This window comes from Kitasatospora sp. NA04385 (assembly GCF_013364235.1).
Taxonomy (GTDB): Bacteria; Actinomycetota; Actinomycetes; order Streptomycetales; family Streptomycetaceae; genus Kitasatospora.
In genome coordinates this window covers 6,868,957-7,095,581 of record NZ_CP054919.1, presented here as the reverse complement: position 1 = coordinate 7,095,581, position 226,625 = coordinate 6,868,957, and the positions used below count along the sequence as shown (strand labels likewise).

The 226,625-nt window shown below is 74.9% G+C and carries 193 protein-coding genes, 5 tRNA genes, 5 pseudogenes and 1 riboswitch (2 of these 204 only partly in view); of the genes and pseudogenes, 87 read left to right on the top strand and 116 right to left on the bottom strand.

Annotated elements, in window-relative coordinates; translation table 11 throughout:
* From HUT16_RS31340 to adhP, 3 genes are all read right to left on the bottom strand, one after another.
* Positions 1–3,898 carry the 5' portion of a discoidin domain-containing protein gene (locus HUT16_RS31340; RefSeq protein ID WP_176191392.1) on the bottom strand. Its footprint begins 401 nt before the window's first position, so 3,898 of the gene's 4,299 nt are visible here — the first part of the coding sequence; its start codon is at positions 3,896–3,898; its stop codon lies beyond the left edge, outside the window.
* Positions 3,899–4,127: 229 nt separating this feature from the next.
* Positions 4,128–5,141, bottom strand: coding sequence for a LacI family DNA-binding transcriptional regulator (locus HUT16_RS31335; protein WP_176191391.1), 1,014 nt, complete (start codon positions 5,139–5,141; stop codon positions 4,128–4,130).
* Between the two features lie 104 nt (positions 5,142–5,245).
* The gene (adhP, locus tag HUT16_RS31330; RefSeq protein ID WP_176191390.1) at positions 5,246–6,259 is read right to left on the bottom strand and encodes an alcohol dehydrogenase AdhP; all 1,014 of its coding nucleotides are present in this window, start codon (positions 6,257–6,259) and stop codon (positions 5,246–5,248) included.
* Between the two features lie 269 nt (positions 6,260–6,528).
* Between adhP and HUT16_RS31325 the strand changes: the two genes are divergently transcribed.
* A complete protein-coding gene (locus tag HUT16_RS31325; RefSeq protein WP_176191389.1) occupies positions 6,529–7,440 on the top strand; it encodes a PAC2 family protein in 912 nt (303 codons plus the stop codon).
* A gap of 84 nt (positions 7,441–7,524) precedes the next feature.
* On the opposite strand, the gene mshC is transcribed toward HUT16_RS31325, so the two are convergent.
* From mshC to HUT16_RS31305, 4 genes are all read right to left on the bottom strand, one after another.
* Entirely contained in the window at positions 7,525–8,754 is a 1,230-nt protein-coding gene (gene mshC, locus HUT16_RS31320; RefSeq protein WP_176191388.1) for a cysteine--1-D-myo-inosityl 2-amino-2-deoxy-alpha-D-glucopyranoside ligase, read from the bottom strand.
* An 89-nt stretch (positions 8,755–8,843) separates the two neighbouring features.
* Positions 8,844–9,641, bottom strand: coding sequence for an SCO1664 family protein (locus HUT16_RS31315; protein WP_254898398.1), 798 nt, complete (start codon positions 9,639–9,641; stop codon positions 8,844–8,846).
* A gap of 71 nt (positions 9,642–9,712) precedes the next feature.
* Entirely contained in the window at positions 9,713–10,276 is a 564-nt protein-coding gene (locus tag HUT16_RS31310; protein ID WP_176191386.1) for a DUF3090 domain-containing protein, read from the bottom strand.
* Positions 10,277–10,531: 255 nt separating this feature from the next.
* Positions 10,532–11,230 (bottom strand): histidine phosphatase family protein, encoded by a 699-nt coding sequence (locus HUT16_RS31305; protein WP_176191385.1) that lies wholly within the window; start codon positions 11,228–11,230, stop codon positions 10,532–10,534.
* Between the two features lie 62 nt (positions 11,231–11,292).
* Between HUT16_RS31305 and corA the strand changes: the two genes are divergently transcribed.
* Positions 11,293–12,282 (top strand): magnesium/cobalt transporter CorA, encoded by a 990-nt coding sequence (corA, locus tag HUT16_RS31300; RefSeq protein WP_176191384.1) that lies wholly within the window; start codon positions 11,293–11,295, stop codon positions 12,280–12,282.
* Between the two features lie 47 nt (positions 12,283–12,329).
* Here corA and HUT16_RS31295 read toward each other — a convergent pair whose 3' ends face one another.
* A complete protein-coding gene (locus HUT16_RS31295) occupies positions 12,330–13,376 on the bottom strand; it encodes an LLM class F420-dependent oxidoreductase (protein WP_176191383.1) in 1,047 nt (348 codons plus the stop codon).
* A gap of 229 nt (positions 13,377–13,605) precedes the next feature.
* Between HUT16_RS31295 and HUT16_RS31290 the strand changes: the two genes are divergently transcribed.
* The gene (locus HUT16_RS31290; RefSeq protein WP_176191382.1) at positions 13,606–14,583 is read left to right on the top strand and encodes an aldo/keto reductase; all 978 of its coding nucleotides are present in this window, start codon (positions 13,606–13,608) and stop codon (positions 14,581–14,583) included.
* A 30-nt stretch (positions 14,584–14,613) separates the two neighbouring features.
* Complete coding sequence (locus HUT16_RS31285) at positions 14,614–16,992, top strand: helix-hairpin-helix domain-containing protein (RefSeq protein ID WP_176191381.1); 2,379 nt, start codon at positions 14,614–14,616, stop codon at positions 16,990–16,992.
* Between the two features lie 1,178 nt (positions 16,993–18,170).
* Here HUT16_RS31285 and HUT16_RS31280 read toward each other — a convergent pair.
* Positions 18,171–18,776, bottom strand: coding sequence for a hypothetical protein (locus HUT16_RS31280; protein ID WP_176191380.1), 606 nt, complete (start codon positions 18,774–18,776; stop codon positions 18,171–18,173).
* A 434-nt stretch (positions 18,777–19,210) separates the two neighbouring features.
* Between HUT16_RS31280 and HUT16_RS31275 the strand changes: the two genes are divergently transcribed.
* Positions 19,211–19,420, top strand: a complete 210-nt coding sequence (locus HUT16_RS31275) for a DUF5703 family protein (RefSeq protein ID WP_254898397.1) — start codon at positions 19,211–19,213, stop codon at positions 19,418–19,420.
* A gap of 129 nt (positions 19,421–19,549) precedes the next feature.
* Here HUT16_RS31275 and HUT16_RS31270 read toward each other — a convergent pair whose 3' ends face one another.
* From HUT16_RS31270 to HUT16_RS31260, 3 genes are all read right to left on the bottom strand, one after another.
* Positions 19,550–20,362, bottom strand: coding sequence for a chaplin (locus tag HUT16_RS31270; protein WP_368662721.1), 813 nt, complete (start codon positions 20,360–20,362; stop codon positions 19,550–19,552).
* Between the two features lie 416 nt (positions 20,363–20,778).
* On the bottom strand, positions 20,779–21,021 hold the full coding sequence (locus tag HUT16_RS31265; RefSeq protein ID WP_176191377.1) for a chaplin: 243 nt from the start codon (positions 21,019–21,021) through the stop codon (positions 20,779–20,781).
* 239 nt (positions 21,022–21,260) lie between these two features.
* Complete coding sequence (locus tag HUT16_RS31260; protein ID WP_176191376.1) at positions 21,261–22,583, bottom strand: M20/M25/M40 family metallo-hydrolase; 1,323 nt, start codon at positions 22,581–22,583, stop codon at positions 21,261–21,263.
* A 268-nt stretch (positions 22,584–22,851) separates the two neighbouring features.
* Between HUT16_RS31260 and HUT16_RS31255 the strand changes: the two genes are divergently transcribed.
* Positions 22,852–22,939, top strand: a tRNA-Leu gene (locus HUT16_RS31255).
* Positions 22,940–23,131: 192 nt separating this feature from the next.
* Here HUT16_RS31255 and HUT16_RS31250 read toward each other — a convergent pair.
* The 4 genes and pseudogenes from HUT16_RS31250 to HUT16_RS38760 form a co-directional block, all read right to left on the bottom strand.
* Positions 23,132–23,503 carry a hypothetical protein gene (locus HUT16_RS31250; RefSeq protein ID WP_176191375.1) on the bottom strand — a complete coding sequence of 124 codons (372 nt, stop codon included), beginning with the start codon at positions 23,501–23,503 and terminating at the stop codon, positions 23,132–23,134.
* Between the two features lie 713 nt (positions 23,504–24,216).
* The gene (locus HUT16_RS31245) at positions 24,217–25,068 is read right to left on the bottom strand and encodes a helix-turn-helix transcriptional regulator (RefSeq protein ID WP_176191374.1); all 852 of its coding nucleotides are present in this window, start codon (positions 25,066–25,068) and stop codon (positions 24,217–24,219) included.
* A 33-nt stretch (positions 25,069–25,101) separates the two neighbouring features.
* Positions 25,102–25,653, bottom strand: a complete 552-nt coding sequence (locus tag HUT16_RS31240) for a DUF6879 family protein (RefSeq protein WP_368662720.1) — start codon at positions 25,651–25,653, stop codon at positions 25,102–25,104.
* Positions 25,599–25,883, bottom strand: a pseudogene (locus HUT16_RS38760) (hypothetical protein). Before HUT16_RS38760 ends, HUT16_RS31240 begins: the two are co-directional and overlap by 55 nt.
* A gap of 493 nt (positions 25,884–26,376) precedes the next feature.
* Between HUT16_RS38760 and HUT16_RS39445 the strand changes: the two are divergent.
* The 4 genes from HUT16_RS39445 (at position 26,377) to HUT16_RS31220 (ending at position 34,259) form a co-directional block, all read left to right on the top strand.
* A complete protein-coding gene (locus HUT16_RS39445; protein ID WP_176191372.1) occupies positions 26,377–29,976 on the top strand; it encodes a DUF4132 domain-containing protein in 3,600 nt (1,199 codons plus the stop codon).
* A gap of 77 nt (positions 29,977–30,053) precedes the next feature.
* A complete protein-coding gene (locus HUT16_RS31230; protein WP_176191371.1) occupies positions 30,054–31,727 on the top strand; it encodes a hypothetical protein in 1,674 nt (557 codons plus the stop codon).
* 373 nt (positions 31,728–32,100) lie between these two features.
* Positions 32,101–32,427, top strand: coding sequence for a hypothetical protein (locus HUT16_RS31225; RefSeq protein ID WP_176191370.1), 327 nt, complete (start codon positions 32,101–32,103; stop codon positions 32,425–32,427).
* Positions 32,428–32,609: 182 nt separating this feature from the next.
* Entirely contained in the window at positions 32,610–34,259 is a 1,650-nt protein-coding gene (locus HUT16_RS31220) for a translation initiation factor 2 (RefSeq protein ID WP_176191369.1), read from the top strand.
* A gap of 13 nt (positions 34,260–34,272) precedes the next feature.
* Here HUT16_RS31220 and HUT16_RS39440 read toward each other — a convergent pair whose 3' ends face one another.
* From HUT16_RS39440 to HUT16_RS31195, 5 genes are all read right to left on the bottom strand, one after another.
* Positions 34,273–36,507, bottom strand: coding sequence for an ATP-binding protein (locus HUT16_RS39440; protein ID WP_176191368.1), 2,235 nt, complete (start codon positions 36,505–36,507; stop codon positions 34,273–34,275).
* A gap of 78 nt (positions 36,508–36,585) precedes the next feature.
* Entirely contained in the window at positions 36,586–37,569 is a 984-nt protein-coding gene (locus tag HUT16_RS31210) for a hypothetical protein (RefSeq protein ID WP_176191367.1), read from the bottom strand.
* 97 nt (positions 37,570–37,666) lie between these two features.
* Positions 37,667–38,185 carry a SigE family RNA polymerase sigma factor gene (locus HUT16_RS31205; RefSeq protein ID WP_176191366.1) on the bottom strand — a complete coding sequence of 173 codons (519 nt, stop codon included), beginning with the start codon at positions 38,183–38,185 and terminating at the stop codon, positions 37,667–37,669.
* 123 nt (positions 38,186–38,308) lie between these two features.
* Positions 38,309–38,995, bottom strand: coding sequence for an SMI1/KNR4 family protein (locus HUT16_RS31200; protein WP_217712121.1), 687 nt, complete (start codon positions 38,993–38,995; stop codon positions 38,309–38,311).
* A gap of 131 nt (positions 38,996–39,126) precedes the next feature.
* Positions 39,127–40,557, bottom strand: coding sequence for an MFS transporter (locus HUT16_RS31195; protein ID WP_176191365.1), 1,431 nt, complete (start codon positions 40,555–40,557; stop codon positions 39,127–39,129).
* A 154-nt stretch (positions 40,558–40,711) separates the two neighbouring features.
* On the opposite strand from HUT16_RS31195, the gene HUT16_RS31190 reads away from it, so the two are divergent.
* Complete coding sequence (locus HUT16_RS31190) at positions 40,712–41,599, top strand: TetR/AcrR family transcriptional regulator (RefSeq protein ID WP_254898073.1); 888 nt, start codon at positions 40,712–40,714, stop codon at positions 41,597–41,599.
* 129 nt (positions 41,600–41,728) lie between these two features.
* Here the strand turns inward: HUT16_RS31190 and HUT16_RS31185 are convergent, their stop codons facing one another.
* A complete protein-coding gene (locus HUT16_RS31185) occupies positions 41,729–43,144 on the bottom strand; it encodes a hypothetical protein (RefSeq protein ID WP_176191364.1) in 1,416 nt (471 codons plus the stop codon).
* Between the two features lie 138 nt (positions 43,145–43,282).
* On the bottom strand, positions 43,283–43,735 hold the full coding sequence (locus tag HUT16_RS31180) for a hypothetical protein (protein ID WP_176191363.1): 453 nt from the start codon (positions 43,733–43,735) through the stop codon (positions 43,283–43,285).
* 272 nt (positions 43,736–44,007) lie between these two features.
* On the opposite strand from HUT16_RS31180, the gene HUT16_RS31175 reads away from it, so the two are divergent.
* Complete coding sequence (locus HUT16_RS31175; RefSeq protein WP_176191362.1) at positions 44,008–44,163, top strand: hypothetical protein; 156 nt, start codon at positions 44,008–44,010, stop codon at positions 44,161–44,163.
* Between the two features lie 19 nt (positions 44,164–44,182).
* Here HUT16_RS31175 and HUT16_RS31170 read toward each other — a convergent pair whose 3' ends face one another.
* The gene (locus HUT16_RS31170; RefSeq protein WP_176191361.1) at positions 44,183–44,779 is read right to left on the bottom strand and encodes a TetR/AcrR family transcriptional regulator; all 597 of its coding nucleotides are present in this window, start codon (positions 44,777–44,779) and stop codon (positions 44,183–44,185) included.
* Positions 44,780–44,980: 201 nt separating this feature from the next.
* Between HUT16_RS31170 and HUT16_RS31165 the strand changes: the two genes are divergently transcribed.
* Both HUT16_RS31165 and HUT16_RS31160 read left to right on the top strand, forming a co-directional pair.
* The gene (locus HUT16_RS31165; RefSeq protein WP_176191360.1) at positions 44,981–46,123 is read left to right on the top strand and encodes an acyl-CoA dehydrogenase family protein; all 1,143 of its coding nucleotides are present in this window, start codon (positions 44,981–44,983) and stop codon (positions 46,121–46,123) included.
* A 36-nt stretch (positions 46,124–46,159) separates the two neighbouring features.
* Positions 46,160–46,921, top strand: a complete 762-nt coding sequence (locus HUT16_RS31160; RefSeq protein ID WP_176191359.1) for an SDR family NAD(P)-dependent oxidoreductase — start codon at positions 46,160–46,162, stop codon at positions 46,919–46,921.
* A gap of 1 nt (position 46,922) precedes the next feature.
* On the opposite strand, the gene HUT16_RS38740 is transcribed toward HUT16_RS31160, so the two are convergent.
* From HUT16_RS38740 to HUT16_RS31130, 7 genes are all read right to left on the bottom strand, one after another.
* The gene (locus tag HUT16_RS38740) at positions 46,923–47,297 is read right to left on the bottom strand and encodes a hypothetical protein (protein WP_254898072.1); all 375 of its coding nucleotides are present in this window, start codon (positions 47,295–47,297) and stop codon (positions 46,923–46,925) included.
* Positions 47,298–47,332: 35 nt separating this feature from the next.
* Positions 47,333–48,103, bottom strand: coding sequence for a hypothetical protein (locus HUT16_RS31155; RefSeq protein ID WP_254898071.1), 771 nt, complete (start codon positions 48,101–48,103; stop codon positions 47,333–47,335).
* A gap of 51 nt (positions 48,104–48,154) precedes the next feature.
* A tRNA-Cys gene (locus HUT16_RS31150) sits at positions 48,155–48,227 on the bottom strand.
* 12 nt (positions 48,228–48,239) lie between these two features.
* Positions 48,240–48,312 (bottom strand) — tRNA-Trp (locus HUT16_RS31145).
* Between the two features lie 25 nt (positions 48,313–48,337).
* Complete coding sequence (locus tag HUT16_RS31140) at positions 48,338–49,759, bottom strand: SDR family NAD(P)-dependent oxidoreductase (protein ID WP_176191358.1); 1,422 nt, start codon at positions 49,757–49,759, stop codon at positions 48,338–48,340.
* 40 nt (positions 49,760–49,799) lie between these two features.
* Positions 49,800–49,873, bottom strand: a tRNA-Ser gene (locus tag HUT16_RS31135).
* Positions 49,874–49,884: 11 nt separating this feature from the next.
* Positions 49,885–49,959, bottom strand: a tRNA-Ala gene (locus tag HUT16_RS31130).
* A 213-nt stretch (positions 49,960–50,172) separates the two neighbouring features.
* Here HUT16_RS31130 and HUT16_RS31125 point away from each other — a divergent pair.
* Positions 50,173–51,966, top strand: coding sequence for an AMP-binding protein (locus HUT16_RS31125; protein WP_254898070.1), 1,794 nt, complete (start codon positions 50,173–50,175; stop codon positions 51,964–51,966).
* 13 nt (positions 51,967–51,979) lie between these two features.
* On the opposite strand, the gene HUT16_RS31120 is transcribed toward HUT16_RS31125, so the two are convergent.
* The 17 genes from HUT16_RS31120 to HUT16_RS31040 all read right to left on the bottom strand — a co-directional run bounded on the left by HUT16_RS31120 (position 51,980) and on the right by HUT16_RS31040 (position 70,022).
* Positions 51,980–52,681: a 4'-phosphopantetheinyl transferase superfamily protein gene (locus HUT16_RS31120; protein WP_176191357.1), complete on the bottom strand. Its 702-nt coding sequence runs from the start codon at positions 52,679–52,681 to the stop codon at positions 51,980–51,982.
* A 220-nt stretch (positions 52,682–52,901) separates the two neighbouring features.
* Positions 52,902–54,002, bottom strand: a complete 1,101-nt coding sequence (locus HUT16_RS31115) for an alpha-hydroxy acid oxidase (protein WP_303392148.1) — start codon at positions 54,000–54,002, stop codon at positions 52,902–52,904.
* 599 nt (positions 54,003–54,601) lie between these two features.
* A complete protein-coding gene (locus tag HUT16_RS31110) occupies positions 54,602–55,669 on the bottom strand; it encodes a 2-hydroxy-acid oxidase (RefSeq protein ID WP_176191355.1) in 1,068 nt (355 codons plus the stop codon).
* 4 nt (positions 55,670–55,673) lie between these two features.
* Positions 55,674–55,970: a phosphopantetheine-binding protein gene (locus HUT16_RS31105; protein ID WP_176191354.1), complete on the bottom strand. Its 297-nt coding sequence runs from the start codon at positions 55,968–55,970 to the stop codon at positions 55,674–55,676.
* A gap of 32 nt (positions 55,971–56,002) precedes the next feature.
* Positions 56,003–56,932: a 3-oxoacyl-[acyl-carrier-protein] synthase III C-terminal domain-containing protein gene (locus HUT16_RS31100; RefSeq protein ID WP_176191353.1), complete on the bottom strand. Its 930-nt coding sequence runs from the start codon at positions 56,930–56,932 to the stop codon at positions 56,003–56,005.
* On the bottom strand, positions 56,929–58,392 hold the full coding sequence (locus HUT16_RS31095; protein WP_176191352.1) for a condensation domain-containing protein: 1,464 nt from the start codon (positions 58,390–58,392) through the stop codon (positions 56,929–56,931). Before HUT16_RS31095 ends, HUT16_RS31100 begins: the two co-directional genes overlap by 4 nt.
* On the bottom strand, positions 58,389–60,020 hold the full coding sequence (locus HUT16_RS31090; protein WP_176191351.1) for a class I adenylate-forming enzyme family protein: 1,632 nt from the start codon (positions 60,018–60,020) through the stop codon (positions 58,389–58,391). The genes HUT16_RS31095 and HUT16_RS31090 overlap by 4 nt, the downstream gene beginning before the upstream one ends.
* A gap of 112 nt (positions 60,021–60,132) precedes the next feature.
* Complete coding sequence (locus HUT16_RS31085; protein WP_176191350.1) at positions 60,133–61,104, bottom strand: alpha-ketoacid dehydrogenase subunit beta; 972 nt, start codon at positions 61,102–61,104, stop codon at positions 60,133–60,135.
* Entirely contained in the window at positions 61,104–62,120 is a 1,017-nt protein-coding gene (locus HUT16_RS31080; RefSeq protein ID WP_176191349.1) for a thiamine pyrophosphate-dependent dehydrogenase E1 component subunit alpha, read from the bottom strand. The genes HUT16_RS31085 and HUT16_RS31080 overlap by 1 nt, the downstream gene beginning before the upstream one ends.
* Entirely contained in the window at positions 62,113–63,048 is a 936-nt protein-coding gene (locus HUT16_RS31075) for a phytanoyl-CoA dioxygenase family protein (protein ID WP_176191348.1), read from the bottom strand. The genes HUT16_RS31080 and HUT16_RS31075 overlap by 8 nt, the downstream gene beginning before the upstream one ends.
* The gene (gene hppD / locus HUT16_RS31070; RefSeq protein WP_176191347.1) at positions 63,045–64,154 is read right to left on the bottom strand and encodes a 4-hydroxyphenylpyruvate dioxygenase; all 1,110 of its coding nucleotides are present in this window, start codon (positions 64,152–64,154) and stop codon (positions 63,045–63,047) included. Before hppD ends, HUT16_RS31075 begins: the two co-directional genes overlap by 4 nt.
* A 36-nt stretch (positions 64,155–64,190) precedes the next feature.
* The gene (locus tag HUT16_RS31065) at positions 64,191–65,477 is read right to left on the bottom strand and encodes a beta-ketoacyl synthase (RefSeq protein ID WP_254898068.1); all 1,287 of its coding nucleotides are present in this window, start codon (positions 65,475–65,477) and stop codon (positions 64,191–64,193) included.
* Entirely contained in the window at positions 65,474–66,028 is a 555-nt protein-coding gene (locus HUT16_RS31060; RefSeq protein ID WP_217712120.1) for a beta-ketoacyl synthase N-terminal-like domain-containing protein, read from the bottom strand. The genes HUT16_RS31065 and HUT16_RS31060 overlap by 4 nt, the downstream gene beginning before the upstream one ends.
* A gap of 644 nt (positions 66,029–66,672) precedes the next feature.
* Positions 66,673–67,830 carry a beta-ketoacyl synthase N-terminal-like domain-containing protein gene (locus tag HUT16_RS31055; RefSeq protein ID WP_254898067.1) on the bottom strand — a complete coding sequence of 386 codons (1,158 nt, stop codon included), beginning with the start codon at positions 67,828–67,830 and terminating at the stop codon, positions 66,673–66,675.
* A gap of 185 nt (positions 67,831–68,015) precedes the next feature.
* Complete coding sequence (locus HUT16_RS31050; protein ID WP_217712119.1) at positions 68,016–68,252, bottom strand: acyl carrier protein; 237 nt, start codon at positions 68,250–68,252, stop codon at positions 68,016–68,018.
* Between the two features lie 2 nt (positions 68,253–68,254).
* Entirely contained in the window at positions 68,255–68,539 is a 285-nt protein-coding gene (locus tag HUT16_RS31045) for an acyl carrier protein (protein WP_254898066.1), read from the bottom strand.
* The gene (locus HUT16_RS31040) at positions 68,529–70,022 is read right to left on the bottom strand and encodes a class I adenylate-forming enzyme family protein (RefSeq protein WP_176191346.1); all 1,494 of its coding nucleotides are present in this window, start codon (positions 70,020–70,022) and stop codon (positions 68,529–68,531) included. The genes HUT16_RS31045 and HUT16_RS31040 overlap by 11 nt, the downstream gene beginning before the upstream one ends.
* Before the next feature lie 464 nt (positions 70,023–70,486).
* Between HUT16_RS31040 and HUT16_RS31035 the strand changes: the two genes are divergently transcribed.
* The 6 genes from HUT16_RS31035 to HUT16_RS31005 all read left to right on the top strand — a co-directional run bounded on the left by HUT16_RS31035 (position 70,487) and on the right by HUT16_RS31005 (position 78,251).
* Entirely contained in the window at positions 70,487–71,401 is a 915-nt protein-coding gene (locus HUT16_RS31035; RefSeq protein ID WP_217712118.1) for a methyltransferase domain-containing protein, read from the top strand.
* Positions 71,398–71,808, top strand: coding sequence for a hypothetical protein (locus HUT16_RS31030; RefSeq protein ID WP_176191345.1), 411 nt, complete (start codon positions 71,398–71,400; stop codon positions 71,806–71,808). The genes HUT16_RS31035 and HUT16_RS31030 overlap by 4 nt, the downstream gene beginning before the upstream one ends.
* A complete protein-coding gene (locus HUT16_RS38735; RefSeq protein ID WP_254898065.1) occupies positions 71,808–73,859 on the top strand; it encodes an ABC transporter permease in 2,052 nt (683 codons plus the stop codon). The genes HUT16_RS31030 and HUT16_RS38735 overlap by 1 nt, the downstream gene beginning before the upstream one ends.
* A gap of 70 nt (positions 73,860–73,929) precedes the next feature.
* Positions 73,930–74,892 (top strand): ATP-binding cassette domain-containing protein, encoded by a 963-nt coding sequence (locus HUT16_RS31015; RefSeq protein WP_176191344.1) that lies wholly within the window; start codon positions 73,930–73,932, stop codon positions 74,890–74,892.
* 44 nt (positions 74,893–74,936) lie between these two features.
* Complete coding sequence (locus tag HUT16_RS31010) at positions 74,937–75,953, top strand: NAD-dependent epimerase/dehydratase family protein (RefSeq protein ID WP_176191343.1); 1,017 nt, start codon at positions 74,937–74,939, stop codon at positions 75,951–75,953.
* A 225-nt stretch (positions 75,954–76,178) separates the two neighbouring features.
* The gene (locus tag HUT16_RS31005; protein WP_176191342.1) at positions 76,179–78,251 is read left to right on the top strand and encodes a SpoIIE family protein phosphatase; all 2,073 of its coding nucleotides are present in this window, start codon (positions 76,179–76,181) and stop codon (positions 78,249–78,251) included.
* 15 nt (positions 78,252–78,266) lie between these two features.
* Here HUT16_RS31005 and murQ read toward each other — a convergent pair whose 3' ends face one another.
* Positions 78,267–79,232 (bottom strand): N-acetylmuramic acid 6-phosphate etherase, encoded by a 966-nt coding sequence (gene murQ, locus HUT16_RS31000; protein WP_176191341.1) that lies wholly within the window; start codon positions 79,230–79,232, stop codon positions 78,267–78,269.
* A 197-nt stretch (positions 79,233–79,429) separates the two neighbouring features.
* On the opposite strand from murQ, the gene HUT16_RS30995 reads away from it, so the two are divergent.
* Both HUT16_RS30995 and HUT16_RS30990 read left to right on the top strand, forming a co-directional pair.
* On the top strand, positions 79,430–80,413 hold the full coding sequence (locus HUT16_RS30995) for a hypothetical protein (protein WP_176191340.1): 984 nt from the start codon (positions 79,430–79,432) through the stop codon (positions 80,411–80,413).
* 417 nt (positions 80,414–80,830) lie between these two features.
* A complete protein-coding gene (locus tag HUT16_RS30990; protein ID WP_176191339.1) occupies positions 80,831–82,399 on the top strand; it encodes a glycosyltransferase family 39 protein in 1,569 nt (522 codons plus the stop codon).
* Between the two features lie 45 nt (positions 82,400–82,444).
* On the opposite strand, the gene HUT16_RS30985 is transcribed toward HUT16_RS30990, so the two are convergent.
* From HUT16_RS30985 to HUT16_RS30945, 9 genes are all read right to left on the bottom strand, one after another.
* On the bottom strand, positions 82,445–83,395 hold the full coding sequence (locus tag HUT16_RS30985; RefSeq protein WP_176191338.1) for a DUF5996 family protein: 951 nt from the start codon (positions 83,393–83,395) through the stop codon (positions 82,445–82,447).
* Between the two features lie 142 nt (positions 83,396–83,537).
* Complete coding sequence (locus HUT16_RS30980) at positions 83,538–84,596, bottom strand: cation diffusion facilitator family transporter (protein WP_176191337.1); 1,059 nt, start codon at positions 84,594–84,596, stop codon at positions 83,538–83,540.
* Positions 84,597–84,714: 118 nt separating this feature from the next.
* A complete protein-coding gene (locus HUT16_RS30975; protein WP_176191336.1) occupies positions 84,715–86,385 on the bottom strand; it encodes a condensation domain-containing protein in 1,671 nt (556 codons plus the stop codon).
* Between the two features lie 102 nt (positions 86,386–86,487).
* On the bottom strand, positions 86,488–88,152 hold the full coding sequence (locus HUT16_RS30970; RefSeq protein ID WP_254898064.1) for a condensation domain-containing protein: 1,665 nt from the start codon (positions 88,150–88,152) through the stop codon (positions 86,488–86,490).
* Positions 88,153–88,156: 4 nt separating this feature from the next.
* On the bottom strand, positions 88,157–89,038 hold the full coding sequence (locus tag HUT16_RS30965; protein WP_176191335.1) for a hypothetical protein: 882 nt from the start codon (positions 89,036–89,038) through the stop codon (positions 88,157–88,159).
* Between the two features lie 13 nt (positions 89,039–89,051).
* Positions 89,052–89,870 (bottom strand): 4'-phosphopantetheinyl transferase superfamily protein, encoded by an 819-nt coding sequence (locus tag HUT16_RS30960; protein WP_176191334.1) that lies wholly within the window; start codon positions 89,868–89,870, stop codon positions 89,052–89,054.
* The gene (locus tag HUT16_RS30955) at positions 89,867–90,760 is read right to left on the bottom strand and encodes a 2-hydroxy-acid oxidase (RefSeq protein ID WP_176191333.1); all 894 of its coding nucleotides are present in this window, start codon (positions 90,758–90,760) and stop codon (positions 89,867–89,869) included. Before HUT16_RS30955 ends, HUT16_RS30960 begins: the two co-directional genes overlap by 4 nt.
* Before the next feature lie 5 nt (positions 90,761–90,765).
* Positions 90,766–91,086: an acyl carrier protein gene (locus HUT16_RS30950; RefSeq protein WP_176191332.1), complete on the bottom strand. Its 321-nt coding sequence runs from the start codon at positions 91,084–91,086 to the stop codon at positions 90,766–90,768.
* Between the two features lie 148 nt (positions 91,087–91,234).
* On the bottom strand, positions 91,235–92,167 hold the full coding sequence (locus tag HUT16_RS30945) for a 3-oxoacyl-[acyl-carrier-protein] synthase III C-terminal domain-containing protein (RefSeq protein WP_176191331.1): 933 nt from the start codon (positions 92,165–92,167) through the stop codon (positions 91,235–91,237).
* A 242-nt stretch (positions 92,168–92,409) separates the two neighbouring features.
* Here HUT16_RS30945 and HUT16_RS30940 point away from each other — a divergent pair, with 242 nt between their 5' ends.
* The 3 genes from HUT16_RS30940 (at position 92,410) to HUT16_RS30930 (ending at position 95,561) form a co-directional block, all read left to right on the top strand.
* Positions 92,410–93,591: a glycosyltransferase gene (locus tag HUT16_RS30940; protein ID WP_176191330.1), complete on the top strand. Its 1,182-nt coding sequence runs from the start codon at positions 92,410–92,412 to the stop codon at positions 93,589–93,591.
* Positions 93,592–93,738: 147 nt separating this feature from the next.
* Complete coding sequence (locus HUT16_RS30935; RefSeq protein WP_217712191.1) at positions 93,739–94,695, top strand: ATP-binding cassette domain-containing protein; 957 nt, start codon at positions 93,739–93,741, stop codon at positions 94,693–94,695.
* A 101-nt stretch (positions 94,696–94,796) separates the two neighbouring features.
* Positions 94,797–95,561: an ABC transporter permease gene (locus HUT16_RS30930; RefSeq protein ID WP_176191328.1), complete on the top strand. Its 765-nt coding sequence runs from the start codon at positions 94,797–94,799 to the stop codon at positions 95,559–95,561.
* Between the two features lie 78 nt (positions 95,562–95,639).
* Here HUT16_RS30930 and HUT16_RS30925 read toward each other — a convergent pair whose 3' ends face one another.
* The 4 genes from HUT16_RS30925 to HUT16_RS30910 all read right to left on the bottom strand — a co-directional run bounded on the left by HUT16_RS30925 (position 95,640) and on the right by HUT16_RS30910 (position 100,029).
* Entirely contained in the window at positions 95,640–96,974 is a 1,335-nt protein-coding gene (locus tag HUT16_RS30925; RefSeq protein WP_176191327.1) for a PLP-dependent aminotransferase family protein, read from the bottom strand.
* Entirely contained in the window at positions 96,971–97,930 is a 960-nt protein-coding gene (locus HUT16_RS30920; protein WP_176191326.1) for an alpha/beta hydrolase, read from the bottom strand. Before HUT16_RS30920 ends, HUT16_RS30925 begins: the two co-directional genes overlap by 4 nt.
* Positions 97,930–98,844 carry a methyltransferase domain-containing protein gene (locus HUT16_RS30915; protein WP_254898063.1) on the bottom strand — a complete coding sequence of 305 codons (915 nt, stop codon included), beginning with the start codon at positions 98,842–98,844 and terminating at the stop codon, positions 97,930–97,932. Before HUT16_RS30915 ends, HUT16_RS30920 begins: the two co-directional genes overlap by 1 nt.
* A gap of 78 nt (positions 98,845–98,922) precedes the next feature.
* Positions 98,923–100,029 carry an alpha-hydroxy acid oxidase gene (locus HUT16_RS30910; RefSeq protein ID WP_176191325.1) on the bottom strand — a complete coding sequence of 369 codons (1,107 nt, stop codon included), beginning with the start codon at positions 100,027–100,029 and terminating at the stop codon, positions 98,923–98,925.
* Between the two features lie 187 nt (positions 100,030–100,216).
* Here HUT16_RS30910 and HUT16_RS30905 point away from each other — a divergent pair, with 187 nt between their 5' ends.
* The 13 genes from HUT16_RS30905 to HUT16_RS30850 all read left to right on the top strand — a co-directional run bounded on the left by HUT16_RS30905 (position 100,217) and on the right by HUT16_RS30850 (position 112,094).
* Positions 100,217–101,623 carry a class I adenylate-forming enzyme family protein gene (locus HUT16_RS30905; RefSeq protein ID WP_176191324.1) on the top strand — a complete coding sequence of 469 codons (1,407 nt, stop codon included), beginning with the start codon at positions 100,217–100,219 and terminating at the stop codon, positions 101,621–101,623.
* A 156-nt stretch (positions 101,624–101,779) separates the two neighbouring features.
* Positions 101,780–102,046: an acyl carrier protein gene (locus HUT16_RS30900; protein ID WP_176191323.1), complete on the top strand. Its 267-nt coding sequence runs from the start codon at positions 101,780–101,782 to the stop codon at positions 102,044–102,046.
* Complete coding sequence (locus HUT16_RS30895) at positions 102,046–102,378, top strand: acyl carrier protein (protein ID WP_254898062.1); 333 nt, start codon at positions 102,046–102,048, stop codon at positions 102,376–102,378. Before HUT16_RS30900 ends, HUT16_RS30895 begins: the two co-directional genes overlap by 1 nt.
* Entirely contained in the window at positions 102,375–102,671 is a 297-nt protein-coding gene (locus tag HUT16_RS39435) for a hypothetical protein (protein ID WP_303392115.1), read from the top strand. Before HUT16_RS30895 ends, HUT16_RS39435 begins: the two co-directional genes overlap by 4 nt.
* The gene (locus HUT16_RS30890; RefSeq protein WP_303392114.1) at positions 102,599–103,492 is read left to right on the top strand and encodes a beta-ketoacyl synthase N-terminal-like domain-containing protein; all 894 of its coding nucleotides are present in this window, start codon (positions 102,599–102,601) and stop codon (positions 103,490–103,492) included. Before HUT16_RS39435 ends, HUT16_RS30890 begins: the two co-directional genes overlap by 73 nt.
* Before the next feature lie 123 nt (positions 103,493–103,615).
* Positions 103,616–104,236, top strand: a complete 621-nt coding sequence (locus HUT16_RS30885; protein WP_217712117.1) for a hypothetical protein — start codon at positions 103,616–103,618, stop codon at positions 104,234–104,236.
* 178 nt (positions 104,237–104,414) lie between these two features.
* Complete coding sequence (locus HUT16_RS30880; protein WP_176191322.1) at positions 104,415–106,079, top strand: class I adenylate-forming enzyme family protein; 1,665 nt, start codon at positions 104,415–104,417, stop codon at positions 106,077–106,079.
* Positions 106,076–107,344, top strand: coding sequence for a beta-ketoacyl synthase (locus HUT16_RS30875; protein ID WP_176191321.1), 1,269 nt, complete (start codon positions 106,076–106,078; stop codon positions 107,342–107,344). The genes HUT16_RS30880 and HUT16_RS30875 overlap by 4 nt, the downstream gene beginning before the upstream one ends.
* The gene (locus HUT16_RS30870; protein ID WP_176191320.1) at positions 107,341–108,342 is read left to right on the top strand and encodes a VOC family protein; all 1,002 of its coding nucleotides are present in this window, start codon (positions 107,341–107,343) and stop codon (positions 108,340–108,342) included. The genes HUT16_RS30875 and HUT16_RS30870 overlap by 4 nt, the downstream gene beginning before the upstream one ends.
* A 16-nt stretch (positions 108,343–108,358) precedes the next feature.
* Positions 108,359–109,291 carry a phytanoyl-CoA dioxygenase family protein gene (locus tag HUT16_RS30865; RefSeq protein WP_176191319.1) on the top strand — a complete coding sequence of 311 codons (933 nt, stop codon included), beginning with the start codon at positions 108,359–108,361 and terminating at the stop codon, positions 109,289–109,291.
* Positions 109,288–110,256, top strand: coding sequence for a thiamine pyrophosphate-dependent dehydrogenase E1 component subunit alpha (locus tag HUT16_RS30860; protein WP_217712116.1), 969 nt, complete (start codon positions 109,288–109,290; stop codon positions 110,254–110,256). Before HUT16_RS30865 ends, HUT16_RS30860 begins: the two co-directional genes overlap by 4 nt.
* Positions 110,253–111,215 carry an alpha-ketoacid dehydrogenase subunit beta gene (locus tag HUT16_RS30855; RefSeq protein ID WP_176191318.1) on the top strand — a complete coding sequence of 321 codons (963 nt, stop codon included), beginning with the start codon at positions 110,253–110,255 and terminating at the stop codon, positions 111,213–111,215. Before HUT16_RS30860 ends, HUT16_RS30855 begins: the two co-directional genes overlap by 4 nt.
* A gap of 96 nt (positions 111,216–111,311) precedes the next feature.
* Positions 111,312–112,094 carry a DUF3050 domain-containing protein gene (locus HUT16_RS30850; RefSeq protein ID WP_176191317.1) on the top strand — a complete coding sequence of 261 codons (783 nt, stop codon included), beginning with the start codon at positions 111,312–111,314 and terminating at the stop codon, positions 112,092–112,094.
* Between the two features lie 100 nt (positions 112,095–112,194).
* On the opposite strand, the gene HUT16_RS30845 is transcribed toward HUT16_RS30850, so the two are convergent.
* Both HUT16_RS30845 and HUT16_RS30840 read right to left on the bottom strand, forming a co-directional pair.
* Positions 112,195–113,376 (bottom strand): globin domain-containing protein, encoded by a 1,182-nt coding sequence (locus HUT16_RS30845; RefSeq protein WP_176191316.1) that lies wholly within the window; start codon positions 113,374–113,376, stop codon positions 112,195–112,197.
* Between the two features lie 335 nt (positions 113,377–113,711).
* Positions 113,712–114,101, bottom strand: a pseudogene (locus HUT16_RS30840) (Rrf2 family transcriptional regulator); the annotation flags it as partial.
* A gap of 252 nt (positions 114,102–114,353) precedes the next feature.
* On the opposite strand from HUT16_RS30840, the gene HUT16_RS30835 reads away from it, so the two are divergent.
* From HUT16_RS30835 to HUT16_RS39900, 3 genes and pseudogenes are all read left to right on the top strand, one after another.
* Positions 114,354–115,835, top strand: coding sequence for a carboxyl transferase domain-containing protein (locus HUT16_RS30835; protein ID WP_176191314.1), 1,482 nt, complete (start codon positions 114,354–114,356; stop codon positions 115,833–115,835).
* Positions 115,832–116,110, top strand: a complete 279-nt coding sequence (locus HUT16_RS30830) for a hypothetical protein (RefSeq protein ID WP_176191313.1) — start codon at positions 115,832–115,834, stop codon at positions 116,108–116,110. The genes HUT16_RS30835 and HUT16_RS30830 overlap by 4 nt, the downstream gene beginning before the upstream one ends.
* Positions 116,111–116,328: 218 nt before the next feature.
* Positions 116,329–116,472, top strand: a pseudogene (locus HUT16_RS39900) (DUF6183 family protein); the annotation flags it as partial.
* A 120-nt stretch (positions 116,473–116,592) separates the two neighbouring features.
* On the opposite strand, the gene HUT16_RS30825 reads toward HUT16_RS39900, so the two are convergent.
* From HUT16_RS30825 to HUT16_RS30815, 3 genes are all read right to left on the bottom strand, one after another.
* Entirely contained in the window at positions 116,593–117,138 is a 546-nt protein-coding gene (locus HUT16_RS30825) for an HAD domain-containing protein (RefSeq protein ID WP_176191312.1), read from the bottom strand.
* A 72-nt stretch (positions 117,139–117,210) separates the two neighbouring features.
* A complete protein-coding gene (locus tag HUT16_RS30820; protein WP_176191311.1) occupies positions 117,211–118,281 on the bottom strand; it encodes an HNH endonuclease signature motif containing protein in 1,071 nt (356 codons plus the stop codon).
* An 89-nt stretch (positions 118,282–118,370) separates the two neighbouring features.
* Complete coding sequence (locus HUT16_RS30815) at positions 118,371–119,495, bottom strand: S9 family peptidase (protein WP_176191310.1); 1,125 nt, start codon at positions 119,493–119,495, stop codon at positions 118,371–118,373.
* A gap of 252 nt (positions 119,496–119,747) precedes the next feature.
* Here HUT16_RS30815 and HUT16_RS30810 point away from each other — a divergent pair, with 252 nt between their 5' ends.
* The 4 genes from HUT16_RS30810 to HUT16_RS30795 all read left to right on the top strand — a co-directional run bounded on the left by HUT16_RS30810 (position 119,748) and on the right by HUT16_RS30795 (position 123,581).
* Positions 119,748–120,194 (top strand): MarR family winged helix-turn-helix transcriptional regulator, encoded by a 447-nt coding sequence (locus HUT16_RS30810; RefSeq protein ID WP_254898061.1) that lies wholly within the window; start codon positions 119,748–119,750, stop codon positions 120,192–120,194.
* A gap of 254 nt (positions 120,195–120,448) precedes the next feature.
* Positions 120,449–121,897, top strand: a complete 1,449-nt coding sequence (gene cbiE, locus HUT16_RS30805; protein WP_254898060.1) for a precorrin-6y C5,15-methyltransferase (decarboxylating) subunit CbiE — start codon at positions 120,449–120,451, stop codon at positions 121,895–121,897.
* Positions 121,894–122,634, top strand: a complete 741-nt coding sequence (cobM, locus tag HUT16_RS30800; protein WP_176191309.1) for a precorrin-4 C(11)-methyltransferase — start codon at positions 121,894–121,896, stop codon at positions 122,632–122,634. The genes cbiE and cobM overlap by 4 nt, the downstream gene beginning before the upstream one ends.
* 305 nt (positions 122,635–122,939) lie before the next feature.
* On the top strand, positions 122,940–123,581 hold the full coding sequence (locus HUT16_RS30795; RefSeq protein ID WP_176191308.1) for a hypothetical protein: 642 nt from the start codon (positions 122,940–122,942) through the stop codon (positions 123,579–123,581).
* An 18-nt stretch (positions 123,582–123,599) separates the two neighbouring features.
* On the opposite strand, the gene HUT16_RS30790 is transcribed toward HUT16_RS30795, so the two are convergent.
* The gene (locus tag HUT16_RS30790) at positions 123,600–124,820 is read right to left on the bottom strand and encodes an NAD(P)/FAD-dependent oxidoreductase (RefSeq protein WP_176191307.1); all 1,221 of its coding nucleotides are present in this window, start codon (positions 124,818–124,820) and stop codon (positions 123,600–123,602) included.
* 122 nt (positions 124,821–124,942) lie between these two features.
* Between HUT16_RS30790 and HUT16_RS30785 the strand changes: the two genes are divergently transcribed.
* Entirely contained in the window at positions 124,943–125,608 is a 666-nt protein-coding gene (locus HUT16_RS30785; RefSeq protein WP_176191306.1) for a TetR/AcrR family transcriptional regulator, read from the top strand.
* A gap of 45 nt (positions 125,609–125,653) precedes the next feature.
* Here HUT16_RS30785 and HUT16_RS30780 read toward each other — a convergent pair whose 3' ends face one another.
* Positions 125,654–126,334 carry a TetR/AcrR family transcriptional regulator gene (locus HUT16_RS30780; RefSeq protein WP_176191305.1) on the bottom strand — a complete coding sequence of 227 codons (681 nt, stop codon included), beginning with the start codon at positions 126,332–126,334 and terminating at the stop codon, positions 125,654–125,656.
* A 76-nt stretch (positions 126,335–126,410) separates the two neighbouring features.
* Between HUT16_RS30780 and HUT16_RS30775 the strand changes: the two genes are divergently transcribed.
* On the top strand, positions 126,411–127,076 hold the full coding sequence (locus HUT16_RS30775; RefSeq protein ID WP_176191304.1) for a peroxiredoxin-like family protein: 666 nt from the start codon (positions 126,411–126,413) through the stop codon (positions 127,074–127,076).
* Between the two features lie 134 nt (positions 127,077–127,210).
* Here the strand turns inward: HUT16_RS30775 and HUT16_RS30770 are convergent, their stop codons facing one another.
* From HUT16_RS30770 to HUT16_RS30750, 5 genes are all read right to left on the bottom strand, one after another.
* On the bottom strand, positions 127,211–128,674 hold the full coding sequence (locus HUT16_RS30770; RefSeq protein ID WP_176191303.1) for a CHAP domain-containing protein: 1,464 nt from the start codon (positions 128,672–128,674) through the stop codon (positions 127,211–127,213).
* A 188-nt stretch (positions 128,675–128,862) separates the two neighbouring features.
* A complete protein-coding gene (locus HUT16_RS39430; RefSeq protein ID WP_303392113.1) occupies positions 128,863–130,107 on the bottom strand; it encodes a transglycosylase family protein in 1,245 nt (414 codons plus the stop codon).
* 321 nt (positions 130,108–130,428) lie between these two features.
* A complete protein-coding gene (locus HUT16_RS30760; protein ID WP_176191302.1) occupies positions 130,429–131,058 on the bottom strand; it encodes a bifunctional 4-hydroxy-2-oxoglutarate aldolase/2-dehydro-3-deoxy-phosphogluconate aldolase in 630 nt (209 codons plus the stop codon).
* A gap of 82 nt (positions 131,059–131,140) precedes the next feature.
* Positions 131,141–132,775: an amidohydrolase family protein gene (locus tag HUT16_RS30755; protein ID WP_176191301.1), complete on the bottom strand. Its 1,635-nt coding sequence runs from the start codon at positions 132,773–132,775 to the stop codon at positions 131,141–131,143.
* Positions 132,775–134,133: an alanine racemase gene (locus HUT16_RS30750; protein ID WP_254898059.1), complete on the bottom strand. Its 1,359-nt coding sequence runs from the start codon at positions 134,131–134,133 to the stop codon at positions 132,775–132,777. The genes HUT16_RS30755 and HUT16_RS30750 overlap by 1 nt, the downstream gene beginning before the upstream one ends.
* A 249-nt stretch (positions 134,134–134,382) precedes the next feature.
* Between HUT16_RS30750 and HUT16_RS30745 the strand changes: the two genes are divergently transcribed.
* Genes HUT16_RS30745 through HUT16_RS30735 form a run of 3 tightly spaced genes read left to right on the top strand, consistent with a single transcriptional unit; the run spans position 134,383 to position 136,748 of the window.
* On the top strand, positions 134,383–135,483 hold the full coding sequence (locus tag HUT16_RS30745; protein ID WP_176191300.1) for a sugar kinase: 1,101 nt from the start codon (positions 134,383–134,385) through the stop codon (positions 135,481–135,483).
* Between the two features lie 47 nt (positions 135,484–135,530).
* Entirely contained in the window at positions 135,531–136,289 is a 759-nt protein-coding gene (locus HUT16_RS30740) for an IclR family transcriptional regulator (RefSeq protein WP_176191299.1), read from the top strand.
* A 48-nt stretch (positions 136,290–136,337) separates the two neighbouring features.
* The gene (locus tag HUT16_RS30735; RefSeq protein ID WP_176191298.1) at positions 136,338–136,748 is read left to right on the top strand and encodes a RidA family protein; all 411 of its coding nucleotides are present in this window, start codon (positions 136,338–136,340) and stop codon (positions 136,746–136,748) included.
* Between the two features lie 47 nt (positions 136,749–136,795).
* On the opposite strand, the gene HUT16_RS30730 is transcribed toward HUT16_RS30735, so the two are convergent.
* Positions 136,796–137,908: a cobalt-precorrin-5B (C(1))-methyltransferase gene (locus HUT16_RS30730; RefSeq protein WP_176192948.1), complete on the bottom strand. Its 1,113-nt coding sequence runs from the start codon at positions 137,906–137,908 to the stop codon at positions 136,796–136,798.
* A gap of 337 nt (positions 137,909–138,245) precedes the next feature.
* On the opposite strand from HUT16_RS30730, the gene HUT16_RS30725 reads away from it, so the two are divergent.
* Positions 138,246–138,986, top strand: a complete 741-nt coding sequence (locus HUT16_RS30725) for a cobalt-precorrin-6A reductase (RefSeq protein ID WP_176191297.1) — start codon at positions 138,246–138,248, stop codon at positions 138,984–138,986.
* 19 nt (positions 138,987–139,005) lie between these two features.
* Here HUT16_RS30725 and HUT16_RS30720 read toward each other — a convergent pair whose 3' ends face one another.
* From HUT16_RS30720 to HUT16_RS30710, 3 genes are read right to left on the bottom strand one after another with little or no spacing between them, the layout of a single operon-like run.
* Positions 139,006–140,658, bottom strand: a complete 1,653-nt coding sequence (locus HUT16_RS30720; protein ID WP_176191296.1) for a precorrin-2 C(20)-methyltransferase — start codon at positions 140,656–140,658, stop codon at positions 139,006–139,008.
* Entirely contained in the window at positions 140,655–141,281 is a 627-nt protein-coding gene (locus HUT16_RS30715; RefSeq protein WP_176191295.1) for a precorrin-8X methylmutase, read from the bottom strand. The genes HUT16_RS30720 and HUT16_RS30715 overlap by 4 nt, the downstream gene beginning before the upstream one ends.
* Entirely contained in the window at positions 141,278–142,534 is a 1,257-nt protein-coding gene (locus tag HUT16_RS30710) for a cobalamin biosynthesis protein CobG (RefSeq protein WP_254898058.1), read from the bottom strand. Before HUT16_RS30710 ends, HUT16_RS30715 begins: the two co-directional genes overlap by 4 nt.
* Before the next feature lie 217 nt (positions 142,535–142,751).
* Positions 142,752–142,827, top strand: a riboswitch (cobalamin riboswitch).
* Between the two features lie 191 nt (positions 142,828–143,018).
* On the opposite strand from HUT16_RS30710, the gene cobN reads away from it, so the two are divergent.
* Positions 143,019–146,627, top strand: a complete 3,609-nt coding sequence (gene cobN, locus HUT16_RS30705) for a cobaltochelatase subunit CobN (protein ID WP_176191293.1) — start codon at positions 143,019–143,021, stop codon at positions 146,625–146,627.
* Positions 146,628–146,738: 111 nt separating this feature from the next.
* Positions 146,739–148,298 (top strand): apolipoprotein N-acyltransferase, encoded by a 1,560-nt coding sequence (gene lnt / locus HUT16_RS30700; protein ID WP_176191292.1) that lies wholly within the window; start codon positions 146,739–146,741, stop codon positions 148,296–148,298.
* Positions 148,299–148,333: 35 nt separating this feature from the next.
* On the opposite strand, the gene HUT16_RS30695 is transcribed toward lnt, so the two are convergent.
* Positions 148,334–149,095 carry a VOC family protein gene (locus HUT16_RS30695; protein WP_176191291.1) on the bottom strand — a complete coding sequence of 254 codons (762 nt, stop codon included), beginning with the start codon at positions 149,093–149,095 and terminating at the stop codon, positions 148,334–148,336.
* Positions 149,092–150,015: an NADP-dependent oxidoreductase gene (locus HUT16_RS30690; RefSeq protein ID WP_176191290.1), complete on the bottom strand. Its 924-nt coding sequence runs from the start codon at positions 150,013–150,015 to the stop codon at positions 149,092–149,094. The genes HUT16_RS30695 and HUT16_RS30690 overlap by 4 nt, the downstream gene beginning before the upstream one ends.
* A 226-nt stretch (positions 150,016–150,241) precedes the next feature.
* Between HUT16_RS30690 and HUT16_RS30685 the strand changes: the two genes are divergently transcribed.
* Positions 150,242–151,558 carry a hypothetical protein gene (locus HUT16_RS30685; RefSeq protein ID WP_176191289.1) on the top strand — a complete coding sequence of 439 codons (1,317 nt, stop codon included), beginning with the start codon at positions 150,242–150,244 and terminating at the stop codon, positions 151,556–151,558.
* A gap of 16 nt (positions 151,559–151,574) precedes the next feature.
* On the opposite strand, the gene HUT16_RS30680 is transcribed toward HUT16_RS30685, so the two are convergent.
* The gene (locus HUT16_RS30680; protein WP_217712115.1) at positions 151,575–154,340 is read right to left on the bottom strand and encodes a hypothetical protein; all 2,766 of its coding nucleotides are present in this window, start codon (positions 154,338–154,340) and stop codon (positions 151,575–151,577) included.
* 262 nt (positions 154,341–154,602) lie between these two features.
* Between HUT16_RS30680 and ribA the strand changes: the two genes are divergently transcribed.
* Genes ribA through HUT16_RS30665 form a run of 3 tightly spaced genes read left to right on the top strand, consistent with a single transcriptional unit; the run spans position 154,603 to position 156,046 of the window.
* Entirely contained in the window at positions 154,603–155,259 is a 657-nt protein-coding gene (ribA, locus tag HUT16_RS30675; protein ID WP_176191288.1) for a GTP cyclohydrolase II, read from the top strand.
* Positions 155,256–155,531, top strand: a complete 276-nt coding sequence (locus HUT16_RS30670; protein ID WP_368662749.1) for a DUF6879 family protein — start codon at positions 155,256–155,258, stop codon at positions 155,529–155,531. The genes ribA and HUT16_RS30670 overlap by 4 nt, the downstream gene beginning before the upstream one ends.
* Positions 155,531–156,046: a Scr1 family TA system antitoxin-like transcriptional regulator gene (locus HUT16_RS30665; protein WP_303392112.1), complete on the top strand. Its 516-nt coding sequence runs from the start codon at positions 155,531–155,533 to the stop codon at positions 156,044–156,046. The genes HUT16_RS30670 and HUT16_RS30665 overlap by 1 nt, the downstream gene beginning before the upstream one ends.
* 25 nt (positions 156,047–156,071) lie before the next feature.
* Here the strand turns inward: HUT16_RS30665 and HUT16_RS30660 are convergent, their stop codons facing one another.
* From HUT16_RS30660 to HUT16_RS30650, 3 genes are all read right to left on the bottom strand, one after another.
* Positions 156,072–157,811: an RICIN domain-containing protein gene (locus tag HUT16_RS30660; RefSeq protein ID WP_217712114.1), complete on the bottom strand. Its 1,740-nt coding sequence runs from the start codon at positions 157,809–157,811 to the stop codon at positions 156,072–156,074.
* A gap of 323 nt (positions 157,812–158,134) precedes the next feature.
* Positions 158,135–160,426 (bottom strand): bifunctional diguanylate cyclase/phosphodiesterase, encoded by a 2,292-nt coding sequence (locus HUT16_RS30655; RefSeq protein ID WP_254898057.1) that lies wholly within the window; start codon positions 160,424–160,426, stop codon positions 158,135–158,137.
* Entirely contained in the window at positions 160,423–161,229 is an 807-nt protein-coding gene (locus tag HUT16_RS30650; RefSeq protein WP_176191285.1) for an SAM-dependent methyltransferase, read from the bottom strand. Before HUT16_RS30650 ends, HUT16_RS30655 begins: the two co-directional genes overlap by 4 nt.
* A gap of 536 nt (positions 161,230–161,765) precedes the next feature.
* Between HUT16_RS30650 and HUT16_RS30645 the strand changes: the two genes are divergently transcribed.
* Positions 161,766–162,395 (top strand): glycoside hydrolase family 15 protein, encoded by a 630-nt coding sequence (locus tag HUT16_RS30645; RefSeq protein WP_176191284.1) that lies wholly within the window; start codon positions 161,766–161,768, stop codon positions 162,393–162,395.
* A gap of 207 nt (positions 162,396–162,602) precedes the next feature.
* Here HUT16_RS30645 and HUT16_RS30640 read toward each other — a convergent pair whose 3' ends face one another.
* Positions 162,603–164,798: a glycoside hydrolase family 6 protein gene (locus tag HUT16_RS30640; RefSeq protein WP_303392147.1), complete on the bottom strand. Its 2,196-nt coding sequence runs from the start codon at positions 164,796–164,798 to the stop codon at positions 162,603–162,605.
* Positions 164,799–165,642: 844 nt separating this feature from the next.
* Between HUT16_RS30640 and HUT16_RS30635 the strand changes: the two genes are divergently transcribed.
* Positions 165,643–166,836 (top strand): winged helix DNA-binding domain-containing protein, encoded by a 1,194-nt coding sequence (locus tag HUT16_RS30635; protein ID WP_176191283.1) that lies wholly within the window; start codon positions 165,643–165,645, stop codon positions 166,834–166,836.
* Between the two features lie 117 nt (positions 166,837–166,953).
* On the opposite strand, the gene HUT16_RS30630 is transcribed toward HUT16_RS30635, so the two are convergent.
* Positions 166,954–167,565, bottom strand: a complete 612-nt coding sequence (locus HUT16_RS30630) for an HIT family protein (protein WP_176191282.1) — start codon at positions 167,563–167,565, stop codon at positions 166,954–166,956.
* A gap of 401 nt (positions 167,566–167,966) precedes the next feature.
* Complete coding sequence (locus tag HUT16_RS30625; RefSeq protein WP_176191281.1) at positions 167,967–168,563, bottom strand: GNAT family N-acetyltransferase; 597 nt, start codon at positions 168,561–168,563, stop codon at positions 167,967–167,969.
* A gap of 350 nt (positions 168,564–168,913) precedes the next feature.
* On the opposite strand from HUT16_RS30625, the gene HUT16_RS30620 reads away from it, so the two are divergent.
* Positions 168,914–170,668 carry a methyltransferase gene (locus tag HUT16_RS30620; RefSeq protein WP_176191280.1) on the top strand — a complete coding sequence of 585 codons (1,755 nt, stop codon included), beginning with the start codon at positions 168,914–168,916 and terminating at the stop codon, positions 170,666–170,668.
* A 108-nt stretch (positions 170,669–170,776) separates the two neighbouring features.
* Here HUT16_RS30620 and HUT16_RS30615 read toward each other — a convergent pair whose 3' ends face one another.
* Positions 170,777–171,487 carry a YafY family protein gene (locus HUT16_RS30615; protein ID WP_176191279.1) on the bottom strand — a complete coding sequence of 237 codons (711 nt, stop codon included), beginning with the start codon at positions 171,485–171,487 and terminating at the stop codon, positions 170,777–170,779.
* Positions 171,488–171,497: 10 nt separating this feature from the next.
* Positions 171,498–172,469 (bottom strand): alpha/beta hydrolase, encoded by a 972-nt coding sequence (locus HUT16_RS30610; protein WP_176191278.1) that lies wholly within the window; start codon positions 172,467–172,469, stop codon positions 171,498–171,500.
* Between the two features lie 272 nt (positions 172,470–172,741).
* Here HUT16_RS30610 and HUT16_RS30605 point away from each other — a divergent pair, with 272 nt between their 5' ends.
* From HUT16_RS30605 to HUT16_RS30580, 6 genes and pseudogenes are all read left to right on the top strand, one after another.
* On the top strand, positions 172,742–173,956 hold the full coding sequence (locus HUT16_RS30605) for an aminotransferase class I/II-fold pyridoxal phosphate-dependent enzyme (protein WP_176191277.1): 1,215 nt from the start codon (positions 172,742–172,744) through the stop codon (positions 173,954–173,956).
* Between the two features lie 50 nt (positions 173,957–174,006).
* Positions 174,007–175,280: pseudogene (gene egtA / locus HUT16_RS30600) on the top strand (ergothioneine biosynthesis glutamate--cysteine ligase EgtA).
* Positions 175,274–176,626 carry an ergothioneine biosynthesis protein EgtB gene (gene egtB, locus HUT16_RS30595; RefSeq protein WP_176191276.1) on the top strand — a complete coding sequence of 451 codons (1,353 nt, stop codon included), beginning with the start codon at positions 175,274–175,276 and terminating at the stop codon, positions 176,624–176,626. Before egtA ends, egtB begins: the two are co-directional and overlap by 7 nt.
* On the top strand, positions 176,626–177,402 hold the full coding sequence (gene egtC, locus HUT16_RS30590) for an ergothioneine biosynthesis protein EgtC (protein ID WP_176191275.1): 777 nt from the start codon (positions 176,626–176,628) through the stop codon (positions 177,400–177,402). The genes egtB and egtC overlap by 1 nt, the downstream gene beginning before the upstream one ends.
* A complete protein-coding gene (egtD, locus tag HUT16_RS30585) occupies positions 177,399–178,385 on the top strand; it encodes an L-histidine N(alpha)-methyltransferase (RefSeq protein WP_176191274.1) in 987 nt (328 codons plus the stop codon). Before egtC ends, egtD begins: the two co-directional genes overlap by 4 nt.
* Positions 178,386–178,543: 158 nt before the next feature.
* A complete protein-coding gene (locus HUT16_RS30580) occupies positions 178,544–180,664 on the top strand; it encodes a phosphotransferase (RefSeq protein ID WP_176191273.1) in 2,121 nt (706 codons plus the stop codon).
* 115 nt (positions 180,665–180,779) lie between these two features.
* Here HUT16_RS30580 and HUT16_RS30575 read toward each other — a convergent pair whose 3' ends face one another.
* Complete coding sequence (locus HUT16_RS30575; RefSeq protein WP_176192945.1) at positions 180,780–181,412, bottom strand: TetR/AcrR family transcriptional regulator; 633 nt, start codon at positions 181,410–181,412, stop codon at positions 180,780–180,782.
* Between the two features lie 220 nt (positions 181,413–181,632).
* On the opposite strand from HUT16_RS30575, the gene HUT16_RS30570 reads away from it, so the two are divergent.
* The 3 genes from HUT16_RS30570 (at position 181,633) to fabG (ending at position 184,941) form a co-directional block, all read left to right on the top strand.
* Positions 181,633–182,781, top strand: coding sequence for an acyl-CoA dehydrogenase family protein (locus HUT16_RS30570; protein WP_176191272.1), 1,149 nt, complete (start codon positions 181,633–181,635; stop codon positions 182,779–182,781).
* 62 nt (positions 182,782–182,843) lie between these two features.
* Positions 182,844–184,031 carry an acetyl-CoA C-acyltransferase gene (locus HUT16_RS30565; RefSeq protein WP_176191271.1) on the top strand — a complete coding sequence of 396 codons (1,188 nt, stop codon included), beginning with the start codon at positions 182,844–182,846 and terminating at the stop codon, positions 184,029–184,031.
* 151 nt (positions 184,032–184,182) lie between these two features.
* Positions 184,183–184,941, top strand: a complete 759-nt coding sequence (gene fabG, locus HUT16_RS30560) for a 3-oxoacyl-ACP reductase FabG (protein WP_176192944.1) — start codon at positions 184,183–184,185, stop codon at positions 184,939–184,941.
* A 21-nt stretch (positions 184,942–184,962) separates the two neighbouring features.
* Here fabG and HUT16_RS30555 read toward each other — a convergent pair whose 3' ends face one another.
* The 3 genes from HUT16_RS30555 to HUT16_RS30545 all read right to left on the bottom strand — a co-directional run bounded on the left by HUT16_RS30555 (position 184,963) and on the right by HUT16_RS30545 (position 188,280).
* Positions 184,963–185,451 (bottom strand): DinB family protein, encoded by a 489-nt coding sequence (locus HUT16_RS30555; protein ID WP_176191270.1) that lies wholly within the window; start codon positions 185,449–185,451, stop codon positions 184,963–184,965.
* Between the two features lie 65 nt (positions 185,452–185,516).
* Positions 185,517–187,706, bottom strand: a complete 2,190-nt coding sequence (locus HUT16_RS30550) for a hypothetical protein (RefSeq protein WP_176191269.1) — start codon at positions 187,704–187,706, stop codon at positions 185,517–185,519.
* A gap of 220 nt (positions 187,707–187,926) precedes the next feature.
* On the bottom strand, positions 187,927–188,280 hold the full coding sequence (locus tag HUT16_RS30545; protein ID WP_176191268.1) for a RidA family protein: 354 nt from the start codon (positions 188,278–188,280) through the stop codon (positions 187,927–187,929).
* Positions 188,281–188,555: 275 nt separating this feature from the next.
* Here HUT16_RS30545 and HUT16_RS30540 point away from each other — a divergent pair, with 275 nt between their 5' ends.
* Positions 188,556–189,020: a DUF3592 domain-containing protein gene (locus tag HUT16_RS30540; RefSeq protein ID WP_176191267.1), complete on the top strand. Its 465-nt coding sequence runs from the start codon at positions 188,556–188,558 to the stop codon at positions 189,018–189,020.
* Between the two features lie 84 nt (positions 189,021–189,104).
* On the opposite strand, the gene HUT16_RS30535 is transcribed toward HUT16_RS30540, so the two are convergent.
* A complete protein-coding gene (locus HUT16_RS30535) occupies positions 189,105–190,118 on the bottom strand; it encodes a MarR family winged helix-turn-helix transcriptional regulator (RefSeq protein ID WP_217712113.1) in 1,014 nt (337 codons plus the stop codon).
* Positions 190,119–190,174: 56 nt separating this feature from the next.
* On the opposite strand from HUT16_RS30535, the gene HUT16_RS30530 reads away from it, so the two are divergent.
* A complete protein-coding gene (locus tag HUT16_RS30530; protein WP_176191266.1) occupies positions 190,175–191,500 on the top strand; it encodes an MFS transporter in 1,326 nt (441 codons plus the stop codon).
* A 209-nt stretch (positions 191,501–191,709) separates the two neighbouring features.
* Here HUT16_RS30530 and HUT16_RS30525 read toward each other — a convergent pair whose 3' ends face one another.
* Entirely contained in the window at positions 191,710–192,375 is a 666-nt protein-coding gene (locus tag HUT16_RS30525; protein ID WP_176191265.1) for an HD domain-containing protein, read from the bottom strand.
* Positions 192,376–192,447: 72 nt separating this feature from the next.
* Here HUT16_RS30525 and HUT16_RS30520 point away from each other — a divergent pair, with 72 nt between their 5' ends.
* The 4 genes from HUT16_RS30520 (at position 192,448) to HUT16_RS30505 (ending at position 195,347) form a co-directional block, all read left to right on the top strand.
* A complete protein-coding gene (locus HUT16_RS30520) occupies positions 192,448–193,404 on the top strand; it encodes a GlxA family transcriptional regulator (protein ID WP_176191264.1) in 957 nt (318 codons plus the stop codon).
* 261 nt (positions 193,405–193,665) lie between these two features.
* Positions 193,666–193,917: a hypothetical protein gene (locus HUT16_RS37455; RefSeq protein WP_217712112.1), complete on the top strand. Its 252-nt coding sequence runs from the start codon at positions 193,666–193,668 to the stop codon at positions 193,915–193,917.
* Positions 193,914–194,375, top strand: coding sequence for a hypothetical protein (locus tag HUT16_RS30510; RefSeq protein ID WP_176191263.1), 462 nt, complete (start codon positions 193,914–193,916; stop codon positions 194,373–194,375). The genes HUT16_RS37455 and HUT16_RS30510 overlap by 4 nt, the downstream gene beginning before the upstream one ends.
* Positions 194,376–194,495: 120 nt before the next feature.
* A complete protein-coding gene (locus HUT16_RS30505; RefSeq protein WP_176191262.1) occupies positions 194,496–195,347 on the top strand; it encodes a uridine kinase in 852 nt (283 codons plus the stop codon).
* A 365-nt stretch (positions 195,348–195,712) separates the two neighbouring features.
* Here the strand turns inward: HUT16_RS30505 and HUT16_RS30500 are convergent, their stop codons facing one another.
* The 3 genes from HUT16_RS30500 to HUT16_RS30490 all read right to left on the bottom strand — a co-directional run bounded on the left by HUT16_RS30500 (position 195,713) and on the right by HUT16_RS30490 (position 198,560).
* Positions 195,713–196,309 (bottom strand): hypothetical protein, encoded by a 597-nt coding sequence (locus tag HUT16_RS30500; RefSeq protein WP_176191261.1) that lies wholly within the window; start codon positions 196,307–196,309, stop codon positions 195,713–195,715.
* Between the two features lie 144 nt (positions 196,310–196,453).
* On the bottom strand, positions 196,454–197,497 hold the full coding sequence (locus HUT16_RS30495; protein WP_176191260.1) for an LD-carboxypeptidase: 1,044 nt from the start codon (positions 197,495–197,497) through the stop codon (positions 196,454–196,456).
* 115 nt (positions 197,498–197,612) lie between these two features.
* Positions 197,613–198,560 (bottom strand): zinc-binding dehydrogenase, encoded by a 948-nt coding sequence (locus HUT16_RS30490; protein WP_176191259.1) that lies wholly within the window; start codon positions 198,558–198,560, stop codon positions 197,613–197,615.
* A 414-nt stretch (positions 198,561–198,974) separates the two neighbouring features.
* Here HUT16_RS30490 and HUT16_RS30485 point away from each other — a divergent pair, with 414 nt between their 5' ends.
* The 3 genes from HUT16_RS30485 to HUT16_RS37445 all read left to right on the top strand — a co-directional run bounded on the left by HUT16_RS30485 (position 198,975) and on the right by HUT16_RS37445 (position 200,857).
* A complete protein-coding gene (locus tag HUT16_RS30485) occupies positions 198,975–199,538 on the top strand; it encodes a DUF4240 domain-containing protein (RefSeq protein WP_176191258.1) in 564 nt (187 codons plus the stop codon).
* A 170-nt stretch (positions 199,539–199,708) separates the two neighbouring features.
* The gene (locus tag HUT16_RS37450; protein WP_217712111.1) at positions 199,709–200,152 is read left to right on the top strand and encodes a helix-turn-helix domain-containing protein; all 444 of its coding nucleotides are present in this window, start codon (positions 199,709–199,711) and stop codon (positions 200,150–200,152) included.
* A 21-nt stretch (positions 200,153–200,173) separates the two neighbouring features.
* A complete protein-coding gene (locus HUT16_RS37445) occupies positions 200,174–200,857 on the top strand; it encodes an IS630 family transposase (protein ID WP_217712110.1) in 684 nt (227 codons plus the stop codon).
* A 39-nt stretch (positions 200,858–200,896) separates the two neighbouring features.
* On the opposite strand, the pseudogene HUT16_RS30475 reads toward HUT16_RS37445, so the two are convergent.
* Positions 200,897–201,771, bottom strand: a pseudogene (locus HUT16_RS30475) (IS5 family transposase).
* 53 nt (positions 201,772–201,824) lie between these two features.
* A complete protein-coding gene (locus HUT16_RS30470) occupies positions 201,825–202,388 on the bottom strand; it encodes a hypothetical protein (RefSeq protein WP_176191257.1) in 564 nt (187 codons plus the stop codon).
* On the opposite strand from HUT16_RS30470, the gene HUT16_RS39425 reads away from it, so the two are divergent.
* Positions 202,387–202,509, top strand: coding sequence for a hypothetical protein (locus tag HUT16_RS39425; RefSeq protein WP_303392111.1), 123 nt, complete (start codon positions 202,387–202,389; stop codon positions 202,507–202,509). The two genes, HUT16_RS30470 and HUT16_RS39425, sit on opposite strands and share 2 nt — an antisense overlap.
* A gap of 21 nt (positions 202,510–202,530) precedes the next feature.
* On the opposite strand, the gene HUT16_RS30465 is transcribed toward HUT16_RS39425, so the two are convergent.
* Positions 202,531–203,331 carry a nucleotidyltransferase domain-containing protein gene (locus tag HUT16_RS30465; protein WP_176191256.1) on the bottom strand — a complete coding sequence of 267 codons (801 nt, stop codon included), beginning with the start codon at positions 203,329–203,331 and terminating at the stop codon, positions 202,531–202,533.
* 121 nt (positions 203,332–203,452) lie between these two features.
* On the opposite strand from HUT16_RS30465, the gene HUT16_RS30460 reads away from it, so the two are divergent.
* Positions 203,453–203,932: a VOC family protein gene (locus HUT16_RS30460; RefSeq protein ID WP_176191255.1), complete on the top strand. Its 480-nt coding sequence runs from the start codon at positions 203,453–203,455 to the stop codon at positions 203,930–203,932.
* A gap of 165 nt (positions 203,933–204,097) precedes the next feature.
* Here the strand turns inward: HUT16_RS30460 and HUT16_RS39420 are convergent, their stop codons facing one another.
* The 13 genes from HUT16_RS39420 to HUT16_RS30395 all read right to left on the bottom strand — a co-directional run bounded on the left by HUT16_RS39420 (position 204,098) and on the right by HUT16_RS30395 (position 218,239).
* Positions 204,098–208,207: a LysM peptidoglycan-binding domain-containing protein gene (locus HUT16_RS39420; RefSeq protein ID WP_176191254.1), complete on the bottom strand. Its 4,110-nt coding sequence runs from the start codon at positions 208,205–208,207 to the stop codon at positions 204,098–204,100.
* The gene (locus HUT16_RS30450; protein WP_176191253.1) at positions 208,207–208,602 is read right to left on the bottom strand and encodes a hypothetical protein; all 396 of its coding nucleotides are present in this window, start codon (positions 208,600–208,602) and stop codon (positions 208,207–208,209) included. The genes HUT16_RS39420 and HUT16_RS30450 overlap by 1 nt, the downstream gene beginning before the upstream one ends.
* A gap of 80 nt (positions 208,603–208,682) precedes the next feature.
* On the bottom strand, positions 208,683–209,054 hold the full coding sequence (locus tag HUT16_RS30445) for a pilus assembly protein (RefSeq protein ID WP_217712109.1): 372 nt from the start codon (positions 209,052–209,054) through the stop codon (positions 208,683–208,685).
* 254 nt (positions 209,055–209,308) lie between these two features.
* Positions 209,309–209,671 carry a TadE/TadG family type IV pilus assembly protein gene (locus tag HUT16_RS30440; protein WP_176191251.1) on the bottom strand — a complete coding sequence of 121 codons (363 nt, stop codon included), beginning with the start codon at positions 209,669–209,671 and terminating at the stop codon, positions 209,309–209,311.
* 80 nt (positions 209,672–209,751) lie between these two features.
* Positions 209,752–210,015, bottom strand: a complete 264-nt coding sequence (locus HUT16_RS30435; RefSeq protein ID WP_176191250.1) for a hypothetical protein — start codon at positions 210,013–210,015, stop codon at positions 209,752–209,754.
* 147 nt (positions 210,016–210,162) lie between these two features.
* Positions 210,163–211,050, bottom strand: coding sequence for a hypothetical protein (locus HUT16_RS30430; protein ID WP_176191249.1), 888 nt, complete (start codon positions 211,048–211,050; stop codon positions 210,163–210,165).
* Positions 211,047–212,015, bottom strand: coding sequence for a type II secretion system F family protein (locus tag HUT16_RS30425; protein WP_176191248.1), 969 nt, complete (start codon positions 212,013–212,015; stop codon positions 211,047–211,049). The genes HUT16_RS30430 and HUT16_RS30425 overlap by 4 nt, the downstream gene beginning before the upstream one ends.
* Positions 212,015–213,580, bottom strand: coding sequence for a CpaF family protein (locus tag HUT16_RS30420; RefSeq protein ID WP_254898055.1), 1,566 nt, complete (start codon positions 213,578–213,580; stop codon positions 212,015–212,017). Before HUT16_RS30420 ends, HUT16_RS30425 begins: the two co-directional genes overlap by 1 nt.
* Positions 213,570–214,994: a hypothetical protein gene (locus tag HUT16_RS30415; RefSeq protein ID WP_176191247.1), complete on the bottom strand. Its 1,425-nt coding sequence runs from the start codon at positions 214,992–214,994 to the stop codon at positions 213,570–213,572. The genes HUT16_RS30420 and HUT16_RS30415 overlap by 11 nt, the downstream gene beginning before the upstream one ends.
* Positions 214,994–215,626, bottom strand: coding sequence for an SAF domain-containing protein (locus HUT16_RS30410; protein WP_176191246.1), 633 nt, complete (start codon positions 215,624–215,626; stop codon positions 214,994–214,996). The genes HUT16_RS30415 and HUT16_RS30410 overlap by 1 nt, the downstream gene beginning before the upstream one ends.
* 82 nt (positions 215,627–215,708) lie before the next feature.
* On the bottom strand, positions 215,709–216,647 hold the full coding sequence (locus HUT16_RS30405) for a hypothetical protein (RefSeq protein ID WP_176191245.1): 939 nt from the start codon (positions 216,645–216,647) through the stop codon (positions 215,709–215,711).
* Positions 216,641–217,033 (bottom strand): hypothetical protein, encoded by a 393-nt coding sequence (locus HUT16_RS30400; protein ID WP_176191244.1) that lies wholly within the window; start codon positions 217,031–217,033, stop codon positions 216,641–216,643. The genes HUT16_RS30405 and HUT16_RS30400 overlap by 7 nt, the downstream gene beginning before the upstream one ends.
* A gap of 369 nt (positions 217,034–217,402) precedes the next feature.
* On the bottom strand, positions 217,403–218,239 hold the full coding sequence (locus HUT16_RS30395; RefSeq protein ID WP_176191243.1) for a hypothetical protein: 837 nt from the start codon (positions 218,237–218,239) through the stop codon (positions 217,403–217,405).
* A gap of 198 nt (positions 218,240–218,437) precedes the next feature.
* Here HUT16_RS30395 and HUT16_RS30390 point away from each other — a divergent pair, with 198 nt between their 5' ends.
* The 3 genes from HUT16_RS30390 (at position 218,438) to HUT16_RS30380 (ending at position 221,181) form a co-directional block, all read left to right on the top strand.
* Entirely contained in the window at positions 218,438–218,992 is a 555-nt protein-coding gene (locus HUT16_RS30390; RefSeq protein ID WP_176191242.1) for a pyridoxamine 5'-phosphate oxidase family protein, read from the top strand.
* 75 nt (positions 218,993–219,067) lie between these two features.
* Complete coding sequence (locus HUT16_RS30385) at positions 219,068–219,526, top strand: MaoC family dehydratase (protein WP_176191241.1); 459 nt, start codon at positions 219,068–219,070, stop codon at positions 219,524–219,526.
* 323 nt (positions 219,527–219,849) lie between these two features.
* Positions 219,850–221,181, top strand: coding sequence for an MBL fold metallo-hydrolase (locus HUT16_RS30380; RefSeq protein WP_254898054.1), 1,332 nt, complete (start codon positions 219,850–219,852; stop codon positions 221,179–221,181).
* Between the two features lie 104 nt (positions 221,182–221,285).
* On the opposite strand, the gene HUT16_RS30375 is transcribed toward HUT16_RS30380, so the two are convergent.
* Positions 221,286–221,867 (bottom strand): TetR/AcrR family transcriptional regulator, encoded by a 582-nt coding sequence (locus tag HUT16_RS30375; protein WP_176191240.1) that lies wholly within the window; start codon positions 221,865–221,867, stop codon positions 221,286–221,288.
* Between the two features lie 250 nt (positions 221,868–222,117).
* Here HUT16_RS30375 and HUT16_RS30370 point away from each other — a divergent pair, with 250 nt between their 5' ends.
* Genes HUT16_RS30370 through HUT16_RS30360 form a run of 3 tightly spaced genes read left to right on the top strand, consistent with a single transcriptional unit; the run spans position 222,118 to position 225,282 of the window.
* A complete protein-coding gene (locus tag HUT16_RS30370; protein WP_176191239.1) occupies positions 222,118–223,038 on the top strand; it encodes an SDR family oxidoreductase in 921 nt (306 codons plus the stop codon).
* Positions 223,035–224,558, top strand: a complete 1,524-nt coding sequence (locus tag HUT16_RS30365) for an MFS transporter (protein WP_176191238.1) — start codon at positions 223,035–223,037, stop codon at positions 224,556–224,558. Before HUT16_RS30370 ends, HUT16_RS30365 begins: the two co-directional genes overlap by 4 nt.
* Before the next feature lie 16 nt (positions 224,559–224,574).
* Positions 224,575–225,282 (top strand): siderophore-interacting protein, encoded by a 708-nt coding sequence (locus tag HUT16_RS30360; RefSeq protein ID WP_176191237.1) that lies wholly within the window; start codon positions 224,575–224,577, stop codon positions 225,280–225,282.
* A gap of 34 nt (positions 225,283–225,316) precedes the next feature.
* Here HUT16_RS30360 and HUT16_RS30355 read toward each other — a convergent pair whose 3' ends face one another.
* Positions 225,317–226,625 carry the 3' portion of a DUF6493 family protein gene (locus HUT16_RS30355; RefSeq protein ID WP_176191236.1) on the bottom strand. 1,307 nt of this gene lie beyond the right edge of the window, so only the last 1,309 of its 2,616 coding nucleotides appear in the window; its start codon lies beyond the right edge, outside the window — the gene reads right to left on this strand; its stop codon occupies positions 225,317–225,319.

Sequence of the window (226,625 nt, the reverse complement as noted above, 5' to 3'; positions counted from 1 at the left end):
TGTTCTGCAGGTTGGTCGGGTCCGTCCCGAAGCCGTTCATCGGGTAGCCGAAGTCCAGCGAGGAGATGGTGATGCCCGAGTAGCAGAGGGTGTCCGCGATGTAGATGTTGCGGAAGGTGTTGGCGTAGCCGCCGTACACCGCCACGCCCGCCGCGCGCCAGGTCAGGATCGAGGTGAGGTTCTGGAACACGTTGTTCTTCTCGTCCGCGCCGCCCGAGTCGATCGCGGAGAACAGCGCGAAGGAGTCGTCACCGGTGGCCCGGGCCTCGTTGTTGGAGACCAGGTTGTCGGTCGAGCCGTTGGTCATGTTGATGCCGTCGGCGAAGGTGTCCCGGATGCGCGAGTTGGTGATCGTCATGAAGTCCGTGTTGGCACCCCAGTACATGCAGACCATGTGCTCGGTCCAGATGTTGTCGATCGTGATGTTCGCGACGTTGGAGAAGTCGAACACCTTGCCCGGGCCGTCGATCCGCGAGGTGTAGTTGCCGAAGTAGGCGAACCCGCTGAAGGTCGAGCCGTTGGCGGTGGACTCGGCCCGGAAGCCGACGTCGGTGTTGGACTGGCTGGTCGGGGCGTAGAACCGGGTGAACCAGGGGCCCGCGCCGACGACCTTCACCGGCTTGCCGTAGACCTGGAACTTGTTCGCGGTCTGGTAGTCGCCGGCCGGGAGGTAGACGCCGACCAGGGTGCCGGTGGTGTCCATCCGGACCTTGTCCAGGGCCGCCTGCACGTCGCCCTGCGCGAAGCCGGTCGGGACCACGTACTTGGCCGGGTCCGGGTTGGCGACCTGGGTGGCCTGCTCCAGGCTGACGAAGTCGATCGCGTACTGCGAGGTGTTCGCCGAGTCCTTCTGCAGCTTGATCTTGTGACCGGCCGGGACGGTGGTGCCCAGCAGGACGTTGGCCTCGTCGTAGATGTGCCGCGGGCTGCCGGCGCTCGGGCCGTTGCCCGGGGCGGTCTCGGAGCCGTACAGCCAGGCGTACTTGGAGGTCAGGTCGATCGACTTGAGGAAGGTGCCGTCCACGTAGACGTTCAGGGTGGCGCTGGTGCCGTCGCCGCCCGCCGCGTCCGGGATGGAGAACCGGGTGACCAGGGTGTTGGTCGCCGCCTTGGTGGTGAACTCCACCGAGGAACCGGTCGAGTTGAGGGTGACGGCCTTGCGGCCGGACGCCTCGCCCGCCACGTCGCCGATGGTGCGGTTGGGGCCGACCACCTGGGCGCCGCCGCCGAGCACGCCGTCCTCGGCCTCGTAGTTGTCGAACGGCATGTTGGCGCCGCGGCCGACGTACAGGGACTGGGTGGAGGTGTTGTTGGCCTGCTTGACCGGCAGCTCGTTGCCGTCGTTGGCGATGACCGTCTTGATGGTGTAGCGGCCGTTGGCGGCGGTCCAGCTGCCCAGCGAGACCGGGCTGCTGGTGGCGCCGGGCGCCAGCGTGCCGCTGTACGCGCCGGTCAGGGTCTTCAGCACGGTGCCGGTGGTGGCGTCCGCGACCGTCACGGTGATGCCGTGGCTGCCGGAGGCGCTGGCGACCGTGCCCTGGTTCTTGACCGCGACGGTGAAGTTCACCGCGCTGCCGTCGGCCGGGTTGGAGGGCGACCAGGTGGACGGGGCGGCGACCAGGTCGGAGGAGGCGACCTGGTTGACCGTCAAGGCGCTCGCGGCGGTGAACGAGTTGTTGGTCTCGTCCTGCTCGATGACCTTGTTGTCCTCGTCGACCTTCGCGGTCAGCTGGTAGCTGCCCGCGTTCTGGGCCGGGATCTGCGCGGAGACGGTGGTGGAGGCACCGGCCGCGAGGGCGCCGACGGTGGCCGAGCCGACCTTGGTGGCACCCAGGTAGAAGTTGACCGAGGTGGCACCGGAGGCGTTGGTGCCGGTGTTCTTCACCACCGCCGACAGGGTCGGGGTGTCGGTCTCCACCGGGGTGGCCGGGTTGCTGCTCACCGAGGTGACGGTCAGGTCCGGGTTGGGGGCCGGAACGCCGATCACCTGGAACTCGGCGGCCTGGGCGCCGCTGGAGCCGGAGTTGGTGGTGAACTTCAGCTGCACGTCGGCGACGGTCGCGCTCACCGGGATGGTGACCGTGTTGCCGCTGGCCGGGTCGAAGCTGTAGCTCTTGGCCGCGACCAGCGTGCTGAAGCCGCTCGCGCTCTGCTCGCGGCCGTCCACCTCGATGGTCTGGGTGCGGGCGCCCCAGGCCGAGCCCGGGTTGAGCTTGACCACCACCGCGCTGGTGGTCGCGTTCGCGCCCAGCTTCACCGCGAGGGTGCTCGGGTAGCTACCCGCCGCGCTCTCCCAGTAGGTGGAGGTGTCGTTGTCGTTGGCGTTGGTCGCCACGAAGGTGAAGGTGGACGAGGAGGCCGTGATCGGCTTGCCCGCCGCCAGGTTGGTGCCCGTCCCGCCGCCGGAGCCGGTGCGCACCACGGTGTTGGAGGCCGCGGAGGTGTTGCCCGCCGCGTCCTTCGCCTTCACGTAGTACGAGACGGTCGCGGTGTCCGGCTGGCTGTCGGTGTACGTCAGGGTGGTGCCGTTGACGCTGCCACGCAGCGCGCCGTTGGCGTACACGTCGTAGCCGGTGACGCCGGTGTTGTCGCTGGACGCCCCCCAGGTCAGCTTGACCTGCCCGGAGGCGGGCGAGGTGTAGGCCAGGTTGGCCGGCGCGCTGGGCGCCTGGGTGTCGCCGGACTGGCCGGTGCGGGTGACGGTGTTGGAGGCCGCGGACTGGTTGCCCGCCGCGTCCTTCGCCTTCACGTAGTACGACACCGTCTCGCCGTCGGAGCGGCTGTCGGTGTACGTCAGGGTGGTGCCCGACACCGAGGTGAGCAGGGCGCCGTTGGCGTACACGTCGTAGCCGGTGACGCCGGTGTTGTCGCTCGCGGCGCCCCAGGTCAGCTTGATCTGACCGGCGGCGGGCGAGGTGTAGGCCAGGTTGGCCGGCGCGGTGGGGGCCTGGGTGTCGCCGGAGGTCGGGCCGTAGGCCTCGAACTCGGAGAGCTGGCCGGCCGGCCAGGCGGTGTTGGCGGTGAAGGTCAGCCGCAGGTACCGGGTGGTGGTGGTCGCCAGGTTGACGGTCACCGTGTTGCCGGACGCCGGGTCGAAGACGTAGCCGGCCGAGGCCACCAGGTCGGTGAAGTTGCTGCCGTCGGTGGAGCCCTGGACCTTGAGCGTCTCGGTGCGCTTGTCCCAGCCGGCCGGCAGCTTCAGCACCAGCTTGTTGACCGGGACGGCGGAGCCCAGGTCGCCCTGGATCCACTGCGGGAAGGCGTTGTTGGCGCTCTCCCAGTAGGTGGCCTGGTTGCCGTCGCCGACGTTGCCCGGACCGTAGTTCTGCGAGGTGCCGCTGGTGGTGAAGGTGCGCCCGGCCAGCAGGTTCGCCGAGGCGGAGGTGGCGCCGTAGACCTCGAACTCGGAGATCTGGGCGGCCTGCCAGCCGGTGTTGGCGGTGATGTTGACCCGCACGTAGCGGGCGCTGGTGGCTCCGAAGGAGATCGTCGCCTTGTCGCCGGAGGCCGGGTCGAAGGTGTAGTTCGCCGAGGAGGTGATGGTGGAGAAGTTGGTGCCGTCGGTGGAGCCGAGCACGCTGAGCGTCTCGGTCCGGGCGCCCCAGGAACCGGGGACCTTCAGCACCACCGTGTCGATGGAGGCCGCCGCGCCCAGGTCCACCTGGACCCACTGCGCGGAGGCGATGCCGTTGGACTCCCAGTAGCTGTCCTGGTTGCCGTCGTTGACGTTGCCCGCACCGAACGTGCCGTTGGTGCTGGAGGCGGTGACGGTCTTGCCGAGCGCCAGGTTGGGCCCTCCGGCCGCCTGTGCCGCCGGGAGGAGGGGCCCGGCGAGCAGGAGCATTCCCAGCGTGGCTGACGACGCCGTCAGCCGCGCGGTTATGCGCTTCGATCTCATGACGTCCCTTCACAAGGTCGAGAAGATGACAATCTTCTGTCCATCTTTTGCGTGATGGCAGCCAAGAGTTACAGCGGCGCTACGAGCATGTCAACGGATCGGGCCAAGCGTGCGCATACGAAAAGCGGGCGGGCACCGAAGTGCCCGCCCGCTCGGCGGTCCCGCTGTGACGCCCCGTCAAGGGCCTGCTACCTGCTGCTGATCACGCCTTCCCCGGCGCGGCCCGGCCTCAGCTCCGCTCGCGGGCCGGCGCGGTCGACCCGCGCACCACCAGCTCGGGCTCGAACAGCAGCTCGTCGTGGGTGACCCGGACCCCGGCGATCTCGCCGACCAGCAGGTCGACCACCGCGCGGCCCATGGCCTCGATCGGCTGCCGGACGGTGGTCAGCGGCGGGTCGGTGCACATCATGAACGAGGAGTCGTCGTAGCCGACCACCGACACGTCGTCCGGCACCGCGAGCCCGGCCCGGCGCACCGCGCGGACCGCGCCCAGCGCCAGCGGGTCGCTCGCGCAGACCACGCCGGTGACGCCCTGGCGCAGCAGCCGGGTGGTGGCCGCCTGGCCGCCCTCCAGGCTGAACAGCGCCCGTTCCACGTGCTGGTCCGGCAGTTCGAGGCCCAGCTTGCCGACCACCGCCCGGGCCGCGGCCAGCTTGCGCTGCGAGGGCATGTGGTCCAGCGGGCCGAGCACCAGGCCGACCTTGGTGTGCCCGAGTTGCCGCAGGTGGCCGAAGGCCTGCTCGATCGCCACCGCGTCGTCGCAGGACACCCGGGGGAAGTCCAGGTGCTCGATCGCGGCGTTCAGCAGCACGGTGGGCAGGCTGCGCTCGGCCAGCCGCTGGTAGTGCTCGTGCGGGGCGTCGCCCTGGGCGTAGAGGCCGCCGAAGAACACCACGCCGGAGACGTGCTGCTCCAGCAGCAGGTCGACGTAGTCGGCCTCGGAGACCCCGCCCGCGGTCTGGGTGCACAGCACCGGCGTGAAGCCCTGGCCGGCCAGCGCGCCGCCCACCGCCTCCGCGAACGCCGGGAAGATCGGGTTGCCCAGCTCCGGCAGGACCAGCCCGATCAGTCGGGCGCGCTCCCCGCGCAGCTGGGTGGGCCGCTCGTAACCGAGCACGTCGAGGGCGGTGAGCACGGCCGCCCTGGTCGCTTCGGAGACACCGGGCTTCTCGTTCAGCACCCGGCTGACGGTCGCCTCGCTGACCCCGACCTTCTTCGCCACCTCGGCAAGTCGTCGTGTCATGTGCTGAGTGTACGACAGAAAACGCAAGCGGCTTGCGTGGATTTGCAGAAGAGGACGGAACCGGTCGGTTCCGTCCTCGGTTCGCCGTGCGGGGCTTGCGGGGGTCAGCGCAGGTCGAACACCAGCCGGGCCGAGACCTTCCCGGCGAGCACCTCCTCGAAGCAGGTGTTGACCTCCTCCAGCCTGCGGGTCTCCCGGATCACCTTCGTCCGGCCCAGTTGGTGCAGCCGGAACACCTCCGCCAGGTCCTGCCGGGTGCCGACGATCGAGCCGATCACCTTCGTCCCGTTCAGCACCGTGTCGAACACCGGCAGGGTCAGCTCGCCCTCGGCGGGCAGGGCGACCAGGACGAGCGTGCCGCCGCGGCGCAGCGAGTCGTAGGCGGCCCGGAAGGAGGCGTTGGAGACGGCCAGCGAGACCGCCGCGTCGGCGCCGCCGAGCTTCTGCACCTCGTGCGCGACGTCCTGGGTGCGGGCGTCGATCACGTGGTCGGCGCCGAGCTCCTTCGCCAGCTTCAGCTTGTCGTCGGTGATGTCGACGGCGACCGTCTCGGCGCCGAAGATCCGCGCGTACTGGAGCGCCAGGTGGCCGAGGCCGCCGATGCCGGAGATCAGCACCCGGGTGCCCGGGCGGGCGCCGGAGAGCTTGAGCGCCTTGTAGGTGGTGACGCCCGCGCAGGACAGCGGCGCGGCGTCCATCGGGTCCACCCCGTCCGGCACCGGGACGACGTAGTCGCCGTGCGCCAGCGCGTACTGGGCGTACGCGCCGTCCACCGAGTAGCCGGAGTTGTGCTGGCTGAGGCAGAGCGTCTCCCAGCCGCTCACGCAGTGGTCGCACCGGCCGCAGGCGTCGGCCAGCCACGGGATCGCCACCCGCTCGCCGACCTGCACGTGCCGGACGTCCGCGCCGGCCGCCTCCACGATGCCGACGCCCTCGTGGCCGGGCACGAACGGCGGGGACGGCTTGACCGGCCAGTCGCCGTGCGCGGCGTGGATGTCGGTGTGGCACAGGCCGGAGCACTCGATCCGCACCAGCACCTGGTGCGGCTCCGGGGAGGGCACCTCGCGCTCCTCGATCTCCAGCGGCTCGGTGAAGTCCCGGACGACGGCTGCCTTCATGTCCTTCTCTCCTCGCAGGCTGAACGGCGGTGGGAAACCGACCGTGACGAACGGGGACGAATCCCCCGGACCAGCCTGCTGGTTCCCCGTCCGGATCGCGAACGGAGGCGCCGCGGCCCGGGTCGGACCGGCCCGGGCCGGAGCGTCGCCCGGCACCACTACGCTTGGGCACCTCACCCGGCCCACGGGGGCATTCAATGCCCGTAGGCTGGGCAGTAAGGGACCACGGGGGCGGCAGTGCCCCCGCCACTGACGGAGGGAGATGCCGGGTGATCGAGCTGGAAGACCTTCCCGAGTTGATCGACCCGGTGATGATCTGCGCCTTCGAGGGCTGGAACGACGCCGGCGACGCGGCCTCCGCCGCGCTCGGGCACCTCGACGAGACCTGGGGCGGCAAGGTGTTCGCCGCGCTCGACGCCGAGGACTACTACGACTTCCAGGTCAACCGGCCCACCATCTGGCTCGACGGCGGCGTCCGCCGGATCACCTGGCCCACCACCCGGCTGTCGGTGGTCCGGGTCACCGAGCCCAAGCCGCGGGACCTGGTGCTCGTCCGCGGCATCGAGCCCAGCATGCGCTGGCGCTCCTACTGCAACGAACTGCTGGGCTTCGCCCACGAGCTGGGCGTCGAGCTGGTCGTCATCCTGGGCGCGCTGCTGGGCGACGCCCCGCACACCCGGCCGGTGCCGGTCTCCGGCGTCACCTCGGACGCCACGGTGGCCCGCTCGCTCGACCTGGAGGAGAGCCGCTACGAGGGCCCCACCGGCATCGTGGGCGTCCTCCAGGAGGCCTGCGCGCACGCCGGCGTCCCCGCGGTGACCTTCTGGGCGGCCGTGCCGCACTACGTCTCCCAGCCGCCCAACCCCAAGGCCACCCTCGCCCTGATCAACAAGGTCGAGGACCTGCTCGACCTGCGCATCCCGCCGGGCGAGCTCGCCGAGGACGCCCGGGCCTGGCAGCTCGGGGTGGACCAGCTCGCCGCGGAGGACTCCGAAGTCGCGGAGTACGTCCAGCAGTTGGAGGAGGCGCAGGACACCGCGGAGCTGCCGGAGGCCTCGGGGGACGCGATCGCCCGGGAGTTCGAGCGGTACCTGCGGCGGCGGGACAACCAGGGGCCGACCGGCGAGAAGCCGATCACCGGCCACGCGACGGAGCGGCCGAAGGACGAGGACGAGGAGTAGGCGCGGGCCCGCGCCACGCGGACCGGCCCCGGGAGGGTGGTGCCCTCCCGGGGCCGGTCCGCGCCGCGGGGGCCGGGCCGGGTGCTACAGCGCGACGCCGAGCAGGGCGTCGACGGTGCGGGAGACCAGGCCGGGGGCGCCGGTGTCCTCGCCGCCCTCGGCGCCGGCGGTGGCGGCCCAGCGGTCGACGGCGGCCAGCGCGGCCGGGGTGTCCAGGTCGTCGGCGAGGGCGGCGCGGACCTCTCCGAGCAGGGCCTCGGCGGAGGGGCCGTCCGGGCGGGAGACCGCGGAGCGCCAGGCGGCCAGCCGGGTGAGCGCGGCGTCCAGGTCCGCCGCGGTCCACTCCCAGTCGCTGCGGTAGTGGTGGGCGAGCAGGGCGAGCCGGATCGCCGCCGGGTCGACGCCGTCGCGGCGCAGGGCCGAGACGAAGACCAGGTTGCCGCGGGACTTGGACATCTTGTGCCCGTCCAGGCCGACCATGCCGGCGTGCACGTACGCGCGGGCGTAGGGGTGCTCGCCGAGGGCGACCTGGGCGTGCGCGGCGCCCATCTCGTGGTGCGGGAAGGACAGGTCGCTGCCGCCGCCCTGGATGTCGAAGTCCATCCCGAGGAACTGCAGCGCGATGGCCACGCACTCGATGTGCCAGCCGGGGCGGCCGCGGCCCAGCTCGGTGTCCCAGGCGGGTTCGCCGGGCCGGGCGGAGAGCCACAGCAGGGCGTCCAGCGGGTTCTTCTTGCCGGGGCGCCCGGGGTCGCCGCCGCGCTCGGCGAAGACCGGGAGCATCTGCTCGGGGGTGAGGCCGGAGACCTCGCCGAAGCGCGGGTCGGACTCGACCGAGAAGTAGACGTCGCCGTCGACCTCGTAGGCCGCGCCGGAGGCGAGCAGGCGCTGCACCAGCGGGACGATCCACGGAATGGACTCGACGGCGCCGACGTAGTGCGCGGGCGGGAGCATCCGCAGCGCGGTCATGTCCTCGCGGAACAGCGCGGTCTCGCGCTCGGCGAGTTCGGTCCAGTCCTGGCCGGTGGCCTCGGCCCGCTCCAGCAGCGGGTCGTCGACGTCGGTGACGTTCTGGACGTAGACGACGTCGTGGCCGCCGTCCTTCCAGACCCGCTGGACCAGGTCGAAGGCGTTGTAGGTGGCTGCGTGGCCCAGGTGGGTCGCGTCGTAGGGGGTGATGCCGCAGACGTAGAGCCGGGCGGTCGGGCCGGTGGGCACGACTTCTCGGACACTGCTGGTGGCGGTGTCGTAAATGCGCAGGGGAAGCCCCTGACCGGGCAGGGCGGGAACCTCGGAGGCGGGCCAGGCATGCATGGCACCGACTCTAACCTTGCGATCATTTGAAAGACCAACCTACGGACGCGATCGGCCGGAATCCGTTCGTCCTGGGTTTCGGATCGGTATCAGACCGGCGGCCAGGGAATAGAAGGCCACTCCCGTGACGGCAGCGGGTGCCGTCCCGAGGCCCGCAGCGCGGCCGTCCGGTCCTTCAGCGCGGCCAGTTCACCGGGCGTCAGGTGCGGGCCGAGCCGCTCGCCGAGCGGTCCCGCCAGGTCGGCGGCGAGCCGGGCCAGGACGTCGAGCGCCTCGGCGGTGAGCGGCTGTTCGGCCCAGCCCCAGAGCAGGGTGCGCAGCTTCGGCTCGGTGTGGAAGGTGACGCCGTGGTCGATGCCGTAGATCCGGCCGTCGGCGGCGGGCAGCCAGTGGCCGCCCTTGCGGTCGGCGTTGTTGAGGACGGCGTCCAGCACGGCCAGGCGGCGCAGCTGCTCGTCGTCGCGGTGCACCAGCCAGACCTGGCGGCCGCCCTCGACCTCGGCCCGGACCACGGGCAGCCAGCCCTCCCGGACGCCGTCCAGGGGCTGGAGGTCGAGCAGCTCGGGCGCGTCCGGGTCGGGTTCGATCCACAGCTGGACCGTGCCGGGCCCGGCCGGGCCGTCGCGCAGCACGGTGGGCGGGACGAGGTGCCAGCCGGTGGCGGCGGAGAGCGCGTGGGCGGCGGCCTCCCGGCCGGCCAGGGTGCCGTCGGGGAAGTCCCACAGCGGGCGCTCCCCCGCGACCGGCTTGTACACGCAGGGCGCGGTGACGCCGTCCAGCGTGACGGTGCAGTACAGGACGGCGTTGGAGGCGTCGGTGACCCGGCCGTGCACGGCGAGGGCGCCCTCGCGCAGCAGGGTGAGCGCGGCGGCGGGGTCGGCGGCCAGCGCGGCGCTGGTGGCCGGGTCGGTGCCGGGTGCCCCGACCTGTTCCACCTGCTCCCCCGCCGCGTCCTCGTTCAGCGCCGGTAGCCGTTCGCGCGCGGGCACAGGTGGCCCTCCGGGTCGAGCGGGAGGTTGCAGAACGGGCAGGGCTTGCGGCCGGCGGCGACCAGGTCCAGGGCGCGCTTGGCGAACACCCGGGCCATCGCGCCGCTGAGCCGGACCCGGAGCAGGTCCGGGCCGTTCTCGTCGTCGAAGACCTCGGCCTCGTTCTCCTCCTCGGACTCCTCGACGTACGCCTGGGCCTCGACCACCAGGCACTCGTCGCGGGCGTCCCAGGCCAGGGCCATCGTGCCGACCCGGAACTCCTGCTCCAGCGGCAGGTCGAGCGGGGCGGTGTCGAGCAGCTCGGCGGGGGCGACGGCCGGGATCGGGGCCTCGCCGGCGCTGCGCCGCAGCGCCTCGTCGAGGACCTCCTCGATGCGCTCGGCGAGCGCGGCGACCTGGGTCTTCTCCAGCAGGACACTGGTGATCCGGCCGCGCGAGGAGGCCTGCAGGTAGAACGCGCGGGCACCGGGCTGGCCGACGGTGCCGGCCACGAAGCGCTCGGGCTGGTCGAAGAAGTGGACCTGACGGGACACGCTGCTCGCTCCGGAGGGGGGTTGCGGTCTTCTCGATCTCACCCTACGGCCAAACCGCCCCGGTACGGCACACGGGGCGGTCGGTTCCCGTGTGCGGCCGGGCAGTTGGCCGCGGGGCGGTGCGGAACCGATGCGGGGCCGGCGCGGGGCCGGTCCGTGCTCGAACGGTTCCGGTGGGTGCTCGGGCGGTGGGTGCTCAGGCGGTGCTGGTCGGGCGGTGGGTGCTCGGGCGGTGGGTGCTCGGGCGGTGGGTGCTCAGGCGGTGCTGCCGGTGTCGCCGCCGACCACCGCGTCGTCGCCGGCCGAGTGCCCGTGCGGGCGCGGGGCCAGGGCGGCGAGCGAGCCGGTCTCGCCCAGGCGCAGCAGGTAGGGGCGGTGCGGGGTGTAGCGGATCGCGGTGACCGAGCAGGGCTCGACCGAGATCCGCTGGAAGTGGTCGAGGTGCAGGCCGAGCGCGTCCGCGACGATCGCCTTGATCACGTCGCCGTGGGTGGCGGCGGCCCAGAGCGCGTCCGGCCCGTGGTCGACGGCGACCTTGTCGTTCCACTCGCGCACCGCGTCGACGGTGCGGTGGCTGAGCGCGCGCAGCGACTCGCCGCCGGGGAAGGCTGCGGCCGAGGCGTGGTCCTGGACGGTGCGCCAGAGCGGTTCGCCGGCCAGCTCGGACAGCGGGCGGCCGGTCCACTCGCCGTAGTGGCACTCGCCCAGCCGCTCGTCCAGCTCGGGGGCGGCCAGTTCGGGGCGGGCGGCGGCCAGCGGCTCCAGCGTCTGCCGGCAGCGCTCCAGCGGGCTGCTGACCAGGCGGGCGATCGGCAGCCCGGCGAGCCGACCGGGCAGCTCGGCCGCCTGGGCCCGCCCGGTGTCGTCCAGGTCGACTCCGGGCGTCCATCCGGCGAGGATCCCGGCGGAGTTGGCGGTGGAACGGCCGTGGCGGACGAGCAGCAGGGTGGGCATACCTCAAAGGGTACGGGGTCGGCCCCTCCCTCCGGCGGGCCGTTCGGGTCACAATGGCGGGCATGATCGTGGATTGCGGCATCTACCGGGACGGCAAGCGCTCCGAGGGCCCGAAGGACTTCTCGGACGCCCTGGCGGAGGTCCGCGCGGCCGGGGACGGGTTCCTGTGGATCGGCCTGGCGGACCCGACCGAGGAGGAGTTCGACCACGTCGCCGACGAGTTCGGGCTGCACCCGCTGGCGGTGGAGGACGCCGTGACGGCGCACCAGCGCCCGAAGGTCGACATCTACCGGGACTCGGTGTTCACCGTCCTGAAGACCGCCGAGTACCACCAGCGGGACGAGACGGTCTCGATCGGCGAGCTGATGATCTTCCTGGGCGACTCGTACGTGATGACCGTCCGGCACGGCCCGGAGAGCCCGCTCAAGGACCTGCGGGCCCGGCTGGAGCAGCAGCCCGAACTGCTCGCGCACGGGCCCGCCGCCGTGCTGTACGCGGTCTGCGACCTGGTGGTCGACCAGTACCTCGACGTGGCCACCGAACTGCAGACCGACCTGGACGAGTTGGAGGAGCAGATCTTCTCCCCCGGGCGCTCGCGCGGCGCGGCCGAGCGGATCTACGGCTTCAAGCGGCAGGTGGTGGGCTTCCGCAAGGCCACCTTCCCGCTGATGGAGCCCGCGCTGCGGCTGACCCGGGTCGGCACCGACGTCCAGGTGCCGTTCGTCGCGGACGGGCTGCGCCCGTACTTCCGGGACGTCGCGGACCACCTGGCCAAGGTCAACGAAGTGGTGGAGAGCCTGGACCGGCTGCTCTCCGACATCCTGTCCGCCAACCTGGCGCAGGTCAGCGTGCAGCAGAACGACGACATGCGGAAGATCTCCGCGTGGGCCGCGCTGGCCGCCGTGCCCACCATGATCGCGGGCATCTACGGGATGAACTTCGAGCACATGCCGGAACTGCGCCAGCCCTGGGGCTACCCGGCGGTGCTGGCCGTGATGGCGGGCGTCTGCTTCGGCCTGCACCGGCTGTTCAAGCGGGCGGGCTGGCTGTAGCCCGGAGGGCCGGGCAGCGCCCCCGGGTGGACCGGTCCGGACGGGGGTCAGGCCAGGCCGGCCCGCTCCAGGGCCTCGACGCCGGTGCGCAGGGCGGCGACCCGCTCGGCCAGGGACCAGCCGGCCGGGGCGAGGGTCAAGGTGGTGACGCCCGCGGCGGCGTAGGCCTGCATGCGGTCGGCGATCCGGGCGGTGTCGCCGAGCAGGGCGGTGGCGTCGATGAAGTCGTGCGGGACGGCGGCCGCGGCGGCGGCCTTGTCGCGGGCGAGGTAGTGGGTCTGGACCTCGTCGGCGGCCTGCTCGAAGCCCATCCGGCGGGCCAGTTGGCTGTAGAAGTTCTTCTCCTTGCTGCCCATGCCGCCGAGGTAGAGGGCGGTGTAGTCGCGCAGCGTGTCGGCGGCGGCCCGGACGTCCGCGCCGACGGCGATGTTGACGGTGGGGCAGAGGTCGAAGCCGTCCAGGGTGAGCCCGGCCCTGGCGCGCCCGGCGGCGAGGGCGTCGGTGGAAAGCGCGGCGTGCTCGGGGGCGAAGAACAGGCCGAGCCAGCCGTCGGCGATCTCGCCGGTGAGTTCGAGGTTCTTGGGGCCCATCGAGGCGATGTAAAGCGGGACGTGCTCGCGGACGGGGTGCACGGTGAGCTTGAGCGGCTTGCCGGGGCCGCCGGGCAGCGGGAGCGTCCAGTTGGCGCCCTCGTGCACCAGGCGCTCGCGGGACATCGCCTTGCGGATGATCTCCACGTACTCGCGGGTGCGGGCCAGCGGCTTGTCGAACTTGACGCCGTACCAGCCCTCGGAGACCTGCGGGCCGGAGACGCCGAGGCCGAGCCGGAACCGGCCGCCGGAGAGGGTGTCCAGGGTGGCGGCGGTCATCGCGGTCATCGCGGGGGTGCGGGCCGGGATCTGGAAGATCGCCGAGCCGACGTCGATCCGCTCGGTCTTCGCGGCGACGTAGGACAGGACGGTGGCGGCGTCCGAGCCGTAGGCCTCGGCGGCCCAGCAGACCGCGTAGCCGAGGCGGTCGGCCTCCTGGGCGACCGCGATGTTGTCGGCGTCCAGGCCGAGTCCCCAGTAGCCGAGGTTGATCCCGAGTCGCATGTGCCCAAGCCTTCCAGTCGGGTGGTGCGGATGAGCGTAGCCGTCCTGCCGAGGGTCGTGCTACTGACCGGTAAGGGCGGTGCGGGGCACGCCCCGGCGCGCACGGCGGCGCGGCGCGCGGGTCGTCCCGGGCACCGGGGTGTTTCGCCGCTACCCTCACAGCACGTGGGGGGCACCGCCCCCTACCTGCACCGTCGCGGTGCGCACAGCGGGCTTGACGGAGGGCGCGATGGAACAGCGACAGCTCGGCCGGACCGGCCTGCGGGTCTCCCGGCTCGGCCTGGGCACCCTCACCTGGGGCCGGGACACCGACGAGCACGAGGCCGCCGAGCAGCTGAAGGCGTTCGTGGACGCGGGCGGCACCCTGGTGGACACCGCCGACGTGTACGCGGACGGCGGCGCCGAGTACCTGCTGTCCCGGCTGACGGACGGCCTGGTCCCGCGCTCCGAGCTGGTGATCGCCACCAAGGCGGGCGCACTGCCCGGCTCGCGCCGCCACGACGCCTCCCGCGGCCACCTGCTGAACGCGCTGGACGCTTCGCTGCGCCGGCTGAACACCGACCACGTCGACCTGTGGCAGGTGCACGCGCACGACCCGGCCACCCCCACCGAGGAGACCCTGCACGCGCTCGACCTGGCGGTCTCCTCCGGCCGGGCCCGGTACGTCGGGGTCTGCCAGTACAGCGGCTGGCAGCTGGCCAAGTCCGCGGCCCGGCAGCACGCCCGGCCCGGCTCCACCCCGCTGGCCTCCGTCCAGCTCGAGTACTCGCTGCTCCAGCGCGGCATCGAGCGCGAGGCGCTGCCCGCCGCGCTGGACGCCGGGGTCGGCCTGCTGGCCTGCTCGCCGCTCGGCCGGGGCGTGCTGACCGGCAAGTACCGGCACGGCGTGCCGCCCGAGTCGCGCGGCACCTCCCCGCACCCGGCCGGGTCGGTGCAGCCCTACCTGGGCGAGACCTCCCGCCGGATCGTGGACGCGCTGGCCACCGCCGCCGACGGCCTCGCCTCCACCCCGCTGAAGGTCGCGCTCGCCTGGGTGCGCGACCGCCCGGGCGTGTCGGCCACCCTGCTGGGCGCCCGCACCTCCGCCCAGCTGCAGTCCTCGCTGTCGGTCGAGGCCCTTACGCTTCCGGGTGAGATCCGCGCTGCGCTGGACGACGTGTCGGCCCCGGTGCACCGCTACCCGGACCAGGGCTGGACGGAGCTGTGACCGCCCGCCCGTCGAAGGAGCCTTCCCGCGATGACCACCCCCGAGCAGAGCCCGACCGAGCGCCCGGCGGAGCCGACGGCCGCTCCGGCCGCCCCGGCCACCCCGGACGACGGCGCCGGGCGGCCCGCCGAGGCCCCGCTCACCGGTGAGGAGCGCGCCGCCAAGGTGGCCGCGCTCGCCAAGGCGATCGGCGCGATCAACGCGAACGACATCGTCGCTCCGCCGCCGCCCCCGCGCGAGGTCGAACCGGCGGAGGCCGCCGAGCCCGCCACCGAGGCAGCGGGTGTGGAGGAGGCGGCCGCTGACGGGCCGTCCACTGACGGGCCGTCGGCCGGTGCCCCGTCCGAGCGCCCGGCCCGCCGCCCCGTTGACGTCCCCGCCGAGCGCCCGGCCCGCCGTCCGACCGCGCACCCCGGCGCCGCCGCCCCGGTCGACGACGCGCAGCGCAAGGCCGCACTGGCCGCCGTCGCCGAGGTGCTGGCGGCCGGCGGTGCGCCCGCCGACCTCGCGCCCGCCGCGCTGGCCGCGCTCGGCGAGGGCGCGGCCGAGCAGCTGCGGGAGGACCCGTGGGCGGTGCTCTCGCTGCCCGGGGTGCGCCCCGAGCACGCGGACGGCTTCGCCAAGGCGCTGCTCGGCCCGGCCGCCCAGCCGGGCGACCAGCGCCGCGCCCAGGCGCTGGTGTCCTGGCTGCTGGAGCAGGCCGCGCTGCGCGGGCACTCGGCGCAGGAGCTCGGCGAGGTCGCCGAGGCACTGCGCGCCCAGCGGGTGCCGGACCCGGAGGGCGCGCTGCAGGCGGTGCTGGTGGACGGGCGGGTGATGCCGTTCCAGGAGGAGCTGCCGATGCCGCCGGGCAGCCACGACGAGGACGAGGAGCCGCCCGTCCGCACCATGCTGGCGCTGGAGCGGCTGGCGCTGGCGGAGGAGAGCCTCGGCGAGGGCCTGGTCCGGCTGCTGTCGACCTTCGACCCGGGCGAGGACGGCTCGGATGCGGGGGGCGGCTCGAACGCGGAGGGCGCGGGGGACGGCTCGGACGCGAACGCGGAGGACGCGGGGGACGGCTCGGACGCGAACGCGGAGGACGCGGGGGACGGCTCGGACGCGAACGCGGAGGACGCGGGGGACGGCTCGGACGCGAACGCGGAGGACGCGGGGGACGGCTCGGACGCGAACGCGGAGGACGCGGGGGACGGCTCGGATGCGGGGGAGTCGGCGGAGTCGGGTGCCCGGCCCGGCCCGGCCGCCTGGGCGGAGGCCGCCGCGGCCGCGCCCTCGCGCTCCGCGCAGGCGCTGGTCCGGGCCGCGGCCGACTCCGGCCTGGTGCTGCACACCGGCGGCGAGGCGGCCCGGGCCGAACCGGCCGCGCTACTGCACGCCGCCGCCGGTCTCGGCCTGCGGGCCTGGGCCGCCACCTGGACCGGCCAGGGGCGGGACGCGCTGGCGGCGCTGCTGCCGGAGGGCTCCCCCGCCGCCGGGCGGATCGGCACCCTGCCCGAGCTGCTGTACGGCGCGGACGTGCCGCGCGCGGTGGACGGCACCCTCGAACTGGACGTCCTGGTGGTGCTGGACGCCCCGCTGCTGGACGTGGAGACCGCGGCGACGCTGCTGGAGGCGGTGGCGGACGGCGCCCGGCTGGTGCTCTCCGGAGACCCGGGCGGCCTGTGGTCGGCCGGTCCGGGCCGGTTCTTCGCCGACCTGCTGGCCGCCAAGGCGTGCCCGGCCGTGGCGTCCCTCACCCCGGACTTCGGGCCGATCGGCGAGCTGGTCTCCGGGGTCGGCATCGGCGAGCTCCAGCCGGTGGACGCCCCGGACAAGGAGGTGGTGATCCTCACCGCGCAGGACGGCGGCGAGGCCGTGCACCGGGCCGTCCAGCTGCTGACCGACTCGATCCCGCGCGCGCTGTCCGTCCCGCCCGAGCAGACGGTGCTGCTGACCCCGGGCCACGGCGGCCCGGCCGGCACCCGGGCGCTGAACGCGGCCGCCAAGAAGCAGCTGAACCCCGGCCCCGGCCGGTTCGGCGGCTTCGACCCGGGCGACCGGGTGGTGCACTCCCCCGCACTGGGCGTCAACCTGCCCGGGCGGGTGCTGGACGGCGACGCGAGCGGCCTGCACGTGGAGCTGGCCGACGGCGGCCGGATCACGCTGACCCCGGCGCAGGCCGGGAAGCTGCGCCACGGCTGGGCGGTGACGGCCCACCAGGCGGTCGGGCGGCGCTGGCCCGCGGTGGTCGTGGTGCTGCCGCCGGAGGCGTCCGGGCAGTTGACCAGGCAATGGGTGTACTCGGCGTTCGGCCGGGCCGAGCGGCACCTGTCGGTGGTGCACGCGGCGGGCCCGGCGCTGGCCCAGGCGGTCGCGGAGCGGCCCGCGCAGGACCGCACCACCCGGCTGCGCTCGGTGCTCACCGCGCAGTAGCCCCGGGCGCGGCTCCGGGAGCGGCCCGGAGGCGGCTTCGGGCCGAGCAGGGCACAGGACCGCGGGTGCGGTGGCGGGGCGTTCCCCGTCCTCCGCACCCGCGGCATGCGTACACGCTGCTGCCGGGCCAGCCGTTCGGCGGGCCCGGGTGGGAGAGAGCCGCCGCAATCCCCCTGGCGCCTCAGCGTCGAGGCGCTTTTCGTCCCTCACCCGCCGTGGACCGGCAGCAGTCCCCCGTGCGACGTACGGCCGCACCGGCGACCGCATTCCGACGTTCCGTTCCCCCGAAGCGGAACACCGCAATGCGACTCCGTTGCGGTCCGAACGGTAGCCGAATTCGAGCGCGTCCGGGCGTCAATTGTTCGAAGTGATCCAACTCACGCCCGAATTGGCGGACGAGTAGCGGACGGAGAGGGAACGAGTAGCGGGCCGCCCTAACCTGGGGCGCCCGTCCCGGAAGGACGGCGGGCGGAGCGCGAACCTCCCGCGGCCTCCCGGGACCTCCGGGGCGAGTGAATTCCGCCGATCTCCTGATGGCATGGACAGGGAAAGCGGCAGGGAAATCGGGGAAGCGCGGGGGGGGGGAGTCGCCGGAGCGGGCCAGCGGAAGTGCTCGGCCGTCAGCACCGTCAGCAGGCCGCCGAAGCGGCGAGCGACGGGCTCGGATTCGGCCGGTTCGGGCCCCTCGGTGCTGCTCCCGCCGCGCGGGACGGTGGCCTCCGCGTCCCGCAGGGCGCGGCCCGGGTCGCGCCCGTACCCCTCGGCCGGGGCGGAGCGGCACGGCGGAGGGGTTCGGCGGCCCGGACGGTCGCAGGGGCGGCCTGGGGGTGGAGGCGACGGGGTGCGCCTGGTGGCGGGCGGTGCGGCGCGGCGGGTGCCCGCCCGGAGCACGGTGACCAGGCGTTCAGCGGCTCAGCGGCTCAGCGGTTCAGTGGTTCAGCGGCAGGACGGCCGGGGCGGGGCGCAACCGCAGCCGGGCACGTCGAAGGATGGGCCCGTCCCGGGTTCCAGCACCCCGGGCAGTCGGAACCGCCGCCTGCCGCCCGCTGCCCCCGGACACCCTGGTCCCGGGTCGGGTCACCGGCCACCGGTCACCGGCCGGACGGGCCGGGCCGAGCGCCCGCCCGTTCGGCCCGGCGGCGGGCCGGATCGGGCGGGCGGGCGGGCGGCAGGGTTGCTCAGAGCTCGTCGAGCTCGTCGTCGTAGACCTCGCTGACGTCGAAGCGGCAGATCAGCAGTTCCGGGTCGGCGCCGTCGAACGGCTCGGGCAGCCACTCGCCGGGGTCGGACGGGTCGGCGGCCGAGACCCACAGCGTGGAGTCGCCCTCCTCCAGGCCGAACTCCTCCGCGCGGGCGGCGATCTCGTCCGGCTCGTACTCGCCGAACAGCACGCCGATCGCCGCCGTCACCTCGCCCTCGGCGCCCTCGCCGGGCGGGAGAGACTCATCGACCCGTTCGGCCTGGGCGCGCAACCGCTTCGGGTCGGCGATCAGGTAGTCGCGGCGGATCAGCACGCTGATCGCCTCGGGGTGCTCGGGGCCCTGGTAACCGGTCCCGGCGTCGTCCCCGGGGATCTCGAAGGGGGTGACCTCGTCGTAGACCTCGTACAGGATCTGGTCGTAGGCGATGGCCGCCGCCGCGAGCTCCTCGTACGCGTGGACGACGACCGGATCGCCGGGTTCGGTGGAGCTGGAGACGGCCTGCAGGTGGCGGTCGATGGCGGTCTTGACCGCCTCTGCGGCGGCCCGTACCTCGGTGATGGTCAGCTGCGCGGCATCAGACATGGTGCAGACGCTATCCCCACCCGGCGACGACACGCACAGCGGTTGTCACCTACAGCCGTTAAAACCGGGCAAGTTCACCCTCGATGTCCGTTCCGGGTGCTTCTGCGACGGCCGCCGCGGGCGGTTTCCCGAGTCCGTCCCGAGCGATTCCGCCGCGCCGCGCCGCCCGCCGCGGTTCGTCCCCACCCGTCCCGGGTCGTCCCGGGTCGTCCCGGGTCGTCCCCGGCGGCTCCCCACGGCCCCGTCCGCCTCCCGTCCGCGCATCGGCGCGGTCCGGCGCGGGTATCCATCCGGTGCGGGAAAACTGATTGACGATCAGCTCCGACCGGGGCGAGGCTCGGACCGTCCACCCGGACGGGCCGTGCCCGCACCGGCGACCCGTCGGCGACGCGCCGTAGGCTTGCAGGCAGCACAGCAGCGGAGGAGACGCCTTGATCCCTACCAAAACGGTCCGGCTTCCGGAGTACGAGTACCAGTCGCTCCGCCTGCCCCGCGGCACCAGCAGGAACGCCGCGCGGCAGCTCCTCACCGAGCACGCCGAGTACGGGAACTGGGAGCTGGACCGGCTCCGGCTGTTCCCCGACGGCAGCCGCACGGTCCGGTTGAAGCGGCGGATCATCCGGCAGGTCCGTTCCACCTGGTAGCGGAGACCCACCGACCGTCACCGCAGGCCCGCGCCCGGGCACCCCGCCGTACGGAACGGGCGGGGTGCCCGGGCGCGGGCGTGCGACGCTCCGGGCGCGCGGTCGGCCGGGGTCAGCGGCGGCCCGGGGTCAGCGGCGGGCGAGGGACCGCGAGCGGCGGTAGAGCACGCCGCCGCCGAGCAGCAGCGCGATCCCGGCCGGGGCGATGACCTCCAGGCCGGATGCGCCGGTGGAGGCCAGCTGCGCCTGGTCCGCGACGGCGGGGGCGGCGGCCCGGGCCTGGGTCACGGTGGTCTGGGGGGTGGCGGGCGGCTGCGGCGTGGGCGACTCGTCGCCGTTGGGGCCGCCGTTGCGGTCGGTGGGCGGGGTGGACGGCGGAGTGGACGGCGGGGTGGACGGCGGGGTGCTGGGGTGGCCGCCGGTCTCCGGGCAGTCGTCGCCGGGCGGGTTGGTGTGCGGCGGGGTGGTCGGGTGCTGGTGCGGGGTGCCGGTGTTCGAGCAGTCGTTGCCGAACGCCGGGTTGCCGAGGCCCACCACGTTGACCGAGTTGCCGCAGGCGTCGACCGGCGCGGTGACCGGCACCTGCACGTTGTTGCCCGAGGCGACACCGGGCGAGCCGCTGGTCGTCCCGCTCGCGGAGGAGCCCGACCCGGCGGTGCTGCCGCCGTGGCCCCCGGTGCCGGTGCCGGTGTGGCCGCCGCTGCCGGCGCGGCTGCCGCCGGTGTGGCCGCCGGCGCTGACGTTGGAGCAGTCGTTGCCGTACGCCGGGTTGAGCAGGCCGATCACGTTGATCGTGTTGCCGCAGGCGTTCACGGGGAGCTCCACGGGCACCTGCACCGCGTTCCCGGAACCCACGCCGGGCGAGTTGGCCGCCACGCCGTGCGCATCGGCGGCCGCGTGGGCGTAGCCCGCGGTCGAGGCCAGCACGCTGCCGGTGGCCATGGCCGTGAGGAGGCCTTTCCTGGCGACCTGTCGCATTGACTCCCCTTGTGTCTCTCACTCGACGGATCCGTGCCGGACCGGCCCGCGCCGGAATTCCCGGATTCCCGGATTTCCGGCGCCGTGGCCGATCGGCGATCCGATAGTCGGAATTGCCTGCCGCGACGGCGGCAGCACTACTTAAACGACCCCTAACGGTGAAGGTTGAGCCATCTGCAGTCACTTCATCCGATCGGGTGAGACCCGCCTTTCTCCGGGAACCGCGGCGTTCACCCGGCCGTGGCCCCGCCGCGTGAACTCCCCCGCGGGGCTCCCCCGGCGTGCGGGCCCGGACACGCGTCCGCCCCCACGCGACACAGCGGTCGCGCGGGGGCGGGAACTCGGGGTCAGGCGTCCCGCCGGTCGACGGCGGGGCCCGCTCAGACGTTCTGGCAGGCGTTGCCGAACGCGGGGTTGAGCAGGCCGATCACGCTGATGGTGTTGCCGCAGACGTTCACCGGGACGTGCACCGGGATCTGGATCAGGTTGCCGGAGAGCACACCCGGGGAGGCGACCGCGCCGCCGTCCGCGTGCGCGCCGCCGTGCGCCGAGGCGACACCGGCGCCCGCGAGCACCAGGCCACCGGTGGCGGCGACAACGGCAGCGATCTTCTTGGCCTTCATCTGAACTGTTCCTCCTGGTCGTTTCCAGCCCGTTCCCCCGGGCTGCACACGGAAGAACGAAACCGCCACGACCGGGACACGGGGCCGGAACCGCATTCACCCGTTGAAGTGATCAAGCGAACAGACGATCGGCATTTCGGATGCTCGGCAGCTCTGATGCTGGACCGACTAGTCCGACTTCCGACTTCCGGCCCCGGATCGGCCCCGGCCCGGTCTGGCCCGGCCCCGGCCCCGGCCGGTCAGGCCAGGTCGATGAACCGGTCCAGCACCCGCACGCCGAACTTCAGGCCGTCCACCGGCACCCGCTCGTCCACGCCGTGGAACATCCCGGCGAAGTCCAGCTCCGGCGGGAGCTGCAGCGGCGCGAAACCGAAGCAGCGGATGCCCAGGTCCTGGAAGGACTTGGCGTCGGTGCCGCCGGACAGGCAGTAGGGGACGGCCCGGGCGATCGGGTCCTCGGCGCGCAGCGCGGTCTGCATCGCCTCGACCAGGGCGCCGTCGAAGCTGGTCTCGATCGCCTTGTCGTGGTGCAGGCTCTCCCGCTTCACCCGCGGGCCGAGCACGCTGTCCAGCTCGGCCAGGAACTCCTCCTCGTAGCCGGGCAGGAAGCGGCCGTCCACGTGCGCGGTGGCCTGGCCGGGGATCACGTTCACCTTGTAGCCGGCGCCGAGCATGGTCGGCTGGGCGGTGTTGCGCAGGGTGGTGCCGATCATCTTGGCGATGCCGCCGAGGATGCGCAGCGTCTCGTCCATGTCCTCCGGGTCGAGCGGGACGCCCAGCGCGTCCGAGAGCTCGTCCAGGAAGGCCCGGACGGTCTTGGTGATCCGCAGCGGGAACTGGTGCCGGCCGAGCCGGGCCACCGCCTCGCACAGCTCGGTGATCGCGTTGTCGTCGTTGGTCATCGAGCCGTGCCCGGCCCGGCCCTCGACGGTCAGGCGCATCCAGTGCATGCCCTTCTCCGCCGTCTCCACCAGGTACAGCCGGGCCCGGTCGTTGACGGTGAAGGAGAAGCCGCCGACCTCGCCGATCGCCTCGGTGACGCCCTCGAACAGCTCCGGGTGCCGGTCCACCAGGAACCGGGCGCCGTACGTGCCGCCGGCCTCCTCGTCCGCGAGGAACGCGAGCACCAGGTCGCGCGGGGGCTTGCGGCCGGTGCGCAGCCGGTCGCGGACCACCGCGAGCGTCATCGCGTCCATGTCCTTCATGTCGACGGCGCCGCGGCCCCACACGCAGCCGTCGGTGATCTCCCCGGAGAACGGGTGGACCCGCCAGTCGTCGGCGTTGGCCGGCACCACGTCGGTGTGCCCGTGGATCAGCAGGCCCGGCCGGGACCGGTCCTCGCCCTCGATCCGCACCACGGTGGACGCCCGGCCCTTGGCCGACTCGAAGATCTGCGGCTCCAGCCCGAACTCGGCGAGCTGCTCGGCCACGTACTCGGCGGCCTTCCGCTCCCCCGGGCCCGAACCGTCGCCGTAGTTGCTGGTGTCGATCCGGATCAGGTCGCGGCAGATCTCCGCGACCTCCGACTCGGCCGTCACTGCGCGCTCGCTGCCCACGCTCATCGCTCCCACCTCGTGTCTGCCCGCCCCGGCGCGGCTGCGGCCCGCGCCGCCCCGACCCAGCCGGGGGCCGCGGGCGCCGTCCCGCCATCCTCCCCCAGCGCCCGCCCGCCCCCCAAGGGCATGTCCCCCCGACACTCCTCACCGCCGCCCCCACCACCCGGTTCCGAAGCCCGCACCCGCCCCGCGCCCCCGGTTTTGGGCCTGGCAGTCGATCTTTGCTACTGTTGGCGGTGTCAGCGCGGGGAGCACCCCGCGAGGACGACACCCGGTCCGGGTGGCGGAATGGCAGACGCGCTAGCTTGAGGTGCTAGTGCCCTTTATCGGGCGTGGGGGTTCAAGTCCCCCCTCGGACACCAGTGAAGACCCCTGTTGATCAGGGGTTTTCTGCTTTTCCGGGCATTGGCGGGCACCCCCACCGAGTTCTCTCTGTTGTCGAGATCGTTCGTGATCTTCGAGGCCGGCCAGCCGTGCAGCCGGTCAGAGGTCAGGGCACCGCCCGGAGTGCGAGTCGTACTCGACCGCTCCGGCCACGGCCGACCCGCCACCGACTACGCGTCGCACGCCACGATCCCGGCTTCGAACTTCCCCGCCCTGATCGCGGCCTTCAGCGCTTCCCACTCCGCCGTGGACAGCACCACCACCTCACTCGGACGCTCGGCAGCGCGGATCGCCACGCAGCCCGGCACGTTGACCGCCATCTCCGTCCCGCCGTACACCTCCGGCCCGTCGAACCGAAAGACGCTCAGGGGCGGGAGGTCGCCGGGCGACAGCGGTTCTCGCACGGCCGGGCGGACGACCGGAGCGGGGCGGGGTTCCGGGTTCAGGTCGAACTCGCACCAGACGTGGTCCTGACCGCCCCGCCGCCGGTGGCCGTACCGGTCGCCCTCCGCCAGTGCCTCCGCGACGGCCTGGTGGTCCACCCCGCTTCCGGGCACTTCCAGGTTCAACCGGAGGCCTTCCGCCAGCCCGACGAACCGCACCTCGCCACCGGACGCCCCGGCCAGCCGAGAAGCGACCTCGAACGCCCGCTCCTGCATCCGACGTTCAACAGCCCCATCAGCCACCGTTCAACCCCTGCACACGACAGCGACCAGCACCACCATTGCCGCCGCCGACACGCCCCACACTGTCCCCGCGTCGAGCAGGCTCGCCCCGAACACGCGGCCCCGGACAGCCTTGCCGCTCCCGTCCTCCCGCCGAAGGCCGGCCGGAACCTCACCCACGGTCGCCCCGAGGCAGGTACAGGTCGAAGGCCAGCAGCGGCACGTCCTCGGCCCGCGGCCGCTCGCCGTTCTGCGCCCTGATCCTGGTCATGCTCGCCGCGTACGCCCGACGCGTGTCCGCCTGCATCAGCCACAGACGCCCGTGATACGCGTCCGGGAACGTCAGCAACACCAGACGGCCGAACTTCGTCCGGCAGGCAGCAGAACTCGCCCAGCAACAAGTCCTTGAGGACGTACGACCCGGCCGCCTTCACCACCTCGTATCGCATGATCTGACCAGCCGAACGGATCGAAGGACCCTCTACTCCGACAGACATGACCGACTCCCGCCGTCTGCTCCTCATCAACGATTCGAAGGTAAGAAGCTCGGGCAGGTGGGCTCAAGAAAGTTGCGAGTAGTTGCGGGCGGATCAGCCCAGCGCCTCTATGGCCGCCGTGATCAGAGCGCGGGCTTCACAGCCGTAGACCGCGTGTGCCTGCAAGTCCGTGAACGTCCGCACGTATTCGTGTACCTCGGAGGGGGTCGTCACGTTCACGGCTGCGGTGACCAGCTCGACCTGTACCCGTCGGTCGTCGTAGACCCGGAAGGACTCAACGGGCCACATGCTGCGCTCGGCGGTGAACGGGATGATCCCCAGGCTGACGCGGGGGAGGGAGATGACGGCCAGCAGGTGCCCGAGTTGGCCCGCCATGGCTTCCGCGTCTCCGAGCCGGTAGCGCAGCACGGACTCCTCGACGACGAACGCGAAGCGGTGATCACCGGTGTGGATCACCTGCGCCCGTTCCATCTTGGTGGCGATGGCCCGTTCCATGTCGTCAGGTGTCCGACTCGCGTCGGCGAAACGGGACATGATCGCTGTCGCGTAGGGGGCCGTCTGGAGAACCCCGGGGATCACGTCCGAGGTGTAGAAGCGGAACGCTCTGGTCTCCTCGTACAGCTTTGCGTACGAGTGCTGGAGGTTGCGGAGGCCGGCAGTGCGAAGCCTCCTCCACTCCACGTACATGGACTCGACGGCTCTGGACGCGGAGATCAGGCCGTCCACCTGATCGGCGGCACCGCACGCGGCGCACCACGCCCTGATATCGGCTTCGGACGGCGCGGCTTGCCCGTCCTGGATGCGTGAGGTCTTGGAAGGGTGCCAACCGCACCGGACAGACAGCTCGCGTCCGTTGATCCCCGCGTCCTTCCGGATGCCCTTGAGCTGATCCGCGAGCGCCTTCCGAGCTGCCTGGGCGCTGGTGGACGGGGGTGATGGAGACATGAACTGGCTGTCCGGTGTTTGTAGTTGCGTGGGTCAGAGGTGGTACTGATCGTGCGGGACGGCGCGGTCCCAGACTGCTTCGAAGGCGTCCACGCACAGTTTGGCAACGGCGGGTTCGGTTCGGAGTTCCTTCGGGGGGTCGGCCCAATCCCCGTCACCGGTGAAGTGGTTGAAAACGACCGTCTCTCCGTCGAAGACCCAGAAGTCATTGCCCGGAAGAGCCAGATCCGATGCCGAACGCCTCGGCAGCCAACGAACCTGCTCGCCGGACGCGAGGTTGACGACGGTGCCGCCGTGCTCGTAACGGATGTACTCGGTCACGGGCTCGGACACGATCCGGGCCCGGCGGATCACCACGCCACGGTCAACGGTCGCCCGGATCTGCTCGACCCAGGGCCGCCAATAGTCCGAGTTCGGGTCGTTGTCCCGCTCGCCCGTCTGCTGCCAGCGGCGGAAGCCGGACGACTCGCCGCCGACGTTGTAGGAGTCCCGCATCTCCAGGTGCACGGCCGACCGCTGAGCGGCGGCCATCAGGTCATCGAAGCTCGGTACCCACCGGCTGCCCTGCGTTCTGCGGCATCGCACGCCTTTCTAATGATCGACACCATACGTGCCGGAATCCGGATGACCGACTCGTGGTCGGGAATTCCCACGGGGTGGCCGGGGCTCCAACTACGGCCGCCCACCTCGGCTGCCAAGAGCGCATCTGCCGTCTCGCCTTGGAAGATGAGGTCAGCCGTTCCCTCCTCGACCTACACCGTAGAAGAGCCGTCCTTCTCCGTATTGGGATCAATCCCGATGAACTCTAGGCTCACAACTACCTCCCGCGTCGAATCGGTTGCGCCCGGTTGCACTGGTCGGATCATGCTCCGATGGGGCCACCCTTGTCAGGGCTTCGCCGAATCTCCTTCGTAAGGGTCCACGCATGGCGGATGATCACGTGACCAACCCGTGACCAACAGCGGTCCGAAGCACTCGGAAACGCCCAGGTCTGGCCAGGAAGCCAAGTGGTCGGGTAGGCGGGTCCTCAGAAGCGTTTTCGCAGGTCGGAACCAACAAAGGCTGGTGCCCGAGGCGAGAGTTCAAGTCCCCCCTCGGACACCAGTGTGAGACCCCTGCTTCGGCGGGGGTCTTTTTGCTTTTCCGGGCCGTGGGGACCGCCTGCTCGGGCCCGGGGGGACGCTGCGGAGTGTGGTTCGAGGGGGTCGGCGGCGTCCGGGTCGGGCTGTGGGGGCGGGGGCTGTCGGGGTGCGTCGTTAGGGTGCCGGGTGTCGATCATCGGATGGTCAGGGCGCGGAGGAGTGGGCTGTGCGGCGCTGGGAGCTCGTCGGGGACGGTTCTGCGAAGTTCTGGGAGGCGGGCGTCGAGGGCGCGGCGGTGCGGGTGCGCTACGGGCGCATCGGCGGCGAGGGGCGGGAGCAGCTGAAGGAGCTGGGCTCCGCCGACGCCGCGGTGGCGCACTTCGCCAAGCAGGTCGCGGAGAAGGAGCGCAAGGGGTACGCGGAGGTGCGGGAGGCCGGGGCCGCGGTGGAGGCCGGGGCCGTCGGGGCGGGTGGGCTGCCGGACGAGGACGCCTTCGTGCTGCCCGAGTCCTGGCGGCGGGCGGCGCTGGCGCGGCGCGGGGGGCGGGTGCCGGAGGTGTCCCGGCCCGGGCCGGAGGCGCTGGAGCGGGAGCGGGAGCGGATCGCCGACCGCGGGGACTGGGTGGAGCGGGTGCTGGACGCCCCGGGCTCCGACCCGGAGCTGGTGCGGGCCGCGCGCGCCTACCTGGGCGGTGCGCCGGACGCGGTGGGCGCGGCGGCGGTGGCGAGCATGCTGCCGGCCTCGTGGAAGGCCGACGCCGCGGAGCACGCGCTGTTCACCGACGTCTGGACGGCCCGGCACGGGCCGGCCTTCGCGGTGCGCGCGATGCTGGAGCGGGAGGCCATGGAGACCCACTACCTCCAGTCGGGGAACGACGTCTCGGACATCGCGCTGCGTCGGCGGACCCCCCGGTCCCAGTACCACGGGGGCGGGTTCCTCCCGGCCGAGCAGCGGTTGCGCGCGCTGCTCGCCGCCGCACCGGAGCCGGAGCACCGGGCGGCCCTCGCGGCCCTCGCCGAGCTCCGGGACACGCCCCGGCGCCGGGCGCTCGCCTCCTTCCTGGCCCCGGGGGTGCCCGGTTGGCTGGACGAGTGCCTCGCCGACATGCCCTCCTACCGCGACGACCGTTCGCAGTTGCAGCTCCAGCTGATGCACTCCCTGGACGACCCGGCGCAGGTGCCACCGGTCCTGCGCAGCCTCTGGACGGCCTGGAACGCCTGGACGCTACCGCTGGTCGCGTCCCTCGCCGACGGTGTCGGCACGGCCGCCGCCCCGCTGGTGGCCGCGGGCTTCAACCAGGCCCGCGGGGCGGACAGCACCAGGGAGCAGGCCGCCGCGCTGGTGCACTTCCCGACCGACGACGCCTTCCGGGCGCTGCTGGCCAAGCTGCACGACAAGCACGTCCTCCCGGCGCTCCAGGAGGCCGCGCGGCGCTACCCGGTGCGGGCGGCGCGGCTGCTGGCCGAGGCGGCGGCGCAGGGCGGCTCGGCCGGGGCGGCGGCCCGGCGGATGCTCAACGCCCACGTCCTGCTGCACCGGGAGCTGCTGCCGCAGATCCTGCCGCGGCTCGACGCCGCGACGGCCGCGCTGGTCGCCGCGCTGGACGTCGCCCGCCCGCAGGCCGCCGAGGCCGGTCCGGAGGCGCTGCCGCCGCTGCTGGTCGCGCCGCCGTGGACGCGGCCGCGCACCCGCCGCGCGGTGCGGGTGGTCGAGGGCCTGCGGCCGGACGAGGAGGTGCGGCTGGTCTGGCGGGACGGCGAGCGGGAGGGCTGGGCCACGACCGCGTTCGGCGGGTGGCGGTACCCGGCGGACACCGACTGGGCGAAGACCGCGGGAGAGGTGCTGGGCGAGTCCCACGGCCTCTGGTACGCGGTCCGGCTGCTGGCGCAGGGCCCGGAGGAGGCGCTCGCCCCGTTCCTCGCCGCCTGGCGCCCGACCGACCTGTGGGGCGGTTCGGAGTACCTGCCCGCGGTGGTCGCCAAGTACGGTGCGGCGGCGCTGCCGGTGGCGCTGCACGCCGCCCGGGCGCAGCCCGCGAACCTCGCCCCGCTGCTGCTGCCGTTCCTCGACGTCCGGACGGCCCGGCAGCTGGCGGACGGCCTGGTGCGGCTCAAGTCGGTGCAGCCGACGGCCCGTTCGTGGCTCGTCCGGCACGGGACGGCGGGCGCGCTGCTGCTCGTCCCGGACGCGGTCGGCCCGACCGGGCGGGAACGGGAGGCCGCCGAGCGGGCGCTGCGGCTGGTCGCGGCGGCCGACGGCGGGGCGGAGCTGCTGGCCGCGGTGAGCGCCCGCTACGGCGGCCCGGCGGCGGAGGCGGTCGCCGAGGTGCTGGCCGCGGACCCGCTGGAGAACGCGCTGCCGGCCCGGATGCCGGTGCTGCCCGTCTGGGCGCAGCCCGCCGTCCTGCCGCAACTGCTGCTGCGCGCACCGGCAGAGGGCCCGGGGGCGGCGCTGCCCGCCGAGGCGGTGCGGCACGTACTGACGATGCTGGCGCTGTCGCGGCCCGGCGAGCCGTACCCGGGGCTGGCGGTGGTGGCGGAGGTCTGCCGGGCCGACGCGCTGGCCGCGTTCGGCTGGGCGCTGTTCGAGCAGTGGCAGCAGGCCGGGACGCCCGCCAAGGAGAGCTGGACGCTGCACGCGCTGGGGGTGCTGGGCGACGACACGACGGTGCGCCGGCTCACCCCGGTGGTGCGCGGGTGGCCGGGCGAGGGCGCGCACCGGCGGGCCGTCGAGGGGCTGGACGTGCTGGCCGCGATCGGCACCGACCTGGCGCTGCTGCACCTGCACGGCATCGCGCAGCGGGTGAAGTTCAAGGCGCTGAAGGCCCGCGCCCAGGAGAAGATCGCCGAGGTGGCGGAGGGCCTGGGCCTGACCGCCGAGCAGCTCGGCGACCGGCTGGTGCCGGACCTGGGCCTGGACCCGGACGGCACCACCGTCGTCGACTACGGCACCCGGACGTTCACCGTCGGCTTCGACGAGCAGCTGCGCCCGTTCGTCCTGGACGCCGACGGCAAGCGGCGCAAGGACCTGCCCGCGCCGGGTGCCAAGGACGACCCGGAGCTGGCCCCCGCCGAGCGCAAGCGGTTCGCCGCGCTGAAGAAGGACGTGCGGACGGTCGCGGCCGAGCAGATCCGCCGCCTGGAGGACGCGATGGTGGCCCGGCGCAGCTGGAGCGCCGAGGAGTTCACCTCGCTGTTCGTCGGGCACCCGCTGGTGTGGCACCTGGCCCGCCGCCTGGTCTGGACGGCCGGGGAGGGGGCGGGCGCGACCGCGTTCCGGATCGCCGAGGACCGCACCTTCGCCGACCCGGACGACGCGCCCTTCGTGCTGCCCGCGGACGCGACCGTCCGGCTGGCCCACCCGCTGCTGCTGGGCGAGGAGGCGGTGGCGGCCTGGTCGGAGCTGTTCGCCGACTACGAGGTGCTCCAGCCGTTCCCGCAACTCGGCCGTCCCGTGCACCGGTTCACCCCGGAGGAGGCCGCCGCCAACCGGCTGCACCGCTTCGAGGGGTGCACCGTGCCGGTCGGCCGGCTGCTGGGGCTGACCAAGCGCGGCTGGGAGCGCGGCGTGCCGCAGGACGCCGGGGTGGAGGGCTGGTTCTCCAAGCGGCTCGCCGACGGCTGCCACCTGGTCATCGCGCTCGACGAGGGCATCGCGGTGGGCCTGGTGGAGGAGTTCCCCGACCAGACCTTCGCGACGGTCTGGCTGGACTCCTCCCCCGGCGACCACTGCAGCAGCCGCGAGTACCCGCTGCGCTACGGCGACCTGGACCCGGTCACCGCCTCCGAGTTGCTCGCCGACCTCGAACAGGTCACCGCCGGGTGATCCCCCCGTCCCGGCGCGGGACGAGCCGAGACAGTGCCGTGGCCGGGACGTGACGCGGAGTCGGGACACTCGTGCCCATGCGAAACGACGGGGGGCGGGTGCTGCGCTGGGCGGGGCACCCGGGAACTTTGCTGGCGGTCCTGGTGCTGGCGTTCAACGACCGGGTGGGCAAGCGGACTTGGCCGGGGGCGGTGACCGGCAAGGCCAGTGACGTGGCGTGGATGCTGGTCGTCCCGCCCGTCCTGGCCCTGCTGGCCTCGGCCGTGCCGCGGCTGCGCGGGGAGCGGGCGGCCCGGCTCGGGGTGGCGGTGACGGCGGTGACCTTCGGGTGCGCCAAATCCTCCGCCGCCGGGGCCGAACTGGCCTCCCGCTGCTGGTCGGTGCTGACCGGCGTGCCGAGCCGCACCGTCGCCGACCGGACCGACCTGCTGGCGCTGCCCGTGCTGGCGGTGGCCTGGTGGCTGTGGCGGCGCAGCGCGCACCGGCGACCGCTGCGGCGGACGCTGGCGCTGGTGACGGTGCCGCTGGCGGTGGTGTCGATGGCCGCGACCTCGGCGGCGGTGCGGCCGCACCCCCGGCTGTGGAGCGAGGACGGGAAGCCGGTGGCGTACGACGGTCGGCGCTGGACCAGCGACGACGGCGGCCTGAGCTGGCGTTCCGACGAGGGCCGGGGCAAGCGCTTCGAACCGCCCGCCGACACCCCCGCCGCGGCGGACGGGCAGTGCCTGCCCGAGCAGCCGCAGGTGTGCTTCCGGCTGCTCGGCTACGGGCGGCCGGTGGAGGTCAGCCGGGACGGCGGGGCCGACTGGCAGGAGGACTACTTCCCGCCGGGAACGGCGCGCGTCCAGGCGCCCTCCCCGTCCTCGACGGCGGGGGCGTCTACGGCGGAGGCGTCTACGGCGGGGACGCCGACCGTGGGAACGTCTGTGGCGGGGACGTCTGTTACGGAGGGGACGTCTGTGGCGGGGACGCCGACCGTGGGGACGTCTACGGAGGGGACGTCTGTGGCGGGGACGCCGACCGTGGGGGCCTCTGCCGGGGCGGCCTCGGCCGTGGCGGCGTCCGGAACGCCGGAGCCGCCGATGCCGGGTGACCTGGTGCTGGCGACCGCCCCCGGCGGCGGGCACACGGTGGTCGTGCACTACCCGCTGCGGGACGGCCTGCTGGTGCGGGGCACCGACGGCCGGTGGAGCGAGGTCGACCTGCCGCCGTGGCCCGAGGCGTCCCGGACGGACGGCACGAACCACCTGTTCGCGGGCACCGTGGTGTCCTTCGTGGCGGGGGTGGCGGCGCTGCTCACCGGCCTGGGCGTGCGCCGCCTGCGCACCGCCGTCCGCCCGTTCGATCCGCCGCACCTGCCGTGGCTGCTGGCGCTGCGTGCCGCCCTGGCGTTCGGCTGGCTGGCCGCGGCGGCGCTGTTCCTGGACCGGCACCTGCTGCCCCAGCCGCTACCGGTGCTCTGGCCGCTGTCGGCGCTGGCGCTCGCGGGGACGGTCCTGCTGTGGCGGCGCCCGCCCGCCTCCGGCCGGGGCCCCGGGACCACGGTGGGCATGCTGGCGGTGGCCGCCCTGGTCTGCGTCACGACCTTCCTGAACGCCTTCGTCGGTGGCCACGACGTCTCCTGGGCGGTCTCCTGCTGGTGGGCGCTGTGCTACGCCGCCTTCGGCAGCCTGGCCACCGCCCTGATCGGCGTCCTGGCCCGGGCCCCGCGCTCCCCGTACCCGCCCGCCTCCGGCTGGGGGTCGGACTGACGGGTCTGCGGCGCCGGGGGCGGGGGTTCGCAGGCGTCGCAGCGGGGCGGCGCAGCGCAGCCCCGCCCGCCGACGGTGCGGGCGGGGGCCTCGGCCGGGAGCGGTCACCTGCGGGTGCGGGTGGCGGTGGTGCCGGAGACGGCGATGGCGACGTCGGCCATCCACCAACTCTGCATCCCGGCTGCGGAAGTGATTGCCGCTCAGGCAGCGGTACCGTTCGCCTTCGGACTGTCCGAAGCGGCGGTTCGACAACGTCGAGGGCCCGGTGCTGCTCAACCTCGAACGATGGCGGAGGCATGCCACCCGATAGCCTTCTCCGGCAACAGGGTGTTGACCTGCTGAGCAACGGATACGTCGGAAGGGACCGTCGGCGATGGGCGAGTTCCGCATCGACGCGGACCGGGAGATGCTGGAGTTCTTCTCCGCCGTCGCCGACGTGATCCAGGGCTTCGGGGTCTCCCGCGCCGAAGCCGTCGCCCGGGTCAACCGCGCCTGGGGCGGACGGAAGATCGAGCCCTACCCCGACCTGATGTGCCACGAGGAGCCCGAGTACTGGGCCTACGGCATGTACTACCGGAACCCCGAGAAGCCTTGTGCGACGTTTCCCTACTGGGACCTGGACGCCGACACCGGTGGGTGGACGGTCAACCCGCCGCCGCCCGCCGGCGATCCCGCGTGGACGCTGCCCAGCGAGAGGTGACCGGCGGGTCGTGCGGAGTGCGCATCCCGTCCGGCCGCGTGCTGATCCTCGTGCCGGCCGGCCGATCCCGGGCTGACGGGCGTTCAGGCCCGGTCCGCGGGGGGGGCTGCGGGCCGGGCCTGACGGGCGTTCACCGGCCGGGTCGGCGGGCGGGTCCGGGCGGGCGCCGATAGCATCGGCACATGCCCGACCACGGCCGGAACCAGAAGCCCTCGGTGCTGCTGGCGTTCCGCTCGGCGGTGGCGCTGCACCGGTTGCTGGACGTGCTGCCGGTGTTCGAGGGCGACCCGCGGATCGAGCGCTGGTTCACCCTGGTGCCCGGCTCCCGGTTCGGGGCGGACGCGCTGGCCGTGCTGGACCGGGCGGGCGCCCGGGTGGTGGACTTCGACGAGGCCCGCGGCAGGCGCTTCGACCTGATCCTCTCCACCAGCCCCAAGGGCGCGCTGACCAGCCTGTCCGGCCGGGCCCGGGCGCTGCTGCCGCACGGCGCGGGCTTCAACAAGGCGCTGGGCGACGAGGGTTCGCCCGGCCTGCCGTCCGGCCTGGACCCGGCGTACCTGCTCGCCGCGGGCGAGCCGTGGGCCGACCTGCACGGCCTCGGGCACCACGAGCAGCTCGCCCGGCTCACCGAGTTCTGCCCGCCGGCCGCCGCCCGCGCGGTCGTGGTGGGCGATCCGACGCTGGACCGGATGCGGGAGTCCACCGGCCGCCGGGACGCCTACCGCCGCCGCCTGGGCGCCGGTGACCGGACGCTGCTGGCGGTGCTGACCACCTGGGGCCCGGAGGGCCTGCTGGCCCGTCGGCACGGCCTGCCGCTGGAACTGGCCCTGCACCTGCCGGTGGACGACTACCTGGTCGCCCTGGTGGTGCACCCCAACGAGGTCAGCGCCCGCACCCCCTTCGACCTCGCCGAGCAGCTCGGCCCGGCGCTGCGGGCCGGGCTGCTGCTGCCCTCCCCGCACCAGGAGTGGGCGTCCGTCCTGGTCGCCGCGGACGCGGTGCTCACCGACCACGGCTCGACCGCGCTGTACGCGGCGGCGCTCGGCCGCACCGTCGTCCTGGACGGGTACGACGGCGGGAGCGAACTGCTGCCCGGCACGCCGATGGCCCGGCTGCTGGCCGCCGCGCCGCGCTTCACCGGGGCCGCCGACCTGCCCGGGCTGCTGCGCGCCGCCACCGTCCCCGACCCGGCCCGCCTGGCCGTCGACGCCTTCGCCCGGCCCGGCGAGGCGCTGGGGCTGCTGCGCGCCGAGCTGTACCGGCTGCTCGGCCTGGCGCCGCCGCGGACGCCGCTGACCCCGGCCCTGCTGCCCGACCCGGTGCTGTCCCGGCCGGCCGTCGCGGCGCTGTCGGTGCGCGCCGAGGTGGACGGGGCGCGGGTGCGGCTGGAGCGCTTCCCGGTCGCCACCGGGCTACCGGTCCACCACCGGTCCGCGCACCACGGCGCGGCGGGCCTGACCGAGCAGCGCAGCGCCGAGGTGCTGTGGCGCCGCCCCGGCACCGGCCGCTGGTCGGCGGCCGGCTGGGCCGCGCACGTCCTGGACGAGCTGCCCGGCTGCCGGTTGGCGGCCGCCCTGCTCTCCCCCGAGCTCTGCCTGCTGGTGCACCGCCGGCACGGGCCGTTCGCCCTGCACGTGCCGCCGCACCGGGCGGACGGCCGGATCCGCCGGATCGACCCGGCGGCCGCCGCCTCCGCCGCGTACGCCTGGCTGGCCGCCCACCCCCGCCCGGCCGGGGCGCTCCCGGTCGGACTGGACTGCACGGTCGGCCCGGTGACGACCCGCCTGGAGCTGGCGGCGGCCGGGCCGGCCGAGCTGGACGCCGAGTTCTGAATCCCCGGGGGGGTCAGCCCTCCGGCTCCCCGCCGTGTTCGGCGCGCAGGCGCGCGGCCCGGGCCCGGTGGCGGGCGGCATCCTCGGGACGGCCGGTGCGGTCGGCGAGTTCGGCGTACTCGGCGCTGATCCGGGCCTCGTCGTGGCTGGAGCCGCGGGCGACGGCGGCGGCCAGGGCCTCGGCGAGCGGGGGTTCGGCTTCCCGGTGGCGGCCGAGTTCGCGCAGGGCCCGGGCCAGGCCGAAGGCGGTGCGGGCGACCATCCGGGCCCGGCCGGGCAGCGCGGTGAACTCGGCCCGGGCGGCGGCGAAGAGCTCGGCCGCGGCGGGGTGGTCGCCGGCGGCGGCCGCGGTCTTGGCGAGCTGGTAGGTCTGCAGGGCGGCGCCGTACGCGTTGCCGATGCCGAGCTGGATGCCGCGGGCGGTGGTGAAGTCGGCCCGGGCGGCGGCGAAGTGAGCCTGCGCGGCGTCCCGTTCGCCCTGCCGGAGGGCGGATTCGCCGCGGGCCAGGGCGAGTTGGCCGCGGAAGTCGACGGCGGAGCCGGCCATCCGGCGGTGTTCGGCGGAGTCGTCGAGCAACCGGGCCAGCGCGCAGGCCAGGTCGAGTTCGGCAGCGGCCTCCTCGAAGCGGCCCTGTTCCCACAGCGGGCGGGCCAGCATGCTGCGGGTACGGACCCGGGCGGGCAGGTGGCCGGTGCGGTCGGCGGCGGCGACGGCGGTGCGGAAGGCGTCGACGGCGTCGGAGCGGTGGCCCTCGACCGGGTCGGCGGAGACCTCGGGGCCGGAGGGGCCGGAGGGGCCGGAGATGCCGGGGTCGTCGGGGCTCTTGGCGTGCCGGGGGTGGTCGAGGAAGTGCGTCCACAGCGATTCGGCGAGCGCGACGGCGTCCTCGTCGCGGCCGTCGGCGTGGGCGAGGCCGACCGCGCCGTACAGGGCGTGCCGGTTGGCCTCCATCCAGCGCAGCGCGTCGGTCCTGGCGGGGCCGAGGTCGGCGTCGGGGACGCCGGGCAGCGGGGGGAGTTCGCCCTGGACGGTGGCGCGGGGTCCGGCGATCAGCAGGTCGGCGCGGGCGGTCTGGCGGCGCAGCCAGTGCAGCAGGCGGGCGCGGGCGGCGGCGCGTTCGGTGCCCGCGGGGTCGGCGGCGCGGGCGGTGCGGCGGGCGTGGGCGCGGATCAGGGCGTGCTGGCGGTAACCGCCGGAGCGGTAGTCGAGCAGCCCGGCCGCGCGGAGCGCGGAGAGGGCGTCCTCGGCGTCGAACAGGTCGCGTCCGAGCAGGGCGGCGGCGACCGGCAGGATCACGAACGGCCCCGGGCACTCGGGCAGGAGGCGGTGGAGCCGGGCGGCGTCCGAGTCCGCTTCCTCCTCGGGGACGAGTCCGGCGTAGGCGGCGTCCCAGACGGCTTCCACGGGCGTGCTCCCCCTGTCGTGCAGGTCGGCGGTGAGCCGTTCGGCGAGTGCGGCCAGGCCGCGGTGCGGGTACCTGCGGGCGAGTCCGCCGGCCACTTCGGCGGCCTTGGGCAGTCCGGCGCAGGCGGCGGCGAGGGCCCGGACGGCGGCGGGGTCGGCGTCCGCCGGGTGGCGCCCGTCGAGGAGCAGGCCCAGCAGTTCGACGGTGTGCTCGGTGCTGAGCGGGGCGAGCGCGACCTCCTCGGCGGCGGGGTCGAGGTCGTACAGCGGGCCGTGGCTGGTGACCAGGACCAGGCTTGCGGCGGAGGCGGGCAGCAGCGGTTCGGCCTCGGCGGCGCTGCGGACGTTGTCGACCACCAGGAGCAGGCGCTTGCCGCGGGTGCGGTCCCAGAACTGGCGGACCAGGCCGCGGAAGTCGCGGCGCAGCCACTCCTGTTCGACGCCGAGCGAGCGCAGCAGGTCGATCAGGACGGCGGCGAGGTCGGTCAGGCCGTCGCGCCGGTGCTCGTCCAGGTCGAGGTAGTAGGCGCCGTCGGGGTAGTGCGCGGCGAGCCGGTGGCCGGCCCGGACGCACAGGGCGGTCTTGCCGACGCCGCCGAGGCCGCTGACGGTGAGGATGCGGGGACGGGTGCCGTCACCGCCCGGGACGGTGGCGGCCGCGGTGATCCGCAGCTGCTCGTCCGTCCGGTCGACGAAGTGGGCGCTCTCCGGCGGGAGTTCGAAGGAGGGGTGGTGGACCAGGGCCCTCGCCTGGTGGACGTGGACGGTGTCGATGCGGTGGGCCTGCACCAGGCTCTCCACCCGGGCCTGGCCGCCGACCACGTTGTGCGTCTGCTCGGTCACCCGGCCAACCCTACGCGTTCGGCCGGGTGCTGACCGGCGGTCCGGTCGGATCGGCCGCGCAGCCCCCGGGCCGGGCGGTCAGGGGGAGGCGGGGTCCGGGGTCGGGCGGTAGTACTCCCAGCTGGGGCTCTCGGCGATGGCGCGCCAGGTGGTGAGGTCGATGGGCGGGAGCTTCTGGTCGGCTCCGACGATCAGACCGCGGTTGTCGACCCAGCCGCTGTACTCGGTGAAGTCGAGGACCGTGCCGTCGGGGCGCCACAGGGCGACGTGGTAGCTGTAGGCGCCGGGGACCATGGCGTCGTTCTGTTCGACCATCTCCCAGGTGCCGTCGGGCAGGTAGCCGTAGAGGCAGCTCTCCTGGTGGTCGCCGGCGGTGCCGCTGCTGGGGCCGCACCAGAACTGGGTCTGTAGGTTGGAGAGCAGGTTGCTCATCGCCGGGAAGGGCCGGTCGGCCTTGCGCATCGTCAGTTCCACGGCGCCGGTCCGGCCTTCCTCGCCCTTGTAGTAGAAGACCATCCCCTCGGTGCCGGCCGGGCGGCCGGTCGGGTCCCAGCTCTGGCTGCCGAGGGCCTGCGCCATGCCCGGCCGCATCGCCTCCAGGTCGTCCACCACGTTGGCGACGGTGAAGCGCCGGAGCTCCTCGGCGGCGGGCTTCCCGCTGGGGGAGGGCCGGCCGATCGGGGGGACGTGTTCCAGCGGCAGCGCCCTCCCGACGCCGCCGCCGTCGCCGGGCGCACCGGCGGACGGGTCGGGCGGGGTGGTCGGGGTGTCCGGGGCGGCGGGCGCCGGGGGGCCGGCGGGGTGCGAGGCGGGGCGGCCGGCCGGGGCGATGTCGCCGACGGGGGGCCGGCCGGCCTCGATCAGCGGGAGGCCGATGTTGGCCCCGGCGAGCGCGACGGCGAGGACGGCCAGTGTCGTCCCGGCGATCCGCAGTCGGCGGAACAGCCGGCGGCGGCGGCCGCGCCGCCCGCTCTCGGCCATGATCACCGCGACGGGCACGCACAGGTCCTTGACGCTCGCCTCCATCAGGGTGGAGAGCTCCAGGTCGAGGTCCGGGTCCAAGTTCCGATGCCTTCCGTGCTGGCAGGTGGCGGGTGGTGGCGCGCGCGTCGGGTGAGTGGGCGGGGCGGGTGAGTGGGCGGGGCGGGGTCGGGCGGGGTCAGTCCTGGAGCAGCAGGGTCCGGTCGGGGCCGAGGATGGTGCGCAGGCGGGCCATGGAACGGGAGTTGAGGCTCTTGACCGCGCTGACGGTGACGCCCATCGCCTCCGCGGTCTCCTCCAGGCTGTAGTCCTCCAGGTAGCGGAGCACCACGGCTGCCCGGTTGCGGGGCGGCAGTTGGCGCAGCGCGGCGATCAGGGTGAGCCGCAGGGCGGCCGCACTGCCCTCGTGGGCGCCGATCGCCGGTTCCTCGGGGAACTCGTCGACCGCGAGCTCGCTGGAGCGGCGCAGCCGCCGGTGGGAGAGGTAGCAGCGCAGCAGCACCTTGCGGGCGTACGCGTCGACGCCCGCCTCGCCGTCGGAGCGCCGCAATCGCCCCCAGACCGGGTAGAGCTTGGACAGCGCGGTCTGCACCAGGTCCTGGGCTTGGTGCCAGTCCCCGCACATCAGGTACGCCAAGTGGAACAGGCGGCGTGCCCGGCTGGCCGCGAACTCGTCGAAGCCGAGCTCCTCGGTCATGTGGTCCCCCGGATGGAAAAGGTGTTTCGTCGACGTCCTGAACACACGCCTCGGGTGACCGGGGGGTCGCGGGCCGCGGGTAAAGACTCCGTAACGATGGTCGGCGGCGCGGGTGCCGGGGCGTCAGGCCCCGGGCGTGGTGGGGCCGGTGGGCGACGGCCGGACCTCGATCTTCAGCCGGGTGCCGTCGGGCAGGTCGCGGGTGGCGTGGGCGAACGGGCCGCGCACGCGCATCGCGGTGGCGGCGTCCTCCGGGACGAGGTTGTCGGGGGTGTGGGCGCCGCCGAGGACGAAGAACCGGCGCGGGAGCAGCCGTTGGTCGACCGGGAGCGGGCCGTTGGCCCGCATGTAGGCGTGGGCGAAGGAGTGCGCGCCGTTGACGTCGGGGTCGGCGAGCAGCCAGTCGGCCCAGTCCTCCAGGCTGCCGCCGAGGTCGGTGGCGGCGGCGGTCTCCGGGTCGAAGCGGACCACCCGGGTGCCGTCCAGGATGCCGAACTGGACGCCGAACAGGTCCTGGCCGAAGCAGAACACCTCGTCGGCGAGGCCCTGGTAGGTGGACTTCCAGCACTCCTCACCGTTCCACTCCAGCAGTTCGGGGCCGAGGCCCTGCTCGCCGACCCGGTAGACCTGGATGCCGCCGTTGAAGGCGAAGAAGCCGTTCATCCGGCCGAGCAGCGCGGCGAGTTCGGCGAACGGGCCCTCGGTGGTGCCGAAGTCGAGGTCGACGTTCGGGCCCATCGGGCCCCGGGCGAGTTCCAGCAGCCGGTCGAGTGCGCTGCCCGGCGTGCCCGTCGCGTCCGTCGTGCTCATGGTGCGGTCTCCGTGTCCGTTCCCCGGGGCCGGCCGCTGCGGCCGGCAGCAGCGACGATACCGGGGAACGATCAAGTCCTCCGCCGGGAACAGCCGTTCGGTGCGGAACCGGGCCCGGGGCGGGCGGTGCGTCAGTCCTTCCCGGGGCGGGTGATGACGAACAGACCGAGCAGGACGGCCAGCGCGCTGAACGCGGCGGCGGCGGTCACGGCGGTGGCCAGGCCGTGGGCGAGGTCGGCCCGGGCGGGGTGCGCGGTGCCGTGCACGGCGCGGCCGTAGACGGTGACCAGGACGGCCACGCCCAGCGAGAGGCCGACCTGCTGGACGGCCTGGAGCAGTCCGGAGGCGGCGCCGGTCTCCGCGGGGGCGAGTCCGGTCAGGATGGTGGTGTTGAGCGGCACGAAGCCCAGGCCCAGGCCCGCGCCGAGCAGCAGCAGCGGGCCGAACAGGCCGTCCCAGTAGCCGGTGCGGGGCCCGGTCGCGGCCAGCCACGCGCTGTCGGCGAGCAGCAGCGCGGCGCCGGTGACGATCAGCGGCTTCGCCCCGTACTTCGGGATCAGCCGGGGCGCGGTGCGGGCGGCGGCGAACTGGGCGAGTGCCAGCGGCAGGAAGGCCGGCCCGGCGGCCAGCGGGCGCAGGCCCAGCCCGTCCTGGACGTACAGCGACAGCAGGAAGTAGGTGCCGCCCATCGCGGCGAACAGCAGCAGGAAGACCGCGTACGCGCCGGAGCGGTTGCGGCGGGCGAGCAGCGACAGCGGGATCAGCGGGCGGGCGGCCCGGGCCTGGCCGAGGACGAAGCCGGCCAGCAGGAGCGCGCCGAGCAGCAGTGCGGCCGCGGTGGCGGGCGAGCCCCAGCCGGCCGAGGAGGCGTGGACCAGGCCGTAGACGAGCGCGGTGGTGCCGGCGGTGGAGGTGAGCGCGCCCGGCAGGTCGGGGCGGCCGGGGTGGCGTTCGGTCTCCGGGAGGTGGCGGCGGGCCAGCAGCACGGCGGCGAGGCCGATCGGGACGTTGACGAAGAACACCAGCCGCCAGGAGAGCGTGGTGAGCAGGCCGCCGAGGACCAGGCCCAGGGTGATGCCGAGTCCGGCGACGGTGGAGAACACGCCCAGCGCGCGGTTGCGTCCGGGGCCCTCGGCGAAGGTCACGGCGATCAGCGAGAGCGCGGCGGGCGCGGCGAACGCGAAGCCCGCGCCCTGCAGGGCGCGGGCGGCGACCAGCGCTCCGGCGTTCGGGGCCAGTCCGCCGAGCAGCGAGGCGGCCACCACCGCCAGCAGCCCCCCGCACAGCGTCCGGCGGCGGCCGAGCAGGTCGGCGGTCCGGCCGCCGAGCAGCAGCAGGCCGCCGAACGCCAGCGAGTAGGCGCTGAACACCCAGGCCAGGCCGCTCGGGGAGAAGCCCAGGCCGGACTGGATCCGGGGCAGCGCGATGTTCACGATGTTGCCGTCGACGGCGACCATCAGCTGGCAGGTGACGATGACCGCCAGCGCGAGCGCGCCCGTCCGGGCCGGACCGGGCGGGCCGGTTCGTTCGACTACGGAGGACTGCTGGTCTTGGGTGGTCATGGCGGACTCCCGGAGCGCAGGACGAGGGAAGCGCCGAGGGCCTGGCCGCGGTCGACGCTTGTAGACTTTTTCATGGTAGGGACGCCCGGAAAATTGGTCAACGAGCGTTGAAACACGGCCGCAACAGTGGCCCGCCACCCCGGCAGGAGACGACGTGACAGCAGCCGACCCGACGACGGCCGACACCGCGGGAACCGAGCCGACGGGAACCGACCCGGCGGGAGCCGGCACCGCCGGAGCCGGGGCGCCGCCGGGCGGGCGGCGCACCCGCAGCAGGCAGGCGATCCTGGCCGCCGCCCGCGGGCTCTTCTCCGAGCTCGGCTACGAGCAGACCACGGTGCGCACCGTGGCCCACCGGGCCGGGGTCGACCCGGCGCTGGTGATGAAGTACTTCGGCTCCAAGGAGGGCCTGTTCGACGCGGCCTCCGAGGTGGCGCTCTCCTTCGGCGGCGCGCTCTCCGGGCCGCCCGAGCAGTACGGCGAGCGCCTGCTCGGACACGTGCTGGCCGAGATCGACGGCCGTCCCGACCGCAGCATGCCGGTGCTGCGCTCGATGCTGACGCACCCCCAGGCCGCCGAGGCGGTCCGCTGCGCGGTCGCCGACCCCGGCAACAGCCCGGTCGCCGACGCGCTCACCGGCGAGGACGTCGAACTGCGCGCCACCCTGGTCGGCACCGTCGTCCTGGGCCTGCTGGTCTCCCGCTACCTGCTGCGCGTCCCCGAGGTGGACCGGGCGCCCGCCGAGCAGCTCACCGCCCTGCTCGGCCCCTGCCTGCGCCCGCTGCTGGCCCCGCCCGCGCCGGACGCCCCCGACGCCGCCGGCGTCTCCGGCGTCCCCGGCGTCTCCGACCCGCTGCGGGGCCTGGCCGCCGCCGAGGCCGAGCGCCGCGCCGCGGCCGAGCGCGTCGACCGGCTGGCCCGCGAGGCGCTCGCCGCGGGCGCCTCCTTCGCCGAGGTGGGCCAGCTGCTGGGCATCACCCGCCAGGCCGCCCGCAAGCGCTGGCCCCGCGAGGAGCCCCACCCGACCCCTGCGACAACCTGAGTTGTCACCCGACCGCTGTCCCTCGCCCCGACAACCCGGGTTGTCGCCAAGGCCCGACGGCGGAGAGAACCGGCGGGGCGGCACCGGTGTCGTACCGGTGCCGCCCCGCCGGGGGTGCAGGTGCGCCGCTCAGGCCTGGGGCCGCCACACCCGCAGGTAGTCCGCGGCCGTGGTGATCGCCTTGCCGTCGACCGGCGAGGGGTGCCAGGAGCCCGCGCTGATCGACAGGTTGAGGATCAGGTAGGCGCTCCAGTTCGGGCCGGTGCCGGTGTGGTCGGAGAACACCAGCTTGTGGTTGACGTACCAGTCGTTGTTGTACGCCCCGTAGTGGACGCCGATGCTGACCCAGGCGCCGGGGCGGATCGCGTCGGCGTCGGTGTAGTACGTCCCGGCGCTGTTGATCCGGTTGGAGAGTTCCAGCAGGTTCGGGTTGTCCGGGTGGTACTCGAAGGAGTCGATCTCGTTGCCGCCGTCCTTCCACGTCCACAGCGCAGGCCAGGCGCCGTACCCGCTGGGCAGTTGCAGCCGGACCTCCGCGTAGTCACCGGGGCGGACCTGGAAGCCCTGCTGGGTGTTCTCGGTGGTGAGCAGCCCGGTGTCCCAGGACTGCTCGCCGTTCTCCAGCCGGTTGGCGCCGGGGGTGGCGGTGAAGGCGTTGGCACCGTTGGCGGTGCTCAGCGCGCCGGGCCGCAGCCAGTCGAGCTTGTCGTCGTCCGGGTTGTGGTTGCCGTACCGGTACGCGCTGGTGGTGCTGTCGTTCCAGGTGGTGCCGAGCAGCGGCGGGTTGGTGAAGTTCTCGTCGAACACCAGCTTCCCGGCCGGGATCGGCGGCTGCGGCGGGACGACCGACTTGGTGACGGTCAGGGTCTTGCTCGGCAGGTTGTGGTACTCGCTGCCGGTGCGGTACCAGCCGAACTCGGTGTAGGTGCCCTCGGGGAAGCTCCGGGCGGCCGTGGTCAGGACGTAGCCCTGCGGGCAGATCCTCACGTCGGAGGCGGTGCCGGGGAAGTCCAGCACCTGCTGATCGGCGTCCCGGACGCCGATGCCGACCTCGTCGACGTTCAGGCAGGCGGTGGAGTTCAGCGCGAGCGTGCCGGTGACCGGGGTGTCGGCGACCGCCTTGGTGGGCAGCAGGGCGAGCTGGCGGACGGTGGGCGCGGCCACGGTGAGGGTCTGGCTGGGCAGGTTGTAGTACGTCGAGCCGATCCGGTAGAAGCCGAACTCGGTGTACGTCCCGGCCGGGAAGCTGCGGGTCGCGGTGGTCAGGGTGTAGCCGCCGGGGCAGATCCTGGTCCGGCCGGCCGAGCCGGGGAAGTCCAGGTTCTGCTGGTCGGCGCCCCGGACGGCGACGCCGAGTTCGTCGACGGTGACGCAGGTGGAGAGCGAGCCGACCGAGAGCCTCGCCGCGACCGGCGTGTCCGGCAGGGCGCTGGTCGGGGTGAGGCTGCGCTGCTGGATCCGCGGCGCGGCGGAGGCCGGTGCGGCGGGCAGCAGCGGGACGACGAGCAGCAGCGACAACAGCGCTACGCGGCGGGGCAGGGACACGGAGCTCCGATCGGCCGTCGAGACGGGAGGGGCGGAAGGACGGGAGAAGCGGGAGGAGCGGGAGGGGCGGGACGGCGCACGGGCCGGGTACGGGTACGGGTGCGGGTGCGGGTGCGGGTGCGGGTGCGGGGCACCGGACTACTCGACGTCGATGCTGAAGGCGCGGGTGGGGTTGGTCCGGTCGGGCCGGTCCGGGTCCTGGACGGCGACCACGCCGGAGAGCCGCTGGCCGGCGGGCACGTTGTCCGCGATCCGCAGCGGGAGGAGCACCGTCGCCGAGTGCCGCAACCCGAGGCCCTTGCGGAAGCGGCAGGTCAACTCCCGTCCGCGGTCGTCCAGGTGGCAGTCGTCGGGGAAGATCCGGCCCTCCACCGTGACGCCCTTGGGCAGGCGCACGGTGGCGGTGAACCGGTCGGTGACCGGGTTCGGGCCGAGGTTGGCCACCAGGGCGCGGACCACGGTAAGGCCGCGCACCTTGGTGCGGTCCGCCGACACGTTCACCACCTGTAGGCCGTCCTCGCTGTTCGGGGCCCGCTGTTCGTCCGCACTGACCGCCGCGCGGCCGCCGAGCGGCGTCACTCCGGACGCCACCGCCGCCGTTCCGGTCCCGGCCACGCACAATGCGGCCGCGATGCCGATGCGCCACCAACCGCGCCGACCGATACTCACCGTTCAGCCACCTCCGTCGTCGTCAACTCCGGGAAGGATCAGCCGTTCGCGCAGGTGACGGCGGAGCGACGCACCGCCGCGCGGGTACGAGAACCCGTGCGGCGGACATAGGTAGGACTATCCGAAAGGACGATCCCGGACCCGGGTCGGCGGGCGGCTACCGGGGCGACGCAGGGGCGCGGCACACTGGGCGGATGGAACCGACCGAGCCCGAGGGCGGCGAGCCCGCCTGCTTCCTGAACCTGGTCTGCGAGGAGTGCGGCAGGGTCCGTGAGAACGGCCGCTGCCCGCTGTGCGAACCCGCGGCGCGGGCGTCCGACCCGGCCCCGGCTCCCGCCCGGGAGGAGTGAGCGCGCCGGTCGGCCGCGTTCAGCGCAGCAGGCCGTGCAGCAGCAGCTCCGCCAGGTGGCCGTACGCCTCGGCGTCGGCCAGGCCGGTGGCCTCGGCGACCTGGCGCTGCTGGATGCGGACCATCACCGAGCTGATCACGTCCGCGGCGAAGGCCACGTGGGTCTCGCGGAAGGCGCCGGCCGCGACGCCGTCGTCGATCAGCTGCTGGATCTGGCGGGCGGCGGCCCGGGTGTTGCGGCCGTAGACCTCGGCGGCGGGCTCGAAGGCGGCCAGGTCGTCGAAGAACCGGGCCGATCCGGGGGCGAGCTCGGCGGAGACCGCGCGCAGGTAGGCGGCCAGCCGGGCGGCCGGGTCGGTCTCGGCGGCCAGCGCGGCGCCGACCCGGGCGGTGGCCTCCCGGAAGAAGTGCACCACGGCGGCGCGCACCAGCTGCTCCTTGGAGCCGGCCAGGCCGTACAGGGTGCGCTTGGAGCAGTGCAGGCGGGCGGCCAGGTCGTCCAGGGTGAATTGGGCGAAGCCCTCGGCCACGAACAGCGCCACCAGCTCCTCGAAGAGCGCGGTGCGGCGCGCGGCGCCCCGTCCGGTGGGCTGGGGGGCGGCTGCGCGGTCGATCACCCGGTCAGTATGACAGTCGGCCCCGGCCCGGCCGCGCCCCGGCCGCGCCCCGCACCCCGCCCCGTCCCGCATCGCCCCCGCAGGGGGCACCGCGCCCCGGGCGCCGGGCCTCCGCCGTCCGGGGGCTGCCCGTGCCGCGCCACCCTGCGCTACGCTGACCGGTACTGACGTACCGCTTTGCGTACCGCTTGGAGCCGGAACATGGCCGTGGATCGCTTGCTGCCCACCGAGGAAGCCGCGGACCTGATCGCGTTGACCCGCGATCTCGCCGACCGGGAGCTCGCGACCAAGGTCGCCTCCCACGAGAAGGAGGAGCGCTACCCGGAAGGGCTGTTCGCGCTGCTCGGGCAGGCGGGGCTGCTGGGCCTGCCGTACCCGGAGGAGTTCGGCGGCGGCGGTCAGCCGTACGAGGTGTACCTACAGGTGCTGGAGGAGCTGGCGTCCCGCTGGGCGGCCGTCGCGGTGGCCACCAGCGTGCACACCCTGGCCTGCCATCCGCTGACCGCGTACGGCACGCCGGAGCAGCGGGAGCGCTGGCTGCCCCGGATGCTGGCGGGCGAGCTGGTCGGCGGCTACAGCCTGTCCGAGCCGAACGCGGGCTCGGACGCGGCGGCGCTGACCTGCCGGGCCGAGCCGGTGGAGCAGGGGTACCGGATCACCGGCACCAAGGCGTGGATCACCCACGGCGGCAAGGCCGACTTCTACGCGCTGTTCGCCCGGACCGCGCCCGGCCCGCACGGGGTGTCCTGCTTCCTGGCGCCCGGGCAGGCGGAGGGCCTGACCTTCGGCCCGCCGGAGGAGAAGATGGGCCTGAACGCGGTGCCGACCACCGCCGCCTACTGGGACGGCGCGGTGCTGGAGCGCGAGCGGCTGATCGGCGCCGAGGGCCAGGGCCTGCCGATCGCGTTCTCCGCCCTGGACTCGGGCCGGCTGGGCATCGCGGCCTGCGCGACCGGTCTGGCCCAGGCCGCGCTGGACCACGCCGTGGCGTACGCCAACGAGCGCACCACCTTCGGCCGCCGGATCGTCGACCACCAGGGCCTGGGCTTCCTGCTCGCCGACATGGCCGCCGCCGTCGACTCGGCCCGCGCCACCTACCTGGACGCGGCGCGCCGCCGCGACCTGGGCCGCCCGTTCAGCCGGCAGGCCAGCGTGGCGAAGCTGGTCGCCACCGACGCCGCGATGAAGGTCACCACCGACGCGGTGCAGGTGCTCGGCGGCTACGGCTACACCCGGGACTTCCCGGTCGAGCGCTACATGCGCGAGGCGAAGATCATGCAGATCTTCGAGGGCACCAACCAGATCCAGCGCCTGGTGATCAGCCGCCAGTTCGCCGCCCGCTGACACCGAACTCCCCTCCGTCGAAAGGGCTTTACCGCCATGCAGCTCTCCGGAACCGCCGCCCTGGTCACCGGCGCCGCCTCCGGCCTGGGGGCGGCCACCGCCGCCCACCTGGCCGCGCTCGGCGCCACCGTGTACGGCCTCGACCTGCCCAAGGCCGTGGCGTCCGCCCCCGCGCAGCCGGACGGCGTCACCCTGCTCGGGGCGGACGTCACCGAGGAGCAGCCGGTGCGCGCGGCGCTGGAGCGGATCGCCGCCGACGGCCGTCCGCTGCGGCTGGCCGTCAGCTGCGCGGGCATCGCCCCGTCGGCGCGGGTGGTGGGCCGGCGCGGCCCGCACGACCTGGACCTGTTCCGCGGCGTGCTGAACGTCAACCTGGTCGGCACCTTCAACGTGATGCGGCTGGCCGCGGAGGCGATGGCCGCGCAGGAGCCGGACCCGGCCGGGCAGCGCGGGCTGGTGGTCAACACCGCGTCCATCGCGGCGTTCGAGGGCCAGGTCGGGCAGATCGCCTACGCGGCGTCCAAGGCGGGCGTGGCCGGGATGACCATCACCGCGGCCCGGGACCTGGCCCAGTACGGCATCCGGGTGGTGACCATCGCGCCGGGCATCGTCGACACCCCGATGATGGCGGGCTTCTCCGAGGAGGTCCGCTCCGGCCTGGCCGCCACCGTCACCTTCCCGCAGCGGCTGGCCCGCCCGGAGGAGTACGCCCGGCTGGTCGCGATGGTCGCCGAGCACGACTACCTGAACGGCGAGACCATCCGGATGGACGGCGCGCTGCGGATGTCGGCGCGCTGAACTACCGGGCCGGGGCGGTGCGGTGCACGCTGAGCACCGCCGCCACGTCCGGCCCGGGGACGGCGGGCGGGACGGCCGCGCTGAGCACGTTCAGACGGTCGCGGACGGTGGCGGCGACGCCCTTGCCGAACAGGTAGCGGGTGGGGGTGGCGGCGCCGGCGGCGTGGTCGAGCAGGCGGTGCGCCTCGCGGCTGCGGACGCCGGTGTGGCCGAGCACCAGGTGCTGGAGGCGGTGCGGGGCGGCGGCCAGGGCGGCGCCGATCCGGTCGGCGGCGGCCAGGTCGATCCGGTTGTCGGCGGCGCCCAGCACCCGGGCGGCGGGGACGCGGCCGAGGTCGAGCAGTTCCACTCCGGCGGCGGCCGCGGCGGCCGTCAACTCGGCGGCGGCGTCCGGCCCGAAGCCGGAGCTGGCTAGCGAGAGGCGGCGCAGCCAGCCGTGCGGGCGGTGCGCAGCGCGGCGGCGAGCGTGCGCGCGCCGCCGTCGCCGAGGCCGGCGGCGGAGGCGTACAGCTCGTCGGTGGCGCCGGCGGCGATCAGCCGGGCGAGCGGTTCGGCTCCGGCGGGGCCGAGCGGGTTGCCGCTGAAGTAGAGCCGTTCGAAGCGGCGGCCGCCGGCCAGCAGGGCGTCGGCGAGTTCGGCCAGGCCGGCCGGGTCGAGGCCGGTCTGCACCAGGTCGAGGGTGCGCAGGCGCTCGGCGGCGGCGACGAGTTCGGCGGCGGCCTGCCCGGCGCGGATGCCGAGCGGGTTGCGCTTGAGCCACAGGGCGCGGACGGTCTGCGGGGAGGCGCGCAGCCGGTCGGCGATCCGGCAGGCGCCGGCCGCGGTGATGCCGTTGCAGCCCAGGTAGAGGGTGTGGACGGGGGTTGCGGCGGTGCGGGCGGCGACCGCGTCCGCGCCGTCGTCGCCGAGGCCGTCGGTGCCCAGCAGCAGGTGCCGGACGGGGGCCCGGTCGGCGGGGGCGCCCGCTGCCGCGTCGGCGAGCGCGTCGGCGACCAACGCGGCTCCCTGCGGGCCGAGTTGCTGCTTGCACAGGTCGAGCCGGCCGTCCGGGAGGGCGGTGCCGGCCGGGAAGTCGATCCGGCGGTCGGTGCCGGTGCCGGTGCGCAGCCAGGCGAGCAGCGGGGCGAGTTCGTCGACCGGGCGGGGCACCACGGACGGGACTCCGGCGAACTCCTGGGCCATTCCCGCTCCTTGCGGCTCCTCGCCGGGTTCTCCCGGCCGGCTCTCCCGGGGTGGGGCCGACCGGATTCGAACCGGCGTCCTCCGGCTTTGCAGGCCGGCGCATCTGCCGCTGTGCTACGGCCCCACCTCGGGGTGACGGGCCCGGTCGGATTCGAACCGACGTCCTCCGGTTCTGGAGACCGGCGCACCTGCCTCTGTGCTACGGGCCCGTCGCGGTGATGCTAGACGCTGCGCTCACCACTCCGCCACCCGATAATCCTTCAGGAAGACGCCCGCGAACGGCTCCCCGGCCTCGCCGCGGACGACCGGGTCGTAGACCCGGGCGGCGCCGTCCACGATGTCCAGCGGGGTGCGGAAGCCGTGGTCGGCCAGCCGGGACTTCTTGGGGGCCGGGTTCTCGTCGGTGATCCAGCCGGTGTCGACGGCACACATGTAGACGCCGCGGTCGGCGAGTTCGGCGGCGCTGGTGCGGGTGAGCATGTTGAGCGCGGCCTTGGCCATGTTGGTGTGCGGGTGGCCGGGCATCTTGTTGCGGACGGCGAAACGGCCTTCCACCGCGGTGACGTTGACGATGTAGCGGCGCGGGTGCGGGGAGGCCTCCAGCAGCGGCAGCAGCCGGTCGCAGAGCAGCGCGGGGGCGAGCGCGTTGACCAGCTGGGTCTCCAGCACCTCGGCCGGGTCGAGGCCGCCGAGCGTCGCCGACCAGGAGTTGCGCGGCGCGGGGTCGGGCAGCAGCCCGGCCTCGTCCACCGCCGCGGTGTCGATCCCGGCGGGCAGCGGCGCGCCCGGCTCGGTGGCGAGTTCGGCGGCGGGCCAGGCGGTGGCGAGCGCGGGCATCGGGCGGAACCCGGGCGCGTGGGCGACCTGCGCGGGCACGGTGCCGTGCTCGCCCGCGGCCAGCAGGGCGTACGACTCGGGCGGGCGGCGCAGGGTCTGGGCGGCGTTGTTCACCAGGATGTCCAACGGCCTTCCCTCGGCGCGCATTTGCTCGCACAGGCCGAGAACCTGGCGCGGGTCGCGCAGGTCTATGCCGACGATCCGCAGCCGGTCCAGCCAGGCCGCGCTGCCCTCGGCGGCGCGGAAGCGGGCGAGCGTGTCGTGCGGGAAGCGGCTGGTGACGACGAGTTCGGCGCCGTCGCGGAGCATCATCAGGGCCAGCTGGAAGCCGATCTTGACGCGTCCGCCGGTGAGCAGCACCCGGCGGCCGGTCAGGTCGGTGCTGAGCGCGCGGCGGGCGGTGTTGTCCGCCGCGCAGTCGGGGCACAGCCGGTGGTAGAAGCCGTCGAGCTGCCGGTAGTGCCGCTTGCAGACGTAGCAGCGCTGCGGGCGGGCGAGTTCGCCGATCGGGAGGTGGCCGTCGGCGGTGGTCAGCGGGGTGTCCTCGCGGCGGCCGGTGCCGCCGGTGGCGGTGGTGCCGACCAGGGCGGCGTCGGTCCGGGCGGTCTCGGTGCGGCGGGTGCGGCGGCGGGTGTGCCGGCCGTCGCGGACGAAGGACTCGGCGCCGCGCTCGGCGCGCAGCCGCACCGGGTGGTCGGCGGGCAGCAGCCACAGGCGGCCCAGCGTCCGCTCGAAGGCGGCGAGTTCGGCCTCGTCCGGCTGCTCGGGCCCGGCCGGCTGCTCGGGCTCCGCCGGGGGGCTCGACGGGGGCGTGCTCATCGGGCGGTCCTCCGGGGGCGGCGGTGCGGGGGGTGACGGGTGGGCCCGGCCGGATTCGAACCGGCGTGCTCCGCATGAGCAATGCGGCGCGTCTGCCTCTGCGCTACGGGGCCCGTCGTGGGGCCTCCCGGGGGCCGGATTCGAACCGGCGTGATCCGCCATGCGATGGCGGCGCGTCTGCCTCTGCGCTCACGCCCGGGAGGTGGGGTGATCGTAACGGCGGGGCCGGGGCGGGCGGAAACCCTTTTCGGTCCCGCCCCCGCGGCCGCGGCTGCGAGTCCGGCCGGGTCCGGCCGGGTCGGCTGCGGTGTCGCCCTTGACCGATGATCAGCGGGACTGGCAGCGTGCCGGTATGCCCGCGGCCGGGCAACGAGGCGGCGGCCGGGGTCGACGAGGCAGGGACGGATACACGGATGGCACCGGACAGGGCCGCTCGACGGGACTCGGACTCCGCCGCGCACCACGACTTCCGCGCCGCGCGCGACCACCTCCTGGCGGCACGCGGCGACCTCGACGCCGCCCGCGCCTTCCCGCGCCCCACCGGCGAGCACTTCAACTGGGCCCTGGACTGGTTCGACGTCCAGGCGGCGGGCAACGGGGCGATCGGCCTGCGCGTCGTCGACCTGGGCCCGGACGGCGCGCTGCTGCGCGAGACGGCGCTGACCTTCGCCGAGCTGAGCGAGCGCTCCGACCGGACGGCCGGCTGGCTGCGCGAGCGGGGCGTGGCGCGCGGGGACCGGGTCCTGCTGCTGCTGGGCAACCAGGTGGCGCTGTGGGAGGTGATGCTCGCGGTGGTCAAGCTGGGCGCGGTGGTCATCCCCGCGAGCACCCTGCTGACCGCGGACGACCTGGCCGACCGGCTGTCCCGGGGCCGGGTGCGGCACGTCATCGCCGAGTCGGCGCTGACCGGGGGCTTCGCCGGGCAGGAGGGCGACTGGACCCGGATCGCGGTCGGCGAGCCCGTCCCGGGCTGGGTGGACTACGCGCAGGCGGCCGGATTCACCGGCGGCTTCGCCCCGGACGGGCCGACCCGGGCCGAGGACCCGCTGCTGCTGTACTTCACCTCCGGCACGACCAGCCGCCCCAAGCTGGTGCAGCACACCCACCGGTCCTACCCCGTCGGGCACCTGTCGACGATGTACTGGATCGGACTGCGGCCGGGCGACGTGCACCTGAACGTGTCCTCCCCGGGCTGGGCCAAGCACGCCTGGAGCAACTTCTTCGCCCCGTGGAACGCCGGCGCGGAGATCCTGATCGTCAACCAGCCCCGCTTCTCCGCCCGCCCGCTGCTGGACGCGCTGGTCCGCCACCGGGTGACCTCGTTCTGCGCGCCGCCCACCGTGTGGCGGATGCTGCTGCTGGAGGACCTGGAGCGGTGGCGGCCCCCGCTGCGCGAACTCGTCGGCGCGGGCGAGCCGCTCAACCCCGAGGTGGTCGAGCGGATCGAGCGCGCCTGGGGCGTCCCCCTGCGGGACGGCTACGGCCAGACGGAGACCACCGCGCAGATCGGCAACACGCCCGGCCAACCGGTCAAACCCGGTTCGATGGGCCGCCCGCTGCCCGGCTACGACGTCGTCCTGGTCGACCCGGTCACCGGCGAGGAGGTCACCGGCACCGGCGTCGACGGCGAGCTGTGCCTGCCCCTCGACAGCAGCCCGCTCGGACTGATGGCCGGCTACCAGGACGACCCGGAACGGCACGCCGAGTCGATGGCCGGCGGCCGCTACCACACCGGGGACGTCGCGCAGCGCGACGCGGACGGCTACTACACCTTCGTCGGGCGGAGCGACGACGTGTTCAAGAGCAGCGACTACCGGCTGTCGCCCTTCGAGCTGGAGAGCGTGCTGATCGAGCACCCGGCGGTGGCCGAGGCGGCGGTCGTACCCTCACCGGACCCGCTGCGGCTGTCCGTGCCGAAGGCGTACGTCATCCTGGCGCCCGGCCACGCACCGGACGCCGCGACCGCGCAGTCCATCCTGGCCTTCACCCGTGAGCGGCTCGCCCCCTACAAGCGCATCCGCCGCCTGGAGTTCGCCGACCTCCCCAAGACCATCTCCGGCAAGATCCGGCGGATCGAACTGCGCGGCCGCGAACAGGAGGGGCACCGGACCGCGGACGGCTCCCCCGGCACCGGCGCTCCCGACGGTCCGCCCCGCCGCGCGCACGAGTTCTGGGAAGAGGACTTTCCCGCTCCCGGGAGCAGCTGAGGCGCCGTCGGGGTCAGGCGGGCGGCCAGGTCCACCGGTCCACGCGCACCCGGAAGGCCCCGGTGCCGGACAGCGCGACGGCCGCCCGGTACCCGTCGGGCGCGGGCACGTCGGTGACCCGGTAGTCCCGCGCCCAGGCGTCGGCGGGCGGCCCGCCGGTCACGGTGCCGCCGTCGAGCAGCGGGATCCGCAGCCCCTGGGTCAGCCGGCCGCCGTGCGCCTTGACCAGGGCCTCCTTCCGGGCCCACAGCCCGGCGAAGCGCTCGGCCCGGCTGCCGGGGTCGGCCCCGGCCCGTACGAAGCGCACCTCCTCGGGCAGGAAGTAGCGCTCCGGCATGCCGGTGGCGTCCAGCCGTGGCAGCACCTCCTGGACGTCCACCCCGACCCGTCGCGACGCGCAGAGCGCGACCACGGCCACGGTGCCCGAGTGGGAGAGGTTGACCTGGGTGCCGGTGTGCCGGCCGGCCAGTTCGGGCTTGCCGTGCGGGCCCCGGCGCCAGCGGATGTCCTGCGGCGCGACCCCGAGCCGGTCGGCCACCAGGTGGCGGACGGCGCCGTGCGCGAGGACGAACCGGCGGCGGGCGTCGGCCGACAGGCAGGCCGCCGCGCGGGAGCGCTCCTCCGGGTCGAGGACGGCGAGCAGGTCGGCGGCAGCCGGCCCGGGCCGCTGGTCGGGCACCAGCCACAGCTGGACGGTGTCCGGTTCGCCGGTCATCCGGGGACCCCGGCGACGGCGGGAGCCGCGGCCGGCCCGGCCGGATCGGGCCCGGTGCGTCCGGCCGGACCGGGCCCGGTGCGTCCGCCCGCCGGCGGGAGGGCGTCGGGGAAGCGCGCCGGGACCTCGTCCGGGAAGTTGATCGGCGCGGACGCCGGACCGGGCACCGATGCGTGCGGGTCCTCGCGTGCCGGTACTGTCGCCATCGTCCGACCGCCCCTCATGCTCCTGCGTGCGGTGCCGTGCCCGGCGCCGTGCCGCGGGCGAGTGCGGACCGGTCGACGGCCGACAGGGCCGGTCGTCCGGTGAGCGCCATGGTGTGGGCGAGTTCCTCGGTGGCCAGGCCGAGCACCCCGGCCACCCCGGCGGCGCCGTCCGCGGCCAGCCCCCAGAGGACCGGGCGGCCGAGCAGGACGGCCCGCGCGCCCAGGGCGAGCGCCGCGAAGGCGTCGGTGCCGCTGCGGACCCCGCCGTCGAACAGCACCGGGCAGCCGGTGGCCCCGACCGCGTCCACCACCTCCGCCAGGGCGTCCAGGCTCGCCGGCGCGCCGTCGAGCTGCCGACCGCCGTGGTTGGAGACCACGATCGCGTCGGCCCCGTGCCGCACGGCGAGCACGGCGTCCTCCGCGGTGAGGACGCCCTTCAGGACGAGCGGCAGCTCGCTGCGCCCGCGCAGCCAGGCCAGGTCGGCCCAGGTCACCGAGGGGTCGACGGCCTCCGCCGTGTGCACCGCCAGCGCGGAGCGGCCGGCGGCCGGGCGGTGGGCGGAGGCCGTCAGCGCCGCGTCGAGGTTGACCGCGCGGACGCCGGACGGGACGGCGAAGCCGTTGCGCGCGTCCCGGTGGCGCCGCCCCAGCTGCGGCGCGTCCAGGGTGAGGACGAGGGCCCGGTAGCCGGCCTCGGCGGCCCGCTCCACCAGGCCGGCCAGCGCCTCGCGGCGGCGCAGCCAGTAGAGCTGGAGCCACAGCGGTCCGGCGGCCGCGGCGGCGATCTCCTCCAGCGTGCGGCTGGCGAAGACGCTGACCACGTAGAGCGCGCCGGCCGCGCCGGCGCCGCGGGCGGTGGCGGTTTCGCCGTCGGGGTGCAGCAGCCGGTGGTAGGCGGTGGGCGCGACGCCCACCGGGGTGGCCAGCGGGGCGCCGAGGAGTTCCGTCCCGGTGTCGCAGGCGGAGACGTCGACCAGGACCCTCGGCCGCAGCGTCACCCGGGCGAAGGCCCGCCGGTTGGCCCGCAGGGTGCGCTCGCTCCCGGCTCCGCCTTCCACGAAGTCCCAGACCCGGGCGTCGAGTCGGCGCCGGGCCCGGTGCCGGTAGTCCTCGATGCGGAGCGCGGGCGGCGCCTGCGGAGCCGGTGTCGGGGCCAGTGTCGGTGTCGGAGCCGGAGTCGAAGCCGGGGCCGGTGTCAGGGCCGGAGCCGAAGTCGAAGCCGGAGCCGGAGCCGAAGCTGAAGCTGGAGCCGGAGCCGGAGCCGGAGCCGAAGCTGAAGCTGGAGCCGGAGCCAGTGCCGGAGCCGGAGCCGGAGCCAGAGCCGGAGCCGGTGTCAGAGCCGGTGCCGGAGCCGGAGCCGAAGTCGAAGCCGGGGCCGGAGTCGAAGCCGGTGTCAGAGCCGGTGTCGGTGTCGGAGCCGGTGTCAGAGCCGGAGCCGGGGCCGGAGTCGAAGCCGGGGCCGGTGTCAGAGCCGGAGCCGGAGCCGGAGCCGAAGTCGAAGCCGGGGCCGGAGCCGGAGCCGGTGTCAGAGCCGGAGCCGGGGCCGGAGTCGAAGCCGGGACCGGAGTCGGAGTCGGAGCCGGAGCCGGAGTCGGAGTCGAAGCCGGGGCCGGAGTCGGAGCCGGGGCCGGAGTCGGGGAGGACGGTGGCGGGGGGTCGAGGGGGATGGTGTGCGGCGGCCGGACGGCCGGGCCGGGGGCGTCGGTGGGCGCGGTCATCGGGGCACCCCGACCTCGGCCCCGGCGTCCGCGTCGCCGCCGTCCAGGACGACGGTCGCCGTGGAGAGGTGGTGCGGTCCGGCGTCGTAGTCGGCCAGCACGACCGTCCCGGCGTCCGCGTCGCCGCCGTCCAGGACGATGGTCGCCGTGGAGAGGTGGTCCGGTCCGGCGTCGTAGTCGGCCAGCACGACCGTGCGCGGCCCGGTGGACGGCTCGGCGAGTTCACCGGCCAGGTCCCACCACACGCCGGTGGCGGGCTGCCCGGCGTCCGCGAACCGCAGGCCCGGCGGCCACGGGTGGGCGGCGGCGGCCGCCGCCGTGGTGCCGAGGATCCCGGTCGCCGCCTTCCGCGCGGGGGCGTCGCCGGGGCCCGCGAGCTCGGCGGCCAGCGCGGCGGCGGGGCTGCCGTCGGCCAGGACCCGGGTGGCGACCCGGGAGACCGCGGCCGTCCGCTCCCGGGGCAGCCGGTCGCCGAACAGCAGGGCCACGCCTCGGCTGCCGGCCGGGACGACGACCGGGACCCCGGGGTCGTACGGCAGCGAGTCCTGCTCGACCACCAGCAGCAGCGCCCGCCGCAGGCCGCCCGAGCGCGCGTAGGCGTCGACCAGCCGCAGGGCGGTGAAGGCGCTCGCGGCGCCCTGGTCGCTGACCGCGAGGGCCATCGGGGTGCCGGGGCAGACGTGGCTCAGCCAGGTGGTCGTGGCGCGTCCCGGGGTGATGTCCGGGACGGCGTGGGCGAGCACCAGCAGGTCGACCGCCTCGCCCTCGGGCACCGCCGCCCGGATCAGCGCCTCGGCCATCTCCCCGTAGCAGCGGCCGCCCGGCTCCGCCGCCCCGGGGGCCGGTGCGCCGGGGGCGAGTTCGAGCCCGTAGGGGTGCAGCAGGTCGGTCAGGTAGCGCCGCAGGCGCGCACCGTGGACGGGGTCGCCGGCCGGCGCCCCGGGGCCGGGGAAGGCCAGCCGGACGGCGCGGCGGATCCCCCAGGCCGGTGGCGGTCCGTCGGTGCGGGCCTCGTCCGGGGGGCTCGCGGCCGCCGCCGCTCCGGGCGGCAGGAAGGTGCGCACCGGCTCACGCTTCCTGGAGCAGGTTCCGGGCGACGTAGTCGGCCAGGGAGCCGACCGTGCCGAAGTCGGGCCGGCCGAGGTCCTCCACGCTGATCTCCACGTCCAGGCGCTCCTCCAGTTCCAGGATGAGTTCGAGGCCGCTGGTCGAGCTCATGCCGAGGGCCTCCATCAGGGTGGTCTCGGCGGTGGCCCCGGTCACCTCGCGCTTGAGCACCTTCGGGAGCAGGGCGCAGATGTCGTCGACCAGTTGCCCGCGCAGGGCCGGGTCGAGGGAGGGGAGTGCGGTGTCCCGCTCGGTCATCGTCGTTCCTTCGGTGGTGGTTGGGTGGCGGGTCAGTGCTGGAGGACCATGGCCGAGAAGGTGGCGCCGCGCCCGGCGCCCGCGGCGGCCATCACGTAGGGCTCGCCCGGGCGGAGCAGGCCGCGCTCCCGCGCGGTGCGGTGGTTGACGAGGTTGTCCGCGCAGAAGACGTGTCCGGCGCTCGCCACGTTGTCGAGCACGACCCGTTCCCGGGGGTAGTCGAGGGTGCGGCAGACCTGGTGCCAGGCCACCTTGTTGACGTTGTGCGGCAGGATCGCCCCGATCTCCGCCATGGCCAGGCCGGCCCGTCCGACGGCGGCGAGGACCGCCCCGGCCAGCGCGTCGGCGTAGATCCGCTGGAACTCCAGGGCCAGCTCCGGCGCGTCACCGTCGAACTCGCCCCTGAGGTCGGCCGCGTAGGACAGCACCCGGTCGCGGTCCCCGGTGGGGGCGACCAGGCAGGCCGACGCGCCCTCGCCGAAGAAGGAGGTGTCCGGGACCATCCCGGCCTCGGGGGTGAAGGCCTTCTCCCCGGCCAGGACCAGCGCGAGGCCGTCGGGGTCGCCGTCGGCGGCGAGCAGCCGGCCGGCCGCGTCGATCGCCAGCAGGCCGGAGGCGCAGGCGTGGTGGCCGACCGCGAACACGATCGCCCGGTCGAGGCCCAGCTCCCGGCAGAGCTCCCGGACCGGGTTGTGCGGGTAGGGCACCACGGTCGGCAGGGTGCGGGCGTGCAGCACGTAGCGGACCCGGTGCTCCCGGCCGCGCAGGGCGTGCAGGCCGGCGGTCGCGCCGCGCAGCAGGTCGAGCAGGCTGCCGCCCGGGTCGCGGGCCACCTCGCCCAGTTTGTGGTAGCGGCGGAAGATCTTGGCCTGCATCGGGGAGAGTCCGAACTCCTCCGCGAGGTCCTCGACCGGCACCCGGCCGCTCGGCAGGTGGTCGGCCACCGCCAGCAGCGCGGTCACCGCGGCTGCTCCGGGGCCGGTTCCCGCTCCCCCGGCCCGCCGCCGGACCCCGGCCCGTCGCCGACCAGCGGCCCGTCGCCGACCAGCGGCCCGGTGCGCGCGCCCGGGTCGAGGGCGGCCTCGATCGCGAGCGCCTCCAGGCCGCGGACGAACGACTCGGCGTCCTCGGCGGAGAAGTAGCGGGTGTTCGTCTGCACCTCCGTCAACAGCGCGTCGGGGAGGTCGTCGAAGGCCACGTAGAACGCGTCGACCGTGTCCTCGACCTCCTGGGTCCACCGGAACGCGCTGTCCTGCTGCGCCTTCCGCAACTGCCGGGCCAGTTCCCCGGGGTCCGCCGCGGTGCCCTCCTCCGGCGGCCGGTTGGACGTGCGGTCGTTGAGGAAGCACTGCACGTCGACGCGTTCGCCCCGGTCCGCGGAGACCCGGGCGATCAGTTCGTTCAGCTTCTCCGGGTGGAAGTAGGCGTGCTTGAAGGTGGTCAGCGCGCCGCGCCGGGTCAGCTCGACCACCTCGTCGACGGTGCTGTCCCCGATCTCCATCACCGAGATGCCGGCCTGGGCGACCATGCACACCACGTCGCTCAGGTCGGACCGGAAGCGGTTGTTGACGACGGGCCGGACCACCACCGGGCCGGTGACGTTGATCCGCCGCAGCACGATCGCGTACAGGGCCTGCAGGACGCTCTGGGTGTCGGTACCGGTCCGCTCGACGATCAGCGGCACCGCCAGCCGCAGGGCCCGGGACTCGAACAGGCCGACCCGGTGCCGGGGGGTGCCCTGCTCGACCGAGGGCGGGAACCGGCGGGCCGGGATCGTCCGGAGGGCCCGCTCCCAGTGCCGCAGGGCCTTGTCGTTCTGCCGCTGCCCGGCCGGTGAGCGCTGCCAGCCCGCCTGCTCCAGCTGCTGCAGGCCGGTGACCGGCGCGGTCGACCGCTCCTGCACCTCGCGGAGCATGATCGCCCCGCCGCCGGCGTCCATCACCAGGTGGCACATGATGCTGATCAGGTGGGTGGCCGCGCCGTTCCGGCGCACCACGCCCATCCGGACCGGCCATTCGGTGTCGTAGGCGAAGTCCCGGGCCCGGTAGCGCTGTTCGACCAGGCTCGCCACCTCGTCCGGGTCGGCGTCCCCGGCGTCGTAGACCTCCAGCACGGTGGTGCCGGAGCCGAAGAGCTCCTGGGTGGGCCGGCCCGTCGCGTCGAACCTCAGCAGGGTCCGCATCGAGGGGAACCGGCTCATCAGGTAGCGCAGTTCCCCGGCCACGTCGTCGACGGCCGTCCCCTCGGGCAGGGCCGTCCGGCCGCCGATGGGCAGCGAGCTGCGCTGGTCCACGATCGCGTGCCAGATCTCCCACATGCCCCAGGACATCTCGTCGGTGCCCGAGCCGTCCCCGGTGAAGTGCACGGCGATCCGCTCGGCGGGCTCCGGGACGGTCGCGCCCCGCTCCTCCGGGCCGCTCATCGGGCCACCGCCATCTCCGCCAGGTGCCGCTGCCGCATCAGGAACTTGCGGACCTTCCCGGTCGGGCCGATGATCAGGTCCTCCTCGGAGACGGCCACCACCCTGCGCAGGGTCGCCGCCGCGGCGCCGGTCAGCGCGGCCCGGACCGCCGGGGTGCGGTCGGCGTCCGGGTCGGCGTCCGCGTGCAGGGCGAGCAGGACGTCGGTGACCACCCGGCCGTCGGCCTTCAGCGACACCACCGTGCAGTCGTGCACGTCGGGGCAGTTGGCGAGGACGCGCTCCTCGCTCATCGCCGTGTAGAGCCACTCGCCGCCGCCCAGGTCGACGGCGTCGACCGCCCGGTCGACGTGGAAGTAGTAGCCCTCCTCGTCCCGGTACATCAGGTCGCCGGTGAGGTAGTAGCCGTTCAGGCGGTTGCGGTAGGTGGCGTTCGAGTCGTTCCAGTACCCGGGGGCCAGCGTCGGCGCCTTCAGGCCGAAGTGGCCGACCTCGCCGGCCGCCACCTCCCGGCCGGTGCCGACGTCCAGCAGCGCCACCTCGGCGAAGCCGTGCGGCACGCCGACGCAGCGCCCGTAGCGCTCGGTACCGGCGCTGTGGGTGATGTGGAACGCGGAGTGGCCCATCTCGGTGGAGCCCAGGCCGTCGACGAAGCTGGACCCGGGGACCCGCCGCACCCCCTCGCGGGTGACGGTCTCCCGCGAGCCGGCCGCGATCAGGTGGCGGATGTGCGGCTCGTGCGCGCAGTCACCGGTGTTGAACCAGAGCGACACCGAGTCCAGGTCGCGCTTGCCCAGGTCCTGGCGGGCGAGCTGGGCCCAGGTGGCGGCGAAGCCGAGGACCCCGGTCGGCCGCCAGCGCTCGATGGCGTCGACCACCGCCGCGCCGTCGCTCTGGGTGGACAGGAACAGCAGCTCGCTGCGGTTGCACAGGGCCAGGTTGAGCGCCGAGATGCCGGCGGCGTGCGCGGCGGGCAGCGCGCTGAGGATCCGGGCGGTGCCCCTGGCCCGCGGGGCGGCCAGCCGGAACAGCCGGGTGGCGGCGAACAGGCTGGCGTGCGAGTGCACCACCGCGGTGGGCATCCGGGTGGTCCCGGAGGAGTGGGTGATGGCGATCGGGTCGTCGTCGTGGTGCCGGTACGGCGCGGGGGCCGCCGCCGGGTCGCCGGTGCCGGCCTCGGCGGCGTCGCCGTGGACGCGCACCCCGAGCTCCTCGCCGGCCAGCCGGTCCCGGTGCTCCCGGTCCGTGAGCAGGCCGACGCCGCGCAGCCGGCGGACGTACTCGGCGGCGACGTCGCCCGGGATGTGCTGGTTCATCAGCGCGGGGATCGCGCCCAGCCAGGTCAGCGCCAGGAAGTTCAGCAGGCAGTCCGCCGAGCTGGAGACGTGGATCGCGACCGGGTCGCGCGGGCCGACGCCCTGCGCGTGCCACCAGGCGGCCCGGGCCGCCACCCGCTCGCGGAGCAGGCCCAGGGTCAGCTCCTGCCCGGCCGGGTGCCCGTCGACCGGGACGTCGAAGGCGACGCCCGGCCCGTCCGGGTCGGCCCCGTGCTCGAACAGCTTGTGCAGCACGTTGCCCGCGCCCAGTCCGGGGTCGGCGGCCAGCCGCGCTCTGATGTTGGTGCCCGTCACTCTGCGCTCCTTGAAGGGTGTCCGTGCGGGGGTCCGCACGGCTGCCCGTACGGGGGTCCGCACGGCTGCCCGTGCGGGTGTGCTCCGGCGGCCCGCGGGGGCGGGTGCCCGTTCATCCGGCCCCGACCGCCTTCTCGACGGCGGCCCGGAGCTGCGCCCTGGTGGGCTGGCAGGCCAGGTCGAGCTCCCGGGCGAAGGGCAGGACGGCGCCGTCCGGCCGGGTGACCCGCCGGGGCGGCGCGATCAGCCGCATCTCCTCGGCCGCGGTGGCGACGATCTCCCCGCCGATGCCGCAGCTCCGGTTGGAGTCGTCGACGACGACCAGCCGCCCGGTCCGCTCCAGCGAGGCGGCCAGCCCGGACCAGTCGAAGGGGAACAGCGTGCGCGGGTCGAAGACCTCGACCGAGACCGTGCCGGCCAGGTCCTCGGCCACCGCCAGGGCGTCGTGGACCAGGTGGCCGACCGCCACCACCGTGACGTCGGTGCCGCGGCGGTGGATCCGGCCGACCCCCAGCGGGACGGGTGCCAGGGCGGCGAGGTCGAGGTCCTCGCGCACCCCGAGGGCGCCGGAGGGGGCGAAGACCACGACCGGGTCGTCGTCCCGGATCGCCGTCACCAGCAGCCCGTAGGCGTCGGCCGGGGTGGCGGGCACCGCGGTCTTCACCCCGACGTGCGCGAACAGGCTGTAGGGGTGGTCGGAGTGCTGCCCGGCCCAGCTCTCCCGGGAGCCGGAGCCCGGCAGCAGGTAGGTCACCGGCACCCGGGTCTGACCGCCCGTCATCAGGGAGAACTTGTGCGCCTGGTTGGCGATCTGCTCGAAGACCAGGAACAGCAGCGCCGGGATCTGGAACTCGATCAGCGGCCGCAGCCCGGCCAGCGCCGCGCCGGTGGCGAAGCTGGTGAACGCCTGCTCGGAGATGGGCGTGTCCAGCACCCGGTCCGGGCCGAAGCGCTTCAGCAGCCCGGCGGTGGCGTGGGTGACGGCCACCCCGACGTCCTCGCCGAACACGCAGACGGCCTCGTCGCGGTCCATCTCGTCGCCGATGGCCCGGTTCAGCGCCTTGAGGTAGGAGAGCTTCGGCATCAGCGGGCCCCCGCCCTGGCGCGCAGGCCGGTGGCGTACAGGTGGTCCAGCGCGCCCGCCGGGTCCGGGTGCGGGCTCTCCCGGGCGAAGCGCACCGCCCGGTCGAGCAGCTGCGCGACCTCCGCGTCGATCGCCGCGCGGGTGGCGGCGGGGAGGCGGGCGCCCTGGACCTCCAGCGGGTCCCGGGCCCGGCCGGCCGCGACCTCGGCGTCGGTCCGGTAGCGGGGGCGCGCGGTGTGCTCCCAGGTGTGGTGGGCGTCGAACCGGTAGGCGGTGCACTCCAGCAGGGTCGGGCCCGCGCCGGACCTGGCCCGGGCGACCGCCTCGGCGGTGGCGTCGCGGACCGCCTCGGGGTCCGTCCCGTCCACGGTGCGGGCCGGGATGCCGAAGGCGGCGGCCCTCCCGAGGATGCTGCCGGCCACCGTGTCCTCGGTCCGCATCGAGGTCGCGAAGCCGTTGTTCTCGCAGACCAGGACGAGCGGCACCCGCCACAGGGCGGCGAGGTTGAAGGCCTCCAGCACCACGCCCTGGCTGACCGCGCCGTCCCCGAAGTAGCTGAGCGCGACCCGGTCCGAGCCCGCCCGGCGGAAGGCCCAGGCGGCGCCGGCCGCGATCGGCACGGCGGCGCCGACGACGGCGTTCGCCCCGAGCACGCCCACGCCGAAGTCGGCGGCGTGCATCGAGCCGCCGCGGCCCCGGTTGAGCCCGGTGGCCCGGCCGGCCAGCTCGGCCATCGTCCGGGCCGGGTCGGCGCCCTTGGCCAGGACGTGGCCGTGGCCGCGGTGGGTGCTGGTGATCACGTCGTCGGGGCGCAGCGCGGCGCAGGTGCCGGCCGCGATCGCCTCCTGGCCGGTGTACGGGTGGATGCCGCCGAGCACCACCTTGGCCCGGACCAGCTCGACGGCCCGCTGTTCGAAGCCGCGGACCAGGGCCACCGTCCGGTAGAGGGCCGCGGCCGGGTCGGCCGTCGGGGCGGGCGCGGTCGTCCGATCGGCCCCGGCCGTCCGGTCAGTCACGGTCGTCCGCTGCGTCGGTCCGCCAGAGCACCGGGCAGTACGCCGGGTCCGCGTAGTCGGGGCGGCCGTCGGGCAGCCGCCGGACCAGGACGTCGTGGTTGTAGGCGGCGCGGGTGCCGTCGCTGAGCGCGAACTCGCGGTACTCGTTCGCGCCGTCCTGGAGGTGGAAGGAGATGGCGCGGCGCGGCCGGTCGCTCCGGTTGGGCCCGCTGCCGTGGTACGTCCGGCAGTGGTGGAAGCTCATGTGGCCCTTGGGGATGACCATCGGCACCTTGCGGACGGCGGCGCCGTTGAAGGCGGCGTTCTCGGCGAGCACCCGCTCCAGGTCGGCCCGGTCGCGGTCGGCGAAGTGCTTGGTCATCGAGTCCTGCCGACCGGTCTCCCGCCACAGGTGGCTGCCGTCGACCACGGTGAGGGTGCCCATCTCCTCGTCGCAGTCGTGGAACGGGACGAACGCGGTCAGCATCCGCTCGGACGTCGAGGTGGACCAGTAGTGCTTGTCGAAGTGCCAGGGCACGATGTTGCTGGGCTCGCCGGGGACGGCGGGCTTGAGGATCAGGGTCGACTGGAACACCCGGATCTCGTCCGTGCCGGCCAGCAGGGCGGCCACCGCCCCGATCAGCGGCTTGCACAGCACCTTGGCGATCGGGTCGCTCTCGTGGTGGACGTAGTCGTTGTGGCGCTGGACCGGGCCGTCCGAGGGCTGCCAGGCCGCCAGCCGGGGCGGGCGGACCGGCAGGGTGCGGCTCCGCTCCCCGGCGTAGTAGTCCTCGCTCGCGGCGGCCAGCCGGTCCACCTCCTCGTCGGTGAACAGCTTCTTCGTCAGGTACCAGCCGTGCTCGGCGTAGAAGGCGACGTCGTCGGCGTCCGGCAGCAGGGCCAGTTCCTCGTCGGTGAGGTCGAACCGCAGGGCCCGGGTGGTGGTCATCGGTGGCCCGCCCCGGTGGTCGGGGGGATCTGGTCGGACTGCCGCACGGTGGCGAGCTCCCTTTCCTTGGCCTCGTAGAGGGCGGGTATGTTGCTGGTGCCGAAGGTGCGCGCCCCGTGACGCTCGATCAGCTCCCAGAAGAAGGTCCGGCGGGCGTGCGTCGAGGTGGCGAAGATCTGGTACAGCTGCCCCCAGTGGTCCCGGTCGACCAGGATTCCGCGGCCGCGCAGCCGGTCCACCGGGAGGTCGACCTGCCCCAGCCGGCCGCCCAGCGCGTCGTAGTAGCCGTCCGGGGTGGACGCGAAGCCGACGCCGCGCTCCGCCAGGGTGTCGACGGCGGCGACGATGTCGTGGCTGTTCAGGGCCAGGTGCTGGACGCCGGGACCGCCGTGCCAGGCGAGGAAGTCGTCGATCTGCCCGGGGGCGCGGCCCGGGTCCGGCTCGATCAGCGTGAGCGTGACGCCGCCGCCCGGGCTCTGCACCACCTGGGAGAACATGCCCTGCTCGCCGACCTCGATGTACTCCTCGAAGATCACGTCGAAGCCGAAGGCCTTGCGGTAGAAGTCCGTCGTGCCGCCGAGCTGCCCGTCCGGCACGCAGACCGCGGCGTGGTCGATGCTCCGCAGCAGGTCGGGCGAGGCCGGCGGCGGCGCGTCCGGCACCTCGATCAGGCCGGGCAGGAACTCCCGCGCCGAGCCGTGCCGTTCGACCAGCCGGTGCACCACGTCGCCGAAGCCGGAGACGGTGGCGGTGACCACCGGGGCGTCCGCGCCGGTGCGGGTCCGGGGGGCTTCGACGGCGGTCGCGCCGCCGGCCACCGCCGCGGTGAAGCCGGCGGCGGCGTCCCGGCAGGCGAAGGCGAGCACGGCCACGCCGTCGCCGTGCCGGGCGACGTACTGCGCGGCCGGGTGGTCCGCCGCCAGGCTCGAGGTCAGCAGCACCCGGCAGTCGCCCTGGCCCAGCAGCAGGGTGCGCTGCCCGGCCAGGCCCGTCTCGGGGCCGCCCTGCCCGAGCAGGCGGAAGCCGAGCCCGGAGGACAGGACGGACGCGGCCCGGTGCGCGTCGCCCACGTAGAACTCGACATGATCGACGCCGAGGAAGTCCATTGCGGTAGCCGTTCCTTCTCTGTTCGCTCGGTGCCGTCAGACGGCTCTGGCGAGCCGGGTGCTCGGCAGGCCGTACACGAGGCTGATGTTGTGGCCGCCGAACCCGAACGAGTTCGACATGACGTGGCTGATCCCCGGCGCGGCGCGCGGGCCCTTGCGCACGTGGTCGAGTTCGCAGTCCGGGTCGGGGTCGTCCAGGTTGTGGGTGGGCGGCAGCAGGCCGCGCCGCAGCGCCAGCACGGAGACGGCCGACTCGACCACCCCGGAGGCGCCGAGCAGGTGTCCCGTCACCGCCTTGGTCGAGCTGACCGGCGGGGCCTGCCCGCCGAAGACCTCGCGGATCGCGAGCGCCTCCGCCCGGTCGCCGAGCCGGGTGCTGGTGCCGTGGGCGTTGACGTAGCCGATGTCCCCGGGCCCGACGCCCGCGCTGCGCAGTGCCTGCCGCATGCAGGCGGCGGCGCCCGCGCCGTCGGGGCGCGGGGTGGTCGGGTGGTGGGCGTCGTTGGTCGCGCCCCAGCCGAGCACGTCGGCGTACCCGGCCGCGCCGCGGGCGTCCGCGTGCTCGGCACGCTCCAGCACCAGCACCCCGGCGCCCTCGCCCAGCACCAGGCCGTTCCGGCGCCGGTCGAAGGGCCGGCTGGCCCCGGTCGGATCGTCGACCCAACCACGGGCCAGGGCACGGGCGTTGCCGAAGGTGTCGACCAGCGTGGGGAACAGCGGCGCCTCGCTGCAGCCGACCACCACCACGTCGGCCTCGTCGGCGCGCAGCAGCCGCAGCCCCTCCCCCACGGACTGCGCCCCGGCCGCGCAGGCCGTGCTGATGGACGAGCTGTAGCCCCGGATGCCGTGCCGGATCGCGACCCGGGCGGCGCTCATGTTGGGCAGCATGGCGGGCAGCAGGTAGGGGCTGACGCCCAGCCGGCCGCGCTCGGTCCGCAGGACGACCTGTCCCTCCAGGGTGGCCAGCCCGCCGTTGCCGGACAGGATCACCCCGATCCGGTACGGGTCCACGTCGCGGCCCACCTCGATGCCCGCGTCGGTCAGCGCGTCGGCCGCGGCCCGCATCGCCATCACGATGTAGCGGTCGACGAGCCGGGTCTCGGGCGCGGGCAGGACGGAGAGGGGGTCGATCGGCGCGGCGAAGCCGGCCGTCTCCAGCGATCCGGCCAGCGGCCCGTCCGGGTCCGGCCGGACGAGCCCGGACCGGCCCTCGCACATCGCCGCCGTCACCTCGTCGGCGCTGGACCCCACCGGAGTGACCAGGCCCATCCCGCTGACGACGACGTCGGCTCGCCGGGTGTTCGTGTGGCGCGGATCGCTCACGGCTGTTCTCCCTCGTGGAGTTGCGGTTCCGGGCCCGGCCGCGATCCGGGGTTGGTGCCGGGGCCGGGGCCGAGCAGGACGGCGGCGGCGCGGTCCGGGCCGCCCGGGGTGTGCGCCTGGTCGACGCGGATCAGCAGGGCTTCCCCGGCGTCGCCGTCGGCGAGCAGCAGGGCCGCGACGGCCGTCGCGGTGGCGGTGTCGGCGACGCACACCACCGGGCCGGTCAGCTGCCAGCGCGCGGCCACGTGACCGGCCACCGCGTTGGGGACGGCCTGGAAGAACAGCAGCGGCCCGATCCTGGCGCCGCCGTCGACGGCCTCGGCCACGTGCGCGGCGCCGGCCAGGTCGCCCAGCGGGCTGACCACCACGACGGCGGTGACCGGCCGTCCGGCACCGCCCGACGGGTCCGGGCGCCGCAGCAGGCAGCGGCGGGCCGCCTCGGCGGCGAGCGGGCTGAACGAGGAGACCACGAACCCGGCGATCCCCGGTGCGCCCCGGTCCTCGACGGACTCCGGCCACTGCCCCGAGGACAGCACCCGCAGACCCGCCACCGCAACGGCCTGGGCCAGGGCGGCGACCGAGGCGGCGGCAACGAGGGGCCCGGGACGGGCGTCGGAGACGGGACCCGCGTCGGAGACGGGACGAGCGTCGGAGACGGGACGAGCGTCGGGCTCGCGACGAGCGTCGGAGGCGGGATGGACATCGGAGGCGGGACGGGCCTCGGGCTCGCGACGGGCCTGGGAGACGGGACGAGCGTCAGAGACGGGACCTGCATCGGAGACGGGAGGGGCGTCGGCCTCGCGACGGGCCTCGGCCTCAGAACCCGCGTCGGAGAAGGGACCGGCGTCGGCCTCGGGACCGGCGTCGGGCTCGCGACGGGCGTCGGAGAGGGGACGAGCGTCGGCCTCAGGACCGGCGTCGGAGACGGGAGCCGCGCCGGACGCGCGACGAGCGCCGGCCTCGCGACCCGCGTCGGAGACGGGACCGGCGTCGGGCTCGGGACCCGCGTCGGAGACGGGACCGGTGTCGGGCTCGGGACCCGCGTCGGAGACGGGAGCCGCACCGGACGCGCGACCCGCGCCGGAGACGGGACCAACGTCGGCCTCGCGACCCGCGTCGGAGACGGGACCGGCGTCGGGCTCGGGACCCGCGTCGGAGGTGGGGTCGGAGCGGAGGGGTGCGGTGTCGGTCAGGTTCATGGTGTGCCCACCAGGAGTGCGGTGTTGGCGCCGCCGAAGGCCGTGGTCAGGCTGAGGGCGTGGTCGGCTGCGGTGGGTGCGGCTCGGTCGAGGACCAGGTTGAGCGGGCAGGTCTCGTCGGGCCCCAGGAAGCCGGCGTTCACCGGGAGCCGTCCGGCGCGCAACGCCGCGATGGTGACGACGAGTTCGAGCAGTGCACCGGCCTCCAGCGCCTGCCCGTGCACCGACTTGGTGGAGCTGACCGGCACGGTCGACGCGCGGTCGCCGAGCGCCGACCGCAGGGCGGCGGCTTCGGCGGTGTCGCTCATCGGGGTGCCCGAGCCGTGGGCGTTCACGTAGCCGATCCGCTCCGGGCGGACGCCGCCCCGGTGCAGGGCGTCGGTGATCGCCCGGGCCAGCCCGGCGCCGTCCGGCCGGGGTCGGCACACGTGGTGGGCGTCGCCCGCGCGGCCCCAGCCGGCCAGTACGGCGAGCGGCCGGGCCCGCCGGGCCCGGGCCGCCGGGGCGGCCTCGACCACCACGGCGACCACGCCGTCGCCCAGCAGCAGCCCCGTGCGGCCGGTGCTGAACGGGCGGACCCGCCCGTCCCGGGCCAGGGCCCGGCCCGCGTCGAAGACGGCGAACTGGTCGGCCTCGACCAGGTATCCGGCCGCCACCACGATCCGGTCCGCCTGCCCGTGGGCGACGGCCGCGGCGGCGTCGGCGACGGCGGTGCTCGACGCCACGCAGGCGGAGGTGTAGGCGCGGGAGGTGCCGGACAGTCCGGCCCGCCGGGCCACCGCGTCCGCGAACACGTCGGCGCCGTGGGCCGGGCGCCGCTCCGGGGTGGCCCGGGGCAGCGCCGGATCTCCGTGCACGGCGAGGTACAGCGGGGTGCCGGACCGCTGCGCCGCGGAGAGTCCGGCCTCGGCACAGGCCTCGCCGACGGCCCGGTCCAACTCGTCGGCCAGCACCGGGGATCCGGGGCAGGTCGCGGCTGCGTCGACCTGTCGGCCGGACACGTCGAAACGCCGCACCGGCGCGAAGGCCGGTGTGCCGTCGAGCACGGCGGACAGCAGCGGCCGGACGCCGCGGCCGAGGGCGCTGAGCACGGCGGCCCCGGTGACGACCACCGGGTGGGGGCCGCGGCGGGCCGCCGGCACGTTCTCGGTCACCCTTGCTCCCTCGTTCTCGTAGTGTGCGACGCCGGGTCGGAGAGCCGGCGGACGGGTGTGCCCGCCGGACCGGACGGTCGGCCCGGGTCAGGCCGGATCGGGCAGGCCCGCCCGGGGCAGGTCAGGTCAGGTCAGGCCGGGTCGGGCAGGCCCGCCCGGGTCGGGGCAGCCCGGGTCGGGGCAGGTCAGGCCGGGTCGGGCCGGAGCTCGCCGAGGCCGGCCAGCAGGTCGACCACGTCGGACACCGTGTGCAGCCGGCCCAGGGTGTCGTCGTCGAGGCGGCGGTCGTAGCGCTGCTCGATCTGGTGGGCCAGCCAGGCCAGTTCCATCGAGTCGATGCCCTCCGGCACCTCCTCCGGCGCCCGGTCGCCGAAAGCGGCGAGCATCGCGACCACCTCGTCCCGCCCGGGTGCGGCCGACACGCTCAGCGCCCCGCGGCCGAGGCGGACCGGACCCGGGCGGCCACGGCCGCGGCGAACTCCCCGACCGTCATGGTGCCCAGCTGCTCGGCCTCGTCGTCGTCGAACCGGACGCCGAAGCGCTCCTCCACCCGGACGCCCAGCTCGGCGAGCGAGAGCGACTCCAGGTCCGCGCCGGCCGGGCCGAGCAGGGTGTCGTCGTCGACGCCGGTGATGTCGTAGTTCATCGCGCTCAGGGAGGTGAGCACGAACGCGCGGATCTCCTCGGTGGGCATCGCCTCAGTGGACATCGCTGGTGGTTTCCTTTCGGTCGGACCGTTCCTGGACGGCGGTGGGCTGCGGCGACCCGCCGGCGCCGCTCAGGGCGGCCCGGTCGCGGACCAGCTTCCCGGTGGCGGTGCGCGGCAGTCGGTCGACGACGTGGATCAGGCGGGGCCGCTTGTAGGCCGCCAGCCGTTCGGTGAGCTGCGCCTCGATCCGGGCGACGGTGCCGCCCGGGCGCAGGACGACGTGGGCCTCGATCGAGGCGCCGAGGACGACCACGGCTTCGGAGACCTCGGGCAGGGCGGCGAGGGTGTGCTCGACCTCGGTGAGGTCGACCTTCAGGCCGCCCACGGACACCTGGGAGTCGAGTCGTCCCAGCACCCTGATCCGGCCGGTGCCGGGGTCGACCGTGCCGCCGTCCTTGGTGTGCAGCCAGCCGTCGGCCCAGCGGCTGGGGACGCCGTCGCCGACCGGTGCCGCGTGGTCGAGGTAGGGCGACTGCGCCCTGGCGATCAGCAGTTCGCCGTCGACCGCCCGCAGGGTGAGGCCGGGGGCCGGGGTCAGTTCGGGCCGGTGCTCGCCGAACAGGTCGGTGGCGATGACGCCGACCTCGGTCATCCCGTACATGCTGCCGAGGCGGACGCCGTAGCGTTCGACGAAGGCCTCGTGCACCTGGGCCCGGACCAGCTCCCCGCCGGTGGTCATGCCGGTGAGCTGGGGCAGTCGCGGGGGCCGCGCCACCCAGCTGAGCAGTTCGATGTGGAACGGCACGCCCAGCAGGGTGGTCGGTTCGGGGCCGGCCGCGACGGTGGCGAGGATCCCCTCCGCCGTGAGCCTCCGCGGGACCGCGAGCCGCACGCCGGCGTGCAGGCTGTGCAGCAGGCCGCCGACCAGACCCAGCACGTGCACCATGGAGGCCGTCGAGACGATCCGCTCGCCGGCCCGGGGCACCCCCTCGATCCGGGCGTACCGGCCGAGTTCGTCGACCAGGTCGGCCGCGGTGCGGCCGATGATCTTCGCCGGCCCGGTCGAGCCCGAGCTGAGCTGGACGACCGCGTGCGGGGTCCGGGCCGGCCGGCCCGGGCGGGCGGTGACGACGTCCCGCTGGTCGTGGAAGCCACCGGCCGGGCCCCCGGCGGCGGGCCGGTCGGCGGTGACCACCACCTGCGGGTCCAGCCGGGCGAGTGCCCGGTCGGTCTCGTAGGGGGTGAGCCGGTGGTCGAGCAGGGCGGCCTGGGCCCCGATCCGCCAGCTCGCCAGCAGGTTGGCGACCAGGGCGAGCGAGGGGGCCAGCGAGAGGGCGACCGAGCCGCCCCGGCGCAGACCGGCCGCGGCGAGCGCGGCCTGCCTGGCGCCGACCAGCCGCCGCAGTTCGTCCCTGCTGACCGGTTCGTCGAAGACCAGGCAGGGCTCGGAGCCGGTCCCGCCGAGAAGGACCTCGTCGACCCAGGAGGGGTCGAGCGGAAGGGGGGCTAAGCCTCCCGCTGGAGCTGTGGCAGCAGCCTTCATGGAGAACCGGAACCTCTTTCAGGTACATGACCAAAGGAGCTGACAGAATTCCCACGCCGAACTTTCAACTCTGAATTGCCTGGTGTCAAGTCCTGAAACATCGCCGGTATTTCACGGCGCGGAGGCTTCAAGTTGTGACGACAGGTTGGGGTTTGTTTGACTCATTGACGAGGGGGAGCTCCGCCGCTACTGTGGCCGCCGGTCGGCCAACTGCCATGTTCTGAACGGGTTTTGCCGCTCCCTGACTACCCGTCAGTAGCATCCGCCGCCCGGGTCGAACGGTTCACTCTTTTTTGACATGGCCGCACGGTGGCCAGCCTTTTCGCATACCTCCGGACTGCGGCCCCCGGGGGTGTGATCGGCATTGGATCAGACCAATCCAGCGGTGTGGATTTCCTTTCCGCCGCCTTGTTCCACCGCCTTGTTGAACGCATTCATGCCAACTTTTCGAGGATCGGCATCACGTGGAACCAGTCATCGGCACCGGCCTGAACTCGGCCGTGGAGCGCTACTACGACATCACCCTCGACCTCTACGAGGACCTGTGGGGCGAACACGTCCACCACGGCTTCTGGGATCCCGGGGAGGCCCCCGGCCTGGAGGGCGCGGACCGGCACGCGGCCACCGACCGGCTGGTCCACGAACTGGTCGACTACACCGGCGTGCCCGCCGGATCGCGGGTGCTCGACGTCGGCTGCGGCATCGGCGGCCCCGCGATGCACCTGGCCGGGGCACTGGGCTGCACCGTCGAGGGGATCACCCTCAGCGCCCGGCAGGCCGCCCGCGCCAACGAGAAGGCCCGGGCCGCCGGCGTCGCCGGGCGGGCCCGCTTCCATCAGCGGGACGCGCTCGCCAACGGCTACCCGGACGGGTCCTTCGGCGTGGTCTGGGCCCTGGAGAGCCTGATGCACATCGCCGACCGGGAGGCCTTCTTCGCCGAGGCGATGCGGCTGCTCGCCCCGGGCGGGACGCTCGCCGTCGCCACCTGGGCGGTCCGCGACGGCGCACTCGACGACGAGGAGCGCGAGCTCGTCCGGCAGATCCTGGTCCACCAGGTGATGCCCGACTTCTCGTCCCTGGAGGAGCACGAGCGGCTGGCCGCCGCGGCTGGCTTCACCGAGGTCGCCACGGTGGACTGGAGCGGCGCCGTCGCCAACTCCTGGGACCCGGGCTTCGCGCAGATCCAGCAGTTCGAACGCGGCCCGAAGGTGATGCGCGACCTGGCCCGCCGACGCGGCGTGGACGTCCTCGGCTTCTTCCACGCGGGCCCGTTGATGAAGAAGGGCTTCGACACCGGCGTCATCACCTACGGCGCGCTGCGGGCCACCAAGCCCCGGCAGGACTCCCCGCAGGCCCCGCCGTCCGGCCTGGCCCCGTGAGCACGGAACCGGCCCGGGCGGAGCCGACCCGGACGGAACCGACCCGGACAGAACCGGCCCGGACGGAGCCGACCCGGGCGGAACCGGCCCGAGCGGAGCTGGTCCGCCGGATCGCGGACCTCCTGCGGGAGATCCTCGACGAGGACCGGGCCTGGGCGGACGCCGTCCGCCCGGAGACCCGCCTCGACGGGGAACTGCTCCTGGAGAGCCACGAGCTGGCGGCCTGGAGCCTGGCCCTGCGGCGCGACTACGGGGACCACCTGGACCTGGTCGAGCACGTGGCCGGCCTCGACCTCGACCGGATCATCGCCCTGACGGTCGGGGACGTGGCCGACCTGATCGCCGCCGGGCGGGACGCGGGCACCGGACCGGCCGAGTCCAACGACCTTCCCCGGGAGGGTTCCTGATGGGTCGTTACCTGTTCGTCTCGCTGCCGCTCACCGGCCACGTGAACCCGATGGCGGCCGTCTCCCGGGAGCTCGTCGGGCGCGGGCACGAGGTGCTGTGGGCCGGCTCGGAGGCGTTCCTGCGGCCGCTGCTCGGCCCCGACGCCGCGATCGCCCCGATCCCGCTGCGGGCCCACCGCGGCCAGGCGGACCGGGGCATGGCCGCCGCGAAGTCGCGCTGGGACGGCTACATCGTGCCGCACGCGAAGCACACGCTGCCGGGCATCGAGCGGGCCGTCGCGGCCTTCCGCCCCGACGTGCTGGCCGTGGACCAGCACGCGGTCGCCGGGGCGGTCGCCGCCCACCGGGCCGCCCTGCCCTGGGCCTCGCTGGCACCGACCACCATGGAGCTCACCCGCCCGTACCGGACGGCCGCGCCCCGGGTGGAGGAGTGGATCCACCGGCGGATGGCAGCCGTCTGGACCGATGCCGGTCTCCCCGGCGAGCCGCCGCACGACCTGCGCTTCTCCCCGCACCTGCTGGTCGGCTTCACCGGCGAGGCGCTGACCGGCCCGCTGGAGTGGCCCGGGAACGCCGTCCTGGTCGGCCCCGCGCTGGCACCGCGGGCGCCGGACCCGGCGTTCCCGTGGGACTGGCCGGACCCCGCCCGGCGCCTGGTGCTGGTCACCGTGGGCACTCTGTCCCTGGACCTCGCCCGGGAGTTCCACGCCCGGGTCGTCGAGGCGCTGCGGCCGCTCGGCGACCGCGTCCAGGCGATCGTGGCCGCGCCGGACGGGACCGTCACCGACCCGCCCCCGCACGTCCTGGTCCGCCCCCGGGTGCCGGTGCTGGAGCTGATGCCCCGGCTGGACGCGGTGGTCAGCCACGGCGGGCTGAACACCGTCTGCGAGGCGCTGGCCCACGGGGTGCCGCTGGTGGTGGCCCCGATCAAGGGGGACCAGCCCATCAACGCCGCCCAGGTGGTGGCGGCCGGCGCCGGCCGCCGGGTCCGGTTCGCCGGCGTCCGGCCGCAGCCGCTGCGCGAGGAACTGCTGGCCGTCCTGGACGACCCGTCCTACCGCGCCGCGGCGCGGCGGGTGGGCGAGTCCTTCGCCGCGGCCGGGGCGCGGCGGCCGCCGCCGACCACCTGGAGGCCCTGCTCGGCGGGGCCGGCGGGCGCGGCTCGTCCGGCCCCGGGCCGGTGCGGGCACCCCGCACCGGCCCGTCACCCCGATAGCCCCGATAGCCCCGAACACCCCGGCCGTCCAGGCCACTTCGACCACCGAAAGAACGGGAAGCGCACAGACGTGAAGACGCTCCGCGACACCTGGCTGGTGTTCCAGCGGCACATGCTGCTGATGGTGAGGTCCCCGCTCTCGATCGTCCTGGGGGTGGCTCAGCCGGCCGTCTACATGGCCCTGTTCGCGCCGCTGCTCAAGCCCGCGCTCGCCTCCATGGGCGCCGGCTCGATGACCGACGCCTACCGGATCTACGTACCCGGCATGCTGGTCGCCCTCGCCCTCGGCGGCGGCCTCTACGTGGGCTTCGGCCTGCTCGCCGAGCTGGGCTCGGGCGTCATCGAACGGGCCCGGGTCACCCCGGTCAGCCGGGTGGCGCTGCTGCTCGGCCGGGCCCTGCGGGACGTGGTCACGCTGGTCATCCAGGCCGGCATCATCATCGTGCTGTCCATGCCCCTCGGGCTCTTCGTCCGGGTCCCGGAGCTCCTGCTCGCCTACCTGCTGCTGGCGCTCATCACCCTGAGCAGCGCCTCGATCTCCTACGGCATCGCCCTCAAGGTGAGCAGCCCGGACGTGCTGGGCCAGCTGGTCAACAACCTCGCGCAGCCGCTGATGCTGCTGTCGGGGACGCTGCTGCCGCTGGCGCTGGCGCCGCTGTGGCTGCGCCGGGTCTCCGACTGGAACCCGTTCAGCTGGGCGGTGGTCGGGATGCGCTCGCTGTTCGCCGGCCACATGGGCGACCCCGCGGTCTGGCAGAGCATCGGGCTGATGGCCGTCCTGGCGGTGCTGGCGCTCACCTGGTCGGCCCGCCTCTTCGCCCGCTCCGTCCGGTGACGGCCGCACCGGCCCCGGCCCGCGCCTCCCGTCCCCGCACCGCTCCCCGCCACCTGACAAGGACATCCCGATGATCGAGACCAGCGGACTCCGGAAGTCCTTCCCGACCGGACGGCGCCGCAGGAGCACCGGCGTGGAGGCGGTGGCGGGCCTGGACCTCACCGTCGCCGAAGGCGAGATCTTCGGCTTCCTCGGCCCCAACGGCGCGGGCAAGACCACCACCCTGCGGATGCTCGCCACCCTGCTGCGCCCGGACGCCGGCGACGCCGTCATCGCCGGCGCCGACCTGCGCACCCAGCAGGCCCGAGTCCGCCGCAGCATCGGCTACATCGCCCAGGGCGGCGGCACCTGGGACGACGTGACGGCCCGCGAGGAACTGGTGATGCAGGCCCGGATGCACGGCATCGGCAAGGCCGAGGCGCAGAGCCGGGCGGTCGCCGCCCTGGACGCCTTCGACCTCACCGAGTACGCCGACCGCAACTGCCGCACCTACTCCGGGGGCCAGCGCCGACGGGTGGACATCGCCCTCGGCGTGATCCACCGGCCCAAGGTGCTCTTCCTGGACGAGCCCACCTCGGGCCTGGACCCGCAGAGCCGCTCGCACATGTGGGACGAGATCCGCCGGCTGCGCAGCGAGGGCATGACCGTCTTCCTCACCACGCACTACCTGGACGAGGCGGACGCGCTCTGCGACCGCATCGCCATCATCGACGGCGGCGGCATCGTCGCCGAGGGAACGCCGGCCGCGCTCAAGCGCTCGATCGCGGGCGAGGTGGTCACCGTCGGAGTGGCCGACGCCACGGCCGCGGAGAAGGCGTCCGGGGTGCTGGTCGGGCAGGAGTGCGTGCGCTCGGCCGAAGTGCGCGAGGGCGGCGGCCTGCGCCTGTCGGTGGACGCCGGGGAGACGGCGATGCCGCAGATCATGCGGGCCCTGGCGGACGCCGGGATCGAGCTGGCCACCATCGAGCTGCACCGCCCCACCCTGGACGACGTGTTCCTCACCAAGACCGGCCGCTCGCTGCGGGAGTCCTGACCATGGCGCGCGCAACGGCGACAGAGACGACGGAGGAGAAGCAGATGGACCGGAGCGGCCGGGACGCGGGCGGGTCGGGCGGGTCGGACGGGTCCGTCCCGGACGACGACCGGAGGGTGCGCCGGGCGGTGGTCACCGGCGGCGCCGGCTTCGTCGGCTCGCACCTCTGCGACCGGCTGCGGGAGGAGGGCGCCTCGGTCGTCTGCGTCGACAACCTCCTCACCGGATCGGTCGACAACCTGGCCGCCCGGGACGGCGACCCCGGGTTCGTCCTGGACCGCAGCGACGTCTCCGAGGAGTTCGACGTCGAGGGGCCGGTCGACCTGGTGCTGCACCTCGCCTCGCCGGCCTCGCCGCACGACTACGCGAGGCACCCGATCGCGACCCTCCGGGCCGGGGCCCACGGCACCCTGAACGCCCTGGAGCTGGCCCGCCGCAAGGGCGCCCGCTTCCTGCTGGCCTCCACCTCGGAGGTCTACGGCGATCCGCTGGTCCACCCCCAGGTGGAGTCCTACTGGGGCAACGTCAACCCGGTCGGCCCGCGCAGCCAGTACGACGAGGCCAAGCGCTTCGCGGAGGCGCTGACCACCGCCTACCGGAGCGCCCTGGGCGTGGACACCGTGATCGTCCGGCTGTTCAACACCTACGGCCCGCGGATGCGGCCCACCGACGGACGGGCGGTGCCCACCTTCATCACCCAGGCCCTGGCCGGGCAGCCGCTCACGGTCACCGGCGACGGGGCGCAGACCCGGTCGATCTGCTACGTGGACGACACCGTCAGCGGCATCCTGGCGGCCGCCGCCGGGGGGCACCCGGGGCCGGTCAACATCGGCAACCCGGTCGAACTCAGCGTGCTGGAACTGGCCGAGCGCATCCGCGAGTTGTGCTCCTCGACCTCCCCGGTCGAATTCGTCGAGCGGCCCGGCGACGACCCCACCCTGCGCCGCCCGGACATCGGACTGGCCCGGTCCGCGTTCGGCTGGCAGCCGGTCGTGGACTTCGAGAAGGGCCTGGCGATGACGATCGACTGGTTCGCCCGGCTCACCCCCGCCGGCCGGTGACCCGTCCGGGCCGTCGGGCGTGACCGTCCACGCTCCGTCCGGTGCGGCTGCCCCGGGCGGCGCTCCCCCGCCCCGGCCGGGTCCGCGGGCCGCGCGCTCTTGCGGCGGGGCGGTCGCGCTACGGCGGTCGTGCTACGGCGTGGCGGTTTGAGGCGCTCACGCCGGGGGGCGATGCTGAGGGCCGATGGCCTGGCGGTTGCTGCCTCCGAGAGGGGATGGACGGACATGGCGACTAGGGTTCCGGGCCGGGCGGCGACCGCGACGGTGGACGGGCGCGGGGTGGTCACCGGATGGTCGGCGGAGGCGGAGCGGCTGACCGGGCTCGGGACGGACCGGGCGCTCGGGCGGCCGGCCGCCGAGCTGCTGGCGGGGCGGATGCCGATCGCCCTGCTGCGCGCGGTGGTTGGGCACCGGCCGTTCGGCGGGATGGTGCGGCTGCACCGGTCCGAGGACGAGACGGTGGCGGTCGAACTGGGAGTGGTCCCGGTGCGGACGGGGCGCGGCGAACCGGTCTGGGTGGTGTCCGCGGAGGCCCTGCGGCCGCTGACCGCCGAGGCCGCGGGCCTGCCCCCGGCGGTGCTCGCCGGTGGGCCCGACTCCCCGGAGGAGCGGGCCAGGCGCCGGCTGGCGCTGCTCGGCGAGGCCGGGCTGCGGATCGGCTCGACCCTCGAAGTGGAGCGCACCGCACAGGAGTTGGCGGACGTCGCGATCGACGGCTTCGCGGACTTCGTGGGCGTCGACCTGCTCGACTCGGTGTTCGGCGGCGGCCCGCCGTCCACCGCGGGGCTGGTGTTCTACCGGGTCGCCCAGCGCTCGGTGCTGCCCGGCAGCCCGGAGTCCACGGTCGCGGTCGGCCGCGGCGACGTGATCGCGCCGGAGTCGCCGATGGCCCGGGTGCTGTCCACCGGCCGCCCGCTGCGCGCCGACTACCGGGACCCGGAGATCCGCGACTGGCTCGCCCGCGAGCCCGAACGGGAGCGGCTGGCGGAGGAGTTCGGCATCCACTCCTCGCTGCTGGTGCCGCTGACCGCGCGCGGCACCACGCTCGGCGTGGCGATCTTCCTGCGGCACCGCTCGCCGGAGCCGTTCGACCAGGACGACCTGCTGCTGGCGACGGAGCTGACGGCGCGCGCCGCGCTGTCCGTCGACAACGCCCGCCAGTACACCCAGCAGCGCGACACCGCGCTGGCGCTGCAGCGCTCCCTGCTGCCCAGCCGGACGCCCCGGCAGGCCGCCGTGGAGGTCGCCTTCCGGTACCTCCCGGCGGGCGGCCGAGAGGGCGTCGGCGGCGACTGGTTCGACGTGATCCCGCTGTCCGGCGCCCGGGTGGCCCTGGTGGTGGGCGACGTGGTGGGCCACGGCGTGCCCGCCTCGGCCGCGATGGGGCGGCTGCGCACGGCGGTGCGCACCCTGGCCGACATCGACATGCCGCCGGACGAACTCCTCACCCACCTCGACGACCTGGTGCTCCGGGTGGACCTGGACGAGCTGCCCGAGGGCGGCACCGCCTGGGCCGGCAGCAGTGTCGGCGCGACCTGCCTGTACGCGGTGTACGACCCGGTCACCCGGTCCTGCTCGCTGGCCCGGGCCGGGCACCCCGGGCCGGCCCTGGTCGGCCCGGACAACACCGTGGCCTTCCCCGAGCTCCCGGCCGGCCCGCCGCTGGGGCTGGGCGGACTCCCCTTCGAGGCGGCCGAGTTGGAGGTGCCGGAGGGCAGCGTGCTGGCCCTGTTCACCGACGGCCTGCTGCGCGCCTCCGAGTTGCGCGGCGATCCCGAACTCGGCCTCGGCCGGCTCGGATCGGCGCTCACCTCCCCGGCCGGCTCGCTGGAGGAGCTGTGCGAGCAGGTGCTCTCCTCGACCCTCGGCCCGGACGCCCCGACCGACGACGTCGCGCTGCTGCTGGCCCGCACCCGGGGCCTGCACACCCAGGACGTCGCGGACTGGCCGCTGCGCGACGACCCGTCCGAGGTGGCCCGGGCCCGCAAGCTGGCGACCGCGAAACTGGCCGACTGGGGGCTCGAAGCGGCGTCCTTCGTCACCGAGTTGGTGGTCAGCGAGCTGATCACCAACGCCGTCCGCTACGGGCGGCCGCCGATCGGCTTCCGGCTGATCCGGGACGGCGGCGTGCTGATCTGCGAGGTCTCCGACGGCAGCAGTACCGCCCCGCACCTGCGCCGCGCCCGCAACGACGACGAGGGCGGCCGCGGCCTGCTGCTGGTGGCGCAGCTGTGCCGCAACTGGGGGACGCGGCACACCCCGCGCGGCAAGACCATCTGGGCCGAGCAGGAACTCTGACGGCCGGTCGGCGGCCTACCGGGTCAGGGCCTCGCGCAGCGCGTCCCGCAGTCGGCCGCCGTGGCGTTCCAGGAGTCCGGCGGCGGCGGGCGCGTCCACCTCGGCGAGCAGCAGCAGGATCGCGTCCTTGACCCGGCCGCCGGTGGCCACCAGCGCGGCGTCCGCGTCGGCGGGCCGGGCGTCGGTGGCGAGGGCGACGATCCGGCGGGAGCGGGCGCGCAGCTTGTCGTTGGTCGCGCGGACGTCGACCATCAGGTCCCCGTAGGTGCGCCCGAGCCGGACCATCACCAGCGTCGAGACCATGTTGAGCACCAGCTTCTGCGCCGTCCCGGCCTTCAACCTGGTGGACCCGGCCAGCAGTTCGGGCCCGGTGGCGACCTCGATCCGGTGCTCGGCGGCGTCCCCGAGCGCGGAGCCCGGGTTGCCGGCCAGCGCGACGGTGAGCGCCCCGAGCGCCCGGGCGTGCTCGACGGCGGCCAGCGCGTACGGGGTGCGGCCGGAGGCGGAGACGCCGATCACGGTGTCGGCGGCGGTCAGGGCGAGCGCGTCCAGGTCGGCGACGGCGGCCGCCCGGTCGTCCTCGGCGTCCTCCACGGCGGAGGTGAGCGCGGCGGGGCCGCCCGCGATCAGCCCGACCACCCGCCCGGGCGCGGTGCCGAAGGTCGGCGGGCACTCGCTGGCGTCCAGCACCCCGAGCCGCCCGGCCGTGCCCGCCCCGGCGTACACCAGCCGCCCGCCGCCGCGCATCCGGGCGGCGACGGCGTCCACCGCCGCCGCGATCGCGGGCACCGCCGCGCCCACGGCCGCCGGGACCGTCCGGTCCTCGGCGTTCATCAGCCGGGCGAGTTCGACCGTCGGCAGCAGGTCGATCTCCGCGCCGCCCGCCCGGCGGCCCTCGGTGGCCAGGGCGCCCAGGGCCTGCTGGTCGTACGGTCGTTCGTCCGGTCGTTCGTGCTGCCGGTCGTGCGGGGTCGGTGCCATGCCCTCCACTCTAGGGAAGCCGGGCGGGACGTCGGGCGGGGCGTCGGGCGGCGGGTCCTCCCGGTGGCGCGGGCGCCGTTCGCCGACCGTTGACCCGGCTTTGGTGGCTTCGTTGCCGCCGTCCCCGATACGCTGCGCAGGTGGGCGCGGAACCGGCAGATCGGTGGGCCGCGCCGCTCGATCCGGGGGTTTCCATGGTGGCGGCGCGTCGCGTCGTGCGTGCGGTGGTGGTGTGGGCCGTCTCGCTGCTGGGTGTGGTGCTGGGCGCGTCGGAGGCGGCTGCGGCCGCGGACGCGGGGGGCGGCGGGTCGGTGGCGACCGTGATCGGCGGTGTCCCGGCGCGGGTCGCGGGCGGGGGCGGGTTCACGGCCGTCTTCACGGTGGAGTCGACGTCGCGGTACCGGATCCTGGTCGACTCGCTGTCGCTGCGCGTCTCGGCGGCGGACGACCCGTCCGGGCCGTCGGACGGCGTCACCGTGGAGTGGCAGGACCCCGCCACCGGCGCCTGGCGGGACTCCGACACGTACGGCGGCACGGATTGGGGGCTCGCGCTCTCCCCGCCGCCGGTCGTCCAGCCGCGCGGGACGCTGACCTTCCGGGCCCGGATCCGGTTGGCCGCCGCGCTGCCCGGCGGCGCGTACGCGGTGGAGACGGACGGGGTGGCCGACTACCGGCTGGTCGACGCGGCGGGGGGCGACGCGGGGCGGCTGGACGGGCTGACCCCGGCCCGGGCGGTGTTCCGGTACGCCGCCGGGCCGTCGCCCTCGGCCTCGCCCCCGGCGTCCCCGTCGGCCGAGCCGTCCGCCGAACCCTCCGCGTCCGGGTCGGTGACGGCGCCGGTGCCCGCCCCGGCGTCCACCGGACCGGAGGCGACGGCGTCCCCGGCCGACGCGCCGTCACCGGCCGGTCCGCCGACGCCCGACGACCCGACGTCCGACAGCCCGCCCGACGAGCCCTCCGACGACCCGGACCCCGCCGACTCCCCCGCCCCGGCGCTGGCCGGGGCCGCGGTGACCGACCCGCCCGGCCTGCCCGGGTACTCCGTCGTCGCCGCCGGGCCCGCCCCCGACCGGCAGGGGCCCGGACCGGCCGACGGCACGCTGGCCCTGGGCCTGCTGTCGATCACCGCCGGCTGCGTCCTGGGCGCCGCCGAACTGGTCCGCCGCCACGCCCGCCCCTGACCGGCCCGAGCCGCCCGGCGGTTCGGTCGCCGGGCCCGTCCGGGGAGAGGTCGTACTCGTCCACGCCGGGTTCGGCACCGGTCGCGGCGAGGAAGTCGAGCGCCGCGCATCCGAGGTGCCGGCCGAACAGGTCGGCGCCGTCCGCCCGGTGGCGCTCCGCGTCGTCCGCGTCGTGGAAGTACCGCGCCACGCACAGGCAGGCACCGCGCCGGCAGGCGGTCGATCTGCTCGTCGCCGCGCGGCCCGGGCTCGGCGCACTCGACCTGCCAGGCGTGCCCCACCGGCATCACCGGGGGCTCGGCGCAGGGCAGCCACCGACCGGCCGGGCGATCATCAGGGTTTTCCCGGGGGTGTCCCCGGTGCGTTTCCGGGTTCCGGCGGGTGGGCCTGCGGGATGGGGGCTGCCAGACTCGGGGCATGGGCACAGGGGGGAGAGCGTCCACCGCCGCGGCCGGTCCCGCGGCGCCGACCGGCTCGGCCCGCTTCGCGGTCGGGCCGGTGCTGGGGGTGGCGGCCGGGTTCGCGGCGGTGCAGGCCGCGCTGGTGGGGCGGTACGGGTTCCACCGGGACGAGTTGTACTTCATGGCCGCCGGGCGGCACTTGGCATGGGGGTACGTCGACCAGCCGCCGCTGACACCGCTGTTGGCGCGGCTGTCCACGGCGGCGTTCGGCGACGGTCCGGCGGGGCTGCGGGCGGTCGCGGTGCTGCTGTGCGCGGCGACGGTGGTGCTGACCGCCTTCGCCGCACGGGAGTTGGGGGCGCGGCGGGCCGGTCAGGTGCTGGCGGCGGCGGGGGCGGCGGTCTCGGCGATGGTGCTGGCGGTCGGGCACCTGCTGAGCACGGCCGGCTTCGACCTGTTCGTCTGGACGGTGCTCGGCGTGCTGGTGCTGCGCCTGCTGCGCACCGGGGAGCGCCGCTGGTGGCTCGCGGTCGGGGCGGTGGCCGGAGTCGCCCTGCTGAACAAGGACCTGGTGCTGCTGCCGGCCGCCTCGCTGCTGCCCGCGATCGCCTTCTGCGGCCCGGACTCCCGTGCGGTGCTGCGCGGTTGGTGGCTGCCGGCGGGCGCGCTGCTGGCGCTGCTGGTGGCGGCGCCGAACCTGGTCTGGGAGGCGGCGCACGGCTGGCCGCAGCTCACCGTCGCCTCGGGGATCAGCGGCCAGGACGGCCTGACCAACCGGCTGACCTTCGTGCCGATGCAGCTGCTCTACCTCTCCCCCGTGCTGGTCCCGGTCTGGCTGGCCGGGTTCCGCCGCCTGCGCGACGACGAACGGGTGCGCTGGGCAAGGCCGTTGGGCTACGGGTACCTGGTGCTGTGCGCGCTGGTGCTGGTGCTCGGCGGCAAGCCGTACTACGCGCTGCCGCCGCTGCTGCTGGTGATGGCGGCCGGGTGCCAGCCGGTCGCGGAGCGGCTGTGGGAGCGGCGGGCGGACGGGGGCGAGGAGACCGGGGGCGGGACGCGGCGCACCCGGGTGCGGCTGGTGGGGCTGCTGCTGGTGGCCGCGCTGGCCGACTCGCTGATCACGCTGCCCGTGCTGGCGCCCGCGCAGCTGTCGGTGGTGTCGGTGCTCTACCCGGAGGCGGCCGAGCAGGTGGGCTGGCCGGAGCTGACGGCGGCGGTCGCGGCGGGCTGGGCGGCCGTCCCGCCGGAGCAGCGCGGGCGGGCGGTGGTGTTCGCGGCCGACTACGGCGAGGCCGGGGCGCTGGTGCGCTACGGCGCCCGCTACGGCCTGCCGACCCCGTACTCGGGCCACATGTCCTTCTACGACTGGGGTCCGCCGCCGGACTCGGCGACCGGCCCCGTCGTGCTGGTCCACCCGGAGGCGTACCCGGAGGTCGAGCGGGCCTTCACCGGCTGCCGCCGAGTGGCAGAGGTCGACAACGGCCACGGCCTGGCGAACGAGGAGCAGCACGCGCCGGTGCTGCTGTGCACGGGGACGGTCGCCCCGTGGTCGCACCTGTGGCCCCGGCTGCGGCACTTCTACTGACCGGCCGCTGACACACTGACCGGTAGCCGACCGGCCGCCGACCGGCTACCGGTCGGCGGCTCCGGGCCGGGGGCGCAGTGCGCTGTCGGTGATGCCGCCGGGGCACTCGCGCGCGCGGCCCCAGCCGGCCAGGTCGGCACCGGCCCGGTACGCGGACTCCAGGAACTCCAGCACGGTGTGCCAGGGGTCGGCACTCGCCCGGGCCTCGTCGTACATCAGCAGGGCGAGGTGGCTGCCCCGGCTCGGCGACCAGCGGGCGGCGTCGGGGTGCAGCGGGCGGGCGTCCAGGCCGGCGGGTTCGGGGGCGGTGTAGGAGTAGAACGCGGGGGCGGGGACCTGGTCGTCGCCGAACCAGAAGCCGGCGCTGATCACTTCGCGGGAGTACGCCTCGCGGGTGACCGGGTCGGCGGCGGGCTGGTCGACCTCCCGGTCGGAGAACCGGGTGACCGCGAGGTCGAAGGTGTGCCAGAAGTGGTGGACGGGGCTGGTCTTGCCGGAGTACCCGGCGGCGTACTCCTCCAGCAGCAGGGCGACCTGGCTCAGGACGTGCCAGTAGGTGGTGACGGCGGCCGGGTCGTAGCTGCGGTGCTCGTGGTCGTCGGCGAAGGGGCGGTGCGCGTCGGGCAGGTCGTAGGGGTAGGGGTGGTCGGGGGCGACGTCGATGTCGAGGTGGACCAGGACGCGCAGGAGGTCGCGGTAGAACGCGGCGACCGAGCGCCCGGCGAGCGGGAAGGAGTCCTCGGCGCCGTCGAGGGTGCGGACGTACAGGCGGTGGTCGGTGAAGTCGAAGTCGATGGTGAAGGCGTCGCCGCCGCGGGTCGGGCCGGTGGGGCGGGTGGTGATGCCGCGTCCGGTGAGGTGGAAGGGGACGTTCCACCAGTGGTTGCGGCGGGGGCTGCCGGCCAGCCGGATCTTGCCGACGACCTGGGCGAAGCGGTGCAGCGTCTCCTTGGTGTCCCGCCAGGACTCCAGGGGCAGGGGCGGGAACAGCTCCATGGTGCACTCCGGCGTGGGGAGGGGGGCGGGGGCCGCTGCCCATCCTCACCGCCCCCGGCCGGAGCACGGGGTGCGACGCGCCCGGACGGGCCGGTGGCTGCTCCGTCCGGACGGCGGTCGGTCCGCCCGGCCCCGCGGGCGTTCAGTTCCCGGCGGCGGCCTCCCGCTGCACCGTCTCGCGCAGCTTGCGGCGGCGTTCGGCGGCCCGGCGGCGTTCGTCCTCGTCGGCCGCGGTGATGTCGAGGAAGACCTGGTCGATGTCGGGGCAGGTCTTCCTGATCCGCTGCTTGAGCTGGACGCAGAGCTCCTCGACGCCGTTGCTGTCCAGTCCGTCGACCAGGTCGATCCGGGCGGCCAGCAGGGCGGAGCTGGGGCCGAGTTGCATGGTCAGCAGCCGGGTCACGGTGTCGACCTCGGGCCGTTCGGTGAGCACGTCCAGCGCCTTCTGCTGGACGGCGGGGTCGACGGCCTGCCCGACCAGCCGGTCCTTGGCGTCCCGGCCGAGCCGGTAGGCGACGTACATCAGCAGCGCGGCGATGGCCAGCGCCGCGGCGGCCTCCCACTGGGGGCGGCCGGTCCACTGGTGCAGCCCGGCGCCGACCAGGGCCAGCAGGACGCCGAGCACCGCCGCCGCGTCCTCCGCGAACACCGTCCGCACCGTGGGGTCGTCGCCGCGGCGCAGCTGCGCCGCCAGGCCGCGCCCGGCCTGCCGGGCCTGGCGGCGCACCTGGAGGGTGGCCCGGGCCAGCGAGGCGCCCTCCGCGACCAGCGAGACCAGCAGCACCAGGTACACGACCAGGTAGCCGCCGGTCTCCTCCCCCTCCGGGTTCAGCAGGGTGTGCAGGCCCTGGTAGAAGGAGAAGCAGCCGCCGGTGACGAAGATGCCGACGGCGGCCAGCATCGACCAGAAGAACCGCTCCTTCCCGTAGCCGAAGGGGTGGCGGGCGTCCGGCCGGCGGCGGCTGCGGCTCAGCGAGGCCAGCAGGAACACCTCGTTGAGGCTGTCGGCGACCGAGTGCGCCGCCTCGGACAGCAGGGCGGGCGAGGCCGCGACCAGGCCGCCCGCGATCTTCGCCAGCGCGATCACCAGGTTGGCGATCAGGGCGACCAGCACCGTCCCCCTGGTCTCGCCGTCACCCTCCGGCCCCTGCGGGCCTTCCGGGCCTTCCGTCCGCGCGCCGTGCGCCTCGTCCCTCGTCATGCCCTGCCGTGTGCCCCGGCCCGCGCGGCGCAACCGCCGCGCGGGCCGACCGGATCGGCGGGGCGGACCGGTCGGGCCGGGGCGGCCGGGGCGGTGCTACGGGCGGCCGATGCCGGTGCTACGGGCGGCCGGTGCCGGTGGCGTGCGGCAGGACGTAGCGCTGCGGGGCCATCGCGGTGTCGTGGCCGGGGAGGGCGGCCATCACGGCGGCGTGGGCCTGCTCGGGGGTGAGCGGGGCCGTCCCGGTGTCGACGGTGGCGGTCAACTCGCCCTCCTCCCAAGCCACTTCGATGTCCCGGGCGGCGGGCAGGGCGGCGCGCAGCAGGTCCGCGACGGCGTCCAGGTCGACCCAGTTGCTGCCGACCCGCTGCCAGCGGGCCTTCTCCCGGCGGCCGGCGGGCAGGCCGCTGAGGGCGGCGATCTCCCCGGCGGGGCCGAGGGCGACGGTGCGGCTGCCCGCGAGGTCGAGCAGGCGCAGCAGGGCGAGGGCGAAGAGTTCGGCCTCCTCGCGGTCGAGGACGTCGGGGTGGGGGTGCAGGGTGAACTCCAGGCAGCCGACGGTGCGCCAGACGTTGAGCATCAGCCGGGTGGGGGTGGGTTCGGCCGGGTACCAGGCGAGGTCGGGTTCGGCGGGCGGCAGCGGGCGGGCGGCGGCGACCTCCGGGGGGACGGTGCCGCTGAGGTCGTTGACGACGACGTGCCGGGCGAACCGGGCGCCGCGCCGGACGGCGACGTCCTCGATGAGCTGCCAGATCCGTTCGGCGTCGAAGGTGGCGTGCCAGTAGCCGGACAGGGCCTGGGCCTGGGTGCGGCCGATCAGGGTGTCGAGGTCGGGGCAGTCGGTGTCGACGGCGAGCAGGGCGTCCTGGGCGAGGGTGCCGACGTGGTCGGCGAGGCCGGGGCGGTGCCGGTTGGCGGAGAGCGCGGCCATCACCACGGTGGAGCGGGCGGCCCGGTGGGCGGTGAGGACGGCGTAGCAGGCGAGCAGGACGGCCGAGGTGGAGGCGCCGGTGCGGGCGGCGGCGCGTTCCAGGGCGGCGGCGCCCGCGACGGAGCGGATGCCGAGGGTGGGCAGCAGGGTGTCGTTGGGGCCGATCCGGTCGTCGGCGAAGACCGAGGTGGGCTGTTCGGCGAGGATGTGCTGCCAGTGCCGCAGCGCGGCCTTGGTGCGGCGCTGCCCGGCGGCGGACTGCTCCTGGGCGGCGACCTCGACGGGGGTGGGCGCGGCGGGCGCGGGCAGGGTGCCGCCGGTGGCCAGGGTGATCCACTCCTGGAACAGCAGTCCGGTGGCGACGCCGTCGAGTTGGGCGTGGCAGATCACCACGGCCAGCAGCACGGGGGCGCCGTCCCGGGTGAGCAGGGCGAAGCGGAGCGGGAACTCCTCGGCCAGGTCGAAGGCCCGGCGCCGCCCGTCCCAGCAGTACGCCTCGGCCCGGGCGGCCGGGTCCTCGCCGTCCGCGAGGGGGATCACCCGGACGGTGAACTCGCCCTCGGCGCGGACGTGCTGGCGTTCGGGCTGGCGGTCGGCGGGGCCGGGGAAGACGGTCCGCAGGGCGGCGTGGCGTTCGGCGAGGGTGCGCAACGCGTCGAGGCAGGCCGGGAGTTCGGCCCCGGGCGGGACCGTCCAGGTGGCCTGCTTGTTCATGTGCGAGGGTTCGTCGTGGCGCAGGCAGCGGATCATGTTGTCCTGGCCGAGGGTCAGCGGCCCCTCGGCCTCGGGCGCGTCGGACCGGTAGCGCAGGGTGAGGGTGGCGTGGTCCGGGGTACTCCCGGATGGTGCAACCGACATGTCGTCAGTCTCCGTTCAGAGCGGTGCCGATGTGCGGGGCCGGACGGGCCGGGCCCCGTGCCCCGGCCCGTCCGGCGAAGAGCCCGCTAGGGCCGGACGGCCCTAGCCGCGCCCGGTGCCGCTGCCGCGCGGCAGGACGTAGTACTGCGGGGCCATCACGGTGTCGCGCCAGGAGAGCGCGTCGACCACGGCGGTGTGCGCCTCGGTCGGGGTCAGCGCGCAGTCTCCCCCCACCACCGCCGTCAACTCGTCGTTCTTCCAGGCCACTTCGACGTCCTCGACGTCCAGGACGGTGCGCAGCCGGTCGGCGACGGCGTCCAGGTCGACCCAGTTGCTGCCGACCTGCTGCCAGCGGCCCCGCTCGCGGCGGCCGACGGGCAGGCGGCTGAGGGCGGCGAGTTCCCCGGCGGGGCCGAGGGTGACGTTGCGCTGCCCGGCGAGGTCGATCAGGCGGAGCAGGGCGCGGGCGAAGTGCTCGGTCTCCGCGCGGTCGAGGACGTCGGGGTGGGCGTGCAGGCTGATCTCCAGGCAGCCGCTGGTCCGCCAGATGTTGATCATCAGTCGGGTGGGGAGCGGTTCGGTCGGGTACCAGCTCAGGTCGGGGTCGGCGGCGGGGTCGGGGCGCAGGGCGGCGAGTTCCTCGGGGACGGTGCCGCTGACGTCGTTCAGCACGACGTCCCGGACGAACCGGGCGCCGCGCCGGAGCGAGGAGTCGTCGAGGATCTCCCAGAGCCGCTCGGTCTCGAAGGTGGCGTGCCAGTAACCGGACAGGGCCTGGGCCTGGGTGCGGCCGATCAGGGTGTCGAGGTCGGGGCAGTCGGTGTCCAGGACGAGCAGGGCGTCCTGGGCGAGGGTGCCGACGTGCTCGGCGAGGACGGAGCGGTGCCGGTTGGCGGAGAGCGCGGCCATCACCACGGTGGAGCGGGCCGCCCGGTGGGCCGCCAGGGCGGCGTAACAGGCGGTCAGGACGGCGGACTTGGAGCTGTTGGTGCGCCGGACGGCCCGGTCCAGGGCGGCGGCTCCGGCCGGGGTGCGGATGGCGAGGGTGTGCAGCAGGTGGTCGGTGGAGCGGATCCGGTCGTCGGCGAAGACGGCGGAGGGCTCCTCCGCCAGGATGCGCTCCCAGTGCCGGAGGGCGGCGCGGCCGCGGCGCAGTCCGCCCGCGGAGCGCTCCTGTTCGGCGACCTCGATCGGGGTGGGGCCGGCCGGCGGGGGGAGTTCGCCGCCGGCGGCCAGGACCATCCAGTCCTTGAAGAGCAGGCCCGTCGCCACGCCGTCGAGTTGGGCGTGGCTGACCACCACGCCGAGCGCGACCGGGCGGTCGTCGCGGGTGATCAGGCCGAGCCGGAGCGGGAAGTCGGCGGCGAGGTCGAACGGGTGGCAGCGCTCGTCCCAGCCGAACGCCTCGGCCCGGGCGGTGGCGTCCCCGGCCGGGTCGAGGGCGATCACCTGGACGGTGAACTCGCCTTCCTGGAGCTGCCGTTGGACGGCGGGGAGCTGCTCGCCACCGGCGTCGGGGAAGACCGTGCGCAGGGCGGCGTGCCGCTCGGCGAGGGTACGCAGGGCGGCCAGGCAGCGGGCCGTGTCGGCGGTCTCGGGGACGGTCCAGGTGGCCTGCTTGTTCAGCGAGGAGGGCTCGTTCCGCTCGCGCGAGGGCTGCTCGTTGCGCAGGCAGCGGAGCATGTTGTCCTGGCCGAGGGTGACCGGCCCTTCGGCGCCGGGCGCCCCGGCCCGGTACCGCAGCACGACGGTTCGCACGTCCGACACGGCGTCAGTCTCCCTTCAGGGCGGTGCTGATGTGCTCGGGCCAGTCGGCGGGGCGGGTGCCGTGGGCGTGCAGCAGGGCGAGGGCGATCCGGTCGAGGCCGAAGGCGGTGCAGGCGGTGTGGCCGGTGGCGCCGTCGGCGGTGAAGTCGAAGACCTCGCCGAAGTGGTCCTTGTGGATGTTGGCGGAGGCGATGGCCTGCGGCAGGTCGTCGGCCACCGGGACGCGCAGTTCGAACTTCAGCTCCTGGGCGCGCTGGGCGGCCTGGTAGACCCGGCGGCCGCCGCCGAAGAACGGGTCGTCGGCGAGTTCGACCGCGGGCTTGAGCCCGAGGCCCTCCAGCCAGTCGGCGGTCCGGCCCAGCCAGTGCTCGCGCCAGTCCTGGCAGTGCTCGGCGGTGCCGGCGGTGACGAGTTCGGCCATCCGGAAGCTGCGCAGCCGGCCGGGCTCGGCGGTGGCCTCCTGCCGGAAGCACTGGGCCTCGACGCTGTAGCGGACGGGCTCGTGGAGGTCCCGGCCGGTGAGTCCGGCGTACACGGGGTAGCAGGCGGCGGGCAGCAGGACCAGGTCGGAGATCTGCTGGCCGGTGTGCCAGGGGCCGGACTCGGCGATCAGCGGGGAGAGCCGCCGCCATTCGGCGGGGCTGCCGGAGTAGCTGTGCACGGTGCCGAGCAGGTGCGGGAAGGAGGCGACGTAGCCGGCCCGTTCGATGGTGGCGCGGGAGATCACGGGCGGGACGACGAGCCGCTCGAAGGGCTCGTCGGCGGCCAGCGCGGCGATCGAGTCGCTCAGGGCGCGCAGCAGCTTCTCGTAGGCGGCGGGCTGGAGTTGGACGCCCGGCGCGGCGGTGGGCAGCGGGGTGGCGTCGTCGGGGTGGCGGGTGCTCATGGCGGGGCCTCAGTCAGGGTCGGGGCCGACGGGCGGCGGGGGGTGCGGCGGTCCCCGCCGGGCGGTGCGGCGGGCGGTACGGTGCGATGCGGCGGAGCGGCGGGCGGGCGGCGGGGGTGCGACGGGCGGGGTGCGGGCGGTCAGGCGTGCGCGGCCGGGCGCGGGTCCGGGTAGGGCGCAGGCGCGGCCGCAGCGGCCGGGTGCCGGTGCGGGCGAGGGCGGCCCGGTAGCCGGGGGGCGCGGGCAGGTCGTGGACGGTGCACGGTCCGAGCGGGCCGTGCATCCGGTGCGGTCCGGGCCCGTCGCCGGGCGGTCCGGCGTGGGTGCGCAGCCCGTCGGCGAGGCGTCCGCCGTACGCCTTGGCGTACGCCTCCTTGCGCGTCCAGCGGCGGGCGAACTCCTCGGCGTCCCGGGTGGTCTCGTCCGCCCGGTAGTAGCGGGCGGCGAGCCGGGCGGCGACCCGGTCGCCGGGGACGGGCTCCAGGTCGACGCCGATGCCGCCGGCCGCGGGCCCGTCGCCGTCCCCGTCCTCGCCCCGGCGGTGCACGGCGAACAGCGCCCACGGCCCGGAGGTGCTCAGGTTGACGCTCAACTCTCCTTGCAGGCCGTCGGGTTCGGGGCGTCCGTGCGGGCCGCGGCGCCAGCGGACGCGTTCCGGGGGCAGGCCGGCGGCCTCGGCGGTGAGCAGGCGGGCGGCGGCGTGCGCGGCGACGAAGCGGTGGCGTCCCGGCCCGTCGGGGTGGCGGTCGGCGCGGGCGAGCTCCTCCTCGTCGAGCAGGGCACGGACCCGGGGCAGCAGGATGTCGGTGCGGATCAGCCAGACGTCCGTCATCGGCCGGCTCCCGCGGCCGTCCAGTGCGCGAGGTCGAGGCGGCCGGTCTCCGGTTCCAGGTCGGCGAGCGCCAGCGGCCGGTCGGCGAGGCCGGGGTCGGCGAGGGCGGCGGCGAGCGCGGCCCAGCCACCGGTGTACGGGTTGCCGGGGCGGGCCGTCCGGGTGTCCGGGCCGGGCGGCGGTTCGACGCCGGTCAGGCCGGGGCCGAGCAGCAGCACCGCCTCGTCCGGGAGTTCGGCGCACAGCTCCTTGAGCGCGCCGCCGATCTGACGGTCCGTCACTTCCGTTGCGCTGCACAGGCTTTGGAGCGAACGGCCGGGGGGCGCGGCCGGCTCCGGGGCCGCCTCCCAGAGCAGGGCGGCGGCGGAGTGGCGGTCCGGGAGCCGGGCGGGCCGGTGCGGGCGGTGGTGCAGGTCGGCCTGTTCGACGGCGATCAGCAGGGCGCGCCGGGGCACGCCACCGGTGCGGGCGTAGGCGTCGGCGATCCGCAGCGCGCTGAAGGCGGCGCCGGCGCCCTCGTCGCAGATCGCGAAGGACATCGGCTCGCCGGGGCAGGACTCGCCGAGGTGCAGGGCGACGGCCTGTCCGGGGCGGACGTCGGGCACCGCGTAGACCAGCACCAGCAGGTCGACCGGGCGGTCCGGGCCGACCAGGGCGTCGATGGCGCGCCCGGCCAGCGCCGCGTACGACTGCCCGCGGGCCCCGGCCAGCGCGTCCTCGGCGAGTTCGACCCCGTACGGGCGGGTCAGGTCGGCGGTGAAGGTGCGCAGGTCGGGGTCGGCGGCGAGCGGCGAGTGGCCGGGCAGGTCGAGGGCGTGGGCGGCGGTCAGGCGCAGCGGGGAGGCGGTGCGCGGCAGGGTGGTGGCGGGGAGCGGTCCGCGGACGCGCACGGTCGTCAGTCCTCGACGATCACGTGCCCGGCGACGAAGCCCGCGAGGGTGCCGACCGAGCGCAGGTCGTCCTGGTCGATGCCCTCGACGTCGATCTGCACGTCGAGGTGGTCCTCCAGTTCCAGGATGAGTTCCAGGGTGGCGGCGGAGGTGAGGCCGACCTCGTCGAACAGGCAGGCGTTCTCGCCGATCTCGGGGAGTTCGCGCTTGAGCACCTGGGGCAGCAGCAGCAGGATCCCGTCGAGGGCGCGGTCGCGCAGTTCGGGGTCGACGACGGCGGTGGCCGCGGTGTCGGCGGTGGTCTCGGGCAGGGCGGAGTCGGTCATGGCGATCCCCTGATCTGGCCGGCGCCCCGGCGGCGGGCCGGGGTACGGGCGGGTGGACTGGGCGGGTGCGCGGCGCGGCACGGCACGGCGCAGGGCGCGGTTCGGCCCGGGCGCGGCTCCGGTGCGGGCACCGGGCGCCGGGCGGGCGTCAGTGCTGGAGCACCATGGCGGCGAAGGTCGCGCCGATCCCGGACGCGGCGACCAGGTAGCGGTCGCCGCGGCGGAGCAGGCCGCGGGTGGTGGCGGTGTGGTGGTTGAGCAGGATGTCGGCGGCGAAGCTGTGCCCCACCGCCGGGACGTTGTCCAGCACCACGCGTTCGATCGGGTACCCGATCCGGCGGCAGATCCGTTGCCAGGAGATCTGGTTGACGTTGTGCGGCAGCAGCAGCCGGATCGAGTCCCAGCTCTCGCCGGCCTCCTCCAGCGCCGCTTCCATCACGGCCGTCATCAGCTCCGGGTAGCTGCGCTGGTAGCGCACCATGAGCTCCGGATCCGCGGCGAGTCGCCCGTCGAACTCGCCGCGCTGGTCGACCGCGTAGGACAGCACGCGGTCGTGTTCGCCTCCGGCCCGCACCAGGCAGGCGGCCGCCCCTTCGCCGAACAGGGCGGTCTCCGGGACGATGCGGGCGTCCCGGGTGAAGGTCTTCTCGCCCGCCAGGATCAGCGCCGTCGCCTCGGGGTCGGGGTCTGCCGCCAGCAGCCGACCGGCCACGTCCAGGGCCAGCAGCGAGCCGGCGCAGGCGTGGTGGGTGATGGTGAAGGCACGTGCGTGCGTCAGCCCCAGACGGCCGAGCGCGTCGTGCAGCGGGTTGTGCGGGTAGGGCACCGCGATCGGCAGGCTGCGCGCGTGCAGCACGTACTTCACCCGGTGTTCGTTGCCGCGCAGCGGGGCCAGGGCCTTCGCTGCGGCGGTGAGCAGATCGGTCAGGTCTCCGTCGGGGTCCACCCTGACCTGGTCCAGTCCGTGGAAACGGCGGAAGAGTCTGATCTGACGTTCCGTCAGCCCAAGGCGCTCTCCGACCAGTTCGACCGGTTCGGCCAGGGGTGGCAGGTGGACGGCGACTGCCTCCAGAGCGGTCACGCGGGCTAGTATTCCGTCGCCTCACCGGCCCGCACAAGGGATCTCCGGTGCTTCCTTCCCCGGACCCCCTCGTGGTCTGTACCACTTCTCCCTCGTTTGCCCACGATCCGTGTGGGCCGCCGCAGGCCCGCGGCCCCGGCCGCCGCGCTTCCCCCCGCCTCTCCCGTCGTCCTGCCCCTGTCAAGCCCCCCGTCCGGGCCCGTCCCGCCCCGCCCCGCACCCCCGCTCCGAGGAGGACCTCCGTGCCCGCGACCGACCCCACCACCGCTCCCCCGCTGCGCCTGCTGATCGTGGTGCCGCCGCTGGCCGGCCACCTGCTGCCGGCCCGGGCGCTGGCCCGGGCCTGGGCCGCGCGCGGGCACGAGGTGGCCTGGGTGGGGCCGGAGGCGGCGCTGCGGCCGCTGCTCGGGCCGGACGCGGTGGTGCACCCGACCGGCGCCCGGCTGTTCCGGGAGCAGGCGGTGGGCGGGGCGGCGGCGGTGCGTTCGCTGTGGGAGGGCTTCGTGGTGCCGCACACCAGGTTCACCCTGGGCGCGGTGCGGCGGGCCGTCGCGGGGTGGCGGCCGGACGCGGTGCTGGTCGACCAGCACAGCCCGGCGGGCGCGCTGGCCGCGCACGGCGCGGGCGTGCCGTGGGCGACCTTCGCGCCGTCCTCGCTGGAGGTCGGCGATCCGCTGGGCGGCGACGGCGCGTTGACGGCCTGGCGGGAGGAGGTGCTGCGCGGCCTGTGGGAGCGGGCCGGGCTGCCCGCCGCCGAGTACGCCGACCCGCGCTTCTCCCCCGGCCTGGTGGTCGCCCCGACCTGCGCGGCGCTGCTCGGCCTGGACCCGGCGGCGGTGCCGGCCGAGTACGCGCTGGTCGGGCCGCTGCTCGACGAGCGGCCCGAGCCGTTCCCGTGGGACCGGCTGCTGGAGCGGCCGCACCGGGTGCTGGTCACCATGGGCACGCTGTCCGCCGAGGTGGCGGGCGGCTTCCTGGAGCGGACGTCCGCCGCGCTGGCCGGACTGCCGGACGTGCAGGCGGTGGTGGCGGCCCCGGGGGAGGTCGGGCTGCCGCCGGGGTCGATCGGCCGCGGGCGCGTCCCGGTGCTGGAACTGCTTGAGCGCGGGGCGGTGGAGGCCGTACTGTGCCACGGCGGGATGAACACCGTCGGTGAGTCCCTCGTCCACGGGCGGCCGTTGGTGGTCGCCCCGATCCGCCACGACCAGCCGGTGACCGCCGGCCGGCTGGCCGCGCTGGGCGCGGCCGTCCGAGTCGACTTCGCCACCGCCTCGTCCGAGCAGCTGCGCACGGCGCTGCGCACCGTCCTGGAGGACCCCTCGTACCGCCGCGCCGCCGAACTGGTGGGGCGTCAACTGCGGGACGGCGGGGGTGCGGTGGCGGCCGTCGCGCGGCTGGAGCGGTTCGCGCGCGCACCGCGCTGAACCCGCCCCGCCACCTGGTCCAGACCATTGCCGGGGGGCGGGATCGGGCCCTAGGGTCTGCTCCGGCGTCCCCCGCCCCCTCGGAACCGCTCCGAGCACCCATCCGCACCCATCCGCACCCACCGACCACAGGAGTCCGGGTTGATCGTGACCAAGGGGCTGCGCAAGTCCTTCCAGCCCCGCCGCGGCGCCGCCGCCGTCGACGCGGTGCGCGGCATCGACCTGACCGTCGCGGAGGGCGAGATCTACGGCCTCCTCGGCCCGAACGGCGCAGGCAAGACCACCACGCTGCGCATGCTCGCCACCCTGCTCGTCCCCGACGGCGGCGCCGCCACCGTGGCCGGCGCCGACCTGCGCGCCGAGCCCGGCGAGGTCCGCCGCCGGATCGGCTACGTCGCCCAGGGCGGCGGCACCACCGACCAGGCCACCGCCCGCGAGGAACTCGTCCTCCAGGCCCGGATGTACGGCGTCCGCAAGGCCGAGGCCGTCCAGCGCGCCGAGCAGGGCCTGGCCGCCTTCGACCTGACCGAGTTCGGCGACCGGGTCTGCAAGACGTACTCGGGCGGCCAGCGCCGCCGCCTCGACCTGGCGCTCGGCGTCGTCCACCGCCCCAGGGTGCTGTTCCTGGACGAGCCGACCGTCGGCCTCGACCCGCGCAGCCGCTCCCAGGTGTGGGCCGAGGTCCGCCGCCTGCGCGAGCAGGGCATGACGGTGCTGCTGACCACCCACTACCTGGACGAGGCCGACGCCCTGTGCGACCGGATCGGCATCGTCGACAACGGCGGCATCGTCACCGAGGGCACCCCCGAGGAGCTCAAGCAGAAGATCTCCGGCGACTCCGTCACCATCGGCCTGCCCGACCCGGAGACCACCGCCGGCGCCGAGCGCGCGCTCGCCGAACTGCCGTGCGTCCAGCGCCTGGAGGCGCTGCCCGGCGAGGACGGGCTGCGCCTGCACGTGGACTCCGCGGCCACCGCGATCCCGCAGCTGCTGCGCACCCTGGCCGCCGTCGGCATCGAGCCGGAGCACGTCCAGTTGCAGCGCCCCAGCCTGGACGACGTGTTCCTGGCCCTGACCGGCCGCGCGCTGGTCCACAGCAGCTGACCACCCCTTTTCCGTCCTCCCGTCCTCCCGTCCTCCCGTCTTTCCGTCCTCCCGTCCTCCCGTCCTCCCGTCTTTCCGGCACCGACGCCCCCGAGGTCCCCGTGAAGCTCGCCCGCGACACCTGGCTGGTCTACCAGCGCCAACTGCTCCTGATGGCCCGCTCCCCCGTGTGGATCGCCGTCGGGCTGCTCCAACCCCTGTGCTACCTGCTGCTGTTCGCCCCGCTGCTGACCTCCGCGCTGGCCGCGTCCGGCGCGCACAGCACCGCCGACGCCTACCGGATCTACGTGCCCGGCCTGCTGTCCGCGCTGGCCCTGATGGGCGGCCTGTTCACCGGCTTCACGCTGCTGGGCGAGCTGCACTCGGGCGTCATCGAGCGCTCCCGGGTGACGCCGGTCAGCCGGGTCGCCCTGCTGCTGGGCCGGGCGCTGCGGGAGACCACGGCGCTGCTGATCCAGTCGGTGCTGATCGCCGTGCTGGCGATCCCGTTCGGCCTGACCGTGGGCCTGGCCGACCTGCTGCTGGCGATGGCGATGCTGGCGCTGATGGCGCTGATGGCGTCCTCGGTCTCCTACGGCCTGGCGCTGCTGGTGCCCACCGACGCCGCGCTCGGCCCGGTGGTCAACACCATCGCGCAGCCGCTGGCGCTGATCTCCGGCACCCTGCTGCCGATCGCGCTGGCCCCGGCCTGGCTGCGCACCGCCGCGTCCTGGAACCCCTGCTACTGGGCGGTGGAGGGCATGCGCGCCCTGTTCGCCGGCCACCTGGACGCCCCCGAGGTGTGGCGCGGCCTGCTGCTGACCGGCCTGCTGATGGCCGTCGCGGTGGCCTGGTCGGCCCGGCTGTTCGCCCAGCGGATCCGCTGACCCGGGCGGACCGGCGCAGCACCGAGCGGGGCCCGGCACTCTGGCCGCCGGGCCCCGCTCGGTGCTGCGTCCGTGCGCTCAGCCGCCGTCGGCCGCGCCGCCGTCCGCCGCGCCGCCGTCCGCCGCGCGCTCCCGGACGAACGCGGCCAGCCGCCGCACCCCGTCGGTGATCTGCTCCGGGGTCAGGTACGAGCAGGACAACCGCAGTTGCCGCTCACCGCCGCCGCCGGGGTGGAAGCCGTCCATCGGCGTCCACAGCACGCCGTGCGCGCGGGCGCAGGCGTCCAGGGCCCGCGCGTCGGCCCGGAACGGCACCGTGACGACCGCGAAGAACCCGCCGTCGGGGCGGTTCCAGGAGACGCCGGGGACGCCCTGGAAGGCCGTCTCCAGCGCCGCCAGCAGGGTGTCCATGTTCCGGGCGTAGAAGCCCCTGGCGGGCTCGTTGGCGTCCCGCAGGCGCAGCCCGCCGTCCAGCAGCATGCCGCCGATGACGGCCTGGCTGAGCGCCGAGGTGTTCACCGTGGTCATGCTCTTGAGCTTGGCGAGCTCGTCGGCGAGCAGACCGGTGCCGGCCCCGCCGGCCACCCGCTGGTCGGCGACCACGTAGCCGACCCGGGCGCCGGGGAAGCAGGTCTTGGCGAAGGAGCCGAGGTAGACCACGTTGCCGCGGTCCCCGTCCAGGGCCTTGAGGGTGGGGCGGGCGGCGGCGGTGCGGCCGAAGAAGCCGTACGGGTTGTCCTCGATCAGCAGGACGCCGCTCTCCTCGGCGACCTCCAGCAGTCGGCGGCGGGCCGGTTCGGCCATGCTGGCGCCGCTGGGGTTGGCGAAGTCGGGGACGACGTAGCAGGCCCGGGGGCGCTTCCCGGCGGCGCGCAGGTCGCGGACGGCGGCGGCCAGCGCCTCGGGGTCGAGCCCGCCGTCGGGCCCGGCCTCCGGCACGGGGTGCACGGTGAGGTCGAGCAGCCGGGCGGCGCCGGTGACGCCGACGTAGCAGGGCGCGGAGACCAGCAGCACGTCGTCCGGGCCCGCGCACAGGGCGCGCAGCACCAGCAGCATGCCCTCCTGGGCGCCGACGGTGACCACCAGCGCCTCGGGGTCGGTGTCGATGCCCTCGTCGGCGGCCAGCGCGCGGGCGATCAGCGGGGCGATCAGGCCCTTGGTGCGCCCGTACTGGAACACCTCCTGGCGGACCTGGGCCTCCGTCAGGCCGCGTTCGGCCCGCAGGTGGTGCAGGTAGGTCTCCAGGTGCTTGGGGATGTCGGCCGGGTCGAAGAACTCCTCGTACGGGCGGCCGGGGGCGAAGGAGACCGCGTCCGGGTAGCGGCCGGTGACCTCGTTGAGGAAGGTCATCGCGTCCAGCAGCGGGTCGGACAGCGAGCCGTGCAGGTCGGCCAGGTCCAGCACCCGGCTCACCGCGCGGCCCCGTCCCGGTCGGCCCGGTAGGCGGCCAGCAGCCGGTCGGCGGCGTAGCGCTGGGCGGCGCGGCCGTCGTCGAGCACGCCGGGCATGGCGAAGAAGCCGTGCGGCATGCCGTCGTAGCGGCGCAGTTCGACCGGCACCCCGGCGGCCCGCAGCGCCTCGGCGTACTCCTCGCCCTCCTCGCGCAGCGGGTCGTACTCGGCGGTGATCACGGTGGCCGGGGGCAGCCCGGCCAGCGAGGGGGCCCGCAGCGGGGAGGCCAGCGGGTCCGCGGCGTCGGCCGGGTCGGCCAGGTAGTGCGACCAGTACCAGGCCACCGAGTGCCGGTTGAACAGCGCCGGGTCGGCCTCGCCCTGCGCGGGGACGCGGTGGTCGGTGTTGGGGTAGACCAGCAGCTGGTGCAGGATCGCGGGGCCGCCGCGCTCCCGGGCGAGCAGGGTGAGCGCGGCGGCCAGGTTGCCGCCGGCGCTGTCGCCGCCCACCGCGATCCGGGCCGGGTCGAGGCCCAACTCGGCGGCGTGGCGGGCGATCCAGTCGAGGGCGGCCCAGCAGTCGTGGACGGCGGCCGGGAAGCGGTGCTCGGGGGCGTGCCGGTAGCCGACGGCGAGCACGTCGGCGCCGGTGGCGTTGGCCAGCGCGCGGCAGACCGGGTCGCCGGTCTCCAGCGAGCCGAGCGCCCAGCCGCCGCCGTACAGGTAGAGCAGGGCCGGTCCGGGCGCGGCGTCCGCGGGGCGGGGCGCGGGCCGGTAGTGGCGCAGGGCGAGCGGGCCGCCGGGGCCCTCGACGGTGAACTCGCCGACGTGGTGCACGGGTTCACCGCCCCCGGTGGCGGCGCGCAGGTCGGCGAGGTCGGCGGCGCGGGCCTCGGCGAGGGTGCGGGTGTACAGCGGCGGGGTGCCCGCGGCGGCGCGGCGGGCCCGCATCGCCTCGGCCTGGGGGTGCAGCGGCATCAGTGCGGTCCTCCGGGGGCGGCGTCGGGGGCGACGGCCTCCAGGTAGATCGACTCGTCCTTGCGGAAGGCGGTGTCGAGGGCGGCGACGTCCGGTCGGGCGCCGGTCTGGAACTCCCGTCGGGTGACGGCGAACCCACCGTACCCGGCGCGGTCCAGCACGTACCGCAGTTCGTCCTCGTCGTAGATCCAGCGGTGGCCGAAGTGGTAGAAGATCTGGTTCATCATGAAGGCCCGCCGCTCCGGCATCGGCGGGCCGACCCGCATGGTGCGCAGGCGGCGGCGGTGGCGGCGGAAGAACTGCTCGCGGTCGTCGAGGTAGCCGGCGACGTACTTGGCCAGGTCCGGGGTGGTGAGCCGGAGCAGGCCGCCGGGGCGCAGGACGCGGCGCACCTCGGCGAGCCAGTACACGGCGGTGCCGAGCGGGACGTGCTCGATCAGGTGCTCGGCGTAGACCCAGTCCACGCTGTGGTCGGCGAACGGGAGCGGTTCGGTGATGTCCAGGCTGGTGTACAGGCTGCCGCCGTCGATCCGGTAGACCGGGCCGGGGCGGGTGGCCCCGGTGTCGGTGTGCAGGCCGACCAGGTCGGTGCCCAGGCCCTGCGGGTGGCGGGTGCGGAACGCGGCGAACTCGATGCCGGTGACGCCGAGTTCCCGGAGCTCCCGGTGGGTGCGCGGCACTTCCGGGCGGACCGTCTCGATGCTGGTGCACCGGGCGAGGTCCTCGGTGAACGCGTCGGTACGGGCCTCGAGGCCCTGCGGGTCCTCCCAGTCCCAGCCGTCGAACAGCTCTGCGGCGGACGGCGCGACGGGCAGCACGGCGGGCGTCGCGGGCGCTGCCGCGGCGGGTGTCGCGGGTGCTGCCGCGGGCGGCTCGGCGGGCGCGGCGGGGGCGGGGTTCTCGGTGGTCGTCACGTGGTCCTTCCGTTCTCTTTCGATCTCTTTGTCGGTGCTCCGTCATGAGCCCCTATATATAAGGAGAGGGACGCGCGCTCAGCGGTGCGTCCGGGCGGCCGGCGGCCGGGGCGCCAGCGCGCCGCGGTCGAGGTCCGCGAGGGTGGGCCGGCCGGCCAGCACCATGGTGTCGAGCAGCTCCTCGCGCAGCAGGTCGAGCACCGCCCGGGCGCCGTCCGCGCCGCCGTGCGCCAGGCCCCACAGCACCGGCCGGCCGACCAGCGCGGCACGGGCGCCGAGGGCCACCGCCCGGGCGAGGTCGGCGCCGTGCCGCAGGCCGCCGTCGACCAGCACCGGGAGGTCGGCGGGGACGGCGTCCACCACCTCAGCCAGCGCGTCCGGCGCGGGCGGGGTGCCGTCGAGCTGGCGGCCGCCATGGTTGGAGACCACCAGGCCGTCCACGCCGTGGTCGACGGCGAGCCGCGCGTCCTCGGCGGTGAGCACGCCCTTGAGCAGCAGCGGCAGTCCGGTGCGCCGCCGCAGCCAGGCCAGGTCGGCCCAGGTGACGGTCGGGTCGAACTGCTGCCGGGAGTGCTCCTCGATGCCGGAGCGGCCCGCCTCGGCGTGCCCGGCGCCGCTGGTGAGCCGGGCCGCCAGGTTGGCGGCGGTCATGCCGGGCGGCAGCGCGAAGGCGTTGCGCAGGTCGCGCAGCCGGCGGCCGACCTTGGGCGCGTCGACGGTGAGCACCAGCGCCCGGTAGCCCGCCGCCTCGGCCCGCCGGACCAGGGCGGCGAGCGCCTCCCGGTCGCGCAGCCAGTACAGCTGGAGCCAGCGGACCGCGTCGGGCGCGGCCGCGGCGATCTCCTCCAGGGTGCGCCCGGCGAAGATGCTGGTGACCAGCAGCGCGCCGGCCCCGGCGGCGGCCCGGGCGGTGGCGCACTCGGCGTCGGGGTGGGCCAGCCCGTGGTAGGCCATCGGGGCGACGCCGTACGGGGCGGCCAGCCGGGCGCCGAACAGCTCGGTGCCGCAGTCGGGGGCCGAGACGTCGACCAGGACGCGCGGGCGCAGCAGGTACCGCTGCCAGGCGTCCGGATTGGCCCGGGCGGTCCACTCGGTTCCGGCCGCTCCTTCGAAGAAGTCCCAGATCACGGCGGGCAGTCGGGCCTCGGCCAGCGCGCCGTGCTCCGCCAGGGTGAGCGGAACCATCGCGTCCGAACCTCCTGATGATTCGTCAACTCGTGCGAAAACGAGGGACAGCGTAGGGGGCGACCAGCCACTGGTATAGACCTTGACCCTTGATGCGCTCCCGTGCAAAGGTCGGCACCGACGGGGGTCCACACCGAAGCATCACAACTTCCGAACCTTGCTTCCCACACGAGCGCGTGGAGTTGCGTTGACGCTTACCCCAACCCCGGTGCGCGGCGGCACGGTTGCCGCGGACTGGGTGGACGAGCAGTTACTCGCCGGACCGGACGGCGAACCGTGCCTGCGCTTCGGCGCTCCGGTGGCCAGAGGGACCTTGCGGGCCCTGGTGGCCGAACGGCAGCGGCAGTTGGCCGCCGCCGGCCTCGGCGAACACGGGACGGTGGCATTGCGGATGCCGCCCTCCGCGGAGTTCGTCGCGGTCCTGCTGGCCGCGTGGCGCTCCGGCGCGCAGGCGGTCCTGCTGGACCACCGGCTGACCACCGCCGAGGTGGACCGCGCGGTGGACCGGCTGCACCCCCGGGTGCTGGTCGAACTCGCCGACGGGCGGCCGACGTTCCGGTCGCTCCCGGACGGGGTCGCGGCCGCTTCCGAGCACGCCCTGGTGCAGCTCAGTTCGGGGTCGACCGGCCCGTCCAAGGTGATCGCCCGGACGGCCGCCGACCTGCTGCGCGAACTCGACTGCTACGCCCGGCTGCCGGAGTTCCCGACCCGCGGCGAGCGCACCGTGCTGCTGTCCTCGACGGTGCACGTGCTCGGCCTGGTCGGCGGACTGCTGCACGCCCTGCACGCGGGCGTGGAGCTGGTGGTGCCGCAGCGGATGACCCCTGGGGGCATCCTGGCCGCCATCGCCGAGGGCGGCGCCCCGACCACCGTGATCGGGGTGCCGTTCCACGCCGAGCTGCTGGCCGCGGCCGTCGCGCCACCCGAACTGCCGCAGCTGCGGCGGATGGTGGTGGCGGGCGAACTCGTCCGCCCGCAGCTGCCCGCGGCGTTCCGCGAACGCTTCGGGGTGCCGCTGGGCACCATGTACGGGATGACCGAGACCGGCGTGATCGCCACCGACCTGACCGGACGCACCCATCCGGCCGTGGAACCCGTCCACGGGATGGAACTGTCCGTGGTCGGCGGCGAGTTGCACATCGCCCGGGAGCAGTCCCCGTACCTGGGCCCGACCGACCCGACCCGCTGGTCGGACGGCCTGCTGCACACCCGTGACGCCGCCCTGATCGAGGCCGCCACCGGCCTGGTCACCGTGCTCGGGCGGCGCGACTCCCAGATCTCCATCGGCGGCCTCAAGGTCGACCTCAACGAGGTCGAACAGGCCCTCACCGGGCTCCCCGGTGTGGTCGAGGCCGTGGTGCTGTTCGCCGACGGCGCGATCGAGGCGTACGCCGCGACCGCCGAGGGCGTCACCTCCTCGCCGTCCGAACGGGGCGGTCCCGCCGAGCAGTTGCGCGAACTGCTGGGCAAGGAGCTGGCGGGCTACAAGCTGCCCCGCCGACTGCACCTGATGCCGCGGCTGCCCCGGACCGCCACCGGGAAGCTGCTGCGGGACGCCGCCGCCCTGCGCCGACAGGCCGACGACGCCCGCTGATCCACCCGCCCGACCGCTCAACCCCCTTCCGGTGCCGTGCGCCCGGCCGGGTCGACGGCTCCAGACACCGTCCGCCCGTCCGTCGGTGCGCCCTGCCCGGAAGCACCCCGCCCCACCCCTCATCTCCCCTCCCGACGCACTGAAGAGAGCCCGTCCATGCAGGAACAGATCCGCTCGTTCGTCCTCACCACCCTGGCGTCGATGAACTACGACGTCTCGCAGGTCACTTCGGAGACCGACCTCGGCCCGGCCGGCCTCGACCTGGAGTCGCTGGCACTGGCCGACCTCGCGGTGCAGGTCGAGGAGGAGTTCGGCATCCGCTTCGAGCTGGACGACATGGAGTCCACCGCGCTGATGACCATCGACGAGTTCAGCGCCGAGGTCGCCGGCCGGATCGCCAAGACCTCGGTGGGCAGCGTCTGATGAGCACCGACGCCGGAACCCGCTTCGGCCGGTCCGAGGCGGTGGCCATGCTGGCCCGCTACGGCGACCGCGCCCCCGAGCAGGTCGACGAGCACCTGGGCTCGCTGGAACTGACCTGGCTGATCGCCGAGGCCGAGCAGCAGTACGGCGTGCAGATCGACCTGGACGACGAACGGCTGGACGCCATCCGCACGGTGGACGACGCGGTGGCCGCGCTCGGCGCGCAGATCGACGCCGCAACGGACGACGCCGCGCGGATCGACGCTGCGACGGCCGACGCCGCGACGGCCGGCGCCGTCCAGGGGCTCGGCGCGGGGGCCGCCGCGCCATGACGTCGACCGCGCTCCGGAGCGGCCCGCCGCGGCGCGCCGTCCTGGTCGGCGGGATCGGGGTCCGCTCGGCGTTCGGCGCGGGGCTGGCCGCGCTCACCGACGGCGTGCTCGCGGGACGGCCCGCGTTCGCCCCGGTGGAGCGCTTCGGCACCGCCGGCCGCCGCGCCGACCACGCCGCGGCCGGCCCGGGCTCGCCCGGCTGGCCGACCAGCTGGTCGCGGTGCTCGCCGAGGCCGGCGCACTCTCCGGCCCGCCCGGGCCCCGCCCCGCCGACGGGCCCGAGGAACTGCTGATCGCCCTGCACGGCGACCGGCGGGCCGGACCGGTCGCCGCCGAGGTCGGCGACCGCACCGGACTGCGCCCCCGGGTGTACACCGGCGCGTGCGTCGCGGCGTCCGGCGCGGTCGCCGACGCCGCCGCGCTGATCGCCTCCGGCCGCCGCGAACGCGTGGTGGTCGCCGCCGGGTACCTGGTCGAGCCGGACACCTTCGCGGTGTTCGACGCCGGTCGGGCCCTGGCCGGGGACGGCGCGGTGCGCCCGTTCAGCCTGGGCCGGCAGGGCATGCTGCTCGGCGACGCGGCGGTGGCCGTGGTCCTGGAGTCCGCACCGGCCCTGCGCCGGCGCGGCGGCACCGCCCTGGCCCGGATCGCCGGCTGGGCCAGGACCGGGGACGCCTTCCACGTCTGCCGGCCGCACCCCGACGGCACCGGCCTGGCCAGGGCGGTGCACGGCGCGCTCGCCCGGGCGGGCGCCGCACCGGCCGCGGTCGGCTACGTCAACGCCAACGGCGCGGGCTCCAAGCTCGGCGACCTGGCCGAGGCCGCCGCCCTGCGCAGCGTCTTCCCGGCCGGCACCCCGCCGGTCAGCTCCACCAAGTCCGTGCACGGGCACGCCCTGGAAGCCTCCGCCCTGCTCGAACTCGCCGCCACGGTCGGCGCGTTGCGGGCCGGTGCGCTGCCGGTCAACGCCGGCTGGCAGGCCCCGGACCCGGACTGCCCGCTCGACCTGGTCCTCGACCGGCCCCGCCCGGCCGCGCCCGCACCCGCCCTGGCGCTGACCGTGAACGCCGCGTTCGGCGGCGCGAACACCGCGCTCCTGGTGGCACCCGCCTGACCCGCGGGCGCACCGTCCCCGTTCCCGTCCTCCCCGCTCCAGCCGTTCCCGCTCCAGCCGTTCCGGCCCTCCCCGACCGTTCCCGCCCGGCCGTCCCCGGCCCGTCCTCCTGGTGGCTCCCGCATGACCGCCCCGCCCTCCGTCCCCGTCCTCGTCACCGACCCACCGCCGCCTCCGCCACCGCCCCCGTCCTCGGTGCCGGTCGGCGGGACCGTCGCGGTGCCCGTCGCCGGGTCCGCCGTGGCGCCCCGCGTGCTCTCCGGGCCGCTGCGGGTGCTGGCCGCCGCGCGGTGGCCGGAGCGTCCGGGGGACGAACTGCCCGCCATCGCGGGCTTCGTGGAGTCCGCGTTCAGCCCGCTGGTGGCCGAGACCGCCGAGCGCTGCCTGCGCGCCCGCTACGGCCCGCCGCCGGCCGCCGGGGCGCCGCGCACCGCGCTGCTGCTGGTCAGCCCGAGCGGCGACACCGGCACCGCCGACGCGCTGGCCCGGGCCAACGCCACCGGGCAGCGGGTCGCCCCGCTGCTGTTCTTCCAGTCCAACCCGAACGCCGTGCTCGGCCACGTCGCCGCCCGCTGGCAGCTGGACGGGCCGGTGGTCGCGCTCGGCCTGGGCTTCGAGGAGGAGCGCGACCTGCACGAGCGGGCGGCCCTGTTGATCGAGGACGGCGACGCCGACCAGGTGCTGGCCGTCATCGCCGTCCAGGGGCCGCCCGACCGGGCCACCGCCGTCCTGCTCGCCCCCTGAGCCCCGGCCGCCCGCGCGCCCCGCCCGACCCCACGCCCCACCCCGACGCCCCGACCCCGCACCCCGTACCCCGCACCCCGCACCCCGCACCCCGCACCGACCCGACGCACCGCGGCCCCGCCGAGGGTCCGCCGAGGGTCCCCTGCCCTTTTCCCGCACCACGAGAAGAACGGGAACGATGAGCCTCCGCACCCTACGCGCCACGCTGTCCGCCGACAGCTCCGTCGGCGCCGGAAACGTCCTGACCACCCGGGTCGAGCAGGGCCTCGGCCTGGACTCGCCGACCCTGACCTTCGACACCCCCGTCGACGGCCACCCCGCGCACACCGCCCTGACGCTGCGCGAGCTCGACCGCGCGGTGCGCGCCCGGGCCGCCGCCCTGCACGCCCGCGGGGTTCGCCGCCGCGACCCGGTGGCCGTGCAGGCGTCCGCCGCGGCCGAGCAGGTGCTGTGCTTCCTGGCGCTGACCCACCTCGGGGCGATCCCGGCCCTGCTCAACCCGGCGCTGGACGCGGACACCTCGGCCCGCTACCTGCGCCGGTTGAACGCGACCGGGCTGCTCGCCGACAGCGCGCACGCCAAGGCGCTCGCCGACGTCGACTGCGGGACGCCGCTGCTCGCCGACACCGCCGAACTCGCCGACGGCGAGCCGGAGTCGGCGCCCGAACCGTACCGGCACTGGCCCACCGACCCGGTGGCGATCACCCACTCCTCGGGCACCACCGGCCTGCCCAAGGCGGTGCTGCACTCGCACCAGAGCCTGTACGCGGCGATCCGCCACCGCCTGCTGCTGCCCCGCCCGCAGGGCATCGACCGGGTGCTCAGCGCGCTGCCCGCCGCGCACGCCGCGACGCTGATCGCGGTCAACCTGGCGCTCAGCTTCGACGCCCAACTGCACCTGATCTCCCAGCAGTCGGGCCCGGCGGTGCTGGAGGCGATCGAGCGCTGGCAGCCGCTGGGCGTATACGGCTTCGCCACCACCTGGGCCGACCTGGCCCGGCAGGACCTGTCCGCCCGGGACCTCTCCTCGGTCGGCCTGTGGTGGAACACCGGCGACTGCGCGCACGAGGCGCACATCCGCCGCCTGGTCGCCCAGGGCTCGCGGGAGAGCGCCACCCGGCAGGGCCGGGTCCGCACCGCCGGCTCGGTGTTCATCGACGGCCTGGGCTCCTCCGAGATGGGCCACTCGCACTTCTTCATCACCCACACCGTCGAGTCCGAGCGCTACGGCCGCTGCGTGGGCCGCCCGCACGCCTTCGTCGACTGCGCGATCCTCGACCCGGACGGCAACGAGCTCGGCCCCGGCGAGGTCGGCGAGCTGGGCACCCGCTCCCCCACCCTGTCGCCCGGCTACTGGAACGACTCGGTGACCACCCACCGCACCCGGGTGCGCGACTACTTCCTCACCGGCGACCTGATGTACCGCGACGAGGACGGCTACTACTACCACGTGGACCGGGCCGTCGACAGCGTCGACCTCGGCGACGGCCGCCGCCTGCACACCGCCGCCAGCGAGGAGCGCGTCCTGGCCGCCTGCCCGGACGTGCACGACTGCACCGTGGTCGCCTTCCGGGACGGCGAGCGGACCGTCGCGGACGTGCTGCTGCAGCTCGACCCGGCCGTCGACCAGGACGCCGACCGCACCGCCGAGGTGCTCGCCGCCCTGGAGCCGCACGTCGCCGCCGTGGTCCGCAGCGTGCTGGCCGTCCCGGACGGGCGCATCCCGCTCGGCCCGACCGGCAAGGTCCGCAAGGTCCTGCTGCGCCAGCGCCACCTGGCCGAGAGCACCGCGGCGGCCGCCACCGCCGGGGCCGCGTCCACCGCCGGAACCGGGGCGCCGTGAGCGCCGTCGCCGCGCAGGTCACCGGCATCGGGTGGGTGACGCCGCTGGGCCGCCCCGTCCCGGAGGCGTTCCGCGCGCTGGCGGCCGGCCGGTCCGGGCTGGTCGCCCCGCCGGAGGACCACCCGGCGGCGGGCTGGCTGCGGACGGCGGGCATCGCCCCGCACGTCCCGGCCACCGAGGTGCTGCCGCCGACCGAGACCCGGGTCGCCGACCGCTTCCTGCTGCTCGCGCTGGCCGCCGCCGAGGACGCCCTCGCCGACGCGAAGCTGACGGTCCGTCAGGAGGCCGACCCGGAGCGGGTGGCGGTGGTGCTGGGCACCGGCGGCGGCGGGCTGGAGAGCTACGAGCAGCAGGCCGTCGGGCGGCGCGAGCGCGGCCGGGCGGCGGTCAGCCCGTACCTGCTGCCGGGCATGCTGTCGAACATGGCGGCCGCCCGGATCGCCATCACGCACGGCATCCGCGGCTACAGCTCCGCCGTGATCACCGCCTGCGCGGCCGGTGCGCAGGCGATCGCCGAGGGGCTGCGGCTGATCCGCGGCGGCGAGGCGGACGTGGTGGTGTGCGGCGGCGCGGAGGCCCCGCTGCACCCGACGATCGCCGCGGCCTTCGACAACTCCCGCGCGCTGGCCGCTGGTTGGGACGATCCGGCCCAGGCGTCCCGGCCGTTCGACGCCCGCCGCAACGGTTTCGTGCTGGGCGAGGGCAGCGCCGTCCTGGTGCTGGAGAGCGTCGAGCACGCCGAGGCCCGCGGCGCGAGCGCCTACGCGGCGCTGGCCGGCTGGGGTGCGGCCACCGACGCCCACCACCCGACCATGCCGCGTCCGGACGGCGCGGGCGCGATCGCCGCGATGCGGGCCGCGCTGCGCTCGGCGGGCCTGCCGCCGGAGGCCGTGGACTACGTCAACGCCCACGGCACGGGCACCAAGCTGGGCGACCGGGCGGAGGCGGCGGCGCTGCGCGAGGTGTTCGGCGCGCACGACCCCTTCGTCAGCTCGACCAAGGGCGCGACCGGCCACCTGCTGGGCGCCGCGGGGGCGGTGGAGGCGGCGGTGTCGGCGCTGTCCGTCGCCGAGGGCCTGATCCCGCCCACCCGCAACCTCGAACAGCCGGACGAGGCCTGCGCGTTGCGGCACGTCCGCGGCGCGGCCGAGCACAGTGTCGTGCGCCACGCCCTGTCGAACTCGATCGCGTTCGGCGGCCACAACCTGAGCCTGCTGTTCGGTCCGCCGAGCATCACGGCCAAGCACCTCGGAGGGGACTCATGACCGTGCCGGGCATCGCGTACACCGAACTGTACGTGGAGGACGCCCACAAGTACGCCGCGCAACTGCGCGACGACTGGGGTTTCTCGTTGAGCGAGCCGGCCCGGGTCGCGCCGGGGACGACGCAGGTGGTGGCGCACCAGGGTTCGATCCGGGTGCTGCTGACCTCGGCGGTGGAGACCGAGCACCGGGTCGCCGCGTGGGTGCGGCGGCACGGCGACGGCGTCGCGGTGATCGCGCTGCGGCACACCGACGCGGTGGCGGCGGCCGCGGCGGCCGAGCGGGCGCTGAACGCGGGCGGCGGCTGCCTGGACGGGGCGGGCACGGTCTCCGGCTTCGGCGACCTGGCGCTGCGCTTCGTCGGCGCGGACGACCTGCTCCCGGCCGGCGAACCGCCGGTCGAGGGCACGCTGCTGTCGCTGGACCACGTGGCGATCGTGGTGCCGGGCGGGCAGTTGGCCCCCTCGGTGGACTGGGCGGTGCACGGGCTGGGCTTCCGGGAGATCTTCCGGGAGTACGTGGAGGTCGGCGACCAGGCGATGGACTCCCGGGTGGTGCAGAGCCCGTGCGGGACGATCACCTTCACCCTGCTGGAGCCGGACACCTCGCGGGCGTCCGGCCAGATCGACGGCTTCCTGGAGGCGCACGGCGGCGCGGGCGTCCAGCACCTGGCGTACGCGACCGGGTCGATCACGGCGGCGGTGCGGGAGCTGGCGGCGCGCGGGGTGGCGTTCCTGAGCACGCCGGGCGCGTACTACGAGGCGCTGGAGTCGCGGCTGGGCCCCACCGCCATCCCGGTGACCGAACTGCGGGACACCGGCGTGCTGGTGGACCGGGACCACGGCGGCGAGCTGTTCCAGATCTTCGCCCGCTCGACCCATCCGCGCCGCACCTTCTTCCTGGAGCTGGTGGAGCGGCGCGGCGCGGGCACCTTCGGCACCGCGAACATCAAGGCCCTGTACGAGGCGGTGGAGCGCGAGCGCGCCACCGCGGACAGCTGAGCAGAGGAGAACGGAAGTGTCGACCGCCATCGAGCAGTTCGAGTTGACCGCGGAGGAGTCGGCGCTGCTGCCGACCGTCGAGGAGGTGCTGCAGTACGCGGAGCGCGGCTGGTACCTGTCCCGGCGGCTGTTCTCCGACGCCGAACTGGACGCGCTGCAGGCCGCGACCGAGCGCTACTACGCGGGTGAGCGGGACCGCGAACTGCCCGGCGTGCCGCCGCACCTGGCGTCCTGGAAGCCGTCGGACGGGCCGGTGCAGCGGCACAACGACTACGTGCACTACGAGCACGGGGAGATCGGCCGGATCCTGCGCAAGCCGCTGCTGGGCGCGGTCGCGGCACGGCTGGCGCAGGCGGAGGAGATCCGGCTGTTCCAGTCGACGCTGATCTACAAGCCGCCGGTGCCGGGCGAGCCGAGCAACGTGGTGCCGTGGCACTTCGACAAGCACTACTGGCAGACCTCCACCTCGCAGCGGATGCTGACGGCGTTCCTGCCGTTCCACGACTGCACGGAGGAGATGGGCACCATCACCATGGTGGACGGCAGCCACCGCTGGGAGGAGCGGCCGGGCGGTGACGACTCGACCCGGCACTTCGCCGCCCGAGACCGCTCCGAGCTGGAGCAACTGCTGCACGAGAACGCCGAGTTCAACGGCACCGAGGTCCGTACCGTGCCGGTCGAGATCCCGCGCGGGCACGTCTCCTTCCACCACTGCCGCACCTACCACGGCTCGGGCCCGAACCGGTCCGCGCAGCCGCGCCGGGCGGTGTCGCTGCACCTGCAGGACGGCTCGAACCGGTACCGCTCGTTCCTGCGGCCGGACGGCTCGCCGGTGGTGTACAACCACGACGCGGTGGTGCGGCGGGACGCGAACGGCCTGCCGGACTACGCGGACCCGGAGTTCTGCCCGGTGCTGTGGCGGTCGGAGCCGGGGCGGTCGGGCCGGTGAGCCTGCCGCACCTGGCGGACCCGGCGGGCCGGTACCGGACGATGCGGCTGATCCGCTCGTTCGAGGAGCTGGCGCTGGAGTGGGTGCGGTCGGGGCTGGTGGTCGGCGGCACCCACCCGTACATCGGGCAGGAGGCGGTGGCGGTCGGCGTGTGCGCGGCGCTCGATCCGGCCGACCAGCTGACCTCGACCCACCGGGGGCACGGGCACGTGCTGGCCAAGGGCGCCGACCCGGGCCGGCTACTGGCCGAACTGCTGGGCCGGGTCGGCGGGTTGAACGGCGGCCGGGGCGGTTCGATGCACGCCGCGGACTTCTCGCTGGGCATCCTGGGCGCGAACGGCATCGTCGGTGCGGGTGCGCCGATCGCGGTCGGCGCGGCCTGGGCGGCCCGGCGGCGCGGCGAACCCACCGTGGTCGCCTCGTTCTTCGGGGACGGCGCGCTCAACCAGGGCGTGCTGCTGGAGTCGTTGAACCTGGCGTCGATCTGGCGGGCGCCGGTGGTGTTCGTCTGCGAGAACAACGGCTACGCGACGACGCTGCCGGCCGCCTCGGCGGTGGGCGGTTCGGCGTGCGGCCGGGCGGCGGCGTTCGGCATCCCGGCCGAGACGGTGGACGGGATGGACGTCGAGGCGGTCCGGGCGGCGGCCGAACGGGCAGTCCTGCGCGCCCGTTCGGGCGGTGGTCCGTCCTTCCTGGAGTGCCTGACGTACCGGTTCGAGGCGCACCACACGATGGAGCGGCGCTTCCGGCTGGCGTACCGGACGGCCGAGGAGGTGGCCTCCTGGCGGGAGCGCGACCCGCTGGCGACGGCGCTGCCCGAGGCGGCCGCCATCGACCGGGAGGTCTCCGAACTCCTGTCCTCCGCAGCCGAGTTCGCGCTGTCCTCGGCGGAGCCGGACCCGGCGACGGCCCTTGACCACCTGTACGCGAGCGGGCTGCGGCCCCGGTCGGGAGCGGCCCTGTGACGCTGTTGTCGTACGCCAAGGCGATGAACCGGGCGCTGGCGGACGCGCTGGCGGCCGATCCGGCGGTGTGCGTGTTCGGCGAGGACGTCGGCGCGGGCCTGGCCGGGCTGACGCTGGGCCTGCAACAGCGCTTCGGCGCCGAGCGGGTGGTGGACGTGCCGCTGTCGGAGCAGGCGTTCACCTCGGCGGGCATCGGGGCGGCGCTGAACGGGATGCGCCCGGTCATCGAGTTGCAGATCCCGTCGCTGCTGTTCCTGGTCTTCGAGCAACTCGCCAACCAGGCGCACAAGTTCTCGCTGATGACGGGCGGCCAGGCCCGGGTGCCGCTGACCGTGGTGGTGCCGGGTTCGGGCTCCCGCAGCGGCTGGGCGGGCCAGCACTCGGACCACCCGTACGGCCTGTTCGCGCATGTGGGCGTCAAGACGCTCGCGCCCGCGACGCCCACCGACGCGTACGGGCTGCTGAGTTCGGCGATCCGGGACGACGACCCGGTGGTGCTGTTCGCCCCGGCGGGCGCGCTGGGCGTCCGGGAGGACGTGACGGCGCCGCTGGAGCCGATCCCGCTGGGCGAGGCCCGGACGGTGCGGCGGGGGGCGGACGTGACGGTGGTCGCGGTCGGCCACCTGGTGCACCAAGCCGTCGCCGTGGCCGAGGAGTTGGCGCACGAGGTGTCGGTGGAGGTGCTCGATCCGCGCACCCTGTACCCGCTGGACCGGGCCGCCCTGGTCGAGTCGCTGGGCCGCACCGGCCGGCTGGTGGTGGCCGACGACTCCAACCGCTTCGCCGGTTTCGCCGCCGAGGTGCTGGCCGTCGCCGCCGAGGAGTGCCGCCTGCTCGCCCCGCCCCGCCGGGTCACCCGCCCGGACGGCACCGTCCTCCCCTTCGCCCTGGCCCTGGACCGGGCCCTGCAGCCGAGCGACGACCAGCTGCGGGACGCGATCCGGGCCGTCCTGAAGTAACTGCCCGTTCGGGCAGTCGTTTTCCGAGCCGTACCACCGCTGCGTCCACCCACGTAGTCTCCGCCTGTTTCACACACCACACGAGGAGAGCAAGTCATGAGCGACCGCTACCACTGGGACCGCAGCCACCCCGGCCTGACCGCCCTGCGCGAGTCGATCGAGGAGGTCCGCCAGGAGGTGGTCTCCCACCCGATGTACCTGTCGCTGGACAGCCTGGAGAAGGTGCGGACCTTCCAGCAGACCCACGTCTTCGCCGTCTGGGACTTCATGTCCCTGCTCAAGTGCCTCCAGCGGCAGCTCACCTGCGTGAGCCTGCCGTGGCTGCCGGACGGCCCGACCGCGAGCCGCCGGCTGATCAACGAGATCGTGCTGGTCGAGGAGAGCGACGAGCTCGGCGAGGGCTACACCAGCCACTTCGAGCTGTACCTCGACGGCATGGCCAAGGCGGGCGCGGACACCGCCCCGATCGAGGCGTTCCTCGCGGCGCTGCGCTCCGGCCTGCCGGTCGCGGACGCGGCGAAGACCGCGGAGATCCCGGAGGCGGCGGCCGCGTTCACCGCCGTCACCTTCGGGATCATCGACGACGCGCCGGTGCACTGCCAGGCCGCGGCATTCGCGTTCGGCCGGGAGGACCTGATCCCGGAGATGTTCGAGCAGGTGGTCCGGATCGACGACGCCGAGGGCCGGCTGGGCGTCTTCAAGGACTACCTGGCCCGGCACATCGAGGTCGACGGCGAGCAGCACACCCCGATGGCGATGCAGATGCTGATCGACCTGTGCGGCGACGACGCCGAGCGCTGGGAGGAGTGCGGGGCGACGGTCCGCGCCGCGCTGCGGGCCCGGGTCGCGCTGTGGGACGCGATCACGGCCGAGCTGTGACGCGCTGACCTCGGGCGCCGACCGCCCGGTCCTGCCCTGCCGGGCCGGGCCGGGCGGTCGGCGGCTTCGGGGCGGTCGGTGACCTCGGGTTGGCCCGCGGTCAGACCCGGCCGAGCCACAGGTCGGGGCCGAAGACCTCGTAGTGGATGTCGGCGGCGGGCACCCCGGCGGCGAGCAGCTGGGTGCGGACGGCGCGCATGAACGGCAGCGGGCCGCACAGGTAGGCGACGGCGTCGGCCGGGACGTCCAGGCCCGCCAGGTCGACCAGGCCGGTGCGCCCGGCGGGCCACTCGCCCTCGGGGCGCTCGTACCAGACGTGCGCCTCGCCGCGGGGGAGCTTGTCGACCAGCAGCGCGAACTCGTCGCGGAAGGCGTGCGCGGACTCCTGCCGGTCGCCGTGCACCGCGATCACCCTGCGGGTGGTGCCGGTCTCGGCGAGGTGGGCGAGCATGCCGACGATCGGGGTGCAGCCGATGCCGGCCGAGGCCAGCACCACCGGCCGTTCCCCGTCGGCCAGTTGGACGTCGCCGAACGGGGCGCTGACCAGCAGCACGGCGCCCTCGTCCACGTGCTGGTGGAGGTGGTTGGAGACCTCGCCGGCCGGGTCCCCGGCGACCTTCTTGACGGTGATCTGCAGGCCGCCCTCGGGCTGTCCGGACAGGCTGTACTGGCGGATCTGGCGGGCGCCGTCGGCGAGTTCGACCTGCACCGAGACGTACTGGCCGGGCCGGTGCGCCGGGACGGGGCCGCCGTCGGCGGGGTGCAGCAGGAAGGTCGCCACGTCGGCGGTCTCGGCGGTGCGGGCGGCCACCGTGTAGGGGCGGCGCTCGCCGCGGGTGCCGCTCTCCTCGTACAGGCGGGCCTCGACGGCGATCAGCGCGTTGGCCATCAGCCAGTACACCTCGTCCCAGGCGGCGGCGACCTCGGGGGTGACGGCGTCGCCGAGCACCTCGACGATGGCGGCGAACAGGTGGGTGTGGACCACCTGGTACTGGTCGGGGGCGATGCCGAGCGAGGCGTGCTTGTGGGCGATCCGGGCCAGCATGGCGTCCGGCCGCCGGTCGGGGTGCTCGACCAGGGCGGTGGCGAAGGCGGCTATCGAGCCGGCCAGCGCCTGGCGCTGGCTGCCGTCGGCCTGGTTGCCCCGGTTGAACAGGTCGCGCAGCAGTTCGGGGTGGGCCGCGAAGAGCCGGTGGTAGAACGAGCCGGTGATCTCCCCGATGGCCGCGCCCACCACGGGGAGGGTGGCGCGTACGGTCTCCGCGGACTTCTCGGACAGCATCCGAAACTCCAAACTCGCATCTGAGATGCGCATTTAACAGGATGGGAAAACCTACTACTGGCCGTGCTGCTGACCGGTGCTCGCCCCCGCGCTGGCCCCGGTGTTCGCCCCGGCGCTCGCTTCGATGCTCGCCCGGCGGGCGGCTACGCGGAAGGGCCGAACGGTCCCGGCCCCGGCGGGCCGGAAGGGCCGGGCCGGCCCGACCCGCTCGACAGGGGCGGCGCGCTCGGCAGGGTCGGCAGGCCGAGCAGGACCGGGCCGCCGGGCTCCCCCGACCCGCCCGCGCCGCTCCCCCCGCTCCCCCCGCTCCCCCCGCCCCCTCCACCCTCGCCCCCGACCAGGTCGTCCACGGTCAGCGGGTCGAGCGAGGCGTAGAACGCCTCCTGCGCCCGCCGCAGCGCACCGCGCAGCCGGCAGGAGTCGCGCAGCGGGCAGGGCGGCTCGTCCTCGCAGCCGACCACGTCCCCGACGCCCTCCAGCTCCCGGACGATCCGGCCGAGCGATCCGGTGCGCCCGGCGGCGGTCAGGGCGAGCCCCCCGCCACGGCCGCGCCGGGCCTCGACGACGCCCAGGTGCTGGAGCCGGCTGACCACCTTCGCCGCGTGGTGGTAGGGGACGCCGACCGCCTCGGCCACCTCGCGGGTGGTCGGGGTCTGGTCCTCGTCCAGCACCGCCAGGCGCATCGCGATGCGCAGTGCGATGTCGGTGCTCTTGGTCAACCTCACGGCGCCGACTGTATCCAATTGCGCATCTTGGATACCAATTACCCCGATGTCTGCTGCGTCACGTTCCGCGGCGGTCCCGCTGCGCCGCGTGCCGGTGATCCTGCTCACCCTCGTGCGGCGCACCAGCCGACGGCCGCGCCGCCCCGCTAGCCTCGGGTGACGCCCGGTCGCCACCCGCGCGGTCCGGCCCACCCTCCCCCGCCCCACATCCCCGCTCCACATCCACGCTGCTCCCCCGCGACGGAGGCCACGGTGACGGCACGTCAACTCCTCGACCTGCTGGTCGACCCCGGCACCTTCCGCAGCTGGGACGAGCCGGTCACCGCCGAGCACGCCGACCCCGGATACCGGGACGCACTGGCCCGGGCCCGCGAGCGCACCGGCCTGGACGAGGCCGTGCTCACCGGACGCGCCCTGCTGGACGGGCGACCGGTCGCCCTGGTCGCCGGCGAGTTCGGCTTCCTCGGCGGCTCGATCGGCGTGGCCACCGCCGAACGGATCACCCGCGCCGTGGAGCGCGCCACCGCCGAGCGCCTGCCGCTGCTCGCCCTTCCGGTCTCCGGCGGCACCCGGATGCAGGAGGGGTCGGCCGCGTTCCTGTGCATGGTCCGGGTCACCGCCGCTGTCCACGCCCACCGCAGCGCGGGCCTGCCGTACCTGACCTACCTGCGCAACCCCACCATGGGCGGGGTGTTCGCCTCCTGGGGCACCCTCGGCCACCTGGTGCTCGCCGAACCGGCCGCCCGGCTCGGCTTCCTCGGCCCCCGGGTGTACGAGGAACTGCGCGGCGAGCCGTTGCCGCCCACCGTCCAGCGCGCCGAGACGCTGGCCGCCAACGGGCGGCTGGACGCGATCGTCCCGCCGGAGCGGCTGCGCGCCTTCCTGGCCCGCGCCCTCGCCGTCCTCACCGCCCGTCCGACCGCCCCCGCACCCGTGCCCGCGACCGCCGCGTCGCCGGAGGCCCCCACGCCCCCGGACGCCTGGGAGTCGGTGCTGCTCAGCCGCCGCCCCGACCGGCTGTCCGCGCTCGAACTCCTGTACCACACCGCCGAGTCGCTCCTCCCGCTGGACGGCGACAGCGCGCTGGTCCGGGCGCTGGCCCTGCTCGGCGGACGCCCCGTGATGGTCGTCGCCCAACAGCGTCAGGGCCCCGACCAACCCCAACTCCCTTTCACCGCAGCCGACCTGCGGGCGGTCCGACGCCAGGCGCAGATCGCCGAGGAGCTCGGCATGCCGCTGCTCACCGTGGTCGACACCACCGGCGCGGAACTCTCCGTCGAGGCCGAACTCGACGGCGTGGCAATGGAGATCGCGCACTGCCTGACCACCCTGGTCGGGCTGCGCACCCCCGTGCTGGCCGTGCTGCTCGGCCAGGGCAGCGGCGGCGGCGCGCTCGCCCTGCTGCCCGCCGACCGGGTGATCGCCGCCCAGCACGCCTGGCTGGCCCCGCTGCCGCCCGAGGGCGCCTCGGCGATCGTCCACCGCGACGGCGACCACGCACCCCAACTCGCCCGCGCCCAGGGCATCACCGCCACCGACCTGACCGCCACCGGCCTGGTCGATCTGGTCGTCCCGGAGAGCACCGACCCGGCCGACCTGCGCGAGCGCCTGGCCGCCGCCGTCACCGCCACACTGACCGAACTCGCCGAACTCCCGGACGCCGAACGCCTCGCCGCCCGGGCCGCCCGCAACCGCCGCCTCGGCGGCCCCACTCCAGGAGCCACCCCGTCATGAGCACCACCGACCCGCTGGTCCCCGTCCTGGCCGGAGTGATCGCCGATCTGCTGCGCTTCCTCGACGAGTGCGAGGACGACGAGGTCGCCGACGACACCGCCGTCAAGCTCCTGGAGAACGCGTCCTGGGAGCTGAGCCGCCTCCCCGAGGCCCAACGCGACCGCCTGGCCGCCGTGTTCGCCGACCTGGCCACCGCCGAACCCGACCCCGGACGCCGCACCGCGCTCGCCGAGTTCCCGTACAACTGCGGCCTGCTCGAGGACCCGCCCGCCTGAGACCCCCACTCCCGCCCTGGCACACCGCCCGGGCGCCCTGCTGGAACGGGCGCAGCAGTGCGGCAACCTTCCGGCCCGACCTCCAACTCGGCCTCCGACTCGCCGTGGCCCTGGCCCTGTTGGCCGCGACGCGGGGCGCTCCGGCCCTGCCCCGGTTCGACGCCCCGGTACGGAAGTTGTGCCTCGGCCCGGCCGGGGGGGGTGCCCCGCCGCCCGCGATGGACCCGTCCGCGCCGCGCCCGCCGGTCGAGGAGGTCACCGACCCGGAGACGGCCGACGCGCTGGGTGCGGCCACCGCCTGCTGGTCGGACGGCTCCAACGGCCTGACCGAGGCCCGGGTCTTCCGCTTCCGCAACCCGCTCACCCCGTCCGCCCCCGCCGCCGGACCAGCCGCTCGGTGCGGACGGGCTCGGCCTCGAACGTGTACACACTGCCTCCAGGACGGAACCTCGGACGAGTATCCCGCCCGCTCCCCCGGCCCTTCACCAGGGCGCGGGGAGCCACTCCTCCAGGACCTCGAAGTCCCCCTCCGTCAGGCCCCGCCGGGGATCTACCCTCAACAGCAGCGCGGGGCCGGGGTGGTGGGCCGCCACCCACTCCCGGTCGGCCGCCCCGATCTCGTCGTCCACCCAGGCGAACGCCGCCCCGCCCGCGTGCTCCACCAGCAGCGGCGTCTTCCAGTGCACCCCGGGCGGCCGGGCCCCCGGCCGGTACGGCGCCTCCGCGTCGTCCGGCTCCTCCAGCACGGGCAGTCGCGGCAGCCCGAGCAGCGGCGCGACGCAGACGTTGGCCTCGTGCTCCCAGGTGGTGGCCCACACCGCCCGGCAGGGCAGCGCCGCGATCCGTGCCCCGCACCGGGGGTCCAACCGGGCCAGCAGCGGATGCCCGCCGGCCTCCGCCCCCAGCACCTCCCTGATCCGGCGCCCGCTCAGGTGCTCCGGATGACTCCCGGCAGGCCCGCCGAACGGGATCAGCGGACCATCGACGTCCAGGTACAACAACGGCGGCGGCGACAGACGTGACCCCATCCCCGTATTCTCCCCGCCCAGCGCCGCTCCCTGCGCCTTCACCGCGGCCTTTGCCCGGGGCGGCCACGCCCGCTACGCCCGGAGGGCCGCTGCTTCCTCCCCCGCCCTCCTGTGCGCTTCTTCGGCGACGGCGCGCAGTACGGCCCGCAGGGTCTCGCGGGTGGATCCCCGGGTCTTGACGGCATGGCAGTTGGGGCACAGCGCGACCATGTTGACCGGGTGGTCGCGTCCGCCCGCCGAGATGTCCTCGACGTGGTCCACGTCGAGGATCGCCTCCCCGGTGTCCGTCACATCGGCCGGCTGCCCGCCGCAGGACGGATTCTCACAACGCCCTCCGCTGCGAAGCACCACCGCCTCGCGGGCCCTGGGATTGCGCACGGGCGTCTCCGAAGTGCGCGGGCGACGCGCGCCGTGGGTGGCGGGTTCGGCCTTCTCGACCTCGGCCACCAACTTCCGGTAGCGGGTGCGGAGTACCCGCTCGGGGGAGTCCGCCCCTTGCGGGCGGACAGCAGGAGCAGCCGGTGCCGGGGGCGCCCCCGGTCCTTCGCCGACCGCTGGGCGGGTCTCCGGCCCGGAGCGGAGAGCACCCTGGTCTTCGGCCGCTTCGTAGGCTTCCAGGGCCGCGACAGATCTCGCGTACCAGCGACACAGGCTCTCCCTCCTTCTCCTCAGGTCAGCGAGGGCGTCCGCCTTCTCCAGCGGCACCCCCTTCCCGTAGGAGCGGTGACGGTCGATGCTCGCGACCGCCCGGGAGATTTCCCGATCGATCTTCTGCAGGAAATCTTTCGACCGCTCCACTTGCTCGAACAGGATCTCCACTTCGGAGAGTTCCACCCTTCCCGCCCCCTCCCGGGAGTTCACGCCCGATGGCGCATCGAAGGATTTCAGCGCGGCCAGGGCAGCCGCACGCCTGCCGCGAAGCGTCCCGCACCGGGCTTGAACTATCTGGATGCGGGATGACAACTTCCGCTTCGCGCTGGACCCGAGGGTCTCCCGCTCCCCCCACCTGGCGAGCAGTTCCTCCAGCCGGTCCTCGGCCTGATCCAGGTCACCATCGGCCTCGGAAACCGCCGCGCGAAGAGAGGCGCGAACGCTTCCCGGTGCGCGGAAATCCCTTCCACCGTCAACAGGTTCTTCACCCATCGAATGCAGGTGCCCCTCCTCGCGCCCACCGGAGAGGCCACCATACCGGCGGACGAGGAAAACAGTGCCCGCGCAGCGCCTTTGACGGCTCAGGCTCGGGGCCCGGTGGTGGCCAGGGTGTCCGCGAGCCAGTCGGCGGTATCGGGGAGCCAGTCCGGGAGGGCGTTGCCGAGGAGGTGGTTGCCGTGCGGGACGTGGAGGAGTTCAGCGTGCGGGAGGTCGGCGGTGAGGGCGTCGGCGTTGGTGACGCCCGGGATGCGGTCGCGGCCGCCTTCGACCAGCAGCAGGGGAAGGTGGCGCAGCCGGGGGGCGAGGGCGGCCAGGTCGACCCGGGCGGTGAAGGCGCGGGCGGCGGCCTCGTCGCCGCAGCGCCGGGTGAGGGTGGCGGTGACGAACGGGACCAGGGCGTCCCAGTCCAGCCGGTACGGTCCGCTGACCAGGGCGGCCGCCCGGACGCGCGGGTCGTGGGCGGCGAAGTCGGCGGCGAGGTGGCCGCCGAGGCTGAGCCCGATGACCGCGATCCGGTCCGGGTCGACCCGGGCCCCGTCGGAGGTGTGGTCCAGGGCGCGGTCGAGAGTGTGGTCGAGAGTGTGGTCCAGGGCGCGGCCGAGCGCGTGCCGGTGGTCGGGGCCGAGCGCGGGGCCGGCGGCCAGGACGCCCTGTCCCGGGCCGTCGACGGCCAGCACCGCCAGTCCGCGGTCGAGCAGCGCGTCGGCCGGCCGGTGGAACTCCTCCTTCGCGGAGTCCATCCCGGGCACCAGCACCACCAGGGGCACTCCCGCCCCCTCCTGTCCCGCCTGCTCCGTCGGCAGGCGCAGCCACCCGGCGTAGTCCTCGCCGGAGATCCGCCGGGCCCGGGGTTCGAGCAGTGCGAGGGAGTCACCCATCGACCGGTCGGCCTCGGCGGCGACGGCGGCCGCGCGCTCCCGGTCCGGGTCCGGCAGCAGGGCGGCGAGGTGGAACCAGCGGGCGGCCAGCCGGTGGTGCTGCCCGGCGGTGCGGCGGCGGCCGCGCGCGGCGGCCCGTTCGGCCCGGGCCCGGTGGGCGAGGGCGGCCGTCCGGCAGGCGTCGGGCCAGTGCAGCAGCGAGTCGACCGCCGCGGTGACGCGGTCGTACTCGTACGGGTCAATGCCGGCGCCGTGGGCGCGCGGGCGGGTCTCGGCGATGAACCCGGCGGCCAGGCCGGGGGCGTCGAGGAAGGAGAGTTCGATCATGGGTGGCACGGTCCTCCGGAGCGCGGCAGGGCTATTGGGTGAGGCAACAGGTCGATAAATCGATCGGAACGCCAACGGCGCGGGCCGCCACGACGACAACAGGCGACGAGCGACGAGCGACGAGCGACGAGCGACGAGCGACAACAGGGGTAGCGGTAGCAACAGCACGACATCAATAGCGTTCATCATCATCAATACATTGACGACTGTCAACGAAACTGATTGACATCGCCCGCCCTGTAGCATCGCCGCATGGGAATGCCCGCCGCTGACCGCATCGGCATCGATCTGCACCAGGCCGACCAGGAGTTGATGGCCGCGAAGCGCGTCGCGCTGGAGCCCGCCGGGCTGACGGTGGCGCAGTACGCGGCGCTGTACGTGCTCGCCGACAGTCCGGGCATCAGCGGCGCGGGGCTGGCCAGGTCCTGCCAGGTGACACCGCAGGCGATGGCCGTGCTGCTCAGGCACCTGACCGAACGCGGGCTGGTGGAGCGGGCGCCGCACCGCTGGCACCGCAACGTGCTGGAGACCCGGCTGACCGACAGCGGCCGGGCCGCCCTGGAGCTGGCCGACGAGCGTGCCACCGAGGTCGAGCAGTGCCTGGCCGACGAGTTCACCGAGGCCGAGCAGGAGCAGTTCCGGCGCTTCCTGGGCCGCGCGTCCCGGGCGCTGCGGCGCGCCGCCGACGACCTCGGCTGACACCCGTACGACCGAACTCCCCGCCCCGGCCACGGCTCCCCGGCCACGCTTCCCCGACCCGGCCCCGGACCGGTCCCGACCCGCCACGGCTCCCCGGGCCGATATCGGGCCGATACCGGGCCGGCCCTGGTCCGACCCCGCGCGTCCCGGTGTGGCCAATGTCGCACGGCGGATCCTCGCAGCTCGCGGGGGGTACGGCGGCCGGTTGCGGGTAGGCTGCGGCTGCCCCGTCCCCGAGCCGTCAGGAGTTGCGCGTGTCTGCGATCACCGTCGTGGGGGTGGGTGCGGACGGCTGGCCGGGGCTCTCGGGTGCGGCGCGGGAGGCGCTGGGCGCGGCGGAGGTGGTGCTCGGCGGAGCGCGCCAGTTGGGGCTGCTGCCGGTGGAGGTGACGGCGGATCGGGTGCCGTGGCCGTCCCCGTTGCGGCCGTCGGTGCCGGGGCTGCTGGCCCGGTTCGCGGGGCGGCGGCTGGCGGTGCTGGCCAGCGGCGACCCGATGTTCCACGGGATCGGCCGGACGCTGCTGGAGTGCGGCGTCCCGGCGGACGCGCTGCGGGTGCTGCCGCACCCGTCCTCGGTGTCGCTGGCGTGCGCCCGGCTGGGCTGGCCGGTGGAGGAGACCGAGGTGGTGACGCTGGTCGGCCGCCCGGCCGAGTCGCTGCACGCGGCGCTGTACCCGGGGCGCCGGCTGCTGGTGCTGAGCGCGGACGCGTCGACGCCCGCGCGGGTGGCGGCGCTACTGGCGGACCGGGGCTACGGGCCGAGCCGGGTACGGGTGTTGGAGCAGCTGGGCGGTCCGGCGGAGGCGGTGCGCGAGGGCGTGGCGGCGGGCTGGTCACTGCCGCCGGGCGATCCGCTGAACGTCCTCGCGGTCGACTGCGCGCTCGATCCGGCCCTCGCGCCGGACGCCCCGCGCCAGCAGCTCGTCCCCGGGCTGCGGGACGAACTGTTCGAGTCGGACGGTCAGTTGACGAAGCGTCATGTCCGGGCGGCGACGCTGGCGGCGCTCGGCCCGGCGCCGGGCGAACTGCTGTGGGACATCGGCGGCGGCTCGGGGTCGATCGGCATCGAGTGGCTGCGGGCGCACCGCAGTTGCCGAGCGGTCAGCGTGGAGCGGGACGCGGTGCGGGCCGAGCGGATCGTCCGCAACGCGGCGGCGCTCGGCGTGCCCCGGCTGCGGGTGGTCCGGGGTGCGGCACCGGCGGCGCTGACGGAGCTGGAGTCCGAACTCGGCCGTCCGGACGCGGTGTTCGTGGGCGGCGGGCTGACGGTGCCGGGGGTGCTGGAGGCGTGCTGGGCGGCGCTCGGCCCGGGCGGGCGGCTGGTGGCGAACACGGTGACGTTGGAGTCGGAGGCGCTGCTGACGCAGTGGTACCGGCGCCACGGCGGCGAGTTGGTGAAGCTGGCCGTCGCGCACGCGGTGCCGGTGGGCGGGTTCACGGGCTGGCGGCAGGCGATGCCGGTGACCCAGTGGAGCGTCGTCAAGGGCCCGGACGCGGACCCGGACGCGCACCCGGACGCGGACGTGGCGGCACCCGTGACCACGAAGGCACGCGCGACCACGAAGGCATCCACGACCGCGGACGCGGGAACGCGGCACGAAAGCACGGACACGGACCCAGACGCGGACACCGGAGAGTCCGGTGCGGCCGGCATTGTCGACGCTGTCGGCGTTGTCGGCGGGGCAGCAGGAGGAGCGAAGTGACGGTCTATTTCATCGGTGCCGGTCCGGGCGCAGCCGATCTGATCACGGTGCGCGGCCAACGCACCCTGGCCCGCTGCGGGGTGTGCCTGTACGCGGGCAGCCTGGTGCCGCCGGAGCTGCTGGCCGACTGCCCGCCGGACGCCCGGCTGGTCGACACCGCGAACCTGGACCTGGACCAGATCATGGCCGAGATCGTCCGCGCGAACGCCGAGGGCCAGGACGTGGCCCGGCTGCACTCGGGCGACCCGTCGGTCTTCTCGGCGATGGCCGAGCAGATGCGCCGACTGGACGCGGCGGGCATCCCGTACGAGGTGGTGCCGGGCGTGCCCGCGTTCGCGGCGGCCGCGGCGGCGCTGAAGCGGGAGTTGACGGTGCCGACGGTCGGGCAGACGGTGATCCTGACCCGGGTGGCCCGGCAGGCGACGCCGATGCCGCCCGGCGAGGAGCTGTCCGTGCTCGGCAAGAGCGGCGCGCTGCTGGTGCTGCACCTGGCGGCCCGCTACGTGGACAGCGTGGTCGAGGAGTTGCTGCCGCACTACGGGCCGGACTGCCCGGCTGCGGTGGTCGCGATGGCCAGCCGCCCGGACGAACTGGTGCTGCGCGGCACGCTCGGTGACATCGCCGTCCAGGTGAAGGCCGCGGGCGTGCTGCGCACCGCCGTCATCATCGTCGGCCGGACGCTGGCCGCGACGGAGTTCCGCGACAGCCACCTGTACTCGACCACCCGGGCCCGCTGACCCGGACGGCCGCCACACCGAGCACCCCGCCCGCCGCACCCCGCCCGCCGCACGCTGGTGGACGACCGCGTCCGCGGCCCGCTCGCCGGGTGCGGCCCGCAGTGCTCCTCGTCCCGGCCGACCGGGGTCAGCTCGGACGGGCGGGACGAGGGGGACGAGGGGGAACGGATCGCCGATCGGGCAACGGTCGGGCAGCGGTCGGGTAGCGGTCGAACGCCGGTCGGCTCGGGGCGCGGGGTGTCACAACGGGCTGGCAGGATCGTGGGGTTGGCGTTCCGTCCGGGCGCCGGTGGGAGGGTTGCGTCATGTCCGAGCCGTACTCCGCGATGGCGCGGCTGCACCTGGGCCCCGACGCGCTGCGCCGCTACCTGGCCGCGCCGTCCGGACCGTGGGAACGGTGGAGGGAGCTGACGGGCTGGTACGACCGGCGGGCGGAGAGCGGCGGCCTGCCGTGGGCGCTGCACCCGGAGCCCGACGCGGCCACGGTGGAGCGCTGGTTGACGGACGGCGACGACCACCGGGGCCAGTGGCGCGCCTTCCTGCGGACGGCGGAGGAGCCGGGCCTCGCCTCGGTCGACTACGACCGGGCGGCAGGAACGCTGACGGTGGTGAACCTGACGGTGCACCGGGAGGAGTTCCGCGACTCGCTGTGGTTCCTGTCCCTGGTGGCCGGTGCGGCCGGGCACGTCGACGGGCGGGGCGGTTTCGCGGTGGTCCGCGACCACCTCTGGCCGGGGCCGGCCGATCGCTGCACGCTCGGCGTGCTGGCGGTGGACGGGGCCGGGGCGCGGGCGCTGGACCCGGTGCGGGACGCCGGGGCGTACGGCGCGGCGGTGCGGGCGGCGGACGCGGTGTTCGAGGTGACGGGCCTGGTGGACGAGGACGAGGACGAGGACCCGGAGGAGTGGACCGGCCCGGATCCGGTGGAGTGCCTGGACGCGCTCTGACCCCTTCCCCTCCCCCGCCTACCGCGCGCCGGACGACTCGGACCGGCGCGACTCGGGCTCCCGCAGCTCGGGCTCGGACGACTCAGGCTGACGCGACTCAGGCTGACGCGGCTCGGGCTCGCCGTGGTGCGGTTCGTCGGACAGCAACCCTTCGGCGGCGCCGTCGAGGAGGCGCTGCATGGCGGTGGAGCGGGGCAGCATGGTCGCCTCGTAGGCGCGGACGGCCTCGGCGACGGTGGCGTGCCGGGTGAGGGCGAGGGCGAGCTCGCAGGCGTCGAGCATGGCGAGGTTGACGCCGACGCCGAGCGGGGGCATCAAGTGGGCGGCGTCCCCGAGCAGGGTGACGGCGCCGTCGTGCTGCCAGGTGTGCGGGACGGGCAGGGCGTGGATCGGGCGGTCGACGTAGGGGCCGTCGTTGTCGGTGAGGAGCCGGCGCAGGCGGGGCGACCAGGCGCGGTAGCGGTCCAGGAGGAGCGCGCGCAGGGCGTCGGTGTCCCGGACGGTGTGGCCGGCCTCGGCGATCCAGTCCACGGGGACGCGCTGGATGACGTAGACGCGGATGTGGTTGCCACCGCAGCGCTGCGCGAACAGGCCGCGTTCGCCGTCGGCCGCACCCGCGCTGCCGGGGCCGACGAGGGCGGCGAGGTCGGGGTGGCGGCGTTCGACGTCGTGGAACCAGGCTTCGAGGAAGCTGACGCCGGTGTGGACGGGGGTGGCCGGGGAGAGGGCGGGGCGGACCTTCGACCAGGCGCCGTCCGCGCCGATGACCAGGTCAGCCTCGGTCACGGTGCCGTCGGCGAAGTGCAGGCGACGGGGGCCGCCCGCGGGACCTTCGACCGAGCGCAGGGTGCGGCCCCAGCGCACGGTGCCCGGTTCGAGCGAGCTCAGGAGGAGGTCGCGGAGTCGGCCGCGGTCGATCTCGGGCTTCAGCCGCTCGTCGTCCGCGGGGACGTGGTGGAAGCCGATCTCCCCGGTCACGGCGTCGAGTTGGCGCATCTCCTGCCCTTCGGGGCGGGCGAGGCGGAGGAAGTCGTCGAGCAGTCCGGCCTCGCGCAGGGCGAGTTGGCCGTTGTCCTCGTGCAGGTCGAGCGTGCCGCCCTGGTCCCGGGTGTCGGGGCCGGGATCGCGATCGTGGACGGTGACGGCGATGCCGTGGCGCTGCAGGATGCGGGCGCAGGTCAGGCCGCCGGGACCGGCGCCGATGACGGCGATACGGGGGGCGGGGGTGGTGGTGGACATGGCGGTGCTCCTTCCGGTGGTGCGGCGCTCCACGGCACCGCACTCCCAGAAAAACACAACGACTACAAAAGTGCAACGACTCAACTTTTGAAGCAGATGAACCCTCCGGGTAGACTGATCCCATGCCCGAGACGCCCCCACCACCCCCACCGCCGACCCCACCGGCCCCACCGCCTCCGCCGACCCCGCCCGGCCCGCCGCCACCCCCGCCGGGGCGCCGCGAGCGCAAGAAGGCGGCCACCCGCCAGGCCATCGCCGACGCCGCGCTGCGCCTGTTCCTGGAGCGCGGCTACGACGACGTCGGCATTCGCGAGATCGCGGACGCCGCCGACGTCTCGACCACCACGCTGTTCAAGCACTTCCCAGCCAAGGAGGCCCTGGTCTTCGACGAGGAGGCGGACCTGGAGGCCGACCTGCTCGCCGCCGTCCGCGAGCGGCCCCCGGGCCGGTCGATCCCGGCGGCCCTGTGCGACCACGCCCTGCGCCACCGCCGGGCCGTCGACACCGACGACCCCCGGTTCGCGTCCTTCACCGCCCTGGTGAACTCCACCCCCGCCCTGCGCGACTACCACCAGGCCATGTGGCTGCGCCACACCGCCGCCCTCGCCGCCGTGATCGCCGAGCAGAGCGGCCGCCCCGCCGACGACCCGCTCTGCACCGCCCTGGCCCACTTCGCCCTGGAGGCGCCGCACGCCGCCCAGTCCCACCAGGACGTCCGCGGGGCGATGGTCCGCGCCTTCGACCTCCTCGAACACGGCTGGAACGCCCTGGCCGAGCCCACCCCCTGACACCCCGCCGAACCCGGACCCGGGCCCGACGGACAGCGACCCGGGTCAGTCCAGGCCCAAGCCATCCAGGCCCAGGCCGTCCAGCACGGTGCGCGCGCCGTCGGTGAAGGCGCGGGCCGGGTCGGTGGCGGCGCGGACGGCCAGGGCCTCGGCGAGCAGCGGGAAGGTCTCGGGGACGAGCGGGCCGACGGGGGTGGCGTCGGCCGCGGCCTGGTGTTCGAGTTCGAGCGCGCCGATCACGTACGCCACCAGCGCGTGCAGCGCCGCGGCCCGGCGCGGCCCGGCGAGTCCGGCGTCGGCCAGGGCCGCCAGCAGCCGTTCGCGCCAGCGCAGCGCGGACGGGCAGCCGCCGTGGTGCCGGACGGCCAGCGGCAGGACGCCGGGGTGCGCGCCGACGGCCTCCCGCATCGACTCCAGCAGCGCGAGCAGCCGGGCCCGCGGCCCGGCCACCGGATCAGCCACCGGATCGGCCGCCCGACCGGTCACCGAACCGGCCCTCGAACCGGCCTCGGACGCGGCGCGGTCCAGGACGGCGCCGAGGGCGAGGTCGACGACCAGACACTCGAGTTCCTCGCGGTCCTCGACGTAGCGGTACAGCGCCATGGTGCGCCGGTCGAGTTCGGCCGCGACGGTGCGCATGGACAGCGCGGGCAGGCCGTCGCGGTCGATCACGGTGAGTGCGGCGGCGGCGATCTGGCGGGTGGTCAGGGAGCGTGGACGGGGCACGGGTTGACAGCGTACGCTATACGCCTACAGTTTTGGCGTACGGCCTACACCTACGAGGAGCCTCCGAGGAGCCCACGTGTCCCGACTCCGGACCGGCACCACCGCACCGCCCCTCCCCACCGCCGACGCCGCCGGCGCTCCCCTGCCGCCGGTGCCCGCGGACGGCCTGACCCACCTGCAGTTCCGCCGCTTCGCGGGCTGCCCGATCTGCAACCTGCACCTGCGCACCTTCGCCGTCCGCCACCCGGAACTGCGCGCGGCGGGGGTGCGGGAGACGGCCGTCTTCCACTCCCCCGCCGCCGAACTCCGGCCGTACGCCGACGGGTTGCCGTTCCCGCTGCTGGCCGACCCGGAGCAGCGGCTGTACCGGGCGTACGGGGTCGAGCGCGGCGCCCGCGCCCTGCTCGATCCGCGGGTCTGGCCGTCCGTCGTCCGCGGCCTCGCCCGCAGCGTCCCGCTCGTCCTGCGCGGCCGCGAACGCCCGCCCGCCGCCCGCCCCCTCGGCGGCCGCCTGGGCCTGCCCGCCGACTTCCTCCTCACCACCGACGGCCGGATCGCCGCCGCGCACTACGGCACCCACGCCGCCGACCACTGGTCCGTCGACCAGGTCCTCACCCTCGCCACCGAACACCGCGCCACCGAACACCGGACCAGCGAGCACCGCGCCACCGAACACCAGGTCACCGAGCACCAGGTCACCGAGCACGGAGACGCAGCGCACCGGGCCGCGGACCTGGCCTAGGGCCCCGCGCGGCCCGGCAACGAACGCGGACGCGCCGCTGGGCGCGGAGCAGGTGGCTCCGCGCCCAGCGGCGCGTCGGACGGTCACCGACCGTTCGGTGACGACCGTTCGGTGACGACCGGGTGTTGCTGCGGTCAGGCGCTCGGGGTGGCGCTGATCTGCTGGAAGCCGTCCGCGCCGTCAACCAGGGTGTAGCCGCCCCAGTGCCCGGCGGAGTAGTCGCCGTCGTTGTTGTAGACCCGGTTGTCCGAGCCCACCGCGAACAGGTGCACGATGCCGCCGGTCGCCGTGGCGGTGATCTGCTTGAACCCGGCGGTGCCGTCGACCAGGCCGAAGCCGCCCCAGTGCCCGGCGGAGTAGTCGCCGTCGTTGTTGTAGACCCGGTTGTCCGAACCGAGCGCGTAGAGGTGGACGGTGTTGCCGGTGACCGCGGCGGTGATCTGCTGGAAGCCGCCCGCCCCGTCGACCAGGCCGAAGCCGCCCCAGTGCCCGGCGGTGAAGTCGCCGTCGTTGTTGTAGACCCGGTTGTCCGAACCGAGGGCGAACAGGTGGACGGTGTTGCCGATCGCGGCGGCGGTGATCTTCTTGAACCCGGCGGTGCCGTCGACCAGGCCGAAGCCGGTCCAGGTGCCCTTGGTGTAGTCGCCGTCGTTCTGGTAGACGCGGCCGTCGGAGCCGAGGGCGAACAGGCGGACGGTGTTGCCGGTGACCGCGGCGGTGATCTGCTGGAAGCCGTCCGCGCCGTCGACCAGGCCGAAGCCGTTCCACTTGCCGACCGAGAAGTTGCCGTCGTTGTTGTAGACGCGGCCGTCGGAACCGATCGCGAAGAGGTGGACCGTGTCGTTGATGGTGACGGCGGTGGTCTGCTTGAAGCCGGCGGTGCCGTCGACCAGACCGAAGCCGTCCCAGTGGCCGGCCGTGTAGTTGCCCTGGTCGTTGTAGATGCGGTTGTCGGAGCCGAGGGCGAAGACGTGCACGCCGGTGGGGGCGGCCGGGGCGGGCACCGAGGGCGGGGTCGGGACGGAGTTGTTGCCGCCGTTCGGCGAGACGTACCCGCTGATCTTCATCCCCATGTAGGAGCTGTAGCCGACCGTGGAGCTGAACCGGCCGGACAGCCGGACGTGGGACTTGGCCGCGCCGCCGCCACCGCTGTTGCCGCTGATCGTGGTGATGGTGCCGTCGCTGTTGAGCGAGGAGACGATGGCGACGTGGTCGGCGTAGTCGGTGCCGTTGTAGTTGAAGACGACGGCGTCGCCCACGTGCGGGGTGGGGTGCAGCCCCCCGTTGTACGTCCCGAAGCTGCCGGCCGCCGGGGTGAGTCCGGAGACGTTGACCCCGCTCTGCGCCCACACCCACTTGGCGAAGTCGGCGCACCAGTTCTCCGGCGAGCCGCCGTTGCCGGTGCAGCTGCTGTAGTAGCCGGTGCCGCCGGCGCTGTTGGTGGCGCAGGCGGTGTTGCCGATGTTGGCGTTGGCGATGCTCACGATGCTCGACCCGACGCTGGCCGAGGCGTTCTGGGCGGCGGCCAGCACGGAGATCGGCAGGACGGCGGCGGCGGTGGCGGCGACGAGGGTGCGGCGCAGGATGTTGTTGCTCATGGCGTGGTGGGTCCTCACGTGTCAGGTAGGAAGTCTTGGTGGGCGCCGGTCGGAAGGCGCCGGGGGGGACGGCACCGGATGGGCACGGTGCCGGAAGGAAGTGGTGCCGGAAGGAAGGTGGTGCAGGAAGGAAGGTGGTGTCGGCCGGCCCCGAGGGGCGGCGGGGGGTGACTCGCCGGTGGCGGTGGTCAGTTGGTGATGGCGGTGGTGATCTGCTTGAAGCCGTCGGCGTTGTCGATCAGGCCGAACGCGGTCCAGGTGTGGGCGGCGTAGTCACCGTCCTTCTCGTACACCCGGTTGTCCGAACCCAGCGCGTACAGCCGCACCGTGTTGCCCGTCACCGCCGTGGCGATCTGCTTGAACCCGGCAGTGCCGTCGACCAGACCGAAGCCCGTCCAACCACCCTGCCCGTAGGCGATGTCGTTCTCGTAGATCCGGTCGTCCGCACCCAGCGCGTACAACCGCACCGTGCCACCGCTCACCGCCGCCGTGATCTGCTTGAACCCGGCGGCACCGTCGACCAGACCGAACGCGGTCCAGGTGTGGGCGGCGTAGTCGCCGTCCTTCTCGTACACCCGGTTGTCCGAACCCAGCGCGTACAGCCGCACCGTGTTGCCCGTCACCGCCGTGGCGATCTGCTTGAACCCGGCAGTGCCGTCGACCAGACCGAAGCCCGTCCAACCACCCTGCCCGTAGGCGATGTCGTTCTCGTAGATCCGGTCGTCCGCACCCAGCGCGTACAACCGCACCGTGCCACCGCTCACCGCCGCCGTGATCTGCTTGAACCCGGCGGCACCGTCGACCAGACCGAAGCCGGTCCAGCTGCCCTTCGCGTAGTCGCCGTCGTTCTCGTAGATCCGGTTGTCCGAACCCAGCGCGTAGAGGTGGACGACGTTGTTCACCGTGACCGTGGTGATCTGCTTGAACCCGGCGGTCCCGTCGACCAGGCCGAAGCCGGTCCAGGTGCCCTTCGCGTAGTCGCCGTCGCTCTCGCGGATCCGGTCGTCCGAGCCGAGGGTGTACACCCGCACCGTGGCCTGGGCGGGCTTGGGGGTCTCGACGGGGTAGGGGTTGGCGGTGTCGGCGCCCAGACCTGCGGCGGGCCCGCAGACCGGCCAGGCCGACTGGCCCTGTACGGCGAGGACCTTCTCGGCGATCAGGATCTGCTGCTGCTTGGTGGCCAGGTTGGCGCTCGGGGCGTAGAACGTTCCGCCGAACGCGGCCCAGGTGGAGGAGCTGAACTGCAGTCCGCCGTAGTAGCCGTTGCCGGTGTTGATGCTCCAGTTGCCGCCGCTCTCGCACTGGGCGACCTTGTCCCAGGTGCTCACCGACGCCGCCGAGGCGTGGGGGGCCGCGCAGACCACCGGGGCGAGCAGACCGGCCAGGGTGGCGGACAGCGCGAGGACGGGCTTCAGACGGGCACGGGCAGACATGGGACCCCCCAGGTTCTCAGGTGTGGAATCGGGCACGGCGCGAACGGGCCGCGGCCCGGATCCGCGCACCGGGCTTGAGGTGCGGCGGTTTCGCTCTCTCCCAGCGGGGCTTCGTCCTGCTGGCGATGAATAGCTTCGCCGCAGATCAGCGGGGCCGGAAGGGCTTCGCGCTGTCGCCAATCGGCCTGGCGGCTTCCGGACATCAAGTCATGCCCATGCCAATAAAAGCGGCACGAAAAGGCCGGGGCGGACGGTGCCGCACCCGGCCTTCGCACTCCGCGTACTCCGCGCGCACCACGCACACCGCGTGGCGGGCCCGGCTCAGCCGAGCGTGGCGGTGAACTCCTTGGCGCGGCGGGTGATGTCGGCCCAGTCGCCGTCCGCAACGGCCTGCGGGGGGACGACGTCGGTGCCGGCGCAGACGGCGAGGGCGCCGTGGTCGAGGAAGGACCTGGCGTTGCCCGCGTTGACGCCGCCGGAGGCGACCAGCGGGACGTCGGGGTAGGGGCCGCGCAGGTCCTTGAAGTAGCCGGGGCCGAAGGCCTTGGCGGGGAAGATCTTCACCGCGGCGGCGCCGAGGTCGACCGCGTCGGCGACCTCGCTGGGGGTCAGCGCGCCCATCACGACCGGGATGCCGGCCTCGCGGGCGACGTCGGCGACGGCGGGGCGCAGCCCGGGGGTGACCAGGAACCCGGCACCGGCGGCGATCCCGGCCCGGGCCTGGTCGGCGGTGAGCACGGTGCCGACGCCGATCCGGCAGCCGGCCGCGGCGGCGCGGGCGATGTGGCGGGTGACGTCGGGGGTGGTGAAGGTGAGTTCGGTCCAGGCGATGCCGCCCTCGGCGAGCGCTTCGCAGAGCGCGACCGCGTCGGGGATCACGGGGGCCCGCACCACCGCGATCACCGGCTGCCGGGCCAGTGCCGCGCGCAGGTCCGTCGTTTCGGTTCCCATTCTGGACAACTCCTCTTCACACACGATCGGTTCGAATCAGCAGTGCGGAACACGTAGGCTCCACAACGGAATTGACGGTTCGTCAGTCGAGTGCCCGGACCTTGCGGTCGGCGCCGCGGCGCAGCGCCCGGCCGGCCAGGTCGCCGGTGGGCTTGCCGTCGGTGAGCGCGGCGACGCCGTTGACCAGGACGTGCCGGATGCCGTCGGCGGCCTGCCGGGGGTGGTCGAAGGTGGCGGTGTCGCGGACGGTCCCGGGGTCGAACAGGACCAGGTCGGCGTGGTGGCCGGGCCGGATCAGGCCGCGCCGGTCGAGGCCGAGGCGGCGGGCCGGCCGGCCGGTCATCCGGGCGATCGCCTGTTCCAGCGTGAGGACGCCCAACTCGCGGACGTAGCGGGCGAGGTAGCGGGGGAAGGTGCCCCAGCCGCGGGGGTGCGGGCGGGCGCCGACGAGCAGTCCGTCGCTGCCGACGGTGTGCACGGGGTGGCGCATGATGGCGCGGACGTTCTCCTCGTGGCCGACGTGCTGGAGGATGGTGGTGCCCAACTGGTCGGCGCGCAGCAGGTCGAAGAAGACCTCGGTGCCGGTGCGGCCCTGTTCGGCGGCGAGTTCGGCGACCTTCCGGCCGACGGCGGCGGACAGCGCGCCGTCGCGGACGCCGGAGATCTGGATGGTGTCCCAGTCGGTGACCACGCCGTGGCAGCCGTCGCTGCCGCGTTCCTCGACGTCGGCGCGGATGCGTTCGCGGGCGGCGGGGTCGGCGAGCCGGGCGAGGGTGGCCTCGGGGCCGCCCTCGGTGGACCAACTGGGCAGCAGGGCGGCCAGCGTGGTCGAGCCGGGCAGGTAGGGGTAGCTGTCGAGGGTGATGTCGGTGCCGTCGGCGAGCGCGGCGTCGACCAGGGCGAGGAACTGTCCGGCGCGGCCCTCGTTGACGCCGAAGTTCATGGTGGCGTGGGTGAGGTGCAGCGGGCAGCCGGAGCGCCGGGAGATCTCCACCATCTCGGCGTAGCCCTCCAGCGCGCCCGCGCCGTAGGAGCGCTGGTGGGGTGCGTGGAAGCCGCCGCGGGCGGCGACGACGGCGCACAGCTCGACGAGTTCGGCGGTGTCGGCGTACATGCCGGGGGTGTAGGTGAGCCCGGTGGACATGCCGACCGCGCCGTCGGCCAGCGCCTGGTCCAACAGGTGCTTCATCCGGTCGAGTTCGGCCCGGGTGGGGGGCCGGTTGTCCCAGCCCATGGCGAGCATCCGGACGGAGCCGTGCGGGGCGAGGTAGCAGGTGTTGACGGCGACGCCCGCGCCGTCGCCCGCGTCGAGGCGGTCGAGGTACTGGCCGACGGTGCGCCAGTTCCAGTCGAACTCGTCGTCGGCGGGGTCGCCGTTCCAGCCGGCGAGTTGGCGGCGCAGCGCGGCGAGCGTGGTGTCGTCGGCGGGGGCGTAGGAGAGGCCGTCCTGGCCGAGGACTTCGAGGGTGATGCCCTGGGTGATCCGGGAGGGGTGGTCGGGTTCGAGGAGCAGCCGCAGGTCGGAGTGGGCGTGCATGTCGATGAAGCCGGGGGCGAGGACCAGCCCGTCGGCGTCGACGACCTGACGGGCCGTCAACTCCCCGCGTGCGCGGCTGATCTCCGCGATCCGGCCGTCGGTGACGGTGACGTCGGCCCGGTGGCGGTCGGCGCCGGTGCCGTCGATGACGGTGGCGCCGCGCAGCAGCAGGTCGGCCATCAGAAGTACGTCCGGAGCAGGTCGACGACGCGGGGGTTCTCGGCGTCGGCGTGGTCGAGGACGGGGATGAGGCTCCACTTGTCGAAGGCGGTGCAGGGGTGGGACAGGCCCAGCCGCAGCACGGCGCCGACGGGGGCGGCCGGTCCGGCGTCGCGCAGGAAGGCGTGCTGGTCGTTGAGGGCGGTGACGGCGGCGCCCTCCAGCGGGCCGCCCGTGGATCCGGCTGCGCCGCGGACGAGTTGGGGTTCGGGCAGGCCCTCGTCGAACGGGAGGTCGCGCTTCCCGGCGTCGAGCAGCGCGAGTCGGGGTTCGGGGTGGGAGACGACGCGGGCCCAGCCGTGCATGGCGGAGCGCAGCGGGGTGGCGCCGGCGGCCCGGGCGAGCGGGGAGATGCCGCGGTAGAAGCCGTCGTCGTGGGCGAGGTAGGCGCCGGCCCGGACGATGACGGCGGTGCCGGGGACGTGCTCGGCGAGCGGGGTGAGCTCCTCGGCGACGGTGTCGAAGTAGGCGCTGCCCCCGGCGGTGACGACGGGGGTGCCGGTCGGGTAGTCGGCGGCGAGGCGGCGGTGCAGGTCGGCGAGGTCGGCGAGGTAGCCGCGCACGGCGGCGAGGGCGGGGTCGGAGGCGTCGTGGGCGAGGGCGCCCTCGTAGCCGCCGACGCCGGCCAGCCGCAGGGTGGGGGCGGCGAGGACGGCGGCGGCGACCTCCAGGGCGGCGGGGACGCCGCGGGCGCCGGTGCGGCCGCCGGGGCCGCCGAGTTCGACCAGGACCTCGACGGGGCGGGTGGCGCCGGCGGCGCGCAGGGCGGCGTCCATCTGCCGGACGCCGTCGGCGGAGTCGACCCAGGAGGTGAAGGCGAAGCCGGGGTCGCGGTCGAGTTCGGCGGCGATCCAGGCGAGTCCGGCCGGGTCGAGCAGGGCGTTGGCGAGCAGCAGGCGCCGGACGCCGAAGGCGCGGGCGACCCGCAGCTGGGGGAGGTTGGCGAGGGTGACGGCGTGGGCGCCGGCGGCGAGTTGGGCCTGCCAGAGGGCGGGGGCCATGGTGGTCTTGCCGTGCGGGGCGAGCAGGACGCCGGCCTCGCGGCACCAGGCGGCCATGGTGTGCAGGTTGTGGTCGAGGGCGGCGGCGTCGAGGGTGAGCAGGGGGGTGCCGAGGTCGTCGAGGGTGGGGCGGGTGGCGAGCCAGTCGCGGACGGTCAGCCCGTGGGCGGCGGCGGGGGCGGCCTTGAAGCGGAAGTCGAGCGTCTCGTCGGCGAGGGCGGCGACGGCGGCGGTGTCGATGCCGGGGCCGGGGGCGGGGTCGGCGAAGTACCGCCGTTCGGTGCCCGTCCGGTCTGCCGTTCCTGCCGTTTCGCTCATCGCGCTGCCTCCGTGTCGAACCCCGGCCCACTCGCGAGCTGGGATGTTGCAACATGCGCAACCTCTATTGCGCATGTTGGTGATACGGTTCTAGCATTCACGCCGGACGGCGGTCAACGGACCGCGACGCGGCCCGTCCACCCCTCCCACCAGGCACGCAGCACCGGGGCTCACCGCCGAGCACCGGGCCGCGCGGGCCGTCGGCGGCGGGAGCGGGAGCACGGGCCCGAGGGCGAGGGAGCGGGTTTGATGGCGGATCAGGACGGGGCGGGCCAGGACCATGCGGCCGCCGCCCGGGCCGTGTGCCTGGGCGAGTCGATGGCGGTGCTGCTGCCCGACCGGCCGGGGCCGTTCGAGGCCGTGGGCGGCTTCCGCCCCTCGGTGGGGGGCGCCGAGTCCAACGTGGCGGCGGCACTGGCCGCGCTGGGCGTGCCGACGGCGTGGATCAGCCGGGTCGGCTCGGACGGCTTCGGCCGCCGCCTGACCGGGGACCTGGCCGCGGCGGGGGTGGACGTGTCGGCCGTCGCCGTCGACCCGCACCGCCCGACCGGGGTGTACCTGAAGGAGACCGGCGGCTCCGGCCTGCCGCACGACCTGGGCCCGGGCCGCTCCCGCCTGCACTACTACCGCACCGGCTCGGCGGCCTCCGCGCTCTCCCCCGCACTGCTGGACGACCCGGCGGCCGCAGCCCTGCTGGACGCCGCGCCGCTGCTGCACCTGACCGGCATCACGCCCGCGCTGTCCGACGACTGCCTGGCCCTGGTGCGCGCCCTGCTGGCCCGCCGCCGCCCGGGCCGGCTGGTCTCCTTCGACCTGAACTGGCGCCCGGCGCTGTGGCGCCTGCGCGACCCGGCGGTGCTGCCGGAGCTGCTGGACGCCGCGGACGTGCTGCTGCTGGGCGCGGACGAGGCCGAGGAGGCGTTCGGCACCGGCGACCCGCGGGCGCTGCGCCGGCTCTTCCCGTCCCCGGCCACCCTGGTGGTCAAGGACTCCGGGCACCTGGTCAGCGCGCTCGACCGGGACGGGCGGCAGGTCACCGAACCGGCCCTGCGGGTCGAGGTGGTGGAGCCGACCGGCGCGGGCGACGCGTTCGCGGCCGGCTACCTGGCCGGCACCCTGCGCGGCCTGGACCAGCGCTCCCGGCTGCGCCTGGGCCACCTGGCGGCGGCGGGCGCGCTGACCGCGCCCACCGACCACGGCGCGCTGCCGGACGCGGCGACGGTGGCCGCGCTGCTGGCCGCCGACGAGGACGGCTGGGCGGCGACCCGGGTCTCCGCGTCCGGCATCGACTCCCCCGCCCTGCCCGCTCCCGTCCACGCGCCTGTCCACGCGCCCGTCCACGCGCCCTGAGTCCGCACCACCCCCTCCCGGCACCCTCGAACACCCTCGGGACACCCATGAGCCAGACCGTCACCCGCGCCCTGCGCCTGCTCGCCGAACTCGGCGAGGGCGAGCGCTCCCTCGACCAGTTGGCCGAGCTGATCGGCGTGCACAAGACCACCGTGCTGCGGCTGCTGCAGAGCCTGGAGGAGGAGCGCTTCGTCCACCGCGACGCCCAGTACCGCTACCACCTCGGCGCGGGCCTGTTCGCGCTCTCCAGCCTCGCCCTGGAGCAGCGCGGCATCCGCCGCACCGCCGCCCCGCACCTCGCCGAACTGAACGCGGCGACCGGCCAGACCGTGCACCTGGCCGCGTACGAGGGCGGCGAGGTGGTCTACATCGACAAGTACGACTCGCGGCACCCGGTGCGGATGTACTCGCGGATCGGGCTGCGCGCGGCGCTGCACAACACGGCGGTGGCCAAGGTGCTGCTGGCCGACCTGTCACCGGCGGAGCGCCGCCGGGTGGTGGACGGCATCGAGTTCACCGTGCACACCCCGAACACGATCACCAGCCCGCAGGCGCTGCTGGCCGAACTGGACCAGGTCGCGGTGCAGGGCTGGGCGCAGGACCACGCCGAGCACGAGGCGTTCATCAACTGCGTGGCCGCGCCGATCCGGGACGCCTCGGGCCGGGTGGTGGCCGCGGCGTCGATATCCGTGCCGGACGTGGTCCTCCCGTACGAGCAGGTGCTCGAACTGCTCCCCCCGCTGCTCGCCTGCACCCGGGCGATCTCCGCCGACGCGGGCCTCCCGGCCCGCGGCACCGTCCACTGACGCCGCGCCTACCTGATGCTGCGTCAACAACCTTCTGGAGTACGACACATGAGCGACAAGATCGAGGTCCGTACCGACGGCGCGCCCGCCCCGGCCTGGATGTTCTCCCAGGGCGTGCGCAAGGGCCCGATCCTGCAGGTCTCCGGCCAGGGCCCGCAGGACCCGGCGACCGGCGAGTACCTGTACCACGGCGACGTGAAGGCGCAGACCCGGCGGACGCTGGAGAACGTCAAGGCGATCGTCGAGGCGGGCGGGGCGAGCATCGAGGACGTGGTGATGTTCCGCGTCTACCTGACCAAGCGCGCCGACTTCCCGCTGATGAACGAGGTGTACGCGCAGTTCATCGAGGAGAACGTCCCGCCGGGCGGGGTGAAGCCCTGCCGCACCACGATCTTCGTCGAACTCCCGCAGGAGCCGATGCTGGTGGAGATCGACGCCCAGGCCGTCGTCACCGGCTGACCCGCGCTCCCCGTCCGGCCGAAGGCCCGTGGTCGGGGGCCCCGCGGTCAGGGGCCCTTCGGGGCGGCCCGGCCGACGATCGTGCCCGCGCGGTCGATGCAGATCACGTCGACCGTGACGGGCGCGCCGAGCAGCACGCCGAGCGCGGTGGCGCGGGCCCGTTCGGCCACCAGGTCGCCGAGCGGGACGCCCGCCGCCGCGCACGACTGCACCGCCTCCAGGGCGGTGTTGGCGGCGGCGACCCGGGCCGCCAGCTCCTCGGTGGCGCCGCATTCCCGGGCCAGCGCGGCGAGCCGGGCCTTGTCGACCTGGGAGCGGCCGGAGTGCAGGTCGAGGTGGCCGGCCGCGAGCTTGGACAGTTTGGCGAAGCCGCCGCAGACCGTCAGGCGCGGAACCGGGTGCCGGCGCAGGTACTTGAGGACGGCGCCGGCGAAGTCGCCCATGTCGAGCAGCGCGTCCTCGGGCAGGCCGTACTCGGCGACCACGACCTTCTCCGAGGTCGACCCGGTCGCGCCCGCCACGTGGGTGCGACCGGCGGCGCGGGCCACGTCGATGCCGCGGCGGATCGAGTCGATCCACGCCGAGCACGAGTACGGCACGACGATGCCGGTGGTGCCGAGGACGGACAGGCCGCCGAGGATGCCCAGCCGCGGGTTCCAGGTGCGCCGGGCGATCTCCTCGCCGTGGTCGACGGACAGCTCCACCTCCACGTCCCCGGACCCGCCGAACTCCCGGGCCACCTCGGCGATCGCCTCGCGGATCAGCTGCCGGGGCACCGGGTTCACGGCCGGCTCGCCCACCGCCAGCGGCAGGCCCGGCTTGGTGACCGTCCCCACGCCGGGGCCGGCCCGGAACACCACGCCACTGCCCGGCGGGCCGGGCCGCACGGTGGAGCGCACCAGCGCGCCGTGCGTCACGTCCGGGTCGTCCCCCGCGTCCTTGACCACCCCGGCGGCGGCCCGGCCGGGCGCCGACTCCTCCACGGCCAGCGCGAACGCGGGCCGCTCGCCCCGGGGCAGCGTGATCACCACCGGGTCCGGGAAGCCGCCGCCGAGCAGCGCCGTGTACGCGGCCTTGGTCGCGGCCGTCGCACACGCGCCCGTCGTCCAGCCCGGCCGCAACCCGCTGCTGCGCAACTGCTCCTTGCGCCCACCACTCACCACGGCCCCGCCCACCTGCGCAGCACCGCCCGCCGGCCCGGCACTGCCCGCCTGCGCGGCCCCGCCCGCCACAGCACCGCCCGACGACCCGGCACCCTCCGCCTGCCCAGCACTGCCCGCCTGCGCGGCCCAGCCCGCCGCGGCGCCGCTCACCGCAGCGCCTTCACCGCCGCCCCGCACGCCACCGTCCGCCACGTCGTCCCTCCTGCCGCTCCCGCGCTTGCGCGCTCTCGTCTCCGTCCCCGCCGCCCCGCACCGTCCCACGGCGCCCGTCCGCCCGTTCCGCCGCCCCGGTTAGGGTGGTGTGTCCTGAACGCACCGGCCCCCGGGAGTCCGCATGCACGTCCTGATCCTCGGCGGCACCAGCGAGGCCCGCCGGCTGGCGGACCTGCTGGCGGCCGACCCGGCGCTGCGGGTGACCAGCTCGCTGGCCGGGCGGGTGGAGCGGCCGCGGCTGCCCGCCGGGGAGGTCCGGGTCGGCGGGTTCGGCGGCCCGGCGGGCCTGGCCGCCTGGCTGCGCGCCCACGGGGTGGACGCGCTGCTGGACGCCACCCACCCCTTCGCCGAGCGGATCAGCCGCAACGCGGCGCTGGCCGCCGCCGACACCGGTGTCCCGCTGCTGGCGCTGCGCCGCCCGAGCTGGGCGGCGCAGGACGGCGACCGGTGGCACCGGGTGGCGAGCCTGGCCGCCGCGGCGCAGGCGCTGCCCGGGCTCGGCACCCGGGTGTTCCTGACCACCGGACGCCAGGGCATCGCGGCCTTCGCGCACCTGGACGGCCTGTCCTTCCTGGCGCGTTCGGTCGAACCGCCGGTGCCGCCGATGCCCGCGGACACCGAAGTGCTGCTGGAGCGCGGCCCGTTCACCCTGGACGGGGAGCGCGCGCTGCTGCGCGCCCACCGCATCGAGGTGCTGGTGACCAAGGACAGCGGCAGCGCCGCCACCGCCCCGAAGCTGACCGCCGCCCGCGAACTGGGCCTGCCCGTGGTGGTGGTGGACCGCCCGGCCGCCCCGGCCGGGGTGCGGACCGCCCCGAACGTGGCCGGGGCGGCCGACTGGGTCAGGCGGACCATCGGCTGACGGTGCGTCAACTCGCCCGCTACTGCTCGGGGTAGCGGCGCGGCGTCCACACTACTTCGCGCTCGCCGCCGCGCCGCACCCACCGGGTCTGGGTGGAGCCGACCAGCAGCAGGGTCCGCATGTCGACCTCGGCCGGGTCGAGTTCGGCGAGCGCGACGGTGCGGACCCGCTCGGTGGGGCCGCCGACGTCCCGGGCCATCACCACGGGGGTGTCCGGGCCGCGGTACTCCAGCAGCAGGTCGCGGGCCGAAGCGACCTGCGTGGTACGGGACTTGGAGCCGGGGTTGTAGAGCGCGAGGACGAGGTCGGCCTCGGCGGCGGCGCGCAGCCGGCGGGCGATCACCTCCCAGGGCTTGAGCCGGTCGGAGAGCGAGACCACGGCGTAGTCGTGGCCGAGCGGCGCACCGGCCCGGGAGGCGGCGGCGTGCGCGGCGGTCATGCCGGGCAGGACCCGGACGGGGACGTCCCGGTAGGGGTCCTCGCAGGCGGCTTCGAGGACGGCGGTGGCCATCGCGAAGACGCCCGGGTCGCCGGAGGAGACCACCGCGACGCGGCGGCCGCGGCGGGCCAGGTCGAGGGCGAACTCGGCGCGCACGCCCTCGACCTTGTTGTCGGAGCCGTGCCGGACCTGCCCGGCGCGCACCGGCACCCGGTCCAGGTAGGTGGTGTAGCCGACCAGGTCGGTGGCGTTCGCCAGGGCGCCGCGCGCCTCGGGGGTGAGCCACAGCGGCCCGGCGGGCCCGGTACCGACCACGACGACCTCACCGGCCGGCCCGGGAGCCTCCTGCGCCGAGGCCTCCTGCACCCGGTCGTCCGAGGCCCGGTCCTCCTGCGCCGAGGTCTCCTGCGCCCGGTCGTCCGAGGCCCGGTCCTCCTGCGCCGAGGTCTCCTGCGCCCGGTCGTCCGGGGCCGCGAAGGGCCGTCCGGCCGAGTCGAGCGCGGCGACCCGGCTGGGCAGCACGGCGAGCGAGAAGTACGGGACGCCGTCGGGGTCGACGTCGGCCAGCCACCCGGTGCGCTCGCCGTCCATGGTGGCGCGCTCGACGTACCTGGCCTCGGCCAGTCGGCCGGTGCGCTCCAGGGCCCGGCGGACGGCGGGGAAGGTGCGGCCGAGCTTCATGACGACGGCGGAGTCGGTGGCGGCGAGGCGGGCGGCGAGCTCCTCCTCGGGGAGGGTGCCGGGGATGACGGTGAGCACCTCCTCGGCCTCGACCAGGGGGGTGCCCAGGCGGGCGGCGGCGGCGCTGATCGAGGTGACGCCGGGGACGACCTCGGCGGGGTAGCGGTGCGCGAGCCGCTTGTGCATGTGCTGGTAGGAACCGTAGAACAGCGGGTCGCCCTCGGCGAGGACGACGACGTCGCGTCCGGCGTCGAGGTGGGCGGCGAGCCGTTCGGAGGCTTCCCGGTAGAAGTCGTCGAGCGCGCCGCGGTAACCGCCGGGGTGGTCGGTGGTCTCCACGGTGACGGGGTACATCAGCCGTTCCTCGATCTGGCCGCCCGTCAGGTAGCGCTCGGCGATGGCCCGGGCGTGCGAGCGGCCGTGCCGGGCGCAGTGGTAGGCGATGACGTCGGCCTTGCCGATGAGTTCGGCGGCGCGCACGGTGACCAGCGAGGGGTCGCCCGGTCCGACGCCGACCCCGTAGAGCTTTCCGACGTTCTGACGGTCCGTCATTCCTCTTCGCTCGCAATCGCGTTGATGGCGGCGGCGGCGATGGCGCTGCCGCCTCGGCGGCCCCGGACCACCAAGTGCTCCAGGGCCGAGGGGTGGTCGGCGAGGGCCTGCTTGGACTCGGCGGCGCCGATGAAGCCGACGGGGACGCCGATGACGGCGGCGGGGCGGGGCGCGCCGGCCTCGACCATCTCCAGCAGGCGGAACAGCGAGGTGGGGGCGTTGCCGACGGCGACGACCGCGCCCTCCAGCCGGGGCAGCCACAGTTCCATCGCGGCGGCGCTGCGGGTGGTGCCCAGGGCGCGGGCGAGTTCGGGGACGGCGGGGTCGGTGAGGGTGCAGAGCACCTCGTTGTCGGCGGGCAGCCGCTTGCGGGTCACGCCGCTGGCGACCATGTTGACGTCGCAGAGGATCGGCGCGCCGGCCAGCAGGGCGCGGCGGGCGTCGGCGACGGCGTTCGGCGACCAGAGCAGGTCGTCGACCAGGTCGGTCATGCCGCAGGCGTGGATCATCCGGACCGCGACCCGGGCGACGTCGGCGGGCAGGTGGGCGAGGTTCGCCTCGGCCCGGATGGTGGCGAAGGACTGGCGGTAGATGGCCGCGCCGTCCTTCTCGTAGTCGATCATTCGGTCCTCCGCCATTGGGCGTTGCGGGCTTCGGCGACTGCCTCGGCCGTGTCGTTCTCTTCGGTGTCGCGGACGGTGCCGTCGACGGTGACGCGGTGTCCGGCCGCGGTGGCCAGGACGTCGACCCAGCGGCCGACGGGGTGTCCGCAGCGGCGGGCGCAGCCGGACCAGTGGACGGGCAGCCCTTCGGCGGGGGCGTCGGCGACGGCGCGGGCGGCCTGGGCGCGGACGTCGGCGAGGGACTTTCCGCAGCCGGGCAAGCCGGTGCAGGCGGTGACGCCCTCCCAGGGGCCGCCGGGGGCGGTGCGCAGTCCGGCGTCGGCCAGCCGGGGCAGCAGGGCGGGGTCGGCGCCGGGCAGGACGACGCCGCGCCAGGGGGTGAGCCGGGCGGGGTGCGGGGCGTGCGCGCCCAGGGCGTCGGCGAGCAGCCGCCACTGGTCGCCGGTGGCCCGGCCGAACCGCAGGCCGACCGAGAGGCCGCCGGGCAGGCCGCCGGACGAACCGCCGGACGGGCCGCCGGGCAGGACGCCCAGGGCGGGCCGTTCACCGGCGAACGGCGGGAGCGGGACGTCGCCCTCGGGGAGTTCGTGCTGGATCTCGCGCGGGTGCCAGGCCCGCCCGCCCGCGAGGGCGAGGAAGCGGCGGGCGGCGTCGAGCGCGGCGGGCACGGGGGCGTCGACGGCGGTGGCGCGGCGGGCCCGGCCGGTTCTGAGCAGGGCGCGGCCGCCGTCGACTGCGATCAAGGTCACATCGGCGTCGAGCGCGGCGACGTCGCCGCGGCCGTCGTCGAGGGCGAACAGGAACTTGCCGGACAGCGCGGCGGCCCACGGGGCGGCGCACAGCGCCTCGTCCAACTCCCGTACCCACTGCAGGATCCGGCTTCCGCCGGTGCCGCGGCCGTCGAGTCCGGCGAGCGGGGAGGCGACGATGTTGCGGACGCGTTCGTGGGTGTCGGAGGGCAACAGGCCCGCGGTGCGCAGGCGTTCGGCGAGGTCGGCGGCGCAGTGGCCGGCCAGGCCGCGCAGCTGGAGGTTTCCGCGCGAGGTGATCTCGGCCTCGCCGTCGCCGAGCGCGTCGGCGGCGTCGGCCACGGCGAGCAGCTGACGGTGCGTCAGCTGCCCGCCGGGTATCCGGAGTCGGGCGAGGTGCCCGTCCTCGGCGGGGTGCAGGCGGAGCGCGCCGGGGCAGGCGTCGGCTCGGCCTCGGTCGGGCCCGACGGAGGGTGCCTGGGCGGCGTCGGGTGTCGGTGGCATGGCGGCGAGCATACCCACCGGGTGCGGGCGCGCCACCGCCTCGTACGTCACACCCCGGGCCCGCTGCGGCGGTGATCGCCCAGCTCAGCGCGGTGCGGGCGGCGGGGGTGGTCGGGTTTCGGTCAGCGTCACAGGTCACACTCCCCCGACGGCCGATCACCCCGTACGATGCTGCCGGGCGCCTCTCGGGGCGTCCGCTGCCAGCGACGGCACAGCGGAGGAAGTCCGGTGCGAATCCGGTGCGGTCCCGCCACTGTGACCGCGGCTCACCGAGCCGTGGGAGCCAGGAACTCCGGCCGTCCTCCACCGCCCGGGGCGAGGACCTCGAGGAAGGCTGTTCCATGCGCTGCCGCATGCCCGTGCCCCGGCGGGTGCCCGCCGTCGCCGGGCCGTCCCGTGCCGCCCGTCCCGGGTCGTCGCGCTCCGCCCGCCCCGTGCTGCCCGCCCGCCCCGTGCCGTCCGAGACGCCCGGGAGGGCTTCCGCATGATCCTGCTGCTGTCGACGTCCGACACCGACCTGTTGAGCGCCCGCGCGGCGGCCGGCCCGGTGCCGTTCCGCTGGGCGAACCCGGCCCGGCTCTCGCCCGAGGAGCTGCCCGCGCTGCTGGACGGCGTGCAGCTGGTGGTGGTGCGGCTGCTGGGCGGCCGCCGGGCCTGGCAGGAGGGGCTGGACGCGCTGCTGGCCGGCCCGCTGCCGGTGGTGGTACTGACGGGCGAGCAGGCGCCGGACGCGCAGCTGATGGAGCTGTCGACCGTCCCGGCGGGCATCGCGGCGGAGGCGCACGCGTACCTGGCGCACGGCGGCCCGGCGAACCTGGCGGAGCTGGGCGCCTTCCTGTCGGACACGGTGCTGCTGACCGGCCACGGTTTCGCGCCCCCGGCCTCGGCGCCCGCCTGGGGCCCGCTGGAGCGGGAGGCGCGCACCGCCGAGGGGCCCTCGGTCGCGGTGCTGTACTACCGGGCGCACCACATGAGCGGGAACACCGCGTTCGTGGAGACGCTGTGCCGGGCGGTCGAGGACCGGGGCGCGCGGGTCCGGGCGTACTTCTGCGCGTCGCTGCGCGGGGCGGAGCCGGAGCTGCTGGCGGAGCTGGGCGCGGCCGACGTGATCGTGACGACCGTGCTGGCGGCGGGCGGCACCCGCCCGGCGGACGCGCAGGCGGGCGGGGACGAGGAGGCCTGGGACGCGGGCGCGCTGGCCGCGCTGGACCGGCCGATCCTCCAGGCGCTCTGCCTGACCTGGTCGCGGGCCCAGTGGGAGTCCAGCGACGACGGCCTGTCCCCGCTGGACACGGCGACGCAGGTCGCGGTGCCGGAGTTCGACGGCCGGCTGATCACCGTGCCGTTCTCGTTCAAGGAGGTCGACGAGGACGGGCTGACGGTCTACGCGGCGGACCCGGAGCGGGCGGCCCGGGTCGCGGGCATCGCGGTGCGGCACGCCCGGCTGCGGCACACCCCGGCGGCCGAGCGGCGCCTCGCGCTGGTGCTGTCCGCGTACCCGACCAAGCACGCCCGGGTGGGCAACGCGGTGGGCCTGGACACCCCGGCGTCGGCGATCCGGCTGCTGGAGCGGCTGCGCGCGGAGGGCATGGACCTCGGCGACGGCCTGCCCGGCCTGGACACCGGCACCGAGGGCGGCCACGAGGGCGACGCGCTGATCCACGCGCTGATCGACGCGGGCGGCTACGACCAGGCCTGGCTGACCGAGGAGCAGTTGGCCCGCAACCCGGTGCGCATCCCGGCCGCCGACTACCGGCGCTGGTACGCCACGCTCCCGGCGGCGCTGCGCGAGCGGGTGGAGGAGCACTGGGGCCCGGCGCCGGGCGAGCTGTACGTGGACCGTTCGCGCAACCCGGACGGCGACCTGGTGCTGGCGGGCATCCGCTCCGGCAACCTGCTGGTGCTGGTCCAGCCGCCGCGCGGGTTCGGCGAGAACCCGGTGGCGATCTACCACGACCCCGACCTGCCGCCCAGCCACCACTACCTGGCGGCGTACCGGTGGATCGCGGCGGACCGCGCGGACGGCGGGTTCGGCGCGCACGCGGTGGTGCACCTGGGCAAGCACGGCAACCTGGAGTGGCTGCCGGGCAAGACCGCGGCGCTGTCCGCGGAGTGCGGCCCGGACGCGGCCCTCGGCGACCTGCCGCTGGTCTACCCGTTCCTGGTGAACGACCCGGGCGAGGGCACCCAGGCCAAGCGCCGGGCGCACGCCACGCTGGTGGACCACCTGGTGCCGCCGATGGCGCGCGCCGACTCCTACGGCGACATCGCCCGCCTGGAGCAGCTCCTCGACGAGCACTCCAACATCGCGGCGATGGACCCGGCGAAGCTCCCGGCGATCCGGGCGCAGATCTGGACGCTGATCCAGGCCGCGAAGCTGGACCACGACCTGGGGCTGGACGAGCGCCCGGAGGACGACGGCTTCGACGACTTCCTGCTGCACGTCGACGGCTGGCTGTGCGAGGTGAAGGACGCGCAGATCCGCGACGGCCTGCACGTGCTGGGGCAGGCGCCGGCCGGCACCGACCGGGTCAACCTCGTGCTGTCGATCCTGCGGGCGCGGCAGATCTGGGGCGGCGTGAGCGCGCTGCCGGGCCTGCGCGAGGCGCTGGGCCTGGACGAGGCGGCGCTCACCCTGGGCGCGACGGACGCCGCCGAGGCGCAGGCCCGCTCCCTCGTCGAGGCGATGGAGGCCGAGGACTGGGACCCGGGCGCGGTGGAGAAGGTCTCGGCCGGCCTGCCCGCCGCCGTCGCCGACGTGCTGACCTTCGCCGCGACCCAGCTGGTGCCCCGACTGGCCGCCACCACTGACGAGTTGGACGCGGTGCTGCACGCGCTGCAGGGCGGTTTCGTCCCGGCCGGGCCGTCCGGCTCCCCGCTGCGCGGGCTGGTCAACGTGCTGCCCACCGGCCGCAACTTCTACTCGGTGGACCCGAAGGCCGTCCCGTCCCGGCTGGCCTGGGAGACCGGCCAGGCGCTGGCGTCCTCGCTGGTCGAGCGCTACCGGGCCGACAACGACGGGCAGTTCCCGCCGTCGGTGGGCCTCTCGCTGTGGGGCACCTCGGCGATGCGCACCGCGGGCGACGACATCGCCGAGGCGCTGGCCCTGCTGGGCGTGCGCCCGGTCTGGGACGACGCCTCGCGCCGGGTGACCGGTCTGGAGCCCGTCCCGGTCGAGGAGTTGGGCCGGCCGCGGATCGACGTGACGCTGCGCATCTCGGGCTTCTTCCGGGACGCCTTCCCGCACGTGGTGGCGCTGCTGGACGACGCGGTGCGCCTGGCGGCCCGGCAGGAGGAGCCGGACGAGCAGAACTTCGTCCGCGCCCACGTGCAGGCCGACCTGGCCGAGCACGGTGACGAACGCCGGGCCACCGTCCGGGTGTTCGGCTCCCGCCCGGGCACGTACGGGGCGGGCCTGCTCCAGCTGATCGACAGCCGGGACTGGCGCACCGACGCGGACCTGGCCGAGGTGTACACGGTGTGGGGCGGCTACGCGTACGGGCGCGGCCTGGACGGGCGGCCCGCGCGCGAGGAGATGGAGAGCGCGTACCGGCGGATCACGGTGGCGGCGAAGAACACCGACACCCGCGAGCACGACATCGCCGACTCGGACGACTACTTCCAGTACCACGGCGGCATGGTGGCCACCGTGCGGGCGCTGACCGGCGCCAGCCCGGCCGCGTACATCGGCGACTCGACCCGCCCGGAGACGGTGCGCACCCGCACGCTGACCGAGGAGGCGGCCCGGGTCTTCCGCGCCCGGGTGGTCAACCCGCGCTGGCTGGAGGCGATGCGCCGGCACGGCTACAAGGGCGCGTTCGAGATGGCCGCGACCGTCGACTACCTGTTCGGCTACGACGCGACCACCGGCGTGGTGGCCGACTGGATGTACGAGAAGCTGACCCAGGAGTACGTGCTCGACCCGGTGAACCGCGAGTTCTTCGCCGAGGCCAACCCGTGGGCCCTGCACGGCATCGCCGAGCGCCTGCTGGAGGCCGCCGGGCGCGGCCTGTGGGCGGAGCCGGACGCGGCGCTGCTGGACGAGCTGCGGCAGGTGCTGCTGGAGACGGAGGGCGACCTGGAGGGCGAGTGACGGCGGCCGGGGCGAGTGAACCCGTGCGATCGGGGCAGGCTGGGGGCGACCTTGACATGCCGATGATCGAATAGGGGTGCCTTCCGGCCCGGCCGGACGGACAATCTGCCCATGAACCTGCGAACCGCCCTGACCCGACCGGCCCGCTACGGCGCGCTGGCCTCGGGCGCGCTGCCCGTCCTGTCCTTCCCCGGCGCGGGCCTGGCCTGGCTGGCCTGGGCGGCGCTGGTGCCGGGGATGCTGCTGATGCGGGCGGCGGGCGGGGCGCGCGAGGCGATGGTGCGCGGCTGGTGGTTCGGCGCGGGCTTCATCCTCACCGGGATGTACTGGCTGATCCCGTCGATCGGCCCCGGACTGCCGGTGCTGGCGGTGCTGTTCGGCGTGCTGCAGGCGCCGTTCGGCCTGGCCGTGTGGTGGCTGCTGCGCGGCGAGCCGGCGCCGGGCCGCTCGGCGGCGGCGCTGGCGGTGCTGCCCGCGGTGTGGCTGTGCGCCGAGTACGCCCGCTCCTGGGGCGCGCTGGGCGGGCCGTGGGCGGTGCTGGGCGCGACCCAGTGGGAGCACCCGGCGGTGCTCGGCCTGGCGTCGGTCGGCGGTGTGTGGCTGGTGAGTTGGGCGCTGGTCGCGGCGAACACCGCGCTGCTGGTGCTGCTGTGCGCCCGCGAGCTGCGGGCGCGGGCGCTGGCGGGGGCGACGGCGCTGGCCGCGCTGGTGTCCGGCCCGCTGGTGTTCGCCTCGCAGCCCGCCCCGGCGACCTCGGGTTCGGCGACGGTGGCGCTGGTGCAGGCGGGCTCGACGCCGGACGAGCAGGCCCGGTTGGAGGAGAACGTGCGGATCACCCGCTCGCTGGCCGCCGGTCCGGTCGACCTGGTCGTGTGGGGCGAGAGCTCGACCACCGAGGACCTGGACCGGCAGCGGGCCACCGTGGACCGCCTGGCGGCGCTGTCCCGGGCCGCGGGGGCGCAGCTGCTGGTCGGCGAGGACGCCCGCAAGGCGGACGGGCGGATCTCCAAGGACGCGGTGCTGGTGGACGGTTCGGGCGTGGTGGCGCGCTACCGGAAGATCCGGCTGGTGCCGTTCGGCGAGTACATCCCGCTGCGCCCGCTGCTGGGCTGGATCGCCGGGGTGAGCGCGGCGGCGGGCGAGAACCGGGTGCCGGGCAGCTCGGTGCACCTGCTGCCGGTGGTGGACCGCGGCGGGCGGCCGCTGCCGGTGGGGGCGCTGATCTGCTTCGAGTCGGCGTTCCCCGACATGTCGCGCACCGCGGCCCGGCAGGGCGCCGAGCTGATCGTCTACCAGTCGTCCACCTCCACCTTCCAGTCGACCTGGGCCCCGGAGCAGCACGCCTCGCTGGGCGCACTGCGGGCCGCGGAGACCGGCCGCCCGGTGGTGCAGGCCGCGCTGACGGGCGAGTCGGTGGCGTACGACGCGCAGGGGCGGCGGCTGGCCCGGCTGGGCACCGACGAGCGGGGCGCGGTGACGGTCGGCCTGGCCCTGGCCGACCCCGCGGCCCGGACCTGGTACGTGCGCCTGGGCGACTGGGTCCCGCTGACCGCACTGGCCGTGGCGCTCGCCGCGGCGGCGGGCGCGGCGGCGCCGGTCCTGCGCGAACGCCGCCGCCCGGGCCCGCCGCCGTCCTCGGCCCCGACCGGCGCGCCCTCGGCCCGGGTCTGACCCCCGCCCCCCCTGCCGCTCCTCCGGGTCCTCCCCTACGGCTCCTCCACCGCGTGGATGCCGAAGAACGCGCCCTGCGGGTCGTGCAGGACGGCCAGCCGGGGCCCGTCGGGGACGTCGGTGGGCGGGAGCGTGACGGTGGCGCCGAGCAGGGCGGCGCGTTCGGCGCCGAGGTCGACGTCGGCGACCGCGAAGTACGGCATCCAGTAGGGCGCGGCTTCGGCCGGGAACTGGTCCGACATGTCCATCATGCCGCCGAAGTCGCGGCCGCCCAGGCCGAACCGGGTGTACATCTCGCCGGTGTTGACGCTCCAGCCGAACACCCGGGAGTAGAACTCGGCGGCGGAGCGCGGGTCCCGGGTGGCGAGTTCGACCCAGCCGAGGGCGCCGGCCTCGTCGCGCAGGTCGACGCCGGTCATCGCGCCGGGCTGCCAGGTGGAGAAGACCGCCCCGGCGGGGTCGGCGGCGACGGCGAACCGGCCCCAGTCCAGGGCGTCGGTCGGCGGGACGATCACCTTGCCGTCGGCGTCGGCGATCTCGTCGGCGGCGATGTCGGTATCGGGGGTGTGGAAGCCGATCGTCCAGGCGGTGGGCTGGTCGGGCTGCATCAGCCCGCTGAGCCCGGCGACGAGCTGCTCGCCCAGGTAGAGCCGGGTGTAGCCCGCGGCCCTCTCGTCGGGGACGGCTTCGGTGCGCCAGCCGAAGAGCTCGTGGTAGAAGGCCCGGGCGGCGGCCGGGTCCTTGGTGGCGAGTTCGACCCAGCAGGGTGCGCCGGGGCTCGGTTCGGTGATCTTCACGGTCGGCTCATCTCCAGGATCAGTTTGCCTCGGGCGTGTCCGCCCTCCACCTCGGCCATCGCCTCGGCGGCGCGGTCCAGCGGGTAGCGGGCGGTGATGTGCGGGTCGAGGGTGCCGGCGGCGACGAGTTCGGCGAGCGCCGCGAGCGGGGCGGCGGTGTGGTCGCGCAGGACGTAGGCGCCGCCGAGTTCGGCGGCGGTGGCCGGGTCGGTGGTGGACACCAGCCGGCCGGGGGTGCGCAGCGCGGCGGCGACCTCGCGGACGGCGTCCCCGCCGACCAGGTCGAGCACGGCGTCCACGCCGTCGGGGGCGACGCCGCGCAGCCGCTCGGCGACGCCCGGGCCGTAGCGGACGGGGGTGGCGCCGAGCGAGCGGACGTGGTCGGCGCTGCCCTCCCCGGCGGTGCCCAGCACGTGCAGGCCGCGGCCGCGGGCGATCTGCGCGGCGGCGGTGCCGACGCCGCCGGCCGCGCCGACGATCAGCAGGGCCTGTCCGGAGTGCAGGCCGAGCGCGGCGAGCTGGTCGAGCGCGTCGTAGGCGGTGGCGGCCGCGACGGGGAGGGCGGCGACCTCGGCGAAGCCGACGGTGCGCGGCTTGTGCGCGGTGGTGCGGGCGGCGAGCAGCGCCTCCTCGGCGAAGGCGCCGCCGGGGGCGGTGCCGAACACCTCGTCGCCGACCCGGAAGCCCCCCGCGTCCGGGCCGACGGCGGTCACCACGCCGGCCGCCTCGCTGCCCATCACCACCGGCGGGGCGGCCTCGGTGCCGAAGCGGCCCTGGCGCTTCTTCCAGTCCGCGGGGTTGACCCCGGCGGCCACCACCCTGATCCGCACCGTGCCGGGCCCGGGGACGGGCGTGGGCCGGTCCAGGAACTCCTGCTGCTCCGGTCCGCCGTACGCGACGAACCCGAATGCCTTCGCCATCCGCTGCCTTCCTCTTCTCCCGGCTGCCCCTCCCCTCCTCTCCCGCCCTCCTTCCACCTTGCCGGGGTACCGGCGGGTAGCGGGGTCGCCGGTGGGCCGAACGGCGGGGCCGGTGGGCCGAACGGCGCGCCGCCCGGCGGGGCGACGGCTGTCGAGCACCCGGAGTCCGGCGGGATGTCCGGAAACCTGCCGTTCCGGCCCCCGGGGGCGTGATACTGCCGGGGTGATGAATGACGTCGTCCAGCGGGTCGTCGAGCTCCAGGACGCCGACCACCGGTTCTTCTCGCCCGGGCCGTCCTCCACCCCCGCCCCCGACCTCCTGATGCCGTACGGCATCGACATGGCGGGCGTCCGCGTCCTGGACCAGGACGCGGACGACGGCGTCACCGTCGAGGTGGCGGACTACGGGGCCCTGAAGGTGAACCCCTGGAAGGACTGCGGCAGGCTCCTCGTGCTGGAACGGGACACCGGGGCGACCCGGCTGTTCTTCGTGTGGGTGCCGAAGGCCCTGGACGCCGAACTGGCCGCCGGGAGCACCGCCCCGCTGGACGTGCACCTGGTGCTGCACCCGTCGGTCAGCTGGCCGTGCTACACGAACACGCCCTACTGGGACGGACGCTGCCGCGACGGGTGGCAGAACTGGCACTGCAGTCCCCCCACCATGCGGGAGCAGCCCGTGTTCGTGCAGGTGGGCCTGCGCTACGCGGCGACCGACTTCCACCTGGCCGCCCAGCACGTCGTCGCGGTGCCCGGGCAGCGGCCGCGGATGGCCCTGGTCGTCCCCGTCGCGGACCCCCGCAGCTACTTCACCGACCTGGCCGACCCGTCCGCGCTGGTACCGGCGCTGGGCGACGTCGCGGACTTCCTGCGCCGCCGGGCCGGGCTCGGCATCGGGGGCGCCGCGTCCGTCGGCAAGGTGATGGTGTCCGTGTACAGCCTCAGCGGCAACCTGCTGCTCAAATCGGGGAAGGGCCTGTTCAGCGGGCTCCCCGACCTTCCCCGGTCGCTCCCGGCGGGCCCGCTGAGGGACTTCTACGCCCGCCGTCTGACCCAGGTCAACGCCTTCGACATCAACCTCGACAACGTCCCGGCGGTCCGCGCCGCCGCGTTCAGGGACCTCTGGAGGAAGGTCACCGCGTGGCGGAGCGTCAACCCGGGCGCGCGGGCCTTCTACTACACGACCCGGGCCGACGAGACGGCCCACCTCCTCACCGCGCAGCCCGGCCTCTTCGGCAGGCCGACCGAGCTGAACCTGGACGCGGTGAAGAAGTGGACCGACATGAGCCTGCGCGACGCGAAGGCGGGAGCGCCCCGTGGGCTGGCCAGGGAGGCGTACAGCGCGGACGGCAGGTTCGGCGTGCTGTACGTCCCGACCACGTTCTTCCGGCTTTACATCAGGAACGGTCCGAACGAGGTGGTCGAGAACCCGGGGAGGGGTTTCCGGTACGGCCGGGGCAACGGGCACAGCTGGTTCCTGCGGTCGCTGATGTCGCACGCCCTCCGGCACGCCGATCCGGCGCTGTTCGTCCCCGGGCCGCCGTGAAGCCCTCCGGCGCCGGTCACCGCTGCCGACCGGTCCTGGGGTCGTAGGCCACCGGGACGGGGACGACCTGGTCGGTGGGCAGCACCTCGATCCACTGGTCGAAGACCTGGAAGTTCGGTGCGGTGTTGTTCGGGTCGGGTGCCTTGCCGGTGTCGGTCGGACCGGCCCGGAACCCGCCCTCCAGCGGGTAGAAGCCGTGCTCGAACACCTTCTCCACCGGGGTCGCGCTGACCTTGTCTTCGTCGTCGACCTCGGTGGCGGGGTACGAACCCACCTCGGTGGACTCCCGGTGCTTGTCGGCGATCTGCCGGCACAGGTGGTCGATGGCGTCCCGGATCGTCACCGGTGCCCCCGCCGCCCGGCCGGACCCGGCGCGGATCGCGTCGAGTTCGTCGCCCGGAGCGGAGTAGAGGGCGTCGAGGCCGTCGGTCCCCTCGACGCCGACGTTCTGCAGCCACGCGATCGCGGCCTTCTCCTTGCCGGGCCGGACCGGGATCACCGCCTTGACCCAGGGGGCGTTCAGGAAGGCGTTGCGCAGGCCGTCCCCGTCCAACTGGAGCAGCCAGCCGAGCGAGGCGCCCAGCACGGCCGGCTGCGACTGGTCGGTGATCAGGTAGTTGTCGGGCCGCGACCGGCTGTCGGACCAGCTCACCAGCGAGTCCGCGAGGTCGCCGCGGAGGTTCTGGAGGCTCAGGTAGCCGCCGGCGAGCTCGCGGGGCCTCCACCACTCGGGCGCGACGAAGTACAGCATCTTCTCGATGTCGAACACCGAGTTGATCAGTTCGGACAGCACGTGCCGGCTGGACGCCTCGGCGTGCTCGTACCGGTACGAGGACATCAGCGAGGCGATCAGCTTGCGGTAGACGACGATCCGCTCCTCCTCGCGCAGGTCCTCCGACACCCGCCGCCGGACCGCGCCGGCCTTCTCGATCCGGTCCTTGACCGCGCCGACGAACGCCTCCTTCGTCTTGCGGTCGTTGGCCGTCGAGGCGTCGGTGCCCGCCTGCCTCCTCGCCGCGTTCGCGGCGTCCACCTCGGAGCGCTTCGCGTCCGTGGCGACGTACTTGAGCGCGCCACCGACCACGAAGTCGACCCGCTTGTTCCAGCTCAGCCCGTCGGGCCCGGTCACCACGCCGATGTCCAGCTGCCCGGAGGCGTTGATCCGGCAGCCGAACTCCCACGAGCCGACGAAGTCGTCGCCGGTGGCGGAGACCTGGGTGGCCGGGAGGACCTCCGGCCCCGGCCCCGGCTTCAGCACGTAACCGTCCGGCGCGGCCGGCGGGTCGACGGCCGTGAGCGGGTAGAAGCCCTTGCGGGAGCCGTTGCCGACGTTCCAGGTCGCGTTGGCCTGGAACGGCACCATGCGGTCCGGCGGGTAGGGGATCTCGGTCTGGTCCGGCACCGGCAGCAGGTCGGCGGGCTGGGCCAGGTGCACCAGCGTCGCCAGCCCCAGGTCCGTGCCGGGCTCGTCGACGAAGGTCTCCCAGCACAGGTAGGAGCCGATGTCCTGGACCTGGACGCCGATCTGGCGCATCTTCCGGCGCAGCTCGTAGTTGACCAGGTCGTCGGTGGTGTTGGCGAGGACGTAGCGCTTGCTGGAGGTGTCGGTGACGTCGGTCATCGTCTTGAACGTCGACTTGTAGCTCTGCCGGATCTCGCTGGACAGCTTCTCGCTCTGCTGGCGCATCCGCTTGTGCGAGGTCTCCCGGGCCACCTGCTGGGTCTTGTCCATGTTGAGGCTCGCCGTCGCCGAGGCGCTGCCGGTGCCCCACGACTGGTTGACGGAGGTGGTGACGCCCAGCTTCAGGTCGTCCTTGTTGTCCTGCTTGACCGCCTCGCTGAACTCGTCCTGGTCGGTGGTGCTCCGCTCCGACTTCAGGGCGCTCTCCAGCGCGCTCTCCACCGTCCGTTCGACGATCTGGCGACGGGTGGTGGTCTCGGTCAGCTCCACGGTCGATCCGGGGCTGAGCCACACGTGCCCGGTCGGGGTGCCGAGGAAGGTGTCGAGCTCGAAGAAGAACTGCCGGAACAGGTGCACCACGCCCAGCGGGGACAGGCTCACCTCGCCGAGGTCGCCCTTCGGGTCGAAGGCCAGGTACGGGTCGTCGTCCCGGCCGGAGGTCCGGTCCAGCTCGTCCCGGAACGCGGTCTCCCCGTCGGCGTCGAGGTCCGCGAAGAAGATCCCGTTGATCTCCTGCGCCCGCCCGCTCTCCGCCAGCGCGGCGAGCACGCCCGCGATCGACGCCTCGTCGTCGATCAGCGCGCGCGCTGCGGCCCGGCCGCCCTCCCGCAGCGCGCCGATGTCCTCCGTCGCCCGCTGCTGCTGCGGGGTGGCCGCCCGGAACGCCCGCTGCGCGAGGGCGTTGGCCCGGCCGACGACCGTGGTGCGCAGGATCCGGGTGAGCAGTTCCGGATCCAGCAGGCTCCGCCACCCGTCCGCGTCCAGCGGCCGGCCGCCCTGCCCGCGCAGGACGGCCGCCACCTCCTGGAGGACCACCGAGCCGTGCTCGACCAGCCGGGGGCCGGCGAAGACGGCGGGACGCAGCCCGGGCGCCGAGACGAAGTCCTCGGCGTTGAAGGCCACTTCGCCCCCGTCCGACAGCGTCCGCTGCAGGCGGTACAGCAGCGTGTCCCGCTCGGCCCGCACCCCCCTGCGGTGCCGGTCCCGCTTGCGCCCCGACCGCCAGCCGATCAGCGGCTGGTACACCCCGAACATCTCGTTGGCGTACGGCAGCACCGCCGTGTAGTCCACCAGATCCGTGATGCGTTTGACGACTGCCACGACGCACTCCCCCCTCGACGAGGCCCACGCCTCATTGGGCAGCCCACTTCCCACCCCCGGAACGTTTTAGACCTCCGCCGCGGCGGGGCCGACGGGGCCGGGAACACCGTCCGGGACGCCGGTTGTTCAAATTGGAACCACGGTGTAGCGTCGGGCGGGCACGATCCGGTTCGAATTTGAACAACCCGCGCCCGGGCGGCCCGCGCGCACCCCTCGCACCGGACCGCAGGCGCACCCCACTCGCGGCCCCGGAGGACCCGACATGACGCATCCCGAGACCACCCCGCCGCTGCCCGCCGCCACCGTCCGCTCCCGCGTGCGCGTGCCCCTCGCCTTTCCCGACGGCTACCGCGTCGAGGCCGAGGTGCACACCTTCCACGGCCTGGCCGACGGCGCCGAACACCTCGCCCTCACCCTCGGCGACCCGTCCGCCACCGCCGCCCCGCTGGTCCGCCTGCACTCCGAGTGCCTCACCGGCGACGTCTTCGGCTCCGCCCGCTGCGACTGCGGCCCCCAGCTGCGCGAGTCCGTCCAGCGCATCGCCGAGACCGGCGGCCACCTGCTCTACCTCCGCCAGGAGGGCCGCGGCATCGGCCTCTACAACAAGCTCGACGCCTACGCCCTCCAGGACTCCGGCCTCGACACCTACCAGGCCAACGCCGCCCTCGGCCTGCCCGAGGACGGCCGCGACTACACCGCCGCCGCCCAGATGCTCGCCGCCCTCGACACCCCCGCCGTCCGCCTGCTCAGCAACAACCCCGACAAGGCCGCCCAGCTCACCGCCCTCGGCATCACCATCACCGAACGCGTCCCCACCGGCGTCCACCTCTCCCCCAGCAACCTCCGCTACCTGCGCGCCAAGGCCGACGGAACGGCCTTCTCCCTCGCGCACGACATGTTGCGGATGAGTACGGCCTGACCGAAGGCAGGACCCGCGAGCCGGCCTCCGACCTGGTGCTGCCGGGGAACGACCTCTGGCTGTTCGACGGCAGGGTGGCGAAGTTCGGCCTGTTCTCCGGCGACGGCGCGTTCCTCGGTAACGTGATGAGCGACGACCCCGAAGTGGTGAAGCGCCGCGTGGGAGCCTTCGAAGCAGGGTGGCAACGCGCCGTTCCCCAGCAGGACTTCGAGCTCCAGCGCGCTCGATCCCATGGCTCGGCCCCCTTCGTCCAGCGTTCAGGCAGCCCGTGATGCAGTGGCCGCGCGGCTTCGGGAGCTGTGCTCGGACCCCTGACGATGTGGCGGAGGCGGTCGCGGCTCGGGTGGTCCGCTCGGACGGCGTGGTTCGGGACGGAGAGCGCCGGTTCGCCGTCCTGGTGGAGGAGTCGGTGCCGCGAAACCGGGTGGGCGGCTCCGAGACCACGGCGGGCCAACTCGGCTACCTGCTTGCCCTGATGAGCCTTCCCCGGGTTTCCCTCGGCGTCGTTCCGCTCACGGCCCGGCGGGAGATGTGGACCTGGGAGGCGTTCAACGTCTTCGATGATCAGCGGGTGCACGTGGAACTGCTGACTGCTGCGGTGACCGTGACCGCACCCCCGGAACCACAAGGCGCGGGAGCGGCGCTCGATCCAGCGCCCGGCGCGGCCGCGGTCCTCGCGCACGCCCGGCTGCGGTCCTCGCGCACGCCCGGCTGCGGCGGGGGCTTGGCGACGTCCGCGCGAAGGCGGCCCGACCGGCGGCCGCGCCGAAACCCCAGGTCGGCGTGACGGCCGCCCGGGTCGAAGACCGGGTTCAGACGCGCAGCATCCGCAGGTCGACCGCGTCGGCCATCGCCTTCATGCCCGTGTCGTTGGGGTGGATGTGGTCGCCCGAGTCGTAGACCGGGTTGAGGGCGGCCGGGTCCGCGGGGTTGCGCATGACCTGGTCGAAGTCGACGACGCCGTCGAAGGCCCCGCCGGTGCGGATCCAGTCGTTGACGCTCTGTCGGATCGCTTCCGCGGCGGGCGTGTAGTACCCCATGCCCTTGTTGGGCATGAGGGTCGCGCCGATGATGCGGACGCCGGCTGCGTGGGCCTGGTCGATCAGGGTGCGGTAGCCGTTGATGAGGTCCTGCGCGGTCAGCGGCCGGCCGTTCGGGCCGGCGTTGTTGCCGATGTCGTTGATGCCCTCGAAGAGGATGACGTTGGTGACGCCCGGCTGGCCGAGCGCGTCGCGGCCGAAGCGTTTGAGGGCGCTGACTCCCTGGATGACGCTGGGGACGTCGGTGAGGACGCGGTTGCCGCCGATGCCCGCGTCGACGACGGCCAGCTTCTGGCCGCCCGGTTCGGCGCCCAGCCGGCGTCCGAGGACGTCGGGCCACCGGCTGTAGGTGCCGAGGGAGGAGGCGTAGCCGTCCGTGATCGAGTCGCCGAAGGCGACGACGGTGCCGGTCGCCTCGGGCGACGTCACGTCGAAGCCCGCCAGGTAGTACCAGGAGTTGCGGGGGTTGCCGAAGGCGGTGGCGGCGCCGTCACCGGTGTGGTTTCCGGCAGCCGTGTAGGCGGTGTCGTACGCGTCGAGGTGCCAGGTGGACGCGCCCGTCGCGCCGGGCACGTAGAGGCTGACGAGCATGTTCTGCCCGGCGGCGACCGAGACCGGGATGATGTCGCTGACGACCTCTCCGCCGGCGGGTATCGAGACCTGGCCGGACTGGCCGAAGGTGACGTTCTGGGTGGTGCCCGGTTTCGCCGCCGCCCCGCCGGCCTGCACGGCGATGGTCACGGCCCCGATATCGAGCGCGCCGCCGCCGTACCGGTTGGACAGGGTGATCCGGGCGTTCGAGCCGGCGACGCTGCTGTGCACCACCATCCGGATCGTCTGGTTGCTGAAGGCGGGGCCGCCGGCGGTCAGGCTCGGCGCCCAGGCGCCGACTCGGGTGCAGGCGATGCGCTGCCACTGCTGGCCGGTACCGCCGTTGGGGGTCTGCTGCTCGACGGCCGCGCCGTCGGCGGTCGAGTCGCCGGTGACGCCCAGGACCTTCCCACTGCGGGCGCAGGCGAGGGTCACGTAACCGCCCGCCTCGGTGATCCTCCACTGCTGGTTGAGGGCGTGCGTCGGGTTCCACTGGATGAGCTTGGCGCCGTCGGCCGAGGAACCGCCGTCCATGTCCCACGCCAGCGGGATGCCGCCGTGAGTGGTGGACATCTCGTACAGGCCCTCGCCGACCGGTGTCAGTCGGAACTGCTGGTTGCCGCCGGAGTGCGGGGCGTACTGGATCAGGCCGGTGCCCACCGCGGTGGACGCCCCCGGCACGTCGACGGCCTTGCCGGTCCTGCGGTTGACGAACTGGAAGACCTCGAACGGCGCGGGCGGCGCGACCGCCGTCCGGCCGTCCGAGCGCGCCACCGCGGCCGCTACCGGGGTGAACTCCGCGATCGAGGACAGCGCGAACAGCGCCCCGGCGGAAGCGGCGGCACGCAGGACGTGCCGACGCGACACCCCGGTCTCGGCGCTGGCGTCAGCGGAGGGCTGCGGGTGGGCGCGGTCGGACATGGTCGGGGCTCTTTCGACGAGTCGGGCCGGCTCTCCGGTCGAGGGGAAGGATGCAGCCGCAGCCACGGGCGCCGCAAGAGAAGTGACCAAAATTTCCTATAGGAAAACTTCCACACCCTCCAGCTCAGCTGTGGGCCGCTCTCGCACCAGAACCCGCGAACCCACCCCCTCGAACCTCTTCTTCACAGCGGGGCAGCAGAGGCAGCCACGGCACGCCCCTTACAACCATGTTTTTCCTATGCGATTTCGACCCCTGGCAAATGTCCACACCGGTCGGCCGACTCCGTGACGGCGAGCGGCGGAGCAGGGCGGCGAAGGGTGTTTCAGTTCCCGTAGCCGAAGCCCGGCTCGGGCGGGGCCTCCAGGTCGGCTTCGGCGATCCGGCGGGCGATCTCGGCGGGGCGCACGGGGCGGCCGAAGTGCCAGCCCTGGGCGAGGTCGCAGCCCATCAGGCGCAGGCGTTCGGCGTCGGCGCGGCTCTCCACGCCCTCCGCGGTGACCGACAGGCCCAGGGTGTGGGCGAGCGAGACCAGTCCGCTGACGATCCGCCAGCCGAGGTGGGTGTCCTTGGCGGGGTCGTGCAGGTCGCCGACGAAGGACCCGGCGATCTTCAGGTTGGAGACCGGCAGGTCGCGCAGGTAGGCGAGGTTGGACCAGCCGGTGCCGAAGTCGTCGACGGAGAGCGAGACGCCCATGTCGACCAGCGCGTGCAGCGCCTTGAGCGCCTCGTCCTCGGGGCCGACCACGGTCGACTCGGTGATCTCCAGTTGCAGCATGGACGGGTCCAGCCCGGTGCTGCGCAGGGTGCGTTCGATGTCGCCGACCAGTCCGGCGTTGCGGGCCTGCCGGACGGCCAGGTTGACGCTGAGCTTGGGCGCCCGGTCGCCGAACCTGGCGACCCAGTCGGCGGCCTGCTCGCAGGCCTGCTCCAGCACCCAGCGGCCGAGCGGCATGATCAGCCCGGTCTCCTCGGCGACGCCGACGAACTCCTCCGGGCCGAGCACCCCGAGCTGCGGGTGCCGCCAGCGCACCAGCGCCTCGACGCCGGTCATCGCGCCGGAGGCGAGGTCGACCATCGGCTGGTAGTCGATGAAGAACTCGCCGCGGTCCAGGGCGGCGGGCATCCGGACGGACACCGCGTACCGGCTGACGGCGCGCGCGTTCTCCTTGGGGTCGAACAGCGTCCAGCGGCCGCGCCCGGCCTCCTTGGCCCGGTACAGCGTGAGGTCGGCGGCCCGGACGGCGGCGCCGGGCGTGGTGGTGGCGATCCGCCGCTCCAGCACGCCGACGCTGGCGCCGACGGCGAGCCGGTGGTCACCGATCACCACGGGCTTGGTGAGCGCGGCGAGCACGGTCTTGGCGGCGGCGACGGCCTCCTGCTCGCCCCGGCAGTTCTCCAGCAGCACCACGAACTCGTCGCCGCCGAGCCGGGCCACCATGTGGCCGAGCGGGCTGAGCGCGTTCTCCAGCCGACGGGCCACCACGGTCAGCAGCTGGTCGCCCATGTCGTGGCCGAGGCTGTCGTTGACGATCTTGAAGCCGTCCAGGTCGACGTAGCACAGGCCGAAGCGGACGTCCGGCTCCGGCTCCTCGAAGAGCTTCTCCAGCCGTTCGAAGAACGCGGCCCGGTTGGGCAGCCCGGTCAGCGGGTCGTGGGTGGCCTGGTGGCGCAGCCGCTCCTGCAGGCGGTAGCGGTCGGTGACGTCCTCCAGCATGGCGACCTGGTAGAGCGGCGCGCCGTCGTCGTCGCGGATCAGCGAGACGGTCAGGTGCGTCCACACCACTTCGCCGTCGCGGCGGTAGTACGGCTTGTCGAACTGGAAGTACTCGCGCTTGCCGCTGATCAGCTCCTCGTACGCCTCCCACACGCCGGGGGTGTCCTCGGGGTGGACCAGGTCGTTGACGCGCACGCCCGTCATGTCCTCGGGGCCGCCGCCGAAGATGTCGCCGAGGGCCCGGTTGACGGCCAGGATGTTGCCGTCGGTGTCGCCGAGGCCGATGCCGATCGCCGCGGACTCGAACAGGGCGCGGAAGCGGGCCTCGGAGGCGCGCAGCGCCTTCTCGACCTCCTGCCGGGCGGTGTCGGCGGCGAGCCGGATCGCCTCCTGCTCGCGCAGCGTGCGCTCGCGCAGGGCGGCCGCCCAGCCGGCCGCGAAGGCGCCGCTGAGCGCCGGGCCGCGGTCGTCGGGGACGGGCTGGCGCTGGATCAACTGCACGGTGTCGGCGAGCAGTTGCGGGTCGGTGAACTGGTTGTCGATGAGCAGCGCGCCGGCCTGGGCGGCCAGTTCGGGGCGGAACGGGTGCTCCCGGGCGGCGCGGTGCAGCAGTTCGGCGGTGCGGGCGATCAGCGGGTTGAGCACGCCGGGGCGCACGGCGGCGCCGTGCCCGGCGCGCAGCATGACGGCCCAGGCGGTGTGGAACCCGGCGGCCGCGTCCGCCGCCCCGTCCCCGTCGGCCGCCCCGTCCCCGTCGGCCGTCTCCGCCGCCGTCGGGCCCGCGCCCCGCGCGGGCCTCGCTTCCGGTGCGGTCTCCGCCTCCGTCTCCGTCTCCGGTGCGGTTTGCGCGCGCTCCCCGTCCGGGCCCGGCGGTCCGTTCACCTCGGGGGACTCGTTCACGACAGGCGCCCGACGCCGGCCATGCCGGTCATCCGCTCGGGGTGCGGACCGACCGACTCGGCGTCGTCGGGGCGCCACTCGGGCAGGTAGACCACGCCGGGTTCGACCAGGTCGTAGCCCTGGAAGAAGGCGGTGATCTGCTCGCGGTTGCGCATGGTGAGCGGGGTCGGGGTGGCGCGGTACAGGCTCTGGTGGGAGCCGGCCTGGTCGGGGCGGCCCTCCAGCGAGGCGTGCGAGAGGATCAGCATGCTGCCGCTGGGGAGCGCCTCGCGCAGCTTGGTGAGGATCCGGTCCGGGTCGTCGGCGTCGGTGACGAAGTGCATGACGGCGTTCAGGATGACGGCGACGGGCTCCCCGGGGGCGAGCAGCTCCTCGACCTCGGGGCGGGCGAGCAGGTCGTCGGTGTTGCGCAGGTCGGCGTCGACGATCTGGCACAGCGGGTCGTCGGCGAGGATCAGCCGGCTGTGCGCGACCGCGACCGGGTCCATGTCGATGTAGACCACGCGGGCGTCGGGCTGGTACTCGCGGGCCACCTCGTGGACGGCGCCGAAGGTGGGGATGCCGGAGCCGATGTCGAGGAAGCGGCTGATCCCCTCCTCGGCGGCGAACTGGGTGGCGCGGCGGAGGAAGGCCCGGTTCGCCCGCATGATCTTGGGCAGGTCGGGCCAGAGCTCGATCGCCTTGCGTGCCATCTGCCGGTCGACCTCGAAGTTGTGCGACCCGCCGAGGTAGTAGTCGTAGACCCGGGCCGCGTTCGGCTTGTCGAGGTCGGTCCCTGCGGGCACCCAGTTCGGACGCGCCATGACGGCACCCCTTCCGGCGTGGCATTCGAAAATGGCAATAGGACATAAAGATCTTCCTATACATCTGATACGCACCGCAAGCTGCGGCATCCGAACGGTGGCGTGGCGCGCCCCGCCTGGCACCGGCCCCCGAACGGCGCGGAATCACCTCCGTACCCGGACGCATCGAGGACCACCCTCCGCTCTCCGCGCTGCGGACCCCCGCCCGGTCGGCCGGGACGGTTCGGTGGACCGGCTCCGCCTGCCGCGCTTCGACTCCCCCGGCTGCTTCGCGGCCCTGCTCGGGGCACCCGAGCACGGCGCCCGGCGGCCGGCCCCGGCCGGGGCGGCCGACCGCACGGAGCGGCGCCACCTGGGTGACACCCTGGTCCTGGAGCCCCGCCGGCGCACCCCGGACGGCGGGATCAGGGAGCTCGACCTGATGCCGCACCGCGACCGGGCGCCGCGGCTGGTGCGGATCGTCGAAGGCGTCAGCGGCGCCGTGCCGGTCCGCGGCGAGCTGCGGCTGCTTCCACCACGGCCGGGCCGACCCGTGGGTGCGCCGCACCGAGCACCACCGGGTGGCCGTCGCCGGTCCGGCCCCCGCCTGGCTGCGCGTCCCGCCGGGCGTGCCCACCTATGGCGCGGACGGCACCACCGTCTCCGAGTTCACCGCGGCGCCCGGCAGCCGCGTCCCGTCCGCGCCGACCCGGCAGCCCTCGCACCTGGCCGCCGCCCCGCGCACCGACCCGGAGGCGCTGCTCGCCACGACGCCGGCCGATCGGCGGGCCCGGGCCGGGCAGCTGGGCTCGCGGCCGGTCCGGTTCGGCAACGCGGGCGTCGGCCTGCTCCCACTCGACGTCCACGGCGAGGTGGTGGAAGCCCTCGGCCTGGCGCTGCGGGCCGGTCTCCCGATGGAGCGGCAGGTGTGGAGCCTGCTGCGCATGCTGCTCGGCTCGCCGGCCGCGCGTCGGCGGGAGACCGACGAGGGGCTGCGGGAAGTGCGGTGCGGGCGACGGCAGTTCACCCGTTCGAAGGTGATGGCCCGGGTCGCCGCCGACCGGGCGGTGCAGGTGGCGGAGGCCACCGGCCTGCCCGCCCCGGTGGAGCAGTGGCGGCTGGGCAGCACCCCGCAGGTGTTCACCCGTGTCGCGCTGGTCAACACCGCGTTCCGGCCCGGCGGTTGAGCCCTCCCCCGCCGCCCGGTACCGGCCCGTGCGTGCACCGGAGGCGGAAAAGGGCAACCGCCCACCTGCAGACTCTGCAGGTGGGCGGCGCCACTCGGGTATTGCGGGTATTGCAGGTGTTGCGGGTATTGCGGGTGTTGCGGTGCGGCTCTTCCCGCGTCAGTCGGGCGGGGCCGCGGCCTGCCGCGTGCTACCGGCTGCCCGGTGTCAGCTGGTGGCGGTGCAGGTCAGGGTCGGGACGGCGTTGCTGCCCGAGTAGCTGGCACCGAAGCCGAAGCTGGTGGTGCCGTTGGCGGCGACGGCGCCGTTGTAGCCGGCGTTGTTGACCGTCACGGACTGGCCGGACTGGCTCACGGTGCCGTTCCACAGGTTGGTGACCTGCTGGTTGCCCGCGTAGGTCCAGGTGACCTTCCAGGACTTGATCGCGGTGTTGCCCGCGGTCACGGTCACGTCGGCGTTGAAGCCGGCGCCCCAGTCGCTGCTGACCTTGTAGGTGGCGGTGCAGCCGGCGCCGCCGGTGCCGGTGCCGGCCTGGGTGGTGGCGGTGACGGCGGCGGCGGCGGAGAGGTTGCCGGCCGCGTCCTTCGCCTTGACCGTGTAGGAGTACGCGGTGGAGGCGCTCAGGCCCGAGTCGGTGTACGAGGTGCTGGTGGTGGACCCGACCAGGGTGCCGCCGCGGTACACGTTGTAACCGGTCACGCCGACGTTGTCGGTGGAGGCGGTCCAGGTCAGCGAGGCGCTGCTGGAGGTGGTGGTCGCCGCCAGGTTGCCCGGGGTGCTCGGCGGGGTGGTGTCGCTGGTGCCGCCGGAGCCGGTGGTGACGCTGAGCGCCGCGGAGGCCGCGGAGACGTTGCCGGCCGCGTCCTTCGCCTTGACCGTGTAGGAGTACGCGGTGGAGGCGCTCAGGCCCGTGTCGGTGTACGAGGTGTTGTTGGTGGACCCGACCAGGGTGCCGCCGCGGTACACGTCGTAGCCGGTCACGCCGACGTTGTCGGTGGAGGCGGTCCAGGTCAGCGCGACGCTGCTGGAGGTGGTGGTCGCCGCCAGGCCGGTCGGGGCCGTCGGGGCGGTGGTGTCCGCGGTGCCGGTGCCGACCGCCGGGTAGGCGTTCTTCAGCAGCTCCTGGAACTGGGCCGAGAACCAGTGGCCCGCGACCGGGGCGTTGGCCAGGGCGCCCGACATGTTGTTGTTGTTGCGCGGGTTGCCGGTGTACGTCGGGTCGCACATCCGGTCGAAGCCCTTGCCCTCGTCGTTGGCGATGGCCGAGCTCGCGCCGTCCGACTCACCCGGAGGCTTCACCCACACGTACGCGGCGATGCCGTCCTCGGGAGCCGCCTTCGGGCGCTCACCGAGGCCCGCGCCGGACTGGTTGCACCAGTTGCCGGTCTGGAAGCGGCGGTCGATGCGGCCGCCGTCGACGTACGCGTCGACCGAGGTCTTCGGGCCCGGGCCGGCCGGACGGTTCGCGCCGCCCCAGCCGTTGCGGGAGGTGTCGATCAGCATGCCGATGTTCGAGTTGAACCCGGAGGCGATCGCCTTGGTGCGCCACGCCTTCGCGAAGGACGCCTCGTCGACGTACTGGTTCCAGTCCACCCACTTCGACTGGCGGACGGAGGTGCCGTTCACCGAGTCGCCGACGGTGAAGTTGGGCTCGTGCAGCGCGCCGTAGTTGGCGGTGTTGACGATGAAGCCCTGGACGTTGTTGACCGTCGAACCGGACGCGGTGGCGGCCTGCTTGATGGTGTCGATGGCCGGCTGCAGGTTGGAGTCCCAGCCGAGCCAGCCGTGGTGGCCGGCGTCCACGTAGTTGTAGACGTTCGGGATCGCGCCGAGCTTGGCCAGCGCGTAGCCCACGCCGTTGACGTAGTTGCCGTTGGCCTTCATGACGTCGCACGCGGCGGTCGCGGTGGCGGTGCCGCCCGCGTTGGTCGTCAGGTTCGGCAGCGAGTCGATCTCGACCGTGGTGACGATCCGCAGGTTCGCGTAGGCCGGGTCGGCCAGGATCGCGGCGATCGGGTCGATGAACTCGCTCTTGTAGCGCGGCAGGTCGGTGGGGCCGAGCTCGCCGTTCGAGGCCAGGGCGGCGCAGTCGCGGCCCGGCAGGTCGTAGATGACGACCTGGAACACGTACGGCTTGCCCGCGGCCTGCTTCACCGCGGCGTTCAGGTGGTCGCGCAGACCCATGGTGCCGTTGCCACCGGCGATGGCCGCGATGCGGTCCATCCAGACGGCGGTGGGCTGGTTGGAAACGGCCGAACCGCCCGGCTCGGCAGCGGCCTTCGCGGACCACTCGGGGTTCACGTAGACCCCGGCGCCGACGAAGGGGTTGTCCACACGGGTCGCCGCGTGGGCCGCGGTGGTCGACAGGGCAAGGGGGACAACGGTCGCGGCGCTGAGCACCACGGCCGCTGCAGCCGTCCGGAGACGACGCGTCAGATTGGCCGACACGGTAAGGGAGTCCTTTCGGGTGGGGGACGGACTCGACGGAAACACTCCCAATTAATGGGAGCGCTCCCATACTTGGCCCGGGCTGAGGTGAACTCAGCTCGGGGACAACCGATATGAAGCCATGACCTCGCAGTCCCGTCAAGAAGTTCGACAGAACCCGTGGGAGCGCTCCCGCTGGGTCGGATGGACGCCGCTCGCCGGGGATCGGCGACCGCTCCGCCACCGCGCTCCCGTCCCGCTCCGGCCCCGTTCTCGCCCCGCTCGGGCCGCCCGCCGCGCGTCACCTGCGCACCAACCGGCCTGCCCGGCACCACCGTTCACCCCCGCACCGGGGCCGGTTCGCCGAGATCCGCTCCCCGAGCGCACCGGTCGCCCACCGGCTGGCCACCGGCTGCCCACCGGCCATGCGCCGTCCGCACACCGCCCGTGGGCCGCTCCCCGCCGCTCCCCTGCCCCTGCCCCTGCCCCGCTCCCGACCGCCGAGGACCGCCCGCCGACCGCTGTCGGAACGGGCGCGGCCACCGGCCGGGCGGGGGTGCGGACGGCCTCCCGACCGGCCCGCCCGCGCTCCCGCCTGCGGGTTTCCGGACGGCGCCGGAGATCGGCCGGAGCGGGCCCGGGCGGAGTGCGCGGAGTGGGCGAACACCCCCGGCCGGGGCGGTCCTTCTGCGAAACTTTCACGACCCGCCCCCGCGGGGGCCGGATTCCGGCCCCGGCCGGGCCCGCGCGCGTCGCATCCGGGACGCGGAACGGCCCCGTGGCAGGCTGTCCCCGATCCGCGACCCGCAGGAGGAACCGCGTGCCCGCCCGCCCCGCCCTCGACGACGACCAGCGCCGCGCCCGGCTGGCCCGGCGCCACCGGCTCGCCCCCGGCACCGCGGCCGACCGCGCCGAGCAGGTGGTGGGAGACCTGGTCGCCGTACACGCCACCGACCCCGCCACGGTGTTCCTCGCCGTCGCGGCCCGGCTGGCCGTCCCGGGCACCGCCGACACCGAGCGCGCCCTGTACACCGACGCGACCGTGCTGCGCCGCCACGGCATGCGCAAGACGCTCTTCGCCGTCCCCGCCGACCTCGCCCCCGTGCTGTACGCCTCCACCACCGCGAAGGCCGCCACCGCCGAACGCACCCGCCTGCTCAAGGACTTCGCCGCCTCCGGCCGCGACGCGGACTGGACCGCCGCCGCACAGTCCGCCGTGCTCGACGCCCTGGACGCCGCCCGCACCACCTCGCCGGACGGTCTGACGGGAAGTCAACTCAGCGAACTGGTACCTCAGTTGCGCGAGACCGTCGACTACGGGGTCGGCACCTCCTACCAGGCCGCCCAGCCCGTCGGCATGCGGCTGCTGCGCCTGCTCGGCATGGAGGGCGCCATGGTCCGCCGCCGCCCGGTCGGCGGCTGGACCAGCAGCCGGCACCGCTGGGTGCCCGGGCCGCCCGTGCCCGCCGCCCCCACCGCCGCCGAACGCAAGTCCGCCCAGGCCGAGTTGGCGCGGCGCTGGCTCGCCTCCTACGGCCCGGCCACCGAGGACGACCTGGTCTGGTGGACGGGCTGGGGCATCCGCGAGGTGCGCACCGCGCTGGCCGAGTGCGCGGCCGTCGAGGTCGCACTCGCCGACGGCGCGACCGGGTTCGTCCTGCCCGACGACCTCGCCCCGCTGCCCGCACCGGAGCCCTGGGCGGCCCTGCTACCGGCCCTCGACCCCACCACGATGGGCTGGAAGCACCGCGATTGGTACCTCGACCCCGGCCACCGCCCCGAACTCGCCGACCGCTCCGGCAACCTGGGCCCCACCGTCTGGTGGAACGGCCGGATCGTCGGTGGCTGGGCCCAACGCCCCGACGGCGAGGTCGTCTTCGACCTCCTCACCGACCCCGGCCCCGAAGCCCGCACCGCCGTCACCGCCAAGGCCGCCGACCTCCGCGCCACCCTCGCCGACACCCGCATCACCCCCCGCTTCCGCACCCCCCTCGAACGCCGCCTGACCGCCTGACCGGCTCACCGCCTGCCCGCCTGCCCAGCAACGGGCCGCGCGGGCAGCCGAGCAACGGGCCCACCGGCTTGCCGACTTACCGACTTGCCGGCTTACTGACTTGCTGGCTTACCGGCCTCAGGCGTTCGCCGTGCGGCGGCCGCCGTACGAGGCGACCAGGGCGTCGGCGACGGCCCCCGCGTCCGCCTCGGCCACCTCCGCCGGGTACTCCGGCAGCAGGTCGTCCCAGACCGGGAGCCAGGAACCGAGGAACTGCCCCTGCCCCGCCGGGCGGGCGAAGAACCACAGGTGCAGGTGGGCCGCACCGTCGCCCAGCCGGTAGACGTGGGCCCGGGCGACGTGCGGCAGCGCCTGCACCTGGCGGACCACGTGGGTGGTGAGCACGCCCATCTCTGCGGCCAGTTCGTCGGGCAGCTCCGCCAGGTCGTAGTGGTCGCGCGGGTACAGCATCAGCGCCAGCGGCACGCCGACGCCCGCGACCCGGGCCAACCGCCAGTGGTCGGTGAACCACAGGCCCTCGTCCCGGGCCTTGCACATTCCGCAGTCCGCCGGGTCCTCCCCGTGCCGCGGCGGCTCGGGCAGCACCGGCGGGCGCAGCGGCGAGACCCGCAGCCCCTCCGGCTCGAACGGGCTGATCTCCCAGCCGGTCATCCGGGCCAGCGGGAGCCGCAGTTCACTGTCGGCGGCCGCACGTGCGTGGTCGTAGAACTCGTCAGGTGTCAAAGCCATGATCAGAAGACTAGCCGCGACCGTCCGCACCCGGACGTTCGATTCCCGAAGCCGTACCGACCCGCCGCAACGCCGACGGCTCCGCGGGCCCTCGGCGGCGCGTCTCCGGACGGACGGGCAGGGCTCGAAGGGCCGGACCTGGGCGTGAAATGCTTCGCGTCCCGGCGCACTCGCCCCTGAGGGTCGGCCCGGGCGGCGAGTTGCCCGCGTACGCGTCCGGCCGCATGCGGGCCGACGGTGCGGTGTACGTCGAGATCGGAACGGGCGGCGACGAGTTCCACGCCCCGGCCGGGTCGCTGTACGAGCAGCTCAGGTGCAGGCAACTGCCGACCGCCGTGCACTTCCGCAAGTCGTGGGCCGCCCCGCCCGGCCGGGGAGCGCGTACGGGCCGTGTCGCCCGGTCAGCGGGACGGTGTCGGCCCTGCACCCGGAACGGCCGGGTCGGCCGGGGTCACCGGGGCGGTCGAGTCGGCCGGGGTGGTCGGGGTGGGGACGAGGGTGAGCTGCATCAACAGGGTGTCGATCCAGCGGCCGTGCTTGTGGCCGACGGCGGCGAGGCGGCCGGCCTCGGTGAAGCCGAGGCGGCGGTGCAGGGCCACCGAGGCGTCGTTGCCGGGGCTGGCGATGACGGCGACGAGCTGGCGCAGGTCGGTGCGGGCGCAGGCGGCGACGAGGGCTTCCAGCAGGGCGGTGCCGTGGCCGCGGGCGGTGTGCCGAGGGTCGAGGTAGACGGAGTGCTCGGCGGTGTGGCGGTACGCGGGCTTGGGCCGCCAGGGGCCCGCGTAGGCGTAGCCGACGATCCGACCGGAGACTTCGGCGACCAGGAAGGGCAGGCCGCGGGCGGCGAGGTCGTCCAGGCGCTGCTGCCAGTGCTCGACGGGCGGCGCGGTCTCCTCGAAGGTGCTGACGGTGTGGCGGACGTAGTGGGCGTAGATCCCGGCCACGGCTTCCAGGTCGGCCGGGGCGGCTGGTCGGATCAGGCGGTCTTCAGCGGTCACGGGACGAGTGTAGGGACGGCCCCGGAACGGCTCCGGAACGGCCCCGGAACGGCTCCGGCACGGCAGCGGAGCGCTTGCGGCGCGGCGAGGCGGTGACCTGCGCGGACGGTCGGGCCAATCGGGTGAAGCGGGACGGGCGGGCGCTCGGGCGGCGGTTAGGATCACCGAGTCTGACGGTCCGTCAGATCTCTTCGGGGTGCGGTGTCCTCGCACCCGCCGCCGCGCCGCCGGGCCGCGCCCCTCCCCCTCCTGCGGGCGCAGCCCCGCCGGGCGGAGCGCGTCCCCCGCCCTCCCCCTCCAGAAACGTTTCGCCCACGCATCGTCCTTCTATCGCCTAGGACTTCCCCGCCATGAGCACGACCACCCGCACGACCGCCCGCACGACCACCCCCACAACCGCCCGCACGGCTGCCACCGACGCGGACCTGCTCCGGACCGCGGCCGACCACGCCCGCCGCCACGACACCGCCGCCCTGTTGGGCGCGCTGCTGCCGGGCCTGGACGGCGTCGAGCTGCGCGCGCTGACCGACCGCTGCCGTTTCGCGCACACCGCGCTGCTGGTCTTCCCGCCGGACGCCGGGGCGCTGCGCCGGATGCTCGCCGGGGCGGGGCTGGCGGTCTCGGAGGAGGCCCGGCCGAGCACGGTGGTGCGGGAGCGGCTGGCCGCGCGGCACGGCCGGGACGCGGCGGGTCTGGAGGTCGGGATCCTGCGGCCGGCCGTGACCGGCGCGGACGGGGAGCGCCGGGTGGTGGAGGTGTTCGCCCTGACCGTCCCGCCCGGCTCGGGCCTGGCCGGGCTCGCCGCCCACGAGCGGGCCGCGCAGCACGAGGCGCACCTGGGCTTCGAGGTGGTGCGCCCGGATCCGCTGGTGCTGCGCGGCTTGTGCGCGCTGTTCTCCCGGCACGGCGCGCGGCCGGACGGCGGCGGCTACAACCCGCACGAGGACGGGACGGTGCTGTACTTCGCGGCGCCCGCCGGTTCGAAGGCGGGCTGTCCGCGGATCGAGCTGTACGCACCGGGCGACCACCGGGAGTTGCTGGCCGAGCACCTGGACCGGCACCGCACCGGGCAGCCCGCCGAGGTGCTGCTGCGGCAGTTGACCGGTGCGTGGACGACCCAAGCCCTGGGCGCCTTCACCGAGTTGGGCGTCCCGGAGGCAATGGACGTCGAAGTGACGCGCAGTGCCCGGCAGCTGGCGGCGGAGGTGGGCGCGGACGCGGAGACCCTGGAGTCGCTGCTGCGCTACCTGGCGGCGCTGGGCACGGTGGTGCGGGACGGCGGCGGCTACCGGCTGGCCCCGGCCGGGGAGTTGCTGCGGGCGGACGCGCCGGGTTCGCTGCGCCCGCTGTCGCTGCTGTACGCGGGGCCGTTCTACCGCTCGTTCGGCGGGCTGACCGGGACGGTGCGGACGGGGCGGGCCGCCTTCGACCGGCTGTTCGGCGAGAACCACTTCGACCACTTCGCCCGCGATCCCGCGCTGGCGGAGCTGTTCGACCGCTCGATGGCGGCGAGCAGCCGGATGTTCGACCCGCTGCCCGCGCATCCGGCCGTCCGGGCGGCGGCGGCCGCGGCGGCAGCGGGCGAGCCGCGCACGGTGGTCGATCTCGCGGGCGGCACCGGCGAGTTGCTGGCCCGGCTGCTGACCGCGCACCGCTCGCTGCGCGGCGTCCTGCTGGAGCGCCCCCACGTCGTGGACGCGGCCCGGGAGTTCCTGGACGCGGCGGGCTGCGGCGGCCGGGCGACGTGCCTGGTGGGCGATTTCGCGGACGTGCCGCCGGGCGGGGACGTCTACCTGCTGTCGCGGGTACTGCACGAATGGGACGACGCGCGCTGCCGGGAGATCCTGCGCCACCTGTCCGCCGCGATGCCGCCGCACGCGGACCTGCTGGTGGTCGAGCGGCTGCTGCCGGAGGACGACGCCCCTTCGCTGGCCACCGCCTGGGACTTGCACATGCGCTGCAACGTGGGCGGCCGCGAGCGCACCGCCGGGCACTACGCGCGGCTGTTCGCGGACGCGGGGCTGGAGTTGGCGGGGCACGACCCTCTGCCACTGGACGCCCGGGTCCTGCACGTGCGCAAGTCGGCCGGGAGCAGCGAGGGTTGAGCCACCCCGGCGGCCCCGACCCAGGCCCGGGCCCGGGCCCAACCTCCACCGCCCTCACAGACACCACCGCCCTCATAGGCACCACAGACACCGCAGACACCACAACCGTCACAGCGGCCCCAGCGCGGCGGGCGGCCGGGCGCCCGCCGCGGCGGAGCCGCGCAGCAGGGCGGCGAGGTCGTGCGGGCGGGCGGGTTCGGCGGTCGGGTCGGCGGCGGTGATCCGGTCGAGCCGGAAGCCGCGTCCCGCCCGGCGGGTGCGGCACCAGGCGATCAGGTACCAGTGGCCGCCCGCGGTGAGCAGCCCGGCCGGTTCGACCAGGCGTTCGCTCGGTCGGCCGGCGGCGTCGGCGTAGCGCAGGCGCAGCACGGTGCCCTCGGCGAGGGCGCGTTCGACGGCGGTCCGGATCTCGGCGGCCGGGCCGGGTGCGGGGAGGGCGACGATCCGGCGGGCGAGGTCGCGGGCGGCGTCGGCGGCGGGTGCGGGCAGGACGGCGGTGAGTTTCTGGGCGGCGGTGCGGGCCGCGGCGGCGTAGGGCGCGCCGGGGTCGGTGGCGGCGAGCGCGACGGTGAGGGCGGCGGCCTCCTGGGCGGTGAAGCGGACCGGCGGCAGGGTGGTGCGGGGGTCGATGGACCAGCCGCCGCCGCGTCCGGTGGTGCTGCGGACGGGGAGGCCGGCGGCCATCAGGGCCTGGAGGTCGCGTTGGACGGTGCGGGTGGCGACTTCGAACCTGGCGGCGAGGCGGGCGACGGTGAGCGGGCGGGGTGCGACGGCGCGCAACTCCTCGACCAGGGCGTACAGTCGGGCCGTTCGGTTCACCTGCCGGACCTTACCGGCCCGCGGCGGTGAGGAAGTCGCTCTCGCGTCGGCGTTCGCGGGTGGTGACGGTGAGCGGGTAGAGGGTGAAGCCGTGCATGGCGCCCGCGACCACGTCGAGCCGGGCCGTTCCCCCGGCGGCCCGCCAGCGGCGGGCGAGCAGCACGGAGTCGTCCAGCAGGGGGTCCTCGGTGCCGACCACGAGGCGGGCGGGCGGCAGGCCGGTGAGGTCGGCGTACAGCGGGGAGAGGGCCGGATCGCGGCGCAGCCCGGGGCCGGTGCCGGGGCTGTACATCTCGTAACTGCCTTGCAGGCTTCGGGTGTTGCTGAGCAGCAGGCGGTCGCCGAAGTCGCGTTGGCTGGGGGTCATGGCGAGGTCGTAGGGGCCGAAGGCGAGGTGGGCGGCGCGGTAGGCGCCGGGGAGGTCGTCGCGCAGGCGCAGCAGGGTGAGGACGGCGAGGTGGGCTCCGGCGGATTCGCCGGCGATCAGCAGGCGGCGGGTGCCGAACTCGGCCTCGGCGTGCGCGGCGAGCCAGCGGGCGGCGGCTTCGCAGTCGTCGGGCCCGGCGGGGTGGGGGTGTTCGGGGGCGAGGCGGTAGTCGACGCTGACCACGGCGAGGCGGGCGCGCCGGGCGAGTTCCCAGAGCCGTTCGTCCTGCCCGTCGGCGGAGCCGAACGCCCAGCCGCCGCCGTGCAGGTGCAGCAGGACGCCCTCGGGCGCACCGGGGTCGAGGACGCGGACCGGTACGCCGCCGGGGAGTCGGCGGTCGCGGGCCTGCGGGAGGCGGTGGGGCGGGGTGTCGCCGCCGAGGCGGTTGCGGCGCAGCCGGGCGAGGGTGTCCGGGTCGAGCGGGCCCCGGCGGGCGGGGCGGGTGGCGGCGGCGCGTTCGAAGGCCCGGTTGAAGGCGAGCGTCTCGTCGAGGCAGTCCAGGTCGGTCAGGTGCTCGCGCAGGGGGTGCCCGTCGAAGGGGGTGGCGGTCGTCATGGGAGGGACGTTGCCAGGGCGCGGCGACAGCCCCGTGTCACCCTTCCCGGGTGATCCGGGTCACCCGGTTCGGGCGGCCTGCCGGACGGGGCCGGTGCGGGGGCCGCGCTCGGTGGAGCGGGTGCCGTCGTCCGGGGAGAGCAGCGGGCAGGCCGGTCCGGCCCACCGCGCCCCCTTTCCGTCCCACCTTTCCGCCCCCTTCCCCGCCCGTCCCCGCCCGTCCCCGTCCGCCGCGGCCTAGCGTGGGGGGACGGCGTCGGAGGGAGCGGGCGGTGGTGGAGCGGACGGGGTTCGAGCGGTTCTCGCGGGCGGGGACGGGCAGTGCGAAGTGGGCCCGGGCGGGGGCGGGGCGGATCGCCATGGGGGTGGCGGACATGGACCTGCCGGGGCCGTCCGCGGTGGGGGCGGCGCTGCGGGTGCGGGCGGGGCACCCGGCGTTCGGGTACCCGGTGGCGGAGGCCGCGGACCGGGCGCTGGTGGCCGACTGGTACCGGCGGCGGCACGGGGTGGAGGTGGACCCGCGCTGGGTGATGCTGCTGCCGTTCGCGCCGGGCACGGCGGTGCGGCTGCTGCTGGAGGCGGCGCGCCCGCTGGCGGGTCCGGCGGTGTACACGACGCCGGAGTGGGGCGGTTTCGCCCGGGTCTGCGCGGCGGCGGGGGTGGCGACCCGGGAGCTGCCGCTGCTGGTAACGGGCGATCCGGCCGACCCGTACCGGCTGCCGCTGGCCGAGGTCGCGGCGGCCCGCCCGGGCCTGGTGCTGCTGAGCAACCCGCACAACCCGACCGGGCGGATCCGGTCCGCCGCCGACGTCCGGGCACTGGCCGCGGCCGCCGCGCCGGGGCTGCTGGTCTCGGACGAGGTGCACGGCGACCTGCGGCACCCGGACGCGGACGCGGAGCAGCCGGTCGCGGTGGCGGTGACCGGCGGGGCGCCCAACGTGGTGACGCTGAACTCGGTCGGCAAGACCTTCAACGTCTCGGGCCTGCCGAGCTGCTTCGCGCTGGTGCCGGACCCGGGGCTGCGGGAGCGGCTGGCGGCGGTGATGGCGGGTTTCGGGCTGTGGGAGGGCGGCCTGCTGGGCGCGGTCGCGCAGCGGGCGGCGCTGGCCGAGGGCGGCCCGTGGCTGGACGCCCTGCTGGCCCACCTGGTGCGGGCCCGGGAGCTGGCCGCGGCCGCGCTGGGCGACGCGGTGCTGGCCCGGCCGCAGTCCTCGTACCTGCTCTGGCTGGACGGTGCGGGGCTCGGCACCCGGGAGGAGCTGCTCACGCGCTGTGACGTCGAGCTGGCGGACGGGTCGGATTTCGGAGCGGCCGGTTCCGGGTGCCTGCGGCTGAATTTCGCCCTGCCGCTGGATCGCCTGCGCACCGCGCTCACCCGACTGACCTGCGAAGGAGCAGTCCGGGCGGCATCGAGGTTTGCCCCGGAGCAGACTGAGCAGGAACAACCGGGCTCAAGTCGCGAACCGAGGGATGGTGAAACCCGGTGACACCTGTACGTCCGTACCAGGCCCCGCAGGAAGCCGATCCGGTACACAGCGTGACGCTCCGCGCGGAGTTGACCGAGGCGTCGGCCGAACGGCACCTGGGGGCCATCTGCTTCAAGATCGGGCCGCCCGCGCTGGTCGGGGTCGAGGCGGAGTGGTTCGTCCACGACACCCGATGTCCCGGCACCCCGGTGGCTCCCGACCGGGTGGCGGCCGCGCTGGCGGTGCTGCCCGACTCGGCCGACGGCCCGGTGCTCCCGGCCGGCTCGCGGCTGACGCGCGAACCCGGCGGGCAGGTCGAGCTCAGCTCCCCGCCCGCCGCCGACCCGGCCGACTGCGCGGCCGGACTGAGCGCCGACCAGGCGGTGCTGCGGGCGGCGCTGGCCGCCGAGGGCCTGCGGCTGACCGGCAGCGGCACCGACCCGATGGACCGCGAGCGGCGGATGCAGGCCGTCCACCCGCGCTACCGGGCGATGGGGCGGTACTTCGACCGCGGCGGCCCGTGGGGCCGGATCATGATGACCGGCACCGCCTCCGTGCAGGTCTGCGTGGACGCCGGCCCCGAGGCCGAGCACGCCGCGCGCTGGCGCCTGGCCCACGAGCTGGGGCCGGTCCTGGTCGGCGCGTTCGCCAACTCGCCGCTGCTGGAGGGCGGTCCGACCGGCTGGAAGTCCACCCGGCAGCTGGTCTGGTCCCGGATGGACCCCTCCCGCACGCTGGCCCCGCCGCCCTCCGCCGACCCGCGCACCGCCTGGACGCAGTACGTGCTGGACGCGGCGCTGCTGTGCGTGCGCCGCCCCGACGGGCTGCCGTGGGACGCGCCGGCCGGGCTGACCTTCCGCGAGTGGCTGCGCGGCGCGGGCGAGCGGCCCGCCACCCTCGCCGACCTGGACTACCACCGCACCACGCTGTTCCCGCCGGTGCGCCCCCGCGGCCACCTGGAACTGCGGATGATCGACGCCCAGCCCGGCGAGGGCTGGCGGGTGCCGCTGGCCCTGGTCAGCGCGCTGATGGACGACCCGGTGGCCGCCGACGAGGCCCGCGCGGCCCTGGAGCGGCTCGGCCACGCGGGCAGCCGCGCCCGCGCTCCGGCCTGTGGCGCCGCGCCGCCGCGCTCGGCATGGCCGATCCGGACCTGCGCCGCGCCGCACTGCTGTGCTTCGCCGCCGCCGAGCGCGCGCTGTCCCGCCGGGAGAGTCCGCTGCGCGCCGCGCTGGTCGACTTCGCCGAACGCTACCCGGCCCGCGGCCGCTGCCCGGCCGACGACCAGCTGGCCGTCCTGCGCACCGGCGCCGCCCCCGCCCTCCAGGAGGACGTCCCGTGCTGAACGCCGACCGCACCGACCCGGCCCTGCTGCGCGAGCTGATCGCCGCCGAGCTGCTGACCGCCCGGGAGCGCACCGCGCAGCTCACCGAGGCCGTCGACGACGCCGAACTCGTCGCCCAGCACTCGCCGTTGATGTCCCCGCTGGTGTGGGACCTGGCGCACATCGGCAACCAGGAGGAGCTGTGGCTGCTGCGCAACGTCGGCGGCCGCGACCCGATGCACCCGGAGATCGACCCGCTGTACGACGCGTTCGAGCACCCGCGGGCCGAGCGCCCCCGGCTGCCGCTGCTGCCGCCCGCCGAGGCCCGCGCCTACGCGCACGAGGTGCGCGGCCGGGTGCTGGACCTGCTGGCCGCCTCCCCGCTGGAGGGCGCGCCGCTGCTGGACGCCGGGTTCGCGTTCGGGATGATCGCCCAGCACGAGCAGCAGCACGACGAGACCATGCTGATCACCCACCAGCTGCGCACCGGCCCGGCGGTGCTGGACGACCCGCCGCCGCCCGCCGCCACCGGCGGCCCGCTCGCGCCCGAAGTCCTGCTCCCCGCCGGGCCGTTCACCATGGGCACCGACACCGAGCCGTGGGCGCTGGACAACGAGCGCCCCGCCCACCAGGTCGACCTGCCCGCGTTCTGGCTGGACACCACGCCGGTCTCCAACGGCGCCTACCAGCGCTTCCTGGCCGACGGCGGCTACGACGACCCGCGCTGGTGGACGCCCGAGGGCTGGGCGCACCGGATGTCGGCCGGCCTGTCGGCGCCGCTGTTCTGGCAGCGGGACGGCGGCCAGTGGCTGCGCCGCCGCTTCGGCCGCCTGGAGCCGGTGCCCGAGGACGAGCCGGTGCTGCACGTGAGCTGGTACGAGGCCGACGCGTACGCCCGGTGGGCGGGGCGGCGGCTGCCGACCGAGGCGGAGTGGGAGAAGGCCGCCCGGCACGACCCGGCCTCCGGCCGCTCCCGGCGCTTCCCGTGGGGCGACGCCGCCCCCGGCCCCGAGCACGCCAACCTGGGCCAGCGGCACCTGCGCCCAGCCCCCGTCGGCGCCTACCCGGAGGGCGAATCACCCTGCGGTGCACGGCAGTTGATCGGGGACGTGTGGGAGTGGACGTCCAGCGACTTCACCGGCTACCCGGGGTTCACGGCCTGGCCGTACCCGGAGTACTCGGAGGTGTTCTTCGGCCCCGAGTACAAGGTGCTGCGCGGCGGCTCGTTCGCGGTCGCCCCGGTCGCCTGCCGGGGCACCTTCCGCAACTGGGACTACCCGGTGCGGCGGCAGATCTTCGCCGGCTTCCGCACCGCGCGCGACGCGCAGCCGAGGACGGCCGGGCCGCGTACCGAAGGCAGCGCCTGATGTGCCGCCACTTCGCCTACCTGGGGCGGCCGGTGCCGATCCGCACCGTCCTGCTCGACCCGCCGCACGGGCCGCTGCGCCAGTCCTGGGCGCCCCGGCTGCAGCGCTACGGCACCGTCAACGCGGACGGCTACGGCGTCGGCTGGTACGCGGCCGGCGACGAACGCCCGGCCCGCTACCGGCGCGAGGGGCCGATCTGGGCCGACGGCGACCTGGCCGACCTGGCCCGGGTGGTCAGCTCGCACGCGGTGCTCGGCGCCGTCCGCTCCGCCACCCCCGGCTGCGCGGCCGGGGCGCAGGCCGCCGCCCCGTTCGCCGCCGGGCGCTGGCTGTTCAGCCACAACGGCGCACTGCCCGGCTGGCCGCACGCCTTCGCCCCGCTGGCCGAACGGCTGCCCGCCGGCGAGCTGTTGGAACTGGAGGCGCGCACCGACTCGGCGCTGCTGTGGGCGCTGGCGCTGAACCGGCTGCGCGCGGGCGCCCGGCTCGGCGAGGCGCTCGCCGAAGTCTGCCTGCTGGCGGGCGAGTCGGCCGACGCCAGGATCAACCTGCTGGCCACCGACGGGAGTTCGATCGCCGCCACCGTCTGGGGCGACACCCTGTTCCAGCGCCGGGAGGCCGACGGCTCCGTGCTGGTCGCCTCCGAGCCCTTCGACGACGGACCCGGCTGGTCCGAAGTCCCGGACCACACCCTGCTGGTGGCCGACGCGGCCGGCAGCGAACTCACCCCGCTGGCCGTCGTCGGCCGGCGCACCCGAGAGGACGCACCGCGATGACCGGATACCAGCTCACCCGCCTGCTTCCCCCCGACCACCTGCACCACGCGCTGCGCGCCGACGTCCGCGAAGGGCTCGGCGGCGAACCCAAACGGCTGCCGCCGAAGTGGTTCTACGACGCCCGGGGCTCCGAACTGTTCGAGGAGATCACCCGGCTGCCCGAGTACTACCCCACCCGGGCCGAGCGCGAGATCCTCACCGCCCGCGCCGCCGACATCGCCGCCACCACCCGGGCCCGCACCCTGGTCGAACTCGGCTCCGGCTCCTCGGAGAAGACCCGCCTGCTGCTGGACGCGCTGCGCGCCGCCGGCACCCTGGAGCGCTACGTCCCGGTGGACGTCAGCGAGAGCGCCCTCGAATCCGCCGCGAAGGCCCTGATCGACGAGTACCCGGGGCTCGAAGTCTCCGCCGTGCTCTCCGACTTCACCAAGAGCCTCGGCCTGCCCGACGGCGGCGGCCCCCGCCTGGTGGTGTTCCTCGGCGGCACCCTCGGCAACCTGCTGCCCGCCGAACGCGCCGCCTTCCTGACCGGCCTGCGCGCCCAACTCCTGCCCGGCGACCGGCTGCTGCTCGGCACCGACCTGGTCAAGGACGCCTCGGTGCTGACCGCCGCGTACGACGACGCCGCGGGCGTCACCGCGGCCTTCAACCGCAACCTGCTGTCCGTGCTCAACCGGGAGCTGAACGCCGACTTCGAACCCGAGCAGTTCGAGCACGTCGCCCTCTGGGACGCCGAGAACGAGTGGATCGAGATGCGGCTGCGCTCCCTGCGCGCCCAGACCGTCAAGGTCGCCGAACTCGGCCTGCCGGTGCACTTCGAGGCCGGCGAGGAACTGCACACCGAGGTCTCCGCGAAGTTCCGCCGCGAACGCGTCGAGCGCGAACTCTTCGCGTCCGGACTGCGGTTGACCGACTGGTGGACGGACGACGAGGGCCGCTTCGGGCTGTCGCTCTCCCGCCCCTTCGGGGACGGCTCCGACTGAGAGCGCCGACAGCCGATGCGCGCAGCGGCAGTGAACCTCTCGCAGCCTGGGCCTCGCCGCTCACCGGGCCCCGGCCCGTTCCCCTCCGCCGGTTATTCGCCGGCTCGGCCCCCGGTTATTCGCTGGCTCGACCCCCTTCCCGTCCGGAGAATGCCCGGGTGCAGACGAACGAGCAGCGGACGGCGACCGTCGTGATCGAGTGGCAGGGCGAACGCGTGGGGGCGGTGGGCCCGTTCGCGACGGAATCGCCGTACTGGGCGCAGGTCGGCGAGGTGGCGGAGGCCGCCTCGCGGGCGGCGGGGGTGCCGCTCGCGGTGCTGCGGCTGCTGTCGGTGGCGGGCGGCGCGGGCGGCCGGGGCGGCGCGGCGGTGTACCTGGCGGTGGCGTCCGGGCGTCCGACCGGGCTGCTGATCCCCGCCGGGGAGCGGCTCGACCAGGGCCACCCGCTGCGGCTGCCGTGGGCGTCGGCGGACGGCCTGGCCGCCGAATGGTACTGGGCGGACGGCGAGTTGGCAGCGCTGGGCCGGGCCAGGAACGGCCCGGTGGAACAGGTGCGCAGCTGGAACCTGTCGGCGCTGTCGCGCTTCCCGACCGCCGACGGCCCGGTCTGGCTGAAGAGCACGCCGCCGTTCGCGGTGCCGGAGGCGGCGGTGATCGCCCGGGCGGGGAGGGCCGATCCGGGGCTGGTGCCGCGGGTGCTGGCGGCGGACGGGCGGCGGGCGCTGCTGGCGGACGTGCCGGGCACGGACTGCTGGGGCGTGCCGGAGGACGGCATGCTGGCGGTCGTCGACCGGTGGGCGGCCGTCCAGGCGGCGGTCGCGGCGGACGGGCCCGCCGGGCTGGCGGACTGCTCGCCGACCGCGCTGGCGGAGCGTTTCCCGGCGCTGGTGGAGCGGCTGCGCCCGGAGCTGTCGGAGCCGCAGTACGCGCAGGCCCGGCTGCTGGCCGGGCAGCTGCCCGCGATCGCGGCCGAACTCGTCGACTGCGGGCTGCCGTTGACGCTGGTGCACGGCGACTTCCACCCGGGCAACTGGCGCTACGACGGCGAGCGGCCGACCGTGCTGGACTTCTCGGACGCGGCCTGGGGCCACCCGGCGCTGGACGGGCTGCGCCCGGAGCCGTTCCTCTCCCCCGAACGCTGGGCGGACGTCCGCTCGCGCTGGGTCGACGCCTGGCGCGGGCTGGTGCCGGACTGCGCCCCGGAACGGGCGCTGGAGCTGGCCGCACCGCTGGTGCACGTCCACTTCGCGCTGCGCTACCAGGAGTTCCTGGACGGCATCGAGCCGAGCGAGCACCCGTACCACGCGGGCGACCCGGCCGAGGAGGTGCGGCGGGCGCTGGACGCGGCGCTGTTCTCGACCTGCGGGTCCGAACCGCTGGGCGCGGGCCGCGAGCTGTACCAGGCGCTGATGTGGATGGGCGGGGCGGGCACGACGGCGGCGCTGCTGGAGTCCTGGGCGCGGCGGGCACTGCCCGGATACCCGCACCGGCTGGCGGCGGCAACCTCGTACGACGCCTTCACCGCACAGTCGGCGGAGGAGCAGGACCTGCTGGAGTGCGAGCTCTACGCGCTGAGCCGGGTCGCGGACGTGCTCGCCCTGGAGTTCCAGCCGCCGTTCGGTGCCGGACCCGTCCGGGACGGGGTGCGGCTGGGCGTCGGCCGGGAGGAGCGCACGGCGTTCTTCGCCCGGCTCGGCATGACCGAGGTCGGTGCGGCGGACGGCTTCGACCCGTTCCTGCATGAGATCGCCGAGCTGGTGCCCGCCGAGGACCCGGACGCGCCGGTCGAGCTGCTGGACGTGCTCTGGCCGGGGTTCACCTTCGGCGAGCTGCTGTTCACCCGCGCCGGGGTGCGGGTCCGGGCGGGCGCCCGGGTGGCCGAGCCGGGCTGGGCGGACGCCTCGCCGATGTACTGGGCGCACCGGCGGCGCGGGCGTCGGCCGGTCGACCTGTCGCACGACTGGGGTTCCAACTCGCAGTGGAGCACCAGCCACCGGATGGACTTCCGGACGGCGGACGGCGACCGGCTGAACGTGGTGCGCACCCCCGAGCGGCTGTCGGACCACCACGCGATCGACGGCTTCCCCCCGCTGAGCCTGGCGGAGGCCGAGGAGCTACTGCGCCACCGCTGCCTGCTGCGCCGCCCGGCCGGGTGGCCGGAGCTGGCTGCGGACTCGCAGCAGGCGGCGGACTGCTGGCCGTTCGACTGGACGCTGCCGGAGCCGGCCCGGTGCTCGCCGGACTGCCGCGACCACGGGAGCAACCGGCAGCGGCCCTGAGCCGATCCCTCAGCGCAGGTCGCCGCCGGCCGCCGCGTCCGCCCGGTTCATCCGCGCCCCTCCCGGTTCCGGCGCGGGTGGGCGTGCGGGGCGGCCCGGTGGCTCCCCGGCGGGGTCACGGCAGGCGGCGGTAGCGCAGTTCGAGGCCGTCGAGCAGGGCGTCGAGGCCGGTGGCGAAGGCGCCTTCGTCGATGGTGCGGCGGTGTTCGGCGAGGCGGTGGGCGTCGCCGAGGTGGGGGTAGTCGGCGGTGTCGTAGAGGGCGGCGTCGTCGGGGAAGCCGGCGGCGAAGGAGCCGAGGGCGGAGCCGGTGACGAAGTAGCGCATCAGGGCGCCGATCCGGGTGGCCTGGCCGCGCGGCCAGCCGGCCTCGACCAGGCAGCCGAAGACGGCGTCGGCGAGGCGCAGCGCGTGGGGGCGGCGGCCGGGGCCCTGGGCGAGGACGGGGACGAGGTGGGGGTGGGCGGCCAGGGCGGCGCGGTAGGAGCGGGCCCAGGCGTGCAGGGCGGTGCGCCAGTCGTCCGGCGCGTCGAACATGGTGAGGTCGACCTCGCCCATCACACTGTCGACGACGGCGTCGAGCAGGTCGTCCTTGGTGGCGAAGTGGTTGTACAGCGAGGGGCCGCTGACCGAGAGCTCGGCGGCCAGGCGGCGGGTGGAGAGCGCGGCCAGGCCCTCGGCATCGACCAGGGCGAGGGCGGCCGTGATGATGCGGTCCCGGCTGAGCAGGGGGGTGCGGGGTCGGGCGATCTCCGCCTCCTGGGGGCGCGGGCTGCTGGGTCCGGGCCATTGTCGCAGGCGGCTCGGCGGGCAAATCGACGGGCGGCTCGGCGGGCGGCCGGGGGCGGCTCGGCGGGTGCTCTTCCGTGTCCGGCCCGGGCGGGCTACAGTCACCGTAAAACTTGCAGTGCTAGTTTATCGGCGCCCGCCGGGTGCCGCACGGATCGTCGAGCGTTCGGGGTGTCGCCGCGTGGACCTGGAACTGACCGAGGAGCAGGCCGCCGTACGGGAGCTGGCGGCCTCCTTCACCGACCGGGAGATCGTGCCGTTCGCGGCCGCGTGGGACCGGGCGGAGTCCATCGACCTGGGCGTCGTCCGCAAGCTCGGCGGCCTGGGCTTCCTCGGCCTGACCCTGCCCGAGCAGTACGGCGGCAGCGGCGGCGACCACCTGGCGTACTGCCTGGTGCTGGAGGAGCTGGGACGCGGCGACTCCTCGGTGCGCGGCGTGGTGTCGGTGTCACTGGGGCTGGTCGCCAAGTCGGTCAACGCGTTCGGCACCGAGGAGCAGAAGCGCGGGTGGCTGCCCCGGCTCTGCTCGGGCGAGGCGCTGGGCTGCTTCGCGCTGACCGAGCCCGGCACCGGCTCGGACGCCGCCAACCTGACCACCCGGGCCGAGCGCGACGGCGACGACTGGCTGATCTCCGGCGCGAAGATGTTCATCACCAACGGGACGTGGGCGGACGTCGCCCTGGTCTTCGCCCGCACCGGCGAGGCCGGGCACCGCGGCGTCACCGCCTTCCTGGTGCCCACCGACGCGCCCGGCTTCGAACGGCGGCTGGTGCACGGCAAGTTGGGCCTGCGCGGGCAGGCCACCGCCGAGCTGTCCTTCGACCGGGTCCGGGTGCCGGACGCCGCCCGGCTCGGCGAGGTCGGCAAGGGCTTCACGGTGGCGATGACCGCCCTGGCCAAGGGCCGGATGTCGGTCGCGGCGGGCTGCGTGGGCATCGCCCAGGGCGCGCTGGACGCGGCGGTGAAGTACGCCGGGGAGCGCGAGCAGTTCGGGAAGCCCATCGCCGCCCACCAGTTGGTGCAGGAGCTGCTCGCCGACATCGCCGTCGACGTGGCCGCGGCCCGGCTGCTGACCTGGCGGGTCGCCGACCTGATCGACCGCGGCCTGCCGTTCGCCACCGAGTCCTCCGTCGCCAAGCTGTACGCCTCCGAGGCCGCGGTGCGCTGCGCCAACAACGCGCTCCAGGTGTTCGGCGGCTACGGCTTCATCGACGAGTACCCGGTCGGCAAGTACCTGCGCGACGCCCGGGTGATGACCCTGTACGAGGGCACCAGCCAGATCCACAAGCTGCTCATCGGACGCTCCCTGACCGGCGTCAACGCCTTCTGACCTCCCCTCCCGCCCTCCCGCCCTCCCGCTCTCCCGCCCCCACCGACAAGGAGCCCGCCGAAGTGCTTCCGGTCTTCATCGCCGCCGCCCGCCGCACCCCGATCGGGCGGCTGCGCGGCGCACTGTCCGCCGTCCGGCCCGACGACCTGTCGGCGGCCGTGCTGCGCGGGCTGCTCTCCGACGTGCCCGCGCTGGACCCGGCGCGGATCGACGAGGTGTACTGGGGCGCCGCCAACCAGGCCGGCGAGGACAACCGCAACCTGGCCCGGATGGCCGTCCTGCTGGCCGGACTGCCCGACACCGTCCCCGGCGCGACCGTCAACCGGCTCTGCGCGTCCGGGATGGAGGCCGTCACCACGGCCGCCCGGGCGATCGGCTCCGGCGAGGCGGACGTCGTCGTCGCGGGCGGCTGCGAGTCGATGAGCCGCGCCCCGTTCGTGCTGCCCCGCCCGGACGAGGCGCTGCCGCACCGGATGGAGACCTTCGACACCCGGCTGGGCTGGCGGATGACCAACCCGCGGATGCACGAGGTGCACGGCGTGCTGTCGATGGGCGAGACCGCCGAGGAGGTCGCCGCCCGCTACGGCATCGGACGCGAGGCGCAGGACGCGTTCGCGCTGCGCAGCCACCGACTGGCCGCCGCCGCACGGGAGTCGGGGCACTTCGACGCCGAACTGCTGCCCGTCGTCCGCCCGGACGGGGAGCCGGTGGAGCGCGACGAGTCGATCCGGCCGGACACCACCGCCGGGAAACTGGCCGCCCTGAAGCCGGTGTTCCGCCCCGGCGGCACCGTCACGGCGGGCAACGCCTCGCCGATGAACGACGGCGCGGCCGCACTGCTGCTGGTCAGCGAACGGGCGCTGGCGGAGCTGGAGTTGGAGCCACTGGGCCGGTACGTGGCGGGCGCCTCGGCGGGCGTGCACCCGGACGTGATGGGCATCGGGCCGGTGCCGGCCACCCGGCGGGTGCTGGAGCGCTCCGGCTGGAAGCTCACGGACCTGGACACCGCCGAGTTCAACGAGGCTTTCGCGGCCCAGGCGCTGGCCTGCGTCGGCGAGTTGGGCATCGACCCGGAGCTGGTCAACCCCTCCGGCGGGGCGATCGCCCTGGGCCACCCGCTGGGCTGCTCGGGCGCCCGGATCCTCACCACGCTGCTGCACCGGATGCGCCGCACCGGCGCCCGGCGCGGCCTGGCGACCATGTGCGTGGGCGTCGGCCAGGGCTCCGCCGTCCTGCTCGAACGCGACTGAACTCCCCGCTCCCCCAACGGACCTGACCGACCCGGCAGACCTGACCGACGTGCCAGGCAAGACCGATATGACAGGCAAGACAGACGTGACAGACGTGACAGACGTGACAGACGTGGTGGACCCGACGGGCCACCAGGAACGGAGTGCGACGGTGGGCAGGTTCGACGGCAAGGTGGCGGTGGTGACCGGGGCCGCGCAGGGCATCGGCGCGGCGACGGCCCGGCAGTTGGCTGCGGAGGGCGCGACGGTGGCGGTGGTCGACCTCACCGCGGAGCGCGCGAAGGACACCGTCGAGGAGATCACCGCGGCGGGCGGCACGGCCCGGGCCTACGGGTGCGACGTCGCCGACTACGACGCGGTGCAGGGCCTCTTCGCCGCCGTGGTCGAGGAGTTGGGCGGGGTGCACGTCCTGGTCAACAACGCCGGGATCACCCGCGACAACCTGTTCTTCAAGATGCCCAAGCAGGACTGGGACGCCGTCCTGACGGTCAACCTGACCAGCGCCTACAACTGCTCTCACATCGCGCAGAAGTACTTCGTGGCCCAGCGCTACGGCAAGATCGTCTCCCTCAGCTCGCGCTCCGCCCTGGGCAACCGCGGCCAGGCCAACTACGCGGCGGCCAAGGCCGGAATCCAGGGCCTCACCGCCACCCTGGCCATCGAACTGGGCCCCTACGGCATCAACGTCAACGCCGTCGCCCCCGGCTACATCGCCACCTCGATGACCGCCGCCACCGCCGAACGCGTCGGCGCCACCCCCGAGGAACACCAGGCCGAAGCCGCCACCCGCACCCCCCTCCGCCGCGTCGGCCGCCCCGAGGAAGTCGCCGCCGTGGTCGCCTTCCTGGCCAGCGAGGACGCCTCCTACGTCAGCGGCCAGACCCTGTACGTCAACGGCGGCGCACGCTAGGCCGCGCTCCCGGGCCGGTGCTCAGCGGGGGCCGAGTCCCGTTCGGCCGTCGAGGAGTTCGCGGACGACGTCCAGGTGGCCGGCGTGCCGTGCGGTCTCTTCGACGACATGCAGGATGATCCCGCGCAGGTCGGCGAGTTCGTCCCCCAGCGGTTCGGGATGACGCCCCTGCGGGGGCGCCGACAGCGGGGTGCGCGCGATCACGGCGTCGGAACGGCGGCACTGGTCGTGGTAGAAGGCGAAAACCACCTCCGGCGTTCGCGGTGTTGTCAGCGGGGCGTGATCATCCGGCCACGACAACGGCTCGGCCGCTCCGGCGACGACCTCCTGGAACCAGTGCCGCTCCGCGTGCCCCAGGTGTTCTACGAGCCCGAGGGGCGTCCAGCCGGAGGGCAGGACCGACGTGGTCAGTGCCTGCGCGTCAAGCCCGTCGACAATGGCCAGGACGCTGGCTCGCTGCGCCGCGAGGAACGCCGACAGCGTCCTCTTCTCCGTGCTCTCCGTGCTCATGCGCGCATGGTGCCAGGAGCCACCGACAAGCACGGCAGCGATCTGCTCCTCTTTCGACGGACGCCCTAGCCGCGGGTCTCCGCGAGCTGGCGCAGGTAGCGTTCCGCGGCGCGGAGCTTGCGGTTCTCGGGGCCGGGGAGGTGGGCGCGCAGCTCGATGATCTCGGGGGCGATGCGGATGGCCTCGGTCGGGTCCTTGACGGCGCGCCAGCAGGCCTCGGCGTTGGTGACGGCGCGCTGGGTCTCGGGGTGGTCGGGGCCGTCGGTGCGCAGCAGCGCCGCCGCGACCTGGCGGTAGAGCTCGGCGGCGACCGAGGGGAGGCCGCCGACCCGGCAGACGTGGGCGCGGACCTGACGGACCTGGAGCACCACGGACGCCTGGGAGCCGTACGCGTCGACGGCCTTCTCCTCCAGGGCGAGGGCGAGCGCGGCGGCGGTGTCGTGCTCGCCGGCCTCGGCGTTGCGGACGATGTCGCCGATCGCCTCCAGGTACTCGCCGGGCGGCGCCTGCCCGGGGTCCGCGACGGCCGGCGGCGGGGTGTCGGTCTCCTTGCCGAGCCGGACGGCCGGGGCGGCCGCAGCGGCCGGGGCCACGGGAGCCACGGGAGCCGCCGGGGCGGCCGGTACGGACAGCGGGGTGGTGGCGGCGAGCGGGTCGTGCCGGGGGGCCGGTTCGGGCTCGGGGGCGCGTTCGACGAACTGGGTGGCGGTCGGCTTCTCCAGCGGCACGGTCGCGGCCAACGGGTCGGCGGGCGCGGGGAGTTCGACCGTCCTGGCGATCGTCGCACCGTGCCCGGGCACGGGCACGGCGTCGGGCCCGAGCCCGGCGTCGGGCACCGTGGCGCCCTTGCCGAGCTCGACCCGGGCCGGGGCCGAGGCCGAGGCCGCAACCACCGGCTCCGGCGCCCGCTCCGAGGTCGGCCCCTGGGCCCGTTCCGGCTTGCCGAGCGGGACGGTGGACAGCGTGTCCGCGGGGACCATCGGCTCGCCCTTGACCAGCGAGACGATCATCTTGCGGCGCGGCGGCGTCGCCGGGACGCCCGGCTTGCGCAGCGAGACCAGGCCGCGCGGCGTCCAGCCGGGGGCGAGCCGGGACGGCCGGACGGGTTCGGTTCCGGCGGGGCGGGCGGCCCCGGCCGGCGCGGCGGCGGTGGCGGCGGGCGCGGCGCCGGCCCCGGGGCGGGTCCGGACGGCGGGCGCGGGCTCGCCGGTGCCGATCTGCCGGGCGGTGTTGCGGAAGTAGGGCCGGTCGGCGGGGTGCGCGGTGATCACCACGGTGTCGGCCCGCAGCACCGAGTTGACCTGCTGGCGGACGAGTTCGGGGGTGAGGAACTGGTCGGCGCCGGGACGGCCGCGGTGCAGCGTCTCGATCAGGGCGCGGGTGAAGGTGCCGAGCTGGTCGGGGTCGTGGTTGACGACGGCCCAGAGCGGGACGCCGTCGGAGAGCTGCTTGCCCGCGGTGGCGGCGAGGGTGGGCCAGACCACCTGGTCGGCGCTCAGGTCGCCGACCACGAGGGTGTCCAACTCGGTTCCGCGGTGCCGCAGTTCGGTGGCGATGGCGGACCAGGGCAGGCTCTCGGAGCTCTTGTTCTCGCGCAGCGAGAGGTAGAGCTGTTCGCCGCGCCGGTCGGTGATCAGGTGGCCGCCGAGGTGGATGAGCAGCGGCCCGGGGTGGCGGGCGGCGGCGCGCAGGTGGGCCAGGACGGTCTGCGGGTCGTTGGCGCCGGGCAGGTGGACGGCGTCGACCTGGTCGGCGGAGAGCAGGACCTGCGGGGCGACACCGGCCAGGGCGGCCGAGAGCACGGAGGCGTGCGCGCTGCCGCCGCGGCCCCAGCGGCGGCCGCCGCCGTAGCCGCCCTCGATGACCAGGATGCGTCCGCGCAGGCCGCCGCCGATGCCGTGGGCGGGTACGGGCACGGGTGCGGACGCGGGTGCGGCCCGCTCCGGTCCGGGGCCCGGGACGGGAGGCGGCGGCAGGTCGACGGCGATCGGGAAGGTACCGGTCCAGCCGGTGCCGCCGGGCGGGACGGCGGGCGGCGGCGGGAGGGGGGTGCCACCCGCCGGGGTGGGGGTGGGCAGCGGGATGGTGCGGGTGGAGCTGAGCGCGGCGTCCGGGACCACCAGGTTGATGGAGGTCGCGAACGGGTCGGCGGCGGGCGGGAGTTCGGGCGTCTGCTCCGGGACGGACGCGTTCGGGGGGAGCTTGAGGGTCTCCTCCGGGTCGCTCTCCGGCCCGTCCCCGATCGTCGATGCCACGTCAGCCACCGTTCGGTCACCGCCCCCGTCCGTCGCCCGCGCGACGTCGTGCCTGTACGCCGTGGTGTCCCGCACCACGCTTCGATCCCGGCCACGATACGTGGTCCGCGGTCGGGCGGGCCAGGCCGGGTCCCGGGAGGGTTGACACCAGGTCGGGGCCGGGACGGGCGGGGTGCCGAACCGGGCGACGGGGTGCGGGGACCGCTCGGCGGACGGGGTGTCAGCCCTGGCCGCGGTGGGCGACGCCCTCGATCATCAGCAGGCAGTCCGGGTCGGCGAACTCGGTGGAGGCGGTCATCCGGGCCGGGTAGGCGCCGGGCGCGAAGCGGTCGGCGAAGGCGGCCTCCACGGCGGGCAGGTCGGTGATGTGGCGCAGCCAGACCTGGGCCTTGACCAGGCCGTCCAGTCCGGTGCCGAGTTCGGCGAGCGTCTCGGCGACGCCGTCCAGCGCGCTCTCGGCCTGGGCGGCGACGGTCGGACCGAAGCCCCGGTGCAGGCCGAGGAAGACGTACTCGCCCGCGGCGACGGCGGCGGAGTAGCTGTACGGGGTGGGTATCCTGACGGTCTCTCGCATATCAAACTCCTGTTCGAATTCGTGGTGCTCCGAGCCTAGCTGACCGCCCCCGTGGCTCCCGTCTACCCCGCGCACCCCGTTCGACGTCCGGTCCGTCGCGTTCCCGATTCGACGGGCCTGTCCGCACCGCCTGTCCGGGCCGGGTCGCCGTCCTGTCACGGAGGCGTCCCGACCGGCGGAAACCCCTTGGCTCGGACCGCGACCGGCTGCACACTTGTGCGACTCCGGTGCCGATCCGCGGCCCGGGACTCGAACGGAACGAGGTAGGACACTCCATGGCCGACACGGCGATGCTGGTGGCAGGACTGATCACCGGCCCGGCCGGACTCGCCGTCCTGGGCGCCGGACTCCCCGGCGCGCTGCTGCGGGGCCGCCGGTGGGCCTCCGAGGGGGTGACCGCCGAGGCGCGCTGCCTGGAGACGTTCGTGTCGCAGCCGCACGGCGACGACCGGGCCTCCCAGCGGCACGCAATCGTCGAGTTCCGCACGCCCGACGGCACCGCGCACCGGGCCAAGCTCGCGGCCCGCACCCTGGTCGTGGGCGACCGGCTGACGGTCCGCTACCGGCCCCGCAAGCCGGAGAACGCGGTGCACGCGGACCAGTCCGTGGGGACGGCCGCCCTGGTCGTCGTCTGCCTGGTGTTCGGGGCGGCCCTGCTCACGGTCGCCGCCATCACCCTGAGCACCGGCCTGCAGCCCGACCCGGAGCCCACCGACACCTGGCACCTCGTCGGCCACTGATCGCACCCGGCCGCCCGGCTCCCCGATCGCCACCGTCCGGCGTCGTACCCCCGGCCCGCTCGACGGGCCCGTCAGGGGTGGCCGTCAGGGGTGGCCGTTGCCCGTGCGCAGGGCGTTGCCGAGCGGGGTGGGGCGGTAGTGGACGTGGCGGCCGTGGCGGGTGCGTTCGAGCAGGGCGGCGGCGTGCAGGGCGGCCAGGTGCTGGCTGACGGCGGCGGGGGTGACGGCGAGCCGGTGGGCGAGTTCGGTGGTGGTGGCGGGGCCGTCGTCGGCGAGCATCACCAGCAGCCGGGCGCGGGTCGTGCCGAGCAGGCCGGCCAGGGCCTGCGGGGCGGGCGGCGGCGGGCGTTCGGCGAGGGTGGCCAGGCCGCGGGTGGCGTAGACGATGTGCGGCGGGGCGTCGCGGTCGAGCATGGTGGAGACGCCGTCGGCGAAGCAGCTGGGGGTGAGCAGCAGGCGGCGGCCGTCGACGGGGATCTCGTCGGGGGTGGACGGCCAGGGGCCGTCGCGGCGGATGGTGAGCGTGTCGTCCGCCCAGGAGAGCCGTTCGCTGATGCCGCGGAACAGGGCGTCCGCACCGCCCTCCGCGAGGGTGCGGGCGCGGTGCGCGAGGTCGGCGGCCAGGACGGTGCGGGCCCTGGGCCACCACTGCGGGCGCAGGCAGGCGTGCCAGTACGCCTCCAGGGCGTCGGCGAGGTCGGCGAGCAGCCGTTCGGGGCGGCGCAGGCCGTCGGCGAGGACGGGCGGGACGGGTTCGCCGAGCGGGTGGAAGGTCTGTTCGATGCCGGGGCGCAGCCGGGCGGGGTCGGTGGCGCGCAGGGCGGCGAGCTCCTCGCGCAGGTCGGGGGCGGGGACGGTGGGGCGCGGGGTGAGGAAGTCGGGGACCCAGTAGCGGCGGTGGGCGACCAGCGCGCCGAGCAGGGGCTGCGCGTCGAGCCGCTCGAACGCGGGGCGCACGGTCTCGAATGCCGGGCGCAGCGCGGGGAAGCGGCGGGCGTGGTGGGTCCACATCCGCAGGCTGAGCACGGCCTCCTGGAGCGGCGAGTACGCGAAGGAGGTGGCGGCGAGGTCGGCGAGACGGAGCCGGAAGCGGATCATTAAGCACCAGGGTAAATCCATTCCCGGCCCGGACGGCCCCGGGTGTGCTGGGCGGCATGAACGTGAGCACCGCTTCCCCACCCCGGCCCTCCCCTTCCCCTTCCCCCTCCCCCGCTGCCGTCTCCACCGCCCCGGTGGTCCGCCGCCTGGCGGCGCTGCTGCTGGTCAACGCGGTCGGCAACGGCCTGTTCCTCACGGTGGGGACGCTCTGGTTCACCCGCGGCCTGGGCTTCTCGGCGGGGACGGTCGGCGCGGCGCTGACGGCGGCAGGCCTGTGCGGGGTGCCGGCGGCGCTGCCGGTGGGGCGGCTGTGCGACCGGCTGGGCGCGAAGCCGGTGCTGGCGGCGGTGCACGTGGTGCAGGCGGCGGCGACGGCGGTGTACGCGTTCACGGGCTCGCTGTGGCTGTTCGTCCTGCTGGTGTGCGTGACGGGCGCGGCGTCCCGGGCGAACGGGGTGGCGCGCTCCACGCTGTACGCCCACGCGCTGCCCGCCGGGGCGCGGACCAGGGCGCTGGCCGTGCTGCGGGCGCTCAACAACGTCGGCATCGGCGCGGGCGCGGCGCTCGGCTCGCTGGTGCTGGCCCACGGCGGGCGGGGCGCGCTGCGGACGGCGATCTGCGCGAGCGCGGCGGCGTACCTGCTGGCGCTGTTCCCGCTCCGGGCCGTGCCGACGAGGGCCGCCGACGCGACGGGGGCCGCGACGGGTGCTGCTCGGGGTGCCGCTCGGGATGCCGCACCGGGTGCCGCACCGGGTGCCGCCTCGACGGTGGTGCGGCCGCTGCGGGACCTGCCGTTCGTGGGGGTCGCGGCGCTGAACGCGGTGGTGAACACCCTGTACGTGGTGCTGGAGGTCGGGCTGCCGCTGTGGACGCTCGGGCACACCTCGGCCCGCCCGGCGGTGATGGGCTGGCTGCTGCTCGCCAACACCGTGCTGGTGGCGCTGTTCCAGGTGCTCGCGGTCCGCCGGGTGTCGGAACTCACGCGCGCGGCAAGGTCGTTCCGGCTCGGCGGGCTGCTGGTGGGCGCGGCCTGCGTGGCCGCGTCGGGCGCCGCCGGGCGGACGCCGGGGGTGGCGGTGGTGGTGCTGTTCGGCGCGGTGGTCCTGCTGACGGCCGGCGAAGTGCTGTCCCAGGCGGGCAGTTGGGCCCTGGCGTACGGCCTGGCCCCCGAACACGCGCACGGCGCCTACCAGGGCGTCCTGCACACCGGCGTCGCCCTGGCCCAAGCCCTCGCCCCGGCCGCCCTCACCGCCCTGGTCCTCCCCCACGGCACCACCGGCTGGGCCGCCCTCGCCACGATCTTCACCTGCGCCGCCCTCACCCTCCCCCCGGTAGCCCGCCACGCAACCCACCGCAACCCCCCTCCCCCACAAGCAAATTGACCCTCCCCGCAGGGACCACCGGCCCTGGTGACCCCCGCCACACCCGACTCCCCACCGCTCTCACCCCCACCCCACCCCCACTCCCCCATCCGCCACATCAGCAGCCCCACCTCCCCGCCGCCGCCCCCAACTCCCCACGCTCACAATTCAGTTCACCAACCCCCTCCCCCACCGCTCTCACCCCCAATCTCACTCCCCTATCCGCCACATCAGCGGCCCCACCTCCCCGCCGCTGTCCCCAACTCCAGCCCCGTCACCCCCGACTCCCCACGCTCACGCGTCAGTTCACCGGCCAGGGTGTAGCGGGCGGCGGCCTGCGGGGAGCGGGCGGCGTGGGTGGTGATGGCGTCGACGAGGGCGGTGGTCATGTCGAGCCGGGGGTGGTCGCGGTGGACGGCCTCGCCGTGGGCGTCGGTGAGGTGGGCGGTGTCGATCCCGAAGTCGGAGGTGACGCCGCGGCGGGTGAGGCGGGCGAGGGTGCCGCTGCGGTCCGCGATCTGCGCGGAGGAGTGCAGGGCGATGGCCTGCCAGACCTGGTCGACGGCGGCGACCGGGTAGCCATGGCGGGTGAGGAACGCGGCGGCGAGGTCGGCCCCCTCGAGTTCGAAGCGGGCCTGTCCGGGGCTCTCGGGCGAGGTGCCGAGGTCGTGCAGGACGCAGGCGTGGAAGAGCAGGTCGTCGTCGTAGTCGGCGCCGGGCGTCAACTCCTCGTGGTCGGCGAGGAGTCGGGCGAACAGGTAGCTGCGCACGCTGTGGTGCGCGACGGGCTGGCTGACGGCGGCCCGCAGGTATTCGAGGGCGGCCGCGGCGACGGGGCCGGTGGGCAGCACGGGAATCACGGGGAGCGCGGGGCGCGGGAAGGTCGGTGTGCTCATGTCCCCGACCGTACGGCGGGCGGGCGGACGGTCGGCAGTGGCACGGGTGCCGTCGGCCGATAGGATCGTGCCATGGATTCGCTGTCGCGTCCGCACCGGGTGGTGGTGCTGGCCCTGCCGGGGGTGCTGCCCCTCGACCTGGGCATTCCGCTCCAGGTGTTCGGGAGTTGGCCCGACGCGCCGTACGCGCTGGAGGTGTGCACGGAGCACCCGGGCCGGGTGCCGGTGCACGGCGGGCCGGACCTGTACGTGCCGGACGGCCTGACCGCGCTGGCGGCGGCGGACACCGTGGTCGTCCCCGGGTGCGCGGAGCTGTCGCCGCCCGCACCGGCGGTCGGCGCGGCGCTGCGGGCGGCGGCGGAGCGGGGCGCGCGGATGGTGTCGATCTGCACGGGCGCGTTCGTGCTGGCGGCGACCGGGCTGCTGGACGGGCGCCGGGCGACCACGCACTGGCAGCACGCGGCGGAGCTGGCGGCGGCGTACCCGGGGGTGACGGTGGACCCGAAGGTGCTGTACGTGGACGAGGGCGCGGTGCTGACCTCGGCGGGCGTCGCGGCCGGGCTGGACCTGTGCCTGCACCTGGTGCGCTCCGACCACGGGACGCGGGTCGCCAACCAGCGGGCCAGGACGCTGGTGACGGCCCCGCAGCGGGAGGGCGGGCAGGCCCAGTACATCGACCTGCCGCTGTCCGCCGCACCGGGCGCGGACCTGGCCCGGCTGCACGAGTGGGTGCTGGAGAACCTCCATCTCCCGCTGAGCGTCGACAGGTTGGCCCACCGGGCCGGGGTGTCGCGACGGACCCTGATCCGCCGTTTCCACACCGGGACGGGGCTGCCGCCGATGCGCTGGCTGCTGGAGGCGCGGCTGGCCCGGGCGCGGGAGCTGCTGGAGTCGACGGACCTGACCGTGGAGGCGGTGGCGCACCGCTGCGGGCTGGGCACGCCGGGGAACGTCCGAGCGCTGTTCCGCGAGCACGTGGGCGTCCCGCCGAGCACCTACCGGGCCACCTTCCGCCCGCCACCGTCCTGAACCTGAACCGGCGCCACCACCGCCGCCACCACCAACGTCCCGCGCCCCGGCGAAGCCCGGGCCGAACCGCTGGCCGAGGTCAACAAGTATGAGAGCGACCGCAACCTGGACCTGGTCCTGGCCGAGTTCCGCAACCACCAGCAGGGCATCCTGCCCGCCGGCCCCGGCGCCCACAGCCTCACCGAGTTCTTCGCCAGCGTCGACGAGAAGCTCGAACCGGCCGCAGCACCGGCGCTTCGGACCCAGCGCAGCGACCGGGACGTGCTGAACCTACCGACCAAGCGCGCCAAGACCCTGCACATCGGCCCGGCGAACTTCTACCGGTTCACCGACCCCTCCCGCGCGCTCTGCCTCGAACTCGCCGACGCCCCCACCGCCGACCGGCCACCGGTCGGGATGCGTGACTCCGCCCGCTGCCCGCAGGCCACCCACCACCCCTGCCACCGGGCCGTCCGGGTCGTCGCGGAGATCGACGCAGCCGCCACCGACCAACCCGAGGAGGACTCCGCGTGAGGATCACCGCAGCACAACGGACCGAGAACGAGAACCGCATCCGGGCCGCCATGGACCGCCTCCTGCACGGCGACATCCCGCCCAGCGGCACCTGCGGCATCAAGACCCTGGCCCGCGAATCCGCCGCCGACCGCACCGCCTTCCACGGGACCCGACCCTGTGCCCACCTCCGCGAAGAGTTCGAACACCGGCTGCGGTCCCTCCACGCCATCGGAGAGATCGCCGACCCGCGGGACGCCCAGGTCGAGCGGCTCAAGACAGAGGTCACCAAACCCAAGGCTCGGCTCGCCCGGGCGGACGGCACCGTCGAGCAGCTCACGGACTTCCGCGCTCAGGCCCTCGCCCGGTTCGCCGCCCAGCATGAAGAGGTCATCCACCTGCGAGCGACCGCCCCAGCGGCCAGCCGTGTGAACCGGCTTTCCGCCGCCCGCAGCACCTCGATCGGATCGGGCAGCTGACTCACGGTCCGCAACCGGCCCATCTCAGGCAGCCGGGAAAGAACCGGGAAAGAAGTGGCCTCCTGAGGTGCGCGGAAAGTAGTTTGTCTCCGCCCCGCACGCCGCCCACAAGGAGTTCTCGTGTTCGAAAACGTCCAGGGCCTTTCTGCAGAGCGTGCTGCACGACTTGCCTACCTGGTCGAGCAATGCGAGCCGTTGCTGGACCAGGACGAGGGCATGGAACATGTCCAACGGCTGCTGCGGGACCTCGGGGCCGGCGTCATGGAGTCGATCGTCGTCACCCGGGAACTGCTGGGAGCCGGCCCGGGGGACCTCGGAGAAGCGAAGCGGATCGTGCTTTCGAGTGCCGCGCGGACCACCGAACTGCGGGCGCATCAGCAGCTCGTGGACGTGGCGGAGCGAGCGAAGGACGTTGCCGACGGTTTCCTGCAACTGCCCCAAACCCGAGGGGCCACCAGGATCGTCGCCATCGATGGCGCTGGAGGATCGGGCAAGACGACGTTGGCTGCCGCGGTGGCCGGACACCTCGACGGCGCCGTCATCGTCCACGTCGACGACTTCTACCGTCCGATGCCCGACCGCGAGCGGGAGTTGCTCGACGCGGAACAGGGCTACCAGCGCTACTTCGACTGGGAACGTCTCCGGGACCAGATCCTGATCCCGCTGCGGGACGGCCAGGCCGCCCGCTACCAGCTCTATGACTGGACCACCGGACAACTCGGTGCCTGGCGCGAGATCGCCCCTGGAGCCGTGGTGATCGTCGAAGGGGTCTACTCCGCCCGCCCGGAGCTGGCCCACTACTACCACTTCACCGCCTACGTCGACACCCCGCGAGACGTTTGCCTACAGCGCGTGCGAGCACGCGGCGAGAACCCCGAGGAGTGGATCAGGCGTTGGCGCGCCGCCGAGGACTACTACCTGCACACCACATGGCCTCAGACCAGAGCCAAGCTCCTCGTCAGGGGCTACTGAAGCAGGAAGAGCGCATGATCAGCGACGCAGCCCGAACTGCCGCGGCCTGACCTCCCGTCACCCGCACGCGCACGCGCGGTCTCCGTCGTGCGAGAACGCCCGCAAGGCAACACAGCACATCGTCAGCGCGGCAAACGCCGGCTCCGAGACTCACCGGCTCCATACCAACACGGAGTGATCCGCACACGGCCTCTGCAGATACAAGGCACTCCCATGTCACCTCATCCGTGTCACGTCACCCGTGTCCCCACATCGATGTCACATCACCCATGCCACCTCATCCGTGCCACGTCACCCATGTCGCCACATCGATGTCACATCACTCGTGTCACCACACCCATGTCACCGCAAAGGTCCTCCCGAGGTCAGTGGAGCCCGCGCTGCTCCCGTTCGGCCTCGATCAGTTCCTCCATGAGCGCCTCCGGGTCCACCCGGTACTCGGTGTCGCCGAGGGCTTCGTACTCCCGGGTGTCCAACAGCAGCCCGAGGGCGGCGAGTTCGGTAGCCAGCCGGGCGAACGCGTCCCGCTCGTCCGGCTCGTCCCGGTACCCCGACTGTTCGGCCGCGACGCCCTCGGCCAGGGTGCGGCCTCGGAGCCGCCAGAAGGTGAACTCGGTGTCCAGCTCCACCAGGCGCCAACCGCGGTCGGCAGGTTCGCGGGGGTGCAGCCAGTAGCCGAGCCAGCCCTTTCCGCCCTTCGCCACGAGCTTGACGTGCTCGGCCATCGCCGCAGCCGCGGCGTTGACGCACTGCATCTCCGGGTCCGCGAGTTCCGCCTCGCTCAGGTAACCGGTGTCCAGCAGCGGATGGAGCTCCCCTGCCTCGAAGAACTCGAGGCCCAGGAGCCGGGCGAGGTCGTCCCGGCCCTCCCACTGCGCCACCAGCAGCGTCCGCAGGTCCGCAGGGACCGGGCGACCGTCCAGCCGCTCGCGGGAGAACTCGGCCAACCGTTCGTCGTACATGCGCCCTCTCCGGGGTCGAGTCGGGAATCGCCCGCCAAGGTAACAGCGGCGCCCGACAGCACTCCTCGCCTGCGGACGGACAGCACGGACCGGCAGCCCGGTCGGACAGCACGGGCGGGCAGCACGGGCGGGCGGCGGCGGGTGTCAGTAGGTGACGGTGATCCGGCGGGCCGGGCCGTCGATGCGGACGCGGCCGCCGTAGGGGATGACCAGCTGCGGTTCGGTGTGGCCGAGGTCGACGTCGAAGACGGCCATGGCGGCGGGGGCGTAGGCGTCCAGGGCGCGCAGGACGGCGGCGCGCTGCTCGGCGCGGTAGCGGGCGCGGCCGGCCGCGTCGCGGGGGTGGTCGAAGGAGCAGGCTTGGGCGCGGCCGACCAGTACGGCGGGGAAGCGGCGCAGCAGGCCGCGTTCGCCGAGGTTGCGGAGCATCCGGAACACCTCGGTGCCGGAGGGGAGTTCCTCCGAGGTCTCCAGCAGGAGCACCCCGCCGGTGTACTCCTCGGCGGGACGCAGCCGGTCGGCGGCGGCCATCCAGTGCAGGATCTCCAGGTTGCCGCCCCAGGTGGTGCCCTCGACGACCTGGTCGGGGCGGTGCCAGTGCCAGCCGGTGGCGGGTTCGACGGCGGGCTCGCGGGTGAAGGTGGTCGGGTCCTCCCAGCGGCCGCCGGTGACGCTGGTGTCGGTGGCCTCGGTGAGTTCGTACGCGCCGCCGGTGAAGAGCGCGGCGCGCAGCGAGGCGGCGGTGAGGGGGTGGACGGCGAGCGGACGGCCGAGCTGGGTCATCAGGGCGGCCCCGTGGTAGGCGACGACACCTTGGCGATGCAGGAAGTCGAGCAGGTTGGTGTTGTCGCTGTAGCCGAAGAACGGCTTGGGGTTGGCGCGGATCAACTCGGCGTCGAGGTGAGGGATCACGGTGATCTGGTCGCTGCCGCCGATGGTGGCCATGACCGCGGTGACGCTCGGGTCGGCGAAGGCGGCGTGCAGGTCGGCGGCGCGCTCGGCGGGGGTGGAGTCGAGCTTGCGGGTGGTGGGGTACTCCACCGGTTCGAGCCCGAACTCCTCGCGCAGGCGGCGCAGTCCGAGCTCGTACGGGAGCGGGTAGGCACCGGGACCGGCGAACCCCGGGGAGACGATGGCGATCCGGTCGCCGGGGCGGGGCTTGGGCGGGTACGTCGGCTGCTCTGACATGTCGGGATGCTAGCGGCGCGGACGGACCGCACACGACCGGGTTTCGGAGCGGGCCGGTACCGGTTCGGGCTGGTGCCGGTCGGGGCCGACCGGCACCAGCCGGTTCAGGGCCGGTTCAGGGCCGGACGTCCAGCAGCGTCTTGCCGAGGGTCTCGCGGGACTCGATGGCGCGGTGGGCGTCGGCGGCGCGCTCCAGCGGGAAGCGGCGGCCGATGACCGGGCGCAGGCGGTGCTCGGCGGCCTCGGCGAGGACGTGGGCGGTGGCGGCGCGGATGCGTTCGGGGGTGGGGCGCAGGATGAGGACGGTGAGGGCGCGGGCGGTGGCCTCTTCGGCCGGGATGTCCGTCCAACTGCCGCTCGCCAGACCGAAGCTGAGGATGCGCCCGCCGTCGCGGAGCAGGTCGGCGGCGGTCCGGCCGAGGGTGCCGCCGACGCCGTCGAGGACGAGGTCGACGGGCGCGAGGCCGCGCGTCCAGTCGGGCTGCAGGTAGTCGACGGTTTCGGCGGCGCCGAGCTCGGCGGCGAGGTCGAGTTTGCGGGAGCCGCCGGCCGCGGCCACGACGTGGGCACCGGCGGCGGTGGCGAGTTGGACCAGCAGGGAGCCGACACCGCCGCCGGCGGCGGTGACCAGGACGCGTTCGCCGGACGCGGGCGCGGCGGTCTCCAGCAGCAGGCGGGCGGTGCGGCCGTCGGCGAGCAGTGCGGTGGCGGCGTCCAGGGCGAGGCCTTCGGGGACGGGGTACAGCCCGTCGGCGGGGACGGCGGCGAGTTCGGCGTAGCCCCCGCTGCCACCGGTGGAGGAGACCACCCGCCGCCCCAGCCAGCCGGCGTCGACGCCCGGGCCGAGCGCGGTGACGGTGCCGCCGACACCGTTGCCCGGGACCATCGGCAGCGCGGTGGTGAACGGCCCGAGGCCGGTGGCGCGGAACTGGGTCTCCACGAAGGTCAGATTGGCGTGCGCGACCTCGACCAGCACCTGCCCCGCCCCGGGTACCGGGTCGGTCGCAACCCCCGCCACCAGCACCTCGGGCCCGCCGAACTCCTTCAGCCACACCGCACGCATCACGCCTCCACCCGTTCGCCGACCGGTCACTCCGGCCGGTCCTTCCGGCCGGTCGTTCCAGCCTGGCGCCCATCCTCCGGCTTCAAGCGAACTTGAAGTCAAGCCGGTGATGTGTCACCGGCTCGGGGCCGTGTCGCGTCATCGACTTGGACCCATGTCCGTGTCGCGACATCGACCCAAGGTCCATGACGCGTCACCAGTCGAAGCCCATGACATGTCATCGGCCCAACTCCATGACGCGTCATCGTCCTGAACCGTGCCGCGTCACCGATCCAGTTCCGTGACACGTCACCACTCCGACCGTGCCGCATCACCGATCCCGGCCCGTGACGCGTCACCAATCCAGACCGGATCGATGTCGCGTCACCAACCCAGACCCGTGACGTGTCACCGGCGGGTGCCAGGATGCGCGCCATGGACATGGACGGATTCTGGGACCTGGTGGAGTCGAGCGCGCTCGGCGGCGACGCCTGCGGGCGCGCCGACCGGCTGACCGCGCGGCTGGCCGAGCTGCCGCTGCCGCAGGTACTGGAGTTCCAACTGCGGCTGGACGAGGCCCGCGCCCCGCTGGACACCCCGGGCACCCTGGCGGTGGCGAAGCTGGTCGAACGCGGCCGGGTCACCGACGACAGCCTGTGGTACTTCCACGTCTGGCTGATCGGCCTGGGCCGCGAAACCCACCACCTGGCCGTCCACGAGCCGGACGCCCTGGCCGGACTGCCCGCCTTCCGCCGACTGGCCGCACTGCCGTACGAACAGTGGGAGAACCACGACTTCCCGGACTGGGAGTCGCTCGACTACTGCGCCCACGACGCGTACGCGCAGCTCACCGGCGAGGAAGACGGCCTGGAGGAGGCCCTGGAGGCGATCGGCCACGACAGCCCCTGCAACGCCGAGTTCGACGAGCCGGTATGGACACCGGAACAGAGCGCCGCCCGCCTACCCCGCCTCACCGCCCTCTTCGCCGACGCGCCCTGACGCGCCCAACGCCCCCAAGGTCCCCAAGGCCCGCGCCCACCGCCCCGAGACGCCTCGGCGCGCCCCCGGGCACCAGCTAGTAGACTGTCGCGGCTAAGTATTGTTCTGTTTGGTGGAGTTGGAGTCGGACGAGTTTCGCTTGTCGCTTCCGTTCGGCTGGCAGGGGCGCCGTGTCCTCGCAGAAGAAGTATCCGGTTACGTTGAGTGCCGAGGATCGTCGGGCGCTGGTGCGTGTGACGACGACGGGGGTCCGCAGCGCGTCGATGATCCGGCGCGCGCGGGTGCTGCTCACACTGGACACCTCGGTCGGCGAGGTCGCTCCGCGGGCGGTGATCGCGGAGCGGGCCGGGGTGTCGTGCGATTCGGTCCGCCTGGTCTCGAAGCGGTACGCAGAGACCGGCGGTGATGTGTGGGCCACGATCGGCCGGAAGGAACGCGCGCTCCCGCCAGTGCCGTCCGCAGTCACCGGCGAGGTCGAGGCGAGGCTGATCGCGCTGGCCTGCTCGGGCCGCCCAAGGGACACGCCCGGTGGTCGCTGCGGCTGCTGGAGAAGCACGTCGCGCTGGTCGAGGACATCCCGGACCTGGACCACTCCACGATCGGCCGGGTGCTAAAAAACGGAACTGCGCCCTCATGTGAAGAAGTGCTGGACCATCCCGCCGGCCGCGAACGCCGCCTTCGCCGCGGCGATGGAGGACGTCCCGGCGGTCTACCGCCGCCCCCTTGATCCGGCGCGTCCGGTGGTGTGCATGGACGAGAAGCCCTACCAACTGCTCGGCCACGTCCGCGATCCGCTTCCCGCGCGGCCGGGCCGCGACCGGCGCGAGGACAGCGAGTACGTCCGCTCGGGGACCTGCTCGATCTTCTGCCGGGTCGAGCCGCTGCGCGGATGGCGGCACGTGGACGCCCGGCCCCGCCGGACCAGGACCGACTGGGCACACCAGGTCGAACGCCTGCTGACCGTGGACTACCCCGACGCCGCCACGGTCGTGCTGGTGATGGACAACCTCAACACCCACTCCACCGCCTCGCTCTACGAGGCGTTCGACCCCCAGAAGGCCTTCGCCCCGGCCCAACGCCTGGAGATCCACCACACCCCCAAGCACGGGTCCTGGCTCAACATCGCCGAGATCGAGCTCTCCGCACTCACCCGCCAGTGCCTGGACCGCCGCATCGACGACCTCGACGTGCTCAACACCGAACTCGCCGCCCGGCAGCACCACACCAACGGCAACCAGCGCCAAGTCGGCTGGCACTTCACCACCGACGACGCACGAGTGAAACTACGCCACCTCCACCCAACCACACAGCAAAACTAAGCTGCGACGGTCTACTAGGGCCTGTTTCGAAAGTGCTGGTCACAGCCACTCGTTGATGGCTGCGACCAGCACGGTCGCTTCGTAGCGAACGGCGAGTTTGTCGTACCTCGTGGCGACCGCGCGGTGGCGCTTGAGGCGGTTGATCCCGCACTCCACCGCGTGACGCTCCTTGTAGTCGTTCTTGTCGAACTTCGGTGGCCGCCCGCCGTGGGAACCGCGTTTCTTGCGGTTCGCGATCTGGTCCCACTTCTCGGGGATCGTGCAGCCGACGTGGCGTCTTCGCAGGTAGGCGCGGTTCACGCGGGACCCGTGCGCCTTGTCGGCGCGGACCCTGCCCGGCCGGGGGCGCGGGCGTCCTGGGCCCAGGCGTGGCACCCGGATTCGGTCCAGGACGACCTGGAACCGTGGGGAGTCGCCGCGCTGTCCGGCGGTGATCACGAGCGACATAGGCTTCTGGGCCTGCTCGACCGCCAGGTGGATCTTGGAGGTCAGTCCGCCGCGGGGGCGTCCGAGTCCGTGGTCGTCGGGCTCGGTGAAGACGCCGCCGGGTGGCTGGACCTGCAGGTCCCCCTTTTACGTGTACCGGTCGCATGCTGATGTGCGCGAACGATCGTGGAGTCCACGGAGATATCCCAGGTGATCAGGCCCTTCACATCGGCCCGGGCCTGGAGCTGGTCGAGGACCCGGTGCCATGTGCCGTCACGCTGCCGTCGGCGGAACAGCCCGTACACCGTCCCCCATGGCCCGTAGCGCACCGGCAGGTCCCTCCACGGCACGCCGGTGCGGGTGCGGAACCGTATACCGTTGATCAGCTGCCGTTTGGTGTGCAGCGGAGGCCGGCCGGGCTTGACGCCCTGCGGCAACAGCGGTTCCAGCACCGCCCACTGGGCGTCCGCCAGATCTCCCCGGGCCATGGAGCGTGATCATCGCATGGCCTTGATCTACTTCTGGGGGCGGGCCGCTTCCTTCAGCCGGTCCTCGGCGACGGCTCGACGGGTGGCGGCTCGGATGAGTAGCGAGCCCGGTTGGCGTTGAAATGGGCCAAGTAGTAGGTGACACCGTCGAGGTGCAGCTCCATGGGCGGAGGATCGGTGACCAGGGGGGTCCAAATGTGCCGGCCGTCCAGCTGCGCCTTCATTTTGGGGGTGTTCCAGGAGCGCGCCTGACTCTCCGCCTCCTCCGGCGACCACAGGAAGCGGGCGCCGAACTCCCTCTCCTCGCCGGGCTCCGCCGCTGTCAACGCCCTTACCAGCGCCGGGCTGTAGACGGCACGGACCCGGAAGTTCACGAGGAACCGCCTCCTGATCACGATTCGCGCGTAACGACGGCTGTTTCCCCGGTGGCGTCCGGCCACGATGACGCTTTCGCCGCCGTCGCCCCAGCCCGGTGGTGCGACCCACACCTTCGCCCCCGGCACGAAGTGCCGATGCCCCTTGCGAATCTCCAGCCCGCCTTCGCCCTGGCTGGTCTCCGGGGCGATGTTGGCCACGATGCACAGGCCCAGCGGCTCAGGTCCGGTTCCATCCGTCATGGCTGCCATCATCGCCAAGCCCGCGGACGCTGTCGCGTCCTTTTTGCTGGCCGGGCTCATGGCACGGAGCCATCGCGACACCGGGACCGTGCTGGTCGCAGCCATCAACGAGTGGCTGTGACCAGCACTTTCGAAACAGGCCCTAGCCGAGGGCCCGTTCGATCAGGGCGCGGGTGAACAGCCGGGCCTGCTCGGCGCGGTGGGCCCGGGCCTCGGGGGTGAGGACGGGCGGGACGCCGTAGCGGCGGGCGGCGATGTCCTCGGCCAGGCCGGGCGGGGCACCCAGGGCCGGGAGGCGGGCGATGGCCTCCCGTTTGGTGATCAACCGGCCCTCGCGCAGGGTGGCGGTGGCGCGGGCGGCGGTGACCGGGCCGTGGTCGACCCAGACGTCGCGGTGCCACGGATCGGGGCGGGCGGTGATCGGGTACCAGTAGTCGCGCAGGTCGGCCCGGATGTGGGCGTGCAGTTCGTCGTCGGTGACCGGCGGCAGCAGCACGCCGGGCTTCTCGCCCTTCAACACCGTTCCGCCGTCGAGCAGTTCGCGCCGGGTGACGGCCGTGACCGGGCGCCACGTGGACTCCTCCTGGGCGAAGGTGAAGTGCGCGACGACCGCGTCCCCGAGCTCCCCGTCCGGCAGGTACGTGCAGTGCAGTTTCGCCGCATCGGGCTCGTCCTCGGCCAACTGCCGGTGCAGGAAGCCGAGTCGGCCCTGCAACTGCTCGTTCGGGGTGGCGGGGAGGACGGCGACCAAGTCGAGGTCGCTGCGGCCGTGCCGGTAGTCCCCGTACGCCAGCGATCCGTGCACCCACAGCGCGCGCACGGGTGCGACGGTCGACAGGCGGGTGGCGAACTCCGTCAGCAGTGGTTCGGCCAGGGCGCGTTGGGCGGCGTCGGCGGCGGCCTGCCCGGCCGCGGACAGGTGCGGCAGGTCCGGGAGGGTCATACCGACCATCGTGGCACGGCCGGACGGACGCGCCTGCACGGGGACGCGCCCGGTGCGCCCTACCGTCGGAGTGGCCCGGTCGTGCGGCCGGGCGACCGTCCGGAAACGGAGGAACCTTCCGATGGCGCAGAAGATCACCACTTTCCTGTGGTTCGACGACCAGGCCGAGCAGGCGGCCGAGTTCTACACCTCGGTGTTCGAGTACGGCCGGATCACCAACGTGCAGCGGTACTCGGAGGCGGGGCCGGGCGAGTCCGGGAGCGTGATGCTGGTGTCCTTCGAACTGTTCGGCCAGGAGTTCCTGGCGCTGAACGGCGGCCCGCAGTTCACCTTCAACGAGGCGGTCTCGTTGCAGGTGGACTGCACGGACCAGGCCGAGGTGGACCGCTACTGGGAGCTGCTGACGGCGGACGGCGGCGCGCCGGGGCCGTGCGGGTGGCTGAAGGACCGCTACGGGCTGTCCTGGCAGATCGTGCCGCGCCGGATGACGGAGCTGCTCGCCGACCCCGACCAGGAGCGGGCCGACCGGGCCACCGCCGCGATGCTGCGGATGGGGAAGCTGGATATCGCCACCCTGGAGGCCGCCGCGAACGGGAACTGACACTCCGCCCGGTCCCGCCCCGTCCCGTCCGGGTCCGCCGGGGCTTTCCCCCGCCCCGCCGACGGCGGGAGACGGCCGACCGCCGCCACCCCGGACGGGACGACGGCGGTCGCTGTCGGCTGTCGGCGGCCGACTGTCGGTCTGCGGCCGAGCGGGCCGCCGGGCTCAGCTGCCGGTGAGCAGGTCACGGAGCAGGGCGACGGTGTCCGGGTCCAGGTCGCGGCCGGTGCGGCGGCTGAGGGCGTCCAGGCGGTTGACCGAGCGGACGAGCTGGTCGCGGGCACCGGCCGAGGCGTAGGCGTAGAACAGGTCGCGGTGCAGGAGTTCGACCTCGGGGGCGACGGTGAGGGCGCGGAAGATCGCGGCCTCGGCGGTGCGGTGGTCGCCGTACTGGAGGCGGCGGGCGGCGAGTTCGTGGGCGGTGTCGACGATCGCGGCCAGCATGTCCTGCCGTTCGGTCTCCGCCCAGCCGAAGGTGCCGGCCGGGGCCTCGGCGAACGGGGCGCCGCGGACCAGGGCGAGCGCGTGGGCCAGGGCGGCGTCGGCGGTGCTGGAGGTGGAGCGCATGCCGCGCCGGTACAGGCTGCGGAACTCGTCCCAGTCGCAACTGACCGTCGGTGCCAGGGAGTACGTCTCGGCGGGTTCCGCGCCCAGGTAGCCCCGGCCCTCCGGGGAGGTGCCCAACCAGCCTGCCAGCGCGGCGAGTTTGGCGGGCAGCGGCTCGGCGAGGCGCTCGACGGTGGCCTTCGGGTCGAGGTGCGCGGCACCCGGGTGGATGTCGCGGTCGAGCGTGCCGTGCTCGGTGCCGGGGCGCAGCGCCAGGTACGCGGCCAGTTCGGTGAGCCGGGGGCGGCCCGCCGGGTCGGCGCTGCCGGCCGCGCCGAGCACGTCGACCGGCCCGAGCACCCGGATCCGCGGCGCGGAGCGCAGGTGGTGGGCCTCCGGGGAGCGCAGGATCGCCAGCAGGTCGTCGCTGTCGGTGCGGGCCGGTCCGCTGCCGGGCCGGGCGGAAGGCCGGGCCGGGGAACGCGGGTCGGGGGCCGCCGCCTGGTCGTGGGTGGGCAGCGGCTCCGGCACGAACTCGGGCACAACCGGCGCTTCGACCGGCTGCTGCACGAACTGCTCGGCGCGCTGCGCGGGCGGGCTCTGCGGCTGGGCGGGCCCGGCGGGCGGCAGTGCGGCGGCGATCCGGGGGTCGACGGGCGTGCCGTGCGGCGGGGTGGTGACCTTGCGGGCCTGCCCGTTCGCGGCGTGCCGCGGCTCGGCGGGCGCCGCAGGCTGCACCGGCTCCGGCACGGGCGCAGGCGCAGGCGCAGAAGCAGGTGCGGACGCGGACGGCGCGGCGGGCGGCAGCGCGGCGGGCTGGACGGGCACCACCGGCACGACCGCGTACGGGTTGGTGGGCGCGGTCGGGACCAGTCCGGCGAACGGGCTGCTGCCGGTGGGCACGACCCGGGCCAGCAGTCGGGGCCCGGCGCCGTCGCCGTCGTCCTTCCGGCCCTCGGCGCCGCCAGCACCGCCGTGGCCGCCACCACCGGTCGCGCTCGGCTTGTCCAGGCTGGTCCTGGTCGAGGCACCGGCCCCGCCCGACTCCGCTCCGGCCGACCCAGCCGACCCTGCCGACCCAGCCGACCCTGCCGACCCGTTCGGTCCGGTCGGGCCGCCGAGCAGGGCGATCAGGCGGGCGTCGAGCGAGCCGCCGGTCCGGCCGCCCTCCGGCTCCTCGTCGTCCGGGCCGAAGCCCGCGCCGAACGGGGCGGGGACGGCTCCTATCGCGGCGCCGACGGCGGCCAGCGCGGGGACGGGCAGCGGGAGTTCGGCCTCGTCCTCGGGGCCGTTGTGCGGCCCGTCGAGGGTCCACTCGGGGGCCGGGTGCTGGGTGAGGTCGCCGGAGACCCGGACGAGCTCGCCGAGTTGGGCGTACTGCTCGCGGCTCAGGCGCTGGAGTTCGACGCTGAGGTGCAGGCCGGGCAGCGCGGCGTGGCCGGTGGCGGGGAGCGTCCAGCGGGCGACCGGTCCGGCGCCGCGCTCGGGGGCGCGGGTGAGGACGGCCAGGCAGGTGCGCGGGCGGCCGTCGAGCAGGCGGCCGAGCTCGGCGGGGACGGTGCCGGCCGGCGGCTGCGCGGACAGCACGATCTCCGGCAGCCACGCCTCGTCCGCGCTGCCCCGGCTGCGGGCCTCGCGGGGGCTGCCGACGTTCGCGCCGATCAGGGTGGCGCGGGCCTTGGCGGTGCGCGGGCCGAGGGCGGCGAGCGCGGCCTCCAGGGTGGGGTGGTGGTGCACCCGGTCGGCGGCGGGCCCGGCGGTGGGCAGGTCGGCGGCGATGCCGACCAGGTGCAGGTGCAGGCGGTCGGCGAGCGGGCTGTGGGCCAGTTCGACGGCCAGGCTGCGCAGCACGTCCTCGGCGTCGTCGGGGTGCCCGGAGAGGTGGACCAGCCGGACGGTCTCCAGGTCGGCCAGGACGGTCGAGCCGTCGGGGGTGGCGCCGAGGGTGACCAGCGCCGGGTAGGGGGCGGCGTACTTGGCGGCCTGCCCGGTGGAGAGCAGCTCGGTGGAGTCGGCCGGGCACCACCACACGTTCGGGGCGTGCGCGGCGCGGAACGGGGCGATCGGCACGGCCGGTGCGGCCAGGTGCAGTTCGATGGTGCCCGCGGTGGTGACCCGGGCGGCGACCAGGGCGGGCAGCCGCTTCTCGCCGCGGACGGTGTTGCGGCCCAGGGTGCGCAGGGCCCGGTTGAGCAGGTCCAGGCCGTGTTCGTCCTGCCGGGCCTTGAGTTCGGCCTCGAAGCGGCCGGCGGCGGCCGAGGGCAGCGCGATCCGGTGCCGGGGGCGGCGGGCCCGCTGCTGGTCGGTGCGGCGGCGGCCGACCAGGGTGATCAGCGCGGCGGCCATCAGCACGCCGAGGCCGGAGGCGGCCAGCGCCACGGTGTAGTCGCCGTCGCTCTTCGCGGCGGTGTGCTGGTCGCGGACGGCGGGCAGGTTGCCGGGGGTCTCGCCCGGCGGCGGGGTCTCCTGCGCGGCGGGCGACTGCTGGCCGGGTGACTGCGGCGCGGACGGCTGCTGGGCGGACGGCTGGGCGGCGGGGCTCTGCTCGGCCGCCGGCGGGGTGGCCTGCTGCTGCGGGGCGGGCGTGGCCTCGGGGGTGCCGGGCGCGGGCGGCTGGGCCTCGGGCGCCTGGGGCGCGGGTGCGGGGGCCTGCGGGGCCTGGACGGCGCCGGGCACGGTGAGCACGGTGCCGGGGGTGAGCACGTCCGGGTCGGTGAGCCGCTCGCCGTCGGGGGCGGTGGCGCCCTTGTTGGCCTCGAACAGTTCGGGCCAGCGGTCGCCGTCGCCCAACTCCCGCTGGGCGATGGAGGAGAGCGAGTCGCCGGAGTGCACGGTGACGCTGCCGTGGGTGGGCGTCGGGGCGGCGGCCAGGGTGGGCGCGACGGTGTCGGAGGCGGTGGCCGGGGTGCCGGCGTCGGCCTTGGCGTCGGCGGGCATCAGCAGCCGCCAGCCGGGCTGGATCGGCCGGTCGGCGTCGAAGCGGGTGCCCGAACCGTCCATCGGGCGGCCCGCGTTGAGCTTGGCGATCTCCGTCCAGCGTTCGCCGGAACCGAGTTGACGCTCGGCGATCGACCACAGGCTGTCGGCGGGCCGGGCGTCGCGGACGGTGTAGACCGGCTGCTGCGGGTCGGCGGCGGGCGCGGCTGCGGGGGCCCCGGCGGGCAGCGCAGCGTACGTCGGCGCGGCGTCCAACTGGGCGACGGCGGCCGGGCGCTGGGCGAGCTCGGGGGTGGCGGCGAAGGCCGATCCGGCGACCGGGAGCAGCGCCAGCACCGAGCCGACCAGGCCGGCCGCGATCCGCTGGCTCCAGCCGAACGCGGGGATCCGGCGGGCGACCCGGCCGCGCAGCTGGGCGGGGATCTCGACCAGGACGGACACCAGGAAGCACAGCCAGCCGATCCAGCCGACGCCGACCAGCAGCCACAGGAACAGGCTGCCGTCGTCCGGGCTGGTGAGCGCGGCGAGCAGGTCTCCGTGGATCGGGTCGCCCATCGCGGCGACGGCGAGCGTGCCGTAGCCGAGCAGGGCGGGCACGCCGACGAGCAGCACGGCGAGCACCAGCAGCGCGCCGAACGCGGCGAACACCGATCCTCCCGCGCCGCGCCGGCCCCGGCGGGCGCGCCGTCCGGCGGCCACCGGTGCGGGCTGCCGTCCGGCGGTGGCGGTGCTTCCCGGCCGCCGTTCCCGGCGGCCCTTGCGGTGCTGGTCGTCGGCTCCGCGCGCGGCCATCAGCCGGTCTTCCCTTCCGTGATGCCGTGCAGCAGGGTGGCCTTGCCGTGGCCCTGCACGGAGAGTGAGGTGATGCCGACCGCGCCGAGCAGCGCGGTCCGGTAGGTGGTGCTGGTGGTGACGCTGATCTCGCTCAGGTCCGGGTACTTGGGGAAGTCCACGTCGCCCGAGACGCCCTGGGAGGCGAGGTAGGCCCTGGCGGCGGACGTGGCCTGCGCCGGGTCCACCTGGTAGCCGCCACCGGAACGCAGCCGGTCGATGTCGAGTTGCTGGCCGGCCACCCGGGCGGCCTCCTGGGCCACCGCGTCGGCCCGTTCCACGGCCCGCAGTTGGCCGCCGAAATCGAGCACCAGTCCGACCACGGCGACCAGGCTGACTGCGGTGATGGCGACCATGACCGAAATGCTGCCCCGGTCCCGGCAGTTCACGCCTCGTTCGTTCACGTTCCCTCCCCCCACGGTGTGTTGACGTTCTCTCAGTTTCCCCGGTAGCGGTCCAGCACGGAGGTGAACGTGCCGGTGAGCGTCTTGCTGCCCGGCGTGCCGTCCAGTCCGAGCAGGTCGGACAGCGGCACCGTGCAGGACACCCGGACGGTGACGGTGGTCAGGGTGCCGCCGTCGGTCCGCAGCGAGCCGTACTCCGGGTCCCCGGTCGGCTCGGTCTCGCACCGCACCTGCCGGGCCGCCAGCGCCTGGCCGACCGCGTCCGCGGCCGCCTGCCGCGCCCCCTCGGGGGTGCGGGCCAGCGAGGCGGCGCGGGCCCCGGCGCGGGCCGCGGCGTCGACCACCGCGCCGGTGGTCTGCAGGCGTCCGGCGGCGACCGCCATCAGCGCGAAGCTCAGGATCACCGGCACCAGGATCGCCGCCTCGACCGCGAACGAACCGCGGTCCGCACCCCGCCGCCACCCCGATCGTCCCTGCGCGGATCGTCCCCGCACGGACCACCATCGCACGGACCACCGCCGTACGGACCACCATCGTACGGACCACCGCCGTACGGACCGCTGTCGCACGGACCACCGCCGTACGGACCGCTGTCGCACGGACCGCTCCCGGCCCGCGGCGAAGGCGCGGTGCTCCCCCCGCACCGCTCCCCCGCCCGTCACGGTGCCACCGGCGGGACGAACTTCTCCCGGGGGGCGGCGGCCGTTTTGGTGATCGTCAGGTCGGCGAACGGCACCAGGGTGAGCGTCCTGACGGTGACGGACAGCTGGTACGTGTCCGGGTCGCCGCCGGTCTGCTGCGGCGGCTGCGCCAGTTCGACCACGCTGCCGAGCCGGTCGACGAACTCGCTCGCCCGCTGCTCGCCCGCACCGGCCGGCGCCCCGTTGGTCCGTCCGGCTTCCACGCCCTCCCGGGCGGCTGCCAGCGCGGCCTGTTCGGCGTACCACCACAGGCCGGCCTGCACCACCAGGAGGATCACGAACAGCACGGCCGGGAAGACGATGGCGAGGCTGATCGTCATCGCCCCCCGGTCGGACCTGCGGGCACGCGCGGACCACCCGGCCGGTGCGGGCCGGGTGGCGGGCCGGTGCGGGCGGCGGATCACGGCGCGGTGCCGCCGGCGGGAACGTCCTTCTGGATGTTGCCCTGGACCTTCTGGCCGAGCTGGGTGATCGCGTAGACGACCGTCCCGGCGATGGCGACCAGCACGATCACGGCGAGGGCGAGTTCGATGCTGATCGCGCCGCGGTCGCCGGACTCGCGGGCGGCGCGCAGCTTGACGAGGCGGTACTCGACGGCGGGTCGGACGAGATGGAGCGGGAGCAGCGGCCGCAGGGCGGCCGCCACGGTGCGGATTCGGGCCATGGTGTGGTCTCCAGGACTTCGAGGGGAGGGACTCGGTGCAGGTGCCGCGCGAAGGCGGGTGGCGCTGTTCGTTCGCTGCTCGGTCGGGTGGTCGGGTGGTGCCGGGTGGTCGGGTGGTGCCGGGTGGTGTCGGTCAGGTGGTCTCGGTCAGGTGGTGTTGAGCATCTGGTAGACCGCCGGGAAGGCGATCAGGACGGTCATCAGCAGGGTCAGGGCGGAGCCGGGGGCGACCATCCGCTCGCTGTCGGTGTTGGCCTTGGCGAGTTCCTCGGAGAGCAGTTCGCCGCGCAGGCTCTTGGCGCGGGCCCGCAGGGTGTCGTAGACGGCGGCGCCGTCGACGCCGGAGATCCGCATGATGTCGGCGACGTCCTGGAGCGGGGTCAGGCCCAACTCCTGGGCGAGCGCGTCGAGTCCGTCCCAGGGCGGGAGCCGGTCGGTGGCGGCCCGCTCCAGGGCGTCACGGATCCGCCGAAACACGGTGCCGCGCCCGACCGCAGCGGCCCGGCGCAGCGCCTCGGCGGGCCCGCAGTCGGCGGCCCGCTCCAGCGCGACGAGTTCGAGGTACGCGGCGATGCCGTGCAGGTACTCGGTGCGGGCCTCCTTGGCCTCGCCCGCCACGATGCCGTCGGGGACGAACCAGAGCAGCCCGGCCAGCAGTGGTCCGACCAGCAGCGGGACGGCCGGCGGCAGGCCGTCGCCGATCACGGCGGCCATCACCGACAGGTAGCCGGGCAGCGCGAACCCGAGCACGGCGAACAGCAGTTTGTGCGCCATGAAGCGGGCCGGGCTGCGGCCGATCAGGGCGAGCTCCCGGTGCGGGACGCGCACCCCGGGCAGTCGCGCCGACCCTTCGCCGACCCGGTCGTACCAGGGCAGCGCGGCGTCCGCGTCCTCGGGCCGGCGCGGTTCGGGAACGCGGTGCAGCCGGTCCAGGGCCTGGCCCAGGTCCGGTGGTGCGGGCCGGAGTTCGGCGAGCAGCAGGGCCACGCCGCCGGCCGCGGCGCCGCCGGCCAGGACCGCCCAGGGGGAGATCATCCGGCCTCCTTCACCAGTGGTTCGTCCTCGGTTCCCGCGTTCTCCCCGGCGGCGCTCCGGCCGGGCAGCCGGCCGGTCTTGGAGCGGCGGTCGGGTTCCAGCACCCGGGGCAGCGGGGTGTGCCGGGCCAGCGAGCGCATCCAGGCGATCACCGCCACGAACGCCACCGCCACGACGGCCAGCACCAGTTGGCCCAGCACCGTCGAATAGGGCGCGGTGTAGTGGGAGTTGAACGCCCCGATGACGATGACCAGCAGGATGATGCCGACCATCCAGCGGATCGTGGTGCGGTGCTTGGAGCGGTCCGCCTCGATGGCACGCCGCTGCCGGACCTCCTCGCGCACCGACTCCGCCATGTCCGCCAGCGCCCGGGCCAGGCCGGGGCCGCTGTCACCGGCCCGCAGCACGAGGGCGGCGAGCACCTTGTCCGCGGTCGAGTCGGCGACCTGGTCGCCGAAGGCGCGCAGCGCGTCCTCCGGCCGCCAGCGGGACTGCAACCGGGCCGCCAGGTCGGCGATCTCGGTCTCCAGCGCGACCGGCGCGGTGCGCCGACTGGTCATGATCGCCTGGTTCAGGCCGACGCCGAGCAGCAGCACGTCGGCCAGGCGCTGGGTCCACTCGGCGAGCGCCTCCAGCCGTTCGATCCGCCGGGTGTCGGAGCGGGTCGCGTCGAACAGCCAGGGCAGGCCGAACACGGCGGCCGGGACGAGCAGTCCGACCAGCGGGATGCCGGTGAACAGCCAGCCGCCGGGCGCGCCGAGCAGCGCCAGCACCAGCTGGCTGCGGCGCAGCCGGGCCATCCCGGGCGAGGCGGTGCCGGGCGCCCCGTACCAGAGGGTGTGCAGCCGGCCCTCCAGCGGGTTGTGCCGTTCCTCCTCGTCCACCGGCCGCCCGCGCAGGCCGGCGGCCAGCGCGACCAGCCCGCCGGCCAGCGCCAGCCCGCACAGCACGTACAGCAGCAGCATCAGCGCATCCCCCCGATCCGCAGCGCCAGCGGCGCGCCCCACGTCCCGTACGGGGAGCCGAGCAGGCCCGCGTCGAAACCGGCCCGGCGCAGGTCGTCCAGGCAGTGCGGCGGGGTGACGGGCACCGCCCGCACCTCGCCGAGCTCCGGGCGCGGCCCGAAGACGGTGTTCAGCGCGGGGCGCCCGGACTCGCCGAGGCCGGCCACCTCCAGCACGTGCGAGACGAAGCGGTGCCGGCGTCCGCCGACCGCGGTCTCGTCGACCATGGCGACGTGCACGATGAAGTCGACCGCGTTGGCGGTGAGCCGGTAGGCGAGGGTGTCGGTCATGTGCGCGCCGTACTCGAGGCAGAGTTCGGCGATCCGGTCGACCACCATGTGCGGGCCGCGGGCGTGCAGGGTGCACATCGAGCCGCCCTCGCCGTTGGTCATCACCCGCAGCATCGGCACCACCTCGGCGGAGCGGACCTCGCCCACGATGATCCGCGACAGCGTCATCCGCAGCGCCGCCGGGATCAGCTCGCCGATCGTCAACTCGCCCGCCATCCGGCCGTCCACGCGTTCGCCGTTGCCCTCGCGGGCCTCCATCGGGACGACCTGCCGCAGGTGGCCCAGGGTGTGCAGCCACAGCTCGAACTCCGACTCCAGGGTGCCGACCCGCTCGTCCGGCGGGATCTCGGCGGCCATCGCGCGCAGCAGGCTGGTCTTGCCGACGCCCTGGGTGCCGGTGATCATCACGTTCTTCCGGGCCCGGATCGCGGACGCCAGGAACGCCGCCAACGTGGTGTCCACGGTGCCGAGTTGGACCAGGTCGCTGAGCGTCGCACTGGCCACCCGGTGCCGACGGATCGCCACGTACGGGCGGGGCGTCACCTCGGTCATCGCCTGCAGGCGCATCCCGCCCTCCAGGCGCAGCGCCAGCATCGGGCTGGCCGTCGACAGGCTGCGCTCGCCGCCGCCGTGCTGACGCGCCAAGTCCTGGAGCAGCTCGACCAGTTCCTCGTCGGTGTCGGCCACCGGCGGGACCTGCCGCAGCGGTTGGTGCACCCGCGAGACCCACACGTCGTCGCACCCGTTGATCAGGATGTTCTCGATCTCCGGGTCGTCCAGGTACGGCTGCAACCGCCCGGCCCGGAACAGCAGGTCGTACACCGCCTCGGCGAGCACCCGGTCCTGCTCCCGGGTCGGCGGGATGCCGTGGGTCTGCGCGTAGGCGTCCGACCAGCGGGCCACCGCCTCCTCGATCAGCGCCCGCCCGCGCTGCCGCCGGGTGGCCCGGTCCGCCTCGCTCCCGGACGCCTGGGACAGCCGCGACAGCTGCTGGTGCAGCTCCGCCGCGACCTGGCGCTTCAACTCCCTTGCCACCTGCGGGTCCACGGCCGGACGCGTGCCCGCCGACGGGAGCGCGGGCACCGCGGACGCCACCGGCCCGGTCCGCACCTGCGGCTCCGCCACCGGCGGCTTCCCCCAGGGCAGCCCGGCCGCGTCGGCCGAACCCCCCGGCACCACCTGTCCGTTCACCGGCTGCTGCGGCGGCAGCGGCCCCTGGTACGGGCTAGCGCGCACGCCGCACCTCCTCCCCGTCCGAACCGTCCTGCCCCTGCTGCGCGTGCTGCCCGTGCTGCGCGTGCTGCCCCTGCTGTCCCGGGAACGGCGCGGGCGCGGGCGGCTGCGGCACCGCGGGCGGCGCTATGTACGGTGCGGCGTACGAGATCTGCGGTGCCTCCGCCCGGATCGGCCACTCCCCCGTGAACTGTCCTCCCGCAGCCGCCACTTGCGGCGCCTGCGGCTGGAACTGCTGCTGTGGGTAGGGCTGTTGCTGGTACGCCTGCGGCTGCTGCGGGTAGGACGGCGGCGGCTGCTGTTGCTGTTGCGGGTACGGCTGCTGGTGCTGGTGCTGGTGCTGCTGCGGGTATGCCGGGCCGGCCACCGGCCCGGCCGTGAACGGCGGCACCGGCTGCGGGGCCTGCACCTGCTGCGGCGGCGCCATCTGCTGCGGCGGCACCGGTGCCGGGCGCAGCGGCGGCACCTGCTCCCGGGCCTGCGGCTGGGCCGGTGCCTGGGCCTGCTGCTGAACCGGTGGCTGGACGAACTGCGGTGGCACGGGCTGGGATTGGACCGGCTGCGGCTGCTGAGGCTGCTGCTGCGGGGGCAGCGCTTGCGGGGGCAGCGCCTGCGGGGCGGGCTGCGGGCCGCCCAGGCGTCGGCGGCGGGCCTCGGCGACGCCCTGGATCCGGTCGGCGGCGGTGCGCGCGGTGCGCATCAGCTCGGAGCGGATGAAGCGCCGGTCGGTGGTGTCGCCGCCGTCGGAGAGCACCCGGGCGGTGCGCGGCGCGTGGGTGAGCGCCCCGAGCACGGGCAGCTGGAACTGCCGGGCGACCTCGTTCTCGGGGTAGGGCCCCTCGGTGACCAGCAGCAGGCCGAGGCCGTCCGAGCCGGCGCCGTGGGTGTCGAGGTCCTCGCGCAGCGCGGCGATCCGGGGCCGGGCGGCGGAGAGCCCGCGCAGGGTGGTGCGGACGGTCGCGGCCACCACGTCGGCCCGCCGGGGCAGCACCGCCATCGACCCGTTCGCGCCGGAGCGCCCCAGGTCGAGCAGCACGTCGTAGCCCTGCGGTTCGAGCGCGCGCAGGGCCTCGACCAGGGGCTCCCAGGTGTACGCCAGGCCGGGGGCCTGGGTGGGGTCGGTGAGGCCGGGCAGCAGCAGGCGTTCGCCGGTGCCCTGCGGGGAGACGTCGAGCAGCTGCTCCCACAGCGTCTCGGCGAGCAGCCCGCGCCGGTCGGCGACGGCCAGGTTGCGCAGCCCGTACACGGCCTCGACCCGGCCCTCCAGCGCCCCGGCCAGCACCGCCCCGCCGTCCGGGTCGCACTCGACCAGCAGCACCCGGCGGCCGGGGCGCAGCGGCCAGGACAGCAGCAGCGCGAGCGCACTGCTGGTGGCCCCCGGCGCGCCCGTCCCGCCGAGCACGGCCACCACTGCCATCAGGACCCTCCGGCGGTTCGGGGCGCCAGGATCACCTGGAACTTGCCGCCCGCCACCCAGAGCGCGAGCCGCGGCCCGTCCGCGGGGCCGACGGCGACGTCTATCACGGTGCTGCCGTCGGTGTCGGGCTTGCCCACCGCGGCGACCACCGCGGTCATCGTCTCCGGGGTGCGGGTGGTGGTGGCGTCGCCGCTGCCGCCGGGCGCGTTGACGATCAGGATCTGCAGGCCGGGCTGCAGCCGGGTGGCGGGCAGCTGGGAGCGCTTCGCGGAGACGCCGACGATCTGCTGCCCGGGCTGGGTCGCCGGGTCGCTGGTCAGGTCGGACTTGACCAGCAGCGCCCCGCGCTTCAGATCGGTGGTGGCCCGCAGCCCGACGGTGCGCTGCAGGTCCTGGGCGTCCAGCGGGTGCAGCGCGGGGTCCCCCGCGATGTGCGCCACCACCAGGTCGTCCGGGCTGAGCACCTGCCCCATCGGCACGTCCCGGGCCAGCGCCAGCACGGCGATCCGCTGCCCGCTGCTGTTGTACAGCACCGCCCCGCCCAGTCCGCCGGCCGCGATCAGCGCAGCCGCCATCGCCAGTACGGCGGGGCGCCGCCGTCGTGCGCCGAGTCGGCGCGGCGGGGTCGGCATGCTTCGGTTCTCCACCGCTCTGCGGCCTCTCACTCGTGATGGGACGTCGGTCTCCGGGCCTTCGGCCCGGTGCGCCGGCCGGTCAGTTCAGCACCTGGACCTCGTTGACCGGGACGCTGAGCACCGCCTGGGTGTAGGTCGGCCACCAGTCGAAGTCGGTCATGTCGATGGCGGTGCCGTCGGTGCTCCGCGCGCTCACGTGCCACTTCAGGGTCACGCTGAGGCTGTAGGCCTTGTCCTTCATCCGCGCCGAGCTCTCGGTGAAGACGTGGCTGCAGGTCGGTGCCCCCTGCGCGCTGAACGGGTTCCCGGCGTCCTTGCAGGAGAAGTGCTGGATCTGGCCGTTCCCGGCCGGCCCGTCGTCCACGTTCCAGACGACCTCGGCGAGCGTGACCGTGGTGGTGACCTTGAATCCCACCCCCTCCAGCGTGCTGCTCAGCGGCCCCACGGTGCCCGGGTCCGCGTCGAACCACAGCCACACCGGCGATCCGACCACCGCGTCCTTCGCCGGGGCGACGTGCAGGACGGGTTCGGCGACGGTGATGGTCTTCAGGGCGTCGTAGGCGACCTGGGCGGGCGTCTTGGGCGGCGGGGCCGCGACGGGCTGGGCCAGGAAGACCTGGCCGGCCGGCACGAAGCCGTCGTCCAGGATGCATGACTTGTCATAGAAAGCGCCGTCCTTGGAGGTGCGTCCGGCCCACACGGCTTCGTCCGGGAGCGGCTGCGGATCGGCTTCGATGTAGTAGCAGCCCTCCGAGAACGCGCCCCGGTCGTCCAGCCAGCACGCCACTTCCTTGCCCTTCCAGGTGCACTTGTCGCTCCCGCCGCCCCCGCCCCCTCCCCCGGACGTCCCCCCGCCCGCGGTCGGAGTGCTGCCCGGCTCGTGGTGCCCGGTGCAGATGGTGCGGTCGGCACACGGCCCGACGGGGTCGTCGGCGGCGTTCGCCGCCGGAACCGCCGCAGCGGCCAATCCGAGTCCGATCAGTACACAAATAGCGGTGCGCCAGGCGGAGTTCAGCATGACTTGCCCTCCTCGCGGGTGAACTCGGCGACCAGCCAGCGGTTTCCGTATTTCTTCATCACGACGGTCGCCGGATAACGCGACAGCCGCGGTTGCGGATCCCTGATCTCCTTCGTACTGGCGTCCGCCTGGTGCCAGCCGGTCACGTCGAGGCAGTCCTCGACCGTGGCGGTGGGCGGATTGGCTTGTAGATCAAGGCTTTTGAGGATGGGCGAGGTGCGCGGTCGGCCGATCATGACGAGTTTGTTGTCGTGCAGCTGGGTGAGCGAGATCACGGTTTCGGTGAACGCCGAACCGGTGGCGTACTGGCGCAGCGGCGTTCCGTCCGAATCCGATCGCCCGAGGACGTCGACCTGGACGTCCCACCAGGCCTGATAGGCCGTCACCGCGCCGTTTCCCTGCAGGCCTTGGCTTCCTTCCCGGGGGGCGGGGCTGCCGGTCTCCGAGGCGGGCGCCGTGGCGGCCCCGGTCGCCTGCGGAAGGCTTCCGGAGGGTGTTCCGAGTCGGTCCGCCGATCCCGCGCCGGAGGCGGAACAGGCTGCCAGCAGGAATGGCAGGAGCAACCCGCTGATCCCAACCGCCCCAGGGCGCACCAGAATTGAGCGCTGCCGCATAGCCCCACCTTGTTGCGGCCGGACCTGTGGTGGATCCGGACCGCTGATGTCGTCTGCCGTCCCCGGTTCGTTCTGAGGTCGCTCGGAGGTCGATTCTTCGCCACCCCGCCCCGGCACGGCAACACCCGGGGCGTCCTGACCTTACGCGGAAGGCGGATCGGTTGGGGCACTTTCTCGCCACAGAACCGCCAAAAGTTCATCGGAAAACGGCAATCCGGCGAGCGCACCTCTCACTGCAGCCCGATTGCGCATCAGGAGTCTTCCCCCGTCACGCGGGACCAGAAGTCTGGCTTCTCCCGCATTGGCCGGTTCTCCCCATCCCAACTGCCCTTCCACGGCGGGTTGGAGGTCGAGCGGGCCGACGGCGGCGGGCGCGCCGGGCACGCCGTGCTCCAGGACCCGGCCGAGCGCCCAGCTGAACGAGCCCTCGGCGCCGGGGAGGACGCCGTCCCGGCCGCGCCGGCCCGCGCTCCAGCGGCCGATCCGGCCCCAGAGCGGGACGCGCGAGTGGCCGAGCAGTTCGCCCGCGCCGTCCTCGCGCTGCAGGGCGGCCCAGGTGTCCCGGTCGGCGACGGCGTCGACGATCAGCAGGGTCTCCTCCTGGGCGCCGTGCACCATGGCGCTGGTGATCCAGTCCCAGGCGAGGCCGCGCCGGTAGGCGTTGTCGGAGGTGGAGCCGGCGGTGACCAGGGCGACCCGGCGGCCGCGCGGATCGGCGACGAGCTGGCCGACCAAGCCGACCACCAGCCAGCGGGCGGGGCGCTGGGCGGCCTGCCGGAGCGCGGTGAGCAGGGTGTTGGCGTCGGCGTCGGCCGGGGGGCGGGTGACGGTGCTGCCGCGGGTGCCGGCGTCGAAGGTGCGGCCGGGGAGGGCGTCGGCGAGGGTACGGGCGCCGTCGGCGGCGCGGGCCGAACCGCCGTGGCCGCGTTCGGGGCCGCCGTCGGCGCCGATCATCACCAGTTCGATGCCACCGCTCACCCGTACCGCCCCCTCCACCTGTACCGCCCCTGGCCTGCCGCGCCGCCCCGTCCGGGCCGGCCGGGCCGCAACGGGACGCCGCCGGAGCCAAGGTATCGCCGCGGGGTGTCGGTGCGGGGCGGAATCGGCCCGATGAGCCCCAGCTCAGGGACCATGGGCCCTGTTCGGGCCCGCACCGGCGGGGGCACCATCGTCGGTATGGACCGTGACGACCGGGTGGAGACCCTCAGCGAGGCCGAGTGCCTGCGACTGCTCGACACCGTGCCGCTGGGGCGGGTGGTGTACACCGAGCACGCCCTTCCGGCGGTGCTCCCGGTGGCCTTCCGGGTGGCGGCGGACGGCCGGCTGATCCTGGCCCTGCGCACCGGCACCCGGGTGGCGCGGGCGCTGGACGGCACGGTGGCCGCGTTCCAGGTGGACGACTTCGACCCGGCGGGCCGCTGCGGCTGGAGCGTCCTGGTGCACGGCCGCGCCGAGGTGGTGCGCGATGCGGGCGAGCGGGCGGCCCTGCGCTCCGGCGGCCTGCGCCCGTGGATCCCGGACCCGGGCCCGGAGTACGTGGCGATCAGCCCGGAGCTGGTCTCCGGCCGCCGCATCCCCCCGGTCTTCCCGGACGCCACCCCGACCGGCACCGCTCCGGCCTGCACTGCCCCGACCGGCACCACCCCGCCCGCCGCAGCCCCCGCCACAGCCCCGCGGGCAGGCGCCACCGTCCCGCGGGCAGGCGCCGCCCTCCACCCCGCTGACATGTGACCGGCGAGTAGGCATACTCTGCGAGTTGGCCCCGCCCCGGGCCGCCCCTGCCCCGACGCACCTGTGGAGCGCACCGTGACGACCTTCGCCTCGCTCGCCGATCTGACCGCCGCGGTCGGCGCCGAACTCGGCACCAGCGAGTGGCACACCGTCGACCAGGACCGGGTGAACCTGTTCGCGGAGGCGACCGGCGACCACCAGTGGATCCACGTCGACCCGGAGCGCGCCAAGGAGACGCCGTTCGACGGGACGATCGTGCACGGCTACCTGACGCTCTCGCTGCTGCCCGTGCTGGCGAAGGAGTGCTACGCCGTGGAGGGCGTCGCGATGGCGCTGAACTACGGCTCGGACAAGGTGCGCTTCCCGGCCCCGCTGCCGGTGGGCACGGCGGTGCGGGCGACGGCGGTGCTGGTGTCGGCGGACGAGGTGCCGGGCGGCGTGCAGGCGGTGGTCCGGTTCACCATCGCCAGCGAGGCGAGTGCCAAGCCGCACTGCGTCGCGGAGACGATCACCCGCTTCTACCCGGCCGCCTGAACCCCGGCACACCGGCAGCACGCGAACCACGTACCGACCACCCACCGACCACCCGCCGACGACGGACCGTCCCGCATCCCGGGGCGGTCCGTCTCCGTTACTCCGGACGGACCATCCGCTGCGCCCGTTCCGGCGCGTCATCGCCGACCTGCCCGGTTCCTCCGCTTTCGACCGGTAATGTCCCGGCCCGAGGTGCGCCGTCCGGCGCCGGGGGTCCCCGGCCGTCCGGGTGCCGCGCTCCGGCCCGCCGTCGATGCCGCGGGGCGCACCGCGTCCCGCCGTCCCGGCGCGCCGCCGTTCGGGTGTTCGACCGTGGAGGTACCGTGTCCCGCCCCGTCTCCTGGCTGTTCCGTGCCGGCGAGTTGGCCGCCGAGGCCGGCCTCGCGCTGCGCGACGCGAAGCGCTCGTACCGGACGCTGCCCCGGGAGACCTGGCAGCGGATGCGCACGGACGCGTTCGGCGCGGACCCGTCCGGCTGGCGCCTGCACCGGGTCCGCAACTCGCCGCACTTCGTGGACGGGTCGTTCCGCAACCCGGTGGCGACCCGCCGGCTCGCGTACGCGCACACCCCGCTGGCCCTGATGCGCACCAAGCTCGCGGTCGACCCCAACCGCCGCACCCCGGCCGCGGCGGTGCCGGTGCACCGGCTGCTCCCGGGGGAGCTGGCCACCCTGCCCGCGTCCGGCCTGCGGCTGACCTGGCTGGGCCACGCCACCGTGCTGGCCGAGCTGGACGGGGTGCGGGTGCTGTTCGACCCGGTGTGGAGCGAGCGCTGCTCGCCGTTCGACTGGATCGGCCCCAAGCGCCTGCACCCGGTGCCGCTGCCGCTGGCCGAACTCGGGCCGGTGGACGTGGTGGTGATCTCCCACGACCACTACGACCACCTGGACATGGCGACGGTGCGGACGCTGGCCGCCGGGGACGCGGTGTTCGCGGTGCCGCTGGGCATCGGCGCGCACCTGGAGCACTGGGGCGTCTCGCCGCGCCGGATCGTCGACCTGGACTGGTGGGAGTCGGCCGAGCTGGACGGCCTGCGGCTGACCGCCACCCCGGCCCGGCACTACTGTTCGCGCGGGCCCCGGCCGAGCGGGAAGTTCCTCTGGTCGTCCTGGGTGGTGGAGGGCAAGCGGCACCGGATCTTCCACAGCGGCGACAGCGGCTACTTCCCGGGGTTCGCCGACATCGGCCGCCGCTTCGGGCCGTTCGACGCGACGATGATGCAGGTGGGCGCGTACTCCGAGCACTGGCCCGAGGTCCACCTGACGCCCGAGGAGGCCGTTCAGGCCCACCGCGACCTGCGCGGCGAGGTGATGCTGCCGGTGCACTGGGGCACCTTCGACCTCGCCCCGCACCCGTGGGAGGAGCCCGCCGAACGCGCCGTGGCCGCCGCCCAGGACGCGGGCGTCACGCTCGCGCTGCCCCGGCCCGGTCGGCCCTTCGAGCCCGCGAACCCGCCCACCGCGAAGCCCTGGTGGCGCGCCGTCGCCGCGGCCCCGTCCGGCGCGGACCTGCTCCTCCCGCCCGGCCCCGCCGCCGTCCCGGACACCCCCGCCGCCCTCACCGCTTCCCCGGCCCTCCCCGACGCCCCCCTCGCCCGGGTCCGTCCCACCGCCGGGCAGTCCCCGGCCCAGGACGGCGAGGTCCCCCGGCGCTAGCGCCGCCGCGGCCGGAAGCCCGCCCGGCCTCCCGGTACGCCCGCCCTCCCGGCACCCTCGCCCGGCCTCCCGACGCGGGGGCCTTACAGGGCCTCGCGGGGGCCTCAGGACGCGGCGGACGCCAGGCGCAGGAAGTCGGCGGCCAGCGTGCGCGGCTCCAGCGCGTCCGGCTCCCGGCCGCTGAGGACCCAGAAGAAGACCGGCCCGACCAGCAGCGCGGTCGCCTGCTGCATCGGGACGGCCAGCGCCTCGCCGGGCAGGGCGCGGCCGATGACGGCCGCCGCGCTGGCGCCGATCGGGTCGGCGCCGCGCAGCAGGTCGCGGACGGCCGTGTCGTGCTGCGCCTCGCCGACCAGCGCCCGGTAGGCGGCGCCCGCGTCGGAGGTGGTGAGGAAGGCGACCAGGGCTTCGAGGTAGGCGGCGAGGTCGGCGGCCGGGTCCTGCTGCGGGGGGACGTCCAGTTCGTGGCGGGCGTCGGTCGCGCTCGCCTCCAGCAGGATCTCGGCCTTGGTCGACCACCAGCGGTAGACGGTCTGCCGGGAGACGCCCGCGCGCTCGGCGATGCCCTTGAGGGTGACCGCGCTGTAGCCGAGTTCCACCACGAGGTCGTCGACGGCGTGCAGGACGGCCGTCCGGGCCTCCTCGCTGCGCGGGCGACCGACCTTGCCGTGCTCGCTGCCGCCCATGCCGCTCCCTCTCCCGGGCCTTCGCTCCGGCCATCGTACGTGACGAGACAGTGTGCACACGGTTGCGCCAAGCACCGTCCGGAGCGGCCCCGTTGGGCGTGCGACGCCCGTCCCGCCGGCCCGGTCCCGCCTCCCTCGGCCAATTAATGGACACGGTGTACCGGATCTGTTAGTTTCGGTGCATCGTGATCCTTAATTGCCGGCCGACGGTGCCGGCACCATGCCCGCAGGGCGGAAGGGAGACCGCACCGTGCGTGTCTTCGTGACGGGTTCCACCGGCTGGATCGGTTCGGCCACCGTGGACGAACTGCTCGGCTCCGGCCACCAGGTCCTCGGCCTGGCCCGCTCCGACCGGGCCGCGGCCGCCCTGGCCGCCAAGGGGGCGCAGGTGCACCGCGGCGACCTCGACCACCCCGCCTCCTTCCGGGAGGCCGCCCGCGCCGCCGACGCGGTGGTGCACCTGGCCAACAAGCACGACTGGGCCGACCAGGAGGGCGGCGACCGCGCCGAGCGGGCCGCCGTGGAGGCGGTGCTGGACGGCCTGGAGGGCTCCGGCAAGCCGTTCGTGATCGCCAACGGACTCTCCGGCCTGGTCCGGGGCCGACCGGCGCTGGAGACCGACGCCTCGCCCGAGGTCGGCCCGGCCGCGGACCGCGGCGGCTCGGAGAACCTCGCCCTGGAGTCGGCCGCCCGCGGCGTCCGCCCGATCGCGGTCCGCTTCGCCCCGAGCGTGCACGGACGCGGCGACTGGGGCTTCGTCAACTGGCTGACCGCCGCCGCCCGTCGGCACGGCGTCAGCGGCTACGTCGGGGACGGCACCCACGAGTGGTCCGCCGTGCACGTCACGGACGCGGCCCGGCTGATCCGCCTCGGCCTGGAGCACGCCCCGGCCGGGACCCGGATGCACGCCGTCGCCGAGGAGCGCGTCACCACCCGGGCGATCGCCGAGGCGCTCGGCACCGCCCTCAGCCTGCCGGTGGCCCCGATCGACCCGGCGGACGCGGCGGAGCACTTCGGCGTGGTCGGCCACTTCTTCGGGCAGACCCTGACCGGCTCCGCCGACCTCACCCGGACGCTGCTCTCCTGGCGGCCCACCGGCCCCACGCTGCTGGAGGACATCCTCGGCGGCGCCTACACCACCGACACCTCCGACCACGGGAAGGACGCATGACCACCACGCCCTCCGGCACCGCCGCCATACCCCCGTCCACCGGGCCCACCGGGCCCGCCGAACCCGCCGGGGCCGCGGGCGTCCGCCGCACCGAGACGCTCGTCCTGGCCTGGGTGTCGGTCTGCACCGTCCTGGTCGTCGGCCTGGTCGCGGCGATCAACCTGGCGGTGCCGATGCTCGCCGCCGGCCCGCTGCACCCCAGCCCCGCGCAGTTGCTGTGGATCGTCGACGCCTACGTCCTGGTCTTCGCCTGCCTGGTCATCCCCGGCGGCGCCGCGGGCGACCGGTTCGGCCGCAAGGGCGCCCTGCTCGCCGGGCTGCTGGCCTTCGCCGCCGGGGCCGCGCTCACCGCCGCGGCGCCGAGCACCGGCGTCATGCTGGTCGGCCGGGTGGTCAGCGGCGTCGGGGCGGCCCTCGTGCTGCCCAACGGCGTCGGCGTGCTGGTGCACGCCACCCGCCCCGAGCGGCGCGGCCGGGCGCTGGCGCTGTGGGGCGCGGTCGCCGGGCTGGGCGGCCTGATCGGCAACCTGGGCGGCGGCGCGCTGCTGTCGTCCGGCTCCTGGCGGCTGCTGTTCTGGGCCGTCGTCCCGCTCGCCCTGGCCTGCGCGCTGGGCGTCGCGCTCACCGTCCGCCGCAGCGGGCGCAGCCCCCGCTCGCTGGACCCGGCCGGCACCACGCTGCTGGTGCTCGCCACCGTGGCGCTGCTGGTCGGCATCATCGAGGGCCCCGGCTCCGGCTGGGCGAGCCCGCTGGTGGTCGGCGCCTTCGCGGTCAGCGCCCTGCTCTGGACGGCCTGGGTGCTGGTCGGGCTGCGCACCGCGCACCCGCTGCTCGACCCCCGGCTGTTCCGGATCCCGATGCTGAGCGCCGCGAGCCTGGGCATGTTCGTGATGTTCTTCGGCAGCTTCGCGCTGTTCTACCTGAACGCCTCGCTGCTGCAGTACGGGCGCGGCTTCTCCCTGTTGCAGACCGGTGTCGCGATCCTCCCGCTGGTGCTGCCCATGATCGTCGGCGCCCGGTTCGCCCCCGCGCTGGCCGAGCGGATCGGCTTCGCGGCCACCCTGCTGCTCGCCTTCGGGTGCCTGGGCGGCGGCCTGTTCGGGCTGGCCTCGGCCGCGCACGCCGGCTACCCGCTGTACGCGCTCTGGCTGGTCGTGATCGGCACCGGGTTCGCGCTCGCGATGCCGGTCCTGACGGTCGAGCTGACCTCGTCCCTGCCCGCCCACCGGGCCGGTGTCGCCGGCGGACTGCAGTCCGCCACCCGGGAGTTGGGCAGCGCGCTGGGCGTCGCCGTCGCCGGTACCGTGCTGACCTCGGTCTTCGCCTCCGCGCTGCCCGCCGCCGCGCGCGGGCGGCACTCCGTTCCCGCCGCACTGGCGGCGGCACCGGCCGACCGGAGCGCCGTCCTCGACGCCTTCGTGACCGGGGCGGCCTCCGCCCTGCACGTCGCGGGCGCGGTCACCCTGGCCGCGGGCGCCGTGGTCGTCCTCGCCGCCCGCCGGGCCGGCCGCACCGACTGAACGGGAGGAACCCACCGTGCCACGCCGTCTGCTCGACCCCTTCCTGCTCCCCGCCACCGTCACCGCCAACGAACCGCTCGGCCGCCGCTGGCGCGCCCTCACCCTGACCGGCCCGCGGCTGGCGGACCTGACCGTCGTCCCCGGACAGCAGGTGCGCGTCCAGGTCGGCGGGTCGGACTCGCTGGTCGACCGCCTGGTCGGCACCCTGCGCACCTACTCGGTGTGGTCGCACCGGGGCGACCGGCTGGAGCTGCGGGTGCTGGACCACGGCGGCGGCCCCGGCGCCGCCTGGGGCCGCACCGCCCGGCCCGGCGACCGGGTGCGGCTCGGCAAGCCGGAGGGGCGGTTCGTCACCCGTCCCTCCGCCCACCACCTGTTCGTCGGCGAGGAGACCGCCTCCGCCGCCTTCGGCCCGATGCTGGCCGCCCTGGGGCCCGGGGCCCGGGCGCACGCCGTCGTCGAGGTGGACGGCGAGGACGACCGGCTCCCGATCCCGGGCGTGCGGTGGGTCCACCGGGGCGGGCGGCCCGCCGCCGGGTCGGCCGGACTGGTCGCGGCGGTCGCGGCGCTCGACCTGCCGCCGACCCCCGGCACCGCCTACCTGGCCGGTGAGGTCGGCACCGTCCGGCTGGTCCGCGACCACCTGGTGCGCGAGCGCGGCTGGGACCGGCGCGACGTCCTCACCAAGCCCTTCTGGGCGCCCGGCCGCACCGGCCTGGAGTGACCCCGGCCCGCCGGGCCCGGCCCGGGGAGGCGCCCTACCCGAGCACCGCCGCCAGGTTCCCCGCCTCGGTGACCGTACGGCTGCGCCCGCCGCCCGTCGCGACCCGCGTCACCGCGTCGATGCCGCCGCGCGCGCCCGTCTCGCGGGCCCGGTCGACCGCCGTGGCCAGCAGCTCCGCGGCGCCCCTGGGCACCGGCGCCGCCAGCAGGACGGGCAGCAGCGCGGCCAGGACGTCCCAGGCCAGCCGGGGCGCTCCGGCGGCGGCGAGCTCGGTGAGGGTGCGGGCCAGGCGGTTGGGCCGGACCGCGCCGTCGCGGACGAGCGCGCCGGCCGCGCGCCCCAGGGCGCCCGGGTCGACGGCCCGCTGGGCGGCGAACGAGAGCAGCGCGTCGACGGCGGCGGCCCGGCCCCGCTCGGATTCCGTGCCGCAGGAGAGGGCGAGCAGCAGGTGGACGGCGGGGCCGCAGGGCCCGGTGTTCTCCGCCAGCAGGAGCGGCAGCCGGTCGTCGCCGAGCCGGGGGACGAGGCGGACGGCGGTCTCCTCGCGGTGCCGGGGGAGGATCGCGGTGGCGCGCCCGTCGATCTGCCAGGCCCTGCCCCAGTAGTGCTCCTCGGCTTCCCGGCGCGGCCCGAGCAGCAGCCGGATCGGCTCCGGCACCTGTGCCCCGTCCGCCACCGCGAGCAGGTCCAGCCGGTCGGCGGCCGGCGCGGGCTGCTCACAGTGCCGGTGCCGCACCGTCCCCGACGCCTTCCCTGGTGCTGTTTCCTGCACCGTTCCCGGTGCCGTTCCCGGTGCTGTTTCCTGCACCGTCCCCGATGCCGTTCCCGGCGGTACGACGGTGCTCTCCCGCCGGGGCAGTCCGCCGCCGCGCAGCCAGGCCGCCAGCCGCTGTCCGGCGGGCGAGGTCAGCGCCTCCGCGCCCTCGCTCCCGTCGCCCGCCGTCCGCAGCAACGCCTGCGCGAAGTCCACCGGCCCGGGCCGGACGCCGAGTTCCTCGTAGCGGGCCAGCCTCGCCACCAACTCCCGTCCGTCCAGGGCGCCGTTGCACCAGGTCGGGGTGGACAGCAGGAACGGGACCGGGTCGGCGGCCAGCCGGTGGGCGGTCTCGTGCAGGCGGGCGGCGAGCACCGAGCCGAAGACGCCGCCGTACTGGTAGCGGTACTGGAGCAGCGGCGGCAGGTCTTCGGGGTGGGCGGTGCCGGCGGCGATCCGGGCGAGGACGTGTAGCGGCTCCCAGGTCGGCCGGAGCGGGGCGAGGGCGGCGGCGAGGGCGGTCCGGTCCTGCCAGGCGTGCCGGGCCAGGCCGTCCAGGACGCGTTCGAAGGCCGTGCTCTCGTCGGGA

Excerpts from the sequence above, each read along its gene's own strand:
- HUT16_RS30545 (WP_176191268.1), bottom strand. The coding sequence starts at position 188,280 with ATGCGAGAGACCGTCAGGATACCCACCCCGTACAGCTACTCCGCCGCC.
- HUT16_RS30405 (WP_176191245.1), bottom strand. The coding sequence starts at position 216,647 with ATGCTGAACTCCGCCTGGCGCACCGCTATTTGTGTACTGATCGGACTC.
- HUT16_RS30960 (WP_176191334.1), bottom strand. The coding sequence starts at position 89,870 with ATGACGGACGTCTGGCTGATCCGCACCGACATCCTGCTGCCCCGGGTC.
- HUT16_RS30610 (WP_176191278.1), bottom strand. The coding sequence starts at position 172,469 with ATGACGACCGCCACCCCCTTCGACGGGCACCCCCTGCGCGAGCACCTG.
- HUT16_RS30830 (WP_176191313.1), top strand. The coding sequence starts at position 115,832 with ATGAGCACCACCGACCCGCTGGTCCCCGTCCTGGCCGGAGTGATCGCC.
- HUT16_RS31195 (WP_176191365.1), bottom strand. The coding sequence starts at position 40,557 with ATGACCACCCAAGACCAGCAGTCCTCCGTAGTCGAACGAACCGGCCCG.
- cobN (WP_176191293.1), top strand. The coding sequence starts at position 143,019 with ATGATCCTGCTGCTGTCGACGTCCGACACCGACCTGTTGAGCGCCCGC.
- HUT16_RS30950 (WP_176191332.1), bottom strand. The coding sequence starts at position 91,086 with ATGACCGACTCCGCCCTGCCCGAGACCACCGCCGACACCGCGGCCACC.
- egtD (WP_176191274.1), top strand. The coding sequence starts at position 177,399 with ATGACCGGATACCAGCTCACCCGCCTGCTTCCCCCCGACCACCTGCAC.
- HUT16_RS30735 (WP_176191298.1), top strand. The coding sequence starts at position 136,338 with ATGAGCGACAAGATCGAGGTCCGTACCGACGGCGCGCCCGCCCCGGCC.
- HUT16_RS30850 (WP_176191317.1), top strand. The coding sequence starts at position 111,312 with ATGAGCGACCGCTACCACTGGGACCGCAGCCACCCCGGCCTGACCGCC.
- HUT16_RS30450 (WP_176191253.1), bottom strand. The coding sequence starts at position 208,602 with ATGGTCGCCATCACCGCAGTCAGCCTGGTCGCCGTGGTCGGACTGGTG.
- HUT16_RS30440 (WP_176191251.1), bottom strand. The coding sequence starts at position 209,671 with ATGACGATCAGCCTCGCCATCGTCTTCCCGGCCGTGCTGTTCGTGATC.
- HUT16_RS31040 (WP_176191346.1), bottom strand. The coding sequence starts at position 70,022 with ATGAAGGCTGCTGCCACAGCTCCAGCGGGAGGCTTAGCCCCCCTTCCG.
- HUT16_RS30715 (WP_176191295.1), bottom strand. The coding sequence starts at position 141,281 with ATGATCGACTACGAGAAGGACGGCGCGGCCATCTACCGCCAGTCCTTC.
- egtC (WP_176191275.1), top strand. The coding sequence starts at position 176,626 with ATGTGCCGCCACTTCGCCTACCTGGGGCGGCCGGTGCCGATCCGCACC.
- HUT16_RS30795 (WP_176191308.1), top strand. The coding sequence starts at position 122,940 with ATGTCCGAGCCGTACTCCGCGATGGCGCGGCTGCACCTGGGCCCCGAC.
- HUT16_RS30750 (WP_254898059.1), bottom strand. The coding sequence starts at position 134,133 with ATGAGCGAAACGGCAGGAACGGCAGACCGGACGGGCACCGAACGGCGG.
- HUT16_RS39425 (WP_303392111.1), top strand. The coding sequence starts at position 202,387 with ATGGCTGCCATCATCGCCAAGCCCGCGGACGCTGTCGCGTCCTTTTTG.
- HUT16_RS31305 (WP_176191385.1), bottom strand. The coding sequence starts at position 11,230 with ATGCCCACCCTGCTGCTCGTCCGCCACGGCCGTTCCACCGCCAACTCC.
- HUT16_RS30500 (WP_176191261.1), bottom strand. The coding sequence starts at position 196,309 with ATGTACGACGAACGGTTGGCCGAGTTCTCCCGCGAGCGGCTGGACGGT.
- HUT16_RS30710 (WP_254898058.1), bottom strand. The coding sequence starts at position 142,534 with ATGCCACCGACACCCGACGCCGCCCAGGCACCCTCCGTCGGGCCCGAC.
- HUT16_RS31155 (WP_254898071.1), bottom strand. The coding sequence starts at position 48,103 with ATGGCCCAGGAGTTCGCCGGAGTCCCGTCCGTGGTGCCCCGCCCGGTC.
- HUT16_RS30825 (WP_176191312.1), bottom strand. The coding sequence starts at position 117,138 with ATGGGGTCACGTCTGTCGCCGCCGCCGTTGTTGTACCTGGACGTCGAT.
- adhP (WP_176191390.1), bottom strand. The coding sequence starts at position 6,259 with ATGAAGGCAGCCGTCGTCCGGGACTTCACCGAGCCGCTGGAGATCGAG.
- HUT16_RS30870 (WP_176191320.1), top strand. The coding sequence starts at position 107,341 with ATGACCGTGCCGGGCATCGCGTACACCGAACTGTACGTGGAGGACGCC.
- HUT16_RS38735 (WP_254898065.1), top strand. The coding sequence starts at position 71,808 with ATGGGTCGTTACCTGTTCGTCTCGCTGCCGCTCACCGGCCACGTGAAC.
- HUT16_RS30530 (WP_176191266.1), top strand. The coding sequence starts at position 190,175 with ATGAACGTGAGCACCGCTTCCCCACCCCGGCCCTCCCCTTCCCCTTCC.
- HUT16_RS30720 (WP_176191296.1), bottom strand. The coding sequence starts at position 140,658 with ATGACGGACCGTCAGAACGTCGGAAAGCTCTACGGGGTCGGCGTCGGA.
- HUT16_RS30485 (WP_176191258.1), top strand. The coding sequence starts at position 198,975 with ATGGACATGGACGGATTCTGGGACCTGGTGGAGTCGAGCGCGCTCGGC.
- HUT16_RS31160 (WP_176191359.1), top strand. The coding sequence starts at position 46,160 with ATGCAGCTCTCCGGAACCGCCGCCCTGGTCACCGGCGCCGCCTCCGGC.
- HUT16_RS39420 (WP_176191254.1), bottom strand. The coding sequence starts at position 208,207 with ATGGCCGCGCGCGGAGCCGACGACCAGCACCGCAAGGGCCGCCGGGAA.
- HUT16_RS31200 (WP_217712121.1), bottom strand. The coding sequence starts at position 38,995 with ATGAGCACGACGGACGCGACGGGCACGCCGGGCAGCGCACTCGACCGG.
- HUT16_RS31125 (WP_254898070.1), top strand. The coding sequence starts at position 50,173 with ATGGCACCGGACAGGGCCGCTCGACGGGACTCGGACTCCGCCGCGCAC.
- HUT16_RS30540 (WP_176191267.1), top strand. The coding sequence starts at position 188,556 with ATGGCCGACACGGCGATGCTGGTGGCAGGACTGATCACCGGCCCGGCC.
- HUT16_RS31225 (WP_176191370.1), top strand. The coding sequence starts at position 32,101 with ATGGGCGAGTTCCGCATCGACGCGGACCGGGAGATGCTGGAGTTCTTC.
- HUT16_RS31245 (WP_176191374.1), bottom strand. The coding sequence starts at position 25,068 with ATGTCTCCATCACCCCCGTCCACCAGCGCCCAGGCAGCTCGGAAGGCG.
- HUT16_RS31010 (WP_176191343.1), top strand. The coding sequence starts at position 74,937 with ATGGACCGGAGCGGCCGGGACGCGGGCGGGTCGGGCGGGTCGGACGGG.
- HUT16_RS31095 (WP_176191352.1), bottom strand. The coding sequence starts at position 58,392 with ATGAGCGGCCCGGAGGAGCGGGGCGCGACCGTCCCGGAGCCCGCCGAG.
- HUT16_RS30990 (WP_176191339.1), top strand. The coding sequence starts at position 80,831 with ATGGGCACAGGGGGGAGAGCGTCCACCGCCGCGGCCGGTCCCGCGGCG.
- HUT16_RS31140 (WP_176191358.1), bottom strand. The coding sequence starts at position 49,759 with ATGAGCACGCCCCCGTCGAGCCCCCCGGCGGAGCCCGAGCAGCCGGCC.
- HUT16_RS30470 (WP_176191257.1), bottom strand. The coding sequence starts at position 202,388 with ATGACGGATGGAACCGGACCTGAGCCGCTGGGCCTGTGCATCGTGGCC.
- HUT16_RS31270 (WP_368662721.1), bottom strand. The coding sequence starts at position 20,362 with ATGGCCACCGGCAGCGTGCTGGCCTCGACCGCGGGCTACGCCCACGCG.
- HUT16_RS30525 (WP_176191265.1), bottom strand. The coding sequence starts at position 192,375 with ATGAGCACACCGACCTTCCCGCGCCCCGCGCTCCCCGTGATTCCCGTG.
- HUT16_RS30390 (WP_176191242.1), top strand. The coding sequence starts at position 218,438 with ATGGACCGTGACGACCGGGTGGAGACCCTCAGCGAGGCCGAGTGCCTG.
- HUT16_RS31045 (WP_254898066.1), bottom strand. The coding sequence starts at position 68,539 with ATGTCCACTGAGGCGATGCCCACCGAGGAGATCCGCGCGTTCGTGCTC.
- HUT16_RS31015 (WP_176191344.1), top strand. The coding sequence starts at position 73,930 with ATGATCGAGACCAGCGGACTCCGGAAGTCCTTCCCGACCGGACGGCGC.
- HUT16_RS30665 (WP_303392112.1), top strand. The coding sequence starts at position 155,531 with ATGCAGTGGCCGCGCGGCTTCGGGAGCTGTGCTCGGACCCCTGACGAT.
- HUT16_RS31175 (WP_176191362.1), top strand. The coding sequence starts at position 44,008 with ATGGAACCGACCGAGCCCGAGGGCGGCGAGCCCGCCTGCTTCCTGAAC.
- HUT16_RS31290 (WP_176191382.1), top strand. The coding sequence starts at position 13,606 with ATGGAACAGCGACAGCTCGGCCGGACCGGCCTGCGGGTCTCCCGGCTC.
- murQ (WP_176191341.1), bottom strand. The coding sequence starts at position 79,232 with ATGGCACCGACCCCGCACGACCGGCAGCACGAACGACCGGACGAACGA.
- HUT16_RS30725 (WP_176191297.1), top strand. The coding sequence starts at position 138,246 with ATGCACGTCCTGATCCTCGGCGGCACCAGCGAGGCCCGCCGGCTGGCG.
- HUT16_RS30770 (WP_176191303.1), bottom strand. The coding sequence starts at position 128,674 with ATGAGCAACAACATCCTGCGCCGCACCCTCGTCGCCGCCACCGCCGCC.
- HUT16_RS31105 (WP_176191354.1), bottom strand. The coding sequence starts at position 55,970 with ATGACCGAGCGGGACACCGCACTCCCCTCCCTCGACCCGGCCCTGCGC.
- HUT16_RS30820 (WP_176191311.1), bottom strand. The coding sequence starts at position 118,281 with ATGGGTGAAGAACCTGTTGACGGTGGAAGGGATTTCCGCGCACCGGGA.
- HUT16_RS31295 (WP_176191383.1), bottom strand. The coding sequence starts at position 13,376 with ATGCGACTCGGGATCAACCTCGGCTACTGGGGACTCGGCCTGGACGCC.
- HUT16_RS30490 (WP_176191259.1), bottom strand. The coding sequence starts at position 198,560 with ATGCGTGCGGTGTGGCTGAAGGAGTTCGGCGGGCCCGAGGTGCTGGTG.
- HUT16_RS30365 (WP_176191238.1), top strand. The coding sequence starts at position 223,035 with ATGACCACCACGCCCTCCGGCACCGCCGCCATACCCCCGTCCACCGGG.
- HUT16_RS30415 (WP_176191247.1), bottom strand. The coding sequence starts at position 214,994 with ATGGCAGTGGTGGCCGTGCTCGGCGGGACGGGCGCGCCGGGGGCCACC.
- HUT16_RS30630 (WP_176191282.1), bottom strand. The coding sequence starts at position 167,565 with ATGGCTTTGACACCTGACGAGTTCTACGACCACGCACGTGCGGCCGCC.
- ribA (WP_176191288.1), top strand. The coding sequence starts at position 154,603 with ATGACGCATCCCGAGACCACCCCGCCGCTGCCCGCCGCCACCGTCCGC.
- HUT16_RS31205 (WP_176191366.1), bottom strand. The coding sequence starts at position 38,185 with ATGACCGAGGAGCTCGGCTTCGACGAGTTCGCGGCCAGCCGGGCACGC.
- HUT16_RS30900 (WP_176191323.1), top strand. The coding sequence starts at position 101,780 with ATGCAGGAACAGATCCGCTCGTTCGTCCTCACCACCCTGGCGTCGATG.
- HUT16_RS31120 (WP_176191357.1), bottom strand. The coding sequence starts at position 52,681 with ATGACCGGCGAACCGGACACCGTCCAGCTGTGGCTGGTGCCCGACCAG.
- HUT16_RS30785 (WP_176191306.1), top strand. The coding sequence starts at position 124,943 with ATGCCCGAGACGCCCCCACCACCCCCACCGCCGACCCCACCGGCCCCA.
- HUT16_RS30845 (WP_176191316.1), bottom strand. The coding sequence starts at position 113,376 with ATGCTGTCCGAGAAGTCCGCGGAGACCGTACGCGCCACCCTCCCCGTG.
- HUT16_RS30980 (WP_176191337.1), bottom strand. The coding sequence starts at position 84,596 with ATGACGAGGGACGAGGCGCACGGCGCGCGGACGGAAGGCCCGGAAGGC.
- HUT16_RS31280 (WP_176191380.1), bottom strand. The coding sequence starts at position 18,776 with ATGTCTGATGCCGCGCAGCTGACCATCACCGAGGTACGGGCCGCCGCA.
- HUT16_RS30660 (WP_217712114.1), bottom strand. The coding sequence starts at position 157,811 with ATGTCCGACCGCGCCCACCCGCAGCCCTCCGCTGACGCCAGCGCCGAG.
- HUT16_RS31285 (WP_176191381.1), top strand. The coding sequence starts at position 14,614 with ATGACCACCCCCGAGCAGAGCCCGACCGAGCGCCCGGCGGAGCCGACG.
- HUT16_RS31165 (WP_176191360.1), top strand. The coding sequence starts at position 44,981 with ATGGCCGTGGATCGCTTGCTGCCCACCGAGGAAGCCGCGGACCTGATC.
- HUT16_RS30460 (WP_176191255.1), top strand. The coding sequence starts at position 203,453 with ATGGCGCAGAAGATCACCACTTTCCTGTGGTTCGACGACCAGGCCGAG.
- HUT16_RS30425 (WP_176191248.1), bottom strand. The coding sequence starts at position 212,015 with ATGCTGCTGCTGTACGTGCTGTGCGGGCTGGCGCTGGCCGGCGGGCTG.
- HUT16_RS30985 (WP_176191338.1), bottom strand. The coding sequence starts at position 83,395 with ATGGAGCTGTTCCCGCCCCTGCCCCTGGAGTCCTGGCGGGACACCAAG.
- HUT16_RS39430 (WP_303392113.1), bottom strand. The coding sequence starts at position 130,107 with ATGTCTGCCCGTGCCCGTCTGAAGCCCGTCCTCGCGCTGTCCGCCACC.
- HUT16_RS30880 (WP_176191322.1), top strand. The coding sequence starts at position 104,415 with ATGAGCCTCCGCACCCTACGCGCCACGCTGTCCGCCGACAGCTCCGTC.
- HUT16_RS30375 (WP_176191240.1), bottom strand. The coding sequence starts at position 221,867 with ATGGGCGGCAGCGAGCACGGCAAGGTCGGTCGCCCGCGCAGCGAGGAG.
- HUT16_RS30760 (WP_176191302.1), bottom strand. The coding sequence starts at position 131,058 with ATGGGAACCGAAACGACGGACCTGCGCGCGGCACTGGCCCGGCAGCCG.
- HUT16_RS30885 (WP_217712117.1), top strand. The coding sequence starts at position 103,616 with ATGACCGCCCCGCCCTCCGTCCCCGTCCTCGTCACCGACCCACCGCCG.
- HUT16_RS30745 (WP_176191300.1), top strand. The coding sequence starts at position 134,383 with ATGGCGGATCAGGACGGGGCGGGCCAGGACCATGCGGCCGCCGCCCGG.
- HUT16_RS30690 (WP_176191290.1), bottom strand. The coding sequence starts at position 150,015 with ATGGCGAAGGCATTCGGGTTCGTCGCGTACGGCGGACCGGAGCAGCAG.
- HUT16_RS30465 (WP_176191256.1), bottom strand. The coding sequence starts at position 203,331 with ATGACCCTCCCGGACCTGCCGCACCTGTCCGCGGCCGGGCAGGCCGCC.
- HUT16_RS30965 (WP_176191335.1), bottom strand. The coding sequence starts at position 89,038 with ATGAGCACCCGCCACCCCGACGACGCCACCCCGCTGCCCACCGCCGCG.
- HUT16_RS30435 (WP_176191250.1), bottom strand. The coding sequence starts at position 210,015 with ATGGCCCGAATCCGCACCGTGGCGGCCGCCCTGCGGCCGCTGCTCCCG.
- HUT16_RS30430 (WP_176191249.1), bottom strand. The coding sequence starts at position 211,050 with ATGATCTCCCCCTGGGCGGTCCTGGCCGGCGGCGCCGCGGCCGGCGGC.
- HUT16_RS30410 (WP_176191246.1), bottom strand. The coding sequence starts at position 215,626 with ATGCCGACCCCGCCGCGCCGACTCGGCGCACGACGGCGGCGCCCCGCC.
- HUT16_RS31230 (WP_176191371.1), top strand. The coding sequence starts at position 30,054 with ATGCGAAACGACGGGGGGCGGGTGCTGCGCTGGGCGGGGCACCCGGGA.
- HUT16_RS31260 (WP_176191376.1), bottom strand. The coding sequence starts at position 22,583 with ATGAGCGTGGGCAGCGAGCGCGCAGTGACGGCCGAGTCGGAGGTCGCG.
- HUT16_RS30555 (WP_176191270.1), bottom strand. The coding sequence starts at position 185,451 with ATGAGCACGGAGAGCACGGAGAAGAGGACGCTGTCGGCGTTCCTCGCG.
- HUT16_RS31265 (WP_176191377.1), bottom strand. The coding sequence starts at position 21,021 with ATGAAGGCCAAGAAGATCGCTGCCGTTGTCGCCGCCACCGGTGGCCTG.
- hppD (WP_176191347.1), bottom strand. The coding sequence starts at position 64,154 with ATGGACTTCCTCGGCGTCGATCATGTCGAGTTCTACGTGGGCGACGCG.
- HUT16_RS30755 (WP_176191301.1), bottom strand. The coding sequence starts at position 132,775 with ATGGCCGACCTGCTGCTGCGCGGCGCCACCGTCATCGACGGCACCGGC.
- HUT16_RS31220 (WP_176191369.1), top strand. The coding sequence starts at position 32,610 with ATGCCCGACCACGGCCGGAACCAGAAGCCCTCGGTGCTGCTGGCGTTC.
- HUT16_RS30910 (WP_176191325.1), bottom strand. The coding sequence starts at position 100,029 with ATGGTTCCGCTCACCCTGGCGGAGCACGGCGCGCTGGCCGAGGCCCGA.
- HUT16_RS30815 (WP_176191310.1), bottom strand. The coding sequence starts at position 119,495 with ATGATCGAACTCTCCTTCCTCGACGCCCCCGGCCTGGCCGCCGGGTTC.
- HUT16_RS30895 (WP_254898062.1), top strand. The coding sequence starts at position 102,046 with ATGAGCACCGACGCCGGAACCCGCTTCGGCCGGTCCGAGGCGGTGGCC.
- HUT16_RS30810 (WP_254898061.1), top strand. The coding sequence starts at position 119,748 with ATGGGAATGCCCGCCGCTGACCGCATCGGCATCGATCTGCACCAGGCC.
- mshC (WP_176191388.1), bottom strand. The coding sequence starts at position 8,754 with ATGCATGCCTGGCCCGCCTCCGAGGTTCCCGCCCTGCCCGGTCAGGGG.
- HUT16_RS30740 (WP_176191299.1), top strand. The coding sequence starts at position 135,531 with ATGAGCCAGACCGTCACCCGCGCCCTGCGCCTGCTCGCCGAACTCGGC.
- HUT16_RS30975 (WP_176191336.1), bottom strand. The coding sequence starts at position 86,385 with ATGTCGGTTGCACCATCCGGGAGTACCCCGGACCACGCCACCCTCACC.
- HUT16_RS30650 (WP_176191285.1), bottom strand. The coding sequence starts at position 161,229 with ATGGCGCGTCCGAACTGGGTGCCCGCAGGGACCGACCTCGACAAGCCG.
- HUT16_RS30920 (WP_176191326.1), bottom strand. The coding sequence starts at position 97,930 with ATGCCGCTGCACCCCCAGGCCGAGGCGATGCGGGCCCGCCGCGCCGCC.
- HUT16_RS30520 (WP_176191264.1), top strand. The coding sequence starts at position 192,448 with ATGGATTCGCTGTCGCGTCCGCACCGGGTGGTGGTGCTGGCCCTGCCG.
- HUT16_RS31335 (WP_176191391.1), bottom strand. The coding sequence starts at position 5,141 with ATGACACGACGACTTGCCGAGGTGGCGAAGAAGGTCGGGGTCAGCGAG.
- HUT16_RS30535 (WP_217712113.1), bottom strand. The coding sequence starts at position 190,118 with ATGATCCGCTTCCGGCTCCGTCTCGCCGACCTCGCCGCCACCTCCTTC.
- corA (WP_176191384.1), top strand. The coding sequence starts at position 11,293 with ATGATCGTGGATTGCGGCATCTACCGGGACGGCAAGCGCTCCGAGGGC.
- HUT16_RS31075 (WP_176191348.1), bottom strand. The coding sequence starts at position 63,048 with ATGACCACCACCCGGGCCCTGCGGTTCGACCTCACCGACGAGGAACTG.
- HUT16_RS31005 (WP_176191342.1), top strand. The coding sequence starts at position 76,179 with ATGGCGACTAGGGTTCCGGGCCGGGCGGCGACCGCGACGGTGGACGGG.
- HUT16_RS30495 (WP_176191260.1), bottom strand. The coding sequence starts at position 197,497 with ATGTCAGAGCAGCCGACGTACCCGCCCAAGCCCCGCCCCGGCGACCGG.
- HUT16_RS30685 (WP_176191289.1), top strand. The coding sequence starts at position 150,242 with ATGAATGACGTCGTCCAGCGGGTCGTCGAGCTCCAGGACGCCGACCAC.
- HUT16_RS31085 (WP_176191350.1), bottom strand. The coding sequence starts at position 61,104 with ATGCCGAAGCTCTCCTACCTCAAGGCGCTGAACCGGGCCATCGGCGAC.
- lnt (WP_176191292.1), top strand. The coding sequence starts at position 146,739 with ATGAACCTGCGAACCGCCCTGACCCGACCGGCCCGCTACGGCGCGCTG.
- HUT16_RS30790 (WP_176191307.1), bottom strand. The coding sequence starts at position 124,820 with ATGTCCACCACCACCCCCGCCCCCCGTATCGCCGTCATCGGCGCCGGT.
- HUT16_RS39435 (WP_303392115.1), top strand. The coding sequence starts at position 102,375 with ATGACGTCGACCGCGCTCCGGAGCGGCCCGCCGCGGCGCGCCGTCCTG.
- HUT16_RS30620 (WP_176191280.1), top strand. The coding sequence starts at position 168,914 with ATGAGCACGACCACCCGCACGACCGCCCGCACGACCACCCCCACAACC.